At 62.6% G+C, this 229,875-nt stretch carries 199 protein-coding genes, 5 tRNA genes, 3 pseudogenes and 1 riboswitch (1 of these 208 only partly in view); of the genes and pseudogenes, 91 read left to right on the top strand and 116 right to left on the bottom strand.

Going from position 1 to position 229,875, the window contains the following annotated elements; all coding sequences use genetic code 11:
• The 4 genes from V6L75_RS01035 to V6L75_RS01020 all read left to right on the top strand — a co-directional run.
• Positions 1–531, top strand: the end of a protein-coding gene (locus V6L75_RS01035; RefSeq protein WP_334249681.1) for an extracellular solute-binding protein. It extends 1,197 nt beyond the left edge of the window; 531 of the gene's 1,728 nt are visible here — the last part of the coding sequence; its start codon lies beyond the left edge, outside the window; it ends in the stop codon at positions 529–531.
• A gap of 22 nt (positions 532–553) precedes the next feature.
• On the top strand, positions 554–2,185 hold the full coding sequence (locus V6L75_RS01030; RefSeq protein WP_334249680.1) for a class I adenylate-forming enzyme family protein: 1,632 nt from the start codon (positions 554–556) through the stop codon (positions 2,183–2,185).
• A 3-nt stretch (positions 2,186–2,188) separates the two neighbouring features.
• Complete coding sequence (locus V6L75_RS01025; RefSeq protein ID WP_334249679.1) at positions 2,189–3,361, top strand: PleD family two-component system response regulator; 1,173 nt, start codon at positions 2,189–2,191, stop codon at positions 3,359–3,361.
• Between the two features lie 92 nt (positions 3,362–3,453).
• On the top strand, positions 3,454–4,128 hold the full coding sequence (locus tag V6L75_RS01020; RefSeq protein ID WP_334249678.1) for a DsbA family oxidoreductase: 675 nt from the start codon (positions 3,454–3,456) through the stop codon (positions 4,126–4,128).
• Between the two features lie 32 nt (positions 4,129–4,160).
• On the opposite strand, the gene V6L75_RS01015 is transcribed toward V6L75_RS01020, so the two are convergent.
• The 4 genes from V6L75_RS01015 to V6L75_RS01000 all read right to left on the bottom strand — a co-directional run bounded on the left by V6L75_RS01015 (position 4,161) and on the right by V6L75_RS01000 (position 9,742).
• On the bottom strand, positions 4,161–5,690 hold the full coding sequence (locus tag V6L75_RS01015) for a Ppx/GppA phosphatase family protein (protein WP_334249677.1): 1,530 nt from the start codon (positions 5,688–5,690) through the stop codon (positions 4,161–4,163).
• Complete coding sequence (locus V6L75_RS01010; protein WP_334250000.1) at positions 5,683–7,815, bottom strand: RNA degradosome polyphosphate kinase; 2,133 nt, start codon at positions 7,813–7,815, stop codon at positions 5,683–5,685. The genes V6L75_RS01015 and V6L75_RS01010 overlap by 8 nt, the downstream gene beginning before the upstream one ends.
• 134 nt (positions 7,816–7,949) lie before the next feature.
• Positions 7,950–8,630 (bottom strand): P-loop NTPase family protein, encoded by a 681-nt coding sequence (locus V6L75_RS01005; RefSeq protein ID WP_334249676.1) that lies wholly within the window; start codon positions 8,628–8,630, stop codon positions 7,950–7,952.
• 20 nt (positions 8,631–8,650) lie between these two features.
• Positions 8,651–9,742 carry an AI-2E family transporter gene (locus tag V6L75_RS01000; protein ID WP_334249675.1) on the bottom strand — a complete coding sequence of 364 codons (1,092 nt, stop codon included), beginning with the start codon at positions 9,740–9,742 and terminating at the stop codon, positions 8,651–8,653.
• Positions 9,743–9,973: 231 nt separating this feature from the next.
• On the opposite strand from V6L75_RS01000, the gene purM reads away from it, so the two are divergent.
• Both purM and purN read left to right on the top strand, forming a co-directional pair.
• Positions 9,974–11,062 carry a phosphoribosylformylglycinamidine cyclo-ligase gene (gene purM / locus V6L75_RS00995; protein ID WP_334249674.1) on the top strand — a complete coding sequence of 363 codons (1,089 nt, stop codon included), beginning with the start codon at positions 9,974–9,976 and terminating at the stop codon, positions 11,060–11,062.
• Complete coding sequence (gene purN, locus V6L75_RS00990; RefSeq protein ID WP_334249673.1) at positions 11,059–11,721, top strand: phosphoribosylglycinamide formyltransferase; 663 nt, start codon at positions 11,059–11,061, stop codon at positions 11,719–11,721. The genes purM and purN overlap by 4 nt, the downstream gene beginning before the upstream one ends.
• A gap of 3 nt (positions 11,722–11,724) precedes the next feature.
• Here purN and V6L75_RS00985 read toward each other — a convergent pair whose 3' ends face one another.
• Positions 11,725–13,149 (bottom strand): amidase, encoded by a 1,425-nt coding sequence (locus V6L75_RS00985; protein ID WP_334249672.1) that lies wholly within the window; start codon positions 13,147–13,149, stop codon positions 11,725–11,727.
• Positions 13,150–13,516: 367 nt separating this feature from the next.
• Between V6L75_RS00985 and V6L75_RS00980 the strand changes: the two genes are divergently transcribed.
• Genes V6L75_RS00980 through V6L75_RS00965 form a run of 4 tightly spaced genes read left to right on the top strand, consistent with a single transcriptional unit; the run spans position 13,517 to position 14,959 of the window.
• Positions 13,517–13,861, top strand: a complete 345-nt coding sequence (locus V6L75_RS00980) for an NHLP leader peptide family RiPP precursor (RefSeq protein WP_334249671.1) — start codon at positions 13,517–13,519, stop codon at positions 13,859–13,861.
• A gap of 24 nt (positions 13,862–13,885) precedes the next feature.
• Positions 13,886–14,236: an NHLP leader peptide family natural product precursor gene (locus tag V6L75_RS00975; protein ID WP_334249670.1), complete on the top strand. Its 351-nt coding sequence runs from the start codon at positions 13,886–13,888 to the stop codon at positions 14,234–14,236.
• A 34-nt stretch (positions 14,237–14,270) separates the two neighbouring features.
• A complete protein-coding gene (locus V6L75_RS00970; protein WP_334249669.1) occupies positions 14,271–14,606 on the top strand; it encodes an NHLP leader peptide family natural product precursor in 336 nt (111 codons plus the stop codon).
• Between the two features lie 11 nt (positions 14,607–14,617).
• Positions 14,618–14,959 (top strand): NHLP leader peptide family RiPP precursor, encoded by a 342-nt coding sequence (locus V6L75_RS00965; RefSeq protein WP_334249668.1) that lies wholly within the window; start codon positions 14,618–14,620, stop codon positions 14,957–14,959.
• A 55-nt stretch (positions 14,960–15,014) separates the two neighbouring features.
• On the opposite strand, the gene V6L75_RS00960 is transcribed toward V6L75_RS00965, so the two are convergent.
• Positions 15,015–15,695 carry an energy-coupling factor ABC transporter permease gene (locus V6L75_RS00960; RefSeq protein WP_334249667.1) on the bottom strand — a complete coding sequence of 227 codons (681 nt, stop codon included), beginning with the start codon at positions 15,693–15,695 and terminating at the stop codon, positions 15,015–15,017.
• 48 nt (positions 15,696–15,743) lie between these two features.
• A riboswitch (cobalamin riboswitch) is annotated at positions 15,744–15,963 on the bottom strand.
• A 272-nt stretch (positions 15,964–16,235) separates the two neighbouring features.
• Here V6L75_RS00960 and V6L75_RS00955 point away from each other — a divergent pair.
• Both V6L75_RS00955 and V6L75_RS00950 read left to right on the top strand, forming a co-directional pair.
• Entirely contained in the window at positions 16,236–17,396 is a 1,161-nt protein-coding gene (locus V6L75_RS00955) for a hypothetical protein (RefSeq protein ID WP_334249666.1), read from the top strand.
• 155 nt (positions 17,397–17,551) lie between these two features.
• Positions 17,552–19,720, top strand: coding sequence for a hypothetical protein (locus V6L75_RS00950; RefSeq protein WP_334249665.1), 2,169 nt, complete (start codon positions 17,552–17,554; stop codon positions 19,718–19,720).
• 147 nt (positions 19,721–19,867) lie between these two features.
• On the opposite strand, the gene V6L75_RS00945 is transcribed toward V6L75_RS00950, so the two are convergent.
• Both V6L75_RS00945 and aspS read right to left on the bottom strand, forming a co-directional pair.
• Positions 19,868–21,640, bottom strand: coding sequence for an ABC transporter ATP-binding protein (locus tag V6L75_RS00945; RefSeq protein ID WP_334249664.1), 1,773 nt, complete (start codon positions 21,638–21,640; stop codon positions 19,868–19,870).
• Between the two features lie 99 nt (positions 21,641–21,739).
• Positions 21,740–23,521, bottom strand: a complete 1,782-nt coding sequence (gene aspS, locus V6L75_RS00940; RefSeq protein ID WP_334249999.1) for an aspartate--tRNA ligase — start codon at positions 23,519–23,521, stop codon at positions 21,740–21,742.
• 360 nt (positions 23,522–23,881) lie between these two features.
• Here aspS and V6L75_RS00935 point away from each other — a divergent pair, with 360 nt between their 5' ends.
• Positions 23,882–25,120: an MFS transporter gene (locus V6L75_RS00935; protein ID WP_334249663.1), complete on the top strand. Its 1,239-nt coding sequence runs from the start codon at positions 23,882–23,884 to the stop codon at positions 25,118–25,120.
• Positions 25,121–25,304: 184 nt separating this feature from the next.
• Here V6L75_RS00935 and hflX read toward each other — a convergent pair whose 3' ends face one another.
• The 6 genes from hflX to V6L75_RS00905 form a co-directional block, all read right to left on the bottom strand.
• On the bottom strand, positions 25,305–26,627 hold the full coding sequence (hflX, locus tag V6L75_RS00930) for a GTPase HflX (RefSeq protein WP_425498654.1): 1,323 nt from the start codon (positions 26,625–26,627) through the stop codon (positions 25,305–25,307).
• Positions 26,628–26,762: 135 nt separating this feature from the next.
• On the bottom strand, positions 26,763–27,020 hold the full coding sequence (gene hfq / locus V6L75_RS00925; protein ID WP_019966324.1) for an RNA chaperone Hfq: 258 nt from the start codon (positions 27,018–27,020) through the stop codon (positions 26,763–26,765).
• A 175-nt stretch (positions 27,021–27,195) separates the two neighbouring features.
• A complete protein-coding gene (locus tag V6L75_RS00920) occupies positions 27,196–28,062 on the bottom strand; it encodes a D-amino-acid transaminase (protein ID WP_334249662.1) in 867 nt (288 codons plus the stop codon).
• 92 nt (positions 28,063–28,154) lie between these two features.
• Positions 28,155–29,531, bottom strand: a complete 1,377-nt coding sequence (trkA, locus tag V6L75_RS00915) for a Trk system potassium transporter TrkA (protein WP_334249661.1) — start codon at positions 29,529–29,531, stop codon at positions 28,155–28,157.
• A gap of 42 nt (positions 29,532–29,573) precedes the next feature.
• Entirely contained in the window at positions 29,574–30,941 is a 1,368-nt protein-coding gene (gene ntrX, locus V6L75_RS00910; protein WP_334249660.1) for a nitrogen assimilation response regulator NtrX, read from the bottom strand.
• Positions 30,931–33,213, bottom strand: a complete 2,283-nt coding sequence (locus V6L75_RS00905; protein ID WP_334249659.1) for a sensor histidine kinase NtrY-like — start codon at positions 33,211–33,213, stop codon at positions 30,931–30,933. Before V6L75_RS00905 ends, ntrX begins: the two co-directional genes overlap by 11 nt.
• Before the next feature lie 249 nt (positions 33,214–33,462).
• Here V6L75_RS00905 and V6L75_RS00900 point away from each other — a divergent pair, with 249 nt between their 5' ends.
• From V6L75_RS00900 to V6L75_RS00890, 3 genes are read left to right on the top strand one after another with little or no spacing between them, the layout of a single operon-like run.
• A complete protein-coding gene (locus tag V6L75_RS00900) occupies positions 33,463–34,446 on the top strand; it encodes an HlyD family secretion protein (protein WP_334249658.1) in 984 nt (327 codons plus the stop codon).
• Between the two features lie 7 nt (positions 34,447–34,453).
• Entirely contained in the window at positions 34,454–37,219 is a 2,766-nt protein-coding gene (rbbA, locus tag V6L75_RS00895; RefSeq protein WP_334249657.1) for a ribosome-associated ATPase/putative transporter RbbA, read from the top strand.
• Position 37,220: 1 nt separating this feature from the next.
• A complete protein-coding gene (locus V6L75_RS00890; RefSeq protein WP_334249656.1) occupies positions 37,221–38,348 on the top strand; it encodes an ABC transporter permease in 1,128 nt (375 codons plus the stop codon).
• Between the two features lie 108 nt (positions 38,349–38,456).
• Here the strand turns inward: V6L75_RS00890 and ntrC are convergent, their stop codons facing one another.
• The 3 genes from ntrC to dusB are packed head-to-tail and all read right to left on the bottom strand — an operon-like array spanning position 38,457 to position 42,057.
• Positions 38,457–39,896 carry a nitrogen regulation protein NR(I) gene (gene ntrC, locus V6L75_RS00885; protein WP_019966316.1) on the bottom strand — a complete coding sequence of 480 codons (1,440 nt, stop codon included), beginning with the start codon at positions 39,894–39,896 and terminating at the stop codon, positions 38,457–38,459.
• Positions 39,897–39,898: 2 nt separating this feature from the next.
• Entirely contained in the window at positions 39,899–41,044 is a 1,146-nt protein-coding gene (locus V6L75_RS00880) for a two-component system sensor histidine kinase NtrB (RefSeq protein ID WP_334249655.1), read from the bottom strand.
• Positions 41,041–42,057: a tRNA dihydrouridine synthase DusB gene (gene dusB, locus V6L75_RS00875; protein WP_334249654.1), complete on the bottom strand. Its 1,017-nt coding sequence runs from the start codon at positions 42,055–42,057 to the stop codon at positions 41,041–41,043. Before dusB ends, V6L75_RS00880 begins: the two co-directional genes overlap by 4 nt.
• Before the next feature lie 217 nt (positions 42,058–42,274).
• Between dusB and V6L75_RS21070 the strand changes: the two are divergent.
• From V6L75_RS21070 to V6L75_RS00850, 4 genes and pseudogenes are all read left to right on the top strand, one after another.
• Positions 42,275–43,543 (top strand): annotated as a pseudogene (locus V6L75_RS21070) (bifunctional 2-C-methyl-D-erythritol 4-phosphate cytidylyltransferase/2-C-methyl-D-erythritol 2,4-cyclodiphosphate synthase).
• A 24-nt stretch (positions 43,544–43,567) separates the two neighbouring features.
• Positions 43,568–44,062, top strand: coding sequence for a CinA family protein (locus V6L75_RS00860; protein ID WP_334249651.1), 495 nt, complete (start codon positions 43,568–43,570; stop codon positions 44,060–44,062).
• Between the two features lie 103 nt (positions 44,063–44,165).
• On the top strand, positions 44,166–44,624 hold the full coding sequence (locus V6L75_RS00855; RefSeq protein WP_334249650.1) for a hypothetical protein: 459 nt from the start codon (positions 44,166–44,168) through the stop codon (positions 44,622–44,624).
• A gap of 172 nt (positions 44,625–44,796) precedes the next feature.
• Positions 44,797–45,252 (top strand): hypothetical protein, encoded by a 456-nt coding sequence (locus tag V6L75_RS00850; RefSeq protein ID WP_334249649.1) that lies wholly within the window; start codon positions 44,797–44,799, stop codon positions 45,250–45,252.
• Here V6L75_RS00850 and V6L75_RS00845 read toward each other — a convergent pair.
• The 12 genes from V6L75_RS00845 to V6L75_RS00790 all read right to left on the bottom strand — a co-directional run bounded on the left by V6L75_RS00845 (position 45,239) and on the right by V6L75_RS00790 (position 57,935).
• The gene (locus tag V6L75_RS00845; RefSeq protein ID WP_334249648.1) at positions 45,239–45,718 is read right to left on the bottom strand and encodes a type II toxin-antitoxin system RatA family toxin; all 480 of its coding nucleotides are present in this window, start codon (positions 45,716–45,718) and stop codon (positions 45,239–45,241) included. The two genes, V6L75_RS00850 and V6L75_RS00845, sit on opposite strands and share 14 nt — an antisense overlap.
• A 57-nt stretch (positions 45,719–45,775) precedes the next feature.
• Positions 45,776–46,759, bottom strand: a complete 984-nt coding sequence (gene lipA, locus V6L75_RS00840) for a lipoyl synthase (protein WP_334249647.1) — start codon at positions 46,757–46,759, stop codon at positions 45,776–45,778.
• Positions 46,760–46,813: 54 nt separating this feature from the next.
• Positions 46,814–47,260 carry an acyl-CoA thioesterase gene (locus tag V6L75_RS00835; RefSeq protein WP_334249646.1) on the bottom strand — a complete coding sequence of 149 codons (447 nt, stop codon included), beginning with the start codon at positions 47,258–47,260 and terminating at the stop codon, positions 46,814–46,816.
• A 53-nt stretch (positions 47,261–47,313) separates the two neighbouring features.
• Positions 47,314–47,550, bottom strand: a complete 237-nt coding sequence (locus V6L75_RS00830) for a GlsB/YeaQ/YmgE family stress response membrane protein (protein WP_019966307.1) — start codon at positions 47,548–47,550, stop codon at positions 47,314–47,316.
• Between the two features lie 81 nt (positions 47,551–47,631).
• On the bottom strand, positions 47,632–47,880 hold the full coding sequence (locus V6L75_RS00825) for a GlsB/YeaQ/YmgE family stress response membrane protein (RefSeq protein ID WP_019966306.1): 249 nt from the start codon (positions 47,878–47,880) through the stop codon (positions 47,632–47,634).
• A 131-nt stretch (positions 47,881–48,011) separates the two neighbouring features.
• Positions 48,012–49,457: a dihydrolipoyl dehydrogenase gene (lpdA, locus tag V6L75_RS00820; RefSeq protein WP_334249645.1), complete on the bottom strand. Its 1,446-nt coding sequence runs from the start codon at positions 49,455–49,457 to the stop codon at positions 48,012–48,014.
• Positions 49,458–49,549: 92 nt separating this feature from the next.
• On the bottom strand, positions 49,550–50,887 hold the full coding sequence (locus V6L75_RS00815; protein ID WP_334249644.1) for a pyruvate dehydrogenase complex dihydrolipoamide acetyltransferase: 1,338 nt from the start codon (positions 50,885–50,887) through the stop codon (positions 49,550–49,552).
• Positions 50,888–50,903: 16 nt separating this feature from the next.
• On the bottom strand, positions 50,904–52,295 hold the full coding sequence (locus V6L75_RS00810) for a pyruvate dehydrogenase complex E1 component subunit beta (protein ID WP_334249643.1): 1,392 nt from the start codon (positions 52,293–52,295) through the stop codon (positions 50,904–50,906).
• Positions 52,296–52,310: 15 nt separating this feature from the next.
• Positions 52,311–53,360: a pyruvate dehydrogenase (acetyl-transferring) E1 component subunit alpha gene (gene pdhA / locus V6L75_RS00805; protein ID WP_162544581.1), complete on the bottom strand. Its 1,050-nt coding sequence runs from the start codon at positions 53,358–53,360 to the stop codon at positions 52,311–52,313.
• A 175-nt stretch (positions 53,361–53,535) separates the two neighbouring features.
• The gene (locus V6L75_RS00800; RefSeq protein ID WP_334249642.1) at positions 53,536–53,871 is read right to left on the bottom strand and encodes an FtsB family cell division protein; all 336 of its coding nucleotides are present in this window, start codon (positions 53,869–53,871) and stop codon (positions 53,536–53,538) included.
• Between the two features lie 185 nt (positions 53,872–54,056).
• The gene (mfd, locus tag V6L75_RS00795) at positions 54,057–57,557 is read right to left on the bottom strand and encodes a transcription-repair coupling factor (RefSeq protein WP_334249641.1); all 3,501 of its coding nucleotides are present in this window, start codon (positions 57,555–57,557) and stop codon (positions 54,057–54,059) included.
• Positions 57,558–57,623: 66 nt separating this feature from the next.
• Positions 57,624–57,935, bottom strand: a complete 312-nt coding sequence (locus tag V6L75_RS00790; RefSeq protein WP_334249640.1) for an FAD assembly factor SdhE — start codon at positions 57,933–57,935, stop codon at positions 57,624–57,626.
• 231 nt (positions 57,936–58,166) lie between these two features.
• Between V6L75_RS00790 and recG the strand changes: the two genes are divergently transcribed.
• The gene (gene recG / locus V6L75_RS00785; protein ID WP_334249639.1) at positions 58,167–60,269 is read left to right on the top strand and encodes an ATP-dependent DNA helicase RecG; all 2,103 of its coding nucleotides are present in this window, start codon (positions 58,167–58,169) and stop codon (positions 60,267–60,269) included.
• Between the two features lie 43 nt (positions 60,270–60,312).
• Here the strand turns inward: recG and V6L75_RS00780 are convergent, their stop codons facing one another.
• Entirely contained in the window at positions 60,313–61,041 is a 729-nt protein-coding gene (locus V6L75_RS00780) for a DUF502 domain-containing protein (protein ID WP_425498636.1), read from the bottom strand.
• A 152-nt stretch (positions 61,042–61,193) separates the two neighbouring features.
• Here V6L75_RS00780 and V6L75_RS00775 point away from each other — a divergent pair, with 152 nt between their 5' ends.
• Positions 61,194–61,562: a YbaN family protein gene (locus V6L75_RS00775; protein WP_334249638.1), complete on the top strand. Its 369-nt coding sequence runs from the start codon at positions 61,194–61,196 to the stop codon at positions 61,560–61,562.
• Between the two features lie 50 nt (positions 61,563–61,612).
• Here the strand turns inward: V6L75_RS00775 and V6L75_RS00770 are convergent, their stop codons facing one another.
• The 3 genes from V6L75_RS00770 to glmU all read right to left on the bottom strand — a co-directional run bounded on the left by V6L75_RS00770 (position 61,613) and on the right by glmU (position 65,332).
• The gene (locus tag V6L75_RS00770; protein WP_334249637.1) at positions 61,613–62,050 is read right to left on the bottom strand and encodes a GNAT family acetyltransferase; all 438 of its coding nucleotides are present in this window, start codon (positions 62,048–62,050) and stop codon (positions 61,613–61,615) included.
• Positions 62,047–63,873, bottom strand: coding sequence for a glutamine--fructose-6-phosphate transaminase (isomerizing) (gene glmS, locus V6L75_RS00765; RefSeq protein ID WP_334249635.1), 1,827 nt, complete (start codon positions 63,871–63,873; stop codon positions 62,047–62,049). Before glmS ends, V6L75_RS00770 begins: the two co-directional genes overlap by 4 nt.
• Positions 63,874–63,976: 103 nt before the next feature.
• On the bottom strand, positions 63,977–65,332 hold the full coding sequence (glmU, locus tag V6L75_RS00760; protein WP_334249634.1) for a bifunctional UDP-N-acetylglucosamine diphosphorylase/glucosamine-1-phosphate N-acetyltransferase GlmU: 1,356 nt from the start codon (positions 65,330–65,332) through the stop codon (positions 63,977–63,979).
• Between the two features lie 296 nt (positions 65,333–65,628).
• On the opposite strand from glmU, the gene V6L75_RS00755 reads away from it, so the two are divergent.
• A complete protein-coding gene (locus V6L75_RS00755) occupies positions 65,629–66,858 on the top strand; it encodes a hypothetical protein (protein ID WP_334249633.1) in 1,230 nt (409 codons plus the stop codon).
• A gap of 32 nt (positions 66,859–66,890) precedes the next feature.
• Here V6L75_RS00755 and V6L75_RS00750 read toward each other — a convergent pair whose 3' ends face one another.
• From V6L75_RS00750 to tpiA, 7 genes are all read right to left on the bottom strand, one after another.
• Entirely contained in the window at positions 66,891–67,628 is a 738-nt protein-coding gene (locus V6L75_RS00750; protein ID WP_334249632.1) for a cytochrome c biogenesis CcdA family protein, read from the bottom strand.
• A 307-nt stretch (positions 67,629–67,935) separates the two neighbouring features.
• Positions 67,936–68,232, bottom strand: coding sequence for a hypothetical protein (locus tag V6L75_RS00745; protein WP_334249631.1), 297 nt, complete (start codon positions 68,230–68,232; stop codon positions 67,936–67,938).
• Positions 68,233–68,619: 387 nt separating this feature from the next.
• Positions 68,620–68,695: transfer RNA gene (locus V6L75_RS00740), tRNA-Lys, on the bottom strand.
• 149 nt (positions 68,696–68,844) lie between these two features.
• Positions 68,845–69,681: a VOC family protein gene (locus V6L75_RS00735; RefSeq protein ID WP_334249630.1), complete on the bottom strand. Its 837-nt coding sequence runs from the start codon at positions 69,679–69,681 to the stop codon at positions 68,845–68,847.
• A gap of 46 nt (positions 69,682–69,727) precedes the next feature.
• Entirely contained in the window at positions 69,728–71,356 is a 1,629-nt protein-coding gene (gene pyrG, locus V6L75_RS00730) for a CTP synthase (RefSeq protein WP_334249629.1), read from the bottom strand.
• Between the two features lie 185 nt (positions 71,357–71,541).
• Entirely contained in the window at positions 71,542–71,946 is a 405-nt protein-coding gene (gene secG / locus V6L75_RS00725) for a preprotein translocase subunit SecG (RefSeq protein WP_334249628.1), read from the bottom strand.
• 225 nt (positions 71,947–72,171) lie between these two features.
• Positions 72,172–72,936 (bottom strand): triose-phosphate isomerase, encoded by a 765-nt coding sequence (tpiA, locus tag V6L75_RS00720; protein ID WP_334249627.1) that lies wholly within the window; start codon positions 72,934–72,936, stop codon positions 72,172–72,174.
• 257 nt (positions 72,937–73,193) lie between these two features.
• On the opposite strand from tpiA, the gene V6L75_RS00715 reads away from it, so the two are divergent.
• The 5 genes from V6L75_RS00715 (at position 73,194) to V6L75_RS00695 (ending at position 78,757) form a co-directional block, all read left to right on the top strand.
• Complete coding sequence (locus V6L75_RS00715; RefSeq protein WP_334249626.1) at positions 73,194–75,089, top strand: peptidylprolyl isomerase; 1,896 nt, start codon at positions 73,194–73,196, stop codon at positions 75,087–75,089.
• Between the two features lie 103 nt (positions 75,090–75,192).
• On the top strand, positions 75,193–76,206 hold the full coding sequence (gene trpD / locus V6L75_RS00710) for an anthranilate phosphoribosyltransferase (RefSeq protein WP_334249625.1): 1,014 nt from the start codon (positions 75,193–75,195) through the stop codon (positions 76,204–76,206).
• Positions 76,207–76,209: 3 nt separating this feature from the next.
• Positions 76,210–77,010, top strand: coding sequence for an indole-3-glycerol phosphate synthase TrpC (trpC, locus tag V6L75_RS00705; protein ID WP_334249624.1), 801 nt, complete (start codon positions 76,210–76,212; stop codon positions 77,008–77,010).
• 3 nt (positions 77,011–77,013) lie between these two features.
• Positions 77,014–77,541, top strand: a complete 528-nt coding sequence (gene moaC, locus V6L75_RS00700) for a cyclic pyranopterin monophosphate synthase MoaC (protein ID WP_058899737.1) — start codon at positions 77,014–77,016, stop codon at positions 77,539–77,541.
• A gap of 1 nt (position 77,542) precedes the next feature.
• Positions 77,543–78,757 (top strand): molybdopterin molybdotransferase MoeA, encoded by a 1,215-nt coding sequence (locus tag V6L75_RS00695; protein WP_334249623.1) that lies wholly within the window; start codon positions 77,543–77,545, stop codon positions 78,755–78,757.
• 466 nt (positions 78,758–79,223) lie between these two features.
• On the opposite strand, the gene adh is transcribed toward V6L75_RS00695, so the two are convergent.
• The 3 genes from adh to V6L75_RS00680 form a co-directional block, all read right to left on the bottom strand.
• Positions 79,224–80,738: an aldehyde dehydrogenase gene (gene adh, locus V6L75_RS00690; RefSeq protein WP_425498653.1), complete on the bottom strand. Its 1,515-nt coding sequence runs from the start codon at positions 80,736–80,738 to the stop codon at positions 79,224–79,226.
• A 333-nt stretch (positions 80,739–81,071) separates the two neighbouring features.
• Positions 81,072–82,016: a helix-turn-helix domain-containing protein gene (locus tag V6L75_RS00685; RefSeq protein WP_334249621.1), complete on the bottom strand. Its 945-nt coding sequence runs from the start codon at positions 82,014–82,016 to the stop codon at positions 81,072–81,074.
• A gap of 210 nt (positions 82,017–82,226) precedes the next feature.
• A complete protein-coding gene (locus tag V6L75_RS00680) occupies positions 82,227–84,332 on the bottom strand; it encodes a molybdopterin oxidoreductase family protein (RefSeq protein WP_334249620.1) in 2,106 nt (701 codons plus the stop codon).
• Positions 84,333–84,820: 488 nt separating this feature from the next.
• Here V6L75_RS00680 and lexA point away from each other — a divergent pair, with 488 nt between their 5' ends.
• Positions 84,821–85,543 carry a transcriptional repressor LexA gene (gene lexA, locus V6L75_RS00675; protein WP_334249619.1) on the top strand — a complete coding sequence of 241 codons (723 nt, stop codon included), beginning with the start codon at positions 84,821–84,823 and terminating at the stop codon, positions 85,541–85,543.
• A 445-nt stretch (positions 85,544–85,988) separates the two neighbouring features.
• Complete coding sequence (locus V6L75_RS00670; protein ID WP_334249618.1) at positions 85,989–86,426, top strand: DUF983 domain-containing protein; 438 nt, start codon at positions 85,989–85,991, stop codon at positions 86,424–86,426.
• A 98-nt stretch (positions 86,427–86,524) separates the two neighbouring features.
• On the opposite strand, the gene V6L75_RS00665 is transcribed toward V6L75_RS00670, so the two are convergent.
• Positions 86,525–87,814, bottom strand: a complete 1,290-nt coding sequence (locus tag V6L75_RS00665; RefSeq protein ID WP_334249617.1) for an O-antigen ligase family protein — start codon at positions 87,812–87,814, stop codon at positions 86,525–86,527.
• Positions 87,815–87,898: 84 nt separating this feature from the next.
• Entirely contained in the window at positions 87,899–89,797 is a 1,899-nt protein-coding gene (locus V6L75_RS00660; protein ID WP_334249616.1) for a polysaccharide biosynthesis protein, read from the bottom strand.
• A gap of 467 nt (positions 89,798–90,264) precedes the next feature.
• Between V6L75_RS00660 and V6L75_RS00655 the strand changes: the two genes are divergently transcribed.
• Positions 90,265–93,198 (top strand): adenosylcobalamin-dependent ribonucleoside-diphosphate reductase, encoded by a 2,934-nt coding sequence (locus tag V6L75_RS00655; protein ID WP_334249615.1) that lies wholly within the window; start codon positions 90,265–90,267, stop codon positions 93,196–93,198.
• Here V6L75_RS00655 and V6L75_RS00650 read toward each other — a convergent pair.
• Entirely contained in the window at positions 93,144–94,736 is a 1,593-nt protein-coding gene (locus V6L75_RS00650) for an EAL domain-containing protein (RefSeq protein ID WP_334249614.1), read from the bottom strand. The two genes, V6L75_RS00655 and V6L75_RS00650, sit on opposite strands and share 55 nt — an antisense overlap.
• A gap of 124 nt (positions 94,737–94,860) precedes the next feature.
• Between V6L75_RS00650 and V6L75_RS00645 the strand changes: the two genes are divergently transcribed.
• The 3 genes from V6L75_RS00645 (at position 94,861) to V6L75_RS00635 (ending at position 97,036) form a co-directional block, all read left to right on the top strand.
• On the top strand, positions 94,861–95,757 hold the full coding sequence (locus V6L75_RS00645; protein ID WP_334249613.1) for a sugar kinase: 897 nt from the start codon (positions 94,861–94,863) through the stop codon (positions 95,755–95,757).
• Positions 95,758–96,591: 834 nt separating this feature from the next.
• Positions 96,592–96,897 (top strand): hypothetical protein, encoded by a 306-nt coding sequence (locus V6L75_RS00640; protein ID WP_334249612.1) that lies wholly within the window; start codon positions 96,592–96,594, stop codon positions 96,895–96,897.
• Positions 96,890–97,036, top strand: a complete 147-nt coding sequence (locus V6L75_RS00635) for a hypothetical protein (RefSeq protein ID WP_334249611.1) — start codon at positions 96,890–96,892, stop codon at positions 97,034–97,036. The genes V6L75_RS00640 and V6L75_RS00635 overlap by 8 nt, the downstream gene beginning before the upstream one ends.
• Before the next feature lie 276 nt (positions 97,037–97,312).
• Here V6L75_RS00635 and V6L75_RS21045 read toward each other — a convergent pair.
• Positions 97,313–97,501 (bottom strand): annotated as a pseudogene (locus tag V6L75_RS21045) (VOC family protein); the annotation flags it as partial.
• Positions 97,502–97,597: 96 nt separating this feature from the next.
• Between V6L75_RS21045 and V6L75_RS00630 the strand changes: the two are divergent.
• Positions 97,598–97,796 (top strand): annotated as a pseudogene (locus V6L75_RS00630) (transposase); the annotation flags it as partial.
• A gap of 51 nt (positions 97,797–97,847) precedes the next feature.
• Entirely contained in the window at positions 97,848–98,135 is a 288-nt protein-coding gene (locus tag V6L75_RS00625; RefSeq protein WP_334250018.1) for a hypothetical protein, read from the top strand.
• 239 nt (positions 98,136–98,374) lie between these two features.
• Here the strand turns inward: V6L75_RS00625 and V6L75_RS00620 are convergent, their stop codons facing one another.
• On the bottom strand, positions 98,375–99,274 hold the full coding sequence (locus tag V6L75_RS00620) for an SDR family oxidoreductase (protein WP_334249610.1): 900 nt from the start codon (positions 99,272–99,274) through the stop codon (positions 98,375–98,377).
• Between the two features lie 97 nt (positions 99,275–99,371).
• Here V6L75_RS00620 and V6L75_RS00615 point away from each other — a divergent pair, with 97 nt between their 5' ends.
• A complete protein-coding gene (locus tag V6L75_RS00615; protein ID WP_334249609.1) occupies positions 99,372–100,208 on the top strand; it encodes a helix-turn-helix transcriptional regulator in 837 nt (278 codons plus the stop codon).
• A gap of 865 nt (positions 100,209–101,073) precedes the next feature.
• On the opposite strand, the gene gloA is transcribed toward V6L75_RS00615, so the two are convergent.
• Both gloA and V6L75_RS00605 read right to left on the bottom strand, forming a co-directional pair.
• Positions 101,074–101,490 (bottom strand): lactoylglutathione lyase, encoded by a 417-nt coding sequence (gene gloA / locus V6L75_RS00610; protein WP_334249608.1) that lies wholly within the window; start codon positions 101,488–101,490, stop codon positions 101,074–101,076.
• 137 nt (positions 101,491–101,627) lie between these two features.
• Positions 101,628–102,044 (bottom strand): 4-oxalocrotonate tautomerase, encoded by a 417-nt coding sequence (locus tag V6L75_RS00605; RefSeq protein WP_334249607.1) that lies wholly within the window; start codon positions 102,042–102,044, stop codon positions 101,628–101,630.
• A gap of 137 nt (positions 102,045–102,181) precedes the next feature.
• Between V6L75_RS00605 and V6L75_RS00600 the strand changes: the two genes are divergently transcribed.
• Positions 102,182–102,754, top strand: a complete 573-nt coding sequence (locus V6L75_RS00600; protein ID WP_334249606.1) for a TetR/AcrR family transcriptional regulator — start codon at positions 102,182–102,184, stop codon at positions 102,752–102,754.
• Positions 102,755–103,049: 295 nt separating this feature from the next.
• Here the strand turns inward: V6L75_RS00600 and guaA are convergent, their stop codons facing one another.
• Positions 103,050–104,621 carry a glutamine-hydrolyzing GMP synthase gene (guaA, locus tag V6L75_RS00595; protein ID WP_334249605.1) on the bottom strand — a complete coding sequence of 524 codons (1,572 nt, stop codon included), beginning with the start codon at positions 104,619–104,621 and terminating at the stop codon, positions 103,050–103,052.
• A 124-nt stretch (positions 104,622–104,745) separates the two neighbouring features.
• Positions 104,746–105,273, bottom strand: a complete 528-nt coding sequence (locus V6L75_RS00590; RefSeq protein ID WP_334249604.1) for a MarR family winged helix-turn-helix transcriptional regulator — start codon at positions 105,271–105,273, stop codon at positions 104,746–104,748.
• Positions 105,274–105,712: 439 nt separating this feature from the next.
• Between V6L75_RS00590 and V6L75_RS00585 the strand changes: the two genes are divergently transcribed.
• A complete protein-coding gene (locus V6L75_RS00585; protein ID WP_334249603.1) occupies positions 105,713–107,518 on the top strand; it encodes a tetratricopeptide repeat protein in 1,806 nt (601 codons plus the stop codon).
• Between the two features lie 85 nt (positions 107,519–107,603).
• Here V6L75_RS00585 and V6L75_RS00580 read toward each other — a convergent pair whose 3' ends face one another.
• The 5 genes from V6L75_RS00580 to V6L75_RS00560 form a co-directional block, all read right to left on the bottom strand.
• The gene (locus V6L75_RS00580) at positions 107,604–108,875 is read right to left on the bottom strand and encodes a TRAP transporter large permease (protein WP_334249602.1); all 1,272 of its coding nucleotides are present in this window, start codon (positions 108,873–108,875) and stop codon (positions 107,604–107,606) included.
• Positions 108,876–108,934: 59 nt separating this feature from the next.
• Complete coding sequence (locus V6L75_RS00575) at positions 108,935–109,417, bottom strand: TRAP transporter small permease (protein ID WP_334249601.1); 483 nt, start codon at positions 109,415–109,417, stop codon at positions 108,935–108,937.
• Between the two features lie 57 nt (positions 109,418–109,474).
• Positions 109,475–110,449, bottom strand: coding sequence for a C4-dicarboxylate TRAP transporter substrate-binding protein (locus V6L75_RS00570; protein WP_334249600.1), 975 nt, complete (start codon positions 110,447–110,449; stop codon positions 109,475–109,477).
• A 25-nt stretch (positions 110,450–110,474) separates the two neighbouring features.
• Positions 110,475–111,164, bottom strand: a complete 690-nt coding sequence (locus V6L75_RS00565) for a FadR/GntR family transcriptional regulator (RefSeq protein WP_334249599.1) — start codon at positions 111,162–111,164, stop codon at positions 110,475–110,477.
• 122 nt (positions 111,165–111,286) lie between these two features.
• Positions 111,287–112,201: a GntR family transcriptional regulator gene (locus tag V6L75_RS00560; RefSeq protein ID WP_334249598.1), complete on the bottom strand. Its 915-nt coding sequence runs from the start codon at positions 112,199–112,201 to the stop codon at positions 111,287–111,289.
• A gap of 129 nt (positions 112,202–112,330) precedes the next feature.
• Between V6L75_RS00560 and V6L75_RS00555 the strand changes: the two genes are divergently transcribed.
• A complete protein-coding gene (locus V6L75_RS00555; protein ID WP_334249996.1) occupies positions 112,331–113,314 on the top strand; it encodes a zinc-binding alcohol dehydrogenase family protein in 984 nt (327 codons plus the stop codon).
• A 1-nt stretch (position 113,315) separates the two neighbouring features.
• On the opposite strand, the gene V6L75_RS00550 is transcribed toward V6L75_RS00555, so the two are convergent.
• Genes V6L75_RS00550 through V6L75_RS00540 form a run of 3 tightly spaced genes read right to left on the bottom strand, consistent with a single transcriptional unit; the run spans position 113,316 to position 115,906 of the window.
• Entirely contained in the window at positions 113,316–113,975 is a 660-nt protein-coding gene (locus V6L75_RS00550; RefSeq protein ID WP_334249597.1) for an aspartate/glutamate racemase family protein, read from the bottom strand.
• Between the two features lie 10 nt (positions 113,976–113,985).
• Complete coding sequence (locus V6L75_RS00545) at positions 113,986–115,158, bottom strand: amidase (protein ID WP_334249596.1); 1,173 nt, start codon at positions 115,156–115,158, stop codon at positions 113,986–113,988.
• A 13-nt stretch (positions 115,159–115,171) separates the two neighbouring features.
• Positions 115,172–115,906: a FadR/GntR family transcriptional regulator gene (locus V6L75_RS00540; protein WP_334249595.1), complete on the bottom strand. Its 735-nt coding sequence runs from the start codon at positions 115,904–115,906 to the stop codon at positions 115,172–115,174.
• A 200-nt stretch (positions 115,907–116,106) separates the two neighbouring features.
• Here V6L75_RS00540 and V6L75_RS00535 point away from each other — a divergent pair, with 200 nt between their 5' ends.
• From V6L75_RS00535 to V6L75_RS00515, 5 genes are all read left to right on the top strand, one after another.
• Positions 116,107–117,717, top strand: a complete 1,611-nt coding sequence (locus V6L75_RS00535; protein WP_425498632.1) for an ABC transporter substrate-binding protein — start codon at positions 116,107–116,109, stop codon at positions 117,715–117,717.
• Positions 117,718–117,827: 110 nt separating this feature from the next.
• Positions 117,828–118,781, top strand: coding sequence for an ABC transporter permease (locus V6L75_RS00530; protein WP_334249594.1), 954 nt, complete (start codon positions 117,828–117,830; stop codon positions 118,779–118,781).
• 3 nt (positions 118,782–118,784) lie between these two features.
• On the top strand, positions 118,785–119,684 hold the full coding sequence (locus V6L75_RS00525; protein ID WP_334249593.1) for an ABC transporter permease: 900 nt from the start codon (positions 118,785–118,787) through the stop codon (positions 119,682–119,684).
• Between the two features lie 12 nt (positions 119,685–119,696).
• A complete protein-coding gene (locus tag V6L75_RS00520) occupies positions 119,697–120,761 on the top strand; it encodes an ABC transporter ATP-binding protein (RefSeq protein ID WP_334249592.1) in 1,065 nt (354 codons plus the stop codon).
• Positions 120,762–120,853: 92 nt separating this feature from the next.
• Positions 120,854–121,846, top strand: a complete 993-nt coding sequence (locus V6L75_RS00515; protein ID WP_334249994.1) for an ABC transporter ATP-binding protein — start codon at positions 120,854–120,856, stop codon at positions 121,844–121,846.
• Positions 121,847–121,912: 66 nt separating this feature from the next.
• On the opposite strand, the gene V6L75_RS00510 is transcribed toward V6L75_RS00515, so the two are convergent.
• Positions 121,913–123,718, bottom strand: coding sequence for an adenine deaminase (locus V6L75_RS00510; RefSeq protein ID WP_334249591.1), 1,806 nt, complete (start codon positions 123,716–123,718; stop codon positions 121,913–121,915).
• Between the two features lie 214 nt (positions 123,719–123,932).
• Between V6L75_RS00510 and V6L75_RS00505 the strand changes: the two genes are divergently transcribed.
• From V6L75_RS00505 to V6L75_RS00490, 4 genes are all read left to right on the top strand, one after another.
• A complete protein-coding gene (locus V6L75_RS00505; protein ID WP_334249590.1) occupies positions 123,933–124,955 on the top strand; it encodes a zinc-dependent alcohol dehydrogenase in 1,023 nt (340 codons plus the stop codon).
• A gap of 180 nt (positions 124,956–125,135) precedes the next feature.
• The gene (locus V6L75_RS00500) at positions 125,136–126,263 is read left to right on the top strand and encodes an AbrB family transcriptional regulator (RefSeq protein ID WP_334249589.1); all 1,128 of its coding nucleotides are present in this window, start codon (positions 125,136–125,138) and stop codon (positions 126,261–126,263) included.
• A 95-nt stretch (positions 126,264–126,358) separates the two neighbouring features.
• Entirely contained in the window at positions 126,359–127,288 is a 930-nt protein-coding gene (locus V6L75_RS00495; protein WP_334249588.1) for a carbohydrate kinase family protein, read from the top strand.
• Between the two features lie 268 nt (positions 127,289–127,556).
• On the top strand, positions 127,557–129,239 hold the full coding sequence (locus V6L75_RS00490) for a methyl-accepting chemotaxis protein (protein ID WP_334249587.1): 1,683 nt from the start codon (positions 127,557–127,559) through the stop codon (positions 129,237–129,239).
• A gap of 81 nt (positions 129,240–129,320) precedes the next feature.
• Here V6L75_RS00490 and V6L75_RS00485 read toward each other — a convergent pair whose 3' ends face one another.
• The 4 genes from V6L75_RS00485 to V6L75_RS00470 are packed head-to-tail and all read right to left on the bottom strand — an operon-like array spanning position 129,321 to position 133,103.
• Positions 129,321–129,635, bottom strand: a complete 315-nt coding sequence (locus V6L75_RS00485) for a lipid-A-disaccharide synthase N-terminal domain-containing protein (protein ID WP_334249586.1) — start codon at positions 129,633–129,635, stop codon at positions 129,321–129,323.
• 36 nt (positions 129,636–129,671) lie between these two features.
• Entirely contained in the window at positions 129,672–130,442 is a 771-nt protein-coding gene (locus tag V6L75_RS00480) for a glycosyltransferase family 2 protein (RefSeq protein WP_334249585.1), read from the bottom strand.
• A 7-nt stretch (positions 130,443–130,449) separates the two neighbouring features.
• On the bottom strand, positions 130,450–131,337 hold the full coding sequence (locus V6L75_RS00475; RefSeq protein ID WP_334249584.1) for a phosphatase PAP2 family protein: 888 nt from the start codon (positions 131,335–131,337) through the stop codon (positions 130,450–130,452).
• Positions 131,338–131,360: 23 nt separating this feature from the next.
• Complete coding sequence (locus tag V6L75_RS00470) at positions 131,361–133,103, bottom strand: glycosyltransferase family 39 protein (RefSeq protein ID WP_334249583.1); 1,743 nt, start codon at positions 133,101–133,103, stop codon at positions 131,361–131,363.
• A 148-nt stretch (positions 133,104–133,251) separates the two neighbouring features.
• Here V6L75_RS00470 and V6L75_RS00465 point away from each other — a divergent pair, with 148 nt between their 5' ends.
• Both V6L75_RS00465 and V6L75_RS00460 read left to right on the top strand, forming a co-directional pair.
• Positions 133,252–134,088, top strand: a complete 837-nt coding sequence (locus tag V6L75_RS00465; protein WP_334249582.1) for a phosphodiesterase — start codon at positions 133,252–133,254, stop codon at positions 134,086–134,088.
• Between the two features lie 24 nt (positions 134,089–134,112).
• On the top strand, positions 134,113–134,655 hold the full coding sequence (locus V6L75_RS00460; protein ID WP_334249581.1) for a CAP domain-containing protein: 543 nt from the start codon (positions 134,113–134,115) through the stop codon (positions 134,653–134,655).
• A gap of 259 nt (positions 134,656–134,914) precedes the next feature.
• Here the strand turns inward: V6L75_RS00460 and V6L75_RS00455 are convergent, their stop codons facing one another.
• Positions 134,915–136,027, bottom strand: a complete 1,113-nt coding sequence (locus V6L75_RS00455; protein WP_334249580.1) for a YcaO-like family protein — start codon at positions 136,025–136,027, stop codon at positions 134,915–134,917.
• A gap of 579 nt (positions 136,028–136,606) precedes the next feature.
• On the opposite strand from V6L75_RS00455, the gene V6L75_RS00450 reads away from it, so the two are divergent.
• Together V6L75_RS00450 and V6L75_RS00445 are read left to right on the top strand one after the other, a co-directional pair.
• A complete protein-coding gene (locus tag V6L75_RS00450; RefSeq protein WP_334249579.1) occupies positions 136,607–136,879 on the top strand; it encodes a hypothetical protein in 273 nt (90 codons plus the stop codon).
• 81 nt (positions 136,880–136,960) lie between these two features.
• The gene (locus tag V6L75_RS00445; protein ID WP_334249578.1) at positions 136,961–137,269 is read left to right on the top strand and encodes a hypothetical protein; all 309 of its coding nucleotides are present in this window, start codon (positions 136,961–136,963) and stop codon (positions 137,267–137,269) included.
• 37 nt (positions 137,270–137,306) lie between these two features.
• On the opposite strand, the gene V6L75_RS00440 is transcribed toward V6L75_RS00445, so the two are convergent.
• Positions 137,307–139,439, bottom strand: a complete 2,133-nt coding sequence (locus V6L75_RS00440; protein ID WP_334249577.1) for an AfsR/SARP family transcriptional regulator — start codon at positions 139,437–139,439, stop codon at positions 137,307–137,309.
• 331 nt (positions 139,440–139,770) lie between these two features.
• On the opposite strand from V6L75_RS00440, the gene V6L75_RS00435 reads away from it, so the two are divergent.
• Positions 139,771–140,037, top strand: a complete 267-nt coding sequence (locus V6L75_RS00435) for a hypothetical protein (protein ID WP_208977403.1) — start codon at positions 139,771–139,773, stop codon at positions 140,035–140,037.
• Positions 140,038–140,379: 342 nt separating this feature from the next.
• Here the strand turns inward: V6L75_RS00435 and V6L75_RS00430 are convergent.
• A tRNA-Arg gene (locus V6L75_RS00430) sits at positions 140,380–140,456 on the bottom strand.
• A gap of 130 nt (positions 140,457–140,586) precedes the next feature.
• Positions 140,587–140,892 (bottom strand): ETC complex I subunit, encoded by a 306-nt coding sequence (locus V6L75_RS00425; RefSeq protein WP_019966239.1) that lies wholly within the window; start codon positions 140,890–140,892, stop codon positions 140,587–140,589.
• Positions 140,893–141,277: 385 nt separating this feature from the next.
• Here V6L75_RS00425 and V6L75_RS00420 point away from each other — a divergent pair, with 385 nt between their 5' ends.
• Positions 141,278–141,505 carry a hypothetical protein gene (locus V6L75_RS00420; RefSeq protein WP_334249576.1) on the top strand — a complete coding sequence of 76 codons (228 nt, stop codon included), beginning with the start codon at positions 141,278–141,280 and terminating at the stop codon, positions 141,503–141,505.
• Between the two features lie 148 nt (positions 141,506–141,653).
• Positions 141,654–142,163 (top strand): hypothetical protein, encoded by a 510-nt coding sequence (locus V6L75_RS00415; RefSeq protein WP_334249575.1) that lies wholly within the window; start codon positions 141,654–141,656, stop codon positions 142,161–142,163.
• Here V6L75_RS00415 and V6L75_RS00410 read toward each other — a convergent pair.
• The 5 genes from V6L75_RS00410 to V6L75_RS00390 all read right to left on the bottom strand — a co-directional run bounded on the left by V6L75_RS00410 (position 142,123) and on the right by V6L75_RS00390 (position 145,513).
• Positions 142,123–142,824, bottom strand: coding sequence for a hypothetical protein (locus V6L75_RS00410; RefSeq protein WP_334249574.1), 702 nt, complete (start codon positions 142,822–142,824; stop codon positions 142,123–142,125). The genes V6L75_RS00415 and V6L75_RS00410 overlap by 41 nt on opposite strands.
• Positions 142,825–142,992: 168 nt before the next feature.
• A tRNA-Pro gene (locus V6L75_RS00405) sits at positions 142,993–143,069 on the bottom strand.
• A gap of 123 nt (positions 143,070–143,192) precedes the next feature.
• Positions 143,193–143,660, bottom strand: a complete 468-nt coding sequence (locus V6L75_RS00400) for a DUF192 domain-containing protein (RefSeq protein WP_425498631.1) — start codon at positions 143,658–143,660, stop codon at positions 143,193–143,195.
• Between the two features lie 327 nt (positions 143,661–143,987).
• Positions 143,988–144,572: a cold-shock protein gene (locus tag V6L75_RS00395; protein WP_334249992.1), complete on the bottom strand. Its 585-nt coding sequence runs from the start codon at positions 144,570–144,572 to the stop codon at positions 143,988–143,990.
• A gap of 176 nt (positions 144,573–144,748) precedes the next feature.
• Positions 144,749–145,513: an SIR2 family NAD-dependent protein deacylase gene (locus V6L75_RS00390; RefSeq protein WP_334249573.1), complete on the bottom strand. Its 765-nt coding sequence runs from the start codon at positions 145,511–145,513 to the stop codon at positions 144,749–144,751.
• Positions 145,514–145,665: 152 nt separating this feature from the next.
• Between V6L75_RS00390 and V6L75_RS00385 the strand changes: the two genes are divergently transcribed.
• The 3 genes from V6L75_RS00385 to V6L75_RS00375 all read left to right on the top strand — a co-directional run bounded on the left by V6L75_RS00385 (position 145,666) and on the right by V6L75_RS00375 (position 148,219).
• On the top strand, positions 145,666–146,106 hold the full coding sequence (locus V6L75_RS00385) for a VOC family protein (RefSeq protein WP_334249572.1): 441 nt from the start codon (positions 145,666–145,668) through the stop codon (positions 146,104–146,106).
• A gap of 240 nt (positions 146,107–146,346) precedes the next feature.
• Positions 146,347–146,421, top strand: a tRNA-Glu gene (locus tag V6L75_RS00380).
• Positions 146,422–146,659: 238 nt separating this feature from the next.
• Positions 146,660–148,219, top strand: coding sequence for a caspase family protein (locus V6L75_RS00375; RefSeq protein WP_334249571.1), 1,560 nt, complete (start codon positions 146,660–146,662; stop codon positions 148,217–148,219).
• Positions 148,220–148,237: 18 nt separating this feature from the next.
• On the opposite strand, the gene V6L75_RS00370 is transcribed toward V6L75_RS00375, so the two are convergent.
• The 4 genes from V6L75_RS00370 to V6L75_RS00355 all read right to left on the bottom strand — a co-directional run bounded on the left by V6L75_RS00370 (position 148,238) and on the right by V6L75_RS00355 (position 152,439).
• Complete coding sequence (locus V6L75_RS00370; protein ID WP_334249570.1) at positions 148,238–149,029, bottom strand: PPC domain-containing DNA-binding protein; 792 nt, start codon at positions 149,027–149,029, stop codon at positions 148,238–148,240.
• Positions 149,030–149,127: 98 nt separating this feature from the next.
• On the bottom strand, positions 149,128–149,886 hold the full coding sequence (locus V6L75_RS00365) for an SDR family NAD(P)-dependent oxidoreductase (RefSeq protein ID WP_334249569.1): 759 nt from the start codon (positions 149,884–149,886) through the stop codon (positions 149,128–149,130).
• A 43-nt stretch (positions 149,887–149,929) separates the two neighbouring features.
• Positions 149,930–151,573, bottom strand: coding sequence for an acyl-CoA synthetase (locus tag V6L75_RS00360; RefSeq protein ID WP_334249568.1), 1,644 nt, complete (start codon positions 151,571–151,573; stop codon positions 149,930–149,932).
• A 56-nt stretch (positions 151,574–151,629) separates the two neighbouring features.
• On the bottom strand, positions 151,630–152,439 hold the full coding sequence (locus V6L75_RS00355; RefSeq protein ID WP_334249567.1) for an IclR family transcriptional regulator: 810 nt from the start codon (positions 152,437–152,439) through the stop codon (positions 151,630–151,632).
• Positions 152,440–152,706: 267 nt separating this feature from the next.
• On the opposite strand from V6L75_RS00355, the gene V6L75_RS00350 reads away from it, so the two are divergent.
• The 5 genes from V6L75_RS00350 (at position 152,707) to V6L75_RS00330 (ending at position 157,246) form a co-directional block, all read left to right on the top strand.
• Positions 152,707–153,711, top strand: a complete 1,005-nt coding sequence (locus V6L75_RS00350) for a DctP family TRAP transporter solute-binding subunit (RefSeq protein WP_334249566.1) — start codon at positions 152,707–152,709, stop codon at positions 153,709–153,711.
• 120 nt (positions 153,712–153,831) lie between these two features.
• Positions 153,832–154,317, top strand: a complete 486-nt coding sequence (locus V6L75_RS00345) for a TRAP transporter small permease (protein WP_334249565.1) — start codon at positions 153,832–153,834, stop codon at positions 154,315–154,317.
• Positions 154,310–155,650 (top strand): TRAP transporter large permease, encoded by a 1,341-nt coding sequence (locus tag V6L75_RS00340; RefSeq protein ID WP_334249564.1) that lies wholly within the window; start codon positions 154,310–154,312, stop codon positions 155,648–155,650. The genes V6L75_RS00345 and V6L75_RS00340 overlap by 8 nt, the downstream gene beginning before the upstream one ends.
• 75 nt (positions 155,651–155,725) lie before the next feature.
• The gene (locus V6L75_RS00335) at positions 155,726–156,595 is read left to right on the top strand and encodes a polyphosphate kinase 2 family protein (RefSeq protein WP_334249563.1); all 870 of its coding nucleotides are present in this window, start codon (positions 155,726–155,728) and stop codon (positions 156,593–156,595) included.
• A gap of 186 nt (positions 156,596–156,781) precedes the next feature.
• Positions 156,782–157,246 (top strand): DUF2147 domain-containing protein, encoded by a 465-nt coding sequence (locus tag V6L75_RS00330; protein WP_334249562.1) that lies wholly within the window; start codon positions 156,782–156,784, stop codon positions 157,244–157,246.
• A gap of 73 nt (positions 157,247–157,319) precedes the next feature.
• Here V6L75_RS00330 and V6L75_RS00325 read toward each other — a convergent pair whose 3' ends face one another.
• The 5 genes from V6L75_RS00325 to fliK form a co-directional block, all read right to left on the bottom strand.
• Positions 157,320–158,036, bottom strand: a complete 717-nt coding sequence (locus V6L75_RS00325; RefSeq protein ID WP_334249561.1) for a glutathione S-transferase N-terminal domain-containing protein — start codon at positions 158,034–158,036, stop codon at positions 157,320–157,322.
• 121 nt (positions 158,037–158,157) lie between these two features.
• Positions 158,158–158,622, bottom strand: a complete 465-nt coding sequence (locus tag V6L75_RS00320) for a GNAT family N-acetyltransferase (protein WP_334249560.1) — start codon at positions 158,620–158,622, stop codon at positions 158,158–158,160.
• Positions 158,623–158,705: 83 nt separating this feature from the next.
• Complete coding sequence (gatB, locus tag V6L75_RS00315; protein ID WP_058899953.1) at positions 158,706–160,187, bottom strand: Asp-tRNA(Asn)/Glu-tRNA(Gln) amidotransferase subunit GatB; 1,482 nt, start codon at positions 160,185–160,187, stop codon at positions 158,706–158,708.
• 182 nt (positions 160,188–160,369) lie between these two features.
• A complete protein-coding gene (locus tag V6L75_RS00310; RefSeq protein ID WP_334249559.1) occupies positions 160,370–160,672 on the bottom strand; it encodes an EscU/YscU/HrcU family type III secretion system export apparatus switch protein in 303 nt (100 codons plus the stop codon).
• Positions 160,669–163,224, bottom strand: coding sequence for a flagellar hook-length control protein FliK (gene fliK / locus V6L75_RS00305; RefSeq protein ID WP_334249558.1), 2,556 nt, complete (start codon positions 163,222–163,224; stop codon positions 160,669–160,671). The genes V6L75_RS00310 and fliK overlap by 4 nt, the downstream gene beginning before the upstream one ends.
• A 134-nt stretch (positions 163,225–163,358) precedes the next feature.
• On the opposite strand from fliK, the gene V6L75_RS00300 reads away from it, so the two are divergent.
• Positions 163,359–163,613: a DUF6455 family protein gene (locus tag V6L75_RS00300; protein ID WP_203235249.1), complete on the top strand. Its 255-nt coding sequence runs from the start codon at positions 163,359–163,361 to the stop codon at positions 163,611–163,613.
• Positions 163,614–163,640: 27 nt separating this feature from the next.
• Here the strand turns inward: V6L75_RS00300 and V6L75_RS00295 are convergent, their stop codons facing one another.
• The 8 genes from V6L75_RS00295 to gatC all read right to left on the bottom strand — a co-directional run bounded on the left by V6L75_RS00295 (position 163,641) and on the right by gatC (position 172,514).
• Positions 163,641–163,943, bottom strand: coding sequence for a phosphatidylglycerophosphatase (locus V6L75_RS00295; protein ID WP_334249557.1), 303 nt, complete (start codon positions 163,941–163,943; stop codon positions 163,641–163,643).
• A gap of 167 nt (positions 163,944–164,110) precedes the next feature.
• Positions 164,111–165,904 (bottom strand): glucans biosynthesis glucosyltransferase MdoH, encoded by a 1,794-nt coding sequence (mdoH, locus tag V6L75_RS00290; RefSeq protein WP_334249556.1) that lies wholly within the window; start codon positions 165,902–165,904, stop codon positions 164,111–164,113.
• Positions 165,905–165,909: 5 nt separating this feature from the next.
• Entirely contained in the window at positions 165,910–166,269 is a 360-nt protein-coding gene (locus V6L75_RS00285; protein ID WP_334249555.1) for a hypothetical protein, read from the bottom strand.
• Positions 166,270–166,301: 32 nt separating this feature from the next.
• Positions 166,302–167,900 (bottom strand): OpgD/OpgG family glucan biosynthesis protein, encoded by a 1,599-nt coding sequence (locus V6L75_RS00280; protein ID WP_334249554.1) that lies wholly within the window; start codon positions 167,898–167,900, stop codon positions 166,302–166,304.
• Positions 167,901–168,152: 252 nt separating this feature from the next.
• The gene (locus tag V6L75_RS00275; RefSeq protein WP_425498629.1) at positions 168,153–169,289 is read right to left on the bottom strand and encodes an NAD(P)/FAD-dependent oxidoreductase; all 1,137 of its coding nucleotides are present in this window, start codon (positions 169,287–169,289) and stop codon (positions 168,153–168,155) included.
• 35 nt (positions 169,290–169,324) lie between these two features.
• A complete protein-coding gene (locus V6L75_RS00270; RefSeq protein ID WP_334249552.1) occupies positions 169,325–170,278 on the bottom strand; it encodes a hypothetical protein in 954 nt (317 codons plus the stop codon).
• Between the two features lie 454 nt (positions 170,279–170,732).
• Complete coding sequence (gene gatA / locus V6L75_RS00265; protein ID WP_334249551.1) at positions 170,733–172,205, bottom strand: Asp-tRNA(Asn)/Glu-tRNA(Gln) amidotransferase subunit GatA; 1,473 nt, start codon at positions 172,203–172,205, stop codon at positions 170,733–170,735.
• A gap of 21 nt (positions 172,206–172,226) precedes the next feature.
• The gene (gene gatC / locus V6L75_RS00260; protein WP_019966277.1) at positions 172,227–172,514 is read right to left on the bottom strand and encodes an Asp-tRNA(Asn)/Glu-tRNA(Gln) amidotransferase subunit GatC; all 288 of its coding nucleotides are present in this window, start codon (positions 172,512–172,514) and stop codon (positions 172,227–172,229) included.
• A 225-nt stretch (positions 172,515–172,739) separates the two neighbouring features.
• Between gatC and V6L75_RS00255 the strand changes: the two genes are divergently transcribed.
• Positions 172,740–173,318, top strand: a complete 579-nt coding sequence (locus tag V6L75_RS00255) for a TetR/AcrR family transcriptional regulator (protein WP_334249550.1) — start codon at positions 172,740–172,742, stop codon at positions 173,316–173,318.
• A gap of 3 nt (positions 173,319–173,321) precedes the next feature.
• Here the strand turns inward: V6L75_RS00255 and V6L75_RS00250 are convergent, their stop codons facing one another.
• Genes V6L75_RS00250 through V6L75_RS00240 form a run of 3 tightly spaced genes read right to left on the bottom strand, consistent with a single transcriptional unit; the run spans position 173,322 to position 178,042 of the window.
• Positions 173,322–174,476, bottom strand: coding sequence for an osmoprotectant NAGGN system M42 family peptidase (locus V6L75_RS00250; protein ID WP_425498652.1), 1,155 nt, complete (start codon positions 174,474–174,476; stop codon positions 173,322–173,324).
• Positions 174,477–174,478: 2 nt separating this feature from the next.
• On the bottom strand, positions 174,479–176,263 hold the full coding sequence (gene ngg / locus V6L75_RS00245) for an N-acetylglutaminylglutamine synthetase (RefSeq protein WP_334249548.1): 1,785 nt from the start codon (positions 176,261–176,263) through the stop codon (positions 174,479–174,481).
• Between the two features lie 3 nt (positions 176,264–176,266).
• Entirely contained in the window at positions 176,267–178,042 is a 1,776-nt protein-coding gene (locus tag V6L75_RS00240; RefSeq protein WP_334249547.1) for an N-acetylglutaminylglutamine amidotransferase, read from the bottom strand.
• 84 nt (positions 178,043–178,126) lie between these two features.
• Between V6L75_RS00240 and V6L75_RS00235 the strand changes: the two genes are divergently transcribed.
• The gene (locus V6L75_RS00235; protein WP_019966371.1) at positions 178,127–178,618 is read left to right on the top strand and encodes a MarR family winged helix-turn-helix transcriptional regulator; all 492 of its coding nucleotides are present in this window, start codon (positions 178,127–178,129) and stop codon (positions 178,616–178,618) included.
• A 94-nt stretch (positions 178,619–178,712) separates the two neighbouring features.
• On the opposite strand, the gene V6L75_RS00230 is transcribed toward V6L75_RS00235, so the two are convergent.
• The 5 genes from V6L75_RS00230 to V6L75_RS00210 all read right to left on the bottom strand — a co-directional run bounded on the left by V6L75_RS00230 (position 178,713) and on the right by V6L75_RS00210 (position 184,939).
• On the bottom strand, positions 178,713–179,939 hold the full coding sequence (locus V6L75_RS00230) for a M24 family metallopeptidase (protein ID WP_334249546.1): 1,227 nt from the start codon (positions 179,937–179,939) through the stop codon (positions 178,713–178,715).
• A gap of 333 nt (positions 179,940–180,272) precedes the next feature.
• Entirely contained in the window at positions 180,273–181,127 is an 855-nt protein-coding gene (locus V6L75_RS00225) for an ABC transporter permease (protein WP_334249545.1), read from the bottom strand.
• A gap of 11 nt (positions 181,128–181,138) precedes the next feature.
• Complete coding sequence (locus V6L75_RS00220) at positions 181,139–182,464, bottom strand: ABC transporter permease (RefSeq protein WP_334249544.1); 1,326 nt, start codon at positions 182,462–182,464, stop codon at positions 181,139–181,141.
• A 206-nt stretch (positions 182,465–182,670) separates the two neighbouring features.
• Entirely contained in the window at positions 182,671–183,768 is a 1,098-nt protein-coding gene (locus V6L75_RS00215; RefSeq protein ID WP_334249543.1) for an extracellular solute-binding protein, read from the bottom strand.
• 76 nt (positions 183,769–183,844) lie between these two features.
• Complete coding sequence (locus V6L75_RS00210; RefSeq protein ID WP_334249542.1) at positions 183,845–184,939, bottom strand: ABC transporter ATP-binding protein; 1,095 nt, start codon at positions 184,937–184,939, stop codon at positions 183,845–183,847.
• 552 nt (positions 184,940–185,491) lie between these two features.
• On the opposite strand from V6L75_RS00210, the gene V6L75_RS00205 reads away from it, so the two are divergent.
• A complete protein-coding gene (locus V6L75_RS00205) occupies positions 185,492–186,196 on the top strand; it encodes a class II aldolase/adducin family protein (RefSeq protein WP_334249541.1) in 705 nt (234 codons plus the stop codon).
• A 41-nt stretch (positions 186,197–186,237) separates the two neighbouring features.
• Positions 186,238–187,134 carry an ROK family protein gene (locus tag V6L75_RS00200; RefSeq protein WP_334249540.1) on the top strand — a complete coding sequence of 299 codons (897 nt, stop codon included), beginning with the start codon at positions 186,238–186,240 and terminating at the stop codon, positions 187,132–187,134.
• 106 nt (positions 187,135–187,240) lie between these two features.
• Here the strand turns inward: V6L75_RS00200 and V6L75_RS00195 are convergent, their stop codons facing one another.
• The 8 genes from V6L75_RS00195 to hutI form a co-directional block, all read right to left on the bottom strand.
• Positions 187,241–187,840, bottom strand: coding sequence for a HutD/Ves family protein (locus V6L75_RS00195; RefSeq protein ID WP_334249539.1), 600 nt, complete (start codon positions 187,838–187,840; stop codon positions 187,241–187,243).
• Entirely contained in the window at positions 187,840–189,387 is a 1,548-nt protein-coding gene (locus tag V6L75_RS00190) for a TRAP transporter large permease (RefSeq protein ID WP_334249538.1), read from the bottom strand. Before V6L75_RS00190 ends, V6L75_RS00195 begins: the two co-directional genes overlap by 1 nt.
• The gene (locus V6L75_RS00185; protein WP_334249537.1) at positions 189,384–189,884 is read right to left on the bottom strand and encodes a TRAP transporter small permease subunit; all 501 of its coding nucleotides are present in this window, start codon (positions 189,882–189,884) and stop codon (positions 189,384–189,386) included. Before V6L75_RS00185 ends, V6L75_RS00190 begins: the two co-directional genes overlap by 4 nt.
• A 484-nt stretch (positions 189,885–190,368) precedes the next feature.
• The gene (locus V6L75_RS00180; RefSeq protein ID WP_334249536.1) at positions 190,369–191,469 is read right to left on the bottom strand and encodes a TRAP transporter substrate-binding protein; all 1,101 of its coding nucleotides are present in this window, start codon (positions 191,467–191,469) and stop codon (positions 190,369–190,371) included.
• Positions 191,470–191,523: 54 nt separating this feature from the next.
• On the bottom strand, positions 191,524–193,209 hold the full coding sequence (gene hutU, locus V6L75_RS00175) for a urocanate hydratase (protein WP_334249535.1): 1,686 nt from the start codon (positions 193,207–193,209) through the stop codon (positions 191,524–191,526).
• A gap of 60 nt (positions 193,210–193,269) precedes the next feature.
• Complete coding sequence (gene hutG / locus V6L75_RS00170; protein ID WP_334249534.1) at positions 193,270–194,085, bottom strand: N-formylglutamate deformylase; 816 nt, start codon at positions 194,083–194,085, stop codon at positions 193,270–193,272.
• 298 nt (positions 194,086–194,383) lie between these two features.
• Positions 194,384–195,910, bottom strand: a complete 1,527-nt coding sequence (gene hutH / locus V6L75_RS00165) for a histidine ammonia-lyase (RefSeq protein WP_334249533.1) — start codon at positions 195,908–195,910, stop codon at positions 194,384–194,386.
• A complete protein-coding gene (gene hutI, locus V6L75_RS00160; protein ID WP_334249532.1) occupies positions 195,907–197,118 on the bottom strand; it encodes an imidazolonepropionase in 1,212 nt (403 codons plus the stop codon). Before hutI ends, hutH begins: the two co-directional genes overlap by 4 nt.
• A 75-nt stretch (positions 197,119–197,193) precedes the next feature.
• Between hutI and V6L75_RS00155 the strand changes: the two genes are divergently transcribed.
• Together V6L75_RS00155 and hutC are read left to right on the top strand one after the other, a co-directional pair.
• On the top strand, positions 197,194–198,618 hold the full coding sequence (locus V6L75_RS00155; RefSeq protein ID WP_334249531.1) for a formimidoylglutamate deiminase: 1,425 nt from the start codon (positions 197,194–197,196) through the stop codon (positions 198,616–198,618).
• 37 nt (positions 198,619–198,655) lie between these two features.
• Positions 198,656–199,381: a histidine utilization transcriptional repressor HutC gene (gene hutC / locus V6L75_RS00150; protein ID WP_334249530.1), complete on the top strand. Its 726-nt coding sequence runs from the start codon at positions 198,656–198,658 to the stop codon at positions 199,379–199,381.
• Positions 199,382–199,396: 15 nt separating this feature from the next.
• On the opposite strand, the gene V6L75_RS00145 is transcribed toward hutC, so the two are convergent.
• Positions 199,397–200,104 carry a metal-dependent hydrolase gene (locus V6L75_RS00145; protein ID WP_334249529.1) on the bottom strand — a complete coding sequence of 236 codons (708 nt, stop codon included), beginning with the start codon at positions 200,102–200,104 and terminating at the stop codon, positions 199,397–199,399.
• A gap of 265 nt (positions 200,105–200,369) precedes the next feature.
• Between V6L75_RS00145 and V6L75_RS00140 the strand changes: the two genes are divergently transcribed.
• The 16 genes from V6L75_RS00140 to V6L75_RS00065 all read left to right on the top strand — a co-directional run bounded on the left by V6L75_RS00140 (position 200,370) and on the right by V6L75_RS00065 (position 215,982).
• A complete protein-coding gene (locus tag V6L75_RS00140; protein WP_334249528.1) occupies positions 200,370–201,065 on the top strand; it encodes a GntR family transcriptional regulator in 696 nt (231 codons plus the stop codon).
• A 192-nt stretch (positions 201,066–201,257) separates the two neighbouring features.
• Positions 201,258–201,785 (top strand): Holliday junction resolvase RuvX, encoded by a 528-nt coding sequence (ruvX, locus tag V6L75_RS00135; protein ID WP_334249527.1) that lies wholly within the window; start codon positions 201,258–201,260, stop codon positions 201,783–201,785.
• A 12-nt stretch (positions 201,786–201,797) separates the two neighbouring features.
• Positions 201,798–202,724, top strand: coding sequence for an AEC family transporter (locus tag V6L75_RS00130; RefSeq protein ID WP_334249526.1), 927 nt, complete (start codon positions 201,798–201,800; stop codon positions 202,722–202,724).
• A 160-nt stretch (positions 202,725–202,884) separates the two neighbouring features.
• Positions 202,885–203,784 carry an aspartate carbamoyltransferase catalytic subunit gene (locus tag V6L75_RS00125; RefSeq protein WP_197717608.1) on the top strand — a complete coding sequence of 300 codons (900 nt, stop codon included), beginning with the start codon at positions 202,885–202,887 and terminating at the stop codon, positions 203,782–203,784.
• Positions 203,785–203,795: 11 nt separating this feature from the next.
• The gene (locus V6L75_RS00120; protein WP_162544471.1) at positions 203,796–205,097 is read left to right on the top strand and encodes a dihydroorotase; all 1,302 of its coding nucleotides are present in this window, start codon (positions 203,796–203,798) and stop codon (positions 205,095–205,097) included.
• Between the two features lie 24 nt (positions 205,098–205,121).
• On the top strand, positions 205,122–205,775 hold the full coding sequence (gene plsY / locus V6L75_RS00115) for a glycerol-3-phosphate 1-O-acyltransferase PlsY (RefSeq protein WP_334249525.1): 654 nt from the start codon (positions 205,122–205,124) through the stop codon (positions 205,773–205,775).
• Positions 205,772–206,911, top strand: a complete 1,140-nt coding sequence (dprA, locus tag V6L75_RS00110) for a DNA-processing protein DprA (RefSeq protein ID WP_334249524.1) — start codon at positions 205,772–205,774, stop codon at positions 206,909–206,911. The genes plsY and dprA overlap by 4 nt, the downstream gene beginning before the upstream one ends.
• A gap of 213 nt (positions 206,912–207,124) precedes the next feature.
• A complete protein-coding gene (topA, locus tag V6L75_RS00105) occupies positions 207,125–209,878 on the top strand; it encodes a type I DNA topoisomerase (protein WP_334249523.1) in 2,754 nt (917 codons plus the stop codon).
• The gene (rnr, locus tag V6L75_RS00100) at positions 209,875–212,247 is read left to right on the top strand and encodes a ribonuclease R (RefSeq protein ID WP_334249522.1); all 2,373 of its coding nucleotides are present in this window, start codon (positions 209,875–209,877) and stop codon (positions 212,245–212,247) included. Before topA ends, rnr begins: the two co-directional genes overlap by 4 nt.
• Before the next feature lie 2 nt (positions 212,248–212,249).
• Entirely contained in the window at positions 212,250–212,717 is a 468-nt protein-coding gene (locus V6L75_RS00095; protein ID WP_334249521.1) for a DUF983 domain-containing protein, read from the top strand.
• Positions 212,718–212,732: 15 nt separating this feature from the next.
• The gene (locus V6L75_RS00090; RefSeq protein ID WP_334249520.1) at positions 212,733–213,479 is read left to right on the top strand and encodes an NUDIX hydrolase; all 747 of its coding nucleotides are present in this window, start codon (positions 212,733–212,735) and stop codon (positions 213,477–213,479) included.
• Between the two features lie 164 nt (positions 213,480–213,643).
• Positions 213,644–213,811 carry a 50S ribosomal protein L33 gene (gene rpmG, locus V6L75_RS00085; RefSeq protein WP_019966402.1) on the top strand — a complete coding sequence of 56 codons (168 nt, stop codon included), beginning with the start codon at positions 213,644–213,646 and terminating at the stop codon, positions 213,809–213,811.
• Positions 213,812–214,042: 231 nt separating this feature from the next.
• Positions 214,043–214,429: an NHLP leader peptide family RiPP precursor gene (locus V6L75_RS00080; protein WP_334249519.1), complete on the top strand. Its 387-nt coding sequence runs from the start codon at positions 214,043–214,045 to the stop codon at positions 214,427–214,429.
• A 38-nt stretch (positions 214,430–214,467) separates the two neighbouring features.
• The gene (locus tag V6L75_RS00075) at positions 214,468–214,851 is read left to right on the top strand and encodes an NHLP leader peptide family RiPP precursor (RefSeq protein WP_334249518.1); all 384 of its coding nucleotides are present in this window, start codon (positions 214,468–214,470) and stop codon (positions 214,849–214,851) included.
• Positions 214,852–215,021: 170 nt separating this feature from the next.
• Positions 215,022–215,462: a hypothetical protein gene (locus V6L75_RS00070; protein ID WP_334249517.1), complete on the top strand. Its 441-nt coding sequence runs from the start codon at positions 215,022–215,024 to the stop codon at positions 215,460–215,462.
• Between the two features lie 97 nt (positions 215,463–215,559).
• A complete protein-coding gene (locus V6L75_RS00065) occupies positions 215,560–215,982 on the top strand; it encodes a hypothetical protein (protein ID WP_334249516.1) in 423 nt (140 codons plus the stop codon).
• Between the two features lie 51 nt (positions 215,983–216,033).
• Here the strand turns inward: V6L75_RS00065 and V6L75_RS00060 are convergent, their stop codons facing one another.
• The 5 genes from V6L75_RS00060 to V6L75_RS00040 all read right to left on the bottom strand — a co-directional run bounded on the left by V6L75_RS00060 (position 216,034) and on the right by V6L75_RS00040 (position 222,340).
• Positions 216,034–216,534: a DUF4405 domain-containing protein gene (locus tag V6L75_RS00060; RefSeq protein ID WP_334249515.1), complete on the bottom strand. Its 501-nt coding sequence runs from the start codon at positions 216,532–216,534 to the stop codon at positions 216,034–216,036.
• A 163-nt stretch (positions 216,535–216,697) separates the two neighbouring features.
• Complete coding sequence (locus V6L75_RS00055) at positions 216,698–217,990, bottom strand: RsmB/NOP family class I SAM-dependent RNA methyltransferase (RefSeq protein ID WP_334249991.1); 1,293 nt, start codon at positions 217,988–217,990, stop codon at positions 216,698–216,700.
• A gap of 71 nt (positions 217,991–218,061) precedes the next feature.
• Positions 218,062–219,564: an IMP dehydrogenase gene (gene guaB / locus V6L75_RS00050; protein ID WP_334249514.1), complete on the bottom strand. Its 1,503-nt coding sequence runs from the start codon at positions 219,562–219,564 to the stop codon at positions 218,062–218,064.
• Between the two features lie 206 nt (positions 219,565–219,770).
• On the bottom strand, positions 219,771–220,517 hold the full coding sequence (locus V6L75_RS00045; RefSeq protein ID WP_334249513.1) for an RlmE family RNA methyltransferase: 747 nt from the start codon (positions 220,515–220,517) through the stop codon (positions 219,771–219,773).
• On the bottom strand, positions 220,514–222,340 hold the full coding sequence (locus V6L75_RS00040) for a Ppx/GppA phosphatase family protein (RefSeq protein WP_334249512.1): 1,827 nt from the start codon (positions 222,338–222,340) through the stop codon (positions 220,514–220,516). Before V6L75_RS00040 ends, V6L75_RS00045 begins: the two co-directional genes overlap by 4 nt.
• Positions 222,341–222,783: 443 nt before the next feature.
• Here V6L75_RS00040 and V6L75_RS00035 point away from each other — a divergent pair.
• Positions 222,784–222,857 (top strand) — tRNA-Gln (locus V6L75_RS00035).
• Positions 222,858–223,021: 164 nt separating this feature from the next.
• Here the strand turns inward: V6L75_RS00035 and V6L75_RS00030 are convergent.
• Positions 223,022–223,720, bottom strand: a complete 699-nt coding sequence (locus V6L75_RS00030) for a class I SAM-dependent methyltransferase (RefSeq protein ID WP_334249511.1) — start codon at positions 223,718–223,720, stop codon at positions 223,022–223,024.
• A gap of 109 nt (positions 223,721–223,829) precedes the next feature.
• Between V6L75_RS00030 and V6L75_RS00025 the strand changes: the two genes are divergently transcribed.
• The 3 genes from V6L75_RS00025 (at position 223,830) to V6L75_RS00015 (ending at position 226,465) form a co-directional block, all read left to right on the top strand.
• Complete coding sequence (locus V6L75_RS00025; RefSeq protein ID WP_334249510.1) at positions 223,830–224,315, top strand: Rrf2 family transcriptional regulator; 486 nt, start codon at positions 223,830–223,832, stop codon at positions 224,313–224,315.
• Between the two features lie 49 nt (positions 224,316–224,364).
• A complete protein-coding gene (locus tag V6L75_RS00020) occupies positions 224,365–225,279 on the top strand; it encodes a LysR family transcriptional regulator (RefSeq protein WP_334249509.1) in 915 nt (304 codons plus the stop codon).
• A gap of 193 nt (positions 225,280–225,472) precedes the next feature.
• Positions 225,473–226,465 carry an MBL fold metallo-hydrolase gene (locus tag V6L75_RS00015; protein WP_334249508.1) on the top strand — a complete coding sequence of 331 codons (993 nt, stop codon included), beginning with the start codon at positions 225,473–225,475 and terminating at the stop codon, positions 226,463–226,465.
• Positions 226,466–226,532: 67 nt separating this feature from the next.
• Here the strand turns inward: V6L75_RS00015 and V6L75_RS00010 are convergent, their stop codons facing one another.
• Positions 226,533–228,335, bottom strand: a complete 1,803-nt coding sequence (locus tag V6L75_RS00010; RefSeq protein ID WP_334249507.1) for an NAD(P)/FAD-dependent oxidoreductase — start codon at positions 228,333–228,335, stop codon at positions 226,533–226,535.
• 124 nt (positions 228,336–228,459) lie between these two features.
• Complete coding sequence (locus V6L75_RS00005) at positions 228,460–229,533, bottom strand: 2,3-butanediol dehydrogenase (RefSeq protein ID WP_334249506.1); 1,074 nt, start codon at positions 229,531–229,533, stop codon at positions 228,460–228,462.
• Positions 229,534–229,875: the final 342 nt, after the last annotated feature.

Genomic DNA, 229,875 nt, shown 5'->3' with positions numbered 1-229,875 from the left:
GACGGCCGTGTGCTGAAGAGCCCCGATGGCCAGCCGGTCAGTTTCGAGATCATGACCAAGAACGAGGACGAGGAAAAGATTGCCCTCGCCTATGCACGCAATCTGGATGTGATCGGCATCAAGGCAAACGTGCGTACCGTAGACCCTTCCCAGTTCGAGGACCGCCGCATCAAGTTCGACTTCGACATGGTGTTCCACATGTGGAGCTCGTCACTGTCGCCGGGAGGCGAGCAAATGGGGCGCTGGTCCATGGCCGCAGCCGATACACCGGGCTCGTTCAACATCACCGGCGCAAAGGAGCCGGCGATTGACGCTATGATTGCCGCAATGGTGGCATCCCACAGCAAGGAAGACTTCATATCGGCCGTCCGTGCGCTCGACCGTGTTCTGATTTCGGGACATTACGCCGTGCCCTTGTTCCATCCGCCTGCGGAATGGCTTGGACATTGGACCAGAATCACGTCACCTCAGGTAGACCCGATTTACGGTTTCGAAACCACGACGTGGTGGAAAACCGAAGGCGCCAACTGAGACCCGGCAAGGGACCAGGATCATGATTACCACGCCTGCAGACTCCATCGAACGCAACCGTCTCAGCGCTTTCTGGGGCCGCGTGACGCTCGACGAGATCTTCCGCAAGACGGCCGCTGCCAATCCGGACCGGCTCGCCCTTGTGGACGCGCCCGACCGCTCCTCATGGACCGGCGGCGAAGCCCGCAAGCTGACCTATGCCGAAGCTGAGCGCGAGATCCAGAAGCTTGCCGCCTTTTATGCAGCCGTTGGCCTTTCCACCGACCATGTGATCGGCATTCAGGCGCCGAATACAGTGGATACGGTGATCGCCTTCCTGGCCGCGCTCAGGGCCGGGCTGATCGTCTCGCCCCTGCCCCTGCACTGGCGGCAGAAGGACGTGCTGGAGGCGCTCAACAGCCTGGGAGCCAAGGGCCTTGTGGCTGCGGACAGGCTTGAGACCCGGCAGGTGGGCCATGCCGCCCGCGATGTGGCGGCAGAGCTGTTCAGCCTGCGTTTCGTCTTTGGTCTCGGCAAGGACATTCCCGACGGGTTGATCGAGCTGGGCCCGGTGCTTGCCGAGATGGGCGACGACATGCCCGCCCCGCAGCTGTCACGGCCCAATTCGGCGGAACATACGGCAACCGTCACCTGGTCGCGCAATGGCGCCGAGCCGGTGCCCGTGACCCGCAGCCACAATCAGTGGATTGCCGCCGGCTTCATGCCTTATCTCGAAACGCGCCTCCCGGACGGGGCAAGCATCGTGGTGCCCTATGCTTTCAGCGGCATGACCGGTGTCGGCGCCGGGATGGTGCCATGGCTCTTGTCCGGCGGCACCATGCACCTGCATCATCCCACCTCGCTGCAGCGCCTCGCGGCCCATGCCGAAGCGGTGGAAGCTGACTATGTGCTGACGCCGGGCCCTCTGGCCGAAGCGCTTGACGTCCGGCTCGGGCGCAAGTCCACCAGCATTGTGGCTTGCTGGAGCGTTTCCTCGCCGCAGGCCACCACTTTCGTGCCGCGCCACCAGCTGGTGGATCTGCATGTGGCAGACGAGTTCGCGCTGGTCGCAAGGCTGCGCGGCAAGTCAGCCCGTATCCACCCCATTCCGCTTGGCAGCTTCGGCGCCCCGGCCGGAACCGATATTTCTGCCGGCGTCCTGGAGATCAAGACGGAAGGCGGCGAGAACGGCAGCCCGCACAAGCTGCTGGCCCGTGGTCCCATGGTTGCCGATGCAGGCTGGAAAACAGGCAGGAAGGCCGGGCCGGGTCCACTGACTGACGCCGCCGGTTTTCTCCGGACAGGCGTATCCGTGATCCCCGTTGAAGGCGGGCTTGCCGGTTTCGGCATACCGGGAGAACTTGCCCCGGGGGCAGGTGCGCTGGAAGGGATCGATCAGATCTACGCCACCTATGACGAGGTGACGGAGGCTGCCGCTTTTTTGGTGGATGATCCGATCCTGGGCGCCAAGCTCCATGCGGCCCTTGTCATGCGGCCCGGTTGCGCGCCGGATGCCCGGGCTTTCTTTGCCTGGCTTGATACCGAACGGGTTGACCTCGCCAAAGTGCCTACACGTGTCCTGATGCTGCAGGCACTCCCGAGGCTGGAGGATGGCACCGTTGACAGGCACCGGCTGGCGGCACGGCTCCAGCGTCAGGACCGGCAGGTGGCATGATCAATGGCGGCCTTTGACGGAGATGGCGACAGTGCCCTCGTCTGGCAGGGGCCCGTCTGGCGCATTGGCCCGGAGCCGGTGTTTGGAGAAGGCGCTCCCGGCTGGCCGCGCGAGCTGGACCTTCTGACAGCCGCAGATGACGATCTGGCTGAGCTTCCGGCCGCTGTTGTGGTGCGGCTTGACCAGACGCTTGCACCGCTCGCGCGCCTCGCCAGAGCCGAAAGCAAGCTGCCGGTGGAGGTTCCCGCCCTGCTTCTGTGCGGCACAGGAAGTGCCGTCGGCCTGCCTCTGCGCCGCTCGCACGGCCTCGTTGATGCGGATATTCCCGAAGCAAGCCTTTTCCGGATGATCTGTTCGCGCCAGCGCGCCATTCTGCGCAGCGATGAGGCCCGCATCCGCCGCACTGTCTTTGGCCGCGTGCCCAGCTACGGTTCCGCTCCGCATCAGCAGGGCGGCTCCAGTCTTCTGGTTGCGGGTCTTGGCCGCCGCTTCATCGAACTTTTCGATGCCCGCGCAAGGAATGTGGATCTGATCGGCGCATTGTCTGCCGACATGGCAGAAGACTACCTGTCACAGCGGGCGTTCGACGCAGTGATCATCGAGGCCGGGATAGAAGACAGCCTCGATCTGGTTGAGCGCATCCGCCGCGATGCACGTTTCTCCCAGATCCCTGTGCTGGCTTTTGCCGAAGACCGGGCGGAAGTCGCTGCCTTGTTCGAGATGGGAGCAAATGACGTTCTGCATGGTGACCTGACGCGGGCGATGCTGTCGGCAAGACTTGCCAGTGCCATCCGCATGGGAAAGAGGCGCCGCCTGGCTGACCGCCTGCTGGCGGAAAGCCGGGTCTGGCTGCTGCGGCAGGCGGGAGAGGACGGATTGCCTCTCCCCCTCTATCAGACATACCTTCGCCGCAGTGCCGATCAGGCAGCCTTGCGCGGTCTGTTCATCGACGAAGTCCGCCTTTACCCCGGAGAAGATGCGGCCGGTATTCCGGTCACCCAGCTCGCGGGCGACCTTTCCAGCACGATCCTCTCCATCGCCGACGCCACGAGCCGGGAAGAAGATCTGATCTGTTATGTGACCGGCCGGGGACCTGTCGCGGTGCTGAAGCACGATCAGGCCGGACCCAGCTTGAAACGGCGCATCAACGCCATTCTGGGGTCAACCCTTTTGTAAGCGTGCCGCAGATATCCGCCCTGGTTGCCCTTGCGTGGCTCAACAAGTCTGTCTAGCCTGAGATTATTCTAGCCCGCAGCCAGGAGGCAGCCATGGCGGATCAGCCGCCCCTTACCGTCGATGTCATCTCGGATGTCATGTGCCCCTGGTGCTACATTGGCAAGCGCAGGCTTGAAAAGGCCATCCGGCAGGTGCCGGAGCTAAGCATCGAGGTGCGCTGGCATCCTTTCCAGCTCGACCCGGCCCTTCCGCATCAGGGCAAGGACCGCGAAGCCTATCTGAATGAGAAGTTCGGTGGGCCTGCCAAGGCGGCTGCCATCTACGACCGTGTGAGCGCTGCAGGTGCTGAAGAAGGAATATCTTTTGCCTTCAACAAGATCCGAGTGTCTCCGAACACGCTGGACAGCCACCGCCTGATCCTCTGGTCCCGGGCGGACGGATTGCAGGACGACGTGGTGGAGCGGCTGTTCCGGGCTTATTTCGTCGAGGGGCGGGATCTGTCCAAGGCGTCGACACTGGTCGATATTTCGGCTGAAGCGGGGATGGAATCGGATCTCGTTGCTCAGCTTCTGGAAACGGACAGCGACCTTGCCAAGCTGCGGAGCCAGATCGAACAGGCTGGCGGCATGGGCGTCACCGGCGTGCCGTTCTTTATCATCGACGGCCGCTTTGCGATTGCCGGAGCCGAATCACCGGAAACCATCGCCGCAGCATTGTTGCACGCTGATGCAACGCGCACAGCCGATGAAACGATGACGGTCAACTGACCGCGGCGGGCAGCCGCAGTCAGTTTCATCATTCAAGGAAGAGGCAGGACCTCGCCTTTGGCGCCGACAAGCTTGGCGAATTGCACCATACGCTTGCGCAGCCGCTCGCCATCCAGCATCGCCAGTTCACCGGGCAAGGTTATGGTCAGGCTGTCATCATCCCGCTGCATCGACGTCTTGAGCAGTGTGCCGGGCATGGAGGCCGACACGAGCGAGGCAACCCGCAGTGCCGCCCCCAGAATCCGGGCACGCTCCTTCAGCCGTGTGGGCGCCAGTTCGCGCAGGCGCGGTGACAGGGCATCGTCGATCAGGCCCTGATGGCGGAAGAAGACGGTCATCGCCAGATAAGCCCGGCCTGCATGGTCGATGCCGGCAAAAGCAGCGTTGGAAATGATGTTGAGGCTCTGCTCGCCGCGATAATCGGGGTGCGCGCGCCAGCCGATATCGGACAGCAGGCAGGCGGCATGGCGCAGGCGCAGCTCTTCCTCGGTTTCATCGACCCCGATCACCGGCATGAGCTGATCGGTCCATGTGATCAGTTCCTCTGCATATTGCGGCGAGCGCGCGCGCAGATGAGCCAGCTCACGGGCGGATTCCAGCAGCGGATCCTGACGGCGGATGGCTGGTGGCAGGTGCTCATAAAGCAGGCCTTCACGTACACCGGTGGCAGACATGATCACCCGGTCTGCCTTCATGGCCCGAAGCACCCGCTCCATCACGATGGCGCCAAAGGGCAGCAGAGCCCGGCGCTGGCGGGAGATGACGTCGATGAAGTCCAGCGTGTTCACGTCACGTGTTGAGACCACACGGCAGAACTCGATCGCCTCCTCTGCGGGAATGGCATAATTGTGCATCACATGCAGTGGATAGCCCGCCTGGAAGAGATGCAGCCGGGCCAGCGAGCGCCAGGTTCCGCCGACCGCATAGAATGTGTGGCGTGCAGCGCGGGCTGGCCAGCTGGCTTTCGCCAGCGCATCATCAACGATCTTCTGCGCGCGGGCGATGCGCCCGCCAGAGGCCTCCTGCAGACGCAACCCGCCCAGCGGGAAGGTTTCCCCCTCACCAGGCCCACGTGCGCCGATGCTGACCAGCTCCAGGCTGCCGCCCCCCAGGTCGCCGACGACACCATGCGGTTTCCAGAAGCCGGCCATGATCCCCAGAGCCGAGTAATAGGCCTCTTCCGCACCGTTGAGGATGCGCACTGGAACGCCCGTAACCCGCTCAACCTCAGCGACGAAGGCCGCGCCGTTGCTTGCATCACGAGCTGCAGCGGTTGCCAGAACATAAACCGCCTTTACCCCTAGATGCCCGCACAGGAACTTGAACCGGCTTAGAGCCGCCAGTGCAGAAGCGGTCGATTCTTCTGCGAGTTCTCCGGTTGTGGCAATGCCGCGCCCCAGTCCAGCAAGCACCTTTTCGTTGAACAGGATCGTCGGGGAGCGTGCTTCCCGTTCATAGACGACAAGGCGGACCGAATTCGATCCGATGTCGATCACCGCGATTGGCCCGCTGCCGTTGAAGCGGCCGCGGGCGGGAGGATGCTTTTCGCTTGAATCAGCCACGCTTTGGCCGCTCCATGAAGGGTTTAGGTCTGTCAGCATTGAGCGATTTGCCACGGCCGGAGAGTGAAGGGTTTGTCATGAAATACCGGTGGGCGTTGAAAGGTTCCTCACCCGGTCCCGGAATGATGCGCTCGTGAGTGCCATCGGCCAGAATGCGCCAGCTCTGCTGATTGTCGCGCAGATTGGCAACCATGATCTGGTCCAGCACCTGTTCATGCACGGTCGGTGTCAGCATCGGCGCAAGGATTTCGACACGCCGGTCGATGTTGCGCGGCATCATGTCGGCCGAACCGATGTACACATGCGCCTGCGGCGATGGCAGGCCATGGCCATTGCCGAAGCAGAAGATGCGGCTGTGCTCGAGGAACCGGCCGATAATGGACTTGGCGCGGATGTTCTCGGATAGGCCCGGAATGCCGGGCCTGAGGCAGCAGATGCCGCGCACCACCAGATCGATCTGCACACCTGCCTGGCTTGCCCGGTAGAGCGCATCGATGATGCCGGCATCCACCAGCGAATTCATCTTCATCCAGATGTGCGCCGGGCGCCCTGCCCTTGCATGCTCGATCTCGGCTTCCGTCAGTTCCATGATGCGCTTGCGCATGGTCACGGGCGAGACGGCCAGCCGCTTCAGTTCGGCAGGTTCGGCATAGCCGGTTATATAGTTGAAGACGCGCGCCGCATCCTGACCGATTTCCGGATCATCGGTGAAATAGGACAGATCCGTGTAGATGCGCGCCGTGATCGGGTGATAGTTGCCCGTGCCGATGTGGACATAGGTCTTCAGCTCGCCATTCTCGCGGCGCACCACCATCGACAGCTTGGCGTGGGTCTTCAGCTCGATGAAGCCGAATACCACCTGCACGCCCGCCCGCTCCAGATCGCGGGCCCAGCGGATGTTGGCTTCCTCGTCGAACCGCGCCTTCAGCTCCACCAGCGCGGTGACCGACTTGCCGGCTTCTGCAGCTTCCGCCAGCGCCTTGACGATGGGCGAGTCCTTCGAGGTGCGGTAGAGCGTCTGCTTGATGGCCACCACATCCGGGTCCTGCGCCGCCTGACGCAAGTATTGCACCACCACATCGAAGGATTCGTATGGGTGGTGGACGATGATGTCCTTCTGCACGATGGAGGCGAGGCAATCGCCACCATGTTCGCGGATGCGCTCGGGGAAGCGCGGCGTGTAGGGCGTGAACTTCAGGTCGTCCCGGTCCATGGCGACCAGCTGGGACAGGTTGTCCAGCGCCAGCAGGCCGTCCACCAGGAAAATCTCGTTATCCGTCACGCCAAGGGCGCTGGCGACGAAGGCCCTGAGCGATGCCGGAGCATTGGCATCGATTTCCAGCCGGATCACCGAGCCGCGGCGGCGGCGCTTGAGGGCGGATTCGAACAGGCGGACCAGATCCTCCGCCTCTTCCTCGATTTCAAGATCGCTGTCACGGATGACACGGAAGGTGCCCTTGCCGCGAATCTCGTAGCCGGGGAACAGGCGGCCGATGAAGAGCCCGATCACCTTCTCGATGGTGATGTAACGGACCTCGCCCTCGCCCTGCCCCAGATCCGGCAGGCGGACGAAGCGGTCGATATGGGCCGGCAGACGGATCAGCGCCGTCATGCCGCGCCCGCCCTTCACCGGCACCAGCTCGAAGACCAGCGAGAATCCGAGATTGGGAATGAAGGGGAACGGGTGCGCTGGATCGATGGCCAGTGGCGTCAGCACCGGGAAGATGTGGGCGAGAAAATGGCCTTCCAGCCAGTCGCGTTCTGCTTCGGTGAGATCTGTCGCCAGCAGGATGCGGATGCCGGTGCCAACCAGCTCCGAGCGGATCTGCCGCCACAGGCGCTGCTGCTCGCTCTGCAGGCGCTGGCAGGCCGCGCCGATCTTTTCCAGCTGCTCGGCCGGCGTCAAGCCGTCATCGGAACGCTGGCTCACATCGGCGCGCAGCTGCCCCCTGAGGCCGGCGACGCGCACCATGAAAAATTCATCGAGGTTGTTTGCGGAGATCGACAGAAAGCGCAGGCGCTCCAGCAGCGGGTGATCCTTGTTGATGGATTCCTCAAGGACGCGGTGATTGAATTGCAGCCAGGAGAGTTCCCGGTTCATGAACCGGGCCGGTGACTGCATCATCTGCTCCACCGCCGCCGGGTCAACGCCATTCTGCGCTGACCGTTCCTGCTGCACGGGCTGGGCAGCGCTTGCTTGCGGTGCTACCGGTGTCTCTTCCCTGTCAACCAAAGTGCTGCTCCCGTTTCAAATGACTTTCAGGCCCTGCCGGACTGGCGCTCCAGCACCTTGCCTGCGAGGCTGCGGGTGATGCGGCTGCCTGCAGCAAGCGCCTCTGCGTCGAGTGCTGCGACCAGACGGCCTGCGACACCCAGCGAACGTTCCATGCGCACGACAAGATAGTCCACCACCCCTTGGTCAATGGCAACCTGCCGGTCGGCAAAGAGCTTCACAAGGACACAGCGCAAAAGCCCGTCATCCGGCTCCAGAATTTCCACAGGTGTCGCTGCCCGGAGCCGCGAAACCAGATCCGGCAGCGTCAGAGGCCAGCTCGATGGCCATGTGCGGCTGGTGATGAGCAGGCTTGCCCCCGCCTGCCGCGCCGCGTTGATGAGGTGGAACAGCGCGGTCTCGTCGAAGCCCCGGTGAGCGTCCTCCACGGCGACGGCTCCTGCCGCAACCAGATCCGCCACCTTTTCAGAGGTGAGATCACGCGCCTGGATCACCACCGCGCCCGACAGAGCCCGCCAGATTTCCACCAGATGCGTCTTGCCGCTGCCGACAGGTCCCGCCAGAACGGTGACAGGTGCAGGCCAGTCAGGCCAGGACTCGATCATCTCCAGCGCGGCATGATTGGCCTCGCCTTCCAGGAAGTCATCCCGGCTTAAGGCCTGCTCATGCGGCAGGATCAGGGGCAGCTGGCGCGGTGTGTCAGCCATGGTCTCTTGGACTTTGAACTCTACTCGTCAGATGCACCGGTCTGCTCCGGAGCGCCTGTGCCCTTGTACAGGGCACTGGCTAGGTACTGCCTCAGCGCGAAACGTGCAAGCACACCCACCATCGCCGCTGCCGGAACGGCCACAAGCATACCAACAAATCCAAAGAGATATCCAAAGGCAAAGAGAGCAAACATGAGCCAGACGGGATGAAGGCCGACACTCTCGCCCACAAGCTTGGGCTGAAGGATGTTGCCTTCGAGAAACTGCCCCACGGCAAACACGGCCGCAACCGCTGCAATCCAGTGCCAGTCTGGCCAGAACTGCACCAGCGCGACTGACATGGACGCTATGAAGCCAAGGGCCGCCCCGACGAACGGAATAAAGCTGACAAGCCCTGCACCAATGCCGATCAGAAGGCCGAAATTGAGCCCCAGGGTGACCAGCGACACTGCGTAAAAAAGTCCCAGCAGCAGGCAGACCGATACTTGCCCGCGCACAAATCCTGCGACAGCGTTGTCCATCTCCCGGGCTAGTTCGCGGATCGTCTCGACATGATGGCGCGGCAGCCAGCTGTCTATCCGCTCCACCATGTGGTCCCAGTCAAGCAGCATGTAAAAGGCAACCACCGGCGTCACGACAAAGAGCGACAGGATCGACATAAGCGCCTGTCCGCCACTCCAGACGGATTTGAGCACGCCGCCGATCCATGTTGCTGCCTTGCCCATGATGTCGCCAAGGGAGGACTGCAGGTCCTCAACCTTGAGGCCGCTGAGCTTGGTGATCCGGTCGCCAAGATGCTGGGTGAGAAGATCCTGAAGCGAGCGCACGAGGCCTGGCAGCTTGTCCACGAACCCGATCAGCTGATTGCCCAGGACAGGCACGAGCAGCACCAGAACGATCACCAGCACAATGACAAACAGCAGGAGAATCATCAACGTGGCCGCCAGCCGGCTGAAGCCGTGACGCTCAAACCAGTCGGCCACCGGATCCAGCAGATAGGCCAGAGCCATGCCGGCCACAAAGGGCAGCAGCACCGCGCTGAACAGCATCATGAACAGGATAAAGGCCGCAAGAGACAAAAGCCAGAACTGGACTTGCCGGCGTAAGGTCATGAAGCAACTCCGTTCCGCACCGCAACAATAAGCATATGCGCGCGATAGGGGCAGTTTCAAGCCGTAAGGTCAAGCCGGAGGCTCATCAGCCGCCCATTCAGCCACTGCCGTCCACGGCTCATGCAGGCGCAATTGGCGGTTTTTCATGATGTGTCCCCTCTCAGCCGTTGCAAGGCGGCCGAAAATCGGGCATTGCGCTGGCAAACCGCAACCGGCACGGAGACTTGACCCATGAGCGCGCAGGACAGCCAGGGGAAGAACGGCCTCACCTATTCCCAGTCAGGCGTTGATATTGACGCAGGTAACGCTCTGGTCAAGCGCATCGCGCCGCTGGTCAAGGCCACCGCCCGCTCCGGCGCGGACAGCGCCATCGGCGGCTTCGGCGGTATCTTTGATCTGAAGGCCGCAGGCTTCTCCGACCCGCTGCTGGTCGCCGCCAATGACGGCGTCGGCACCAAGCTGAAGGTCGCCATCGACACCGGCTGCCATGACACCGTTGGCATCGACCTTGTCGCCATGTGCGTCAACGATCTTGTCGTTCAGGGTGCCGAGCCGCTGTTCTTCCTCGACTATTACGCAACCGGCGCGCTGGATGTGGACACGGCAACCGCCGTCGTCGGCGGCATTGCCGAGGGCTGCAAGATTTCCGGCTGCGCGCTGATCGGCGGTGAAACGGCGGAAATGCCGGGCATGTATGGCAAGGGCGACTACGATCTTGCCGGCTTCGCGGTCGGAGCCGTCGAGCGTGATGGCCTGCTGCCGCGCACGGATGTGCAGGAAGGCGACGTGCTGCTCGCCCTCGCCTCCTCCGGCGTCCATTCCAATGGCTATTCGCTGGTGCGCAAGATCGTCGAGGTTTCGGGCCTCACCTATGAGGATGCCGCTCCGTTTGCCGAAGGCCGCAAGCTGGGCGAAGCCCTGATGACGCCGACGCGCATCTATGTGAAGCCGCTGCTGGCCGCCCTCAAGGCCACCTCCGGAATCAAGGCGCTGGCGCATATCACCGGCGGCGGCCTTCCGGAGAATCTGCCGCGTGTGCTGCCGAAGGGCACCAATGCGCGCATAGATCTGTCCGCCGTGTCCGTTCCCCCGGTCTTCGGCTGGCTCGCTGCCACCGGCAACGTCGCTGAAAAAGAAATGCTGCGCACCTTCAACTGCGGCGCGGGTATGGTCGTGGTCGTTTCCGCTGACAGCGTGGAGGCAGTGAAGACCGCCCTTGAAGCCGAAGGCGAAACCGTTGCTATCATCGGCCGTATGGAAACAGGCACGCCGGGCGAAAGCGAAGTCATCTTCGACAATCACCTCAGCATTTTCGCATGACCGTGAGCCGCAAGCGCACCGCCGTTCTGATTTCGGGCCGGGGCAGCAACATGCTGTCGCTGATTGAGGCTGCGAAGGCCCCCGCCTACCCGGCCGAGATCGTCCTCGTTGTCTCGAACCGCCCGGATGCAGGCGGCATTGCACGGGCGCAGAGCTTCGGCATTCCCGCGAAGGTCCTCGACCACAAGACCTATGGCCGTGACCGGGAAGCCTTCGAGCGCGAGCTGGACGCCATGCTGGTGGCGGAGGGCATCGAACTGGTGGTGCTTGCGGGCTTCATGCGGCTGATGACGCCCTGGTTCGTGGAACGCTGGAACGGGCGGATGATTAACATCCACCCTGCCCTGCTGCCCTCCTTCAAGGGCCTGCACACTCATGAGCGCGCTCTGGAAGCGGGCGTGCGGCTGCATGGTGCCACGGTGCATTTCGTCTCGCCCGGCATGGACGAAGGCGCCATCATCGCACAAGGCGCCGTGCCTGTGCTGTCCGGCGACACGCCAGAGGCGCTGGGAGCAAGAGTGCTGACCGTCGAGCACAAGATCTATCCGCAGGCGCTGGCGCTCGTTGCCTCCGGTCAGGTGCGGCTGGAAGACGGCAGGGCCGTCTGCCGCGCTGCGGCTGAGGATGCCGGAGGCAGCCTCACCGCGCCGCGCTGGTAGTTCTCACAACTCCAGCCCGCCCGTCCCGATGCCTGCCGCTTCCTCATAGGCCAGTGCAAATTCCAGCGTCTGCCGGTCCGCCCTCGGCGGGCCGATGAGCTGCACGCCGGCCGGCAATCCGCCCGCCCCAAAACCGGCGGGAACTGCAGCCACGGGCAGGCCTGCCAGTGTTGGGCCGATGACCACTTCCATCCAGCGGTGATAGGTGTCCATCGTCCGCCCGCCGATCTCACCGGGCCAGGGCAGATTGACATCGAAGGGAAACACCTGCGCTGACGGCAGGATCAGGAAGTCGTAGGTCTCGAACATGCGCCGCATCACCGCGTGCCAGCTGGTGCGCACCACGGAAGCGGTGTGAATGTCCTCAGCGCTCTTGCTCAGGGCCAGCTCGAACTCGTAAAGCAACTGGGCATTCAGTTTTGCCCGAGCCTCCGGCTTGTCATAGAACCCGCGCAGGCCATGAGCGACGGAGAAGCTGCGCAAGGTGAGCCAGCACTCCCACAGCTTTGCAAAGTCGAACGGCGGCGTCACCTCCACCACCTCGCAGCCCATCGCAGACAGCACATCCAGCGCCTTGCGGCAGACCTCAAGCACGCCCGGCTCAAACGGCAGATAGCCGCCCAGATCGCCCAGCCAGGCCACCTTTCTGCCCGCGAGATTGGCAGCTCCGCGAAGGCTCAGGTCTTCATCGGCGAGCGACAGCGGGTCAACCGGATCATATCCGGCCTGTGTCTCCAGAAGACGCGCCATGTCAGCTACCGTGCGACCCATGGGGCCGTTGATTCCAAGCTGGCTGAAGAACAGATCCGGGCTCTTGCCGTTCGGCACCCGGCCGAAGCTCGGGCGGAAGCCATAGACATTGTTGAACCCGGCCGGATTGCGCAGTGAGCCCATCATGTCCGAGCCATCGGCCACTGGCAGCAGCCTTGCCGCCAATGCCGCAGCTGCGCCGCCGCTGGAGCCCCCGGCACTGCGCGCCGGATCATGTGGATTGCGGGTTGCCCCGTGCACCGGGTTGCGTGTGTGGGAGCCAAGCCCGAACTCCGGCGTGTTCGTCTTGCCGATGAATATGGCCCCTGCCGCCCTCACCCGCGCGACGTGAATGGAATCAGCAGGTGAGACGTAGCCGGGGAACAGGGGCGAGCCCCATGAGCACGGCAGGCCTTTCACCTCCGCCAGATCCTTCACGGCCTGCGGCATGCCATGCATCCAGCCGCGCGAATGCCCGTCCGCCAGCTCCCGGTCGCACATGTGCGCCTCTTCCAGCAGCTCCTTTGCAGGGCGCAGATAAATGAGCGCGTTGATCAGCGGATTGATCCGCCCGATCCGCTCCAGATAAGCCTCCATCACGGAGACACAGGAGATCTGCCGCTGATGGATGGCAGCGGACAGCTGGACGGCGGAAAGCGTTGTAATGCCGGTCTGCATAATGGTTCGGCGGCTCCTGATCCTATGCGCTCCTGCGCGGCGCGGACAATCGTCCACCATTCCGGCGGCATTTGTCGAGGTCATGATTGCGGCAAACCCGCCTCGATACCGGCTACGAAAGAATTTGGAATTTTTCAGGTCCAATCACCAGCGGCCGTCTGCCCTGCCATAGAAAAGAAACATCAGGAAACGGGTCCCCGGAAGGTAATGCGTGGCCCGAATTTCCGGAGATGCTTTTAGGATCTGCCGTTTTTGTAAAAAACCGCAGTACGGCGGAAACTCAATTCTGATTTTCAATCAAGATGCTTGAGCTTTGCAACGGCGTTGGCCGCTACCAGCTGAAAGCGGAAAGATAAAGGCCATTCACATGACCAGTTCAACAGACCCGATGGTTCGCGTCCGCCAGCATGTTGAGGAAGCGCTGCTGGCGAAGGCTGGCGAAGATGCCGCCTTCCGCACTCTGCTGCTAAGCGATCCGCGCGCTGCCCTGAAGCAGCTGCTTGGCGTGGACCCGATTCCCTCGCTCAAGATCCGCGTCATCGAGGAACAGGCCGGCGAGGTCACCCTCGTCCTGCCCCGGGCGATGTCACAGAACGATCTGCCGGAGGAATTGCCGGATGAGCTGCTCGATTTTGCCTCTGGCGGCAATGCCAAGGAGTGCTGGTGGAAGTTCAACCAGTGGGCCTACAAGCAGGACTGGCTGCCCAAATAACGCAATCCGTCATGGAGAAACGCCATGCCGCATATGACAGATACCATGGCAGCCGCCCGCGCCCACATTGAGGCTGCGCTGATCGAAAAGGCCACGTATGACGCGGCCTTCTGCAAGCTGCTGAAGAGCAATCCGCATGCCGCGCTCCGTGAGCTGCTGGGCAATGATCCGATCCCGTCGCTGAAGATCACTGTGGTGGAAGAACAGGCCGGCGAAGTCACGCTCGTTCTGCCCCGTAAGATCGCTCAGGACGAGCTGCCGGACGAGCTGCTTGATTATGCCTCTGGTGGAGGGTTCATGAGCCCCTTTTCGCCTCCGGATGCCGATTACATAGTCAAGGGAGATCCTATTTTCGCTGCGCTTTGCAAGAAATGAACAGAACGCCAATTTAACAACAGAGGCCAAATTTATGACGTCCATGACAGATGCCGTTGCCGGCGCCCGCGCCCACATCGAGGCTGCGCTCGTTGCCAGGGCAACTTCCGACACAGCCTTCCGCGAGCTGCTGAAGAGCAATCCGCATGCCGCCATCCGCGACATGTTCGGCAATGACCCGATCCCATCGATGAAGATCAGCGTCGTCGAGGAACAGGCCGGCGAAGTGCTTCTCGTACTGCCGCGCTCCATCGCCGAAGACGAGCTGCCGGATGAGCTTCTGGACTATGCGTCCGGCGGAAATCTGCACAAGTGCTTGAGCGATATAGGTTTCTTTACCCCAATCGAAGGCCGTGGCATCAGGTTCTAAGGGAGACGATCATGAGCGAAATCACAGCCTATCCGTTCGAGAAGGCTCGCGCCGTTCTTGAGGCCGAGCTTCGCAAGAAGGCAGAAACTGACACTGCCTTCCGCAGCGCCCTTCTGAACGATCCGCATGCAGTACTTGTGGAATTGCTTGGCACGGATCCGGTCCCGAGCCTTGCGATCCGGGTCCTGGAAGAAGCTCCCGGAGAGATCGTGCTGGTGCTTCCGCGCCGCATCGAGGCAGATGAACTGCCGGACGAATTGCTCGATTATGCAGCCGGCGGCGCCTACAAGGGCTGCAAGGGCGATGGCTGGACGCAGGACAAGCTGCGCCGCATTGGCTACGACCCATTCTGATCCACGCCTTTGCATGGAGGCCGGGAGTTCCCCGGCCTCTTTTCATGCCAAAGGCTCAGCCCGCCACATGAAGCCTTGCGTTGAACAGCGGGCTGCCGCTGAGCTGCTTCAGAGCCTTTGCGCCCGCCAGCACGCCGAGGTCCACCAGCGGCTCCAGAATGATCACGGTCATGTAAGCCGCACCGAAGCTGGCCACATCAGCGAGGTTCTCAGTGGAGAAACCGTGGCCATAGACGGCCCAGAAGGCCACCCAGGCAACAATGCCGCCCTGATAGGCGGTGGAAAGCGCCAGCGCCTGCGAATATTTCAGGTCCACATACGGTGTCGACGGCGCAATGATTCGCTTTGCCAGCAGGCTGATGCCAAAGAGAGGCACCAGCAGCGTGGTGACATTCATGCCGTATTGCGGCAGGTCGAAGGGTGCAAAGAACAGGCCCTGCATCAGCAGACCGGCGGCTAGCCCGATGGCAGCAGCCCCTGCCCCGAACAGCAGCAGCAGTGTAGAGCCGAGAATCAGATGCACCTCGGACACGCCCACGGGGTGATGCGGCAGCACCTCGAAGAAGCAAAACACGAGCGCAGTGGTCATGATGCTGCGCAGGAGAAGCGGAATGGCACCGCCATTGGTCCGCAGGTCGTCAACGGCGAGTTTTGCTGCAAGCCCGAAAGCCGTTGCCGCTGTGCCATAACTCAGGATGATTTTCGCGCCTTCAACGACGCCTTCTTCGATATGCATGCTCGTTCCTTTCTGCGCCCGCCGCGCATTGGACTGGATTGGGCTTTGCGCCCGGTCATGTGATGGACAGGTATCCTGGCTTACGGTTCACCGCTTCGCCTGCCTTCCCAGCCCTTGCGGGGCCAGTGGCATAGAGGCATCGCTCGCCGTTTACAGTTGCGGGGGCAGCCGGGGAATCAGGCCTTGCACGATGTGCGGGCCCTCACCCCGTTCCCTGTTTTTTGCCGTAGCAGCATCTGTCTGCGCGGCCCATCAGCTTCACTCTAGCCCAGATAGAAACAATGCCATAGCATTTGTGCGTTCATGCATGTCTTTCCACATACCGGCAAAAAGTATGAGCCAGGCGCATCAAAGCGCCGTGAAATCGCCCGCTTTGACAGATCATTTCACAAAGCCGTTATGCTGGAGTAGTTTACCATGCATCATCGATAGCCGCGTTCCAGCCAAAGACCTGTGTGTGACGCAGGTCACGGACCTTTATGGCAAGGTTGGGACATGGTTCCGGCGGTTTAGATTTCAGTTCTCAATCTGGAGCTTCAAATGCGATCCTTTCTGATGCGTGGTGTCAGTGTCTCCGTCATGGCCTTGGCGCTGACCCACGGTGCGCTGGCTTTCGAGGCGACCGGCAACGATGTTGCCGATGCCTTCCTGTCACGGGTAGAGGCCGGCAATGTAAAGGTCGTGTCGGTCGGCAGCGTTTCCGAAGATGGCGATCAGGTAACCCTTGAGGATGTCGCCCTTGAAGGCAAGACACCGGAAGATGGTTCCGGCACCATCGGCATCATCACCCTGACCAACGGTGAAGAAAAGTCAGATGGGACGATGAGCCTTGATGGCGTCGCCATCGAGGAAGCCGTGCTTGAAGACAAGGACGGCGCATCTGTGTCGATGGCATCGCTGACCCTGACAGGTGTGGTTCTTCCGCCTGCTGACGGGTCCAAATCCTTCGAGGAAACTGCAGATTACAACACCATCGAGGCTGAAGGTATCGAGATCGCCGAAGGTGACGTTACCAAGGCCTCGCTGGACACCGTCTATGCTGCGATCAACAGCCGCGAAGGCAATCTGCCAACCTCGGGCGAACTGAACATGACGGGTATCGCCATTGCGGTTTCAGAGCTTGACGCAGGCACTGCCAAGCAGCTCACCGATCTTGGCTATGAGACCGTGAATGCCGAAGTGGCGGCAGAGTTCAAGTGGGATCCGGTCACCGGTGTGCTTGACCTGCCGAGGCTCGACATGACCGCAGCTGAAATGGGCGGCGTCGCCCTGGCTGTGCAGATCGGCGGCCTGACCAAGGAAGTGGCCGAGAAGCTGGAAGCAGCCAAGGACAACAGCGACGAAGCCATGGCTATCCTGCAGGGCCTGACGCTGAACTCCATGCGCCTGCGCTTCGACAACGGCTCGATCGTCGACCGCCTCCTCGACCAGCAGGCCAAGACTGCAGGATCGGACCGAGCCGCAGTCGTTAGCCAGCTCAAGACCGGCCTGCCGATGATGCTCGCCCTGCTTCAGAACCCGGAGTTCCAGGCCAAGGTGGCAGCTGCTGCCGGCGAATTCCTGGACAACCCCGTGTCACTGCAGGCTGACGCCAAGCCGGCAGCTCCTGTTTCCGTCGCGCAGATCTTCGGAACGGCAGTCATGGCACCGCAGGGCCTGCCGCAGATCCTTGGGATCGACGTCACGGCCAACAAGAAATAAGCGCCGTTTGACGGTCCCGCGCCGGCCGATGGGTTCCCGCGATGGCAGCCCATCAATGGCACCATAGACCGGACGCATGAATTCGGAACCAGCCAGCGCGGCGGTTTGACTGAACTGCCGCGCTTTGCATTTTTACAATAGGAGGCCAAGCCTTGTTGCCGAACCCGATCTTCACCCGCTTCAGCGCCCGTACCGCCACGGTGGTACTGGTCATGTCGCTTCCCTCCCACGCTTTCGCCAACCAGGCCAGTGTTCTGGTGGACCGCTGGATGGCGGACTTCACCAGCATGGGGGCTTCGGTTGCCAGCTACGAACGCGCCGAAGATGGTGCAAACGAAAATGATGTGACCATCCACGGGGTCAAGATCGAATTCGCCATTCCTCTGCCCGGCGGCGAAGACAAGGTGGATGTGAAACTCGGTGTTGATGCTGTCACCTTCGAGGGCCTGACCGAGACGGAGAAGGGCTACGAAGCCGCAAAGATCTCCGTGCCGGGTACCGCCCGTGCAGACGTCGAGATTCCCGGCAAGTATTTTGACACGGCCAGTGCCGGCCAGACGCAGCTTGAGATCCCCAGTCCGGAAGATGAGGCAGCGGAGGCTCCAGCTGAGGGCGAAGCTGGCGAAACGCAGGAAAGCGCTGAAGCTCCCGAAGCTGCAGCACCGGATGCGGCACCTGCCGAACCGGTGAGGATCATCCTCAGCCAGACCGGCTACGTGGCAGAAGGCATGGCCTGGAGCCGGCTCCCCGAAGTGGCGGAAGATCCGCAGCGCCCGGTGACGCGTTACCTCGACATCGCCCGTACGCTGCTGGACGGCAAGGGTGACCGCTATCACGTCGGCACGATGACACTGGAAATGACCGGCCCGGACGGCATGAACCAGAAAACCGTCTATGAAGACTACGCGATGACCGGGTACAAGGACTTCCGGATTGATGAATATTCAGTCGGCAAGACAGTCCAGACCCAGGACTTCATGCCGCTTGAGCCTGGCGGCAAGATGGCACAGATGACCATGACCGTCGGCAAGCAGGTTGTGAAGGATATCGACTTCATGCCGCTGCTGACCCTGATCGGACAGGGCTCTGACCCGAGCCGCATGACCATCATGGGCAGCCAGACCGTTGAAGACATGACGGTCAATGTCGCAAGCGTTGACGTCAAGATTGGCAGCATCACATCCGACCCCATGAGCATCACCAGGGCCGAAGCACTGCCCATATTGCCCTATCTTGACCAGCTGGCGCTTGATGAATCTGCTGTAGACACCGATGCGGCCGGAGAGGCAGCGGTTGACTCTCTGCGGTTCTTCAAGGCCGATGGCATGGCAGTGAATGGAGTGAGCTTCACCGCTCCGGACCTGACCGGCTCTCTCGACAAGTTCGAGATGAAGGACATCAGCAGCGAAGGCCTCGGCCTCTTTGCCTTTGATGGCTTCAAACTGGACTCCGATCAGGGCGCGCAGTCTGTCTCTGTCAATCTGGGGCGTATTGCTGTCGGCGACATCGACTTTCCCCTGATGGACGCGCTGATCCGCACCACACAGCTCGAAACGCACGGGATGGATCCTTCCGTCCAGGATATCCTTGACGCCCGTCCGATCATCGGTCTGGCAGAAGTGCTGGACGTGTCCGTCAAAGCGGCTGCGCTGGGTGACAGCCCTATCGAGCTTGAAGCCTACCGTCAGACCGAGAAGGGACACATCAACCGCATCCCGACCGAGGCCGGCCTCGTCATCAAGGGGCTTCGCTTCCCGGCAGCAATGGTTCCGGATCCGCAGTTCCAGGATCTTGCAAAACGCCTCAACATCTCCGAGGTGGTCATCGACCAGAACTTCGAGATGAACTGGGATGAGAGCACGGGCGATCTGACCCTCAAGGATCTGAGCCTTGAGATGAAGGACGGTGGCAAGATCCACATGACCTTCACTATCGGCGGGATCCCGAAGGATATCTTCGAAAACCCGGAACTGGCGCAGATGGCCCTGGCAACCGCCAGCATCAAGTCTGGCCGGATCGAAGCTGAGAACCTTGCCGTATTGTCTGCATTCATTGGCGCGCAGGCTGATCAGTCCGGCCTGACTCAGGAAGAGCTCGCTGCCGGCCTTGTCGACACGATGGCCCAGGACATGGGTCCGCTCACCGGCACCCGCTTCGGCGAGGAACTTCTGGAAGCTGCCCGCACCTTCGCCGCCGACCCGAAGAACATCGTGATCGAGATGGCTCCGAAGGCACCGGTTCCGGTCACCCAGATACTGGGTGCTGGCGCCACCGCTCCGCAGACCATTCCGGATCTGCTCGGAGCAAGCGCCACGGCAGAGTAATACCTCTTCCCGGTGAGCCTACTTACCGGGAACAGCCCACCTGATACAGGAAACGAAAACGCCGGGCAGAGGGATCTGCCCGGCGTTCTTATTTTTGCAGTCAGTCTTTTCAGTCCCGGATGAACAGCGTCTGGAGAAAAACGCAGCTTACCCCTTCGCCGTGCCCCTGAACTGCAGATCATAGAGCCTGCGATAAACACCGTCATGGGCCAGAAGCGTTTCATGCGTGCCGGTCTCTACCACCCGGCCCCGGTCGAACACGGCGATACAATCGGCATCACGGACAGTGGAAAGACGGTGGGCAATGACAAGCGTCGTCCGTCCCTGCATCAGCCGCTTCAGTGCCCCCTGCACCTTTGCTTCAGATTCAGCGTCAAGTGCCGATGTGGCCTCGTCCAGCAGCAGGATCGGTGCATCGCGCAGCATGGCGCGGGCAATGGCGATGCGCTGGCGCTGGCCGCCGGAAAGCCGTCCTCCGCCTTCACCGACGAAAGTGTCATAGCCCTGTTCCATCGCCTCGATGAACTCATGCGCATTGGCATCCACCGCTGCACGTATGATGTCCGCATCCCCCGCACCGGGGCGGCCAAGGGCGATGTTGTCGCGGATGGACAGATCGAAGAGGAACGTATCCTGCGTGACAAGTGCGATCTGGTCGCGCAGCGAGGCCAATGTCACCTCCCGGATGTCCTGCCCGTCGATGAGAATGCGCCCCGTCTGGACGTCGTAGAACCGCTCGAGCAGCGAGAAGGTGGTGGACTTGCCCGCGCCAGAAGAGCCGACCAGCGCCGTCACCTTGCCCGCTTCCGCGACAAGATCGAGACCGGTCAGAACGGGCTTGTCGCCATAGGTGAAATGAACGCCCTCGAACCGGACCTCGCCCCTGCCGGTCTTCAGCTCGACTGCATCCGGCGTATCCTCGAAGGCGGGCGGGCGGTCCAGCATCTCGAACATGAGACGCACGCCGACCAGATTGGAGCTGAGGTTCACATGCAGGCGGGCAAGACGCTTCACTGGTTCATAGGCCAGCAATAGCGCGGTGATGAAGGAGAAGAAACCGCCGGGGTCCTTGCCCTGTTCGATGACGCTGAAGCCGCCATAGAGAATGACCAGCGCAATCGCAAAGCCGCCGAGTGTTTCCATCAGCGGCGAGGTGCGGGCCGTCAGCGCAGCAATGCGGTTGGCGCGGCGCTCCACATCGGTGATCGCCTTGTCCATCTCGGCGCGCATCCGGTCTTCGACCCGGAAGGCCTTGACCACACGCACGCCGATCGCGGTCTCCTGGACGGCTGAGACGATCTTGGTGGTGGAGACGAACTGGGACTTGGCGTGCTTGCGCACCCGGCGCACCAGCAGCGACACGCCGAAGACGGCCGGTGGCATGATCAGCAGCGCGATGGCGCTGAGGCCGGGATCCTGAATGACCATAACGGCCACAAGTCCCACGACGCTCAGGAGATCACGGCCAAGCGACAGAACCACCATGTCGAGCACGCTGCGGGCGGCCTGTGCATTGTGCGAAAGCCGTGTCGCCAGATCACCGAGCGGCGTGCGGTCAAAGAAAGCCATGTCCTGACGGGTGATGGTGCGGAACAGGCGGCGCTGGCAATCGGCGACAATGGCATTGCCGATACGGCTCATTGTTACCTGCTGGCCATAGGTCGAGATGCCCTTCACGGCGAAGATGGCCATCACCGTAAAGGCAATCAGCCGCACCATTCCCTGGTCACGGTTGACGAAGACCTCATTGATCACGTCACGCATGATCCAGGCGCTGGCGGCAGTCGAACCAGCCACGAGACCCATGAACAGGAATGAAAGAAGATAACCCGGAACATGGGCACGGGCATTTTCGGAGACGAGACGCCGGATCACCTCATAGGTGCCATCCGGGTCCTGAAACCAGGTCTTGACGCTCACGTTTCACGCCTCTGGTCTGCGGCGGCCCGCGCCCTTGGCGCGAAGAGTTCCGCCGGATAATACGGCTGCGCCCGCTTTTTGGGCGGGCGCAGCATCAGATCACTTGGCCGGAAGGTTAAGCCGCAGATGCAGCTCCCGCAGCTGTTCGTTGCTGGGCGGCGTCGGCGCGCCCATCAACAGGTCCTGCGCCTGCTGGTTCATCGGGAACAGTGAAACTTCGCGCAGGTTCTTTGCCCCCACCAGCAGCATGATGATGCGGTCCACGCCAGCGGCCATGCCGCCATGCGGCGGTGCGCCATACTGGAAGGCGCGGTAGAGGCCGCCGAAGCGCTCTTCCACGTCGGACGCGCTCAGGCCAACCTTCTCGAAGGCCTTGACCATCAGCTCCGGCGACTGGTTACGGATCGAGCCGGACGCGATCTCGAAGCCATTGCAGACCATGTCATACTGATAGGCCTTGATGGTCAGCGGGTCCTGGTTCTCCAGCGCCTCCATGCCGCCCTGCGGCATCGAGAAGGGGTTGTGGGCGAAATCGAGCTTCTTCTCATCCTCGTTCCACTCATAGAACGGGAAGTCGACAATCCAGCACAGCTCGAACCGGTCGCGGTCGACGAGGTTCAGATCCTCGCCTGCGCGGGTACGTGCTTCGCCGGCGAACTTGTAGAACTTCGCCGGATCACCGGCGACGAAGAAGGCGGCATCACCGTCCTCAAGGCCAAGCTGCTGGCGGATCGCTTCTGTGCGCTCCTCGCCGATGTTCTTGGCAATGGGGCCTGCGCCTTCCAGCACATCGCCTTCCTTGCGCCAGAAGATATAGCCGAGGCCCGGCTGGCCCTGTCCCTGCGCCCAGGAGTTCATCCGGTCACAGAAAGCACGGCTGCCGCCGGTCTTGGCCGGAATGGCCCAGACCTGGTTGCGCTCGTCTTCCAGCATGCGGGCGAAGATCTTGAAGCCCGAACCGCGGAAGTGTTCGGAGACCTCCTGCATCACGATCGGGTTGCGCAGATCCGGCTTGTCGGAGCCGTACATGCGGATCGAATCGTCATAGGCGATGCGGCGGAAGGTCTGCGTCACCGGCTTGCCTTCGGCAAACTCCTCGAAGATGCCGCGGATCACCGGTTCCATGGTGGTCCACACGTCTTCCTGCGTGACGAAGCTCATCTCGAGGTCGAGCTGGTAGAACTCGCCCGGCAGACGGTCAGCGCGCGGGTCCTCGTCGCGGAAGCAGGGGGCGATCTGGAAATAGCGGTCGAAGCCCGCCATCATCAGAAGCTGCTTGTACTGCTGCGGCGCCTGAGGCAGCGCATAGAAGGTGCCCGGATGGATGCGGCTCGGCACCAGGAAGTCACGTGCGCCTTCCGGCGAGGAGGCGGTGAGGATCGGCGTCGAATATTCGGTAAAGCCGCCCTTTGTCATCTCGCGGCGCATGGCGGCGATGATCTGGGTGCGCTTGACGATGTTCTTGTGCAGCGTCTCACGGCGCAGATCAAGGAAGCGGTAGGTCAGGCGGACGTCTTCGGGATACTCCTGCTCGCCGAACACCGGCAGCGGCAGTTCCTTGGCAGCGCCCAGCACTTCCATGTCGCGGATGAACAGCTCGATCTCGCCGGTCGGAAGGCCTGCATTCACCGTCTCTGCCGTGCGCGCCTTCACTTCGCCGTCGATGCGGATGCACCATTCGGAACGGACGGTTTCGGCCAGCTTGAAGGCGGCGCTGTCCGGGTCAACCACGCACTGGGTGATGCCATAATGGTCACGCAGGTCGATGAAAAGAAGCCCGCCATGATCGCGCACGCGGTGGACCCAGCCCGACAGGCGAACGGTTTCCCCAACGTGGCTCGCGCGCAATTGGCCGCAAGTGTGGCTCCGGTAGCGGTGCATGCAGTCCTCGACAATCTCGGCAATGAACAGGTGGCGCGCCCCGCAAAAGGGCACGCAATCGTTCGTGCGACAAACTACTTTGTGCCGCCAAAGTCAAGACGCAGGCGGGTTTCCTCCCCCACGCCACGCCTTTGCCTGCCTGACACTCCGCCGAAGAGCGGACGGACCAATCACTTTCCGTGAAGTTGCCATTCAAGGCTTGAACTGTTTTCGCCGGCAGGCGCGAGGTAAAACAGGATACAAGAGACCTTCAGGCAGCATAGGGCCTTGAGTCGGTGCAACCGGACACCGCGACGGGCCAGCGGACCAAGAGCGCATGCATGCGCCCCCGCCCAGTCAACGCCCCTTCCAGAGAACCCTATGTCAACGATCCGCCCGCTCATCCCCCTTCTCGCCACGGCCGGTATTCTTATCGGCGGCAACGGCCTGCAAGGAACCTTCATTTCACTGCGTGCGCTGGAGGAAGGTTTTTCACCGCAAACCATTGGCGTCATCGGCACAGGCTACAACATCGGCTTTGCGGTCGGGTGCATCTACATCACGCGGATCATCCGGGCCATCGGACATATCCGTGCCTTTTGCGCGCTGGCAGCGATAGCGGCGGCCGCTTCCATGCTGATGCTGCTCTACATCGCGCCCCTGCCCTGGTTCCTGATGCGCCTCGTGCAAGGCTTGTGCATTGCCGGGCTCTTTGCCGTCGTGGAGAGCTGGCTCAATGCGCGCGTCACCAATGCCAACCGCGCCCGCACGCTTTCCATCTACCGCTTTGTCGATCTGGGTGCCGTCACGCTGGGACAGTACATCATTCCGGCGGTCGGGGTCAGCGGTTTCGAACTGTTCGTCATCATCGCCATGACGCTGACGCTGTCGCTGGTGCCGATTTCGCTCACCGACCGCACGAGCCCTGCGGCCCCCGAACATGTGCGCTTCGACGTGCGGGTGCTGTGGCGCGTGTCGCCGCTGGCGACCATCGGCTGCATCGTTGTCGGCTTCACCAACGCCAGCTTCCGCTCGCTCGGCCCCGTCTACGCGGACGGGATCGGCATGACGGTCACTTCCATCGCCACCTTCATGAGCGCGGGCATCTTCGCCGGCGTGGTGCTGCAATATCCGCTGGGGCACTATTCGGACAAGCTGGACCGGCGGCTGATCATTCTCATCGCCACTTTCGGTTCCTTCGTCTCCGGCATTTTCCTGGCGCAGGTGGCAGGCGAAAGTATCTGGCTCAACTATCTGGGTATCTTTGCCTTCGGCGCCTTCGCAATGCCGCTCTATTCCCTGTGCTCGGCCCATGCGAATGACCACGCAGCCCCCGGCCAGCACGCGCTTGTCTCGGCTGGAACCCTGTTCTTCTGGTCGGTCGGGGCCATTGCCGGACCGCTCTTTGCTTCGATGCTGATGGGCCGTTACGGGCCGCATTCGCTCTTCTGGTACACAGCGGCGGTGCAGGGCCTCTTCATGGTCTACACGGTGATGCGGATGATGCAGCGCGAAGGCGTCCCCGCCGAAGGCCGCCGCAGCCGCTTCCGCTCCCTCCTGCGCACCTCTGCCTTCTTTGCGAAACTGGCGGGGCCGGGCAACGCAAAGGACAAGCCGTAAGCCAGCCAGCGTCGCCCCGGCACCCAAATCCCCGGAATGGGCCTGCCCACTCGCTTGCAGAAAGGTGCCATTGTCCGGGGCCGTCAGGCAGGAAGACGCGCATTCACAAGCCTCTACTCTGCGTGGCCTGTCTCTTCGCCCGGCAAATGCGTCAGCATTTCAGAAGCTTGGTGAGCCCTGCGTCTCAGTCCGCCCCGGAAATATAGGCGCCGTAGCGGCTGCGGAAAGGACCCTTCTGCTTGTCGGAGATACGGACCGTCAGCTCGATGAGCTCTTCGCCATCCACCCGCTCCAGAACCTCGCCCATCTGGTAGAGGCCCGCCAGCAACTCGCCTTCCGTCACCGGGAGCGCAAGCTCGAAGCGGTCATCACCCACGGCCATGAAGGCTTCGATGCGTGACAGCAGCGCCGGGATCCCGTCACCGGTCAGGGCCGAGAGCGCAATGGCGCCGTCCGGACCGTTGGCCTCCAGCAGCTTGGCGCGGCGCTCGGGATCGAGGTTGTCGATCTTGTTCCACACTTCCACCACCGGCGCGCCGGTCTGCGGGTTGACGCCTAGGTCGGCCAGCGTGCGGCCCACGTCCACCGACTGGGCGTCACTGTCCTCATGCGAGATGTCACGCACATGCAGGATGAGGTCGGCCTCCAGCACCTCTTCCAGCGTGGCGCGGAAGGCGGCGACCAGATGGGTCGGGAGTTCGGAAATGAAGCCCACCGTGTCGGACAGGATCACCTCGCGGCCATGCGGCAGGCGGATGCGGCGCAGCGTCGGGTCGAGTGTTGCAAACAGAAGGTCCTTGGCAAAGACATCCGATTGCGTCAGCCGGTTGAACAGCGTCGACTTTCCGGCGTTGGTATAGCCGACCAGCGCGATGACGGGCTGCGGGATCTTCTTGCGCTTCTTGCGGTGCAGGTCACGGGTGCGGCGCACCTGTTCCAGCTCCCGCTCCAGCCGCATGATCTTGTCCTGGATCTGGCGCCTGTCCGCCTCGATCTGGGTTTCACCGGGGCCGCCCATGAAGCCGACACCGCCGCGCTGGCGCTCAAGGTGGGTCCAGGAGCGGACAAGGCGGCTCTTCTGCCAGGTCAGATGAGCAAGGTCCACCTGCAGGCGGCCTTCCTTGGTGCGGGCGCGGGCGCCGAAGATCTCCAGGATCAGACCGGTCCGGTCGATCACCTTGGTCTTCATCGCCTTTTCGAGATTGCGCTGCTGGATCGGCGTCAGCGCATGGTCGATCACGACCACGTCCACGTCGCCCTCTTCCGCCGCACGCGCGATTTCTTCCACCTTGCCAGGCCCCAGGAGCGTCGCCGGACGCGGGGTGTGGATGCGCGCGATGGAGGCGGAAACGATCTCAAGCTCAATAGCGGCGCAGAGGCCAACAGCCTCTTCCAGCCGCGCCTCAGGCGTGCGTGTGGGCGGCGGCGTGCCTTCAAAGCCTTTGGGAAGCCGTTCCGGCAGAACCGGCTCGATCACCAGTGCCCGGGACGAGGGTCCCTTGAACACAAGCTCACCGCCGTGGGAAACGGGCTCATTGCGGCCATCACCACGGCTCCGGCTGTCTTCCCCGTCCAGCCAGTCCTGATCTTCAAAGTCGTTACCGGAGCTGCCCTCTCCGGCTTGTCTATTCTTGCGAGCCAATCAGGCGCCTGCTTTTTCGGCGCCTTCTTCACCGCCTTCGAACAGCTGCACGGGACCATTCGGCATGATGGTCGAAATTGCATGCTTGTAGACAAGCTGGGAATGACCATCCCGGCGCAGAAGAACGCAGAAATTATCAAACCACGTTACCACACCCTGCAGCTTCACGCCGTTGATGAGGAAGATCGTCAGCGGAACTTTCTGCTTGCGAAGGTAATTGAGGAAGGTGTCCTGCAGATTCTGTGCACGCTCAGCCATGAGTCTTCTTATCCTGTTTCTGTCGTCCGCGGCCGGGGCATCTGACATGTTCTTGTTATGCGACCGGCAAACGAGGCAAAAAACACAAACGTAAGCGCCTCTCCCGGATGAACCGGGCGCCGGTGGCAAAGTTTACAACAAGTTCCGCCCGTTACCCCAGCACTATTTCATATCATCAATATATTTCATCAAGATGGGTCGCCGTGTGGAACTGCTTGCGCAGCTCTACCGCGACAGATCCCGGATGGCCATTGCCGATGGAAACGCCGTCGAGACTGACCACCGGCATGCAGATGGTGGAAGCGGCCGTGACGAAGGCCTCACGCGCATTCTTTGCTTCCTCCAGAGTGAAAGCACGCTCTTCAAAGCGCAGGCCTTCGCGCTCAACCAGATCCAGAACCACGCTGCGGGTAATACCGCGCAGAATGCCGCTTTCCGCCGGGCGCGTCACCAGAACGCCGTCCTTCGTCACAATCCAGGCATTGGTCGAACCACCCTCGGTGACAAAGCCGTCCTGATCCACATACCAGACTTCCTTGGCGCCCTGCTCGCGGGCATATTGCTTGGCCAGCACGTTCGGCAGCAGGCCAACGGTCTTGATGTCCACACGCGGCCAGCGGTTCTCCGGGTGGCTGACAACGGCAATGCCGGTTTCGGCCTGCTTGTCGGAGGCTGCCGGGTTCGTCGGCTTGGCCGTGATCACCAGCGTCGGCGCAATGGGCGTCAGCGGGAAGAAGTGATCGCGCCGCGCAACACCGCGCGTCACCTGCATGTAGACGATGCCGTTGCGCACCTTGTTGCGGCGGATGACTTCCTTCAGAACCAGCGTCAGCGGCTTGTGTTCCATCGGCATGGGGATGCGGAGCTCGCTGCAGGACCGCTCAAGACGCGCCAGGTGGCGCGGACCGTCCACCAGATTACCCTGCCAGACCTCGCAGACCTCATAGACACCATCGGCAAACTGATAGCCACGGTCTTCCACATGCACGGCGGCCGAAGAGTGCGGGAGGTACTGTCCATTCACATAGGCAATGCGGCTCATGAGAACTCCTTGCGGCGCAAGCCGGAGGGTTATGCAGGCAGGATTGAAGGCGGTACGGGAGGGTACCCTGTCCTTACATCCTGACCGTCTGATCAGAAGAATTCAAGGCTCACGCGGAACATCTGCTCCACCTGGCGCACCCGGTTGGCCATGGCAAAGATGACGATCCGGTCGCGCGCCTGGATCTGCACGTCGCCGTTGGGGGTCAGCACCTTGCCATTGCGGAACACCGCGCCAATGCGGATGCCGTCCTGAAGGTCGACTTCGCGCAAAGGACGGCCCACCAGTGGCGAGGTTTCCAGCGCCTCGGCCTCGATGATCTCGGCTGCGCCATTGTGCAGCGACTGGACGCCGCGGATGCGGCCCCGGCGCACGTGCTGCAGAATGCGGGAAATGGTCACGGCACGCGGATTGATGAAGGCATCGATCCCCAATGCATTGGCAAAGGCCGGATAGCTCGGATTGTTGAGCAGCGACAGGTTGCGCTTGCAGCCGAGCTTCTTGGCCATGACGCAGGACAGGATATTCACTTCGTCATCATTGGTCAGCGTGATCATGGTGTCGGCGGTTTCCACATCCGCTTCTTCCAGGATCCCCTGATCCAGCGCGCTGCCATGAAGGATAACGGTGCGCTTCAGCTCATTGGCAATGCCGACAGCCCGCTCGCGGGACGATTCGATGATCTTCACCCGGGTCGATGTCTGGCGCTGTTCAAGGGCGCGGGCGACATAAAGACCGATGTTGCCACCCCCGGCGATGACGACACGGGTTGCCTCGGGCTCCTCGTGACCGAAAATGCCAAGGGTGCGGCGCACCTGGTCCCGGCGGGCCACCACATAGGCAAGGTCACCCACAAGCATGCTGTCCGAGCTTTTGGGGGCAAACAGCTTGCCGCCCCGGTTGATGCCGACGACAACGGAGCCAAGATCAGGGAAGAGATCTGTCAGCTGACGCAACGGCGTGTCGACGACCGGGCAGTCCTCCTCGCAATTGACGCCGATAACCACGACCTGATCATCCGCAAAACGCATGGTCTCCACCGCACCGGGCAGCGACAGGCGGCGCAGCACCATGTCGCCCACCTCGATCTCGGGCGAGATGATTACGTCGATGGGCAGGTTCTCACGGGCAAAGAGATTGCGCCAGCGGCCCTGCAGATAGCTCTGGGCGCGCACACGGGCCACCTTCGTCGGAACGTTGAAGAGGGAATGGGCCACCTGGCAGGCAACCATGTTCACCTCGTCGTAGAGCGTGACGGCAATGATCATGTCTGCTTCATCGGCACCGGCCTGTGCGAGCACATCCGGATGGGCGCCGTTGCCGACGAAACCGCGCACATCGAGCTGATCACCGATGGCGGCAATCAGCTTTGACGACGAATCGATCACCGAAACATCGTTCTGTTCCGCAGCCAGACGTTCGGCGATGCCGTAACCGACCTGCCCTGCTCCGCAAATGACGACCTTCATCGGTCATATGTCCCCGTTTGAAGCGCCTTCACGGCGCTGGTCTCACGATAGACCTAACGACTTCAGCTTGCGATGCAAGGCCGAACGTTCCATGCCCACGAATTCTGCGGTGCGCGAGATGTTGCCACCGAAGCGCTTGATCTGCGCCTGAAGATATTCGCGCTCGAAGACTTCGCGGGCATCGCGCAGCGGCATGGACATCAGATGCTCGCCACCGCCATTGGCCGGAAGACTTGGGACCATCGACCCCACTTCGTTAGGCAGGAGATCCGCCGTGATCACCGCTTCCGGGTCGGCGCGGGTGAGAATCATCAGCCGCTCCACGTTGTTGCGCAGCTGGCGGATGTTGCCCGGCCAGTCGTGGGTCTGCAGCACGGCCATGGCATCATCGCCGATGCGGCGCATCGGCAGGCCTGCGGACGCGGAAATCTGCTCCATGAAGTGACGGACCAGGATCGGCACATCCTCGCGCCGCTCGGCCAGTCCCGGCACACGCAGCGGCACGACGCCAAGGCGGTGGTAGAGGTCCTCGCGGAAGGTGCCATTGGCAATCTCTTCCTCAAGATTGCGGGCCGTGGATGACAGGATACGAACATCGACCTGCACCCGTGTCGAACCTCCAAGGCGGGTGAAGGTCTGGTCCACCAGCACCCGAAGGATCTTGCCCTGCGTCTCGCGCGGCATGTCGGCCACTTCATCGAGATAGAGCGTGCCGCCATGCGCCTCTTCCAGCGCGCCAACCTTGCGCAGATTGCCGCTCTCATCCTCGATGCCGAAGAGTTCCTCTTCCATGCGGTCGGGGGTGATAGTGGCAGCGTTGATGGCGACGAACGGCCCCTTCGCACGAGGCGACAGCTCATGCACCTGCCGCGCCGCCAGTTCCTTGCCCGCACCCGAAGGTCCGGAAATCAGAATACGGCTGTTGGTGCCCGCGATCCGCTCGATGGTCTGGCGCAGCTGGTTGATCGCCGACGATTCGCCAATGAAGCGGGACGCATCGCCGCTGCGCTGTTTCAGGTCACGGATTTCGCGCTTCAGCATTGAGGCTTCCAGCGCACGCTCGGTGATCAGCAGCAGCCGGTCGGCCTTGAACGGCTTCTCGATATAGTCATAGGCGCCGCGCTTGATGGCAGAGACGGCGGTTTCCACATTGCCGTGGCCGGAAATGATGACGACCGGCAGATCCTTGTCCTGCGCCTTGATCTCGTCGAGCAGCGCCAGCCCGTCAAGCCGGCTGCCCTGAAGCCAGATGTCCAGCACAACGAGTGAAGGCCGCCGCTCCTTGATGGCCGCAAGCGCCGTATCACTGTCGCTGGCGGTGCGTGTGCCGTAACCCTCGTCATCAAGGATGCCGGCGATCATCTCACGGATATCGGTCTCGTCATCGACGATCAGGATGTCATAGGCCATGGCTCGTCACTTGTTCTCTGGTCTCTGATTGGGGGCCGGACTGCTCTCTTGCGGTCTGTACCGTGGCATCTTCTGCCGCGGGCGGGCCAATGATGAGGCGCACCATGGCGCCGGTCTCGTCCGGGCCAAGCTCCGGCGCGTCCAGCAGCTCGATGCTGCCATTGTGGTCTTCCATGATCTTGCGCACGATGGCGAGGCCAAGGCCCGTGCCCTTCTCGCGCGTCGTCATGTAAGGCTCCAGCAGCTTCTGCCGCTCCTGCCTGGGCAAGCCGACGCCGTTATCGATCACATCGATCAGCGCTCTGCCATCTTCATGGGTCAGCCGGATGCGGATGCGCCCCTTGGGCAGGTCCTCTCCGGTGCGTCCTGAAATCGCCTCGGCAGCGTTCTTGATCACATTGGTGAGCGCCTGACCGATCAGGCGGCTGTCGAAGCACGCCTCGATGCTCTCTTCCGGCAATTCGGTCTTCACCTCGATGTCCGGATTGCCGACGCTTTGCATGAAGGCCGCTTCGCGCACCGTATTGCGCAGATCCGCCATCGACTTGGCGGGCTTGCGCATGCGGGCAAAGGACGAAAATTCGTCCACCATCTGGCCGATATCGCCGACCTGACGGATGATTGTGTCGATGCACTGGTCGAAGACCGAGCGGTCATCTTCGACTTTCTTGCCATAGCGGCGGCGGATGCGCTCGGCAGACAGCTGGATCGGGGTCAGCGGATTCTTGATTTCATGGGCGATGCGCCGTGCCACATCCGCCCAGGCCGAATTGCGCTGCGCGGACACAAGGTCGGTGATGTCGTCCAGCGTCACCACATAGCCATGCTCGCGCCGGGTGGAAAGTTCCGTGGTGATGCGCGCATTCACAGTGCGTTCACGACCGCCGGTCCGAAGGGAAATCTGCGTTTCCTTGATGCGGTCGCTTTCCTTGGCCAGAGCCTCCCGGACAAAGGCTTCCAGCTCCGGAATGACATCAGCCAGCGGGCGGTCAAGGATTTCACTCTCCTCAACTCTCAGCAAGTCACGCGCAGACCGGTTGACGAGCGTGATGGCCCCGTCATCATCGATACCGATCACACCTGTAGTCACGCCAGACAGCACGGCTTCGGTGAAGCGGCGGCGGCGGTCAATCTGCTCATTGGCTGCCAGCAATGCATCGCGCTGGCCGCGCAGCTGGCCGGTCATGTTGTTGAAGGTCGTGCCGAGGTTGGCAAGATCACCTTCCGACTTCTCGGTCATCACCTCAACATAGAGATTGCCTTTGGAGACCTGATCTGCGGCTGAAATCAGCCGCCGGATGGGCGACACAAGCCGGTTGGCGAAGCCGAAACCGATCCAGATGGCCGAAAGCAGCAACACAAGCGCTACACCCAGATAGACGAGCGCAAACGCAATCTGCACGCCAAAACGGCTGCGCTCCAGCTGGCTGTATTCACTTGCCCCTTCTTCGGCGAGGCGCTGGTAATCCAGCACGCGCTGATCCACAGTCCGGGCGACATAAAGATACATGCCGTCATAGGCATCCAGCTTGACGATGCCGCCCACCAGGTTGGACCTGCCTGGCGCGATCAGCACCGCCTCGCCCTGATCTGCCTTGGCATAGACGTCGTTCGGCGGCAGCAGGATGCTGACATCAGGCACCAGGATGACGCGAGTGACGACTGTACCATCCGCCTTCAGCAGGAACGCTGCCACGATGCCGCGCAGCTGTGCCTGACCGGCAAAGAAGGCATCAAAGCGCGTTGGCTCGAATTCATAGATGGCCTTGGCCTGATCCACGTCCTGCGACATGGCAATCAGATCACCGCGCAACACACGCGCATGTTCCTGGAGATAGGCCTGCGCCACAGTCAAGGCATTGTCGATGATCTGGCGGGTGCGCTGCTCGAACCAGCGGTCAAGGCCTTGATCGAGCGTAATGGCCGCGACGATCGCCATCAGGATGGCGGGGACAGCGGCAATGAGGCTGAACATGGCGACAATGCGCACATGCAGCCGAGCGGCCGCCCTGCCCCTTCGCCGGGCCTGCACCAGTTTGAAGATTTCCCGGCCGATGATACCAACGAGAGCGGCACCAAGCCCGCCATTGACCATCATCGCGGCCCAGACGACTTCCGGCGTCGGCGCAATCGGGGTGAGACCGGTCAGAACGGCAAAGGTGATCGATATCGCCAGGAGGGCCGCCAGCATGACGGCCAGACCGGCTCTGCGGCCAGCACGGCCGCGCGCCCCCTGGTCCAAATCCGCGGGCGGGTCACGTTCCAGTATCATCAGTCCTCAAGGCAAGGCGTAGGGAAGAATCAGAAGCGCAACGCAAACACATATATGCGCGGCATTGTTACCACACACTGTTGCCTAAATGCGACAAGATTACGGCTGAACCTGCAACAGGTCCGCGTCACTACGGACCTCTTCGCCGTTGCATATGCACAGAGGCCGTGTCCATAAATCAGGAGGACGGATGTGAACCTCAAATAATATGCTGAACAGTGATCTGCTTTCATAGGGGCTGAAGCAAAGATGACGAAGAAAGTCCTTTTGACCATTGCAACGGTTGTTGCCGTCATTGCAGGGGCAATCTTTGCCTGGTTTGCATCTCGCCCCACACTTCCGCCTGAAATCGTTACGGCGAATGGCCGCATTGAAGCCGAAACCGTTCAGATCGCTGCGAAGACCGGGGGCCGGGTGCTGGAAGTGATGGTGCAGGAAGGCGATCTGGTGCAGGCTGGCACCGTTCTCGCCCGCATTGACACGGACGAACTGGATGCCCGTAAGGCTGGTGCGGTGGCGCAAGTCAGCGCCGCGGAAGATGCAGCCCATACGGCTGAAGCGCTGATCGCTCAGCGTGAGAGCGAACTGAAGCTGGCGGATCAATCCCTTCAGCGCGCGAAGACCCTGCGGGAAAACGGTCATGTCTCGCAGCAGGAGCTGGATCAGCGCCAGACCGCCCGCGAAACCGCCGAGGCTGCGCTCAGAGCGGCCCGGGCACAGCTGGCCAACACGCGCAACACCGTGACGGCGGCTCAGGCCGAAGTAGCCCGGATCGAGACACTTATCCGCGACAGCGTCCTGACCGCGCCGATTACCGGCCGCGTGCAGTACCGGCTGGCCGAGCCCGGTGAAGTGGTGGCGGCAGGCGGCCGTGTGCTGACGCTGCTCAATCTCACCGATGCCTACATGACCGTCTATCTGCCGACCGCCAGCGTAGGCCGCGTGTTCATCAATGCCGAGGCGCGGATCGTGCTGGATGCCGCGCCCGGTCTTGTGATCCCGGCCAGCGTTTCCTTCGTCGCCGCCGATGCACAGTTCACCCCGCGCGAGGTGGAGACCCGTTCCGAGCGCGACAAGCTTATGTTCCGCGTCAAGCTGCGCATCGATCCGGCTCTGCTGACCGAGTATCTGGAAATGGTCCGCACCGGATTGCCCGGCGAGGCCTATGTGATGATGGCGCCGCCCGTGGCATGGCCAGAGTCTCTGGCGGTGCGCCTGCCAGCCCCACGGTGAGGCGGTCATGACACAGCCCTCCTTGCAGACCTCGCCCGCTTCCGCCGTGGCGCGTCTGACCGGCGTGTCGCATCTCTACGGCAAGACACGGGCACTCGACGGGGTGACGCTCGCCCTGCCCGCTGGCGGCATGATCGGGCTCATCGGGCCAGATGGCGTTGGCAAGTCCACGCTGCTGGCCCTGCTCTCCGGCGCGCGCAAGATCCAGACCGGCACCGTGGAGGCACTAGGTGGCGACATGGCCAATGCCCGCCACCGCCGGGCCGTGCTTCCGCGCATCGCTTACATGCCGCAGGGGCTTGGCAAGAACCTCTACATGGACCTCACGGTCGCGGAGAACCTTGAATTCTTCGGCAGGCTCTTCGGCCAGGATGGGCGGGAACGCCAGCGCCGCATTGTGGAGCTGACCCGCGCGACCGGCCTTGATCCCTTCCTTGACCGCCCGGCGGGAAAACTCTCCGGCGGCATGAAACAGAAACTCGGGCTGTGCTGCTCGCTCATTCATGATCCGGACCTGCTCATTCTGGACGAGCCGACCACGGGCGTTGACCCCCTGTCGCGCCGCCAGTTCTGGACGCTGATCGACACCATCCGCACATCGCGCCCCGGCATGACCGTGGTGGTCGCCACCGCCTACATGGATGAAGCGGAGCGTTTCGGACATCTGGTGGCCATGCATGGCGGGAAAATCCTGGCGGAAGGCAGTGCAGCGGATCTGAAACAAAAAGGACAGGCCGCAACGCTGGAGGCCGCGTTCGTCAACCTGCTGCCGGAATACCGGAACCAGCCGCACCAGAGCCTGACCGTGCCGCCTTATGAAGGCAACGGCGAGGGCCCGGCCATCGTTGCGCAAGATCTGGTGCAGCGCTTCGGCAGCTTCACCGCCGTTGATCATGTCAGCTTCGAGATCCGGCGCGGCGAAATCTTCGGCTTTCTCGGCTCCAACGGCTGCGGCAAATCCACCACCATGAAAATGCTGACCGGCCTGCTGCCGCCCAGCGAAGGCAAGGCCTGGCTCTTCGGCGAAGAGATCGACGCATGCAATCTCGCCGCCCGCAAGCGGGTTGGCTACATGTCGCAGGCCTTTTCGCTTTATGGCGAGCTGACAGTGCGCCAGAATCTTACGCTGCATGCCCAGCTCTTCCATATGCCCACAGCGGAGATCCCCGCCCGCGTCGATGAACTGCTGCAGACGTTCCGCCTGACAGATGATGCCGATGCACTGCCCGGCGCCCTGCCCCTTGGTGTGCGGCAGCGCCTGTCTCTGGCCGTTGCCATCGTCCACCGGCCCGATGTGCTCATTCTCGATGAACCGACATCGGGGGTTGATCCGGTCGCCCGTGACGAGTTCTGGAGCCTGTTGATCGGTCTGGCCCGCAAGGACCGGGTGACGATCTTCCTCAGCACCCATTTCATGAATGAAGGCGAGCGCTGCGACCGCATTTCCCTCATGCATGCGGGCAAGGTGCTGGCCTGCGGCGCGCCGGACGAACTGGTGCGCAGCTACGGCGCTGCCACTCTGGAAGAGGCCTTCATCAGCGCGCTTGAAGGCGCATCCGCTCCCGCGCGGCCTGCGACAGAGGCGCAGGCCGCCCTGGCTGCTGCAGCCGAGCCGCCTGCCAAGCCACAGAAACGGCGGCAGGGCTTCCTGTCGAAGCGCCGCCTCATGGCCTATTCCCTGCGCGAAGCCAAGGAGTTGCGGCGCGATCCGGTACGCCTTGCCGTGGCTCTGGCGGGCACCATGCTGCTGATGCTGGTTTTCGGCTACGGCATCACCACGGACGTAAATGACCTCACCTATGCGGTGCTGGACCATGACCGGACCCTAGAAAGCCGGCAATATGCGGAAAGCATGTCGGGCTCGCGCTATTTCAAGGAACAGGCGCCGCTTACCAGCGAGGCGGAAATCCTCTCCAGAATGCGTGCCGGCAACATTTCGCTCGCCGTCGAAATCCCGCCTGGCTTTGGCAAGGCGCTGCTGCGCGGCGAGACGCCTGAGATCGCGGCCACCATCGATGGCTCCATGCCGTTCCGCGCCAACACGATTGCAGGCTATGTCACTGGGCTGCATCAGTCCTATATCGCCGAGCAATACCGCCAGCGCTTTGGCGAGACACCGGTCTTTGCCGCTGCCAGCGTCGAGCCGCGTTTCCGCTACAATCAGGACTTCAAGAGCATCAACGCCATTGCCCCTTCCGTCATGGCGCTGCTGCTCGTGTTCATTCCCGCGATCCTGACCGCCGTCTCTGTCGTGCGGGAAAAGGAGCTGGGCTCGATCACCAACCTCTATGTGACGCCAGTGACGCGGCTTGAATTCCTGATGGGCAAGCAGCTTCCCTATGTGGCCATCGCCATGGTCAATTTCGCACTGATGATGCTGATGGCGACGGTTGTCTTTGGCGTTCCGGTGAAAGGCAGCCTGGCGGCGCTGACGGCGGGCGCACTGCTCTATGTCTGTGCCACCACTGCTATCGGGCTGCTGTTTTCCACTTTCACCTCCACGCAGGTGGCTGCCATCTTTGGCACGGCCATCGGCACGGTTCTGCCGGCTGTGCAGTTCTCCGGCATGCTGCAGCCGGTCTCCTCGCTGACAGGCGCCGGTGCCGTGATCGGGTCGCTCTATCCGACCACCCATTTCATGACCATCAGTGTCGGCACCTTCACCAAGGGGCTGGGCTTTGCGGAACTTTCGGTAAATTTTTGGGGTTTGGCTCCGGTCGCGCCGCTGGTGCTTGCCGCCTGCGCCCTGCTTTTGCCACGGCAGGAGCGCTGAGATGGACAGGCTGATCAGTATCTTCCGGCTGGGATTGAAGGAACTGCAGAGCCTGCGGCGTGATCCGGTGCTGCTGATCCTCATTCTCTGGGCCTTCAGCGCCGGGGTCTACATGGCGGCCGGTGGCATGCGCTCGGACCTCAACAACGTGGCTGTCGCCGTGGTTGATGAGGACCGCTCGCCCTTGTCGCGCCAACTCGTCGACACGCTGCGGCCACCCGAATTCCGCAAGCCCGAGATGATCAGCTTCGCGGAGATCGACCGTGGCCTCGACACGCAGGCCTACTCTTTCGTGCTGGTCATTCCAGAGCGGTTCGAGGCGGATGTGGTGCGCGGCAACGCTCCGAAGATCCTGCTCAACATCGATGCCACAGCCATGATGCAGGCTGGAACGGGCGCCAATCACATCGCCCAGGCCTATGCCCAGGAAATCGCCCGCTATCAGCACGGCAGGGGCATTGCGGCAACGGAAATGCCGGTCAATCTCATCATCCGTTATGCCTTCAACCCGAATCTCACCAGTTCCTGGTTCTCTGCGATCATGGAGATCATCAACAACATCACCATGCTGACCGTGGTTCTGACCGGGGCTGCGGTGATGCGCGAGCGCGAGCATGGCACGCTGGAGCATCTGCTCTCCATGCCGCTGACGCCCTTCGAGATCATGATGGCCAAGGTCTGGGCCAATGGCTTGGTCATTCTCGTGGTGGCCGGGCTGTCGCTGAAGATCGTCATCGAGCAGCTTTTGGATGTGCCGGTCGCCGGATCGGTGGCGCTGTTCTTAAGCGGCACCGCCCTCTATCTCTTCTTTGCCTCGGCTTTGGGGATCCTGCTGGGCACAATCGCCCGCTCGATGCCGCAATTCGGGCTGCTGTTCATCCTCACCATCTTGCCGATGAACCTGCTCTCGGGCGGCGAAACCCCGATCGAGAGCCAGCCGCTGATGCTGCGCACGCTCATGAGCGCAGTGCCCTCCACCCAGTTCGTCAGCATGGCGCAGGCGGTGCTCTACAGAGGGGCCGATTTCTGGATCGTCTGGCCGAAATTCGTGGCCATGACGCTCGTCGGCCTCCTCCTCTTCACCCTCGCCGCCGTCCGCTTCCGCAAATCGATCGCGGCTGCGCATTAACAACAAGGGTGGCCGCCCCGGCGCGCGTTACGCTTGCCCGGGGCGGCAGATGAACCTGACCCGGACGCATACCGCATCCGGGCCTTTTCATATCCCTTGCCCAGCCCCTCAGCGGCTGGAACGCATGACCTGCACGTCAAGATCGCGGATCTTCTTGCGCAGGGTGTTGCGGTTCACGCCGAGAAGCTCTGCTGCCTTGATCTGGTTGCCCCGCGTGGCGGCAAGGGCAGCACTGATCAGCGGATATTCCACTTCCCGCAGGATTCGGTGATAGAGGCCCGGAGGCGGCAGGGCATCGCCAAAATTGGCGAAATAGGTGTTGAGATAGCGCTCAACCGCCTGACCAAGATTGATCTCGCCCGTGGGCTCCTCGATGGCACTGGTGACAGCGGGCGTGCTCAGCTCCTGCTCGATGAGCCCCTCACCTATTACGTCCTGCGGATAGAGCGCGGCCAGACGCCGGACGAGGTTTTCCAGCTCGCGCACGTTGCCCGGCCAGCGGTAGCGGCGCAGCAGGTTCATGGCGGCCTGGTCGATCTGCTTGGCCGGCAGGCCTTCCTTCTCGGCCAGCGCAAAGAAGTGGCGCACCAGATCCGGAATATCCTCCACGCGCTCGCGCAGCGGCGGGAGGCGGATGGGCACCACGTTGAGGCGGAAGAACAGGTCCTCGCGGAACAGGCCCTGATTGATCAGCTGGCGCAGATCCTTGTTGGTGGCTGCGACGATGCGCACATCCGTCTTGATGGGCGTGCGCCCGCCGACGGTGGTGTATTCGCCCTGCTGCAGCACGCGCAAGAGCCGGGTCTGGGCTTCCATCGGCATGTCGCCGATTTCGTCAAGGAACAGCGTGCCGCCATCGGCCTGTTCGAACCGGCCAGAGGAACGGGCCTGCGCGCCCGTGAAGGCGCCCTTTTCGTGGCCGAAAAGCTCCGCCTCGATCAGATCACGCGGGATGGCGGCCATGTTGATGGCGACGAATGGCCCGTTACGGCGCTTGCCGTAATCATGCAGCGCGCGGGCCACCAGTTCCTTACCGGTGCCGCTCTCGCCGTTGATCATGACCGTCAGGTCAGTCTGCATCAGGCGGGCGAGCACCCGGTAGATTTCCTGCATGGCGGGCGAGCGGCCCACCAGCGGGATGGCCTCACCCATGTCGTCCATTTCCGCCGGTCGGCGGGATTTGGGCTCCTCAAGGGCGCGCGCGATGATGCCGGTCAGTTCCTTGAGGTCGAAGGGCTTGGGCAGATACTCGTAGGCGCCCTTTTCCGAGGCGCGGATCGCCGTCATGAAGGTGTTCTGCGCACTCATGACGATGACCGGCAGGTCCGGCCGAAGCTTCTTGATGCGCGGCAGAACGTCGAAGATGTTCTCGTCCGGCATCACCACATCGGTGACCACCAGATCTCCGTCGCCGGAACTGACCCAGCGCCACAGGGTAGCGGCGTTGGACGTCAGGCGGACGGTGTAGCCGGCCCGGGACAGGGCCTGATTGAGCACGGTGCGGATGGCGGCATCGTCGTCTGCAACAAGAATGGTGCCGGTCGGCATGGTCAGGCGGTCCTGTCGCTGGAGGTGGTTTCAGGTTCGGTAAAGGCTGGCATCAGGATGCGGAAGACGGTGCGCCGGGGGGCGCTGTCGCATTCGATGAAGCCACCGTGATCGCTGATCATCTTGGCCACAAGCGCAAGGCCCAGGCCCGAGCCGTTGGTCTTGGTGGTGATGAAGGGCTCGAAGATATGTGGCATCAGGTCTTCCGGCACGCCAGGGCCGTTGTCCTTGACGCAGAACTCCAGCGGCAGGCTGACCTTTTCCGATGTGCCGGGCACCGACAGGCGCACGCCCGGGCGGAAAGCCGTGGTGATGCGAATCTCGCCATCGGGATCATCGCCGATGGCTTCGCAGGCATTCTTCACCAGATTGAGGAACACCTGGATCAACTGGTCCCGGTTGGCATAGACCGGCGGCAGCGAGGGATCATATTCCTCGATGATGCGCTTGCCGCGCCCGAAACCGGTATCCGCAAGCCGCTTCACATGGTCCAGCACCACGTGGATGTTGACTGGCTCGCGTTCGATCGGGCGCTCGTCGGAGAAGACTTCCATCCGGTCCACGAGTTTCACGATCCGGTCTGTCTCGTCCATGATGAGGCGCGTCAGCGCACGGTCATCCTCGCTGGCGGACTGTTCCAGCAGCTGCGCCGCGCCACGGATGCCGGACAGCGGGTTCTTGATCTCATGCGCCAGCATAGCGGCGAGGCCAGTGACGGTGCGGGCGGCTCCACGGGAGGTGAGCTGGCGGTCGATCTTCTCCGCCATGCCCCGTTCCTGGAACATGAGCACAACTGCGCCCGGACGCTCCACCACGGGCGCGGCGTGAATGTCCACCACCCGTTCGGCGCCGATGCGCGGCGAGCCGATGTCCACCTTGTATTCATTGACCGGCGCACCGCGCTCGCGCACCTGCTCGATCAGGGTCAGAAGCGGGCTGCCGAAGGGCACAAAATAATCAATCGTGTGACGCCGCAGAAAAGATACGGACGAGCGCAGGAAGATTTCGGCGGCCATGTTGGCGGCCTCGATCACTCCATCAGGAGCGACCAGAAGTACGGGGTGTGGCAAGGAGTCCAGAATGGTCGGGCCATCGGTGGCGAGGGCCTCGGTGCGTCCTTCCACGGATTTCGCAGACGGTCCTGTCATGCGGCGCTCCGTTGGGGTTGATCAGAAAACCAGCTGCGGACGAGCCGCGTGACTGTGGCGGGGCTGTCGCTGGTCAGGATTTCCTGACGCAGGGCGGCGGGCACATCGGCGGTCTGGTCCAGATACCAGCCCAGATGCTTGCGTGCGATACGCCGGCCCAGCTTCAGCCCGTAAAGGGCAATGAGCGCGTCGTAATGTTCCAGCGCCAGGTCGCCGAGCGCATTTCCCTCGGGCGCAGGCTCCGGCTCTGTGCCATTGAGATGAGCGCCGATCTGCCCCGGCAGCCAGGGCCGCCCGTAGGCGCCACGGCCAACCATCACCCCATCGGCGCCAGACTGTTCCAGCATCGTCTCCGCCGCCTCGATGGACACACAGTCACCATTGGCAATGACGGGAATGCTGACGGCCTCAGATACGGCACGGATTGCCTGCCAGTCGGCCTCGCCCTTGTAGAACTGGTTGCGGGTGCGGCCATGAACGGTGACAAGCTGCACGCCCGCATCCTGTGCCCGGCGCGCCAGCTCCGGTGCATTCATGCAGTCCCGGTCCCAGCCAAGACGCATTTTCAGCGTCACGGGCACGGACACGGCCCCCACAGTTGCCTCGACCAGCGTCAGCGCATGGTCAAGATCACGCATCAGGGCCGAACCGGAATAGCCGGTGGTCACACGCTTGGCCGGGCAGCCCATATTGATGTCAATGATTGCAGCGCCTGCGGCTTCAGCAATACGGGCCGCTTCCGCCATCCAGTGCGGCTCACGGCCAGCCAGCTGCACCACATGCAAATCCAGCCCCTCGCCTTCCGCACGTGTACGGGTTTCGGCATCGCCCTCCACCAGCTGCTCGCAGGCCACCATTTCCGATACAACAAGCCCGGCACCGAAACGCGCCGCCAGCTTGCGGAAAGGCAGGTCCGACACGCCGGACATGGGGGCAAGAAAGGCCCGGTTCGCCAGAACATGAGGGCCGATCTTCAGGGAACTCTCAAAACGTGCAGCTACAGGTGTGCTCATATCGTGTGCATATCTCGATTTGCCTACACATTAGACATTTTTTGCGTTGCGGCAAGGGACAAGTTGTACGAGCCTCGGAAAATGAGTTGAGAACACCCCCGGAAAACCCTTAAGAGACAGGCACGAAACGCGGCCTGCCTCAAAACTGTCCATATGCGGCGGATGGCAGTCCTGATTGCCCCGGCGCATGAGGCAGCGCCACCAGCGGAAACCCTCGATGACGCGCAAGACATCTGCCCTGATCGTCGCTGCCGGACGCGGAACGCGTCTCGCCGATCCACAGGACAGGTGCCCCAAGCAGTATCTTGCCCTCGATGGAAGGCCTATGCTGGCCTGGACTCTGGAGGCCATTCTGCAAAGCCCGCATGTGGCCGATGCGCTTGTCGTGATCCATGCCGATGATGGCGGCCTCTATGAAGCATCGCTGGCGGCAGTGCAACCGGCCATGCGCGAAAGAATTCTGCCGCCCGCCATCGGCGGCGCCACCCGTCAGGCGTCCGTGCATGCCGGGCTGGAGTCGCTTGCCTCCCGGCCGGAAGAGCAGCTTCCCGCACATGTTCTGGTGCATGACGCCGCCCGCCCGTTCCTGATGGCCGTCACACTCGAACGAATGACGGATGCCCTTCAGGCCGGAGGACAGGCCGTGCTGGCCGCCCTGCCCGTGCATGACACGCTCAAGCGCGCCGGGCCGGATGGCTATGCCACCGGAACCGTGGACCGCAGCGGCCTATGGGCGGCGCAAACGCCGCAGGGCTTTGCCTTCGAGCCGCTGCTGGGCGCACACCGCCGGGCTGCTGCACAGGGCCAGAACCATTTCACCGATGACACATCCCTGGCCGAATGGGCCGGCATGCGTGTGCAGCTGGTGGAAGGTGCAGCCGAGACCTTCAAGGTAACCACCCGCGCTGACCTCGAGCGGGCGCGCGCCATGGCGGCGCTGATGCGCCGGCCTGTCAGCGAATAAGGAGCCAGCATGAAGCCCTGGTCTGAACTGCCGGATATCCGCACCGGCAACGGATATGACGTTCACGCTTTTGAAGATGGCGAAGCCGTCATTCTTGGCGGCATTGCCATTCCCTTTCACAAGCGCCTCAAGGGCCACTCGGATGCGGATGTCGCCCTGCATGCCCTGACGGATGCCATCCTCGGCGCCATTGCGGACAAGGATATCGGCGGCCATTTCCCTCCCTCCGACCCGCAATGGAAGGGGGCGTCCTCAGACCGGTTCTTGCAGCATGCGCTGTCACTGGTGGCGGCCCGCGGCGGGCGGGTGGCCCATCTGGATGTGACCATCGTCTGCGAAGCACCGAAGATTGGCCCGGTGCGAGAGGACATGCGCCGCAGCATCGCCGCCATCTGCTCCCTGCCGGTCGAGCGCGTTTCGGTGAAGGCCACAACCTCGGAAGAACTGGGCTTCACCGGGCGGCGCGAGGGCATCGCGGCTCTTGCCACCGCGACTGTCCGTCTGCCAGATTTGGGTGACTGAGGACCGGCAAAGAAGAGGCCCGTCATGACTGATCTCACGCAGTTGCGCCCCCGTGCCGAAGCGCTAGTCCTGAAATTGAAGAGTAAGGGCCTGATGATGACGGCCGCCGAATCCTGTACCGGCGGCCTTGTCTGCGCACTGGTGACGGAGATCCCCGGTTCTTCGGCCGTGCTGGACCGTGGGTTCGTCACCTATTCCAATGAAGCAAAGATGGACATGCTGGCTGTACCGGCGGACGTGCTTGCCCGCGCCGGTGCCGTCAGCGAAGAAACGGCCAGGGCCATGGCGGAAGGAGCGCTCGCCCATTCGCGGGCGGATGTCGCGGTCTCCATCACCGGGATTGCGGGCCCTGGCGGGGGCTCAACGGAAAAGCCGGTCGGTCTTGTCCATTTTGCTGCCGCTGGAAAAGACAGGCAGACACGGCATCTGGCCTGCCGGTTCGGCGATCAGGGGCGAGACGCCATCCGGGCGCTGTCGGCCGCCACAGCCTTGGAAATTCTGTCAAATTTGATCGACTGACAGAAGGGAATATCAAGACGGCTACACTATAGCATGACACTTGTGCTGAGCCCGCGCACCTGCTGGCCCGGCGCTGACAACGGGGCAGGTTGTTATGCGCGTCTTGATTATCCTGGCGGGAGCTCTTGCATCCCTTCTTCCGGCACGAGCCGAAGAAGCCGTAAAGGCGGGAGATTTCTATCTCATCTCACGGCAGGTCGATGGCACCTTTTACGGCAGCCATCAGGTTCTCGAAGAAGAGGCAGCCGGCTATGTCGCCGTCGCATACTGCGGCCGCAAGGTCTGGGTCCGGCCCAAGTCGGTAGCCTGGAGTCTGATGGAAGTTGAAAACAAGCGCCTTGTCAGACTGGAATACAGCAATGGACGTGGCTGGGTTGAGGTCTGCGCCAAAGCAGAGACGCATGTCTCCATGGCAGACATTGGCAGTGACGAGGACCCGCTGATCATCAGCAACGACGATTCTGCCAATCCCCTCCCCCCTGGCAGCAAATTGTCCCGGATCAGTGAAGCCTTCGCCAACAAGTCCGGCGGCAAGGTCAAAGGCACCTACCATCAGCAGTGACCGCACGCCTGCGGCAAAATTCCATGCTCCTGCACAACGACCGCAAGGCTGACGCAGGATTGACTTGATATTGCCTCCTTTGCAGGCAAAACTTCTAGTCGCAAAATGTGACAGGCAGGTCGGCGCAACCTGCAAGCGACCATAAGCCTGGCTCAAATCAGGGAATTGTGCCGTGGCGAGCCTTGCTGGTGTTCTTCTGGCCGTTTTTATTGCCGTCAGCGTCTTGCCCGCGGTGGGCCTGGCCCAGACGGCCGTACAATCGGCGGGTCAGCCACAATCAGGCGAGTTTCACATTATTTCCAGAGAAAATGGCCGGTTCCGCGGCAGCCATGTTGTGCTCCGCCGGGAACAGCAGGGTTTCGTTGCCGTGGAATATTGCGGGTCAACCTTCTGGGTTCGCCCCACCACCGTCGCCTGGACACAGAAAGAGGCAGAAGACGGTTACGAACTCAATCTGGAGAGCAGCGCCAATGGCCGGTGGCAAGCGGTCTGCCGCGACCCGCACACGCAGGTGAAGGTTCAGGACCTCAACCTGCCGGCCAATGTGGAGCGGGGCCTTACAGGCGATGCCCGTCCTCCACGGGAGTTCAGATTTCAGGAAATACGCCGGGCCTTTACCGGACGCTGACCGGCTGCCCGCTCTTGCGGCCGTAGACCTCATCTGCCCGCGCCTCAAAGGCTGAGGCAAACTTGCGGAAAGCCATGTCGAACATGGCGCCCATCAGGGCCGCAAAAGTCCGGCTTTTGAAATCATAAGAGATGAAGAAACCCACCCTGCAGCCGCCTTCCTCGCGCGGCTTAAAGGTCCAGCGGTTCTCCAGATGCTGGAACGGGCCATCCAGATACTCAACGAGAATCTGGTTCTGCGGCCTGTCCAGCACCACGCGGCTGGTGAAGGTCTCCTTGAACAGCTTGTAGGCGACCGTCATGTCGGCCACCAGCACCTCGCGCGTTTCGTCCAGCGGCTTGCGCCCGCGGATGACGAGGCTCTGGCAGAGCGGCACAAACTGAGGGTACTTCTCCACATCGGCGACGAGGTCGAACATGTCGCTGGCGCTGTGGGCCACGTCCCGGCTCGATTCAAATGACGGCATGTAAGTCTCTTCAGGCGCCCGGCAGTCCGGTTTCAACCGCCGGCGCTGTTTCTTGTGTCAGTGGCCCAGCTTCGCAGCGCGAGCGGCCCTCAGATCGGCAAAATCCTCGCCCGCATGGTGGGAGGAGCGGGTCAAGGGGCTGGCAGAAACTTTCAGGAAGCCCTTGGCATAGGCGATCTTTTCATAGGCCTTGAACTCTTCCGGCGTGACGAAGGAGAGCACCGGATGATGCTTCTTCGAGGGCTGGAGATACTGGCCGATGGTGAGGAAGTCCACGTCCGCCGTCCGCAGGTCATCCATCAGCTGGAGCACTTCGTTGCGCTCCTCGCCGAGGCCAACCATGATGCCGGACTTGGTGAACATGGTGGGATCCAGTTCCTTCACCCGCTGCAGCAGGCGGATGGAGTGGAAATAGCGCGCGCCGGGGCGGACCTTCAGGTATTTCGACGGCACCGTTTCCAGATTGTGGTTGAACACATCCGGCTTGGCCTTCACGACGATCTCCAGCGCACCTTCCTTGCGCAGGAAGTCGGGCGTCAGCACCTCGATGGTGGTCTTCGGCGCCTTGGCGCGGATCGCCGCAATCACATCGGCAAAATGGTTCGCGCCGCCGTCATCCAGATCATCCCGGTCCACGGAAGTGATGACCACATGCTCAAGACCCATGGTGGCAACCGCCGTGGCGATGCCTTCCGGCTCGTTCTTGTCCACGGCACCCGGCATGCCCGTCCGCACGTTGCAGAAGGCGCAGGCGCGGGTGCAGGTGTCGCCGAGGATCATGAAGCTGGCGTGCTTCTTCGACCAGCATTCACCGATGTTCGGGCAGCCCGCTTCCTCGCACACGGTGACAAGCTTGTTCTCGCGCACCACCTGATGGGTTTCGCGATAGACAGGCGACGTCGGCGCCTTGACGCGAATCCACGCAGGTTTCCGGGCGACCGGATTGTCAGGCCTGTGGGCCTTTTCCGGATGCCGGGGCTTCGCGTCGTCTGCGCTCAGTGCAGGAGCCGGACGGTTCAGGGTGTCGAGGATCGTTACCATGGCATCCAAATGTCGTGAGCAGCGCAGAAGGTCAAGTGCCTCATTGCCGCGGTGTCATGCGTTTTCGGAAGATCCGCTCAGCGCAGCGAAGCGGCCGGCGGTTTCGGGCGACAGGGGACGGGATTTACGGGTGGCTTCATCCATCTGCACCACCACGGACACGGCCCGCGCGACACAAGCGCCATTCTGGAAGACAGCTTGCTCCAGCGTGATGGAACTGCGGCCAACCGCCTTGACCCGCGTGCCGGTCACAACAGTGCCCGGCCATGTCACTTCGGCCAGAAAATCCAGCTCCAGCCGGGCAATGACGAAGGCTGCGCCATCGTCCGCAAGGCTTTGCTGCAATTTGCCCGCACCATATAGCACCTCGACTCGTCCGGTCTCCAGAAAGGTGGCGAAGACAGCATTGTTGACATGGCCCTGACGGTCCGTGTCGCGATAGCGCAGCTTGTCCTCGCTGTGCAGCGGATAGTCACTCAGACTTGGCAAATCACCCGGCATGATGCCCCCTACCCTTCACCTTTATCCTGCGGCGCCCTTCTCCTGTGCGCCTGTCAGCGGCCTCTGATCTTGCGCCAGACGAACAGGAACAGAATGGCCCCGACTGTCGCCACAACCAGCTGGTCGATGAAGCCGCCGGTCAGATTGAGCCGCAGCATTTCGGCGAGCTTGCCGCCAACAAGCGCACCGATCAGCCCGACGACGAGGGAGCCGAAAAAGCCGCCCCGGCTGTCAAGCACCCGGTGGGCGATGGCGCCAGCCAGCAGCCCGATGATAATCCAGAAAATCATGCGCTGTGCCTCCCCTGCTTCCGGCACTGCCGCCGGAAGCGCTCAGTTGCTCCGGAAGACCCTCCGCTCAGGCCGGTAGGATCAGGCCAATATGCGGGCGACGAAGACCACAACGACGGCGCCGATGGCCGCCACGGCAATCTCGTTGGCAATGGCATTGCCCAGGTTCAGAGAAAACCCGAAGTAATGCATCAGAAAGCCGCCAACGACGGCACCGGCAAGACCGGTCAGGATGTAGCGGATCAACCCGCCGCCGCCAGTGATGAAGCTGGCGATCCACCCGGCAACAAGGCCAATCAGCGCCCAGATGATCACGGTCTGAAGTGTCATGATGCAGTCTCCCTATTGACGTGCTGCCTTATCAACACTGAAGACACCATCGAGGTTCCGCAAGAGCTACGGCCTAGTAATAATGCCAAGAGGGCCGCCTCTCATGCGAGGGCGGCCCTGCAGGGTTTCCGTCAGGCGTTCAGCGCCCGCCCATAGGCGTCCAGAACGCTTTCCTTCATCATTTCCGACAGGGTCGGATGCGGGAAGATCGTGTGCATCAGATCTTCCTCGGTCGTCTCGAGGTTCATCGCCACAACGAAGCCCTGGATCAGCTCGGTCACTTCCGTGCCGACCATGTGGGCACCCAGCAGTTCGCCGGTCTTCTTGTCGAAGATGGTCTTGATGAGGCCATTGTCCTCACCCAGCGCAATGGCCTTGCCGTTGGCTGCAAAGGAGAAGCGGCCGACGCGGATGTCGCGGCCCTGCTCCTTGGCCTTGGCTTCGGTCAGACCAACAGAAGCGACCTGCGGGTTGCAGTAGGTGCAGCCCGGAATCTTGCCCTTGTCCATGGCGTGAACGCCCGGCAGGCCTGCGATCTTCTCGATGCAGATGACGCCTTCGTGCTCGGCCTTGTGGGCGAGCATCGGGGGGCCAGCCACGTCACCGATGGCATAGAGCCCCGGAACGTTGGTCTTGCCGTAGCCGTCGATGACCACGCAGCCGCGGTCGGTCTTCACGCCAAGCGCCTCGAGGCCGAGGTTCTCGATGTTGCCCTGGACGCCGACAGCGGAAATCAGGCGGTCAGCGGTGATCTGGGTCACCTTGCCGTCTTTGGTCTCCACATGGGCGGTAATGGAATTGGCGCCCTTCTCGACCTTGGCAACCTTCGCCTCAGTCATGATCTTCATGCCGCGCTTTTCCAGTGCCTTGCGGGCGATGGCGGAGATTTCGGCATCTTCCACCGGCATGATCTGGGACATGACTTCGACGACAGTCACGTCAACGCCCATGGAGCGGTAGAAGGACGCGAACTCGATGCCGATGGCGCCCGAGCCCATCACGACCAGCGACTTCGGCATGAAGTCCGGCTTCATCGCCTCGAAATAGGTCCAGATCAGCTTGCCATCCGGCTCGATGCCGGGCAGCGCACGCGGACGGGCACCGGTGGCGATGATGATGTGCTTGGCCGTGTAGGTGCCTTCGCCCTTCACGCCCTTGGGCGCGGGGTGCTGCGGCTCGACGGCGGGCTTGGAAGACTTGCCGACGACGATCTCACCCGGCTTGGTGAGCTTGGCTTCCCCCCAGATGACGTCGATCTTGTTCTTCTTCATCAGGAATCCGACGCCGCCATTGAGGCGGGCCGAAACGCCGCGCGAACGGGTAACCACGTCCTTGATGTCAGCGGTCATCTTGCCTTCCAGCTTCAGCCCGTAGGACTTGGCATGGTTGGCGTGATCGAGAATTTCAGCGGAGCGCAGCAGCGCCTTGGTCGGAATGCAGCCCCAGTTGAGGCAGATGCCGCCCAGATGCTCGCGCTCGACAATGGCAGTCTTGAAGCCGAGCTGGGCCGCACGGATCGCGGTCACATAACCGCCGGGGCCCGACCCGATGATGAGGACGTCATAGCTATCGGCCATGGAAGTTCCCTCGCCTTTGTTTCGCAAGAATGTCGCGTTCTGTTTTCAAGACAGAAAGGCCCCGGACCTGCCGGGGCCTCGCTGAGGGTCACTCAGACCAGCATGCTCATCGGGTTCTCGATGTAGCCCTTGAAGGCGCCGAGAAGTTCCGCGCCCAGAGCGCCGTCCACGCAGCGGTGGTCGGTCGAGAGCGTCACCGTCATGACAGTGGCCACGGACAGTGTGCCATTCTTGACGACAGGACGCTGCTCGCCCGCGCCGACCGCCAGAATGGTGGCATGCGGCGGATTGACCACGGCCGAGAAGCTCTTCACGCCCATCATGCCCATGTTGGACACGGCGGTGGTGCCGCCCTGGTACTCTTCCGGCTTCAGCTTGCGGTCCTTGGCGCGCTGACCCAGGTCCTTCATCTCGTTGGAGATGGTGGACAGGGCCTTCTGCTCGGCGCTGCGGATGATCGGGGTGATCAGGCCGCCCGGGATCGACACGGCAACGCCGACATCGGCGTGCTTGTGCTTGACCATGGCATCGTCCGTCCAGGAGACGTTCGCATCCGGCACATCGCGCAGGGCCAGAGCCATGGCCTTGATGACCATGTCATTGACCGAGAGCTTGTAGGCCGGCTTGCCGTCCTTGGACTTCGGCGCAGCGTCGTTGAGCTGGGTGCGCAGGGCCAGAAGCGCGTCGAGTTCGCAGTCAACCGACACGTAGAAGTGCGGGATCGTCTGCTTGGACTCGGTGAGGCGCTTGGCAATGGTCTTGCGCATGCCATCGTGCGGCACCAGCTCGTAAGAGCCTTCGGCGAAGAGCTTGAGCACCTGCTCCTTGGAAGGACCAGCGGGCGCTGCAGCGGCAGCCGCCTTCGGAGCCTCGGCAGGAGCTGCGGCGGCAGCAGCCGGAGCAGCCTTGCCGGTGCCGGACTTCAGAGCGGCTTCGATATCGCGCTGGACGATGCGGCCATGCGGGCCAGAGCCTGCGATTGCCTTGAGGTCCAGACCGTTCTGCGACGCCAGACGGCGGGCAAGCGGCGAGGCAAAGATGCGCTCGCCCGATGCGCTGACCGGAGCCGGGCCGGCATATGCCGGTGCAGCAGCGGCCGGAGCCGGAGCCGCTTCAGCCTTGGCCGGAGCAGCTTCCGCCTTGGCAGGCGCAGCAGCAGGCGCTGCCGAGACAGCCGAAGCATCCTCGTCTTCACCGGCGAGCACGGCGATCAGGCTGTTGACCTTTACGCCCTGCGTTCCGGCGGCGACGACGATCTTGGCGACCGTGCCTTCGTCCACGGCTTCCACTTCCATGGTCGCCTTGTCGGTTTCGATCTCGGCGATCACGTCGCCGGGAGAAACCTTGTCACCTTCCTTCACCAGCCACTTGGCCAGGTTGCCCTCTTCCATGGTGGGAGAGAGGGCCGGCATTGTGATGTTGATCGGCATTGCGGCCTCCCTCGCCTCAGTCCCTGTAGGTGACAGCCTTCACGGCGTCGATGACTTCCTTGACAGACGGCAGAGCCAGCTTTTCAAGGTTTGCGGCATAGGGCATCGGAACGTCCTTGCCGGTCACGCGCAGGATCGGGGCGTCGAGGAAGTCGAAGGCCTTTTCCTGAACCTGATAGCCGATTTCCGAGGAAACCGAGCAGACCGGGAAGGCTTCTTCCACCGTGACGCAGCGGCCCGTCTTGCGGACGGACGCAAGCACCGTGTCGATGTCGAGCGGACGGATGGTGCGCAGGTTCACGACTTCCGCCGAGATGCCCATGGCTGCCAGTTCGTCCACGGCCTTCATGACATAGGTCATGCCGATGCCCCAGGAGACGATGGTCACGTCCGTACCGGCACGCTCGATCTTTGCCTTGCCGATCGGCAGGACGAAATCATCGACTTTCGGAACCTCGAAGGACTGGCCGTAGAGGATCTCGTTTTCGAGGAAGATGACCGGGTTCGGGTCGCGGATGGCCGCCTTCAGCAGGCCCTTGGCATCGGCAGCAGACCAGGGCTGGATGACCTTGAGGCCCGGAATGTGGGCATACCAGGAGGCATAGTCCTGGCTGTGCTGTGCACCCACGCGGGCCGCAGCGCCGTTCGGGCCGCGGAACACAATCGGAGCGCCAAGCTGGCCGCCGGACATGTAGAGCGTCTTGGCAGCGGAGTTGATGATGTGGTCAATCGCCTGCATGGCGAAGTTGAACGTCATGAACTCGACGATGGGCTTCAGGCCCGTCATGGCAGCGCCCGTGGCAAGACCGGCAAAGCCGTGCTCGGTGATCGGCGTGTCGATGACGCGCTTGGCACCGAACTCGTCCAGAAGACCCTGCGTGATCTTGTAGGCGCCCTGGTACTCGGCAACTTCCTCACCCATGATGAAGATGTCGCCGTCGCGGCGCATTTCTTCAGCCATGGCATCACGCAGTGCTTCGCGCACGGTCATGGACACCATTTCGGTGCCGGCCGGTGCGTCACTGTCGGCAGTGCCGGACGTGACGGCCTGCGCAGGAACCGGAGCAGCGGCAGCCGGAGCGGCAGCAACAGGCGCAGCAGCAGCGGCCGGAGCCGGTGCAGCCGCCGGAGCCTGAGCGCTGGCATCAATCGCAGAGGCGTCTTCGCCTTCGGTGAGGAGCACGGCGATCTTCGTGTTGACCTTGACGTTCTCGGTACCCTCGGCCACCAGGATCTTGCCCATGGTGCCTTCGTCCACGGCTTCCACTTCCATGGTCGCCTTGTCGGTCTCGATTTCGGCGATCACATCGCCAGACTTCACGCTGTCACCCTCGGCCTTGAGCCACTTGGACAGCTTGCCCTCTTCCATGGTCGGCGAGAGAGCCGGCATCAGAATATCGATCGGCATGTATTCCCCCCGGCCTTAAAGCAGAATGTCTGTATAGAGCTCGGACACATCCGGCTCCGGATCGTTCTGCGCAAACTCTGCCGCTTCGGCAACAATGGCGCGCACGTCCTTGTCGAGGCCCTTGAGATCGTCCTCGGTGGCCCAGCCGTTCTCGAGCAGACGCGAACGGACCTGCTCGATCGGGTCGTGTTCGCCGCGCATGCGGTCGACTTCTTCCTTGGAGCGGTACTTCGCCGGGTCGGACATGGAGTGGCCGCGGTAGCGGTAGGTCACCATCTCCAGAATGAAAGGGCCGTTGCCTTCACGGCACCAGGCCAGCGCACGGTCGGAAGCTGCCTTTACGGCGCGCACATCCATGCCGTCCACCTGCTCGCCCGGGATGCCGAAGGAGGCGCCGCGCTGGGACAGGTCGGTGTTGGCCGAAGCGCGGTTGACGCTCGTGCCCATGCCGTACTTGTTGTTCTCGATCACGTACACGACCGGCAGCTTCCACAGCTGGGCCATGTTGAAGCTCTCGTAGACCTGACCCTGGTTGGATGCACCGTCACCGAAGAAGGCCATGGCGACATTGCCGTTGCCACGGTACTTGTTGGCAAAGCCAAGGCCGGTGCCGAGCGCAACCTGCGCGCCGACGATGCCGTGACCGCCGTAGAAATGCTTCTCCTTGGAGAACATGTGCATCGAGCCGCCCTTGCCCTTCGACAGGCCGCCACGGCGGCCGGTCAGCTCGGCCATGACGCCCTTGGGATCAAGGTCCATGGCCAGCATGTGGCCGTGGTCGCGGTAACCGGTGATCATCTGGTCACCATCCACCTTGGCCATCTGCATGCCGACAACGACAGCTTCCTGACCGATATAGAGGTGACAGAACCCGCCGATGAGGCCCATGCCATAAAGCTGGCCTGCCTTTTCTTCGAAACGGCGGATCAGGAGCATTTCACGGTAGGCGTGAAGCTCTTCGTCCTTCGTGAATTTTGCGATGGCGGCAGCAGCGTTGCCCGCACCACCCTGACCGGACGCGCCCTTCGCGCGTGCACCGGCGGAAGATTGTTTTGTAGCGGCCATGTCCCTCGTCTCTGCGTGGCGTTTCCCCTAGACAGCAAGCGGAAGGTAACCGCTTGCCGTTGTCAATCCAAGAGGTTGAGTGCAGCGCGGCAACGCTGAGCAACCGATTGAAATGAATTGCTTTTTATAACTTAACTGATTTTCGGTTATTTTGACGATATAAACCGTTTTTCAGTTATCTAGCTGCAACTGACCGGCCGCGCATGATGATCAGCTCATCCGCCTGCACCACGTTTAGGATAACGCGGGCGCGCTCATCGACCATATCCGGATCAAGGCTTTCCGGACGCAGAAGCGCCACACGCGTTGCCAGATGCTCGCGCGCGGACGTGATGTCTGCCAGCTCGGCCTCAAGCTGGGCCACCTGCCTGTCCAGACGCTCGCGCCCGGCCATGCCGAACTCGCCATTCACCGCGTGAAAGGCGAAATAGCCCAGCACAGCAGCGGAGGCGACCGGAATGACGAGACTGCCGAGGAAGGACTTCTTGCGCTGACGGGTGGTGGCGGACACTTATCGACCTACTGAACACGTGGGGTCTGAAACTGATCGCAGTGTGCCGGGACTCGCTTAACAGAGTCTTGCGCAATTGTGGCGGCAGCCGGGAAATCTGTTGCCATGGCAGGGTTTGCACAGAGGCCTCGAATGGGCGGAGCCGAAGGATCATGGGCGGGAGTTTCTGCCCGCCCTGCCGCCGCTCAGGCTGCGGCCTTGCCGCCTCCGGCCAGCTTTGCCAGCTTGGACATGATGACGGCAGTTCCCTTCAGCCGGTCTTCCGCCCTCTCCCAATCGCGCGACAGAACCACCTTCTGGTCCGGGCGGATCTTGGCCAGAACGCCCTGCTCGGCAATGTAGCCGACGAGCCCAGCCGGATTGGAGAACTCGCTGTTGCGGAAGGAAATAACGATCCCCTTCGGCCCCGAATCCACCTTCTCCACATTGGCCTTGCGGCAAAGCCCCTTGATGAAGACAATCTTCAGCAGGTGCTGCACTTCCTCCGGCAGCGGTCCAAAGCGGTCGATCATCTCCGCGCCAAAGGCGTCGATTTCCTGCGCTTCCGTCAGATCAGCCAGACGCCGGTAAAGCGACAGGCGCAGATTGAGATCAGGCACATAGTTTTCCGGAATGAGAACCGGCGTACCCACGTTGATCTGCGGTGACCACTGGTCTTCACCAAGCTCGTCCCCGCCATCCTTCAGCTGCGCGACCGCCTCTTCCAGCATCTGCTGATAGAGCTCGTAGCCAACTTCCTTGATGTGGCCGGACTGTTCTTCACCCAGCAGATTGCCCGCGCCGCGAATATCGAGGTCATGGCTCGCCAGCTGGAAACCGGCGCCGAGACTTTCGAGCGATTGCAGCACCTTGAGGCGGCGCTCCGCCGTTGCCGTCAGCTTGCCGGCCGCAGGCACGGTGAAGAGTGCATAAGCGCGGGTCTTTGAGCGGCCCACACGGCCACGGATCTGGTAAAGCTGGGCAAGACCGAACATGTCGGCCCGGTGCACGATCAGCGTGTTGGCTGTCGGGATATCGAGGCCCGATTCCACGATGGTGGTGGACAGGAGCACGTCGTATTTGCCCTCGTAGAAGGCATTCATCACGTCTTCCAGCTGCCCCGGCGCCATCTGGCCATGGGCGATGGCAACCTTCACCTCCGGCACGCTTTCGGCGAGGAACTCCGCCCGCTCGCCGAGGTCGGACACACGCGGGCAGACATAGAAGCTCTGGCCGCCACGGTAATGCTCGCGCAGCAGCGCCTCGCGCACCACCAGCGGATCAAGCGGTGAAATGAAGGTGCGCACAGCAAGACGGTCCACTGGCGGTGTCGCAATCAGTGACAATTCGCGCAGGCCCGTCAGTGCCTGCTGCAGGGTGCGCGGAATGGGCGTGGCCGACAGCGTCAGCACATGCACGTCCGACTTCAGCTCCTTCAGCCGCTCCTTGTGCTTCACACCGAAATGCTGCTCTTCGTCGATGATCAGCAGGCCGAGATCGCGGAATTTGACGCCCGTGCCGAGCAGCGCATGGGTGCCGACAACTATATCGACAGAGCCATCCTCCAGCCCCTTCTTCGTGGCCGAAAGCTCCTTCGGGCTGACGAGGCGCGAGGCATGGGCAACGTTGACGGGCAGCCCATGAAAACGCGTCGAGAAGGTGCGGAAATGCTGACGGGCAAGGAGTGTCGTCGGCACCACAACCGCCACCTGACGGCCGGACATGGCCGCAACAAAGGCCGCACGCAGGGCCACTTCCGTCTTGCCAAAACCCACGTCGCCGCAGACCAGCCGGTCCATCGGGCGGCCCGAGGACAAATCCTCGAACACCGCATCAATCGCGGTCAGCTGATCTTCCGTTTCGTCATAGGGGAAGCGGGTGGCGAACTCGTCATAGACGCCTTCCGGCGTCTCGATCACGGGTGCGGTCTTGAGCGCGCGGGCAGCGGCGGTCTTGATCAGGCCATCGGCAATCTCAAGAATGCGCTTCTTCATGCGCGCCTTGCGCGCCTGCCAGGCCCCGCCGCCCAGCTTGTCGAGCTGCACATCGGTTTCTTCCGAGCCGTAGCGCGTCAGAAGCTCGATGTTCTCGACCGGCAGATACAGCTTGTCGCCGCCGTGATACTGCAGTTCCAGACAGTCATGCGGCGCGCCAAGCGCCTCGATGGTCTTCAGGCCAATGAAGCGGCCGATACCGTGGTCCACGTGGACGACGAGATCGCCTTCCGACAGGCTTGTGGCTTCGGTGAGGACATTGGCCCCTTTGGCCTTGCGCCGCCCCTTGCGCACCAGCCGGTCACCGAGAATGTCCTGCTCGGAGATGAAGACGAGCCGGTCCACCTCGAAGCCGGTTTCAAGGCCGAGAAGGCTGAGTGCCACCGTGCGCGGCGGCAGCGCCTGCATGTTGGCGAAGGTATCGGCGGGCGCGGCCAGCTCCAGCCCGTGGTCGAACAGGATCTGCCCAAGCCGGTCGCGCGAGCCCTCGCTCCAGCAGGACAGAATGACCTTGCGCTCTTCGGCCACCAGCGCCCGCACATGGCGCACCAGCGCATCGAAGATGTTGACGTCGCCAGCGGCACGCTCGGCGGCAAAGTTACGGCCCTGCCGGCCGGCGAAATCCACAACCTGCCGTCCCGAGCCAGGCGGCGGGGTGAACACATCCATCTGGCAGCTGGCGGCATCGGCGAGGCGCGACGTCCATTCTTCCGGCGCCAGATAGAGCCCGCCGGTTTCCACAGGCATGTAGGGCACGGACCCGGCCAGATGGCCATTGTCGAGTGCATCCTTGCGAGCCGTGTAATGCTCGGCCACCTGCTCCAGCCGCTCGCGCAGGGCGTCGGGGGCGCGGGAATCGAGGACGAGCGGCACACCCTCCACGTAGTCGAACAGGGTCTCCAGCGTTTCGTGGAACAGCGGCAGCCAGTGTTCCATGCCGGCATAGCGGCGGCCCTCGCTGACCGACTGGTAGAGAATATCCTCACGCCGCGCTGCGCCGAAGCGGCCGATATAGTTGCGGCGGAAGCGGGAGATCGCCTCTTCCGTCAGCACCACCTCGCTCATCGGCACCAGATCCAGCCGCTTCACCGGCGCCGTGGTGCGCTGGCTTTCCGGATCGAAAGCGCGCACGGTCTCCAGCGTATCACCAAAGAAGTCGAGGCGGACGGGAGCCTCCGCGCCCGGCGCGAAGAGATCGAGAATGCCGCCGCGCACCGCATATTCGCCGGTCTCACGCACGGTCGGCGTGCGGGAAAAGCCGTTCAGCTCCAGCCAGGCAGCAATGGAGGTGAGATCCGCCCTCGTGCCTGCGCTCAAGGAGAAGGTCTGGCCCGCCACCCAGCTGCGCTCCGGCAGCCGCTGCACGGCAGCGTTGACGGTGGTGACCAGCACCTTGCGTCCCGCACCTTCCAAGCCCCTCGCCAGCTCACCCAGCACCAGCAAGCGGCGGGCGCTGATGGCAGGGTTCGGCGACACACGGTCATAGGGCAGACAGTCCCAGGCGGGCAGCGACAGGGCTTCCACATCGGGCGCAAAGAAGCTCAGGGCCTCGATCAGCCCCTGTGCCCGCGTGGCATCGCGGGCAACGAAGACAGCGCAAAGCCCCTGCTTCGGCCCTTCGTCCAGAATGCGTGCAAGCGCCAGCGGCTCAGCCCCATCCGGCACGCTGGCCAGCGTGATGTTGCCCTTGTCGCGGAGAAGGCTCTCGAACACGGTTCTTATCCCTGAAATTCTGCGCCGCGCGCGAAGGCGCGTTTGCGGACTGACGATCCGGCCGGATCAGGCAGTGCGGCTGGACGTGATGTTGTGGAAGGCAAGAATGCGCCGGTAGAGCGGGCGGTCCCACTCCGCCGGAACCGGCTTGCGGCCTGTGATCCAGGCAAAGAGATCCTGATCATTGACGTTGATCAGCTCCTCCAGCTCGTCCAGTTCAGCTGCCGTCAGCGTGTCGAGCTCCGATTGGGCAAAGCCGCCGAACAGAAGGTCCATTTCCTTCATGCCCCGGTGCCAGGTGCGGAACAGGATGCGCTTCTTGCGGTGGGTCAGGGCATCATCCTGTGCTGCTGCCGTCTCTGCGCTTGTGCCGCTCATCATGTCTCTCCGCATCGCTGGGCTTGCGCCATCCTGACGCCTGCAGCCGGAGCGCGGGGTTTCCGCGTCCGGCGCAAACGGGACAGCATTTCGTCCGTGCTATATAGCGCCGCAAACCGGCTCTGTCAGGTCAAGGTTTTGGGGTGCATGTCCTGAAGGTTCAAGAGGCTTCATTGCCCTTGCCGCCAGACCGTGCCAAAACGCGGCATCGGTCTTGCGGATTCCTGTGCCATGCGCCCTTCTCTTCTCGATCCCCTGTTTGCTCCGGTTTCGGTGCTGCCCGGCATCGGCCCGAAGATCGCCAAGCTGCTGGACGGGCTGACCGGCAGCACGCCGGGGCGTGAGGCCAGCGTTCTCGATCTGCTGTTCCATCTGCCGCACGGGGTGATCGACCGCCGCCGCCGGCCGGGAATCGCACATTCGGAAAATGGCGAGATCGCAACGCTGGACGTAGTGGTGGAGCGGCATCTGCCTTCGCCGCGCCAGGGCAAGGCGCCATATCGCATCATCGCCAGGGACCCGACCGGCGAAATCGCTCTTGTCTTTTTCCATGCCCACCGCGACTGGCTGGAAAAGACCCTGCCCGTGGGCGGACGGCGGATCATTTCCGGCAAGGTCGAATGGTTCAACGAGCGCCCGCAGATGGTGCATCCGGATTATGTGCTGACGCCCGAAGAGGCTGAAACCATGCCGGATGTGGAACCGGTCTATCCAATGACCGCCGGGCTTGCCTCGCGCACCCTGCTGAAGGCCATTGCCGCCGGGCTTGGCCGCCTGCCGGTGATGCCGGACTGGCTCGACCCGGAATTTGCGGCACGCAAGGGCTGGCCGGATTTCGACGAGGCGCTGGCCCGGATGCACCGGCCGGAAAAGGCGGGCGATCTTGGCCCCGAATCCCCGTTCCGCGCCCGCCTGGCCTATGACGAATATCTCGCCAACCAGCTGGCATTGGCTCTGGTGCGCGCCACCATGCGCAAGCTGGATGGCGCGCCGCGTATCGCAAATGGCGCACTGAAGGCGAAGATCCTCGCCGCCCTGCCCTTTACCCTCACCGAAGGCCAGACGCAGGCGGTTGCCGAAATCGAGGCGGATCTTGCGAGCCCCCACCGCATGCTGCGGCTGGTGCAGGGTGACGTGGGCGCGGGCAAGACTATCGTTGCCCTGCTCGCCATGGCCGCCGTCATCGAATCAGGCGCACAGGCAGCAATGATGGCGCCAACCGAAATCCTCGCCCGCCAGCATTTCGCCTCCATGGCACCGCTCTGCGAAGCCGCTGGCATCCGCATATCCCTGCTGACCGGCCGTGACAGCGCCAAAACCCGGCGCGAGACGCAGGCCGGATTGCTGGACGGCAGCATCGATCTGGTCGTCGGCACTCACGCGCTGTTCCAGGGTTCGGTCGAGTTTCAGAACCTCGGCATCGCCGTGGTGGACGAGCAGCACCGCTTTGGCGTGCATCAGCGCCTTGCGCTTTCCTCAAAGGGCAAGGGTGTCGATGTGCTGGTGATGACGGCAACGCCGATCCCGCGCACACTGGTGCTGACCTATTTCGGTGACATGGACGTCTCCCGCCTCATTGGCAAGCCAGCAGGGCGCAAGCCCATCACCACAGTCTCCGTATCGCTGGAGCGCATGGGCGAGATGGTGGCGCGCATCAAGGCGGCGGTGGCCGAGGGCCAAAAGGTCTATTGGGTCTGCCCGCTGGTGGAGGAATCTGAAAAGATTGACCTTGCCGCCGTCGAGGACAGGCACCGGCATCTGTCGCAGGAACTGAAACTTCCCGTCGCCCTCGTCCATGGCCGCATGAGCGCCGAGGAAAAGGATGTGGCCATGACCGCCTTCAAGGAAGGCCATGCCCGCGTTCTTGTCGCCACCACCGTGATCGAAGTGGGCGTCGACGTGCCTGACGCGACCATCATGGTGATCGAACATGCCGAACGCTTCGGCCTTGCCCAGTTACACCAGTTACGTGGGCGTGTCGGGCGTGGTGACAGGCCATCTTCCTGCGTGTTGTTGTACAAGGGGCCGCTGGGCGAAACCTCCGCCGCACGCCTCGCCGTGATGCGCGAGACCAATGACGGCTTCCTCATCGCCGAGGAAGACCTGCGCCTGCGCGGTGAAGGCGAAATTCTTGGCACACGCCAGTCCGGCACCCCAGGCTTCCGGCTTGCGGGCGAAGAGGCGCGGCCCGATCTCATGGAAACCGCCCGCGACGATGCCCGTCTGATCCTTGAAACCGATCCGGAGCTGAAAGGTCCGCGCGGCCAAGCCCTGCGCACGCTGCTCTACCTCTTTTCCCGTGATGAAGCGATCCGTCTGCTGCGGGCGGGCTGAGTTTCTCCCCTCAGTAAACGGCCGCCCAATGGGAGCCAGGCTCTCATTCCTTTGGCTTTGTGGTATCCGCCGGTAATGCTGCAACGATCTGCGGATGCTCCGGCGTGATAAGACCGGCGGAAATGATCAGTTTGGCTGCATCTTCCACGGTCATGGAGAGCTCGATCACATCCTTGCGCGGCAGATACAGCAGGAACCCCGATGTTGGGTTCGGCGTGGTCGGCAGGAACACGGCAATGTACTCCTCTTCGCCGCCACCCGGGAGTTTCTGCGCCACCTCTCCTTTTGCAGATGTAGCCACAAACACGATCGCAAAGAGCCCCTTACGCGGATACTCGATCAGCGCAGCCTTCTTGAAACTGGCCCCCTTTTCATCAAGTACAGTCTCAAAAATCTGCTTCAAACCATTATAAAGATTACGAACAAGCGGCATGCGCGCCACTGCACGCTCGCCGTAGCCAATGAGTGTCCGGCCCAGAAAGTTCGCTGCCACAAAACCGGTCAAAGACAATGCCGTAAAGGCGACGATGAGGCCAACGCCCGGCACCGGGAATGGCAGATAGGTGTCGGGATTATAGGCGGGCGGCAACGCGGGTTTCACGAGCCCGTCCACCCACTGGATGAAGGACCATGTGAGCCAGAGCGTGATCCCCACAGGGCCGGCGATCACGAGACCGGCAAGAAACGAGTTCCTCAGCCTTGCACCAAAGCTCTTGTGAGCCCGTGCAGGTGTATCCTGATGCTGGTCCGGCATTGAGGCGGGATCATCCATGAGCACATACTCCTTAACTTGCCGGGGATTCGGTCTTCCCTATTTGTCCCTGGGGGCGTAAACCGGATTGTAGTGTTCCGGATTTGGGCTTTTCAAAGTCCATGCGATGATGCGGTGCATCATAGGCCAAAAACGGACACCGGAGAGATGAATTGCGGCGCTTGGCCTACCGGTTTGCAGGAATAGTATGCGTCATCCTCGGGGTGATCGGTGCCATTCTGCCGGTCATGCCGGGCACTATCTTCTTTATCCTGGCTGCTGCCATGTTCGCCAAATCCTCGCCGGAACTGGAGGCGCGCATCCTGGCACACCCCTCCATCGGCCCCCAGGTCATCGCATGGCGCGAACATGGCGTCATTCCGCCGCGTGCCAAACTCTATGCCACAGGCGGCATGGCATTCGGTTATGGCATGTTCTGGCTCGGCGCCCATCCTGGCTGGCCACTGGCCCTGGGCGTCCTGGCATTCATGGCAGCCTGCGCTGCCTATGTGCTGTCACGGCCGTCCTATCCGCGCAGCTGACAAGGCTCATATACTGATTTATATTTCTCCGTTATCCTATTGATTTATAATCAATCATCCTTGATCAGCCGCTTGCCCAGCTCCACCACCTCGTCGGGGACATAACCAAGCTGCCCGTAAAGGCCAATCACCTGCTCATTGCCGGTCCGCACCAGAAGATTGATCTTCGGGCAGCCGCGCGCCAGCAGGAGCGCTTCGCCATGCTCCATCAGCAACCGGGCATAGCCCTTGCCGCGATGGGCCGGATGGACACTGAGATAGTTCACCGAGCCCCTGTGCCCGTCATATCCGAACATGGCGCTGCCGATGATGGCATTGCCCAGACGCAGCACGAGGAAGCCCCAGGGGCTGTCTGCGACCTTGCGGTCGATATCCTTGTCCGGATCGTTCCAGGCCCTCGTCAGGCCGCACTCTCCCCAAAGGGTGACCACGCGATGGCGGTCACCCTCGGTGAAGGTATCGATGACAGGCTTGGGGCTCGTGATCATTCCACCGTGACCGACTTGGCAAGGTTGCGCGGCTGATCCACATCCGTACCCATGAACACAGCCACGTGATAGGCAATCATCTGCGTCGGAATGGCGTAGATGATCGGCGCAACGATGCCGGACAGCTCGGGCATCACCACCTGCTCATTGGCCGCCAGGCCGGACGCAGCAGCACCCTTTTCATCGGTGATGAGCAGGATCTTGCCGCCGCGTGCCGCCACTTCCTGCATATTGGAAACGGTCTTCTCATAGATGGCATCATGCGGGGCAATGACGATCACCGGCATGTTTTCGTCAATGAGCGCGATCGGGCCATGCTTCAGTTCGCCGGCGGCATAGCCTTCAGCGTGGATGTAGGACAGCTCCTTGAGCTTCAGCGCCCCTTCCAGTGCCAGCGGGAAGCTGGTGCTGCGGCCGAGATAGAGCACGTCCGAAGCCCGGGAAAGGCTCGGAGCCAGCTTTTCGATGCGCGGCTCGATGCCAAGTGCCTGTACGGCCAGACCGGGCGCTTCGGCAAGCGCGCCGACCAGTTCGGCCTCTTCCGCTTCGCTGATGAATCCGCGTTGACGGCCTGCGGCGATCGCAAGCGAAGCCAGAACCGCCAGCTGGCAGGTGAAGGCCTTGGTGGACGCCACGCCGATTTCCGGGCCTGCGACGGTCGGGAACACCACATCGGCCTCACGGGCGATGGTGGATTCCGGCACGTTGACGATGGCGCCGATGGTCAGGCCTTCCTGCTTGCAATAGCGCAGCGAGGCGAGCGTATCCGCCGTTTCGCCGGACTGGGAGATGAACAGCGCCATTTCGCCCTTCGACACCGGCAGCTCGCGGTAGCGGAACTCGGACGCAACGTCGATTTCCACCGGCAGGCGGGCATATTTCTCGAACCAGTACTTGCCGACGAGACCGGCATAATAAGCCGTGCCACAGGCGGACATGACCAGCCGGGTCAGATTGCTGAAGTCCACATTCATACCATCCGGCAGACGCACCTTGCGGGCGCTCAGGTCCAGATAGCGCGAAAGGGTGTGGCCGATGACTTCCGGCTGCTCGTGAATTTCCTTGGCCATGAAGTGGCGGTAGTTGCCCTTGTCGATCATGGCAGCGCCAACGGAAGACTTGCTTTCCGGGCGTGTGACGGGGGTGTTCTGCCGGTCGAAAATGGCGAGGCTGTCACGGGTGAGAACGGCCCAGTCGCCTTCTTCCAGATAGGTGATCCGGTCGGTGAAAGGTGCCAGCGCGATGGCATCCGATCCAAAGAACATTTCGCCCTCACCGTGGCCAATGGCCAGCGGCGACCCGCGTCTTGCGCCGATCAGAAGGTTCTCCTCGCCCTCGAACAGGAAGGCGAGCGCAAAGGCGCCGCGCAGACGCGGCAGAACCGAGGCCACCGCCTCCTTTGGCCCGAGCCCTTCATCCATGGCTGCATTGACCAGAAGCGCGACCACTTCGGTGTCCGTCTCGGTGACCGGGTGATAGTCCTTGGCGACCGCCTCGGCCCGCAGATCCTGATAGTTCTCGATAATGCCGTTGTGCACCACGGCAACGCCACCGCTTTGATGCGGGTGCGCGTTGGAAACGGTCGGTGCGCCATGGGTAGCCCAGCGGGTGTGGCCGATGCCGACAACGCCTGGCAGCGGTGCCTTTTCCAGTACGGCTTCCAGATTGCGCAGCTTGCCCTCCGCGCGGCGGCGGGTGACGATGCCGTTTTCGAGCGTAGCAATGCCGGCGGAGTCATAGCCCCGGTACTCAAGGCGCTTCAGCGCATCCACGAGGCGCGGCGCTACGCCGCTCTGGCTGACGATACCGATGATGCCGCACATGAAAATGAATCCCTTTGAAACGATCTGACCCGCCTCCCTTAGACGAGACGGGTCAGTTTGTTGAAATCAAACCCTGTTTCAGACGATGACAGGTTGCGTTGCGTCAGCTCTTCTTTGCAGCCTTCGCGGCAGCAAAGCGGGCGCGAAGCTCTTTGGCCCTGCCATCCTTCACGCTCTGGCGGGCCCGGCCAATGACGAGAGCGTCATCCGGCACCTCCTCCGTCACTGTGCTGCCAGCCGCCACATAAGCGCCCGACCCGATGGTCACCGGCGCGACGAGCGTCGAATTGGAGCCGATGAAGCTGCCTGCCCCGATCTGTGTCAGATGCTTGCCGAAGCCGTCATAGTTGCAGGTGATCGTGCCTGCTCCGATGTTGGTCTTAGCCCCCACCACGGCATCACCGATGTAGCTGAGGTGATTGACCTTGGCGCCTTCGCCGATCTTGCCGTTCTTCACCTCGACGAAGTTGCCGATGTGTGTCTCGCGGGCCAGTTCCGCACCGGGGCGCAAACGGGCATAGGGACCAACTGTGGCGTCCGCCCCAACCGTAGCCCCCTCCAGATGACTGAAGGCGCGGATGCGGGCACCGGAGGCAACACGCACGCCGGGGCCGAACACAACATTGGGTTCCACCAGAACGTCCGGCTCAAGCACCGTGTCATGGGAGAAGAACACGGTGGAAGGCGCCTGCAGAGTGACGCCGCGCTCCAGCGCGGCACGGCGCATTCTGTTCTGGAAAATCTCTTCACATTCAGCAAGTTGAACGCGGTTGTTAATCCCGCGTGCATCATCTTCGCCGGTGGTGGCCGCAACCACTTTCAGCCCGCGCGCATTGGCAATCTCCACGGCGTCGGTCAGATAATACTCGCCCTTGGCATTGTCGTTGCCGATCGCAGACAGCAGCTCCGCGGCAATTGCGCCCTGAAAGCCCATGATGCCCGAATTACAGAAAGTTACCTTTCGTTCTTCGTCACTTGCGTCTTTTTCCTCACGTATCGCAAGAAGCTGATTGCCCTGCATCAAGAGGCGGCCATAGCCAAAGGGATTGGCGGCCTCGAAGCCCAGAACAGCCACATCGGCCCCTGCCGCCAGCCCCGCCCGCACGCGGGCAATCGCATCCGCCGTTACCAGAGGCGTATCACCAAACAGAACCAGCACGTCGTCGGCAGCGGGTGTCAGGGCACTGCGGGCGGCAAGCGCTGCATGGGCAGTGCCGAGCCGTTCGGTCTGCTCGTGGCAGCTCGCGCCGGGCGACAGTTTTGCAACGAGCGCTTCCAGCGCCGGCATTCCGGGCCCAACGACAACGGCAACGCGATTGCCGTCACTGCTTACGGCCTTCAGCACATGGCCGATAAGCGGAAGACTGCCGATCTCGTGCATCACCTTCGGCAAGCTTGACTGCATGCGTGTTCCGAGGCCTGCGGCCAGGATGATGGAAAGGAGGCTGCGGTTGGACATGGGATCTTTCTGCCGGTCTTGCTGATGGGCACAGGTGGCCTGCGCACCTTGCTCCGCGCTTCGGCGGGCCCCCTGAACCCTTGCCAGCCTTTTCCCGCCCTTTTGCAAAAGATGCAAGCCGCCGATCCACAGTTCCCTGCAGAACAGCCTCGCAGGCCGCAGTAATTCCCTGTTCGTTAACCATGTTTAGGGACAAGATATCACATGGATAGCAACAGATTCGCCGTAACGGGTGCAGGATAGCCACCGTGGAGAGCCGCAAGAAGGATGCCGGTGTCAGGGGGTCCGGGTCAGATATGGCCCGGGCACGCCTCGACATTGCCGCATGGGCTCTGTTCGCGCTTCTGTTCGGCACTGTCGGCTTTTCGGCCTACTGGTTTGCTCCGGCCCGTCCGGCCAACGGGCAGAATTACGCAGGCGTCATGCTGCCGCCTGCTGGCGAGGTTTCCGGGCCGACCGGAAGTATCGGCCGGACGGAAGCTGTGGTGAAGGATGGCGAAACCGTATCCATTGGCCTTCTCCCCTCTCCGCTTGGAACAGGCGGTGCAGAATCCATACGGCTGCTCGAGTCACGGCTGGAAACGCTGCAAAGAGAGGTGGTCTCCCTGCGGCGGCGTGTTCTTCAGATGACGGAGCTGAACGACGGCTATTCGAACAGACTTGCATCGCTCGAGACCGGGACCAGCGGCGGTCTCATAACTGGATCGATAGAGAACAATGTCCCCGCACCTGCCCAGCCAAGGCTTGCGGACATCGCTGCAGGCACATCGGAGCGGAGCGGAACGCTCCACGATGCAGGAGATCTGCCGAAGCTGGATCCCGAAGAGGCCAAAAGCCCGAAGACCGCGGTAAGCCTGCCCAAGCCCGATCCGCGCAAGACACGGCAGGCCGCCGTAGAGACATTACCAGCTCCTGAAACCCTGGCGGACCCTGGCTCTGCCGCGGCAAAGCCTCTTGCCGCCTCAGACATCAGCGCAATCATGTCACCGGCGGGCGCCGTAGCTGAGTCTCCGGGCAGCTCCTACGAGGGGCGAACTGCGGCGTTGTCGTCACCGGCGGAACCAGTGCGGCCGGTCCGGATTGTCAGCCTCCCCGCATCAAGCACGCCGCCGCCTGCAACGACCGCGGCCATTCCGCCGGAACCTGCGCCAGAAGATGCTCAGACCCCGCCGGAGGATGACGGGAGTGCCCTGATGATCCGCCCCGTCGACCCGGCCGGACGCACCATTGGCAGTGCGGACCGTATCGGCCGCAGCGATTTTGCCATTGAGATCGGCCGCTATGCCTCACGCTCCGCGGCCAGTGACAGCTGGGAGACCTTTGCTTCGGCCCATACGGACAAGATGAGCGGCTTGCGCGCCTTGACCCAGCCGGCCGGAGACGATCCTGAATCCGTGCGGCTTCTGGCCGGACCTTTCGCAAATGCTGCTGCGGCCTCCGTTGCCTGCCTGCGTCTTGAACTGGAACAGAAGGCCTGCGCGCCGACACTCTTTTCTGGCGAACCCCTTCCGGAAAGTTTCAGGTAAGCAGAAGCTGGTTTCCGGTTGTCACCAACGGATCAGCCGATCACCTGAAACTGCGGGAATGTCTCGAGCAGCCAATAGGAAAAGACAGCCATCTGGCCGGTCAGGAACATGACCCCGGTGAGCACCAGAACGACGCCCATCCCCTTCTCCACCTTGCCCATGTGGCGGCGGGCCTTCTGCATGAAGCGCAGGAATGGCCCTGCAAAGAGCGCCGCGATCAGAAACGGAATGCCAAGGCCCATGGCATAGGCGCTGAGCAGAATGGCACCACGCGCCACTGTTTCCTCGGAGCCGGCTACGAACAGAATGGCCGCCAGAACAGGCCCCACGCAAGGTGTCCAGCCAAAGCCAAAAGCCAGGCCGATCACATAGGCTCCGGCAAGGCCCGCCGGTTTGCGGTCCAGATGCACCCGCGCTTCCCGGTAGAGCAGCGGAATCCGGAAGAGCCCGAGGAAGTGCAGCCCCATGACGATGGTGAGCACACCGGCGACATAGCCGAGGATCTGAATATGCTGCGTCACCATCTGCCCGAGGAAGGAGGCACTGGCGCCAAGCAGCACGAAGACGGTCGAAAACCCCGCCACGAAGGCAAGCGCAGCAAAGAACACGCGCCGCACGGCCTCCTCGGTCCGGTCGCCGGCAGAGAGCTCTTCAAGGCTGGTCCCGGCGATAAAGCCCAGATAAGGCGGCACCAGCGGCAGCACGCATGGAGAAACGAAGGACAGAACTCCGGCGAAAACAGCACCTGCCAGTGTCACTTCCTGAATCATTCCCGCCACCTTTGTCAGAGATTCTGCCGCAAACCATACCGGGCAACGCCGGATCCATGTGCGTTCAAGGCACGATGCGCCAGCATCGCAAGACTTGGTATTTGGTCTTACCGCATTGCAGGGGATGAAATGAAGATGGCAGAAGCGCGCATCCCGCGAGGAATCGACATAGTTCGATCACCTTGCCGCGAGGTGCCCTCCCTCGAACGAACCATCAGGCTTGCGGATTGCAGCAAGACAGTTCGTATCCTTGAACAGCACGGCTTTGCTCAGCAAGCCTAGCTTGATCGGAAAGAAGCAAGGCAGCTCAGCTGTCCTGAAGCCCGCCGTCAACGACCTCAAAGCTCGGACGTATCACAACGCCGACGTCGCGGCCGTCGCGCAGTCCCTGCCGCCACTGATCCAGGACCAGCCGCAATGCAAGGGTCTGCCGGTTGTGCGGCAGCTGGGAGACCACACCCGCCAGGAACTCGTCGAGCAGGTCGCGATTCACAGCTCCTTGATGAATCAGTGCATTCACAAGGGTCAGCGTGGCGGCGATGTTGGCCTTTACGAAGTCGAACTCCGGCGAGGTCATTGATTGCGAAGCAGGGTTTTCCAGCATCGAGCGAGCCAATCTGCCAGATATCGATCTGGCGCTAGGGACAAACGTAACGTGAGGCTATCGGCAACCTGAAAAAGATTGCACGGCCCCCGCGACCCACCGCACCTACTGTGATTGTATTTTATGAGTAACCCAGTACACAATCCAGTCAATTTTTAACCGAATGGCTGTTTGGAAGGGCTCTCACTCGATTTTATCCGTAGATCTGCACAACTAACGATGTGTAATTTGTCAGAGGTCAGATCTTGCGCCGCTACATGTCAGAAAAAAGTGGCTCTTGCAGCTGAAACGAACTTGCACTCTCAAATCAATCCGGCGCGCGCGCGAAAAGCAGTGCACGCCTTGTGTCCGGCACACAGCATCAAACGACCCGGTTATTAAGGAGAGTGGTGAGCGAGCAGGGACTCGAACCCTGGACCAACTGATTAAAAGTCAGTTGCTCTACCAACTGAGCTACTCGCTCCCGCTAGGGAAACAGATGCGCCGCTGCGCCCGTCTGCTGGCGGTGTGTTTATGCCGGAAGGCGGCTGGGCGCAACCCGGAAAAAACACTTTCTGAGACTATCCACGAAGCTGTCAACATCCGGTGAAGACAGTCCGCCAAACGGCTGCGTCAGCCAGGCTCCACGACCAGCGTCACGCCGCAAAGGCTGCCAGCAGGAATGACGGACCGGGCAGCAACGTTCTTACCCGTCAACCGAAGGGCGGCAATGCAGGGCAACGCTCCCGGCAGCGCATCGGCTGCCGCATCACCGAGAAGGTGGCGGTAGGCAACGGGCGACAGGATCGAGATCTTGCCACGGGCTGTCTGGCATTCAATGCCAAGACTGGTGGCCCTGAGTTCCCGCACGCCGGTGAAGCCTTCAAGGAAAATGTGATGGTCAGCCGGATCCCGCGCTACCAGAATCACTTCGGCCAGCGCAGCCGCACCATTGGCATGGCGCTGGAACTCCGGCCTCCAGAAATTTTCCGGATAGAGATTGTGGCAGGTGAAGAAGCCAATCTCCGGCGCATCCGCGTCCCGGGTAAAGGTCAGGTCAAACCCGACCTTGCGCACGGTGCCATCAGGCGCAGCAGCTTCCCGGCCAAAGGAGAAGGGATCGAACACCGGCAACCCTGCGGCCGCAAAGGCTGCACGGTCTTCTGCCGCGCTGGTGCTGTCCAGCACCAGCATGGATGCACCTTCCCGTGTCTCCAGAAAATCCTGATTGAACCGGCCGAAGGAAAAGGCGGTTCCTGTGGCCGGCACGATGGCGGCACCGGACGGGACTGTCAGCAGTTCAAGGAAAGCACCGTCCAGCTGGACCAGACGGTTCTCTGTTCCCCAGGGGTGGCGGGCGCGGGGCGTCAGCGTGAAGCCGAGCGCCTCGAAGGCCTCTGCCGCCTGGTCAAGATCCCGGACCGCAATCACCACATGATCCAGTCCGCGTGCCTTTGCCGCCGCTGCCATGCCACTCACTCCCTGCCCTGCTCCGGCCTGAATGACCGCTCTGCCCTCAGACGAGACGGCTGCGCTTGATGGCCGCTTCGATGAAGGAAGCGAACAGCGGATGCGGCTCGAACGGACGGGACTTGAGTTCCGGGTGGTACTGCACGCCGATGAACCACGGATGACCGCTGATTTCCACCGTCTCTGGCAGAACCCCGTCCGGAGAGGTGCCGGCAAAGACCAGGCCGCAGCTTTCCAGCTGCTCACGGTAGCCAATGTTCACCTCATAGCGGTGGCGGTGGCGCTCCGAGATCAGCGTGCTGCCATAGACTTCGGCAATGCGCGAGCCCGGCTTCAGCGCCGCCTGATAGGCGCCAAGGCGCATGGTGCCGCCGAGATCATCGCCCGCCTGGCGCTGCTCTTTCTCGTTTCCGCGCGTCCACTCGGTCATCAGGCCGACAACCGGCTCTTCGGCGGGGCCGAATTCGGTAGAGCTGGCCTTCGTGATGCCTGCAAGATTACGTGCCGCTTCCAGCACCGCCATCTGCATGCCGAAGCAGATACCGAAATAGGGCACGTTACGGGTACGCGCGAACTGGGCAGCGGCAATCTTGCCTTCCGCGCCACGCTCGCCAAAGCCACCGGGGACCAGAATGCCGGCAACGCCTTCAAGATACGGCGCCGGATCTTCCTTTTCGAAGGTCTCGGACTCGATCCACTGCAGCTTCACCTTGACGTTGTTGGCGATGCCGCCATGGACAAGCGCCTCGATCAGCGACTTGTAGGCGTCCTTCAGCACGGTGTACTTGCCGACGATGGCGATGGTCACTTCGCCTTCCGGATTGGCGATACGGCGGGAGATCTCTTCCCAGCGGTCGAGCTTGGGTGCCGGTGCGCCAGTGATGCCGAAAGCCTTGAGGACTTCCTCGTCGAGGCCTTCCTTGTGATAGGCGATCGGCACATCGTAGATCGAGGCCACATCATAGGCCGGAATGACGGCGCTTTCCCGCACATTACAAAACTGCGACAGCTTGCGCCGCTCGTTTTCCGGAATGTGGCGGTCGCAGCGGATCATCAGGATGTCCGGCTGGATACCGATGGAGCGCAGCTCCTTGACCGAATGCTGGGTCGGCTTGGTCTTCATCTCGCCGGCGCTGGCGATATAGGGCATCAGCGTCAGGTGAATGTAGATCGCCTGACCGCGCGGCAGATCATTGCCGAGCTGGCGAATCGCCTCGAAGAACGGCAGGCCTTCGATGTCACCCACCGTGCCGCCGATCTCGACCAGCACGAAATCGACATCGTCGTTGCCGTCCAGCACGAAGGCCTTGATGGCATCGGTGACGTGCGGAATCACCTGCACCGTACCGCCCAGATAATCGCCGCGGCGTTCCTTGGCGATGATGTCCTGATAGATGCGGCCGGTGGTGATGTTGTCCTGCTTGGTCGCTGGGCGCCCGGTGAAGCGCTCATAGTGACCAAGATCAAGATCGGCCTCGGCGCCGTCGTCGGTGACGAAGACTTCGCCGTGCTGATACGGGCTCATGGTGCCCGGATCGACGTTGAGATAGGGGTCGAGCTTGCGAAGCCGGACCTTGTAACCGCGGGACTGAAGCAGGGCGCCAAGCGCAGCCGATGCCAGACCCTTCCCGAGCGAGGAAACCACGCCGCCAGTGATGAAAACGTATCGCGCCATGGAGCAACACCATACTGTGGTCCCTGCCGGATCGGCCAGCGGGGTCCAGTGGTTAAACACAACAAAAATGCCCTGCAGCAGATGTGCGCAGGGCACTTGAGAGATTTTTTCCGGCCATTCCGCCGGATACGGACCAGCTGCAGCGCCTGATCGCGCCGTCAGCATTCTCGAGCTCGCGGCAGCGCTTACTGCGCCGCCGGAACCTGCGGGCCGGAAGGCTGAGCCGGAGCCGTTGCGGGCGCCTGGGGCTGGGACTGCTGCTTCAGCACATCCAGAACGCCATTGCCTGCCGGGGGCACGGAACCATCGGCCGGCTGAGCGGCTCCCGGAACAACCGCGCTTCCGTCCAGAATGGAGCCAGGACCATCATCCATGCGGGCGATGAGGCTAAGGCCAAGCGACGTCGCAAAGAACAGGGCTGCAAGAATCGCTGTGGCGCGGGTCAGTACATTGGCCGTACCGCGGCTCGACATGAAGCCGCCACCGCCGCCGCCCATACCAAGAGCGCCACCTTCGGAGCGCTGCAGAAGGACGACAAGCACCAGGGCCAGCACGACCATCAGGTGAATGACGATAACTACCGTTTCCATTTTGGACCGATCATTCGTTTCAGTTTTGCGGCCTTCTACACCAGCCTTGCGGGAGTTTCCACCCTTGAAGGCCGGGAGATTGGCATCCCTTGTGACAAAAGACGCCTCGTGCACCGCAATCTGCCGGAACCTGAGCCATGAAGGCGTTCCTCTGCAGTTCGCGGCACCCTTTAGCCTATATATAAGCGTCAAGGGCCGGACAAACAGGCTCCGGCCCGCCCGGCATCAGGCATAGGCTGAAATGATGCCGAGGAAATCGGATGCCTTGAGGCTCGCACCGCCCACGAGGGCACCGTTGACATGCGGCACGGCCATCAGCTCTGCCGCGTTGGAGGGCTTCACCGAACCACCATAGAGCAGGCGCATGGCTGCCCCTTCCGCGCCGAAGCGGGCCTCCAGCGCGCTGCGGATGGCGGCATGCACCTCCGCCACGTCGGCCGCAGTGGGCGTCAGGCCGGTGCCAATCGCCCAGACGGGCTCATAGGCGATCACCGTATTGGCTGCCGTTGCACCCTCGGGAATCGAACCGGCAAGCTGCGTTCCGACCACATCCAGCGTCTTGCCGCCCTTGCGCTCGGCTTCGGTTTCACCAACGCAGATGATTGCGGTGAGGCCGGCGCGCCAGGCAGCTTCCGCCTTTGCCCGCACCATGGCATCGCTTTCGCCATGGTCGGTGCGCCGCTCGGAATGGCCTACGAGAACGGCGCTGGCGCCGGCATCTTTCAGCATTTCAGCGGAAATGTCGCCTGTATGGGCACCCGAAGCCTTGGCATGGCAGTCCTGACCGCCGAGCGCGACCTTCGAAGCAACGGAGGACTTCGCAAGACCTGCGATCAGTGTTGCGGGCGGGCAGATCATCACGTCCACCTTGCCCGCGACAGCAGCATCAAGCCCCTGCCCCAGCGCCTGGAATTCGGCGGAAGCTGCGGCAAGGCCGTTCATCTTCCAGTTTCCGGCGACAAGCGGACGGATTGCGGCGGCATGGCTCATGGCGGTCTCCTCAAGATCTGTCCGGCGCACAGGCTGGCGGGACAGCAGCATGGTTCCTGGTGGCCACTTCGCTACCCAGCAGAGGTTCAAAGTGCAAGTCTCATCGCATCTTTCCCGCACTTCCTGCGCATTTCTGCGTGTGCGCGCGCATCTGTCAGTTCCCGGCTATTGTCCGCCGCCCCTTGAGCCGCTATTCAGAACCACCGCTCCGGGACCTTTTGCTCCGGACATGAGCCTATGGAATTACGGGAGACATCATGCTCGACGCGCTGCGCAAGGGCGCCGGCACCTGGGTTGCCAAGATCTTCATCGCCCTGCTCATCCTGAGCTTTGCCGTCTGGGGTATCGCCGACATTTTCCGCAACTTCGGCAACAATGTCGTGGCCAAGGTGGGTGATACGGAAATTTCCGTGGCTGACTTTGATCTCGCCTACCGGCGCGAACTGAATGCCGTGAGCCGCCAGATTGGCCGGCCGCTGTCCACCACGGAAGGCGCGCAGTTCGGCGTACCGCAGCAGGTGCTTGCCCGGATGATTGCAGAAGCTGCCATGAATGACATGGCCGCAGACATGAAACTGGGCATCTCCGACGATGAACTGCGCCGGATGATCCAGGAAAACCCGGCTTTCCAGCGTCCGGGCGGCGGCTATGACCGCAACAGCCTGGTGCAGCTGCTGCGCGCCAACGGCATCTCCGAAGATGACTTCGTGCGTGAGCAGCGCCTCTTGTCCGGCCGCCAGCAGATCGCAGGCGCCCTGACGGACAATATCAAGACGCCGGAGGCGATGCTGAGCGCCTTCAACATCTTCGAGAACGAAACCCGTACCGTGCGTTACATCGCCGTACCGCCATCGGCCGCAGGCGAGATTCCTGCGCCCACCGATGAGGCACTGCAAAGTTTCTATGAAACGCGCAAAGAAGACTTCCGCGCGCCCGAATACCGCAGCCTCTCCATCCTTCAGCTTCTGCCGCAGTCTCTGGCAAAGCCCGATGAGGTGACGGACGAGGAAGCCAGAAAGGCCTACGACCGCGCCGGCAACCGTTTCCGCACGGTTGAGCAGCGCCGCGTGCTGCAGATGCCCTTCCCCGATTCGGCTGCAGCTGAAGCCGCAGCCGCCGAACTTGCAGCAGGGACAAAGACCTTTGCCCAGCTGATGGAAGAACGTGGTCTGAAGGACAGCGACGTGAACCTTGGCCTGATGGCGAAGGACAAGTTCCTCGATCCGGCCATTGCGGAAGCCGCCTTCTCGCTGCCCGAGCGCGGCGTAAGCGGTGCCGTGCAGGGCCGTTTCACCACCGTTATTCTGGAAGTGGCCGGGATCCAGCCGGAAGCCGTGCGTCCGTTCGACGAGGTGAAGGCCGAGCTGAAGCAGGAGATCGCTCTGGAAAAGGCCGAGCAGGACGTTCAGGACCTGCATGACGAAATCGAAGATGCCCGCGCAGGCGGAGCAACTCTCGCCGAAGTCGCTGGCCGCTTCTCGCTGACCACATCCGAAATCCCGGCCGTGGACAGCAATGGCCGCGACGACGCCGGTCAGCCGGTGACCCTGCCTGATGCTGACGGCCTGCTGGGAGATGCCTTCGAAAGCGACGTTGGTATCGAAAACAACCCTCTGCCGCTGGGCCAGCGCGGCTTTGTCTGGTTCGACGTGACCAAGGTGACCCCGGCCCGCGACCGCGAACTTTCCGAAGTCCGCGATGCCGTTGTTCAGGCCTGGACTGAGAAGGAACGTGACCAGAAGCTGCTGAACCTTTCGGCAGACATGGCCACCCGGGTTCGCGGCGGTGAAACGCTCGACGCCGTAGCCGCTGCCGCTGGCCTTGAAGTCAAGACCTCCGACAGCTTCAAGCGTAACGGCCAGCCAGCCGGCCTGCCGCAGGAAGCCGTCGAGGAAGCCTTCAGCGGTCCTTCCGGCACCGTTCTGGACACCATGGGCGCCGATGGCGGCCGTCTGGTGATGGTGGTCGACAGTGTGTCTGCTCCTGCCTTCTTCCGCGAAGAAGAAAGCATCAAGCAGATCGACACGCAGATCAGCGAGCAGCTCTCCGCCTCTCTCCTCAATCTTGTGATCAACAAGGTCGAGGCTGACAAGGGCGTCGAAATCAACCAGCAGGCTCTGCAGCTGGTGATTGGCGGCCCGTCACAGAACTGACCGCGGAACGGACAATAGCCCCGGCGCAGGTCGCCGGGGCGGCCATAACAGGAAAGCCGCCGGCCTCAGAAAAGGCCGGATGAAAACCGGAAGAGGGACAGGCATGAGCGGGCTCAAACCCTTTATCGCCAAAGTAGCTGAAGGTGCGTCTCTGGATTTCGAGGATGCGCGCGCGGCCTTTGACGTGATCCTGTCCGGCGCGGCAACGCCTTCCCAGCTCGGCGGCTTTCTGATGGCCCTGCGCATGCGCGGCGAAAGCATTGATGAAGTCACCGGCGCCGTCGCCTCCATGCGCGCCCGCATGCTGCCGGTCGACGTGACCGCTGATGCCATCGATATCGTCGGCACGGGCGGAGATGCCACCGGCTCCTACAACATTTCCACCTGCGCTGCGCTGGTCGTGGCAGGCTGCGGCGTGCCCGTTGCCAAACACGGCAACCGCTCGCTGTCCTCGAAATCCGGTTCCTCCGAGGCTCTGGCGCAGCTCGGCGTCAACATCGACATCGGCCCGGACAAGATCGCGGCCTGCGTCGATGAGGCCGGTATCGGCTTCATGTTTGCTCCGCTCCATCATGCCGCGATGAAGCATGTCGGCCCGACCCGCATGGAACTTGGCACCCGCACCATCTTCAACCTGCTTGGGCCCCTGTCGAGCCCGGCTGGCGTCAAGCGCCAGATGACCGGTGTGTTCGATGGCCGCTGGGTGGAGCCAATTGCACAGGTGCTGAAGAACCTTGGCTCGGAATCTGTCTGGATCGTCCATGGCAGCGACGGCATGGACGAGATCACCACCACCGGCCCGACGAAGGTGGCCGAACTGAAGAACGGCACCATCCGCACATTCGAGATCACGCCGGAAGACGCAGGCCTGTCCCGCGCCCGTTTTGAGGATCTCAAGGGCGGCACGCCGGAAGAGAACGCTGCCGCCCTGCGCGCCGTGCTCTCCGGCGCGAAGAACGCCTACCGGGACGTAGTGCTGTTCAACGCCGCTGCCTCGCTGATCGTTGCGGGCAAGGCGGCAGACCTCAAGGAAGGCGTGGCGCAGGCAGCCCGCTCCATCGACACGGGCGATGCCCTCGACCGGCTGGAACGGCTGGTGGCAGTTTCGAACGGATAAGCCATGGCAGACATTCTCACCCGCATCGAAGCCTACAAGCGCGAGGAAATCGCCGCTGCCAAGGCTGAACGCACGCTTTCCAGTCTGCTGGAGGCGGCCAAGTCCGTCGAGGCACCGCGCGGTTTCGAGCGGGCCATCCGCGCCAAGCACGCCGCCGGGGACTATGCCCTCATTGCCGAGATCAAGAAGGCAAGCCCGTCCAAGGGGCTGATCCGCGCCGACTTCGATCCACCCGCCCTGGCACGTGCCTATGAGGCAGGTGGTGCGGCCTGCCTGTCCGTGCTGACTGATACACCCTCGTTTCAGGGCAAGCCGGAGTTTCTGACTGCTGCGCGTGATGCCGTTAGCCTGCCTGCCTTGCGCAAGGATTTCCTCTACGACACCTATCAGGTGGCCGAGGCCCGCGCCTGGGGGGCGGATTGCATCCTGATCATCCTCGCCGCCGTTGATGATGCACTGGCGAAGGATCTGGAGGACGCCGCCTTCGGCCTTGGCATGGATGTGCTGCTGGAAGTGCATGACGAGGTGGAGCTGGAGCGGGCGCTGAAACTCACCTCGCCGCTGCTCGGCATCAACAACCGCAATCTCAAGACCTTTGACGTGTCCCTGACGACGAGCGAGCGGCTGGCGCCGATGATCCCGGCTGAGCGCATCATCGTCGGAGAATCGGGCCTCTTCACTCCGGCGGATCTCGCCCGCATGGAAGCCTGCAACATCTCCACCTTCCTCATCGGCGAAAGCCTAATGCGGCAGGCCGATGTGGAAAGCGCCACCCGCACCCTGCTCTCCCGCAGCGGAGCCTGAGCCATGGCTGGCGGCGGCCCCGAACGGGATCAGGACCATCTGACGCATCTTGATGCCTCCGGCAGCGCCTCGATGGTGGATGTGGGGGACAAGGCCGTCACCCGCCGCAGCGCCACCGTCACCGGCGAAGTGAAGATGCATGCGGACACGCTGGCGCTGATCCTTTCGGGCAATGCGAAGAAGGGCGATGTCATCGCCACCGCCCGCATTGCCGGCATCATGGCCGCCAAGCGCACCCATGAGCTGATCCCGCTCTGCCATCCGCTGCTTCTGTCGAAGATCAGCGTCGATATAGAGCCCGATCACGCCCTGCCAGGCCTGAAAGTCAGCGCCACCGCCACCGTCACCGGCCAGACCGGGGTGGAAATGGAAGCGATGACCGCCTGTTCCGTCGCCTGCCTCACCATTTATGACATGGCCAAGGCCGTGGACCGGGGCATGGAGATTGGCCGCATCCACCTTGCCGAAAAGCTCGGCGGACGCTCCGGCCATTATGTTGCCGGACCGGAAAACGCACCAAAGGAGCCCTGACATGGCCTTGATGCCGGTTGACGATGCGCTGCGGCAGCTTCTCACCGGCGTTGCGCCGCTGGGCCTTGAGAACGTCCCGCTGGCGCGGGCCAATGGCCGCATTCTGGCAGCGGACCTTGCCGCCACCCGCACCCAGCCGCCCTTCCCCGCCTCCTCCATGGATGGCTATGCCCTGCGCGCCACCGATTGCGCCGCAGCGGGTGCCGTGCTCACCGTCATCGGCGAGGCTCCTGCGGGCCATGCCTTTTCCGGCAAGGTCGGTGCGGGCGAGGCCGTGCGCATCTTCACGGGCGCACCGGTGCCCGATGGCGCGGATGCCATCCTCATTCAGGAAAACGCCACCCGCGAGGGAGACCGCCTCACCGCGCTGGAGCCGGTTCGTCCCGGCCAGTTCGTCCGGCCCGCCGGGCTCGACTTTGCGCAAGGCGATGTGCTGCTGAAGGCAGGGCTGAAGCTCGACTACCGCAGCCTTGCGCTGGCTGCAGCCATGAACCACGCCGCCCTGCCCGTCTGGCGCCAGCCGAAGGTTGCCATCATCGCCACGGGCGATGAACTGGTCCTGCCGGGCGGCACGCCGGGGCCGGACCAGATCATCGCGTCCAACCACTGCGGCATTGCGGCCCTCGTCGAAGATTGCGGCGGCATTCCGCTGGATCTCGGCCTTGCCAGTGATGACCCTGCCGATATCGCCGCCCGCGTGCGTGAGGGGCTGGCGGCAGAGGCCGATATTCTCGTCACGCTTGGCGGGGCGTCGGTCGGCGATCATGACCTTGTGCAAGCGGTGCTGGGCGGGGAAGGCATGAAGCTGGATTTCTGGCGCATCGCCATGCGCCCCGGCAAGCCGCTGATGGCGGGCAACCTTGGCCGCACCAAGGTTCTGGGCCTGCCCGGCAACCCGGTCTCCAGCCTCGTCTGCGCCCTCCTGTTCCTGCGCCCGCTGATGGCCGTGATGACAGGCACGAGCCTCGAGGCCGCCATGACGGGCAAGCGCACCACCGCCACCCTCACCGGCCCGGTTCCGGCCAATGACCAGCGCCAGGACTACCTGCGCGCCAGCCTCACCACCCACCCGGACGGCACCCGCAGCGTCACCCCCTTCACCCGGCAGGACAGCTCCATGCTCTCGCTGCTGGCCGCCTCCGGCGCCCTCATCCTCCGCCCCCCGCATGCCCCGGCGCTGGATGCCGGAGCAGAGGTGGATGTGCTGGTGGTGTGAGGGGCACAAGGAGCGTCAAGGCGGTGGGCAGACGGAACCATTGCGTATCAACATACACGGCGTCGCCCCGGCCTTCGAGCCGGGGCCTACTAGCTTGTAGAGAGCTGCTATAGTCCGCCGCAGCGAAGCATGGATGGCCTCATGCGCCCGCCGCTGCTTCCATAATCCCTATCGCGTCTCTGCAAGCGAGTAGGCCCCGGGTCTGCGCTTCACTCCGCCCGGGGCGACGCCCGCAGTGATGGGCAAGGCAGTGCGTCCCTGCCGTCAATCGTTCTGCCGCCTTTCCGCCGTCATCCCCGCGCAGGCGGGGATCCAGTAGCCCCGGTGTCAGCCATCTCCTGCTCCGGTCGCACTGGATCCCGGTCTTGCCGCTGCGCGTCAAGCCGGGATGACATGGAGAGCGCGTCCCATACAAAAAAGCGGCACGGTTGCCCGTGCCGCAGTTGGATGTGTCCCGGGAGGGAGATCAGAAGAAGCCGAGCTTGTTGGGGTTGTAGCTGACGAGGATGTTCTTCGTCTGCTGGTAGTGATCGAGCATCATCTTGTGGGTCTCGCGGCCAATGCCGGACTGCTTGTAGCCGCCGAAGGCCGCGTGGGCGGGATAGGCGTGGTAGTTGTTGACCCAGACGCGGCCTGCCTCGATGGCCCGGCCGAAGCGGTAGGCGCGGGTGCCGTCGCGGGTCCACACACCGGCGCCAAGGCCGTACATGGTGTCATTGGCGATATGCAGCGCCTCTTCTTCCGTCTTGAAGGTGGTGACGGAGACGACGGGGCCGAAGATTTCCTCCTGGAACACGCGCATCTTGTTGTGGCCCTTGAGGATGGTCGGCTGGATGTAGAAGCCGTTGGCCAGATCCCCGCCGAGACGGGCGGCATCGCCGCCGGTCAGCACTTCCGCGCCTTCCTCGACGCCGATCTGCAGATAGGACATGATCTTGTCATGCTGCTGCTGGCTGGCCTGTGCGCCCACCATGGTGGACGGGTCACGCGGGTCGCCCTGCTTGATGGCCTTCACGCGGGCGATGCAGCGGGCGATGAATTCCTCGTAGATGTCTTCCTGGATCAGCGCGCGCGACGGGCAGGTGCAAACTTCGCCCTGGTTGAAGGCAAAGAGCACGAAGCCTTCGACCGCCTTGTCGAGATAGGCGTCATCCTGCGCCATCACGTCGGAGAAGAAGATGTTGGGGCTCTTGCCGCCCAGTTCCAGTGTCACCGGAATGAGGTTGACCGTCGCCGCTTCCATGATCTTGCGGCCTGTGGCGGTGGAGCCGGTGAAGGCGATCTTGGCGATGCGGCCGGACGAGGCCAGTGCGTGGCCAGCTTCAGCGCCGGTGCCGTTGACGATGTTGAGCACGCCTGCCGGCAGAAGATCGCCGATGAGTTCGGCCAGAACCAGAATGGCCGCCGGGGTCTGTTCGGCCGGCTTCATGACGATGCAGTTGCCCGCCGCCAGCGCAGGCGCCAGTTTCCACGCAGCCATCAGGATGGAGAAGTTCCACGGAATGATCTGGCCGACGACACCCAGCGGCTCATGGAAGTGATAGGCGACCGTGTCATGGTCGATCTCGCTCATGGTGCCTTCCTGCCCGCGCAGCACACCGGCGAAATAGCGGAAGTGATCGACGGAGAGCGGAATGTCGGCAGCGGTCGTCTCGCGGATCGGCTTGCCGTTGTCCCAGGTTTCGGCGGCAGCCAGAACGTCGAGATTGGCCTCCATCACATCGGCGATCTTCAGAAGGATGTTGGCGCGGTGGGCGGCAGAGGTCTTGCCCCAGGCCTCACGTGCCGCATGGGCGGCATCCAGCGCGGCGTTGATGTCGGCGGCATCGGAACGGGCCACCTCACAGATCTTGGCGCCGGTGATCGGGGTGATGTTGTCCATGTAGCGGCCGCTGACCGGCGGCACGAACTTGCCACCAATGAAATTGTCATAGCGTTCGCGGAACGGTGAAACGGTGCGGAAATCCGGGTGGCTCTGCATGTTCATGGCTGTCTCCTCCAACGGGCCGCCTCCTCGCGGCCATGGGAAGAGCTTGACGCACTGCGGACGGCCTGTGGAGCCATGGCCGGGAACGCCTGCCCGTGCCCTGTCGCAGTTCTGCGACAGATGGAGCCGGGTTTGTGTGGGTTGGGTATCCGAGCTGCGCTGCGATGATTGATGGAAAGCCGTTCCACCGCAGCTACTCACCTTGTCATCCCCGCGCAGGCGGGGATCCAGTAACCCCGGTATCTGCCATCATGTCCGCCGGGGTTACTTGATCCCGGTCTTGCCGCTGCGCGGCAAACCGGGATGACATGGCCAGAGGTTTCCCCCTCATTCCTTCGCCAGCTTCCGGTGCAGCGTCGCACGGGAGAGGCCGAGGGCGCGGGAGGCGGCGGAGACGTTGCCCGAGGCCCTGGCGAGCGCCCGGTGCAAAACCGCGCGTTCCGCATCTTCCAGCCGCTCGTGCACCGGCAGCCCGAGAAGATCGGCAAGCGGGCGCGGGTTTACGGCAGGATCGGCGGCAAGGCCAAGCAGCGCCCGCGCCCCGCGCGTTGCGCCGATGACGAGATCATCCTCATTCACCGCCACAAGCGCAGCAAGGCTGTGACTGCCGCCGCCCGGCACCAGCACCACACGGGCTTTCGGGAAGGCGGCGTGGAAAAGATCAGCCTCCACCTTCTGAGCCGTGTTCTGCACCGTCTGGCTGATGAGGCTGAGCACGGCGGAAGGTACATCCTGCTCAGCCGTGGAAACGTCGATTACCGCCGCCAGCTGCCCTGTTGCGTCATGCACGGGGGCGGAGGTGCAGGTGAGGCCGATGTTGCGGGCAAGGAAATGCTGGTCGCGGTGGATTGTCACCGCCCTGCCCTCGGCAAGGCAGGTGCCGATACCGTTGGTGCCAGCCTCCGCCTCGGACCAGACGGCGCCGGTCCACAGGCCAGAATCGGCAAAGTCGCGGTCTTCGGACGGATTGCCGCGCCGCTCCACCGCGATGCCTTCCGCATCGGCCAGCACAACACAGGCGCCAAGGCCGCCGATGGTCTGGAACAGCCAGTCGAGATGGGGGGCTGCGGTTGCCACCAGCCCGCCCATGCGCTCGCGCACGAGGGCAAGCTCCTGCGCCGTCAGGCGCGGCTCCACCCGGCGCTTCACCGGATCAAGGCCATGAAGATGGGCCGAACGGGCCCAGGATGCGGCAATGGGCGAGCGCGCCGCCTGCCCGCTGGCAAGCGCCGCCTCGATGCGGCTCTGATGCTGAGACGTCACCGTCGACATGTCTGGTTCCTCCCGCAAGACTCAGGCCGTAGGCCTCCCGCCCGAAGGAGCAGAAGGCAGGCAGAAGCCCCTGAGGCGGCAGGCACCACTCCCGGCGGGCCTTTGCTGCAAGGACGCGGATCTCTCCCTTCCGCGAACCTCAAGGCCCCCAATGCGCTCCATGCCGCAAGGAAAGACTAGCAGCTTGCACGCCCGCACGCCAACAGCTGATTATGACGCTGCTGGGCGCACCCACACCGCGCAATCGTGGAAGGCCGCGCCGCCGTAGGGCGCGATGGGTTCGGCGCCGATCAGCGTGTTGATGCCATTGCCGTCTTCAAAGGCCGTGTTGGGCCAGATGCCTTCCGACACCACTGTTCCGGGCGCAATCCCTTCCACAAGGCGCAGATGCAGACGCACCTCGCCGCGCCGGTTGCCCAGAATGACGCGCGCGCCATCCTCCAGTCCCGCTGCGGCGGCTTCTTCTGGACGCATCCAGACTTCCGGCCGCCCGCCTTCCTTCTTTGTAGAGCCCGGCGTTTCGGTGAAGCTGGAGTTTAGGAACGATCGGGCCGGCGCCGTCACCAGCCGGAACGGATGCTCCGCATCGGCATTTTCAACCGCGTTCCAGTAGTCCGGCAGCCGCGGCATGGCTGCATGAGCGCCAAAGGGCTTTCCGTCTTCCGGCCGGTTGGGCGCGGCGGTGAAACCCCAGTCCACCTTGAAGTGATACTTGCCATCCGCATGGCCGAAGCCATCAAGATAATGGGCGGTGCGGAAGTCCGGCTGCAGATCCTTCCAGCGCCCGGCTTCCAGCTCCGCAAGCGTGCCATAGCCGGAATTGACAAGCATCCAGTCCACATGCTCGCGGGCGCTCATGTGGAAACCGGGATGATACTTTGCTCCAAGACGCTTCGCCAGTTCATTGATAACGAATATGTTTTCCCGCGCCTCGCCCGGCGATTCCGTGAGCTTCGGGCCAAACAGCATGTACTGATGGCCGCCGCCCCGGTAGATGTCGTCATGCTCCAGAAACTGGGTCGCGGGCAGCACAATGTCGGCATAACGGGCGGTGTCCGTCATGAACTGCTCATGCACCACGGTGAAGAGATCCTCGCGGGCAAAACCCTGCTTCACCAGCGTCTGCTCGGGTGCGACCGAAACCGGATTGGTGTTCTGGATCAGCAGCGCCGTCACCGGCGGGCCGCCAGCCAGCGCCTCCGTGTCACCGGTCAGCACTCGGCCGATGAGGCTCTGGTCGAGGAACCTGGTGCCTGTGCGCAGGGAACTGCCCTCGACCATCGACTTGTCGAGCTTGTAGATCGCCCCGTTGTTGTGAAAGGCCCCGCCTCCCTCATACTGCCAGGAGCCGGCAACGGCAGCGATGCTGGCCGCCGCATGCATGGAGACAGCGCCGTTGCGGCTGCGGGTAAAGCCATAGCCAAGACGGATGAAGGTACGCTTCACCTCGCCGATCATCCGGGCGAGCTGCGTGATCTCTGCAGCCGGAACGCCGGTGATCGCCTCGGCCCATTCCGGCGTGCGGGTGGCAAGATGCGCCTCCAGCTCATCCGGGCAGTCGGTGTAACGGGCAAGATACTCCCGGTCGGCCAGACCGTCACGGAACAGCACATGCATGATGGCACAGGCCAGCGCCGCGTCGCTGCCAGGCTTGAGCACGATGCCTATATCGGCCTGCTTCATCGTTTCCGTGCGGTAGACGTCGATCACGATGATCTTCGCGCCGCGCGTCTTGCGGGCGGTGATGGCGTGGGTCATCACATTCACTTGTGTGGCCACCGCATTGGTGCCCCAGATGATGATCTGGTCCGCCTTCGTCATCTCGCGCGGATCGGGCCCGGCCAGAAGCCCGGTTCCGGCCACATAGCCGGTCCAGGCCGGATTGGTGCAGATCGAGGAAAACTGCTGCGAATAGCCCTTGGCATGGCGCAGGCGATGAATGCTGTCGCGCTGCACCAGCCCCATGGTGCCGGCGTAGTAATAGGGCCAGACCGTCTCCGGCCCGTGCTTGGCCTCCGCCTCCAGAAAACGCGCAGCAATAAGGTCCAGTGCCTCGTCCCAGGTGATGGGCTCGAACCGCCCTTCCCCCTTCGCCCCAACGCGGGCCATTGGCGTCAGCAGCCGGTCCGGATGATAGAGCCGCTCGGCATAGCGGGCGACCTTGGCGCAGATGACACCGGCCGTGTAGGCATTGTCCGCCGCCCCGCGCAGGCGGCCAATACGGCCCTCTGCCGTCACCTCCACATCCAGCGCGCAGGTGGAAGGGCAGTCATGCGGACAGGCGGAATGGGCGGTGATGGTGACAGGCTTGTTCATCTTCGGTCTTTTCGGGGTTCCCGTGGCGCCGCCCCAAAGCGGGATTCCACTTAAGGCAGAGTGAGGCCGCCTGCGGGTCGCAGGCCAGCCGGGAGCAGTGTCGTCTTCGTTTGGCAGCTTTCGGGACACCAGCGCATGAAGTCAAGCCGGGGCATCAGGCAATCGCAAGCCTGGGCCCCTTCCGCCGGAAAAAGGCGAAGCGATGACTGCCCAAGCCCATGCGCCCATTGGCACAAATCAACCCGTCTGATCTCATTGCACAGACCACGAAGCCTGTCCTGTCCAACGCACCGGAGAGGCGGTGGAATTGCATTGACGAGAGCGCAGTTCTGCATGAAAACCGCCAGCCGGCCCCGCAGGACGATGTTTTGTCTTCGAAGCACGTGACAGGAACATCCCGCTAACTCCACCTTAAGACTTGTGGAACACAGTGAGAACAGGTAAGGTACGTTCATGATTTGTACCAGACCCTCCAACGGGGACCTCACATGCTGACGCGCAAGCAACACGAACTGCTGATGTTCATTCATGAGCGCCTGAAGGAATCCGGGGTTCCACCGTCCTTTGACGAAATGAAGGACGCGCTGGACCTGCGGTCCAAGTCCGGCATTCACCGTCTGATCACGGCACTGGAGGAGCGCGGCTTCATCCGCCGCCTGCCCAACAGGGCGCGTGCCATGGAAGTGGTCCGCCTGCCGGATTCGGTCACGCCGGGCCTGTCTTCCCCGCGCGGCAAGGGCTTTGCGCCGTCGGTTATCGAGGGATCGCTCGGCAAGGCACAAGCTCCGGTATCTGCTCCAGCTGTACCGCAGGCCGAAACCGCCCCTCACTTCACCTCCATCCCGGTCATGGGCCGCATCGCTGCCGGTGTTCCGATAGAGGCGATCCAGACCCACAGCCATTCCATCTCCGTTCCGCCGGAATTGATCAGCCGTGGGGAACACTATGCGCTGGAGGTACGCGGCGATTCGATGATCGAAGCCGGTATTCTGGATGGCGACACGGTGCTGATCCGCAAGACCGACACGGCCGAAAGCGGCGACATCATCGTGGCGCTGGTGGACGATGAGGAAGCAACGCTCAAGCGGTTGCGCAAGAAAGGCGCCTCCGTGGCGCTGGAAGCTGCCAACCCGGCCTATGAAACCCGTATCTTCGGCCCCGGCCGCGTGCGCATCCAGGGCAAGCTCGTTGCCCTCTTCCGGCAGTATTGAGCCGCTGGCTCCCGTTCAACAGGCTTGAAGAATGCCGGAGACATTGTCTCCGGCATTTCAGTTTCTGGCAGCATGCGGCCAGCAAACCTGCTTCATAGGCACCAGGCAAGAGCTGCAAAGTGCTTCAGCACATGCGAGCGCAATTCCAGCAAAGACGGGCGGGAGCTGGTTTGGCTTCCGGAATCGCGTGAAAGCAATCAGACTGGGCGCTTGATGCCGTTCTGTTTTCATCGAACGTGCACCACCCGCGATGCGCCAGCCGCGCTAAGCCGTGATTCGAGCAGCTCAGAAGCGTTCGGAGCACATTCCCCTCCAGCAAAAGAAACGCTGGCCTGCCCCCCCCCCTGCGTCAAAACGCATCTTGCCCCAGACGCACCAACGCCGCAGTTAGCGGATAAGAAATTATCCTGATATGCCGCAAGCCGGCAAACACAAGGAGGCCCTCATGCCCATCGAGACATCCGGCCAGTGGCCAGCCCAGTCCCCTGCCCATGTCGGGGTGCGTGGACGTTGCCCGCGTTGCGGTCAGGGGCATCTGTTCAAGGGCTTCCTTACACTCGCCCCGTCCTGTGAAGTCTGTGGCCTTGACTACAGCTTCGCCGATCCGGCGGATGGGCCTGCCTTTTTCGTCATCTGCTTTGCCTGCGTTCCGAGCGTTGCCTTCGCCATGTGGCTCGAAATTGCCTATACGGCGCCCTACTGGGTCCACCTCTTCACAACGCTGCCGCTGCTGCTGCTCACCTGCATTCCGCCCCTCCGCCCTCTCAAGGGCTGGCTGGTGGCAAGCCAGTATATCTACAAGGCTGAGGAAGGCAGGCTGGTGACGGATTCTCCGACGGAAGACATAACGGCAGGACGAGCAAAGCCCGGGCCTGAAATCTGAACAAGACCGCTTCGTGCCAAGTCTGTTGTTTCTAGCAAACCATGCGTTGAAAAGACCAATGCGACGCGTGGGCTTGTCCAACTAACAATAGGTCGAGCTCATCGAGAACCGGCCTTAACCTCCGGAACGGGCCGTGAGGTTTCACCATGCCCTTTCAGCATGAAAGGGATAGCAGCAAGGATCATCAGGCTGAACCACCAGCCCTGCCATGCTCCATGGCTCACAACCGCGACACTATAGGCGACGGCCAGCGTCAATGTGCCAGCAGAAAGCTCGCGCCCCTCCAAGCTTCCTATCGTCCGCAAAAGCATAGCAAGCGCAACGGCGGCAAGCGCAGCGCCTGCTATTCCAAGTTCAAACCAGAGCTGTAACGGAGCGTTATGACTGTGCCCAAAAGCGAGAAGTTTTTTTCTCTCAGGAGTATACGTTGCAGCTTCGGGTAGTTTGTTGGCAGCCTTCGAAGCCTCCACGCCATACCCCAGCCAGACATGCTCAGGCAGCAAATTTGCATACTCTGCCCAGATGAGCCCACGTATGGTCAGCGACCCATACCCGACCTTGTCGTGCACGGCCTGAGGGATCATGCCATTCACATGGCCGACAATGAGTGGCATCAGAACAAAGGTGAGCAACACGCCACAGACTACAATTCTATAGATACCGCGCGGCCAGACAAAAGCAGGAATGATCAAAAGCAGGATCACGAGCACGCCAAGCTGTGCCGACGAGCTTTCGGATTGAAAGCATGACACAGCTGCGAACACCAGCAACACGGCATAGAGCAAGCGGTGGCGCTGCTTCAAGGCAACTAGTATGGCGAACGGCAAGAACATGGAAATGGCGACGGCAGCGCGATTCAAAACGTAGTTCTCAGGATCGGCGCGAAGTTCAGCATTCAGCATGCCACCGGTCAGGAAATGAACGAAAATCAAAACAGCCGTCAGCGGCAGAGAGACTGTAAGCGCGGATCCTATCCGCTTTGCAATACGGTCACGAACCGGAACCGGCAAGGCACAGACACATAGCCACAAAAAACCCGAAGCGACAATCGAGAGGAGAACACCCAGCGCAGAATTCGCCCCTCTTTTCTGTACTTCTACAGGCGCCCAGGCAAGGGAAAGCAGCATGAATGCAGGAAAGGCTAGACCCGTAAGAAGCAAAAAGGACCTAGCCTTCGTACCAATGCCCTCAAACATTGCCCGACCCCGGTAGCACCAAGCAAGCCCGGCGAGAATTACGGTGGCAAGCCCCAGAAACAGCGGCGGAGAAACCCGGGCGACGGTAAGAACAGGCGGAAGTGCTGCAAATACCGATATTAGGAGGAACTCAAGCACCTGTGCAATCTTACCACTCTCCGGTCTAGTGATTTTCGCGGTAGAATTATTCAAAGCGTCAATCCCTTTTTGGAAAGTCTCGTAAGATTACGTCAAAAGAAAAGAAACGGCATCGCCAGTAGTTTTTGGTTCAAGGATTTAGAGAACGGCAGTCAGGAGAGGGCTCCCTGCTTCAACTTCACCAAGCGCTGCAATCAGCATGGCTTTGCACTGATCTTCCCCGCCTGCAGCCGCACTATTGCCAAGGCGCTCCAGATGCCATGTCAAACGCTCGAGCGGAATGATGCCGGCAGAGGCGACAAAGAAGCCGTCGGCATCGTGAGGTGTGGTCATCTCGTTGGCGTCAAACAACTCTTCATAGAGCTTCTCACCTGGACGCAGGCCGGTGAACTGGATGGCTATGTCCTCATCCGGCCGAAGTCCCGCCAAGGAAATCATCGTTCTTGCCAGTGTCAGGATTTTCACGGGCTCCCCCATGTCGAGGACAAAGATCCGCCCGCGTGTTTCTTCCCGCCCGATTTCAGCTGAAGCGGCCTGCAACACCAACTCGGTTGCTTCCCGGATTGTCATGAAATAACGCGTCATTTCCGGGTGTGTTACCGTGATTGGCCCCCCGGAAGCAATCTGCCGCTTGAAAAGCGGTACAACTGAGCCGTTGGATCCAAGCACATTACCGAACCGCACAGTAATAAACCGGGTGTCTACGCCACTTATATCCAGCGCCTGGCAGTAGGCTTCCGCAATCCGCTTGGTCCTACCCATCATGCTGGTCGGCCGGACCGCCTTGTCGGTCGAAATCTGCACCATCGCACGGGCACCACAGGAAATGGCAGCATCGGCCACATTGCGCGTCCCCAAGATGTTGGTCAGCACACCTTCACAAATATTGCTCTCCACCAGAGGCACATGCTTGAGGGCGGCTGCGTGGAAGACTACTGCAGGCCTGCAGGCCTGCATCACCTCATGCACACGCCGCCTGTCGCGGACATTGCCTATCACAGCCTGACGGGCTAGATCCGGCCTCAGACGGGACACTTCAAGATCGATTTCATAAAGAGCATATTCGCTTGAATCGAACAGAATGATAGAGGCTGGGTTGCAGGCTATTACCTGCCGCACAATTTCGGATCCGATGCTGCCACCGGCTCCTGTGACAAGTACCGTCTGACCGGCGATCAGAGCGCGAATGGCTTCCAACTGCAGTTGGACCGGGGGCCTTCCGAGAAGGTCCTCAAGCGTAATGTTTGCTAGATCCGGCTCAGTACCCGTGAGCGGCCTGTTCACAACGCGGCGCAGGGGCAGCTTGAGCCGCGCGGCACTGGCGGCAAGAGACTGCATCCCCGCCTCACCGGCACGGGGCGTTGCAAGAAGCAGCGCCGAAACCGGGACACCGCCCATTGCAAGACGGCCAACGATCCGCTCCAGTTCATCAGCTGAACCGATAACCGGAACCCCCCGTACGGCTCTACCGCTGCGCTTGCCGGCGCCAAGCTCCACAATGCCTTCCACTTTATAGAGACGGGACGACTCGAGCTTGTAATTGCGAATGACGTTGTCAGCATCCCCGACGTGTCCCACAATAAGCACGTGTTCCCGGTTCTGCATGTCCCGCTTCCGGAACCCGACCCCACCGAGGTGCCCATCTTTGTATGCACGGTACATGATGCGGGGGGCACCGAGAAGGACGATGACGACAAACCAAAGGATGAGCGGCGTCGCGCGCGGAAAGCCAGCCAGCCTGTCGACGAGAAAATGAAGAATGAGAAACGCAAAGATCGCGGCCGTGCTGCTCAACACGATGCTCCGCAGATCACTCAGCGAGGCAAAACGCCAGATTCCCCTTCCCAGACCGAAAAGAGCAAACATCACTCCGGCGATGGCCGCAAAGGAAACAACCCACCAGGCCAAGCGGCTCATGGGCGGCAGAATTTGCAGATCATAACGCGCCAGCAGCGCAATCGTCATGGCAAGGGCGGCCATGATCACGTCATGCAGGCGCGCGAGCAGTTGCTTGGTAGATGCCCGCGTCAACACCACGCCCGGCCACTCCTGACACTTGAAGCCATATGGCTCTCTCCTAACCAGGCTTCATTAAACTGCTTCGCTTTTGCCCTGACCGGTATTGCGGCGTCAAGGCCAAGACCGATGGAGGAGCATAGCACGTCCTACAGAAAATCTGGAAATGTGCAATTTATAGGTGCGCAACCTCCTGGCCGCTCAGGCGCGTCAGATCCCGAACCGTATCTTGGCAGATATCCCTGCGCATATTCAGAACATGATTAATTCGCGGCAGATCACGGATAATCAATATCTTGCAAGGACAGATGTCACTCACAGATAAAAACTTCAACTTCCATTCTTCTCAGGATTGAATCGAAAGATGTATTACCCACTTTCGAACGATTAATATTTTGTTAAAATTCAGATCACAACAGCGCTCGTTCGGCAACTGAACCAGCCGCTTACAGATCAGCACCTCATTCAAATGCGTTTGCGAGGGCCAAATGCGTATCAACCGACTTTTCACCAAAGCCGGAACGCCGGCATATTGGGGCATTCGTTTCCGTTCGCACCAGAGCGAAGTCCGCACACAGGGAGGCAAGGTTCTGTCGCGGCAGCCGGTATCTGAAGTGCCGGAGCGCTTTTCACAGGTGGCTGCGGATGTGCTGTGCCAGAAATATTTCCGCAAGACAGGTGTTGCTGCCCGTCTGAAAAAAGTACCCGAGGACGGTGTGCCGGTCTGGCTGCAGCGTTCTGTCCCCGACGAAGCCGCGCTCCAGGCTCTCCCGGAAGATGCGCGATACGGGCCGGAGACCTCGGCACGGCAGGTCTTTGACAGGCTCGCTGGAGCCTGGACCTATTGGGGCTGGAAGACCGGTACCTTTGACAGCGAAGATGACGCCGGCGCTTTTTTCGATGAGATGCGCGCCATGATGGCGCTTCAGGCTGCCGCTCCGAACTCGCCGCAATGGTTCAATACAGGTCTTTTCTGGGCCTATGGCATCGAAGGAGCCGCGCAGGGCCACTGGTACGGCGACCACGTTTCCGGCAAAATCATACCCTCCCGCAATGCCTATGAGCACCCTCAGGCCCATGCCAGCGTCATCCTCTCGGTGGAAGATGATCTGGTCAATGAGAACGGCATCATGGACCTTTGGGTCCGGGAGGCACGGCTGTTCAAATATGGCTCTGGAACCGGTTCCAACTTTTCACGTCTGCGCAGCGCCGGAGAACCGCTGGACCATGGCGGCCGCTCGGCCGGGCTGCTGTCCTTTCTCAAGGTCGGAGACGTGGCTGCCGGATCACTGAGACTTGGCAGCACGACCCGCGCCGCAGCCAAGATGGTCGTTGTGGATGCAGACCATCCGGATATTGAAGCCTTCATAGACTGGAAAGTGGCCGAGGAAGAAAAGGTCGCTGCGCTCGTCTCCGGTTCCCAGCTGGCCAGGCAGTGCCTCAACCGGATCATTTCGCTGGTCAGAGCCATCAGCGGCCATCACACCACGGGCGAGCGGTTCAAGACAGAGCTCGACGCAGCCATTCAGGACGCGCGCGAAGCTCAGATTCCTGACAGTTTCATCGACCGTATTCTGCGCAGCGCCTCACAGGGCCACGAGCTTCCCGAGCTGAAAACCTACGACATCAACTGGGACTCGGAAGCCTACCGAACTGTCTCCGGACAGAATGCGAATAACTCTGTCCGGATCCCGGACAGTTTCCTGAAAGCCCTGGAGATCGGTGGCGAATGGCACCTGTCTCCGCGCCGGCCCCCGGCGGCACCCGCCGGAACGGGCCGCAGCATCAGGGCCGAAGCGCTCTGGCAGCGGATTGCCCGCGCGGCATGGACATCAGCAGATCCAGGACTGCAGTTCGATACCACCATCAACGGCTGGCACACATGCCCGGCTTCGGGCCGCATCAATGGCTCGAACTCCTGTTCCGAATTCATGTTTGTGGACGACACGGCCTGTGTGCTTGCCTCCCTCAACCTCCTCGCATTCATCAAGGAGAATGGTGAGCTCTGTCTTGAGCGGTTCCGCCATGCGGTGAGGCTCTGGACGGTCAGCCTCGATATCTCCACCACCATGGCGCAATATCCTTCCCGTGCGGTGGCGCATAACACACTGCAGCACCGGCCGCTGGGGCTCGGCTTTGCCAACCTGGGAGGGCTCATCATGTCGCTCGGCCTGCCCTATGACGGTTCCGCCGCGCGCAGCCTTGCGGCCGCGCTCACCGCCGTGCTGACCGGCACGGCCTATGAAACATCGGCGGAGCTTGCCAGAGATCTTGGGCCCTTCCCTGCCTTGGCCGAAAACCGCCAGTCCATGGAACGGGTGCTGCAAAACCATGCAGCCTGCGCCAGGGGCGAGAGCGATCCGGCACACTATGATGGATTGTGCCGGCCGCCCTACTCTGCCGGTTTTGACATGTGCCCGGATACGGACCTTGCCACAGCTGCGGCCAAGGCCTTCGACCGGGCGCTTGAGCTTGGCCGGCGCTTCGGCTGGCGCAATGCACAGGTCTCGCTGCTGGCCCCAACCGGAACAACCGGGCTGGTGATGGACTGCAGCACGACGGGCATCGAGCCGGACTTTGCTCTCGTCAAGTTCAAGACATTGGCGGGTGGCGGTTTCTTCAAGATCATCAACGCCATGGTGCCGAAGGCACTGCACAGCCTGGGATATGGCGAGAATGCCGTCACGCGTATCGTCCAGCACATCGTGGGGCACGGGTCGCTCAAGGACGCGCCGGGTGTCAATCTGGATAGCCTGCGCCAGCGGGGGCTGACCGGTGTCTGTCTTGCAAGAATTGAGGCTGCGGTGCAGGGAGCCAGCCACATCCGGGATGCCGTGAACCAGTGGACAACCGGCGAGGAGGAACTGACCGGCTGCCTCAGGATCACGGCAGCAGAAATGGAACAGCCGGGATTCGACCTGCTGAACTGGCTGGGATACCTGCCGGAAGAAATCGAAGCGGCCAATGCCCATGCCTGTGGCGCACTGACCATCGAGGGGGCTGCAGATCTGGACCCGCAGCATTTGCCGGTGTTTGACTGCGCGACGCCTTGCGGCCCCAGGGGCAAGCGCGCCCTCAGCCTGGAGGGGCACCTGATGATGATGGCCGCCGTGCAGCCCTTCCTCTCCGGCGCCATCTCCAAGACGGTCAATATGCCGCGCAACGCCTCTGTCGCCGATTGTGCCGCTGCGTTTCTCAAGGCGTGGGAATTGGGCCTCAAGGCCATTGCGATCTACCGGGATGGATCCAAGCTGTCGCAACCCCTGTCGGCGGGCAGCCTGGACCAGCTTCCGGCCGTGAGCACAGGCCACAGCAAGGCGGAACGGCAAATGATGCCCGAAGATCCCACAGGCCAGCCCTCAAGGGGTCAGGCCGCTTCTGCAGACTCCCCGGTCTCATCGCGCTCGCCCGTCAATGCCTGAGCGAGCTCGATATAGAGTTTGCCGGGCAGCGGCGGCGCGAAGAGATATCCTTGTGCCGCCGTCACGCCCAGCTCGCGCAGGCGCTCCACCTGCTCGACCTTCTCAACGCCTTCGGCGATGATGCCCATGCCCAGGTTGTCGGCGAGTTCCACCATGGAGTCCACAATCGTGGTGGAGCTGTCATCCGTGCCGATGGCATCGATGAACATCTTGTCGATCTTGATGATGTCGATGCCCAGTTTCTGCAGATAGGCCATGCCGCCATGGCCGGTGCCCACGTCATCCAGTGCCACACGCACGCCAAGGGCCTGGATCTCGGCGATCAGCTTGCGGGCCAGCTCCAGATCCTCAAGCGGCATGCGCTCGGTCACTTCCACCACAAGCTGCTGATAGGCGATGGCGGAATTGCCGTAGATTTCCTTGATATCGTCGATGATCCGCCGGTCATTGAAGTGCCCTGCGAACAGGTTGATCGAGAGCTTCAGATCCGGATGTTCCGAATAGAGCGGCCCAACCTCGCGGACAGTCTCCCGCATCATGATGCGGGTCATTTCAAAGATATGCCCGGTGCTCTCTGCGTAAGGCATGAACTGTGCCGGCGGAACCAGTGTGCCGTCGCGGTTACGCCAGCGCATCAGCACCTCGCAGCCGCGCAGGCTTCCGGTTTCGATATCCATGACCGGCTGGTAGTACGGAATGAACTCCTTGCGCCGGATGGCGGCAGCAAATTCGTCATCCGCATCCCGGTCAGGCCGCCAGGAGAACCAAACACCGATTGCAATGAAGATGATGGCCAGCCCAGCACAAACCACGGCCACTACCATCTTGAGCCCGGCAACCAGACTGATGGCGGCAGAGCGTGGCACCGCGATGATGGATTTCAGCGGATAGCGGTCCGAGCGCACCTCGACCGTCAGGATCTCGTCACTTTCCAGAAGCTCGGAGCTGAAGCCGCCGGTCGAGAACCAGGGCACATCGTTGCCGAGGCGCAATTCGGCACGCCGGAAGGCGCGCAGATATTCCGGCCCCGGATCAATCGCAATCGCTGCCGGTGATATCTCGGCAAACAGGCGGGTGGAGTTCATCAGGTCCCAACTGACAATGGCAACATGGGTGCCAAGAAACTGCACACCCATTACGCCGATGCCCACCAGCGGCGCATCCTGCTTGGCGGCCGGCAGGATCGCTTCTCCGTTGATCTGGCCATCAGGCACAACACACATGCGCACGCCATTGCGGTCGACAAGGCCGATGCGCTGCAGAAACCCAAGCTGCCCGACTGCGGCCAGAAGCATCTGCCGGTCTTCGCGTGAACAGCTTGTGGCCGAGCTGCGTTCAAGACGCTGCAGCGTGGTCACCGCATCATTGATTGCGAACTCGCCACGCATCACATAGCGCTTGGCCATCGCCTCCAGTTCGGTGCGCGCGTTCGTAATGGCGTAGTTGTCGAGGATGAAATTGGCTGCGACAAGCGGCGCCAGTGCCAGCATCAAGGCGACAAAGACAGCCCTGATAAAGATCATGTAGCGTCGTGTCATTGCGCGGCCTGATTCCCGAGGGGTTGCTGACCACAATGGTACAGGCCAGTAAAAAAGAACTGAACACTCCATATGCGGCCGTATGTGCCGGACGCAGCGGATTTACTGCCGGGAGGCGGACACTATGAAGGCACTTTTCATCGGGCAGGCCTATATCGACATCACCTTCCTGGCCGATCAGATCCCCACCGGCGATGAGAAAGCCATCGCGCAGGACTATGCAGTCAGCTTCGGCGGCAATGCGGTCACGGCCGCCTTCTGCTGCGCCAAGCTGGGACTGGCACCCGATCTTCTGTGTTCGCTTGCCGATGACTGGCTCGCCCGCATGTTCCTCGACATGGCCGCGCGCTACGGCATTTCGGTACATGGGCGCAAGGTGCGTGAATCCTCCCTCTCCTTCATCATGCCGCATGATGGCAAGCGCGCCATCGTGCGCTGCCGCGACAATGACTTCCTGCATCCCTTCCCGCCGCTGAACCTCAATGGCTGCAAGGCGCTGCATCTGGACGGGCACATGCCAGATGCAGCGCTTCATTATGCAAGGACCTGCCGGGAAGCAGGCATCCTCACCTCGCTCGATGGCGGTGCTGTGCGGCAGAACACCGATGAGCTTTTGCGGTTCATCGACGTGCCCATCGTTTCGGAGCGGTTCTGCGAACAGCTGAATCTCGATATTCCCGGCACGCTCGCCTATCTGCGCGCCCATGGCTGCCCCGTGGGCGGTGTCACTGCCGGGCACCGCGGGCTCTACTGGTACGAGGGCGATGGCCCGGTGCAGCACATGCCGTCCCTCGCCGTGCCGAAGGAAAAGGTCGTCGACACCAACGGGGCCGGTGACACATTCCACGGCGCCTATGTGGCGGCCTATCTGCAGAACCCGGAAGGCAGCTGGGAAGACCACTTCCGCTTCGCCCGCGCCGCCTCGGCCCACGCCATCCAGCACCTTGGCAACGAAGCCAGCATGCCGACCCGCGAAGAAGTCCTCGCCGCCATGGCTACATGGCCGGAGCGGGTAGCTTAAAAAGAACGCTGCAACCTCTCCGGAGCACCTCGCCTTGTGCTTCGGAGGGCTGTATAGCGCGTTCGGTAGTGAAGATTTTCAGATCCGAAAGACGCAGACTTCTGTTGTTTTTTCAGACAGGATTTTCCGTTTTTTCTTTTGCCATTCAAATAAAAACGGCAAGGTCCTTGCTATTCAGGCGATATCAGCGCATATTGTTTTTGCTGATTTGATGGATATGGCTTTGCGATGCAAATGCCTTGCTATGTTTTCTCAAATTCCGGTGACTGGACGCGCCTTGTGGCGCATTCGGGGAACCGGCTTCAGGACCGGAAAATTTTTCTGCGCTGACCACGGATGTACTGGCAGACAGACAGCGTTCCGGCCTGGAATGGCACTCGCCAATCCGGCATCCGGGCCGTCCGGAAGCCTCGCCTTCAGATAGACACTCTGCTCTGTGACCTGCGCCGCTGCCGGACTGCGTTTGACGATGTGCGCATATGCCTGCGCTTTTGCCTTGCCTGGCGGGAGACCGGACTGACGCCCGTGACCGGGGAACGGCGCAGCTGAAAGCTTCTTCGGTTGCAGCGCCGCGCGGCAAACATGCCGTCAAGGCTCAATGCCTCGGCGCTTGATCCAGCCTCCGGCCAGAATCCGGCAAGCTGCCGGGCAGATGCTGGAAAGCCTGGCTGACCGGCGCTTGTTCAGGCCCGTGAAGGACCCAAGCCCGCCAATGCTCTGCGGCGCAGAGACGGGCTCTCAAGGCGCGCAGGCGCTGACCTGAAGATAAGCCGGACTTTTTTGGAACAGTCCCTCCTGCCGTTCCGGATCACCTGACAAAGGACCCAACGAGCCATGACCACCACTGCCCGTCCCCGCCGCCCTGCGCCCCGCCCCGTCAGCCATGACGCGCCGGCTTATCTCTTCAAGGTCGGGCAGGATGTCCGGCTGAACGGCGGATCCATGGAGCGGCTGCATGCTGCCGGCATCTACCGCATCACCGGCCGTCTGCCGATCGAGGGCGACACGCCGAAATACCGCATCCGCAGCGAGGACGAACGTCACGAGCGGGTCGCATCACAGGATACGCTCGTTCCGGCAGGCCCGGCCTCCGGCAGCGCAGACAGCTCTCTTCTTGAAAGGACATTCCGTCATGGCTAAGGGTCAGAAGCGCAGCACGCGCGAAATCAGAAAGCCGAAGCAGGACAAGACCGCCGCAAAAGCAGCCCCCGTCCCCTTCGCCAACAGCAACAAACCCGGCGCCAGCCCCTTCCCGAAACTGGGCGCCAGCAAGAGCTGATAACACCGCTCAATGAGCTTGGGTTCATTGAGTGGTGGTCAAGCCCGTGCGGCGTATGAGCAATTTCATAGCGCCATGCGCCGGCATCGGCAGGCTTGGTATAAGATTGATTGGGCGGGGCTGGATCAGCTGCCGCCCGCTCCTCCGGCTTTTGGCTTTTCTGCACCAGGTTCAGGCAGATCAAGCGCCGGCGTCCGCCCCCCCTGCCGCCTAGCCTGAGGCTGCCTCTTCAACACACTGATGCGAAACAGCGGTCATCGGCAGCTACCCCCATCTTTACCGCCGTCTTTTCTCACCGCTCTGAACTAGCTCGATGCGGTAGCCATCAGGATCTTCAACGAACGCGATGATTTCTGGTTCTTCCCGATCGGGTGAGGCGTGAGCCATGGGGCCGGCCGGGCGCACAACTTTGACGCCGGCCGCCGCCAAGCGGCTACACTGATCAAATACGTCGTCCACCTCGAAGGCTAAGTGGCAATCCCCCCTGCGATGGTAATCCGCCTGCGATTAACGGGCTTCAAAATTAGATTTTTCCCGGGCTTTATGATCGAGGAGATTTTGATGAAGTCGAGCAAATTTAACGAACCGCAGATAATGGCCATCCTGCGTCCGGCAGAAGGTGGCGTTCCAGTTCCCGAGCTATGCCGGGAGCACGGGATGAGCACGGCCTCATTTTACAAATAGCGGGCCAAGTATGGGGGCATGGACGCCTCGATGATCAGCCAGATGAAGGCTCTGGAAGACGAGAACCGCCGGCAGTTTGATCCTGCCTCAAAGTTGAGACGGGCCGCTGCCGTATGCCGCCTTTCCAATGGCCCGGAGCTTGCGCGGCCACGATCCCGAGATCACCGCCATTCCCTTGTTCCTCGAACGGCTCGAATTCACCGGCGCCCTCGTCACCATCGACGCAATCGGCTTTCAGCGCTCCATCGCTAAGGCCAACCGCTCCAAGGGCGCCGCCTGCCTCTCCACAATCCGCCACACCGCCCTCAACTTCATCCGCAGCATCCCAGACAGGGCCAGCATTAAGGTCCGGCGAAAAGCCGCCGGATGGGACGGCAGCGACCTCATCAGCACCATCATTCAGCCCTGGCGATAATCTTCAAGCGATTTTCGCCAGGACCGGAGGCGCGTGCCTTGCGGCGTAGGCGGGGCAGCCGGCCACCGCGGTTCGGCCGGGCACAGTTTGCGGCAGGAAGGCCATATCCTGCGCCAGCCGCCCGCTGATCCTGATCTCCTCGCCGAATCCTTCAACCGGCCGTTCTTTCATTCCGGCCAATGGCAATGAAAGATAAACGACACAGGTGGGAGCGGCAGCGCGGCGGCGTGGCCCAGCACTCATCCCTTGGCGACCGAGTAGTCCATCCGAGAGAGGTTTTCGAGCAGGGTTGGACCTGCGGGCACCCAACCTAGCCGCTCACGCGTAACCGCGCTGGAGCCCGGCATGTCGAAGCTTGCGAAGGGCGCCATCCACCCGAAGTGCTTTCCGGCCTCGCTCTCCGCTATCGCGTGGACCGGAACGCCCAACCCGCGTCCGATCGCCTCAGCGATCGCGCGCATCGGTATAGCCTCCTCCGCGACCGCGTGCCAGCACGTGCCTGGCTCGTGCTGTTCCAGCGCAAGGACGTACAATCGGGCGGCATCCTCGACCGAGGCGGCGGACCAGCGATTGCCGCCCTCTCCAACATAGGCCGACGCCCCCTTCGTACGGGCGAGATCGATCAACGGAGAGACCAGGCCCTGCTTCACAGGATCGTGGATCTGCGACAATCGCACCACGCCGACGGAGACACCGCGCTCCCTCACGGCCAAACCGGCCAGCTCACTGGCGATGCGAGGCATGGGATGGTCCCGGTCGAGAACATCCTCCCGAGCGAACTGTCCTGGTCCGGTGCTGCCCACGCCAATGGCGGAGGTGATGAGGAGCGGCCGATCCGACCCGGCGAGCACATCCCCGATCGCTTCGATGACGCGACGGTCCTTCTCGCAATTTTCCGCATAGCACGCGAAGTCGTGGTCGAATGCGGTGTGGATCACGGCATCAGCGCTCTCCGCGCCTTTGGCGAGCTCTGCCGGATCGCTGAGGTCACCGCGGTGAACTGCGGCCCCGGCTCTCTCCAGGTGGAGAGCACCGGCGCCGGATCGGCTGTTGCCGATCACCTGGTGTCCGGCGGCCAGCAGTTCAGTCAGAATGTGGGAACCGACGAAGCCGGTCGCACCAGTCAGGAATACACGCATGAGAGGCTCCTTTTGTTCGAGGAGCGGGATATCGCAAGATCCCTGAGCCTGTTAAAGTAGTGACCTTATCATGGTATAATTACAAACAGGACCGCTCGTGGCTGACGAAAAGGCAAACCAGCTCGGTACCTATCTACGCGACCGGCGCACCCGGCTCGACCCGGCGTCGTTTGGCTTGGGGGGCGGCCGGCGCCGCACACCCGGGCTGCGCCGTGAGGAGGTCGCCATCCGCGCGAATATCAGCCCCACCTGGTACACCTGGCTCGAGCAGGGCCGCGGCGGCGCGCCCTCGGCCGACGTGCTCGACAGGATCGCCAAGGGGCTGATGCTGACGGAGCCCGAGCGCGAGCACCTGTACATGCTGGGCCTCGGCCGACCGCCGGAAGTGCGTTACCAGCCGGTCGAGGGTGTCACCCCACGGCTGCAGCGCGTACTCGACGCGATGCCGTTCAGTCCGGCCATCATCAAGAACGCCATGTGGGACGTGCTCGGCTGGAACGCTGCGGCTGCGGCTCTGCTGACCGACTATTCCAAGCTGCCGCGGGAGGGACGTAACATCCTACGCCTCATGTTCGGCAATTCCCGCGTCCAAGCTAGGCAGGCAAACTGGGAGAGCGTTGCCCGCTTCGTCGTCGGTGCGTTTCGGGCGGACGTGACGCGAGTTGGGGCGAGCGGCAGCGCGGAGGTGACGGCGCTCATCGCCGAACTCTGCCGGGCAAGCCCGGAGTTCGAAGCGCTGTGGCGGGACAACGACGTAGTCGCGCACGGCGAAGGTGTGAAGTGCATCCAGCACCCGGAAGCAGGCTTGCTCGAGCTGGAGTTCTCTTCCTTTGCAGTCGAGGGACGACCGGAACTCGGCTTGATCGTGTACAATCCCGCCTCACCTGCCGATGCCGAGCGCTTGAAGAGGCTCATCGAGGTCAAGGCGGTCTGATCGGATCAAAGCGCATGCGGGCCCAGCCCGGCGACATCGCTGCAGAAGACGTGTGCCACGTTCAGCTCTTGCGTCTGGATGCTGATGAAACCGGGACCGGCCACAAGCGTCATGGCTTGCTTTCCTTTTCTGCTCAAAGCAGGGTCCAGTGGGCTGATATCTCTATAAGCGTATTGATATGCCAAGCGAGGATATAGGTACGGTGACTACCGCAGGGCCAAACGCGCTCGGCCCCTATCTCCTGACCCAGGCACTGCTTCCAGGACCGGCAGATATGCCGAAGCCCGGAAAGAGAAGGACGGGGGAACGAGGCACCAGCCCGATTTCGACGATCTGGACCGGCTGTTGCGGGGCATGCGTTCCTGAGTGCCGGGCGAGACTTGGGGGAGCCGCCGATGCCGAATACCCGGCAGGTTGCTGTCGCCGGGAGCAGCACTATCGCCATAGCCGCGCATGTCGAGCGCCATCCTCGAAACCGGCACCGGCGGCTGCCTTCCGCCCCCCGGCGCCAGCACCCCTATAGCGCCGGAAAGCCCCTGCAGAAAACGCCGGCCAGACCGCTCCCCAGCCCAACAAGATGGAGGGGGATGCCGCGGGCATCGGAGAGATGGCCGCTGGGCTCGTTCACGAATAAAATGACATGGCCACTCTGCTGCGTCGAAGCGCTCGCGCGACTTCGCCGATGCAGGAGCGTGGCGGAAGTACCAAGGGCTGTCCGCGTTTGCGGGCACAGTTCGGGTGCCGTCGGAACACCAGAGCCGACGGCACTGCGGCACCGTATCCGGCGGTATAGCGTGGCCTAGCCTGATGCTGCCTCTTCAACACACTGATGCGAAACAGCGGTCATCGGCAGCCACACCCATCTTTACCGCCGCCTCTCCTCACAGCTCTGAACTAGCTCGATGCGGTAGCCATCAGGATCTTCGACGAACGCGATGATTTCTGGTTCTTCCCGATCAGGTGAGGCGTGAGCCATGGGGCCGGCCGGGCGCACAACTTTGACGCCGGCCGCCGCCAAGCGGCTACACTGATCAAATACGTCGTCCACCTCGAAGGCTAAGTGACCGAAGGAATCTCCGTGGCTATACAATGAGGTGTCCCAATTGTAAGTCAGCTCGATCACACAACTACGATCGATGTCATCGTAGCCGACAAAGGCCAATGTAAATCTACCACCGGGATATTCCTCTCGGCGCAGCAGTTTCATTCCCAGAATATTGACATAGAAATCTAGCGATCTGTCCAGATCTCCGACTCGAATCATACAATGTGCAATCCGCATGATTGCTGCGTTCCTTTTCCGCAGATGGACAATACTGGCTCTTCCCTTCGGCTTTGCCGTAAGTCCCTCACCAATTTGAATTCTGATCAACCCGGCCGCCGAAGCGGATGCTCTGGCGGCCAGGTTGTCTCAGTTCGTCAGCCGGCGGCCACGGCCTGCCCAAGCTCGGCGTTGGTCATGGCCTTCCCACCGAGATTCCACGTGCCGTCGACGGCGTGGACGCCGTTCGACCAGATGCGGTCCTTGGCGAGAGACCCGCCAGACAGATCGTGGAGAATCTGTGTGGCCTCACCGAAGAAGGCTGCCTGAATGTCATGGTCAGCCAACGCGAATGAAGGCGTCTTCGTTTCGATCCATGCGCCTTCTACCGGCAGGCCAGCCGCAAAGGTGTGCCCCTTCGGCAGGATATTGAGATGCGCCGTCACATTCGGAGTCATCACCTTGTTCCCTCCCAGGCCGTGATGCCTGAGAAACGATTCCGTGATTTTCGAGACTGCCAGCGCGGTCTTGTCGGCCGGAATGACGCCGTCGGTGAGGGTAAGGCTGATAGGCATGATTGCTCCTTGCGTGCAGGTCGGCTGAGGCGTTGCCTCTAGCTGCGGCTCGTTATATAACGACCGTGATCCATAGTTAGAATAACGTTCGTTATGACGTCAAGCCTAAAATCACGATCGTTATGAAGGGAGTCGATATGCGTTATCAGGCCGACCATCGCGAAGAAGCGAGGGCAAGACTATTAGACGCCGCCGGGCGCGGATTCCGCCGGCAAGGCTATGGGGGGATCGGTGTCGACGGGCTGGCAAAGGAAGCGGGCGTCACTTCCGGAGCGTTCTACGGTCACTTCAAATCCAAGGACGCAGCCTTCGAAGCCGCTGCACTCGAAGGATTGAACGACCTTCGCGAGGCGATTGCCCAATTGCAGTCCGAACAGGGGGGTCTCTGGGCCGAGGCATTCATCGATTTCTACCTCAGTGACCGTCTCCATTGCCTGCTCGACAAGAGTTGCGGCTTACAAAGCCTGACGCCCGACGTGATGCGCTCCAGCGATGGCACCAAAGCTGCGTATGGCGCGGCGCTGGAAAGGGTCGCCCAGCAATTGGCTGACAAGCTGGAGGGAGACACTGAAGACGCGCGAAGACAAAAGGCTTGGTCACTGATGGCGCTCCTTTCCGGAGGCGTGACAATCGCACGCAGCATCGGATCTGCAGAGGCCAAAGAAGCCGTGGCGTCTCAACTCAAAAAAGCGGCCCGGGCATTGCTGTAGACCGGCCTCTTGATTTCCGTGGCCTTCGTTTTTGGGAAATCGCGGACAAGGGGCGTGTCTTTCTGGAAATATATATATTTTTCAGACGCTTATATAAAGACACCGTCAAAGGCCCTCGGCCTTGACGGTGTTCCGGATCATTGAGGTGATCAATATGGCGTGGCCTGCCACACGGGCCGTCAATGCCGACCTCTCCCGCCGATAGGTATCGATAGATATCTAGGAACTTCTTCTTTTGCTTAGCGAGTTATAGCATGGCCGGGCGTACTTCCGGATACGCCCGGCCATACGAAAATCACTCCCACTCGATCGTGCCCGGAGGCTTGGAGGTGATGTCGTAGGTGACGCGGTTGATGCCTTCGACCTCGTTGATGATACGGGTCGCGGTTTCGCCGAGGAATTCGTGGGTGAAGGGGTAGTAATCCGCCGTCATCCCGTCCACGGAGGTGACCGCGCGCAGGGCGCAGGCGTAGTCGTAGGTGCGGCCATCGCCCATGACGCCGACGGTGCGCACCGGCAGGATAGCCACGAAGGCCTGCCAGATCTCGTCATAAAGGCCGTGCTTGCGGATCTGGTCGATATAGACCGCATCCGCCTTGCGCAGGATCTCCAGCTTGGCGCGGGTGATCTCGCCGGGGCAACGGATGGCAAGGCCGGGACCGGGGAACGGATGACGCCCGATGAATTTCGCCGGCAGGCCAAGCTCACGGCCAAGGGCGCGCACTTCGTCCTTGAACAGTTCGCGCAGCGGCTCGACCAGCTTGAGGCCCATCTTTTCCGGCAGGCCGCCCACATTGTGGTGGCTCTTGATCGTCACAGACGGGCCACCGGAGAAGCTGACGCTTTCGATCACGTCCGGATAGAGCGTGCCCTGCGCCAGGAACTCGGCGCCATCGATGCTGTTGGCGTGTTTCTGGAACACGTCGATGAACAGCTTGCCGATGGTCTTGCGCTTCACCTCCGGATCGGTCACGCCTTCCAGCGCGCCCAGGAACAGCTCCTGCTCATCTGCATGGATCAGCGGGATGTTGTAATTGTCGCGGAACATGGTGACGACTTCTTCGGCCTCACCCTGCCGCAACAGGCCGTGGTCAACGAAGACGCAGGTGAGCTGGTCACCAATCGCTTCGTGGATCAGCACAGCTGCCACGGAACTGTCGACACCGCCGGACAGGCCGCAGATGACCTTCTTGTCACCCACCTGCGCACGGATCTTGGCAATGGCTTCCGCACGGTAGGCGCCCATGGTCCAGTCGCCCTTGAATCCGGCAAGGCGCACGAAATTCTCATAGAGCGTCCGGCCGTTCGGCGTGTGGTGCACTTCCGGATGGAACTGCACCGCATAGAAATGCCGCTCCGGATCGGCGGTGATCGCAAAGGGCGCATTCGGCGAGGTGCCGTAGACCTTGAAGCCCGGCGCGATGCGGCTGACATGGTCGCCGTGGCTCATCCACACCTGCTCGCGCCCACCGGCAAACCAGCCGGCGATGAAGGCATCGCTCTGATCGGACGGGGTCACATAGGCGCGGCCGAATTCTGCCGTGCCGCCACCACCGGAAATCTTGCCACCATCGACCTGACCGCCCAGATCCTGCATCATCACCTGCTGGCCGTAGCAGATGCCAAGGATGGGTACACCGAGGGTGTAGACCGATTTCGGCGGCCGGGGCGAGCCTTCGCGGGTGACCGAATCCGGTCCACCGGAGAAGATCACCGCCTTCGGCTTGAAGGCCGCCAGAAAGTCATCCGTGACGTTCTGATAGGGGTGGATTTCGCAATAGACATTCAGCTCGCGCAGACGCCGGGCGATGAGCTGCGTCACCTGGGAGCCGAAGTCGATGATGAGAAGACGGTCGTGCTGGGTCATGAGCAGCTTCTAGCGGGTCAGAGGGTGGATTTGAACCGGAATCTTGCGCCTTGCAAAGCTTTTGTGAAGGGCAGCACCCTGCCCTGTCCCGGCCCTTGAAACGGCCGCCGCAAGCGGCGGCGCGTCAGGCGTTTTCCTTGGTCTGCAGAGAGCCCAGAAGGCTGGCGAGGCGAATGCGGTCCGGCGTGCCCAGACCCTTCATGATCTCGGCTTCCAGCGGCACAAGCCGCGCATTGATTTCATCGGCAAGGTCGCGGCCGGCCTTGGTGGGTTTCAGTACCACAAGGCGGCGGTCCTGCCGGTTTTCGGTCTTCTTCAGGAACTTGCGGTCGGTGAGACGCATGGCCGCACGGCTGATGGCCACGGCATCAAGCCCGGTCTTCGCCCCAAGATCACGCACCGAGCCTTCGCCCGCCTCGATCAGCGCAGCCAGAACGAGCCATTCGGCCAGGGCCAGCGCATGCTGGGTCTGCAGGGCCTTGACGAGACGGCGCTCCACCAGCCTTGCGGCCGAAATGATCTTCAGCGGCAGAAAATTGTCGAGCCCGGTTTCGGGCACCGTATCAAACAGACTGACCTGACCGCCCGCCTGCTGAGCCGCCGGCTTGGCTGCGGGTTTGGCTCTAGGCTCCTTGCCGCCTGACTGTTTCATGTTCCGTGCCTTTCTGGCGGCCGATAGTGCATCGAAGACGCTACACGAATGTAGCTCTACAGCTTTCAGGCCGCCCGCTTAAAACAATTTCAGTTCATCTGAAAAGGCTTCGCCACCTGACGCGCTCCGCTCCTCCACAGAATTCACGCCGGCGGCATTTCACGCGTACCACAGCGGTCTTTTGCAGGGCGAACAGGGAAAAGCCACGCCATGACGCACAACAGAGCCGGCAGATGGCCGAAAATGCGGGTGGACAGGCCTGCCTGGACCCCCTTCCGCCTTTTGACCGCCTCAGAGTGAGTGCTTAGACTGCAGGCAGCTCATGCCTTTTGATTCGATGCGGAACGCATGGGGGTCAGGGGGCAGAAACAGGAATGGCAAGCAAACAGGGGCCGGACGGTGGCAGCACAAGTCCCGGCCCCGGAAATGGTCGTCTGACATGACGGATGCGGAGGACACCCGGCTGAAGGAAGCAACAGCCACCGGCGGCGGAACCGGCGGGCGGGAACCTGTGTCTGGACACACTTCATCCTCAGGCTCGCAAGGCGACGCGGCAGGCCTTGGCCCGATCAGCGCCAGCAGCATCGAGAGCGCCCACCGGCTGGCCCGGCGGCTGCTGCGCGAGGGCCAGTTTGAGGAGGCGGCAACACATTTGCGCAAGATCGTCTTTGCAGAGCCTGCCAACACGCGGGCGCGGGCGAGCCTTGGCAATTGCCAGCTGATGACCGGCGATCTCGTCAACGCAGAGGCCTCGTTCCGCGCCGTTCTGGAACTCGATGCAAAGGACCAGAATGCGCTTTATGGCCTCGCCACGCTGCTGCTGCGCCGGGACGCCTATGACGAAGCGGCCATTCATGCGGCAAAGCTGGTCGAGGTGCTGCCGGACAGCGCTGCTGCGCTGTCATTGCTGGCCGAAACCGGCTCGCAGGATGCACGCCCAGGCGCTGCCATCGCCAACTACCGCCATGCCCTGCGGTTCGACCCGGATTATCAGCCGGCTCTCCTGGGCCTTGCCAATCTTCTTTTGAAGCGCCACCGCTTCGATGAAGCGCGTGAGCTGGCCGAGCGTGCCGCTCAGGGCGGTGCCGGGCCGGTGGAAGCGCTCGTCGTGCTGGGGGACGTGATGGCAGCCCAGGGTGAGCTGGTCGGCGCCCGCCGCGCCTTTGAAGCCGCTCTCGGACGCGATGCACAGCATCATGCCGCACGCGTCAAGCTCAGTTCTCTTGCCCGGCGCGCAGGTGACATCAAGATGGCCCTGCGGCAGGCAGACGACGCATGGACCGAAGCACCGGACTTCCGCGAGGCGGGCAATGCGGTGGGCGCCGCCCTTGCCGCCCTTGGCGAGCGGCAGGCGGCCCGTGAAGTGCTGACCAGCGTCGCCAACGGGCGGCAGGCGCCCGACTGGGTGCGCCATGTCATCGAAACCCACCGGAAGGTGGACATGCCTTCCGTTGACTGGGTGGCAAGTGAGGAAGCCCTTCACGCAGCCAAAGCCAGCAAGACGGCAGCCATGGCCGCATTGACCGCCGCCGCAGAGGCTGACAAGGCCGCCGCCATGGCCCGTGCCGCAGCCACAAAGGCGCTGGCGAAAGGGGTTGTCATGGCCGCAAGTGCAGAGCCGGATGACAATGCTTTGCCGCCTCATGAAGATGATAAGCCGGCAAATGAACGGGCGGCAGAAACTGTACTTGCCGGTGAAGCCGCTGGCGGATCTGACATTGAGCGCAGCACAGACGAAGCGGCGGAAGCTCCAGCAGAATCCCCGGCCACCAGTGATGGTGCGGCCGTGGCGGGCAAAGCCGCAGAGAAGACCGGCAGCGACGGCACGGACAGTGCCGGTGTTGACCCGGCAGCGGAAGTTGAAGCAGAGGCTGAACTGCCCTTCCCTGCCCCGAATGCCGGGCTTGCAGCTGAGTCCGAACCTGAGCTTGAGCGCATGCCTGCATTACCGGCAGAGGAAGGGACGGAGGCCAAGGCTGACGGCGAAAACCATCTGGAGGCCGGTGCGGGCCTTTCAGGCAGCAAGTCACACTCGTCTTCAGAAAGTGATGGGCAACCGGCTGACGTTGCAGGGGGAGGGGCCGCTGGCAGCAGCGCGGACACATCCGATGCGAATGAGCCGCCTGCTCCCTCCGTTCCAGTCTCCGAAAGTGAGCTGATCTACGAGCCGGAACCGGATGACAGCTGGACCAGCGAGGAGGATCTGAACGATCTCAACCGTCTCGACGGCAGCAGCAAGAGCTGAGGCCTGAACCATTGCCTGCCCGAAACAGAAAGGGCCACCTGCGAAGATTCTCCGCAGGTGGCCCTTTTCAGTTCGCTTAGCCCCGTCAGATCAGTGCCAGCGAGAAAGCCGGCACGAAGGTGACAAGCAGCAGCGCCACCAGAAGCGTAGCCAGGAAAATCCAGCCGTCGCGCATGAACTCGACCAGTTTGGTGCCTGTCAGGTTGCAGACCATCAGCAGCACTGTTCCGACCGGTGGGGTCAGCGTGCCGATGGAGAGGTTGAGGATCATGACGATGCCGAAATGCACCGGATCAATGCCGAGCTGCATGACCACGGGCTTGAGCAGTGGCACCAGGATGATCATCAGTGCCGTGCCCTCGATGAACATGCCCAGCACAAGCAGCAGCACATTGATGGCGATGAGGAAGACCCACGGGTCGGTCGTCAGGCTGGTGATGATCTCCGCCATGGCAACACCGGCACGCTCCACCGAAAAGATCCAGGCAAGGGCCGACGAGGTCATGATGACCAGGAGGATCGAGGCCGTCTGGCGGCCGGTTTCGGCAAAGGCGCGCCCCACATCCGAAAGCTTCATTTCCCGGTAGATCAGGAAGCCGATGGCCAGGGTGAAAACGGTCGCAACGGCACCGGCTTCCGTCGGCGTGAAGATCGACAGGCGGATGCCGCCGACGATGACCAGCACGAGGAAGATGGCAGGCCAGGCACCGATGAGCGTTGTCTTCGTCTCGGCCGCTGTCGGCCAGCTTTCGCGTGAGGGCTTCAGACCCTTGCGGCGGGCGTTGATCCAGACGGCCATGATCAGCAGCGCCGCACAGAGGAGGCCCGGAATAATGCCAGCGGTGAACATGGATCCGATGGAGACGTCAGCCACCAGCGCATAGATGATCAGTGCGATGCCGGGCGGGATGATCGGGGTGATCAGCGAGCCGCAGGCGGTGATGGCGGCAGCTGCACCGGCGCTGTAACCCTGGCGGCGCATTTCCGGCACCAGTATGCGGCACATCATGGCCGCGTCAGCAAGGTTCGAGGCCGAGATGCCGCCCATCAGCGTGGAGAGCATGACGTTGGTGTGGCCAAGGCCGCCGGTCAGCCGCCCGACCATCAGATCCGCCAGCTTCATCAGCCGTCCGGCGATACCGGTGGTGCCCAGAAGCGTGCCGAGCAGCACGAAGAAAGGGATGGCCAGCAGCGAGGGGTTCTGCGTCGGCGCAATGATCCGCTGGACGGAGATCTGCAGGGGCACCGAGGAGAAGAACACGAAATAGGCGACCACAGCCGCGAACATGGCGAGATAGATGCGCATGTTCAGGGCAAAGAGCGCGAACATGAGAGCAATGATGATGAACCAGGTCATGGACGTCTTTCTGAACGCGAATGCGTGGCCGTCAGGAAAGGATGCGAAGGCAGTATGGATCAGGCCTTGTGCTCAGGATCCGCAGGAGGGGTTGCGGCTGCATCCGGCCGGTAAAGGCGCCAGGCCGTGACGAGCGCCGTGCCGCCAGCACCGATGACAATGGCCAGATCCAGCCAGAACCACGAAATGCCGAGCATCTGCGTCTTCTTGAAAGCGGTCGCCTTGGCCAATGCCCAGCCCTGCCAGGACATGAAGGCCAGAAGACCGAAGGAGGCCAGATTGACGGCAAACATCAACACGCGGCGCGGCAGGCCCTTCAGTGCATTCTCAAGAAGATCGATGGTGAGGTGCTGCCGGTTTGCCTCGCAGGCGATGGCGCCGATCATCACGATCCAGATCATCAGCATGCCCGAGACTTCTTCCGTCCAGGCAAAAGGCGTTCCCAGAAGATAACGTGCGATGACGGCTGCAACGGTCATCAGCACGAGAAGGGCCACACAGACGGCCCCGAAGGCCGAGGCGGCACGGAAAATGAGGGACATGGCAGTCTCCGCTTCAGGGAGGACCGGCCGCTTCCGGGAAGCGGCCGGCCGGGAGGATCACTTGGCGAGTTCTGCCTGGATCAGGTCGTAGAGACCCGGGGTCCATTCCGGGAACTGGGTGTAGAAGGGCTTGGTCTTTTCGCGGAAGGCGGCCACATCCGGCTCGGTGACAGTGACGCCTGCCGCCTTCATCTCGTTCAGGATGCGCTCTTCTTCCTGCGCTGCAATCTCCTGGCTGTAGAGGCCGGCCTCGTAGCCGGTCTTGTGCAGCATTTCGAGGACCTGCGGATCAAGGGTGGAGAAGAAGGCTTCGCCGCCCAGGAACAGCGACGTGTTGGTCAGATAGCCGATCATCGACAGTTCCTTGGCCGGCTCGTGGAGCTTCTGGCCGTAGAGGACCGGCAGCGGGTTTTCCACGCCGTCGATCACGCCCTGCGTCAGGGCCGGATAGACTTCGCCGAGCGGCATCGGCGTCGGGGTGGCGCCCATCAGCTCGATGGCCTTGATCTGCATCGGGTTGTTCGGAACGCGGATCTTCAGGCCCTTCAGGTCTTCCGGCTTTTCAACCTTCCTGGTCGCCAGCAGCTGGCGCGTGCCATAGAGGTAGTTCGGGATGACGATGTGAATGCCCTTGGCACGCAGCTCCTGATCCTTCTGCTTGAACCAGTCGCTCTCGTAGATCTTCAGCAGCTGCTGCGGATTGTCAGCCAGATACGGCCCGAACAGGATACCCAGATCCGGATCGAAGTCAGTGAGGAAGCCGGCATCGGCAATGGTCACGACGTTCACGCCCAGCATGGCCTGCTCGATCACGTCCTTCTTCGCGCCCAGCTGCGAGGACGGGAACAGCTCCAGCGCCACCTTGCCGCCGGAAGCTTCCTTCACGAGGTCAGCCCAACGGTGCATCACCTTGTCGACAGGCTCGCCCGGATTGTTCTCATAGGCCACCTTGACGACCACTTCCTGCGCCGCCACAGGCAGAATGGCCGCGACGCCCATGAGCGCGGCAAGCGCAAGCGATTTCAGTTTCATTGCAGATCCTCCACTTGGGACAATGTCAGACGGGATCGCCCGCCTGTTTTGCGAGGGCCGCGAAGACGGCGCCCGAATAGTCGAAATGGGTGTTGAGACTGGCCGTGAGCCCGGCGGCGTCCCGCTCGCGCAGCTTGCCGATGATGGCCTGATGCTGGGCATGGGACTCGACCGTCTGCGCCGAGCGGGACTTGCCCACCTCCATGTAGAAGCGCAGCGGCACCGACAGCACCCGGTACATGCGGATCAGCACCGTGTTGCCCGTCGCCTCCACCATGGCCATGTGAAAGTCGTAGTCGTGCCCAGCGGCTTCCGAAACAGTCATGGCCCGGCGCATGCGCTCGTTCGCCTCGGCCATCTGTTCGAGATGGCTGTCCGTCACGCCAATCGCGGCCAGAGGCGCTGCGCCGGTTTCCAAGATGCGGCGGAAATTGAGCACGTCTTCCAGCGTCTTGGCGGAATTGTCGAAATGCTGGGCAAAGACGGAAAAGATCGGATCGAAATCCGGCTTGCGCACCTTTGCGCCGCGCCGCGTCTTCTCGATAAGGCCGAAGGCTTCCAGATGGATCATGGTCTCGCGCACCGTGTTGCGCGCGACGCCAAAACGTTCGGCCAGATCCCGCTCGTTTGGCAGCAGATCGCCGACCTGCATGCGCTCCACGATCTCCCGGCGCAAAACCTCGCGAATGTCCTCGACTGCTGAAAGTCCTGCCATGGCCTCCCCTCCACTGGCTTTTGGTCCTATGGTTGGACCAAACTCGGTGCTATGGATTCACCGGAGCGATCCGCTTGTCAAGCCTTGTCAGACAAGCAGGTTGCCAATTCTCGGTGAGGCCGTCACGTTGCGCCGCTGTCTTCCGGCCAGATGACCGACGCCATCAGCGTTCGCCGGGCGGTGGCCAGATGGGCATCCAGCGCAGCCTGTGCACGCACTCCATCACCTGCCTGAACGGCCTCGATAATGGCCATGTGCTCAGAAATTGCAGCCCGGTTGCGATGCTGTTCGTCACGCTTGTTCCAGCGGTAATGGAAGTGCACGATGATGGAGATGGTGCGGCTGAAGTCGATGATGAAGCGGTTGCCAGAGCAAGCGCAAAGCAGTTGATGGAACTGCGCATCAAGCTGTGGAAAGGCATCCAGCCCCTCATCCGGCCCGGCAGCCAGAGACTGATGGGCCAGCAAAAGTTCCTGCAACTCACCAGCCCTTTCACCTTCAGGCCCGCAGACGCGCATCATGCCGGACAGCGCCTTGCGCTCGAACATCTCGCGTACGGTGAACATTTCTTCGGCAAAGCCACGGGTGAAGCCCTTCAGCACCCAGTGCCGGTTCGGCTGCTTCTCGATCAGGCCAAATGGCTCGAAGCGGATCAGGAATTCGCGGACGGAGGCCACATTGACCCCGAACCGGCGGGCAAGCCCTGCCTCGCTCAGCACCGTGTTGGGGCGCGGATCGCCTCTGAGCACCCAATCCAGAAACTGGCTCTCCACAAGAGCCTGATGGGACAGCGTCTCCGATTCCTCGAACCAGTCAGCCGCCTCCGGCAGGCGGCACAGGACCTTTTCGCGCCCGTCCCAGTCGAGAATCCCGGCTTCAGCCAGATGCGCCAGCACAGCGCGAACGGTGGTCCGGCTCACGGAAAGAGCCTCCGCCAGCTCGGCTTCCGAGCCCAGGCTTTCACCGGGCTCCATCAGCTGCAACCGGTCCAGCATGAGATTCACGTGCAGTTTGAAGAGGTTGCGGTTACGCGCCACGAACAGGCCTCTGGTTTTCAACCGGGATCAACCGGATTCAGTTTGACGGAAACGGATCTTTTTCAATAAAAAACCGTAAGCGATACAAACGCGCATTTCAAGAAACCCGGAAACTGTCCCATGTCCCTGATGAAGACCCTTGTGTGTGCCGAGCCTGGCAAGTTCGAACAAGCCCAGCGTCCGCGCCCCGAGTCCAAGCCCGGCCATGTGCGGGTGAAGATCGGTCATATCGGCATCTGCGGCACGGATTACCACATCTACGGCGGTCATCAGCCTTTCCTCGCCTATCCGCGCGTCATGGGCCACGAACTTTCGGGCACGGCAGAGGAAGCCTCTTCCGATGGACGGATTGCCAAGGGCGATCTCGTCGTGGTGAATCCCTACATCACCTGCGGCAAGTGCCACGCCTGCACCATCGGCAAGCCCAACTGCTGCGAGGCCATAGCCGTGCTTGGCGTCCACACGGATGGCGGCATGTGCGAGGAAATCGTGGTGCCGGAGGGCAATCTCTATCCGGCCGAAGGGCTGTCGCCCAAGGCTGCGGCTATGGTCGAGTTTCTGGCTATCGGTGCCCATGGCGTGCGCCGGGGCGGTGTGAGGCGCGGCATGAGCGCGCTGATCGTTGGCGCAGGCCCCATCGGTCTTGGCGCTGCGATCTTTGCAGCCATTGAAGGCGCAGACGTGACCCTGCGCGACACCTCACAGTCGCGGCTGGATCTTGCCCGCAAGGCCCTGCCCTCTGCCCGCTACGAACTGGTGGGACAGGAAACGCCGGGTGCCTATGACGTGGTGTTCGATGCCACCGGCAACATCAAGGCGATGAATGCAGGGCTTGCTCATGTCGCCCATGGCGGCGCCTATGTGCTGCTGTCCGTGGTCAAGGGTGATCTGGTCTTTGCCGATCCTGAGTTCCACAAGCGCGAGACGACACTCTTCGCCAGCCGCAATGCGCTGAAGGAAGACTTCGAGCACGTCATTGCCAAGATCCGCAGCGGCGAGGTTCCGGTAGATGCGCTGGCAACCCACGAGACCAGCTTCGAGGACGCCGTAACCAGCCTGCCGCTCTGGGCAGAAGACCGTGGCACGCTGATCAAGGCCATCATCACGGTCTGATTCAAAAACTTGCGCGCCGGATCAGCCTTGCGATCCGGCGCGCCGCTTCAGGCACCGGCTCGATGATGGGAACGGGAAACTGCCCCGCCAGAGCACGCGCCGCAACGGCCAGCGGCCCGCCGCCAATGACAATCGCCTCGGCCTCATCTTCCGAAATGGCCAGATGAATGGCCTCTGCCAGAGCCGCTTCCAGCCGTTCCGGGTTTGCCATCACCTGATGCACATCGCCCGCCGTCAACCGCACGGAAACGAGACTGTCACCAAGACCATAGGCCACTGCCCGTGCCTTGATCGGGACGGCCAGATCCGGCGTCGTGGTCACCACGCAAAACCGCCGGCCGCCCTCAGCCGCTGCCTGCATGCCCGCTTCGGCAATGCCGGTGACGGGCACCTGTAGAACGGCGCGCAGCTCCTCCAGCCCCGGATCGCCGAAGGCAGCCGTGATGACGCCGGAAATCCCCTCCGGCAGATGATCCGCCAGCGCCGCCACATGCCCTGCCGCTTCCGCCAGAGCCTTTGGCTCCGTGATCACCGGCGGCCCTTTGGCAACGGTCACGGGCAGAAATTCGATCTCCGGCACCGCCTCCGCCGCAAGCCGTACCATGGCAAGCGTCGTCGCCACAGTGGTATTCGGGTTGATCAGCGCCACACGCGGCTTCATTTCTGCCTCCTCACGCGGCAGCGATGCGGCGGGCGAAATCCAGGATCATCTCCTCCCCGCCCCTTGCCGCCACCAGCGACAGGCCAACCGGCGCGCCGTCCACGCTGGCACCGGGAACCGTCAGCTCCGGCAGGCCGCTGAGACCGGCAATGCAGGTGATGGGCATGGTGGCCCGGCGGTAAAGCTCTAGATCCGCCTGGCTGGCATCGCGCAGGGGCGCCGGGCCGGGAGCAGTCGGAAGAAGCAGGATCACACCGCCGGAAAGCGCTTCATCCATGGCAGCGCGGATGACAGACCGGTCTTGTGCAACCTTGGCAAACGTTTCTTCCGGAACGGCTTTGGCCGCGGCAAGCCGCTCACCGACACCGGGGCCAAAGTCCGGCTGCTCAGCCTCGATCCAGTCCCCCAGCGCGCGCCAAGCCTCATAAGCCTGATGCAGCCGGAATGTCTCGAACCAGTCGATCCCGCCGTAAAGCGGGATGGCATGGGTGAGCGCAGGCCCCAGCAGGCTTTCAGCACGGGCGACACCTGGCGCAAGAGCGCTCCGCATTGCAGGGTCCAGCGTGGCCCATATGGTTTCCGGCATCCACAGCCGCGCGGGGGCCGGTGCATTGTCTGCCTTGATGCCAAAGACGGCGCTGATCCGCAGCATCAGATCGAGCTCCCGGGCAAACCAGCCCGGCACATCGAAGCTGGGGGCAAGCGGCTTCAACCCCGTGCCATCAACGCGGCCATGGCCCGGGCGCAAGCCGTAGAGCCCGCAGAAGGACGCAGGAATGCGCACCGAGCCGCCCGTATCGCTGCCAAGGGCAAAATCCACCAGACCTGCCGCCACCGCAGAGGCAGAGCCGGACGACGATCCGCCCGGCACCCGCAGCGGCGCAGCGCTGTTCAGCGGCGTGCCCGTGTGAGCATTGCTGCCGATCATGCTGTAGGCAAGCTCATCCATCTTCGTGAAGCCTGCCAGTACTCCCCCCGCATCCAGCACCGCTTGCAGTGACGGCGCCGTCATCGTGTCCGGCGCGTGGCTGGCCTTCCAGGCCGGACTGCCATTACCTGCCACACGGCCCGCAAAGGCGTAATTGTCCTTGGCGGCAAAGGTCAGCCCGCTGAGCGCGCCTGCGCCCGCCACCAGCGGCGTCTCCAGAACCTCGACGAAAGCTTCGGCTGTATCATTGATCATGAAATTATCTTCCTCACGAGGTCAGTTCGATGCCAGCGCGCCGGGCGGCGCCCTGAATGTGGGCAGCCATGGCGCGGCAGGCGGCATCCCGGTCCAGCCGGTCCACTGCCTCCATGATGGCAAGATGCTCGGCTGCAGTCTCAACCATGCTCTCCATCCGCACCATCGGCACCCATTGGCTGCTTTGGAACTCCCGCGCCATCTGCCGGTGCATGGACTGAAAGATGCGGTTGCCGCAAGCCTCGACGATGAGATCGTGGAACAGGGTGTCCTGCTCTGCCGCCTCGACACTGCGGCCCGTGCGGGCGGCCGCCATCAGCGCTTCGACAGAGCGCCACAGCCGCCATTTCACATCTCCGGTGATGGCAGGCATGGCAAGACGCAGCACCTGCGGCTCCATCGCCATGCGGAATTGATAGGTTTCCTCAAGCGAGTAGCCCGTGCCGTGCGACCACAGATCCGCCGGCTGAAGGCCGGAGGCGGCAGCGACAAACAGCCCGCGCCGCTGCTCCACCCGCACCAGCCCCAGTGCCTCCAGCATGGAAATCGCCTCGCGCACAGAAGGCCGGGACGCACCCAGAATGCCGGCCAAATCGCGCTGGGATGGCAGGGCATCGCCCTCTTCCAGCCCTTCATCGGCAATCATCGCCTGTATCGCCCGGGCCACGCGCGCCGGGACGGAGGCGGACGCGTCATCCTCCGGCAGCGCCAGTGTGCCGTGCACGTCATGTGGTGAAAGACTGGTCATATCTGCCTAAATCTTCGCCTTGCATCAAAAATGCGCTGTTCATACGCTTATCTGGTCAGACCAGAAGGATTTGGTAGCCCACGAAAACCTGACCTTCAAGTCAAAAATTTAAAATGACTTCCACACCTTGCGAAACCCGCAAGTTCTGAAAAGTCATTCAATAAGAAATAGATCGCACCTCTCAGAGAAGGAAGACATTGATGGCGTTGAAGACGTTCCGAAGCGCAGCACTTGCCGCTTTTTCGCTTGCCGCCCTTGCCGGCACATCAATGCATGCCCTGGCAGCAGGCACGCTGCGCATCGGCATGACGGCATCGGATATTCCTCTCACCACCGGTCAGGTTGATCAGGGCGGCGAAGGCATGCGCTTCATCGGCTACACGGTCTATGACTCGCTGGTCGAGTGGGACCTGTCGAGCGCGGACAAGCCGTCTGTCCTGACGCCGGGCCTTGCCACCGAGTGGAGCGTTGATCCGGCCGATACCACCAAGTGGACCTTCAAGATCCGTCAGGGCGTCAAGTTCCACGATGGCTCGGATTTCACCGCCCATGATGTGGTGTGGAACCTCGACAAACTGCTGAAGACCGATGCCGAACAGTATGACCCGCGCCAGGCCGCGCAGGGCAAGTCGCGCATTCCCGCTGTCGCCACCTACCGGGCCATCGATGATTTCACGCTGGAAGTCGTGACCAAGGCTCCGGATGCGACGCTGCCCTACCAGCTCGCCTGGATCTTCATGAGCTCCAAGGCCAACTGGGAAGCCAAGGGCAAGAACTGGGAAGAAGTCGCCAAGGCCCCGTCTGGCACCGGCCCGTGGAAGCTCGCCAGCTTTGTCCCGCGTGAGCGTGCAGAACTCGTTCCCAACACCGGCTACTGGGATGAAGCGCGCATCCCGAAACTCGACAAGATGGTTCTGCTGCCCCTGCCCGAGCCGAACGCCCGCACGGCAGCCCTGCTCTCCGGTCAGGTGGACTGGATCGAAGCACCTGCCCCGGACACGCTCCCGGCTATCAAGGCGCAGGGCATGACGATCACCTCCAATGCGTATCCGCACAACTGGACCTGGCACCTGTCGCGCGCCGAAGGTTCGCCCTGGAACGACATCAACGTGCGCAAGGCTGCAAACCTCGCCATCGACCGCGACGGCCTGTCCGAACTTCTGGGCGGTCTGATGATCCCGGCCAAGGGCTTCGTGCCGCCGTCCAACCAGTGGTTCGGCAAGCCCACCTTTGACGTGAAGTATGACCCGGAAGAGGCCAAGCGCCTTCTGGCGGAATCCGGCTACGGCCCGGACAAGCCGCTGAAGGTGAAGGCGCTGATCTCGCCATCCGGCTCCGGCCAGATGCTGCCGCTGCCCATGAACGAATACATCCAGCAGAGCCTTGCGGAAGTGGGCATCGAGGTGGAGTTCATGGTGGTGGAATGGAACCAGATGATCAACCTGTGGCGCGCCGGCGCAAAGGACCCGAGCGTCGAGGGCTCCCAGTCGATCAACTTCACCTATTTCATCCAGGACCCGTTCACCGGCTTCCTGCGCCACCTGAGCTGCGACCTCGTGGCGCCGAACGGCACCAACTGGGGCCACTACTGCGATCCGGAGATGGAAGACCTGTTCAAGCAGATCAAGACCACCTTCGATCCCGAAAAGCAGGATGAGGTGATCCGCAAGACCCACGAGAAGTTCGTCAATGACGCGCTGTTCCTGATGGTCACCCATGACGTTGCGCCCCGCGCCATGACCGGCAAGGTGAAGGGCTTCGTCCAGCCGCAGAACTGGTACCTGAACTTCTCCTCCATCACGATGGAATGAGGCCTTCTGCCCGGCGGAGGTCTTCTCCGCCGGGCTTTTTCCCAGTGAGACCGGCCGCAAGAGCCGGGACGCAAAAGACACCGGTTTCCAGCGAAGAGCGGCCCCCGCCCATGTTCATCTATCTTCTGCGCCGTTTGATCTATGTGCTGCCGGTTGCCATCGGCGTCAGCCTGATCTGCTTCCTGCTTGTGCATATCGCCCCCGGCGATCCATTGACGGCGATCATGCCTGTTGACGCGACACAGGAAGAACAGACAGCCATGCGCTCGGCCTACGGGCTCGACAAGCCCTTACCCGTTCAATACGCCATCTGGGTCGGCAAGGTCGTGACCGGCGACCTCGGCAAGTCCATCGCGACGGGCCGTCCGGTGGCTGAGGAAGTATTCGGCGCAGTCCAGAACTCCCTGCTGCTGGCAATGATGGCAAGCCTCATCGCCTTTCCTGCCGGCCTGACGCTCGGATTTCTCGCTGGATACTGGCGCGGCACCGCCTTTGACCGGCTGGTGACGGGCGCTGCCATCACCGGCGTCTCCGTGCCCAACTACTGGCTCGGCATCGTGCTGGTGATCATTTTCTCCGTTCAGCTTGGCTGGCTTCCGGCCATGGGCGCAGGGCCCGGCGGCTCGGGCGAATGGATCTGGGACTTCGAGCATTTCAAGTATCTGATCCTGCCATCCGTCACCCTGTCTGTTGTGCCCATCGGGCTGGTCGCCCGCACGGTGCGGGCGCTGGTGGGCGATATTCTCACGATGGACTTCGTGCAGGCGCTCTATGCCAAGGGCATGCGCCACCGCGAGGTGCTGCGCCACGTGCTGTGGAATGCCGCACCCACGGCCCTGTCTGTCATGGGCCTGCAGCTCGGCTATCTGCTGGGCGGCTCGATCCTGATCGAGACCGTGTTCAACTGGCCCGGTTCCGGATTCCTCCTGTCCAACGCAATCTTCCAGCGCGATCTTCCGCTGCTGCAGGGCACGATCCTGGTGCTCGCCATGTTCTTCGTCACCATGAACCTCCTCGTCGATGTGGCACAGGCCGCCATCGACCCGCGCATCAAGAGGGCCTGAGCCATGAGCGTTACAAGCCCCGCAGCAAGCCCGGCCACGATCGCCGCTCCCGTGGTTCAGTCAGCCCGCGGCTACTGGTCCGGCGTCGCCCGCCGTTTCACCCGCGACCGGCTGGCCGTGATCTGCCTCGTCATTCTGGCGGCGCTCGTTCTGGCCGCGATCTTTGCCCCGTATCTCGGCCTGGCCGACCCATACAAGGCCAGCATGATCCGCCGCCTGAAACCCATCGGCTTCGACGGCCATCCGCTTGGCACCGACGAGCAGGGCCGCGACATGCTGGCCCGGCTGATTTACGGCGGCCGCCTGACCCTGTTTGTGGGACTGATGCCGGTCGTCTTCGCCTTCTTCATCGGCTCGGCACTGGGCATCATTGCCGGTTATGCGGGCGGCTGGCTCAACACGGTGATCATGCGCACCGTGGACATCTTCTTCGCCTTTCCGTCCGTGCTGCTCGCTATCGCCATTTCCAGCGCGCTGGGCGCCGGCATCGTCAACAGCCTGGTTTCGCTCACCATCGTCTTCATCCCGCCCATTGCCCGCGTCGCCGAAAGCGCCACCGCAAGCGTCCGCTCGCTCGACTATATCGACGCAGCGCGGGCAAGCGGCGGCGGCGCGCTCACCATCATCCGCGCCCATGTGATCAGCAACGTTCTGGGGCCGGTCTTCGTCTATGCCACCAGCCTCACCAGTGTGTGCATGATCCTCGCCGCCGGCCTCTCCTTCCTCGGCATCGGCGTACGTCCGCCTGAGCCGGAATGGGGCCTGATGCTCAACACTCTGCGTACGGCGATCTACGTGAACCCCTATGTCGCCGCCCTGCCCGGCCTGATGATTTTTGCCACCTCCCTCTGCCTCAATCTGCTCAGCGACGGCCTGCGCAGCGCGATGAACGTCAAGGACTGAGGAGCACGCACAATGACAGCCACAAGAGCCTTGAACGCAGACACTGTTGCACAAACCGAAGACAGGGGCGGCCCGGCCCAGCCCCTGCTGATGGCCCAGAACCTGACCAAGCACTTCCCTATCCGCTCCGGCCTTCTCAACCGGCGCACCGGCACCGTGCATGCGGTGGATGACGTTTCATTCCATGTGAAAAAAGGTGAGACGCTCGGTATCGTCGGTGAGTCCGGCTGCGGTAAGTCCACCACCGCACGCCTGCTGATCGGCCTCATCCCGCATGATGCCGGGCAGATCATCTTCGACGGCGAAGCGCTGGGCGCGGAACTGGCGCTGAAGGATCTGCGGCGCGGCGTGCAGATGGTGTTTCAGGACAGCTACGCCTCGCTCAATCCGCGCCTCACCATCCTCGACTCCATCGCCTTCGGCCCGAAGCTGCATGGCATGGACGATCCGGAAGGGCGCGCCCGCCGGCTGATGGAAAAGGTGGGGCTGGACCCAGCCCGCTTTGCCCACCGCTACCCGCACGAACTCTCCGGCGGCCAGCGCCAGCGCATCAACATCGCCCGCGCACTTGCCATGGCTCCGCGCCTCGTCATCCTCGACGAAGCCGTCTCCGCCCTCGACAAGTCTGTGGAAGCGCAGGTGCTGAACCTGCTCAACGACCTCAAGGCAGAACTGGGCCTGACTTACGTTTTCATTTCTCATGATCTGAATGTGGTGCGCTACATCTCCGACCGGGTGATGGTGATGTATCTGGGCGAAGTGGTGGAAATCGGCCCAGCGGAGAGCATCTACGAGCGGCAGGCGCACCCCTACACCGCCTCGCTCTTTGCTGCGATGCCCTCCATGGACCCGGACAACCGCACCATGGAACCACCGCTTGCAGGCGATCCGCCCAACCCGATCAACCCGCCCACCGGCTGCCGCTTCCACACCCGCTGCCGCTTTGCCGAAGGCGTCTGCGCGGCGGCCAAGCCTGCCCTTGCCGCCCTTCCCGGCACGGATGAGCACATGGCGGCCTGCCACATGCTGGAGCCCGCCTCCGGCCACAGCCTTGCCCTGAAGGAGGCCGCGGAATGACGAGCACAGCAACTGGCACAGCAACTGGCACAGCGACTGGCACAGCGACTGGCACAGCGACTGGCACAGCGACTGGCACAGCGACTGGCACAATGACCACCGCTGCCCCTTTGATGGAGTTCGACAACCTCACCGTCCGCTTCAAGGGCGAGCGCACGGTCCATGCCATCAACGGCGTCAGCCTGACCATGCAGCAGGGTGAAACGCTAGGGCTGCTGGGTGAGTCCGGCTCCGGCAAGAGCGTGACACTGAAGACGCTGCTGCGCCTTCTGCCGCCGCGCCGGACGGAAATCGAAGGCAGTGTGAGGGTGAACGGCACCGACGTGATGAAGCTGCAGGGCGCCGCCCTCTCCGCCTTCCGGGGCCGCGAGGTGTCCATGGTGTTCCAGGAACCGGCGCTGGCGCTCGATCCGGTCTTCACCATCGGCGACCAGATCGCAGAAACCGTCATGCGACACAAGGGCGTGAGCAAACTGGCCGCCATGGATGTGGCGCTGGACATGCTCACCCGCGTTCGCATCCCCTCGCCCGAGCGTCGGCTGAAGAACTATCCGCATGAAATGTCCGGCGGCATGCGCCAGCGCGCCATGATCGCCCTCGCCCTCGCCTGCCGCCCCAAGCTGCTGCTGGCCGATGAGCCGACCACCGCCCTTGATGCCACCGTGCAGATCCAGATCCTGCTGCTGCTGCGCGAATTGCAGAAGGAATTCGGCATGGGCGTGATCTTTGTCACCCATGACATTGGCGTTGCCATCGAAGTATCGGACCGGATCGCGGTCATGTATGCGGGCAATATCGTGGAGATGGGCCCGGCCCGCGAGATCATTCGCAACCCGCAGCATCCCTACACGCGCGGCCTTCTGGCGGCGAACCTGCATGATGTGGTCAAGGGCCAGCGGCTCGACGCCATCCCCGGCTCACCGCCCGCGCTGGAGACGAAGCCCGTTTCCTGTTCCTTTGCCCCGCGCTGCGCCTTTGCAACCGATCTCTGCCGCAATCAGAAACCGGAGCTAGTTCCGGCCAGCGGCCAGCCCACCCACGTCTCCGCCTGCTTCCACCCCCAGGCGGCAAACGTGGCAGCTTGAGCCCATCCCCGGCTACGTCCCCACCTTGTGCGGGAACGTAGCCGGGGAGGAAGTCCTTGCAACCTGCTACTGCGCATTCTCCATGATCAGATCCGTCATTTCAAAACGGATGACATCAACAAGCCCGAGATCGGAAATGCGCAGCTCGGGGATCACGACAAGCGCCAGCAGCGAGTGCTGCATGTAGGCATTGTTGAGAGTGCAGCCGCAGGCCGCCATGGCCTCCACCATCGCTGCCGCCTTCGCGGCGACATCCACGGCGGGGCTGTCGGACATGAGACCGGCGATGGGCAGTTCCACCAGCGCCAGTTCCTTGCCGTCCTTCCAGACGGTGACACCGCCGCCCACCTCGCCCAGACGGTTTGCAGCCTTGGCCATCATCTCGCGGCTGGTGCCGACGACGATCATGTGATGGCTGTCATGGGCAACGGTGGAGGCAATCGCCATATCTCCCGTGTAGCCGAAGCCGGAGACAAAGCCGTTGACCACCTTACCCGTGGCGCGATGACGCTCCACCAGCGCAATCTGGCAGACCTCTCCTTCCGCCTCCACCAGCCCGCCAGAGACGGGAAGCTCCGCCGTCAGCGCCTTGGTAGGAGCCTGATTTTCAACGACACCGATAACGCGGGCCTTCACCGCATTGGCACCGGCAGGCGCGGGAATGGCGAAATCAGCCGCCTCCAGCACCTTGCCGAGCCGCACAGTCTCGCGCGCGCTCTGCGGCCAGTCATAATGCGGGCACTCCGCAAGCAGCTTGCCCCCCTGGGCGACCAGAACGCCACGGGCATAAACATCCTCGATAGGCAGGTCGGTCAGACTGGAGGTAAGGATCACATCCGCCCGCCGCCCCGGCGCGATGGAGCCAAGCTCCCGCTCCAGGCCGAAGTGGGAGGCTGTATTGATCGTTGCCATCTGCAGCGCGATCACCGGATCGCAGCCGCAGGCGATCGCATGGCGCACCACACGGTTCATGTGGCCATCGTTCACCAGCGTGCCGGAGTGGCAGTCATCGGTGCAAAGGATGAAGTTGCGCGGATCGAGCCCCTTCTGCGTCACCGCGGTGATCTGGCTTTCCACGTCATACCAGGCAGAGCCCAGCCTCATCATGGAGCGCATGCCCTGCCGCACGCGGGCGATGGCATCGGATTCCGCCGTGCCCTCGTGGTCATCCGCCGCACCGCCCGCCACATAGGCATGGAAGGGAATGCCCCTGTCGGGGCTGGCATAATGGCCGCCAACCGTCTTTCCTGCGGCCATGGTCGCGGCCATTTCGGCCAGCATCTGCGGGTCGCCGTTGATGACGCCTGGATAGTTCATCATTTCGCCCAGACCGATGATGCCCGGCCAGCTCATGGCTTCAGTCACATCCTCGGCGGAGATTTCGAAGCCCGTCGTTTCCAGCCCCGGCGCGGACGGCGCGCAGGAGGGCATCTGCGTGAACATGTTGATGGGCTGCAGCAGCGATTCGTCATGCATCATCTTCACGCCCGCCAGACCCAAAACGTTGGCGATCTCATGCGGATCGTGGAAGATCGTGGTGGTGCCGTGGGGAATGACGGCAGCGGCAAATTCCGCCGGTGTCAGCATGCCGCTTTCCACATGCATGTGACCATCGAGCAGCCCCGGAATGAGGAAGCGCCCATCCGCCTCCACCACCTTCGTGCCTTCACCAATGCAGTGCGAGGCATCGGGGCCCACATAGGCAAAGCGGCCTTCACTGACCGCCACCTGCCAGCCATCGAGGATTTCCCGGCTCTGCACGTTAACGAGCCGCCCGCCCCGGATGACGAGATCCGCAGGCGCCCGCCCGGCCGCCACCGCCACGAGCTTCGGGGCAGTTTCAGCCCAGGATTTGAAGGTGGACTGGCTCATGGCGGAAAACTCCTGATGGATCTGACTGTTGCGCCATGGTTCGGTGCGGCGCCCCGGCTGTCAAGCCACAGACTGCCCCAAGAAACAACCGGCAATTGATCTGGCGCAAGGATGATACCGTCTCTTCGCTGGCACCTTCATGGCGAGCCGCTACCCGGAAATGTCAGTTTCCGCGCGGCCCAGCGATTTCCTGCTGGACGGAAGGAGACAGCACATGTCTGCGAAGATGAAAGCAGCCGTCGTCAGGGCTTTCGGAGCCCCGCTCGACATCAGCGAGGTTCAGAAGCCGGAAGCAACGGCGGGCAAGATCGTCGTCAAGATGATGGCGAGCGGCGTCTGCCACACCGATCTTCATGCCGCCGAAGGCGACTGGCCCGTGAAGCCCAATCCCCCGTTCATTCCCGGCCATGAAGGCGTCGGCTATGTCTGCGAAGTCGGCTCCGGCGTCAAGGGCGTCAAGGAAGGCGACCGGGTGGGCGTTCCCTGGCTGCACTCAGCCTGCGGCCATTGCAAGCATTGCATGGGCGGCTGGGAAACCCTGTGCCACGACCAGCACAACACTGGCTACAGCGTCAACGGCGGCTTTGCCGAATACGTGCTGGCCGATCCGGACTATGTGGGCCACCTGCCCGACGGCCTCGACTTCGCCCCGGCAGCGCCCGTGCTCTGCGCCGGCGTCACGGTCTACAAAGGCCTCAAGGAAACCGAAACGAAACCCGGCGAAACCGTAGTCATCGTCGGGGTTGGCGGTCTCGGCCACATGGCCGTGCAATATGCCCGCGCCATGGGCATGAAGGTGGTCGCCGTCGATATCAGCGACGACAAACTGAAGCTCGCCAGCAGTCTCGGCGCCGATCTGACGATCAATGCACTGACCACCGATCCTGTGGCCGAGGTGCAGAAGCTGGGCGGAGCAGAAGGCGTGCTCGTCACGGCCGTCTCCACCAAGTCCTTTGCACAGGGCTTCGGCATGCTGGCCCGGCGCGGCACCATGGCCCTGTGCGGCCTGCCCCCCGGGGACTTCCCGCTGCCGATCTTCGACACGGTGCTCAACCGCAAGACCATCCGCGGCTCCATCGTTGGCACGCGCAATGACCTGGCCGAATCCCTCGCCTTTGCCGCAGATGGCAAGGTGAAGGCGCATTACGCGATGGACAAGCTCGACAATATCAACGCGATCTTTGCCAAGATGCGCGCCGGTCAGATCGACGGCCGCATTGTCATGGACATTTCCTGAAGACCCCAACCTTCAGGAGATCCCTCCGGCCGCGGGGCCGGTGCATGAAGGACAGGCTGCGGTTGTCTCATGGCAACAAGCTGCCTATAGTTCGATGTGCACCGGGGCCGGAGGGTTTCTTTTTTGAAGCGAGGCTGTGGTGCGCTTTCACCGTGACGCTCCCCGACCCGCAGTTCCCCCGTGTCCCGACAAGATCCCGCCTCCGAACAGCCTGGCCCTGAAGCCTCAGGCACAGAAAAAGCCCGTGCCCTGACGCCCGAACTTATGCGCCGCATTGCCTTTGGCGCGCTCCTCGGAGGTGCAGGCGGTCTCCTGTTCTGGCTGGCTCATATGCCGCTGCCGTGGATGCTGGGCTCCATGCTCTTTACCATGGTGGCCTCCATCTTCGGTGCCCCGATCCTGCCGCCGAACCGCATCCGCCCTGCCCTTGTGGCAGTCATCGGCGTGCTGCTCGGCTCCGGATTTTCGCCAGCACTCATGGGACAGCTCGGCGACTGGGTCATCTCGCTCGGCCTGCTGGCGCTCTATCTCATCGTTTCCGGTGTTCTCGCGGTTCCCTTCTACATGAAGGTGGGCGGTTTTGACCGTATCACCGCCTTCTGTTCCGGCATGCCGGGCGGGCTGATGGAAATGGTCAGCCTTGGAAAGGATCTGGGCGGCGACGAGCGCAAGATCATTCTGGCGCATGCCGCCCGCATCGTCGTCACCATCAGCCTGATTTCCTTCTGGTTCCGCATCATCGAGGGCCAGAGCGTAGGCACCACCATCACCAAGGGCGGCAGCCCGTCCTGGCAGGATCTTGTCATCCTTGCGGCCTGTGGCGTCATCGGCGCTTTCGTGGCGCTGAAACTGCGCCTGCCTGCTGCAACCCTCGTCGGCCCCATGCTGCTGAGCGCCGCCGTCCATGTCACCGGCATCACCACAAGCGCCCCGCCGCAGGGGCTGGTGATCGCCTGTCAGGTGCTGATGGGCACCATCATGGGCTGCCGGTTTCTAGGAGCCGGACGGCGCGAGGTGATCCATGCCGTCTCCCTCAGCTTCGGCGCCACCTTGATGACCCTGCTGGTGACCTTGCTGTTTGCGCTCGTCTTCGGCGCTTTCATCGGGCAGACCACCTCGCAGATCGTGCTGGCTTATGCACCCGGCGGCCTCACCGAAATGAGCCTCATTGCCCTCGCCATGAAAGCAGAAGTCGCCTACGTGGCCAGCCACCACATCGCCCGTATCGTGCTGCTGATTTCCTTTGCGCCGCTGGTTCTCTCCCTCATCGACCGCCGCCCGCCCGGACGCATCAAGCCGCGAGACTGATCCCTTCCGGAGATGCCTCAGCCCTTGCAAGCGCCAGAAAGCCGGGGCACAAGCAGTGCGGAGCTGATTTGGTCCGTAAACTGGGAGGAACGCGGATGATCTTGTGTTGCGGCGAAGCGCTGATGGACATGCTGCCCAGAACGGTGGGCACGGAAGGCACAGCCTTTCTGCCGGTCCCGGGCGGCGCCATCTTCAACACGGCCCTTGCGCTTGGCCGCCTCGGCAACAAAGCGGGGTTTCTGTGCGGCGTATCAACGGATCTCTTCGGCGAGCAGCTTCTGGCCCATCTTGCGGCCTCTGGCGTCACATTAGACTTGTGCATCCGCTCTGCCCGCCCCACGACGCTTGCCTTCGTGCGGCTGGTGAACGGCGATGCCACCTACACTTTCTATGACGAAAATTCGGCCGGACGCCTGATCACACCGGAAGATCTGCCAGTGTTGCCGGACGGAACAAGCGCCCTGCATTTCGGCGCCATCAGCCTGATCGGCGAGCCTTGCGGCACCGCCTATGAAGCCCTGCTGACGCGTGAAGCCCCCGCCCGTGTGATCTCGCTCGATCCCAACATCCGCCCCGGTTTCATCACCGATGAAGCTGCTTACCGCGCCCGACTCGCCCGCATCATTCCGCAGGCAGACATCATCAAGGTCTCGCATGAGGACCTGGACTGGCTGGCCCCCGGTGAACCGTTCGAAGCCCTTGCAAAGGGCTGGATTGCCAGCGGCGTGAAGATTGTCATCCTCACCCTTGGCAAGGATGGCGCAAGGGCTATGACCCGCACGCTCGACGTGACCGTTCCGGCCCGCAAGGTCGAGGTGGTGGACACAGTCGGTGCCGGCGACACGTTCAACGCAGGTTTCCTTTCGGCGCTTGACGATGCCGGGCTCCTGACCAAGGAGGCAATTGCAGGCATTGCGGAGCAGAGCCTTGCAGCCGCTCTGGCCCGTGCCGTGGCGGTCGCGGCCATTACGGTTTCACGCGCCGGTGCCAATCCGCCTTTCCGCAGTGAGATTTCCGGCAGCTGAGACCGCTGATTACAGCCAGCAGTAGGAGTCAGCTGCCCGCAGGGCGGCTGATTTTTTGTGCACCGCAAAAATAAAACCGGAAGACCTGCCGCCTTGCATTTTACAACCCAAGATTTTGACAGAAGACTACGCACAATATGAAACTACAAAAGGGCCGGACCACACGTCCTCAACGTCACCCATCTGTCATCTTCATTTAAAGCTTCAGTAATCACCACATCCTATCGTTACGGCCAGATTCTTCCGCTCCGGCAGAAAGGCCCTACCGATGGCACTCAAGCATATTCCCATCGTCCAGAAGATTTTGGCGGTCCTTATTCTCATGGGACTTTGCGCAACCGGGATCGCAGCCGTCGCCTGGACGCAGATTAACGCTCTCAGCCATTCCTTCACGGAAGTCGGAGCTTCCGAAGAGGCAGCCCGCGAAGCAATGGACCTGCGGATCGATATCATTGCCATCAGCCGCATGACCTATCAGCTGGCACTCGCCCCCGAAAAAGCCTCCGACTTCCGCGCAGAGACAGACCGCCGCTCCAAGGAAATGCTCGCCCGCCTGCCGGTTCTCGAAGCTGTGGCCGACACCGCGCAGAAGCAGCAGCTGGCGGATGTGCGCAAGGCAATGGATGCCTATTTCAAGACCATCATTGCCATGGTGGACGTAGCCGCCAAGGATCCGGCAAATGGGGAAGCCATAAACGGTGCCCTTGCAACCGCTCTTTCTGGCCAGAAAACCGTGACGGACGCGGTCAAGGTCTACAGCACCTACTCCGGCGACATGATGAAGACCCAGCGCGAGACGGCGTCCAGTTCTGCCATCTCTGCCGCAACCACCATGGTGGTCACCGCCGTCATCGCCATTATCGCCGGCATTGGCGTCGGGCTTTATGTCAGCCAGTATGGCATCGCCAAGCCGATTTCCGCGATGGTCGAAACGCTGACCCGGCTTGCTGATGGCGACAACACTGTCGCTGTCGAAGGCACTGACCGCCGTGACGAAATCGGTGCAGTTGCCAAGGCCACACTGATCTTCAAGGAAAACAGCATCGAGAAGGAACGCCTGCAGCAGGAAGCAGATGCGGAGAAGGCAAGCGCCGAAACCCGCCAGAAGGAAATGATGGCGCGCATTGCCAAGGAATTTGAAAATGCCGTCGGCGGCATCGTGAGCAATGTGACTGTCGCTGCAAACCGGCTCGAAAAGGCAGCGCAGGCCATGTCTTCCAACGCGGAACACACGTCCCAGCAGTCCATCACCGTGGCAGCTGCTGCCGAGCAGGCCTCGGCAAACGTTCAGACCGTGGCGGCTGCGACGGAGGAACTGACAGCCTCCGTACGCGAGATCGCTGGTCAGGTCGACCAGTCCAACCGCATGTCGAATGCCGCGGTGACAGATGCCGATACGGCAGCCCGCAAGGTTCACAGCCTGTCGGATGCGGCTCAGAAGATCGGCGACATCGTCGAGCTGATCAATGGTATCGCCAGCCAGACCAATCTGCTCGCACTCAATGCCACCATCGAGGCGGCCCGTGCGGGTGAAGCCGGCAAGGGCTTTGCGGTGGTTGCCGCCGAAGTGAAGCAGCTTGCCGACCAGACCGCCAAGGCCACCACGGAAATTGCCTCGCAGGTGGCCTCCATCCAGCTCTCAACAACGGACTCGGCCGCTGCCATCACGGACATCGCCGAATCCATCCGCAAGATGAGCCAGATCAGCGGCGCAGTTGCTGCCTCGGTGGAAGAACAGTCTTCCGCCACGCAGGAAATTGCCCGCAACGTGCAGCAGGCCTCCAGCGGCACGGCGGAAGTGTCGGGTGCCATCACCACAGTGACCCGCGCGGCGCAGGAATCGAGCTCCGCCTCCACGGACGTGCTGCATTTCTCGGCCGATCTCGCCAAGCAGGCCGATCAGCTCAACCGCGAGCTTTCCCGCTTCCTTGGCACCATCCGCGCTGCCTGAGAAAGGCTTTGTGCCGAAAGAGCAACGGGCGGGATGCTGACCATCCCGCCCGTTGTTTGTTAGCAGACCAAAAAGCTGCGTTCAGATCGTGGGATCCCGGCGCTTCTCCTTGAAGATCAGCCACAGGTTCCGGATATAGATGATCAGGCCAAGGGCCTGTCCCGCGATGAATACCGGGTCCTGACGCTGGATCGAATAAATCAGCAGCAGGGTGCCGCCGCCGATCGAGAAAAACCAGAAGGCCACCGGCACGATGGACCGCCCTACCCGCTCCGATGCAATCCACTGCACCACAAAGCGCATCGAGAACATGAACTGGGCGACGAAGCCAAGGATAACCCAAACATCCAGCTGCTCCACGAAAACCGTATGCAGCCAGTCAAGCAAAGCGTTCATCTGAATTGCGGCTCCTGTGTCCGCTCCGGCGTGGTCTCAACGGGGTCCGGCGGCCGGTTCGATGGCCGAAACCTCGGGGATGGATTTGCGGCGGCGGCGCAGCCACCACACACCGAGCAGATCGAGTGCACCAATCAGAGCCCGGTCGAAAATGCCATACTTGGACGTGCCGTGGCGGCGGTGCCGGTCCAGCACATCCACATGCACCACGCCATAGCCTTCGCGGATCACCAGCGCAGGCAGGAAGCGGTGCCAGCTGTCGAAATAGGGCAGCTGAAGGAAGACCTCACGGCGCAGCGCCTTGAGGCCGCAACCGCTGTCGCGGGTGTTGTCCTTCAGCAGCGCGCCGCGCAGGCGGTTGGCAAGCCGCGAGGCGATGCGCTTGGCGCGGCTCGCCTTGCGCCCAACCCGCTGCCCGGCAGCAAGGGCCACGGATGGACCGCCAGCTTCCAGCGCAGCCATCAGCTCAGGAATATAGGCCGGGTTATTCTCCCCATCGCCATCGATCGTGGCAACAATCGATCCACGGGCATGGCGCAGTCCCGTGCGCACCGCGCAGGACTGGCCTCCGGAACGGGCATGGCGCAGGGGGCGCAGCCAGGGGTGGGATGCGGCATAGCTGGCCAGAACCTGATCGGTGCCATCGGTCGAGCCATCGTCGATCACCAGTACCTCGAAGGTCCGGCCCTGCAGCGCATCGGCAATTTCGTCCAGCAGGATAGGCAGGTTATCGCGCTCGTCCTTGGCAGGCACGATAACACTCACTTCAGGTCCGGCAGCTGCCATGCCCAGCTCTGTACCGTTCATCGGCATCTCACTTTTCATCCTGTACAGCGGCTGAATGCACGGTCGCAGACCGGCGCCCGAGCGCTGCATTCCAAAGCGCCCGGAAGGCTGCCCTCGCCGAGAAGGCGTTGGCAATGGGCCTGATCCGGCCGCCGGGCTGCAGAACAAATCCGATGCGGCGCTTGGCCATCCAGCGGGCGCAGTAAAGCGTGGTCGCAGCCCCCAGCACAAGACCGGCGGCAACGTCCGAAGGGTAATGGGCACCAACCATCACGCGGCTGAAGGCTGCCCAAAAGGCAACAGCGGCAATCAGCCAGCGCCAGGCAGGAAAAATCAGCGCCAATGCCAGCGCAAAAGACGCAATCGTGGTTGAGTGGCCCGAAGGAAAGCTGGTGTAGGTGCTGTTGAAGGCGAATAGGCTGAACTCGACCGGACCGGCCACTTCATAGAGCTTTGGACGGGCGCGGCCGATGCTCCACTTCAGGATCACCACCAGAATGCCGCTGAGCGCGACGGCGTAGAAGACAAAGGCCGCATAGGTCCAGATCATGGCTCCGGCCATGCGCACCCGCACGGCGAGAACCTTCGCATTCACGAGAGCCAGACAGGCAAGGCAGAATAGCCCGGTAGACCAAAGGATCCAGTTGGATTTGCCCAGATCCGTGACCCAGGAAAACACCACGCCATATTCCGGCGGCAATGCCCGCACCCACGGGATCGCAGGGATATCGAGCATCACCACGCCAAAGCCGGCTGTAAACAGCAGGATGGCCAGAAAGTCCTGCGGACGCTGACCGGCAGGCAGTGGTTCATGCTGGCCCTGCGCCCGGGCGCGCCGGTTGGCAATAATGGCGCGGATGCTGGCGACATTTGCCGCAAAACGCTGCCGCATCTTGGAAAAACGACCGGATGCCATCAGGGGCCTTACCTCTTGCACTCTTATCTTGCGGCAGGTCCGGGCACATAAAGCCCCAGATCAAGCTGCCGCCCCCCGTTGATATTCAGGCCCTGTACCCTGCCTGCCAGCACGGGCACAAGTCCATCGTTGCTGGCGGCCGCCAGAAATGCCTGTTCCTGACGGCTTTCCACGACGGCAACGCGGCAGGAACCAGGCTCCTGCGCCAAGAAGGCTGCCGCTTCCTCCGCCGGACCAAGAACGGTATCCGTGCCCTGCAGGAAGACGAAACTCGGCTCGCTGAATCCGGCTGAGGCAACCTTAACAGGCGTGCAGTCTGCGGCTTCGGAAATCGCTGCCACGAGACGCGGACTGACCCAGATCGCCGACAGTCCAGGCCCCACAAAGCCCCAGAAGCCGGTGGTCATGGCAACCGCAGCCGCGCAGGAGCGCCAGAGGGCACCCGTCATGTCACCACGCAACAAGCGCATTGAAGCCCAGACGCTGATCACAGCAGCAATCGCGCAGAAAACCACGCCCGGAGGAGACGGCCAGTCGCCAAGGAACAGCGGCCCGGCCACCGAGGCTGCCGCAATTGCCACCGGAAGCAGCGCCATCAGCACAGCCGCAATCCAGCGCAGCACACGGCCGGACGCGGGCCGCCCGTCCACGACAACCAGGGCGGCGGGCAGCGCAAGGGCGGGAAGCAGCGGCATGGTATAATGCGGCAGTTTGGTCGCCACCAGTTCAAACACCACCCAGGCCGGAACGAACCAGGCAGCACAGAACTGCACGAGCGGAAGGGAGCGCAGCGCCCAGATGCGCGGGGCCGCCAGAACCAGAAAGGCCGGCAGCGGCCAGAACACCACAAGCATTGCCGCCAGATGGGTCAGCGGCGGTGCGCCGTGGCTTTCCTGACCTTCCGCAACCTTGCCCATCAGATCACGGCCGATGGCCTCTTCAAAGAACGTGCCCTTGGACGCAATCCAGATCGCCACAAACCACGGCAGCACCAGCAGGAGCGTCAAAACGGCACCCGGCAGCGGTGCGGCGGCGCGGAACCAGCCAATCCGGCGGCGCATCAGGGCGAGAGCGGCCACCGTCAGGCCCACGATCATTGGCGCCACGGGCCCCTTGACCAGAATGCCGAGCGCCAGCGCTATCCAGAAGACCAGCGCCAGCCCCCAATGGCGCCGTGTGGCATCATCTGCCAGATAGATCCGCGCCAGTGCTCCTTGCGCCAGAACGATGGAAGCAAAGAGCGTGGCATCCGTCTTGCCGAGGCGGCTTTCCACACCAAGGATCAGCGCCAGAGCCACCAGCATGCCGGCCACGAGGGCGGCGGGCGGCCCGGTGAAGGCGCGTGCCGTCCAATAGACCGCCAGCACCACCGTCAGTGCCGCCAGCAGCGATGGCAGCCGGTAGACCCACAATGGCGCTGATGCGTCATGCCCGGTGATCTTCACGGCCGCTGCCTGCAGCCAGTAGATGCCGATCGGCTTCTTGTAGCGCGGCTCCTCCTGCAGGCGGATGTCCATATAGTCGCCGGTTTCAAGCATCTGCTTGGTGGCCTGCGTGAACCGCGGCTCGTCCCGGTCAAGCGGTGGAACGGCCGACTGGCCCGGCACAAACATGAACAGCGCCAGAAGAAGAAGCAATGCGGGGGCAAACAGGTCATGCCCAAGCAGCTTCAGCCAGGCCGTATGCGGCCGTGGATCGCGCGCCTGTGCCATGCCGGCTGCGCCGCCTTCGATGCTCTCGCCTGTCTGCTGCTCGGTCTCATGCATATGACTGTTCCGGAACCGTTTGCACCTGCCATGTGATGCTGCACCGCTTCCTACAGGAGAGCAATCCAAAGGGGAACCTGAGACTTGCGCGAAACGCGGTTTCCACTATCGTCCTCCTGCCCTTTCCATGGAGCGGAACCCAAGGCTGATGACCCTGATTGTCCAGATAACCGACCTGCACCTGCGCCCGCGCGGTCTTGCCTGCTACAGGGTGAGCGACACAAACATGCTGGCGGCCCGGGCCTTTCGTGCGATTGCCGCCCTGCCGCAGAAACCCGATGCCGTTGTCATTACCGGCGATCTGACAGACGGCGCCGATGAGCGGGAATATGCCCTGCTGCGCCAGCTTTGCCAGCAGCTCTCCTGCCCGGTCTATGTGATGCCAGGCAATCATGACCTGACGGCCGCCATACGCAGCGAGCTGGCGGGTTTTCCGGGCGTGGGGGATGCCCCCGCCGGGGACAAGCTGCATTATGCCGTTACCATCGGCGGCCTGCGCCTTGTGGTGCTGGACAGCAGCGTTGCGGGCAAGCCTTATGGCCGGCTGGGCGGGGAACAGATCGCCTGGCTTGACCAGACCCTTGGTGCTGATCACACACCCACCCTCGTTGCCCTTCATCACCCGCCCAAGGTGACCGGCATCGCTCATATGGACGTGATCGGCCTTGCGGACACCGAGGCGCTTGCGGCGATCCTTTCGGGCCATCATCACGTGGAGCGGCTGATCTGCGGCCATGTACACCGGACAATCATCGCCCGTTTTGCCGGTACGGTCATGACCCTGTGCCCCAGCACAGCCCATGCCTGCGTTCTGGACTTCTCGCCAGAAGCCCCTGCCGAATTCGTGATGGAACCTCCTGCATTTTTTGTGCACCGGCTCGACCCGGAGGCTGGTTTGTCCAGCCATCTTCACTATGTAGAGGCATATCCGGGTCCATATCCCTTCTTTGCTGACAAGGGCGTTAGCTGGCCTGGCGAAAAATGATTTTTTTCAACACCCTGAGGGATGATGCTGAGACATAACCTTACCCGGCGCGACGCCCTGCGCCTGACCTTGCTTGGCGCTGCCGTTCTTCCCCTTGCGGCCTGCGGCGGCGGATCGGGCAGCCAGTTCGACCGCAATGTGCCCATAGAACCGGTTTCCGTTGACCGGGATGAGATGCTGCAGAGGTTGAATGGTTTCCGCGCAGAAAACGGCTTGCCACCGTTGCGCGCCGATGGGCGTCTGAACGAAATCTCGGCATGGATGGCCAATCACATTGCCCGTTGGGACAGCATGAATACGCGCGAGCACAGAGCCATCGCCCTTGCCCGCCGCCTGGATGGGCATGGCTACGAACATTATGCCGCGGCGGAAAACCTCGGTGCCGGTTATGACAGTCTCGATGCTGCCATGGCCGGGTGGAAGGGCTCTGCCGGGCACCGCCGCAACCTTCTCAACCCCTACGTGACACGGGTTGGCATTTCGCGAGTGCGCCGGCCAACCGGCAAGTGGCGTCATTTCTGGGTGATGACGCTCGCCCGGCCGAAAGAAGATGGCCGCCCAGGTTGACGGCCTTCACAATCCGGACAAAAAAGAGGCGGGCAAAAGCCCGCCTTTAAAGTCTGGTTTCCAGAGACCCCAAGAGGGGAACCGGCACGAAGCCGGTGAGAGCGCCGCTCCAAAAGTGGAGTATCAGTCTCAGGTTTTTTCTAAGCCGTCAGACCGGACCTGTCAAGCGCTCTGCCATCCGGAATTTCACGCATCTGACAGCAGCAAACATCTGCCCCTGCAAACCGGCAGGAGCTTGAATGTGACAGCACCCGGCAGATCAGAACGGATAGAGCCTCCCGGAAAACTCCCCCTCGTCTGCAGGAAATGGCCTCAACCCCCACCGGACAGGAGACGTGAAGAGCCGCGAATTACCGAAGCGGGGGAGCCAGGAGCACAGATCGGGACTGATCGCCTTCATGCACATAAGCCCGGTCTCGGGCCTAGAGCAATCTGCCAGCCAGACCCGGATATTCTGCGCTATGAGTGAGGCTTCAAACTCATGCCAGGAAAACTCCCGTTCCAGTTCCCGCACGACAGAGGCTGCAGACACCTCCAGCCGCAGATCCTGCCGAACGTCCCTTGCCGCGTAAGACAACAAAGCAGAGCCCGGACTGCCACTTTTGCCCGGCGCAGATGCCCGGCCGGCAAGATCCAGCGCCAATTCACCTTGCACGAGTTCCCCGATTGCAGACTGAAGCACCGCACCTGGTTCCAGCCCGCCAGCGGCACCGATAACACCGGATTTTCCGTCTTCGCCGTAGGAAACGGCGGCGACCACGTGGAGGGAAAAGTCAACTGGCAAGTAAAGAAATTGGGTGACGCGCTCTCGTCCGGAGAGCCAGTCTGCACATACTTTAGGCAGATACGCCCTCACCTGGGCCCAGGACACAGGGGTTATCCCCAGCCGGTTGTGCCACCAGATCCCGGCAGCATCCCGTTCGGCAAGTTCCAGCACCGCGCGCCGGGCTGCCGTTTCCCGATCCGTCCAGACCGCTGCCCCCAAGGTTGACCCTAGCGGAACCTGGGGTATCCCTGCGTTCTGCCCTTCGCCAAGCAGAACGGCAAAGGCGGGAATCAGCGCCGTCCCGCCTGAGAAGGCAGAGCTAACACGCATCCGGCGCCGGGACAGCCGGTTCCAGCCTATGCTTTGGCCCTCCCAAACCGCCGCAAGCGCGGGAACGCGGGCGGCCAGTCCCTTCTCCTGAGCAGCACTGAACTGCAGGAAGTCACCGGCTGGCAGTTCCTCCCCGTCTTCTGCCTGCCGCTCCAGCACCAGCGGATCCTCATGCCCCTGCGAGATCAGACTGAGCCTTTCCGCCAGTTCGCCAAGGCAGCCCAGCACCGCCCGGTGCCGCTCGAGCCCCTGCCCGCCGCAAGCCAGCTGCGCCATGAGCGGCTGCAGAGCCTCTTGCCCCCAACTCCGAGGCAAGAGGCCTGGCATTGCCGTACAAACATGGACCGGACAGTCCGCCAGCGGCGCAAAGGCGATCCGGGGGGCAAAACGGTCCAGAAACCCTGCAAACAGGCGCAGGGTCTGCACCGGAATACCCTCAGCGGCCTGCAACCTGCCGCCGCACTGCCGCAGAAGGCCGCAGGACATCAGGAAGGACAGAGCCTGGGCCGTCGCGTCCGTTCCGCTTCCTCCTTGCGCCACAGCTGTGAACGCCCCTTCAGGGTCCGCTACAGCCTTTTCGGCAGCCCGCAGAAATGCCCCATTTTGTGCCACTGCCTTTTCCACAAGCCTTCACCGTTCAAAGGTTGCAATGCTGGCGAGGTCCAGCGTGCCTCTTGCCGAACGGCCGAACCCGTCGCAGCCTGAATGTGGAACGGACGCCCCGGTCAGTCTGCTGACGGGAGCACGTGACACCAGCATCAGGCAAGACCCTTTCATCGTGAAACGCATGCGTTTCCCGAAACGGAGGCCGTTACCCTGCTGCCAGGCAACAACACCAGAATGAAGAGGTTCGTCATGAAGCAGGAAGCCATTCTCGACAGTAAGCTCTCCCTTGGCGCGCTCATCGGCAAGACCGTGAACGACGCGGCGACTGCCGGCGAAGCTGCAACCGCTGCTGCCAAGCACCTTTCCGGCGTCACCATCCATGCGGACAGTGCCGACACCGTGCATCTGGTCATTCCTTCGGTCATCGACACCGCCCGCCTTGCGGCCGCTGACGAAACCTATTTCGAAGAGCTTGGCCGCAAGGCTCTGGGTGCGTGCTTCTACGACATCCTGCCGGAATAAGACCGGGATACAGGTCAGTCCTCACATTGGCGGGCTGACCTGTCCATGCCGCATTCAGCAGCCCATGCAAGGACAGGTGCCATGGCGCGTTTTCCCCTGCCCGCCTCCAAAATCCCCGTGCTTGGCCGCATTCTGGCTGAAGCAGCAGCAGATCCTGACAAGCGTGATGCACTCTGCCGCAATCCGGCTGCTGTCCTTGCCGCTGCCGGTTTGCCTGCAAACCTAACGGCGCTGTTTGACTTCAAGATTGTCGTGGAGACGGCTGAGGCCCGGCATGTGGTGCTTCCGTTCCGCTACAATGCCGACAAGCTTGCCCGCGGCGATGCCGCCTATCTGCAGGAGATCGAAAGCGGCCTTGGCCAGAGCGCAGTGGCGGGCCCGCTGCATTGATGCCGCTTGCAGCAGCACGCTCATGCCCCCTCGCTCCTCAGGCGTGCCGCGCCAGCCCGACAGTTTCACGCAGGCTGTTCATGGCCAGATCAAACGAGGCCCGCGCCTCCGGATCCTGAAACAGATTCACGCTGTCCAGCCATTGCCGCAGCTGCCGTGAAGTCTGCCAGCGGCTGCTGGTTCCGAGCTGACGCTCCATACACTGCAGCAGGAGGGCGCGCGCAGCTTCCGCATCCTGCATATGTCCGGCACGGTACAGCGCGGCAAAACGGGTGGCCAGACCGTGAAGATTGTCGAAGGGGCCGCGTCTTGCATAGTCAGCCGACCGTTCGTAGTCGCCAAGCGCAAAGAACACATTCGCCAGATATCCATAGACGATGCGCGGCGTAACGATCAGCCCGTCAAACCCCTTCTCGGCCGTCTTCAATGCCTGTTCCCTCTCGCCGATATAGGCCAAGGCCTCGGCTGCGGAAATTGTGTTCATCGGATCGAGCGGGTTGAGCTTCAATGCCTGAACAAAGGAACGGCGGGCATCATCCGCACGGCGGGAATGGATCAAGGCCCAGCCGTTCACCCGGTGGTTCACCACCTGCCAGGGATCCAGAGCCACGGCCTTTTCTGTCAGCGACAGCACATGTTCGGCATCAGCCAGCGGCGTTTCGGCCGTCGGATAGAACAGGGCCTGCTTCAGCAGGATGGAAGCCTGCCCGGCATAGGTGAGACTGAAAGACGGATCACTCGTCTGCAGATCCTGCATGATGGCCAGAGCCTTGCGGTCGGCAGAGGCATTGAATTCCCAGATGAGCGACTCAACCTGGCACCAGCGGCCAAAGGGGCTGCGGCCTGGCCGCTGGCGCAGGCGCCCGATAATATGACTGTGGATGCGGCTGACCGTCCGGTAGACGGCTTCGTGAAGCTCGTGACTGGACTTTACCAGATCGAGGTCAATCAGCTCGTGAAAGGCGATCTGCCCGCTGGTCCTGTTCTCCAGCTGGATGCCAAGCCGGTTGAGCGTCCGGTCCCGGTGAAAGCGCAGCAGGAAGCTGCCCAGATCTCCGCCATCCACGCGCACCGGCGCAATGCTGCCGTCACCCGCCCAATAGGCAGCCTCATAGAGCTCAAACGACCGGTAAGCCGAAAGCCCCGTCACCACCTCTTCGCGAACGGCAAATGCCGTCTCATCTCCGGCTGTCTCGTCCCAGGCCATGCTGGAGATCGAAATGACCGGCAGACGCATCTCACCGGGGACGGACGTCTCCATGCTGCCAGCGGGAGAGAACCGGCCAGCTTCGCTGTCAGCGGCCGGCGCCATGGCGGGGGGCGGCGCAGACACGGCCCTCCTGCTCACGGGAAAGGCTACGACGCTTTGCTGCCCAGCCTCCGTACGGGCGCCAGAGGTTTGTGCAGGCGCAGCCAGATGCCCTTCAGAGCCGCCAGCATCCGGCACGTCCTCAAGCAAACGGCGCGTTTCTGCCGAGGGTTCGATATCGAGGAGATTGCGCAGCTCCCGGGCACAGTCTCTGAACTGCTGCTGCGCTTTCTCCTTCTGGCCCTGACGCAGAAAATGCCGGATCAGTTCCTGGTGCCCATATTCATTGGCTGGATCAAGCAGAAGAAGAAACCGCGCCAGCCGCTCGCGCTTGACACAAGCGGCTTGGCCAATCCCTGCCCGGCTTTCTTCCAGCACCTCCGTGATCTTCTTGCTCAGGACCGACCGCACGCGCGCCTGCTCGACGGCAAGCCACTCGCCAAATGCCGGATCAAGCACGTCAAAGCCATGCAGGAAATCACCGGCCCAGAGCGAGCTTATACGGTCCAGTTCACCAGGATCGGCCCCGCCTACGCCCCGTGTCAGCACATCAATGTCTGTCTGAATGTTTTCACGCAAGAGCGACAGGGTGGAGGGTGTTGCCACCACCAGCCGCATTCCAGCCTCTTTCTCGACCTGACGGATGTGGCTGAGGGCCTGGCGCAGAGACATGGCGGAACGGGAGCGGTCACCGTCGCTCCACAGCAGGGCGGATAGCTCACCGCGCGTTTCGGTCCCTCCGGGACAGCGCACCAGATAGCCAAGAATGGCCAAGGCCTTTCGCGTCTTCAGACTCAACGCCCTGCCGCCGCTGTCTTCAAGCTGCGGCACCCCGAGCGTCCTGAAAAACAACCTCGTCATGCTGATCGTCCCACAATCATTCCGGACCAGAAGCAATCAATTCCGCTGCAGACACTCCGGCCCTCAACCATGCCCTTGCTATTTCTGCTCATGTACTAGGATAGATTTCTCAAGGCACAGGCACAACTTGCAACTCAAGAGTGCCGATTCTTCATCTTTACCGCAATCATAGTCAACCTATCACGTTCATTTCACGCTACAACCCGATGATCAACGTACCGGTGTCGTGGCAGGCTGGTTTTCAGTGAGCCGGGAAACCAGCAGCCGCCCAAGGACTGGGTATTTCACGCAAGGCCGGAGAACCGGTCAATATCAGAACGGTAGGTTGCACATGTCGAAAGCTGCAGGACTGACAAAGGCTGAAGCAGCCGCGGAAACAGTGCATGGCCATGACGCCATGCAGGATATGTCTGCGGAGTCCCTCAAGCGCATGATCTATTTCACCCGCCGCGAAGCTGAAAAGGATGGCCGCACTTTCTGCGCCTATCTGCTGACCATGGCAGCCAACGCGCTGGATGATGATGCCGCCGATGTGAATGAGGCCTTGCGGGCGAAGCTGTCGCCGGGCGATCTGCTGCGGAGCACAAAAGCGGGCTGAGCAAGGCCCGCTGGCGCCCCCTGCCCGTGGATTGTCCGGGCAGGGTCTCGCAGGCGTCCTTCACACCTCGGCCATTCTTCCCGGGGCAGGCCAGCGGCTGTTGGCCTGCCCCGTTCGTTTTGCAACGATGGCCCGCCTGATTACGCCTCCTGGCCAACATGCCACCAACAGAACAAAACCGCAGGCTAGCAGGACCTGAAGTTTGCCAGCCGAGACATGAAGGCACCCGCGCTGGGAGCGCTCTGGCCCAAAGCGGCAGCGAACGGCCGCGGACCAAACTATCGCCTACAGCCGCCGGCACCTTGCGGCGCCAGCAATAATGTCAATATTTCCGATGGTTGTTGGCGACCCCTGCAGGATTCGAACCTGCGACCATTCGCTTAGAAGGCGAGTGCTCTATCCAGCTGAGCTAAGGGGCCGTTTGCGCGGATCAAGCCGCACGGGGCACGCCGCAGGGACGGCTTTGCCCGGTGTCCAATTCAAAGACCGCCACGAAAGCGGTACGGGCGGCGTACGGAGCCTGGGAGGCTTCACCCGGTCAGATACGCCTCAATGGGTCCAGGGCGCATGCCGGTCAAAGCGGAAATTGTCCGAATAACTTGCACCGCGAATGGTCCGGTCCTTCGGCTTTTCAACCCGGTAGGCGATACCCTTGCGCTGCGCATAGGCTTCGGCTTCTTCACAGGTTTCAAAGAAGAGGCGCACCTGCTGCTTCATGTCCGAGGACGATGTGTAGCCCATCAGCGGGTCAATGCTGCGCGCAACTTCGGGCTCATAATCAAGCACCCAACGCTGCGTCTTGGCCTTGCCCGACTGCATGGCCGTCTTCGCCGGCCGGTAGATTCGCGCCACCATTGTGTCTGTCCCGTCTCGCTTACGTGCTGCAAGCCGCTGGTTTGCCGGAGTTTTCCCGGCTGCAGCACTCCCGCGCTGCTGCGCCAGCCATTCATGGCTGTTTTCTGCGGGAACGGCGCGAATGTCAACATCACTTGCGCATTGTGCAGGCTGCACAACGGGTTTTGACACAAGGAGCGGACGGCAAAACGGCGCCGGAAGTCAAGAACTGACGGGACTTGCTACAAATTGCAACCGCAGAGCTCACTTTCGATTGCTATGACAAGTGACTGCCTGGAACTATTCTAACAAGGCACCCAAGGATTGCACACGGGCCGTGTACAAGCCGGATCGTGCCGCCGCAGGACGGGATCTGCCCCACTCGCGTGTTTCAGGAAAGTCCGTAATGCCTCTTTTTGACGTAGCCAGATTGCAGCACGAGCATATTGCTCCGGCGCGGAACCGGGCCAGCCGCTTGCGCACTGAAGCGGAACGGCAGGAGCTCGGCCTGATCTGGGACATGATTCTGGCAGTCGACTACCAAGCTGTGAGTGCTGAGGAGCTTTCTCCTGAAGCGCGGGAGGACTTCTACGATGTGATCGAGGTCCTGCTCCGCACATTGGCGCGCGATTGATCTGCTGGCCGTCACCGGTGCGGCAGCTCATGCCCCTCACTTCACGCTTCCGTTTGAAAGACGACTAAGGCATCTTACGCTGCAGACAGGCTCAATGACAGGCGCCCCGGGCCAGGAGGCGCATGCTTCAGGAAAGTTGACCAGCCCGATGCTCGCCCGCCCCCGACAACTCTTTGCCGACCTTGGCAGCAGTGCGATAGAGCGCGGGCTTGCGGATCCCAGACTGTCTCAATTCTACGAAGACATGCGCAGGGCAGGCTCTGTCACAGGGCCGGAGCTGCAGAAACATCTCCCCTACCTCAGCCTTTGCGCCTTGCCGGATGATACCGGAACGGCGCCGCCGATCGTCTATGCGGGGCGGCTGTCCTCGCAGGTCCAGCTTTTTGGCTGTGTATGGAGCGAGCAGTCCGGCGAAGCGATGGTGACCCCGGATCCCGAACTGGAGCGGGCCGCTGCAGGCGGCTACCTGAGTGCTCTGGAATCCGGCACCTACTATGGCTATGGCCGCACCGGTATCCGGCTGGGCGGACGTATGCATGACGTCGCGTATGAAAGGCTGATCATGCCTCTGCGCCCAAGACCTGATTCTCCGGTGCGGATGCTGGCCTATTTCGGCGTCATTCAGGCTCTGGAGCCGCAAGGCCCCGCGCCAGGGTGACGAGATCGGCCCGCGTTGCCCAGACGAGCCAATCGTCGGGCCGGATATGGGCAGGAGGCGAAATCCAATGCGTTCCGGATGGTGCGAAGTGCCTGTACCCGACACGCAGCCCAAAGCCCTTCATGGCATTGGCCTCCGCCATCAGGCCATAAAGATAGTCAGGTGACCATTTGAGCAGAGCCAGCAAAAAGCCGGTCTGCGTCAGCAACTCTGCAAGCCCCCTGCCCCGGATGTCCTTTCTCAGCCAGAGATTGCCGTGATAGACGATCCGGCCTCTCATCCGGAAGGCTTCCGCGGCATGGGCAGTGCCAAGTCTTGCCCCAGCATGCGGATCTTCAAACAAGCGCCGCTGCTGCTGCTGCCAGAAGGCGGCAAGGCTCCTGTCTTTCAGCTCGTCAATCTTGGCAGCTTGAACGGACACAAGCTCGCCCTGCCCGTTATAGGCCCCAACCCAAAAGGCAAGGCTGGCGTGCAGATCAACGAAGCGGATGGAGAAATCCTCCATCAGATAGCGCTCTTCGGTCCGGGACACCGCCTCTTCAAAGGCCTGAAAGTCCGTGCTTTCCTGCAAGGACAACCCTTGCTCCCGGATGCGCCCCGTGAGGGCGGCGAGAGCATCAGCGACGACAAGCGTCGGATCTTCCTGAAATATCAAGGTCATGCGTTTCCCCATCATGCAGATGCCGCGAAACCGCAGCACAACCATGAAGCGATGAAGGACGCAAAAAAGCGAGCTTTGCCTTGCGGACACTTACGTCCGGCGCAAAACGCGGCTGCTCCAGCAGGAACATCCGAGACCTTCGGAAATTTGCAGATTGGAGAAAGATAGTGGTCGGGGCAGCAAGATTCGAACTTGCGACCCTCTGCTCCCAAAGCAGATGCGCTACCAGGCTGCGCTATACCCCGACGTCTGGTACGTGTGCGGTGTACCGCCTTCCCCCGCACAGCGTCAAGCCCGAAGGCCGGGACAATGAGCCCCCCGGCGCAGTTGCGCACCGCCCTTTGCAGGCACGATGCCCGCAGCAACGCTCAGGGCTTGATGCTCGGTGCCGTGACTTTCTGACCCGGTGCAAACTGCAGGCGTGCGGAAGTCCCTGCGATCACTTCCAGAACGTAACGGGCGCTGCCCCCAGAGGAGACGATCTTCTCCGACAGTGGTTCCGTGTTCCTGGCAATGGAAACGATACGGCCCGCCTCATTGATGAAGATCATGTCGAGGGAAATATAAGTGTTCTTCATCCAGAAGAACTTCTCGCCACTATCTGGAAAGACAAACAGCATGCCCGCATCGGCCGCCATCTCCTTGCGGTTCATAAGCCCTGTGGCACGGTCTGACTCAGTGCCGGCAATTTCCACCGTGAAGGTCTGCGGGCCTCCGGCGGTTTCCACGGTCAATTGCTCGGTGGGCAGGCCGGAGGCCTTGGCAAAGGCAGCGGCCCCCAAAACCAGCATGCCGACCAGCACGGCCCGCAAGGCAATTCCAAATGCACCACGCAAACAAGGCGCCGGAGCACCTGTGTTCCGGACGCTCAAGGCACGCAATGGTGCCGTGAAGTGGGTGATACGCATTACTTCCCCCTTCGAGTCTCATACGCAAACTCAGTCAAGTTCCAGTCCAGGCAGAGCTGATACAAGGCTCCGTCAGGATGGCAGTGTCATAAAAAGTGCCGCTTCTTCTGGCGGCATCTTTCAGCCGGACGTCTCTCATCTGAGCCGCCCGGCCTCTTCATCTGGCTCCGCACCCTAGGTGCAAGGTGTTCCCGCGGGATTAACGGGCGGAAATTTCCCTTGCGGCGCAACATTCCGGCGCGCCGCCGCCAATCCTCAATGAGAGGACGGGATGTGGGCGCCGCCGCCGAGCGGGCGGATTTCGGCAGCCATGCGGCCCTTCGGGCCCTGGCCGAACCGGACCTGCACTTCCTGGCCCGGGCGCAGTTCCGTGATCCCAAAGCGGCGCAGGGTCTCCATGTGGATGAAGATGTCTTCGGAGGCCTCGCCCTGTGTGAGGAAACCGAAACCCTTGACGCGGTTGAACCATTTGACGGTCGCCCGCTCGAAGCCGCTCTCCGGCACCACCTGCACATGGGTACGCGAGGGGGGCAGTTGGGAGGGATGCACAGCGGTGGACTCGTCCATGGACAGGACGCGCAGAGCCTGGAGGCCTCGCGGCTTGTCAAGAACCTCACAGACGACGCGGGCGCCCTCATATGCGGTCTGGAACCCGTCCCGGCGCAGGCATGTCACATGCAGCAGGATGTCCGGCAGGCCATCGTTATCCGGAACGATAAAGCCATATCCCTTGGCGATATCGAACCACTTGATCGTCCCGGCCAGCTCGATCACGTCGACTCCGGCGTCTTCCGCCATCGTCTCAATCAGCCGGGGATCCTGAGCCGTCTTAGCCCCCATGTGTCCAAGCCCCATCTCTGTGCCGCTCACGTCAGCTTCGGGTGAACCATCCGACTCACCACTTACTGATTCCTAAGAAAAGGATAACACTCACAGGGGACTCGGCCAGTGCCTTTTGTTAACAAAACACAACCTCTCAGTCTTTGCCCACTGCAATTGCGGCATACCTGTCAATTTTAACCGGCTAGCAGTGCCTCAAAAGTTGCCGCGGCCGGCGTGCGGATGAGGAGAGAGGCAAGATCATCCAGAGGCCCAGGCTGCTGATTAACGATCATCATTTCTGCCCCGGCCTCAACGGCCATTTCCGGCAGGCGCGCTGCGGGATAGACCTGCAGCGATGAGCCGGCCACAACAAAGACATCGGCCTTGCGCGATGCAGCCGCCGCCCGCTGCCAGGGCTCTTCCGGCATGGATTGGCCGAAACTGATCACGGCCGCCTTAAGCAGGCCGCCGCAGGCCGCACAGCGCGGGCTGCGGCCGGCATCGGCCGCCGGCTTTTGCGCCATGAGCCCGGCACGGGCACCACAGGACAAGCATGATGCATAGGTGCCATTGCCATGCAGTTCCACCAGCCTGCCCTCCGGCAGCCCTGCCCGCTGATGCAGTCCGTCGATATTCTGCGTGATCACCAGCAGCACCCGTCCGGCCTCTGCCTCCTGCGCCAGGGCAAGATGGGCAGCGTTCGGGTGCGCGCGGCTGAAATCGCCGTAAAAGATGAAGCGCCGGCGCCAGTCCTCCAGCCGCTGGGCCTTGTCTTCAACGAAATCAGCATATTGAACAGGCGCCATCCTGGACCATATGCCTCCCGGAGACCGGTAGTCGGGAATGCCTGACTCGGTTGAAATGCCGGCGCCGGTCAGGACAACAATCCGCCCGCCGCCGGAAAACACCTCCGTGAGCGCGGCCTGCGCAGCGGTCAGGTCATCAATCTGTCTTGGCATTGCGGTGTCTTGTCATTTTGCAATCTGGCCGTCACGCTGGTTCCGTTCAAGAAACAGAACCCGAGAGTGGCGCAAGGCTGCAGCCCATGGCAAGCCCCGGCCGCAAGGCGGCACATCCAGTGCCCTCCGGGAAATCAGATAAGGGAATCAAGATGCGCTACCTGCACACCATGGTCCGCGTGACCGATGTCGAAGCCTCTCTCGACTTCTATTGCAACAAGATGGGCATGACTGAGGTCCGCCGCATTGAGAACGAGGGCGGGCGCTTCACACTGATCTTCCTTGCCGCGGGCAAGGATGTCGAAAGCGGCAAGGCTCACGCGGCCCCGTTGCTGGAGCTGACCTATAACTGGGATCCGGAAACCTACACGGGCGGACGCAACTTCGGCCACCTCGCCTATGAAGTGGACGACATCTATGCCTTCTGCGCCAGCCTGATGGACAAGGGCGTCACCATCAACCGCCCGCCGCGCGACGGCCGCATGGCATTTGTCCGTTCGCCGGATGGCATTTCCATCGAACTTCTGCAGAAAGGCGAGGCCAAGGCACCGGCGGAACCTTGGTCTTCCATGCCGAACACCGGCACCTGGTAAGGCTTTTCTGCGCCTCTTCGTGAGGGTCCATGGCGCCGCCGGGCAGGAAATCATGGCCTGAAATCAAGGCTGTGGATATTTTGCCCGGCAAAAAGGCGCGGATTTCCGCGCCTGGCGCCCGCTCCCAGCAGCGTGCAGTCCGGACCTGTGGAAAAACATGCAAATACCCTCTTGCAGCCTCAGAACAATCTGCCTATAAGCCTCCTCACACGACGCGGCCCACACGGGCCAGACAGTCAAGCGCCCATCGTCTAGCGGTCAGGACGTCGCCCTTTCACGGCGAAAACAGGGGTTCGATTCCCCTTGGGCGTACCACTCTCTTCCTGTGAGAGTGACGATATAAAAGACGCTTCGGCGTCTTTTTTCGTTTTTGCCTCAACCAATTCATTCACTGCCGCTTTGCGGATCACGCACCTGATCTTCCCTTTCTGCTGCGTGAAAAAGCTCTGGCTGAGCGCGTCAAGCTTGCAGGCATACCGCTGGCCATGGCAAAACTTTGTCAGAGAAAACCTGACGAATTGCCGGTTTCGCTTCCTCGCGAAAGGTCCTGAAGATGCTTGCGCGCGCGCTTACCTGTCTTCTCCTGCTTCTTGCCGGCATCAGCCCGGCTCTGGCCAAGCGCGTTGCGCTGGTGATGGGCAACGGAGCCTATGTCCACACCGTCGCACTGCCGAATCCGGCCAATGATGCGCGCGCCATGTCGGCCAAGCTGAAGGGCCTCGGCTTCGAGGTGGTGGCGGGCTATGACCTCGACTATCACGCCATGCGCCGCACCGTTGCGGAGTTTGCGAAGGAGGCACGCGGCGCCGATGTGGCTCTGCTGTTCTATGCCGGGCACGGCATGCAGGTGGGCGGCACCAACTATCTCGTGCCCGTGGATGCGAAGTTCGACGACGAGACTGCGCTCGATTTCGAAACCATCTCCGCCGACTTCGTGCTGCGGCAGATGTCCAATGACGTAAAGGTGCGGATGGTGTTTCTCGATGCATGCCGCGACAACCCGCTGGCGCGCACGCTGGCCCGGTCCATGGGGCCGTCCCGTTCGGCCGGTGTTGGCGCGGGTCTGGCAGAGTTAAAGCTGCAGGATCAGGGCGGCGAAGGCTCCGTCATTGCCTTTGCCACCAGCCCCGGCGACGTGGCCCTGGATGGAGAGGGCAGCAACTCGCCCTTCACCAGCGCTCTGCTGCGCCACATCGATGCGCCCGATACGCCGATCCAGACCGTCATGACCCGTGTGACGGGAGATGTTTTCAAGGAAACCGGTCAGAAGCAGCGCCCCTGGGTCAATGCCTCGCTGATTGGCGAAGTCTATCTCAACCGTTCCGCAGCGCCTGCCAATGCCAATACGGAAACGACCGTTTCGCAGGACGCGGCAGCTGTGGCCTCCGGCACGGTTCCCGTCAGTGCGGCACTTGCCTGGGAGCGGGAAAAGGCGCTTTGGGACGCGGCAGCGGCAGGCGGCACGGTGGAGGACTACAACGTTTATCTGGTCGCCTATCCAACCGGCAGCTTTGCCGACTTTGCCCGCAATCAGATCAAGCGCATTGAAGCAGCCAGCGCCCCGGCCTCGGATGAGGTTGCAGCAGAAGACGGCGCTGCCGGCACGGCCGGGCAGGAGGAAACGGCCGAAGGCACCAGAACACAGAAAGCCGGTACGGCCAACGTCTCCTCCACAGCATCAGTAACGGCAGACGAAACGGCGTGGTCCCGGTTCAAACGCCGGGAAATCCAGTTCCGCCTGAACCTTGCCGGATATGATTCAGGCACACCTGATGGCGTCTTCGGCGCCCGCTCACGTGCAGCGATCAGCGCGTGGCAGGGCGACAATAGCTATGATCAGACCGGCAGCATGTCGGAGGCAGAATACAATCTGCTGAAGGAACAGACGCAGGCCGACTTCCTGGCTGCGGCACAGCAGCGCCCGCAGCGGCAGTTCTCGCGGCCTCAGCAGGTGCAGCGCGGCACTACGGCGGATGGTTCTCCCATCTACGCGGCAGAGCCTGAGCACCTGCCGCCGGACGCAGCACCCGAGCGGGATCCGATGATGGATGCGGCGGGCGCGGCGCTTCTGGGTGGGGCCATTGGCGGCATTCTCAACGGCATCCGCCGCTGATCCTGTCCAGAGCGGCACTCACGCGACTTCGATCAGCAGCAATTCAAAGGTCACGCAGACCGGATTGCAGCCCTGCCGCAGGATGCCGGTGCTGATGGCGCCATCAAGACCAACGAGGGCAATGTCGAGGCATGTGCCCTGCCCGCGCCGCCAGGAGCCGGAGCGCACCAGCACTTCCGTTGCATAGGACGGGATGGAGGTTCCGTCCTCATAATCCGCGCCGACCAGAGATCCGATGCCATGCACCGAAGCTGCCTCAAAACCGGCAACCTGGCAGGCCTCTGAGATCATGACGCAGACATCCACATTGGGCCGGATGGTCAGCAGCAGACCGCGGGCACTGCCCGCCCTCTCGCGTTCCGCTTCGCCGGGTGCGGGCGGCACAGACTCTGGTGCGAACAACGGAAAGTTGGTTTCGGCATCAGAGCGCGTCACCAGTTGCGCGCCGGAGATGGCCAGAACATCCACCTCCGCCGGTCCGGCCAGTTCCGCTTCGAAGGGCAGGAGATGCCCCATGGCTTCCGGCGCCCCTGCCGGTGTCCAGATGCCGTGGCAGTGCAGGAAAGGCGCACCATCTCTCTGCCCAAGATGCAGTCCGGCCCGGGCGATCCGGCTGCCGGGCCCGCCCTCATGCGTGGCACTGTACCAGGCGGCGTGGCTGTCATCCGGGCTCTCTGCAGGAATCACATAGTTCATGCGCGCCATGGCAACGTCCTCAAGGCTGACGTAGCCTGCCGAATAGCCCGTCTCCGCAAAGGTGCGTGACAGGGTAGCCAGAACCGTTTCACCCGGCAGAGGATCAAGTGTCATGCGCAGCGGCCGCACCCGGCAGGGCACCGCAGACAGACGTACAGACGCAACCGTGCCGGGATGGTGAATCCTGCGCAGGCCGCCGCCAGCCTCTCCCCTCATACTGCGAGCCCCGCGGTCACGAATCCGCCGTCAACGGCCAGAACCTGACCGTTCACATAAGATGCTTCCTCCGACAGCAGAAAGGCAACCGCACTGGCAATTTCCTCCGGCTGACCGTAGCGGTGCAGCGGCACGCGCTTATGCCACTGCTCGCGCACGTCCGGCGTATGCACGGCTCGGGCCAGCGGCGTGTCCACGGGCCCGGGAGCCACAGCGTTGACCCGGATGCCGGAGCCTCCAAGCTCGTTGGCCATGACCAGCGTCATGAGGTTCAATCCGCCCTTCGATGATCCGTAGGCCGAGCGGCCCTTGTTGCCGCACAGGCCCGAAATGGAGGTGATGTTGACGATGGCGCCCGGCTGGCGCTTCTCCAGCCACAGACGCGCCGCTGACCGGCAGACAATGAAGCTGCCCGTGAGGTTCACATCGATCACCTTCCGGAAATCCTCGACGCTTGTTTCGACCGCCGGCCGGTCAAATCCGATGCCTGCGGAGTTTACAACGCCCGCCAGACGGGACACGGCAGAAACTGTGTTCATGGCCGCCTCGACAGACATTTCATCCGCAACGTTACAGACGATCCCGCGTGCTTCCGGAATTCCCAGCTCCTTGCAGGCTGTGGAAAGCGCCTCAGCCTTCAGATCCAGCAGCCAGGGCTCGTAACCCAGGCTCTGCAGCTTGTGCGCCGTCGCCAGACCGATACCGGACGCTCCTCCCGTGATTGCCACAGCCTTCGCCTCGTCCAGACCGTTCATTGCCGCTCCTCCCTGTCCCTTTTGCCTCCAGGCCTTGCTGCCTTCAGGCTCTGTCATCCGGCACCGGGATTTCACCCCGGCGCAGAAGTTCCTCCCGGATCATCTTCTTGGTGATCTTGCCGTAGGCCGACTTGGGCATCGCCTCCCAGAACACAGTGATCTTCGGCAGCTTGTAACGGGCGACCTTGCCGTCCAGCCAGCCGCGCAGATCAATGGCAGATGTGTCAGCGCCGGGCCGCGCCACACAGACCGCAACGCCCGCCTCGCCCCAGACCGGATCAGGAATGCCCAGCACGGCCGTCTCGGTGATGTCCGGATGCAGGAGGATCTTCTCCTCGATCTCGCGCGGATAGATGTTGGAGCCGCCGGAGATATACATGTCCGAGGAGCGGCCGGTGATGTAGACGAAGCCATGCTCATCCATGTGGCCAAGGTCTCCGGTGCGGAACCAGCCATTGCGGAAGGCCTTGGCATTGGCGTCCGGATTGTTGAAATAGCCCGCGAAAACAGCAGGCCCGATGACGCAGATCTCCCCCGTCGCGCCCGGCGCCACCGGTTCGCCGTTCTCATCCTGGATTTCCACCTGCATGCCGGTGCGCTCGAAACCGCAGGTGCCGATGCGCGCGTCAGCTCCATCTTCCAGCGTGTGCAAGGCGGGCGGCAGGACGGTGATGTTGCCGGTCACCTCGCCAAGGCCAAAATATTGCACGATCACCTTGCCCAGCTTTTCCAGCGCCCGTTTCTGGTCCGCCCGGTACATGGGGGCGCCGGCGTAGATGACATACCGGAGGCTCGAATGGTCGTACTGATCCGCCGAAGGGTCTTCCACCAGCATTTTCAGGATGGTCGGCACGGTGAAGGCATTGGTCACCTTCCAGCGTTCCACCAGCGCCCAGATGCCCGGCACATCGAGCTTTTCGGAAGCCGGCAGAATCGTCTTGGCACCATGAGCCACCTGCGTCAGCTGATGCACGCCTGCCCCATGCGACAGCGGCGCCACAACGATGGAGGCATCCTCCGGCCCCGTCCCCGGCATCAGGTCGCACAGGTGATTGGTGATGACGAAAGCCATCTGGCCGTGTGTCAGGATAGCCGCCTTGGGCCGCCCGGTGGTGCCGGAGGTGAAGAAGAACCAGCATGGATCATCGCGGAACACAGGCACCGGCGCCTGCTTGCGGCCCATGTTGCGGGCTGTGATGGCGTCGTAGTCCTCGGCGAACGCCGATGCGCCGATGGAGATGACAAAGCTGAGTGATGCCGCTTCCGCCCGGCAGGCAGCCGCATGGCCGGGAAACTGTGCGCCGCAGATCATGCCCTTCGCGCCGCTGGCTTCCGCCAGATAGGCCACCTCCTCCGGCGACTGGCGGAAATTGGCAGGAACCCACACGGCACCGGCCCGGAAGCAGGCGAACATGGATTCGAACATCTGGTTGCAGTTGGCCGACTGAATCAGCACCCGGTCGCCCTTGCGGACGCCGAATTCATGCACAAGTGCATGGGACATGGCCTCTGCCCGGGCCTCCATCTGCGCCCACGTCCAGTGCCGCTCGCCCCAGACAAAGCCGATGGCATCGGGATGGCGGCGGGCCGCCTGGGTGAGGAACTGGCTGAGGTTCATCACCCGCGTGGTGGCCGGAGCCACCCCGCCCGAAAGATCCTGCGTCTGGCTTGCCTCTGTCACTTGCATTCGTCCTCCCAAACAACGAATTCCGTGCCCAGCTCTCCTCAAGACGGGCGAAAAGATCAGGCGCTGATGGCCCGCGCTTCGTTTTTCTGCTCGCGGCTGGCGAACATGGCAGCAAGCTTTTCCTCCACCCGCTGCACTTCGTCATGCAGATATCCGGCCAGTTCCTGCTGGCGCGGCTCCTGCAGGCGGCTGTCGATGGCCGCAATGCTCAGCGCGCCGATCACCCGCCCGTCCGGATGGCGCAAGGCAGCGCCGATGCCCCAGGAATTGGCAAAGATCAGTCCCGGATTGAGCGAAAAGCCGCGCCTGCGCGTCTCCTCCACACGCTCAAGAATCCGCTCCGGCGGCAGGGCCGGATAGCGCTCGGCAAGGATCTGGGCATTCTCGGCCAGCACCTGCGCCACCTCCTCATCCGGCAGTCCGGCCAGCATCGCAAGCGACCCGGCCCCCACGCCAAGGGGATGCTCCTGCCCCGCCAGCAGCGCATGGGTGCGCACCGGATAGCCCCCCTCCTCCCGGTGCAGACACACCGAAAAAAGCCCGCGCCGCAGCGACACAAAACTCGTGTCCTCCGAGCGGCGGGACAGGCGCCGCAGGCTCTCCAGGCAGATCTCCACAAGACTGAACCGGCGCGCCGCCATGATGCCCAGCACATAGGCCTCTGCGCCAGGATAATAGCGGCGCGTCACAAGGTCCTGCTCGACAAGACCGGCACGGATCAACGCCAGCAGCAAACGGCGCACCGTCGGCTTGTTGAGGCCACTCTCGTCAACAAGCACCGACAGCGGCGCACCAGCCGCTGCATGCCGTCCCACCCTCGACAGAAGCGACAGGGCCCGGTCCACGCTCTGTGAGCCATTCAGCATCTGCAAGTTGCCTGTGCAAGGTTCATATTATGGACCTTAAAACCACGCCCGTTCGATCATCTCAAAAGCAAGCTTATTTCTTCTTGCCCAGACGCTGCAAGAGGCTATTGTCATAGGACTGATTGGATCTAAACTTGTTCCATATTATGGACCTCGAGATAGCGCGGGAGGAAACAGCGTTATCACGCGGGCCGGAATAAAGCTGCAGGTAGCATGACGGCACACATGGGGCAGCGTCCCTGTGTGACAAAAAGTGGAGGAGACACAATGAAGTTCGAGAAGCTGAACCGGCTCGCGCTGACGGCCACCGTTGCCCTTGCAGCCCTCATGGGCACGGCATCGGCAGAAACCCTGCGCCTTTCGCACAACACCGGCGATTCCACGTCATGGCACAAGGGCGCGGAGAAGTTCAACGAGTTGCTCAGCGCTGCGACCGATGGCGCCTATGACGTCAAGGTCTTCCCGAATGCATCCCTCTCCGGCGGCGACCAGATGAAGCAGGCGGAGATGGTGAGCCGCGGCTTCCTAGACTTCGTCGTCACCTCGGCGATCAACGTCACGCCGCTTGTGCCGGAAATGGCAGTCTTCTCGCTGCCCTATCTCTATTCGGACTATGAGGCCGTCGATGCGACCACGGACGGCGCACCTGGGGACAAGATGAAGGAGATCATGGCGGGCCATGACATCATCGTTCTGGCCTGGGGTGAAAACGGCTTCCGCGAAGTCACCAACAATGTGCGCCCCATCAAGACGCCAGAGGACATGAAGGGCCTCAAGATGCGCGTTGCGGGCCCGATGTACATCGACGTGATGAACGCGCTGGGCGCCAATCCGCAGCAGATGCAGTGGACCGAGACCTTCACCGCCCTGCAACAGGGTGTGGTGGACGGACAGGAAAACCCCATCGGCGCGGTGATCATTCCCCAGCGCGTCTATGAAGTGCAGAAATACCTGTCCACCTGGCACTATTCCTATGACCCGGTCTTCCTCGGCATCAGCCGCAAGCGCTGGGAAAGCTTCGATGATGCCACCAAGGCCAAGGTCCAGCAGGCTGCCAGCGAAGCCATGGCCTACCAGAAGGACATCACCCGTCAGGCGACCGCCAGCGGCATCGAGCTGCTGAAGGAAAAGGGCATGGAGATCTACGAACCCACGGCGAAAGAACTCCAGGCCTTCCGTGATGCCACGAAGCCGGCCTTCGACAAGTGGTCGGAAAAAGTCGGCCCCGAGCTGGTGAAGACCTTTACGGACACCATCGCCGCCAAGCAGTAGGCGAGCCGTGCGGCGCGTCAGCCACGGGGCAGACGCGCCGTTCCCCTTGCCATTGTGTCTGCCCCCTGATCCGCCGGATCTCCCTGCAGATCCGGTCCGCATGCCGTGGAGCCTGTCCGCATGTCCTTCCTGCTGCGAGAGGCAGAAAAACTCATCTGCGCCTTCATCTTTGCCGGCATGACAGTGCTTGGCTTCGTCAATGTGGTGGTACGCTACGCCACCAGCTATTCCCTCGCCTCGACGGAAGAGATCCTGACGAATGGCTTCCTGCTGCTGACGGTGTTCGGCGCAGCTGTTGCGGCCCGCAAGGGCGACCATCTGGCCGTCACCCTGATCTACGAGATGGTGCCGCAGCCGCTGCACAAAGCCATTTTGATCTTCGCCACGCTCATGTCCGCCGTTCTGCTGGCGCTCTCTGCCAAATACACATTCGATCTCGTCCAGAGCCAGATGAAGAGCGGTGTGCGGTCCTACGCGCTGCAGATCCCGGCCTGGTATTACAGCTTCGCCCTGCCCATAGGCTTTGCCTTCATCCTGCTGCGCCACCTCCAGTACAGTCTGGACTGCTGGCGCACGCTCTGTGCAGAAGGAAAAGCCCATGCTTGAACTCTGGTCCAATATGGGTGCGGGCACACAGATGATCGTGCTGTTCTTCCTGCTGCTGGCACTCCGGTTGCCCGTCGCCTTCGCGCTGGGGCTCTCCGCTTTCTATGCCATGTGGTCCATCGGCTTCGGGCTGGAAATGGCGGGCGATCTCATCGCCACCGGCATAGCCAAATATTCGCTGCTGGCGATCCCCTTCTTCATTCTGGCAGGCACCCTGATGGGCAGCCTTGGCATTGCGGAGCGGATGATCCGTTTCTTCCGCGTGCTCATCGGCGGCCTCCCCGGAGGCATGGGTATTGTCGGCACCACTGTCTGCCTGTTCTGGGGCGCGGTCAGCGGCTCGGGTCCTGCCTCTGTTGCCGCCATCGGCCCGCTGATCATCAAGGGCATGGAGGAGGACGGCTATCCGAAGCCCTTCGCCGCCGGGCTGGTCTGCACGGGAGCTGCGCTGTCCATCGTCATTCCGCCCTCCATCGGCCTTGTCATCTATGGCGTCATTGCCGAAGCGTCGATTTCGAGCCTGTTTATCGCCGCCATCATCCCCGGCCTGTTTCTTGGATTCCTGATGCTCGCCGCCCTGCCCTTCGCGCGCAGCGGCGATGCTGCCAAGGGCGCCGAAACGCTGAAGCGCCTGCTTCCGGCCGATCCTGATGCAGGCCTGCCCTATGGCCAGCGCCTGCGCCGCTCCTTCGTCTCCAGTTTCTGGGGCCTGCTGACGCCGGTGGTTATTCTCGGCGGCATCTATTCCGGTGCTTTCACGCCAACGGAAGCAGCCCTCGTGGCCACCGTCTACGCCCTGCTCGTGGGGGGGCTCATCTACCGGACTCTCACCTTGCGCGGGCTCTATCAGGCTTTGGTGGAGGCAGCAGCTTCCTCTGCTGTGGTGATGCTTGTCGTCGCCTATGCCAGCCTTTTCGGCTGGGTGGTCACGGTCGACGATCTGATCGGCCAATACTCCACGGCCCTGCTGGGGATTTCCGACAATCAGTGGGTGATCCTGCTGGTCATCATGCTCATCCTGCTGATTGCGGGCATGTTCATGGATGCGGTGACCATCATGTTCATCTGCCTGCCGATCTTCCTGCCGGTGGCTCAGCATCTGGGCTGGGACCCGGTTTGGTTCGGCGTCGTGGTGATGATCAACCTTGCCATCGGCCTCTTCACGCCGCCTGTCGGCATCAACCTCTATGTGGCGGCAAACATCACGAAACTGCCGCTGGAGCGGGTGGCGCAGGGCGTGCTGCCCTTCCTCATCACCAGCCTTCTCGGCCTTGCCGTGGTCTGCGCCATTCCCAGCATGTCGCTCGTGCTGGTGGAATGGCTGAAACCCTGAGGCAGCTGCTGCCTTGTTGCCTTTGCCGGCTGTGGACGTCATTGTCAGCCGGCAGAGCAGCCAAGGGAGACCAGAATGGCCGGCAGTCAGGAAGAACGTGATTGGCTTGAAACCCTCCGGGTGAAGCCGGGCCAGAAGGTCGATCTGTCAGCTTGGCCCACCGCAGACAAGCCCAACGGGCACGACAAGGATGCGGCAGAGGCGCGCACGGCAGAAGTCACCCAGTCGCTCGCACAGCTGCAGTTCCTGCTCTATGCAGACGCCCGCTCCTCCCTGCTTGTCGTGCTGCAGGGGCTGGATGCTGCCGGAAAGGATGGGACCATCCGCAAGGTCATGTCCGGCCTCAACCCGCAAGGGGTAAAGGTGACCTCCTTCAAGCAGCCGACGGCGCAGGACCTCGCGCATGATTTCCTCTGGCGCGTGCACAAGGCGGTGCCGGGCAAGGGCGAAGTCGGCATCTTCAACCGCTCTCACTATGAAGACGTGCTGGTGGTGCGGGTGCATGAATTGGTGGAGGAAAAGGTCTGGCGTGCCCGCTATGACCACATCAATGCCTTCGAGCAGCTTCTGACGGCCAGTGGCACGCGCATTCTCAAGTTCTTCCTGCACATCAGCCCGGAAGAACAGCTGGAACGCTTCGCCGTGCGCCTCAACGACCCCACCCGGCAGTGGAAGATCAGCGAGGCAGACTATACCGAACGCAAGCACTGGGACGCCTACACCAAAGCCTATGAGGACGCGCTGGAGCGCACCTCCACCAAGGATGCGCCCTGGTATGTGATCCCGGCTGACCGCAAGTGGGTGCGTAACTTCGCCATCGCGCGGATCATCGAGGAAACACTTCTGTCGATGGACCTGAAAACTCCGAAGGTGAGCGTCGATCTGGAAGACATCCGCCGCCACTATCATGCAGCCGTTGCGGCCGCGGGTGCGGACGCCCGATGATCCTCTGCCATCGCAGGAAGCTTGTGCCCTCACGGGCACGAGTTTTTTCCAAGCGTGAAATTTAGCTACCCACTTCCGTTACGGCACGGCTTTTCAGCCGCTTTGAAACATCATAGCCTTCCGTTTGCGTAAACGGCACCTTGTCTGTTTGAGGAGGCAGGCAGGTGCTCTGGGAGGAGACACGCAATGATGCTTTCACTTGTCCGCAACACCTCAGCCCGCAGGCTGTCCGCAAGGCTCGGCGGCGGTCTTCTGCTAGCTGCTTCCCTGATACTGATGCTTCCGGCCGCTTCCGCGCAGGCCGCAGATGCTTCAGGCGAATGGACGCGCCCCAGCGGGTCATCGCGCATCAAGATTGCCCCCTGCGGCGGCAACCTCTGCGGCACCATCATCTGGCTGAAAGAGCCGCGCAACGACATCAAGAACCCGGACCCGGCAAAGCAGAGCAAGCCCCTGCTCGGCACACAGATCGTTCTCGGCATGAAGCCGACCGGCAAGGACGGGCAATGGAAGGGCCAAGTCTACAATGCCGAGGACGGCAAGACCTACACCGGTTTCATTCAAATGGACGGCGCCGACAAGATGACGCTGGAAGGCTGTGTCATGGGCGGCCTCATCTGCAAGGGCGAGACCTGGTCACGGGTGAAATGACGCATTGATCTGCCAGGTTTTGCGGGCCGGTCTATCCAATGGGAGACCGGCCCGCTGTATCGGAAGTGTACAATCAGCGGGCGCGCTGACCGAACAGAACCTTCTGCGCGTCCTTGTCCTCTGCCAGCGAGGCCTGCCGCTCACGTTCCTCACGGCCAACGGCAAGGCCGCGCTGCACGGCGGGACGCTCCTCCAGGCGCGCCTTCCAGGCCTTCACATGGGGGAACTCTTCAAGGTCCATGCCCTGGTTCTTCCAGCCCTGCGCCCAGCCGATGATGGCCATGTCCGCGATGGTGTATTCACTAGCTGCGACGTATTCACGCCCTTCCAGCCGCTTGTTGAGAACCCCGTAGAGCCGGTGCGTCTCGTTAAGGTAGCGGTCCATGGCGTAGGGGATTTTTTCAGGCGCATAGATGCGGAAATGATGGTTCTGGCCCAGCATCGGGCCAAAACCGCCCATCTGCCACATCAGCCACTCATCCACCTCGACCCGCTTGCGCTCGTCTGCCGGATAGAACACGCCGAACTTGCGCCCGAGATATTGCAGGATGGCGCCGGATTCAAAGACGGAAATGGGTGCGCCGCCCGGCCCTTCCGGATCAACAATCGCCGGCATGCGGTTGTTGGGCGCAATGGCCAGAAACTCGGGGCGGAACTGCTCACCCTTTCCGATATTGACGTATTTCACCTCATAGGGGACGCCAAGTTCCTCCAGAAGGATCGAGATTTTCCAGCCGTTCGGCGTTGGCCAATAATGCAGTTCGATGGGTGCTGTCTGGGTCACGGGCATCTTGGGCTCCAGTTCGCGGGATCAGGGCGGGCAAGTGCCCCCTCTCACCTCACAAGCTAGGCCAGCGGCCTGCGCGCCGCAAGTCACGTGCGCGGGATGCCGCCAGCCGCTGCTCTGAGCCTCAAAGCATCTTCTTGAAACCGAGATGGCTCTGGTCATAGCCTTCGCGCAAATAGAAGCGGTGGGCGTCGAGACGGATACGGTTTGAGGTGAGCTGGATCAGCGCGACACCTTTCGCCCGCGCCAGAGCCTCGGCATGTTCAACCATCGCCTTGCCGATGCCTTGCCCTCGCATATCCGCCCGCGTATGGACGCTTTCAAGGCTCGCCCGTCCGCGGCCACGAAAGGCAAGGCCCTTCTCGAAGGTCAGCTGATAGGTTGCCAGAACCTCTTCGCCGTCTGTCCCGCCGAGCACCACATAGATGTCCGTCTCGGGTGCAGTCAGGATCGCATCGAAGGCAGCGCGGTAATCTTCCGGATCATCGCTCTCATAGGTCTCCCTCGCGCCGACCGCACCGGCATTGATGATGGCGAGAATATCCGCCAGATGTTCAGAGCGCGCCTTTTCAATCCGGAACCCGTCCATAAACTCCACTCCACATGCAAACGCCCCGAACCACTGTCCGGGGCGCAATACTGATAAACAGGCGTCATCACATGGCGCGCGGTTTACTCGATGCCAATCTTGGCCTTGAGCAGATCGTTCACCGCCTGCGGATTGGCCTTGCCCTTGGATTCCTTCATCACCTGGCCGACGAACCAGCCGAGCAGCGTCGGCTTTTCCTTGGCCTGGGCCACCTTGTCCGGGTTGGCGGCAATGATCTGATCGACAACGGCCTCGATGGCGCCAAGGTCGGTCACCTGCTTCATGCCGCGCGCTTCCACAACAGCCGCCGGCTCGCCGCCCTCGGTCCAGATGATCTCGAACAGATCCTTGGCGATCTTGCCCGAGATCGTGCCTTCCTTGATCAGGTCGATGATGCCGCCGAGCTGGCCTGCATTCACCGGGCTGGTCTCGATGGTGAGGCCTTCCTTGTTGAGGCGGCCAAACAGCTCGTTGATCACCCAGTTCGCCGCCATCTTGGCATCGCGGCCCTTGGCAACGGATTCGAAGAAGTCTGCCGACACCTTCTCGGCCACAAGCACATCCGCGTCATAGGGCGTCAGGCCATAATCCGCGACAAAACGGGCCTTCTTATCGTCCGGCAGTTCCGGCAGGTGCTGCGCCAGCTCATCGACATAGGCCTGTGTGAACTCCAGAGGCAGCAAGTCAGGGTCCGGGAAATAGCGGTAGTCATGCGCCTCTTCCTTGGAGCGCATGGAGCGGGTCTCGCCCTTCACCGCATCATAAAGACGGGTTTCCTGATCGATGGAGCCGCCGTCCTCCAGAATGGCGATCTGGCGGCGGGCTTCATACTCGATGGCCTGACCGACAAAGCGGATGGAGTTGACGTTCTTGATCTCGCAGCGCGTGCCGAAGCCTTCGCCCGGACGGCGCACGGAGACGTTCACGTCGGCGCGCATGGAGCCCTGATCCATGTTGCCGTCGCAGGTGCCCAGATAGCGCAGGATGATGCGCAGCTTGGTGAGATAGGCCTTGGCCTCGTCCGCCGAGCGCAGGTCCGGCTTGGAAACGATTTCCATCAGCGCCACGCCGGAGCGGTTCAGGTCCACGAAGGACATGGTCGGATGCTGGTCATGCAGCGACTTGCCCGCATCCTGCTCCAGATGCAGACGCTCAACGCCCACTTCCACACGCTCGTCCGGCATGTCGAGGATGATGACGCCCTCACCGACGATCGGCTGCTTGAACTGGGAAATCTGATAGCCCTGCGGCAGATCCGGATAGAAGTAGTTCTTGCGGTCGAACACGGACTTCAGGTTGATCTGCGCCTTCAGGCCGAGGCCCGTGCGGATCGCCTGCGCCACGCATTCCTCGTTGATCACAGGCAGCATGCCGGGCATGGCCGCGTCAACGAGGCTGACGTTCGCATTGGGATCATTGCCGAATTCCGTCGAGGCGCCCGAGAAGAGCTTGGCCTGAGAGGTCACTTGCGCATGGACTTCCATGCCGATCACGACTTCCCAGTCACCGGTGGCTCCCTTGATGAATTTTTTCGGATCGGGCTTGCGTGCCTCGACAATCGTCATCTGATCTCTAATCCTGTTCAAATTCCGGCCGGTTATGCACCCGCCGCGCCTGCTGTTGCGGCCCACACGGGACCGCTTCAGTGCGCAGCCATGCGCCTTTGTTGCCTAGACGGGATTTGCCCTGCCTGCAAGAGGGACTGCCCGCCCGCCCGCTGGAAATTGCAGATGAAATCCGCCCGCGCTCATTCCGGCGGATTGGGTGCCTTGCCCTTGCGCAGGATGAAACTGATCAGCACGGCCACCGCCTGATAAAGCGCTTCGGGGATCTCCTCATCCAGTTCAAGGTGCGAAAGAGCCTCGGCGAGCGGCGAATTGGCCTCGACAGGCACCCCCGCTTCCCGGGCGATCTCGACAATCCTCTCGGCCACCGGCCCCATGCCCTTGGCCGAAACGCGCGGGGCGCTGCGGTTGTCATACTGCAGGGCGATGGCGAGCTTGCGGGGAGCCGCCGCAGGAGCCGTATCCGGCGTTTCCGGCTTCTTCATGAACTGCGGTCCAGCGGCGCTTGCGGCACCGCCACAGCGGCTTCAGGCTTTGCCTTGAGGATTCGCAGATCCTCCAGCTCCAGCCCCTCATCGGCAAAGAGCGCCGCCAGCGTGTCCCGGCGGCTGAGGAAACCGGCAAGTGTCTCCTCCTCGACAGCGCGCAGCGTGACATAGCTGCTGATGCCACGCAGCCCCGCCGCAGCCTCCACCGGCCCGCCTTCGGGCAAATCGAGGCTGAAACGCACACGCCATTCCGGCCCCTTGGGATCTGGCTGCGTGTCCGGCTTTTGCGGATCGCGAGAGATCCTGAGGCTGAGAACCCGCGACTGGCCGTCGATCAACACGGGCAGATCCAGAGATACATCCACGGGCCGCGACGCCGCCGGGGTTCCGGACGGCGTGCCAGATGCTGCGGTTCCAGCTGAGGCACTGGCAGCAGAACGGCCATGCCCTGCCTGTGCTTCCTGCCCTGCCCCGTTACCGGCGTTCTGTGCCATATCCCGGATCAGATATTCCGCGGCCATACGAGAGACAGATTGAAGCCGCACGCGCTCGCCAACTTCGGCCCCGGTCTTTTGCGCCAGCGTGGTGGCCGTTTCCGGGTCAAGATGGGAGGGCATAGCCCCGCTGCGGGCCTGTGCGCCCGCCTTGCGGCCGGAGGGCGGCAACGGCTGGGCGGCCAGAACATCATCGGCAAGACCCGCAAGGCGCACGAGAAGCTGCGTCAGCCCGTCAGTCTTTTGCACCCCTCCGGTCTTGCGGGAAAGGCTGGACGCCATTGGCCCGCCTGCCGAGGCCGCGAGCCCGAGAACCGCCTCGACCGCTGCTTTCAACCTTGCCGGATCGGACAGGCTGTCCGCATCCGCCTGCAGCCCCTTCAAAGCCTCGACGAGCCTCTGTCCGGCAGGCGGCAGCGCAGCCGTGTCCAGTTTACCGGCGCTGGCCATAAGCGCAGAAAGGACGCTGCGCGCCTGAGCCGGTTCGGCAAGCGCCGCCTTCAGCGCCTGCGGGTCCAGCGCCCGTGCCGCTTCACCTGCAGCCGTCAAAGGCCCGGCCCCGCGCGCCAGCGCCTGAAACTCCGCCTCGGTCTGCGCTCCGGACAGGGAAGGCCGTGAGCCTGTGCCAGCTGAACTGGCTGCAGAAGGCATGGGGACGGATATCGGTGTGTTGGAGCCGGCAGAGAAAGAGGTTGCGCCTGAACCTTGCCCCGGCAGGGCGTTGGGGACTGCATTCGACGCCAAGATACCGGCATTTGCCGGAGCGGACTGGCCAAGACCCGGGGCCAACTGAGGTGCCGCTGCAAGGACAGATGCCGGAGCCGTTGCTGCCTGAGCGGAGGTTCCCGCCGTTGCAGACACGGCAGCACCTGCGGCAGGCTGCCCGGCGGCGGTTTGGATTGCGGGTTTTGCCGAAGCCTCTGCCTCCGCGCCCGCACCAGTGCTTGCGCTCCCACCAGCAGCAGATGCGGGCGTGACTGGCAAGGACGGAGCTTGCGGCTGGCCGGAGAGCTGTGAGCCAGAGAGCTGGGGGCTAGAGAGCTGCTGGCCGGACTGCGGCTGTCCGAGCGATTGAGCTTCGGCCTGACTTGCCCCTTGACTGGCACCCTGCCCGGCCAGCTGGCCCACATTCTGGGTCTGTCCGGCAGAACCAGAGAGAACGGGATCTGTTGCTGCTGCCGGAACCTGTGCGGGGGGAACCATTGCCGCAGGAGCGGCAACTCCTCCTGCGGCGATCTGGCCCGGGACGGGACCGCCCGGTGCGGGCCCCAACGGTGGCGCAGTGCCGGAAGGCGCCGGAGCTGGCGGCGGAATGCGCCCTGCTGCGTCCGGAACAGCAGCTGTGCCAGGCTGCCCGGCCGTTTGCGGAGCGGCTTGAACAGCACCCTGTGCTCCTGCCGGCACAGCAGCGGTAGCCTGCCCTCCCACAGGCGCTCCTGAAGCTGCTGCAATGCCGGACGCCGCAACGCCGGAGACCTGAGAACCAGAGGCTTGAGAACCGGAGCCAGGGGAGCCGGAGGGAGAGCCATTAGAACGTTGCGCCGCAGCAGCCGCCGCGGCGTTCGTATCTGCCTTCAGCAGGACAAAGGTGGAGAGATCGACATTCGCCAGCACCGGCCGGGCCTGAGCTCCTCCGGCCTGCGGACCAGTTTGCGCGGGTTTGGCGGCGCCCGCAGCCTGCGCCAGCGCTGCAGCAGATTTGAACTGCTGGGCCTGAAGGATTGCCTCTGACGTTGCCTGACCTGTTACCTGCCCTGCCGCCTGACCGGCGCTTGCCTGTGCAGGCCCGCGGCCCTGAAGCGCGGCTTCATCGGCGCTCACCTTCAGCTGCATAGCGGGCGCAGGCTGTTCTACCTCAATGAGCACGGGCGTTCCGGCGGGCAGCGGCAGATCCGCCTTCACGTCGAGCCGGGCAGAGCCCACCGCGAGCCGCATCATGCCCTCAGGCGCACCGCTCACCACCTGTCCGCGCAACTGTGCACCGGCGGGGAGCGTTTCGAGCGCTGGAGCCGCTGTCTGAGGAGCCGTCACCTGGCCGCTAGAAACCTGCGTCACTGCTTGCGCCCTTCCCAAACTCGCGCTCACTGACACTCATATTGTTCGGCCTGGCTTGATCGGGGTCAAGGCGCAAAGGTGTTTGCCGGAGAAATATAAGCCAAATCCGGGGCTGCCCGGCAGGAGGAAGTTTCATGAGCTGGATGGACAGACTGAACGAACGCGCCGAACTGATGGGCCGCATGATGAGCGCCATCGGTGCCGTCAACAAGCCAAACACGGGCTTCAGCGGCGCAAATGATCTGCGCGTTGCAGCTACCCGCTGCCTCAGCTGCGGCCACACCAAGGAATGCCGCGAGTGGCTGGATGCGCATCCGGAAGGTGCCGCCCATGCTCCGGCAATCTGCCCAAATGCCAATCTGTTCAAGGAATGGACCCGCTACGGCTGATCCGCGCCACAGGACAGAGTGCTGACCTCAGGCTTTCTGTGCCTTGCGCCGGACGATCAGGTGCACCACCAGAGCCAGAATACCGCCGCCAGCGAACCGGAAGGGGAAGGCGGCGAGCGGACCTGCCTGCGCAGCAAACTGCGGCAGGCCGATTGAACGCAGCAGAGCGTCAGCCATCAGCGAAAAGGCAGCAGCCGCAAAGGCCGCAATGATGATCTGCCGGCGATGGGTCGCGAAATACCCCATGACGGCCCCGATCGCGAGCGCGATCGGGTTGAGAAGACCGGCGAATTCGAAAAGATCCGCCCACATGGCTGAAACGTCAATCATGCGCGCACTCTAGCCCGCGATCGGTCCTCTGGCGAGCCTTTGCTGGGCCGCCGCGGCGTTTTCGCACAGGCGGGGCAATCTCCCGTATCCTGGAAAGCAAGAAGCACGGGAGTTGCCCCCCGCGCCTCGAATATCAAATGCTTGCTGCCTGGTTCAGACTGCCTGACTCAGACCGCCTGCGCCGCCTTGGCCGCAAGCGGCGTTGCGGGCGCATTGGCGCCAGCTTCCAGCGTGTGTTCCAGATCGGCGATGACTGGCTCCGGACTCATTTCAAAGGGCGTGACGAACAGGCGGAGCCGGCGGAAGGCCTGGCCAATCAGCACAGATGACGTGAGGAAGACCAGAAGCGGTGCCAGCACCAGCGGCAGGGCAATCGGCATCAGCCAGAGTTGCAGGTCCGGTGTGTAGTTATAGGCAAAGACCATGGCTGCGCCGCCGCCGATGCTCATCCACCAGGTGGCCTTGACGCTATCCCAGAAGGACATGGAGCCATCGGCACGATCGGCTGCGGGCCAGCCGGAGTCAGCCCCCAGCAGGATCTGCAGCACCGACCGGCTCTGGAACATCATGTGAACCGGAGCCAGCATCGAGGTGAACACAAGTTCCAGAAACGCCGTCAGCGCCACGCAGAAGGCACCGCCGAAATTCCGGGAGTCACGGCGCACCAGCGCCCGGACCAGCAAGATGGCCTTGGGCAGGATCAAGAGCGCGACCACACCGAACAGCAGGGCCAGTGCCGTCGTCGTCTCCGGATGCGGGAACACCGGGAACGGTGAGGACGCATCGAAATAGACCGGCGGCGGCGCAAACAGCGGCGCGGCAAGGCTGGCGATGATGAACAGCAGCCAGATCGGCGAGGACAGATAGGCGAAGATGCCCTGCAGGATCGAGATCCGGCTCCACAGGCGGAATCGCGGCGCAATCAGCAGCCGTGCATGCTGCAGGTTGCCCTGGCACCAGCGCCTGTCGCGTTTCGCATAGGCAACGATATTGGCGGGCGCTTCTTCATAGGACCCCTCCAGATCCGGATCGACACGCACGGTCCAGCCGTCACGGGCCAGCATGGCCGCTTCCACCGTGTCATGGCTGAGAATGTGCCCGCCGAACGGCGGCTTTCCGGTGAGCGCTCCCATGCCGCAGCTTTCGGCAAAGGCACGCACCCGGATCAGCGCATTGTGCCCCCAGAACGGCCCTTCAGTCCCTTGCAGAGCCGCAACACCCCGGGTGAAGACCGGCGAATAGAAGGCGGCGGAGAACTGCAGCATGCGGCCAAACAGGGTGCTGAGGCCGATCACCTGCGGCAGGGCCTGCAGAAGGCCCAGTTTCGGTTCGGCCTCCATCCGGCGGACCATCTCGATGATGGTTTCCCCGCGCATCAGGCTGTCGGCATCCAGCACAAGCATGTAGGAATAGGCGCCGCCCGACGTGCGGATGAAATCGGCAATGTTGCCGGCCTTGCGCCCCACATTCGGACTGCGGTTGCGGTAATAGAGATGACCACCCGCCTTGAGACTTATGAGAGCGGAACGGTAGGCCTCGTTTTCAGCAGCGACACTCGGCGCCTTGGTGGAATCCGAGAGCACATGCACATCGAAGAGGTCGATGTAGCCGGCTGCCTCGATGGACCGGTACATGGCTGCAATGCGGGCAAAGACCGGGCCTGTGTCTTCGTTGTAGACCGGCACCAGAATAGCCGTTCGGCCAACGGGCCTGCCCTGCACCACAGGCACCTGCGGCGGGGTGAAAAGCACCCCCAGCAGCGCAGTACAGGCGCCCCATGCAAGCCAGAATGCGGTGATGACGATCAGCGTGATACGCAGAACATCAACCCAGTCAAATCCGTCCGACTGAACCACCGTGCCAAACATGGAAGCGGCGGCGACCGTCAGGGTCGCCGCCAGCACGAAAGCTCCAACACGCCGGATTGCCACCGCCAGGCGGCTTTCCCCCGACCCGATCATGGATGTCAGCCCTCACCCACCGGCGGCTGAGCACCGAAACGGCCGCGGAAACCGGCTGCCGAACGCAGGCGGGCCGGAAAGAAAGATCCCTGCAGGTTGTGCTCGGGCATGGCCAGAGCGACCTGCGGCTGCGGCAGAGCCATGCAGGACGCCACCAGACGCAGCGTGGCTGCATCCCGGTCTGCCTGCGCAAGCAGATCTTCCGCCGTCCTGTCCAGCCCAAGCAGCGCAAGCGTCTCGGTCACTGCCTGCACAAGCAAGGCATCCTCAACGTCCGCCCGGCCAGTATGGGTGCGGACAAACTCCAAACCAGCTGCAACCGCTGACACTTCCGCATCCGCGGTAAAGTCCGTTTCAATCGACATAGAAGCCTCCTGGTCTCCCATGACAACCCCATTCAAACCGTTTTGTTCCATTGGTACATCCAGGTCTCTGTCACTGCCTTGCCATTCAAGAACAGGGACAAGCTCATTTCGGACGGCTGGTTCGCATCTTCCCGGTAAAGGTCAAAGATGAAACGCCAGTGTCCAGGTTGCAGTTGCTGAAGCAGCGGATTGCGTACCTCTGCATTCTGCGCCCAAAGTTTGGGTTCAAGGGCCGCGTCGCCGCCGATAGACAGCAGCGGACCATCCTTGAACTCGACCACGAACTTGCGCAGCGCGTTGTCGTAGTCAGAAGCCGCGCTGCCGCCGTGGCCGGTGCGGGTATCCGTAATCTGCGCGAGGTCTGTGCCCGGCTCCGGTTCGCGGCCCCAATACATGCGGTAGCGGAACCGCAGTTCGGCGCCGGCCTTCGCAGGCTCCGCCGGGACCCAGAATGCGGCGATGTTGTCGTGAATTTCCTTCTGGGAAGGAATTTCAGCCAGCATCACGTGCCCATTGCCCCAATCATCCAGCGGTTCGATCCACAAGGACGGACGGCGCTCATACTTGGCTTCCGTGTCCTGATAATTTTCGAAATTACGGTCCCGCTGGATCAGCCCAAATCCCTGAAGCTTCTCGGCAGAGAAGAACGACAGTGCCAGATTGCGCGGATTGACCAGCGGGCGCCACTGGCGCTCACCGGACGCATGCAGGATGAGCAACCCGTCGCTGTCATGAACCTCAGGGCGGAAATCATCGAACCCCGTCCGGTCATTCTCGCCAAAGAGATACATGGACGTCAGCGGCGCAATGCCCAGACGGTCCACGTCACCGCGCAGGAAAATACGCGCATCTACCTCGACTTCGGTGTTGATGCCCGGCGTTACCACGAAGGCATAGGCACCGGTCACCCGCTCACTCTCCAGCTCGGCCCAGATCTTGAGGCTGTTTTGCCCAGGCTGCGGCCGCTCGATGAAGAAACGCGTGAAGCTCGGAAACTCCTCCGGCCGGCCGGCTGCCGTATCAATGGCCAGCCCGCGTGCGGACAGGCCGTAGATGGAGCCTTTGCCAAGCGCCCGGAAATAGCTCGAGCCAAGGAAGGCGATCAGCTCGTCCTTGTACTCCGGCCGGTTCAAAGGATAATGCAGCCGGAAACCAGCCACACCCGGCAGATCCTGCCCCTCGAAGTCAGCTGCATTGAGCGGCTCGCGGTATTCGAAATCCGCGCCTGTGAAATGCAACTCACGCAGGTTCGGCCCATCAACCTCATAGATCTGAACGGGCTTGCTGTAGAGGCCACCCGGGGGGAAGGCCTGCATTTCATAGTTCACACCAGCATCACGCCAGACAGCCTTGTCCGGACGGAAACGGATCGCGCGGTACTGGTCGTAATCGAGGGTGGCAAAGCGCTCAGGCAGCTCTGCGGCACTTTCCTGATAGGCCTCACGCGCCTTCTGGCGCATTTGCTCGACGAGCCCGTCGAAGGAAAATGCCGGCGCGGGAGCCGCCACAGGAGCGGCCGGAGCAGCAGTGCCCTCCTGAGCCAGAGCAGCACGCGTCAGCAGCCCCAGGCCGCCAGAAAGGGAGCCGAGACACAGCGAACTGGTCACGAGAAACTTGCGTCGATCGATCACGTCAATTGCCCGAGGAAAGTGGGTCACCAGCGATGCAGGAAGGCCTTGGAGGTCGCACATGACACAAAGCGTTGCAACAATAATATGAGATACTTAGGGCTCTCGTCCATTAAAATGCTGCAATGCGGCACCTTTTACCTCACGTTTTCTGAACAGCGGCCAAAACAGGAATACCAAACCCTTAATCCGGTCTTCCAAGACCCCTTTCTAGAAACGAAATGCGGCAGTAATTCGCAGAACGCAAAATGCTCTTCATTCACCATTAACAATCAAGGCAACGCGGGCGCCAATCGCCATTGAGGCGGTCAGTCCGGGCGATTCGATTCCAAGCAAATTCACAAGGCCGGCGATTTTGTGACTGGCTTGCGTTTCGATAAGGAAATCTGCCGCAGGCTCCCCTTCACCTGTCAGCTTGGGGCGAATACCTGCATAGTCAGGCAGCAGAGCTTCACCGGGCAAATCCGGCCAATAGCGCCGGATCGCGGCATAGAACCCATCCGCCCGGGCAGGATCGACCGTGTACTCCTCCCCTGTGACCCATTCCACATCCGGTCCGAAGCGCCCCTGCCCTGCCAGATCGAGCGTCAGGTGCACGCCAAGGCCGCCCGGCTCCGGCACCGGATAGATCAGACGCGAGAATGGCGGACGGGCAGACAAGCGGAAATAGTTGCCCTTGGCCATGTAGAAAGGCCGCTGCGGATAGCCTTCCAGCGTTGACAGCAGCCGCAAGGAGGAGAGCCCCGCACTGACCACAAGATGGCGGCAGGAGAACCGGTAACCGTCCGCCCCCTCCATCAGCAGCTCGAAGCCGCCACCGCTGCGATGATGGATTGCGGCAACACAACTGTGCAGCACCACCTGCCCGCCCTGAGAGGTGATATCCCCTTCAAGCGCCTGCATGTAGCCGTGGCTGTCGAGGATGCCGGTCGAAGGCGACAGCAGCGCAGCCTCACAGGCAAGCGCGGGCTCCAGCGCCTGCGCCTCAGCCTGCGTCAGAAGGACAAGGCCGTGAACACCATTGGCGGCCGCACGTGCGGCAATCGCCTCCAGTTCGCACACCTGTTCAGGAGACGTTGCCACGATCAGCTTGCCGCAGCGCCTGTGGCCAATGCCGCGTGCGGCACAGTAGGCATAGAGCCGCTCCTTGCCTTCCACGCAAAGCTCAGCCTTCAGGCTGCCTTTCGGATAGTAGATCCCGGCATGGATGACTTCGGAATTGCGGGAACTCGTCTCCGAACCAATCAGGCCATGGCGCTCCAGCACCATGACCTCGCGCCCGCTTTCCGCCAGCGCGCGCGCCACAGCCAACCCTACGGCCCCTGCACCGATGACCACGGTATCAACGTCAAACACGGCCTTCTCCAGCAACGGCAGGAACAACTCCGGCATAAAGGATGACAGAAGACCGTGCTCGACTCAAAGCGTCAAGCCGAAAGGACATCCAGATTGCCACCGAAGGCGGCATCAATCTGCGGCCATGGGGAGAAGATGCCATAGGTCCCGCTGCCGATGGCCGGCGTGCTCGCCGTCACATCGCTGTCCGAGCAAGCACCCACATTGATTCCGCAGAAAGTGACATCGGTGTTCGTGCCCACCTGAACATACACCGGTCCGCCGCTGTCACCTTCCTCGGATAAATACGACGCCAGAACCTGATTGGTCAGGGTCTGCGGCTCATCCAAGTCGCCCACCGCGAAGGTGACACTGACACCGGTAGCAACCACCCGCCCCTCCTGCGGCGCCTCGTTGTTCATGCCCAGCATCTTCACATCGAGGCCGGGCACGATCAGATGACCGTCAGCAGCCGCAGTCACGCGCAAATAGGGCCCGGCAGCCGTCCAGATCTCCCCCTTGGTGACGGCGGCGGCTGCAGTCTTGGCAACGAAGGCGGCATCGCAGCTGCCGTTCTTCCAGTTGGTAATCACCTGAACCTTGCCGATGTTGTCCTGCGATACCTTGCTGTTCTGATAGACGGTCGTGTTCGTCTTGCTGACCACATGCCCGGAGACGAGGACCCCGTGCTTGGGCGTGATGGAGCCATCATCATAACTGCAGCCGATGCAGATGGTGCCTGTGAGCTCCTGATAGCTGCGGTTCACCACCATCTGGATTCCGCCCACGACCGGGCGGATGCGGTTCTGATTGGACATGTGCCGCCTTGCCGTGAAAGGCTGAAGCCGCAGCGGCAGACCGCAGGTGAGATAGCGCAGATGCGCGAAGGTTTCCTCGGACGGGCCATCCCTGAAATCGAGCCCGGCCGTGAGGACGCCGGTTTCCCAGTCCACATAGGCCAGCGTCAGCGGCAGGTGGCCCCGGCCGCGTGTCTGCATGGCCGCCGTTACGGCGCCATGCGCCTGCATCAGATAATCTTCCATCATCGCCGTCTTTCTCACGATGCTCCCTGTCCCTGAGGAGGAGACGCATCCATGGGGGCTGGCGTGAAAGATGGACGGCAATACAGCCGGGACTCACCGCAGGGCTTTCGCGCAGGCCTCTACGGCTTAGACGAGCCGGACCTTGTCCGAGGCTTGCAGGAGGACGACCTTTGAGGAGCAACCAACAGTCTTCGTCGTGCCACGGCTTGATCGCGGCATGCATGCCGCTCGATATAGGCAAATAGTGAAGTCCATTTCGGGAAAAAAATAGAGAAATTTATCCTGGAAAACGGAGCCGGATGAGCATCGGAAGGGATGCCATGATCAAGTCATGGCATGACGGAATCTATTGTTTCTGCTGATAACAACAATATAAACAGTCATTCATCCGCAAAAACAGACCCGCCGGGTTGGCCCGGCGGGTCTGTTATCTCTGCAATACAGGCCTGGGCCTATCTTACCACCAGCGGGCCGGGGTGAAGCGGCCAGCGGCCTTTTCGATCACGGCACCGGCCTGGAACAGGGTTTCCTCGCCGAAGGGGCGGCCGATCAGCTGCAGTCCGAGCGGCAGGCCGGTGGAGGACAGGCCCGCAGGCACGGAGAGGCCCGGCAGGCCAGCCATGTTCACCGTCACCGTGAAGATGTCGTTGAGATACATGGCGACCGGATCAGAGAACTCACCCGGCGCAAAGGCTGCATCCGGGGTTGCCGGGGTCAGGATGGCATCAACGCCTGCTTCAAAGGCCAGATCGAAGTCGCGCTTGATCAGCGTGCGCACCTTCTGGGCCTTGAGGTAATAGGCGTCGTAATAGCCGGCCGACAGCACATAGGTGCCGATGAGAATGCGGCGCTGCACTTCCTTGCCGAAGCCTGCGGCACGGGTGTTCTCGTACATCTCGACGATGTCCTTGCCCGGCACGCGCAGGCCGTAGCGCACGCCGTCATAACGGGCAAGGTTCGAGGAAGCCTCTGCCGGAGCAACGATGTAATAGGCCGGAAGGGCATATTTCGTGTGCGGCAGCGAGATGTCGACGATCTCTGCCCCGGCTTCCTTCAGCCAGGCGATGCCCTGCTGCCAGAGAGCTTCCACTTCCGCCGGCATGCCTTCGACGCGGTATTCACGCGGAATGCCGATGCGCAAACCCTTCACGGACTTGCCCACGGAGGCCTCATAGTCCGGCACCGGCAGATCGACGGAGGTTGTGTCCTTCGGATCGACAGAAGCCATGGACTTCAGCAGGATGGCGCAGTCTTCCACCGTCTTGGCGATGGGGCCTGCCTGATCGAGCGACGAAGCATAGGCGATGATGCCCCAGCGCGAGCAGCGGCCATAGGTCGGCTTGATTCCGACGGTGCCGGTGAGCGCGGCGGGCTGGCGGATGGAGCCGCCCGTGTCGGTCGCCGTCGCACCAAGGCACAGGCTGGCCGCAACAGCTGCCGCCGAACCACCGGACGAGCCGCCCGGCACCAGCGCCTGGGTGGAGCCGGTCTTGCGCCAGGGGTTGACCACGTTGCCGTAGTAGGAGGACTCGTTGGACGAACCCATGGCGAATTCGTCCATGTTCAGCTTGCCCAGCATCACCGCGCCATCAGCCCACAGGTTGGACGTAACGGTGGATTCGTAAGTCGGCTTGAAGCCGTCCAGAACATGCGAGCAGGCCTGGGTATGCTCACCCTTGGTGGCGAACAGGTCCTTGATGCCCAGCGGCAGGCCTTCCAGCGCGCCGCCCTCACCCTTTGCCAGCTTCTCGTCGGATGCCTTGGCCATGGCGCGGGCCTTGTCCGCCGTCACGGCGACATAGGCGTTAATGGCACCGTTCGAGCCCTCGATGGCGGAAAGGAAGGCATCCGTCAGCTCGGCGGAGGTGAAGTCCTTGTTGCGCAGGCCGCGGCGGGCTTCGGCAAGGGTCTGATTGGTCAGATCGGTCATGATGTGATGTCCTTGCCCGGCTTATTCGACGACTTTGGGAACCATGAAGAAGTTGTCTTCGGTGGCCGGTGCGTTGGCCACCACGTCAGCGGCATAGCCGCCATCGGTGACGCCATCGGCGCGCTTCTTCATCGTCTGCGCCACCACGGAGGTCAGCGGCTCAACGCCCTCGATGTTCACTTCATCCAGCTGCTCGACGAACTGGAGAATGGAATTCAGCTCGCCGGTCATGCGTTCGGCATCCGCATCGCTCACCTTCAGGCGGGCAAGACGCGCAACGCGCTTCACCGTATTGATATCAACAGACATGGCGCTTCCTCGTGCCGGATGGTCTCATGAAACAGATGCCCCCTTATTCCGCTGCGCTTGTCCAAAGGCAAGGGCGGCTGGGGCTTGAGGATGGAGGCGGGTTGAATTACGGTATGGAAAGATACCGTAATTCTAACATCACGGCGGCAGCCCGAATTGATGCGCGACGTTTCAAGGAAAGCCTATCCGCTTCCCTCCCCCCGTGGACGCCATCAGGATGAGGCGTTGACGAGCCGCATTCTTGAGGCCGCGCTGGAAGCCATTGCTGACCATGGGCCGGAAGGTGCACGGCTGGCGGAGATTGCACGGGCGGCGGGAACAAGCCAGCAGGCGCTGCACCGGCGCTGGCCGGACAAGGCCGGGCTAATGCTGGCGGCGCTGGAACATGGGCTTGCGGGGCTATCGGACCTGCGCACCGGGCGGGCCGGGTTTCAGCGTACCACGGCTGGGGAATTGGCGGCGTTCCTGAGCGAAGCCTGCCAGCGGCTGTGCGGAACGGTTCTGGGACGGGCACTGGCCCGCCTGCCCCGCACAGATGATGGCGGCCCGATGGCTGCGCTTGTGGCCGGGCTGGAGGATGAGTGGCGGCTTGCCCTGCGGCAGATGCTGATCGCCACCCCCTTTGAGGCCGCACTGCCCGCCCGCATCGAGCTGGTTACCGGCTTCCTGCGTCTGCAGACGGGAGCGCCACAGCCGCCCCCGCAGCGCCTGATCGAGGACACGGCGGCGCTGGTGCTCGGTCTCATTGCGCCTGCACAGCCGCTCGGTCCCGGCAGCACGGGCTCAGCACTGCCGGGACTGTGAGGATCATCCTTGCGGATGCGGCACGAGATCGGGCCGCAGCACTTGCGGGGCCTCCTCGACTGGCTGACGGGTGAAGCCCTTCACACTCGAGAACGCTTCCGCATCGCGCTGGATTTCAACCGGGCTCAGCACATAGGCTGCCGCCAGTTCCGCCAGCGAGCGCAGCGCATGCATGTGGATGCGCTCATAGCCATGGCTGGCGTCGACGCCGAAGGTGGCGAGCGCCGTGCGCACATCCGCACCCGCCTCCACGGCGGACGCTGCGTCGGAACGGTAGTAACGGAACACATCCTTCTGGTAGCGGATGTCATGCTGACGGCAGAGTTCCACCAGTTTGCGGGTCAAATGATAGTCGAACGGCCCGGTCTGGTCCGCCATGGCGATGGTCACGCCGAACTCGTCCGAGTTCTGGCCCGGAGCGGTGGTGCCGTTGTCGATGGCGACCAGCGAGGCAATATCCGGCGTGAGTACTGCCCCTGCCCCGTGGCCGGTTTCCTCTGCGATGGTGAAGAGGAAATAGGTGTCCACCGTCGGAACCGAGCCCTCCTTCACCAGCGCCTTCAGCGCCGCCAGCATGACGGCGACACCCGCCTTGTCATCCAGATGGCGCGAAACGATGAAGCCGTTGGGCAGGAACTCCGGCTGCGGGTCCACCGCCACCATGTCCCCGATTTCGATGCCGAGGCGCTGGAGGTCCGAAGCCGAGCGCGACAGCGCATCAACGCGGGCTTCCACGTGGGTCCAGCCGGTGGGCTGGGTATCCACCTCGGCATTGAACGTATGGCCGGAAGCCTTCAGCGGCAGGATGGAAGCCCGGTAGGCACCTGCGCTGGAGAAGATGGTGACCCGCGCACCTTCGGCAAAGCGGGCAGACCAGTGGCCAACCGGCACAAGCTCCAGCCGCCCGTTGGGCTTGAGCGCCTTCACCTGCGCCCCCAGCGTATCGAGATGGGAAACGATGGCCCGCGCCGGGCGCGGCGCCTCGCCCGGAAGCAGGGCCCGGATTGCGCCCCGCCGGGTCATTTCATAGGAAATGCCAAGTTCTTCCAGATAGGCACAGAGCCAGCGCGCCACCTCATCGGTGAAGCCGGTGGGGCTCGGCACATTCAGCAGCGCCATCAGCACCCGCTCCAGCTCCTCCACGTCAATGGACGGCAAGCTCAAAGGTCACCTCCCCCGCGCCAGGCGGCACGGACAGGCTGGGGCATGGACAGCGGAAACAGGAAATCGACAAAGCGCTCCGCCGTCGGCTGCGGCTCGTGATTGGCGAGGCCGGGGCGCTCGTTCGCTTCGATGAAGTGATACTCCGGCTCGCGCGGGCTCTTCACCATAAGGTCAATGCCCGTCACCGGGATCTCGATGGCCTTCGCCGCCCGCACCGCCGCGTCGATCAGCGCGCCATGGGTCTCGCCCGTCACGTCATGAATGGTGCCGCCGGTGTGCAGGTTCGCCGTGCGCCGCACGCGAACGGTCACGCCCGCCGCCGGAACATCATCGAGAGCGTAGCCTTCCAGCGCCAGGCAGCGTTCGGTCTCTGCATCCATCGGGATGCGGGACTCGCCCCCCGTTGCCGCCGCCCGGCGGCGGGACTGGGCGGCAATCAGGTCGCGGATCGGCGTTGCGCCATCACCGGTCACTTCCGCAGGCTTGCGGATAGCGGCTGCAACAACCTTGTAGTCGATCACCACAAGCCGCAGATCCATGCCCTCAACGCAAGCCTCAAGCAGCACATCGGCGCAAGTGTTACGGGCAACGGCAATGGCGGCCATGGTTTCCTCAAGGCCGGTGAGGCCGATGGCGATGCCCTTGCCCTGTTCGCCGCGTGCCGGTTTCACCACCACCTTGCCATGGGCTGCGAGGAAAGCCTTGACGGTTTCCTCATCCGTGGCCAGTGCCTGCGCCGGAACGCTGATGCCAGCCTGTTCCACCACCCGGCGGGTGGCGGCCTTGTCATCGCAGATCGACATGGCAACGGCGCTGGTGAATTCGGACAGCGACTCCCGGCACTTCACCTGCCGGCCGCCATAGGACAGGCGGAAGAAGCCGCCTTCCGCATCGAGAATATCGGCATGAATGCCCCGCCTCCGGGCCTCGTTGACGATGATCGCCGCATAAGGGTTCAGCGCCGTATCGACCGCAGGCCCGGCATAGAGCGCCTCATTGATGGTGTTCTTCTTCTTCACCGTAAAATAGGGCACGCGGGAAAAGCCCAGCTTCTCGTAGAGCTTTATGGCCTGCTCATTATCATGCAGCACGGAGAGATCCATGAAGGGCCGCCCGCGCCCCTTGAAATGCTCAGCCAGACGGCGCACCAGCGCCTCGCCAACGCCGGGAAACTTGGCCTTGGGTGATACGGCAAGGCACCAGAGCGAAGCGCCACTGGCCGCGCCATCGGTGGCCCGTTCATGGTCCACACCCATGGCGGTTCCGGCAATCTCACCGGTCTCCTCTTCCTCCGCCACCAGCACGGTGACAGTGCGCGCGTCCATCTGCGACCAGAAGAAGTCGAGCGGCACGGGCACCATGCCGCGCTCAGCATAAAGCCGGTTCACGGCCTCTGCATCGGCGCGCGAAGAGGCTCGGCGGATGGTGAAGCCGGGCCGGCGGTTACGGGCCGTGCGGTAGGTGGCCAGATCCAGACGGAACATGTGCGAGGGATCGAGAAAGAGATCCTGCGGGGCGGCCGCCAGCAGCACATGCGGATCGCGCACATAGATGGCGATATCGCGGCGTCCCGGCACTTCGGCGAGCAGCGCCTCCACCAGCGGCTTCGGTTCGGCGAAGGTATCGCCGAAAATCAGCCGCCCCCAGCCGCAGTCAACGCTCGCATCCGGGTCGCCGCCAGCCTCGTCCAAGCGTATGCCCGGCTTCAGCCCATGCTCGCGCAGCCGCAGCAGCCGGTGGTCATAGGCCCGGCGCGGACGGTTCAGCTCAAGTTCGCTCATGGATCAGATTCCCTGTTCCTGCAGCCACATTTCCAGAAGGCCCACCTGCCACAGGGCAGAACCCCTGAGCTTCGTCAGGTGTTCCCTCGGCTCAGCCAGAAGCATGTCCGCATAGCGGGTGTTGAACAGGCCGCGCTGGCGCGCCGCCGGACTGTGCAGGGCTTCGCGCACCATCTCCAGCGTTTCGCCTTCAAGGTATTTCAGCGCAGGAACCGGGAAGTAGCCCTTGGGCCGGTCGATCACATCCGCCGGGATCACCTTGCGCGCCGCGTCCTTCAAGACACCCTTGCCGCCCTGCGCCAGCTTGTGGCGGGCCGGGATGCGGGCGGAAAGTTCCACCAGCTCATGATCGAGGAACGGTACACGTGCCTCCAGCCCGAAGGCCATGGTGTGGTTGTCCACGCGCTTCACCGGGTCATCCACCAGCATGATGTTGGTGTCGAGCCTCAGCGCCTTGTCCACCGGATCGGCGGCACCGGACATGGCGAAATGCTGCTCGACGAAGGCAAGGCTCTCGTCGCGCTCCGGCAGATATTCCGGGTTCACCTGCTGGCGCAGCTCGGCATCCGTACGGTCGAAAAAGGCAGCCGCATAGTCAGCCACCGGCTGGTTGGAGCCGGCCAGCGGCGGATACCAGTGATAGCCGCCGAAGACCTCATCGGCCCCCTGCCCCGACTGCACCACGGTGATGTGCTTCGACACCTCCCGCGACAGCAGGTAGAAGCCGATATTGTCATAGGAAACCATCGGCTCGGACATGGCCTTCACGGCGGCGGGCAACTCGGCGCGCATATCAGCGGAAGGCACGAAGATCTTGTGGTGATCGGTAGCGTAGTGCCGGGCGATCAGGTCCGAATAATGGAACTCGTCGCCCTTCTCACCATTGGCCTCTTCAAAGCCGATGGAGAAGGTGGCAAGATCCTTTTGCCCCTCTTCGGCCAGAAGCCCGGTGATCAGGCTGGAATCCACGCCGCCTGACAAGAGGACGCCCACCGGCACATCTGCCACCATGCGGCGGCGCACGGCGGTGCGCAGGCCGTCCAGTACCATGTCGCGCCACTCACCGGGGGACCGGGTCTCGTCCGCATTGCTGCGTTCGAACTCCGGCTTCCAGTAAAGATGATCGGAATAGCTGCCGTTCACATCATAGGTGCGGATGGTGGCCGCGGGCAGCTTGCGCACGCCCTTCAGCACCGTACGCGGCGCAGGCACCACCGCGTGCCATGTCATGTAGTGATGGATGGCAACCGGATCGAGCGTCTTGTCAATCCCGCCACCAGCCAGCAGGGCCGGAAGGGTCGAGGCAAAGGCCAGACGGCCGCCGCTCTCGGCCATATAGAGCGGCTTGATGCCGAAACGGTCACGCACGAGATGCACCCGGCCCGTGTCGCGCTCATGCACCGCGATGGCAAACATGCCGTGGAAACGCTCAACACAGTCGCGGCCCCACTGGGCCCAGGCCTTCAGGATCACTTCCGTATCGCTGGTGGAGGCAAAGCGCTGGCCGAGCTTGCTCAGTTCTGCCCGCAGCTCCGCATGATTGTAGATGCAGCCGTTGAAGACCAGCGACAGACCGGCGTCCCGGTCCTGCATCGGCTGGGCGCCGCGCTCGCTGAGGTCGATGATCTTCAGCCGCCGGTGGCCGAGCGCGACACGCCCCTGCTGGGTCACGCCCATGCCATCGGGCCCGCGGGCTGCCATCGCGCGCGCCATCGCGTCCACGCGCCGCACATTCGCGTCGCCATCGCCAAAGACCACTTCTCCACACAAGCCGCACATATCCGGGCCAAGCCTCCATTTGCTATTATTGGTGCATGATATATAGGGCTCTAATCATTAGAGTTCAAACCATTAGGGCAAATCATGCCGCAGAACGCCGAAGCCACCCGTATTTTCAAGGCCTTGCGCCGCATCGTCCGCGCCATCGACCTGCGCTCGCGCGAGGTGGCACGCACGGCGGGTCTGACCATTCCGCAGATTGTGGTGCTGCAGGCGATCCGGGATCTGGGGGACGTGACGACGAAGGCGCTGTCTGTTCAGGCAGACCTGAGCGCGGCGACGGTGGTGACCATTCTGGACCGGCTGGAGGAGCGCGGGCTTGTGGCGCGGGAGCGATCAGCCACGGACCGGCGTATTGTCCATGCCCGGCTGACAGAGGAAGGACGCACGGTTCTGGAGCGCGCGCCCGCGTTGCTGGACGAAGAATTCGAAGCCCGCTTCGCCCGCAAGGACAGTGCAGCCCAGCAATCGCTTGCCAGCGCCATCGAGGAAATCGCCGCCCTCATGGACGCCCACCGTCTGGACGCTGCCGCTATCCTGACGATGGGCGAGATGACGGCAAAAACGCCGGAGTGAAATGTAACCCCGGCAGTTCAAAGAGAGAAGAAACCGGTGCCTGACGGCCTTTGCAGTCTCGCTCTCCCTAAACCAAGCCATTGGATGCAGGCTCTCACGCCCGGATGATGTTGTGCTCCGGGCCGAAGGGGAAGCCGGTGATGTTTTCGGCGCCGGTTTCGTTGACGATCAGGATGTCGTGCTCGCGGTAGCCACCGGCGCCGGGCATGCCTTCGGGGATCATGATCATCGGTTCCATGGAGACGACCATGCCCGGCTCCAGCACCGTATCCACATCCTCGCGCAGCTCCACCGCCGCCTCACGGCCATAATAATGCGACAGCACGCCGAAGGAATGGCCGTAGCCGAAGCTGCGGTACTGCAGGAGATCATGCTGGCGGTAGATGTCATTCAGTTCGGTGGCAATATCGCAGCAGCGGGCACCGGGGCGGATCAGCTTCAGCCCGGCGCGGTGGACATCGCAGTTCACTTCCCACAGCCGCAGATGCTCATCTGAGGCATGCTCGCAGAAGAGCGTGCGCTCCAGCGCGGTGTAATAGCCAAAGATCATCGGGAAGCAGTTGAGGCTGAGAATGTCGCCTGCCTCGATCTTGCGGTTGGTGACCGGATTATGCGCCCCGTCGGTGTTGATGCCGGACTGGAACCAGACCCAGGTGTCCATCAGTTCCACGAAGGGGAACGAGGCGGCGATTTCCCGCACCATGGCCTGCGTGCCCGCCAAAGCCACCTCATGCTCGCCAACGCCAGCCGCAACCGCTTCAGCGATGGCTGCACCGCCGATATCGCAGATGCGTGTGCCATGGCGGATCAGCAGGTGCTCCTCGGCACTCTTGATGGTGCGCATGCGCATCACCGCATCGCTGACGTCGACGAGTTCGATGCCGGGAAGCGCAGCTTCCAGCAGAGCCTTCAGGTCGAGCGACACGTGATCAAATTCGATACCGAGCCGCTTCGGCTTGCGCCCGCCCCGGAAGAGGATCTCCGACACCGCATGGAAATAGTTGTCCTTGCGCCAGTCGGTATAGGTCAGCGCCGTGCCATGCACGCGCCGCCAGGGCTGACCACCATCAATGCCTGGCACCACCGCCGTTGCCGCCTCATCATCAACGATGAAACCGAAGCGCCGACCGAAAGCGCAATAGAGGAAGCCGGAGAAATAGCAGATGTTGTGGTAGCTGGTGAAGAGACAGGCATCGACGCCAAGCGCCTCCATGCGGGCGCGCAGCCGGTCCTGCCGTCCCTGCATTTCCGCCGGAGAGAACGGTGACCAGCTCTTCTCTCCGTTCTCGATCACCTGCAGCCGCGTCATGTCTTGCGCCATATCCATGCTCCATCTTGACGAACCGGCAAGAGCCGGACCTTGAAAATCAGCTTCTGAAACCAGAACGGGCCGGCGTCCCAAATGGGAAGCCGGCCCGCCAGGCCTGAACTCGGTGCTGGAAGAATGCCCGGAACTGGCGTACCGCCCCGGGTCTCCAAAGAGCCTCAAGAGGCCTTGGGAGGAACCATCATTCCAGCGATGTAGTGCCGCTCCGCCGTGCGGAACAGGCGTTTGCATTCACTTCAGTCTGCGCGACAGGAACTCATCTGATCAAGCGGAGCAACACGCCAAACACTTGTCAAAATGCGCCAACCCTGCGGCCTGCCTGCTGCATCACGCCGGTGTCACGCCGCGCAACCGTTCCGACCGGCGGCGCAGAAGTTCCAGCACACTGAGGAGAAGGATCGACAGCAGCACCATAATCGAGGCGACCGCCAGAATGGTGGGCGAAATCTGCTCGCGCAGGCCGGTAAACATCTGCCAGGGCAGTGTCTTCTGAGCGGCAGAGCCAAGGAACAGCACCACCACCACTTCGTCAAAGGACGTGATGAAGGCAAAGAGCGCACCCGACACCACGCCCGGCAGGATCAGCGGCATCTGCACCTTGAAGAAGGTACGGATCGGCCCTGCCCCCATGCTGGCGGAGGCACGCACCAGGCTCTGGTCAAAGCCGACCAGCGTCGCCGTCACCGTGATGATGACGAAGGGTGTTCCGAGCGCCGCATGGGCCAGAACCACGCCCCAGTAGGTGCCCTGAAGGCCGATGCGGGAGTAGAAGAAATACATGCCTGCCGCCGATATGATCAGCGGCACGATCATCGGCGAAATCAGGATCGCCATGATGGTGGAGCGGAAGGGCACATGGTTCTGCGACAGGCCGATGGCTGCCAGCGTTCCGAGCACGGTTGCGATCAGCGTTGCGGCCGGTGCGATGATGAAGGAGTTCCTCAGCGCCTGCTGCCAGTCCGGATTGGTGAAGAAATCCATGTAATGCTTGGTGGAATAGCCTTCCGGATCCAGCGCCAGCATGGCCGGCGTGAAGGTGAAGAAGTTCTCCGCGTTGAAGGACAGCGGAATGATGGTGATGATCGGGAAGATCAGGAAGAAAAAGATCAGCGCGCAGATCGTGCGGAACGCGTAGTGCCACGCGATCTGGGCGGCCGATGCATAAGGAGGAAGGGATGACATGGTTTCTCTCCTTACCCGAGCTTCACATTGTCGATGCCGACGATCTTGTCATAGACATAGAACAGCACCATCACGGCCAGCAGCAGCAGGGCGCCGAGAGCAGCAGCCAGGCCCCAGTTGAGTGACGTGGAGATGTGATAGGCGATGCGGTTGGAAATGAAGATGCCCGAGGTGCCGCCCACCAGCTCCGGCGTGATGTAGTAGCCAATCGCAAGGATGAACACGAGCACGGCCCCGGCCCCGATGCCCGGCACGGACTGCGGGAAATACACGCGCCAGAAAGCCGTCCAGTCATTGGCCCCGAGCGAGCGGGCCGCCCGGACGTAAGACGGGGAGATGGTCTTCATCACCGAATAGAGCGGCAGGATCATGAAGGGCAGCAGGATATGCGTCATGGCGATAACGGTGCCGGTGGCATTGTTCATCATCACCAGGCGCCCGTCATTGCCGATGAGACCAACCCAGACCAGCAGGTCGTTGATCACCCCCTGCTGCTGCAGCAGAACCTTCCAGGCGGAGGTACGCACCAGAAGGCTGGTCCAGAAGGGCAGCAGCACAAGGATCATCAGGAGGTTGGACGTGCGCAGCGGCAGCTGTGCCAGCAGGAAGGCAACAGGGTACCCCAGAAGGACGCACATGAGGGTGATGGCAATGCTCATCAACAGCGTGCGGCCGAAGAGCATGATGTAGATGCGCTCGTTCTCCGGCAGGCGTTCAAAGCCCTCAGCCCCCTTCTTGGCGTCAACCGCAGCCAGGAAATAGCCGGGCGTGTAAGCTCCCGAATACCGCTTCAGCGTGGTCCAGATATCGAGCCGGCCCCAGTCCTTTTCGGCAGCAATCATCTGGCCCTTGATGTCAGCTCCCTCCAGCCGCTCCACGAGACGGCCCGACTTGCGCATCAGGCTCGACATGCCGGAGGTTTCATAATTGAGCCTGGTTCCCAGCCGTGTATGGGTCTTGGCGGCCACGGCTTCCTTCAGGTCTTGCACAAGCGCAGCAAAGGCCGGTTCGCCGGGCAATTCGCCAGAGGCAGGATCCCAGTCTTCCAGCGCCACGACAGTACGCGGCAGCGTTTCGGGTACGATGCTGTTGTCGACCGAGCGCAGCAGCATGTCGAAGATCGGCGCTGCAAATGTGAGGAGGATGAAGAAGAGCAGCGGAGCGATCAGGATGAAAGCACGCAACTTCTCGCGGCGCAGAGCCCTGGCAAGGCTTGCTTTCAGCGGGCGGCCATCCTGAGTCAGCACGGGTCCCGACGGAGAGACTTCGTCCGTCCGGGACTTGCTTGGTCCCGCTCCGCCTGTGGCGGCTGCGGCTGGCGCATCGGCAATGGTCATGGGTTCCGGAAATCCAGCTTGAGTATTTTTCTTGGCGATCCATCCAAGGCAGAAGCACGCCCTGCCCCGCTTCCCGCGCCGGCATCAGGCCTCAGGGACTGCCGCACGGCGGCCTCAACCGCACGGCAGACCAAGGGCATGAAAGGTGCCGGACAACCACGCCTGGCGCGGCAATCCGGCAGATCACCGGCAAATTCGAGCCGGGCTTACTTTGTCAGCCAGACCTGGAATGCGGCTTCCACCTCATCCTGGTTGTCGGCCCACCACTCAATGTTGTTGACCAGATAGTTTTTCTGGTTTTCCGGGTTGGTCGGCATGTGCGGCGCCATCTCGATGCCCAGTTCTGCGTGCTTGCCGACGAGCGGCTGCGAGGAAGCACGGGCCGGGCCGTAGGAGATGTACTTCGCCTGGTCCGCCAGACGCTGGGTGTCGGTGGCGAACTTGATGTATTCCTTGATGAGCGGCAGCTTGTCTTCCGGCACATCAGCGGGAATGATCCAGCCGTCGAAGTCAAAGACCTGCCAGTCCCACAGCATGGCAACGGGCTGCTTCTGCTCCTCGATCACCGAGAACAGGCGGCCGTTGTAGGTGGAGCCAAATACGGCCTCTCCATCAGCCAGGCGCTGCGGCGTTTCGGCACCAGCAGACCACCAGATCACGTCCTTCTTGATGGTGTCGAGCTTGGCGAGGGCCTTCTGCAGGCCTTCCGGGGTGGACAGGACCGTGTAGAGGTCTTCCTTGGCCACGCCATCACACAGCAGCGCCCACTCGAGGTTCTTCTTCGGGCGCTTCTCCAAGCTGCGCTTGCCCGGGAAGTTTTCCGTGTCGAAGATATCGCACAGGCTCGTGGGGACCTTGCCGTTCCAGGCAGCCACATCCGTGCGGTAGCCGAAGGTGGTGGAGAACACGATCTGCGGAATGAAGCACTTGTTGATCAGCGAGGGACCGAAGTCCTTCGTTGCAGGCGTGCCATCGGGCGCTGCGGCCAGCCATTCGTCAAAGTCGATCTCCATGGCCAGGCCCTCGTCGCACAGGCGCTGGCTGTCCGGGCCCTCCACGTCGACCACGTCCCAGGTCACGTTGCCTGCCTCACTCATGGCGCGCAGTTTGGCGACAGCCTCGTTGGACGATTCATCATTGATGATGTTCACGTCCTTGCGCAGTTCCATGAAGGGCTTGTGGTATGCGTTGTTCTGCGACGCCGAATAAGCGCCACCCCAGGACACAATGGTCAGATCCGCGGCGCTTGCGGCGCCCGCCGACAGAACAATGGCCGAGGCCATAAGTGTGCTTGCCAGTCTCATTTTTGCTGCTCCCCTTTTTTGAGCATTGGGCCGGTTGCCGGCCAATCAGGTACAGGCTGTTCAGCCTGCCCGTATATTACGCAACGGCATCCAGTGCCTTGCAATCCTTCTTCGCCCAGCCGATCGGCACGGTGCTGCCGGTCTCAAGCTGGCGCCGGTCGGCGCGGTTGCGAACCTTGACGATAAACTCGCTGTTGCCGCAGACCGTCATGCGCACGCGGATATGGTCGCCGAGGTAGATCAGTTCCTCGATCCGGCCCTGCAACATGTTGTCCATCGGCTTCTCAGGCGCGAGCTCGACGCGCTCCGGCCGCAGCGACACGGTTGTGAAATCGCCGGTGCCGCCCACGTTCACCTTGTCCGCCACAAGCCGGGTGCCGTCGGGGAGCATCACTTCGCAAGAGCCATTGTCCACCGAAGCCACGGTGCCATTGAGCTTGTTGTTTTCGCCGATGAACTGTGCCACGAAGGAATTCTGCGGCTCCTCGTAAAGCATGTCCGGCGTCGACAGCTGCTGGATGATCCCGTCATTGAACACGGCCACCCGGTCGGACATGGTCAGCGCTTCGGTCTGATCGTGGGTCACATAGACCACGGTGACGCCGAGATTTTCGTGGATGTGCTTGATTTCATACTGCATCTGCTCGCGCAGCTGCTTGTCGAGCGCGCCCAGAGGCTCATCCATGAGCACCAGCTCCGGATCAAAGACCAGCGCACGGGCCACGGCCACACGCTGCTGCTGGCCGCCGGACAGCTGGGCCGGGCGGCGGGAGCCGAGCTTGCCCAGCTCCACCATCTCCAGCGCCCGCTTGACCTTGACTTCCTGCTCCGCCTTGGCCATGCCGCGCACCTGCAGCGGAAAGGCAAGGTTCTCGGCCACGGTCATATGCGGAAAAAGGGCATAGTTCTGAAACACCATACCGATGCCACGCTTGTGGGGCGGCACCTTGTTGATCGGCTTGTTGTTCAGAAATATTTCACCGTGGGTTGCCGGCTCGAACCCGGCCAGCATCATGAGGCATGTTGTCTTCCCGGACCCGGAAGGCCCCAGCATCGTGAGAAATTCCCCCGGAGGAATGTCCAGATTTAGATTTTTGACGACGAGACTTTCACCGTCATAGCTTTTCTGAACATTCTCGTAACGGACTGACGCCCCTCGATTTTTCGCCATCTGTTCCCCAATTGCGATGCGGGCAGCTTTTTATTTTATGCCGCTCACGCATTTGTTGCCGGAAACATGTCCCGGCGGTCCCCGTCGTGATGACCTCTTGAACCGTCATCCCGACCGCTAGGAAAGCAAAAAAAAGACAACAACAAAAGGGGGCAATTGGAATTTTTTGAACGTTTTTTATTCAGGTCCGGCGTCAATATTTGCGCACACCCAAAAAACAGGAAAATTTTTCCCAAAAGAAAGCCCTCGCAGCCCGGAATGTTCCGGCGCCGCTGAACTTCTGGAGAATTTCCGCCAGAGAGACAGCTGCCTGAGGAAAAGGCAAACGCAGTCCCCCTCGTAACCTGCACATGAAATCATCAGGCACGGACAAACCGCTGCAAGTCTCAAAGCGCCACCCACCGGCCTGAATACGACACCCCGCCGGAGCATCACCTGGGTTTGCCCATAACGGCCAGCCAGTGTCAGTGCATTGCGCAGCTTGCCCGGCCTGCGCAACGCGGCTTAAATGCAGCCTGTGGGTGAACGCTCTGAAGGATACGAGTCCCGGTCATGCAGCATGAACATGGCACTTCCGCGCTCCGGCAAGCAGTCATCGGCACTGCCCGGACGCTGGTCACGCGTTGCCTGACGCGCGGCACCTCAGGAAATGTAAGTGCCCGCTGCGAAGGCGGCTTTCTCATCACGCCTTCCGGACGGCCTTATGAAAGCCTAACTCTTGAGGACATCGTCTTCATGGACATGGATGGCGGCTATCATGGCAGCGTCCTGCCCTCTTCCGAATGGCGGATGCATCTCGACATCTACGCCACTTATCCGGATGCCGGTGCCGTGGTGCATTGCCATTCCCCGAGGGCGACAGCGCTTGCGTGCCTGCGGCGCCCTATTCCGCCGTTTCACTACATGATTGCAATTGCGGGCGGTGATTATATTGCCTGCTCGGCCTATGCCACTTTCGGCACCCGCGCCCTCTCGGACGCGATGCTTCACGCGCTGGGTCCCCGCCGGGCCTGTCTCCTCGCCAACCACGGCCAGATCGCCTACGACCGGGACCTGCCAAAGGCACTGGCCCTGGCAGAAGGCGTGGAGGAACTGGCAGACCAGTATCTCTCGGCCCTCTCCGGCGGCGAGCCTGTGCTGCTGTCTGCCGAGGAGATCGACCTGAACATCCGGAAGTTCAAAAACTATGGCAAGCAGCCGGGCGAACTCGACCCGGACGCTGGCGATGCCTTTGAAATGCCGCAGCAACGCGCCTGAAGCGTTCTGGCAATACAGAAACTTGAGGGACGGGAGCGCTCATGCGGCTTGGAATTGACTGGGGCGGCACCAAGATGGAAATCATCGCGCTGGATGACAGCGGGATGGAGCTTTACCGCGAGCGGATGCCGACACCGCGCGGCGACTATACCGCCTGCATCGAGGCGGCGGCCCTGCTGGTAGCCAACGCAGAAAAGGCAACCGGGTCGACCGGCACGCTGGGGCTCGGCATTCCCGGCTCCATCTCGCCGGGCACCGGCCTCGTCAAGAACGCAAATTCCACCTGGATGAACGGCATGCCGCTCGACAAGGATCTGGAGGCCCGTCTTGGCCGTCCGGTCCGCATCCAGAATGATGCGAACTGCCTCGCCGTCTCCGAGGCGACGGATGGCGCGGGCGCAGGTGCCCATTTCGTTCACGCCATCATCATCGGCACCGGCTGCGGTTCAGGGATCGCCATTGATGGCAAGGCACATCGCGGGGCAAATGGCATCGGCGGCGAATGGGGCGCCATCCCCGTGCCGTGGATGAAGGAAGACGAATATCCCGGCCCCGAATGCTGGACTGGCCACCGCGGCACAATCGACCGCTGGTGCTCGGGCACGGGCCTCTCCCTCGACTACCGCATGGCAACGGGCCGGGACCTGAAAGGCCACGAAATCATCGCCGCAAAGCGAGCTGGTGAGGCCGAGGCCATCGCATCCTACGAGCGTTATGTAAGCCGCCTCGCCCGCGCCATGGCCATGTCCGCCAATCTCATAGACCCGGATGTCTTCGTGCTCGGCGGCGGCATGTCCAACGTGGACGAACTTTACACCGACCTGCCGCCCGCCATGGCACCCTATATCTTCTCCGACACTTACGGCGTGCCGGTCCGCAAGGCCGTCCACGGCGACAGCTCCGGCGTGCGCGGCGCGGCCTGGCTGTGGAGCGATTGAAGGCTGAAAACGTCCCCTGGCCGCTGTCCCCGCTGATGCAAGGCTGAAGTCCAGGACAGCGGCGCCGTCCGGCAGATGAATGGATAGATTGCAGGGGCGTGGGCCGTTACGCGTCTGGCCCAAGCCGTGCCATGCAAATAGTCCCGTGACCACCGAAGATCAGCGGCGCCTCCGATTCATCCGTGACAAGAAGACAATCGCGCGGCTGAAGCGTCTCTCTGCCGCTCTTGGCCAAGGTAACGGTGACACGGCCCGATACGCAGACCAGCGCGATGGTTTCCCCTGCGCCGGGACCTGAGCATTCGAGACCGTTGCCCTCCTCCAGCGTGAGCTGCTCCATGGAGTGACGAAACGCTCCGCGCCGGGTCATGACGTTGAAATCCAGCACCGGGCCATCGATGAGCCGGCCTGTGACGGGAACGCCGCCATCGAAGCTGGTGAAGGTGCCGGGCGTGCTGAGGACGGTTTCTCCCTCAGCGCCGAAATCGAGGCCGATGCCTGCCCCGTCCACCAGTGCCAGCGTCCGGTGGATGCCGGTGAAGGCGGAGAATGGGCCGTCGCTGGCAACCTCTGCCATGGAGAGCCGCCAGCCGAAGTCTTCAAGCCCGGCCGTTTCCGGGAAGACGGCGAGCTCATGCGTGATGCCGCCGCCGTTCTTCCAGGGCATGGCCCGCGCCATGCCCCAGCGGATGAGCTGCACCGGCATCAGAACATCACCTTGGGCAGGAAGGTGCCGATCTGCGGCACAAACCAGATGAGCGCCATGGCGAGGATCTGCAGCAGGATGAAAGGCACGACGCCCTGATAGATCATGCCTGTGGTGACTTCCTTGGGGGCTGCCCCGCGCAGATAGAACAGGGAGAAGCCGAAGGGCGGTGTCAGGAACGAGCTTTGCAGGTTGATGGCGATCAGCACCGCCAGCCACACCGGATCATGGCCCATGAGGATCAGCGGCGGGATCAGCAGCGGCAGCAGGATGACGGCGATTTCCACGAAGTCGAGGAAGAAGCCGAGCACGAAGATGAAGGCCATGGCAAAGATCAGCGCGCCCGTGGGTCCGCCCGGCATCGCCGCCAGAATATCGGCCACCCGGTGCTCGCCGCCAAGGCCAACGAAGACCAGCGAGAAGAAGGAGGCCATCAGGATGGTGGCGAAGATCATCGAGGTGACCACCATGGTCTGCGTCAGCGCCGGGATCAGCGTCCGGGCGGCAAAGGACTGGCGCAGGGACATGGCAACGGCGGCAAGGCCGGTCAAGGCAAGGATCGAATAGATACCCGCCACGGCATATTCCAGCAATCCGGCGTCCGAGCGCTGCAGCCGCACCGGATAATATCCGGCTGCCAGCACCAGCACAAAGAGCGCGATGGCACCGCCCAGGATCAGCCGCTTCGGGCCGCCCTGCTTGTAACCGGCCAGCAGAATGGCGCCGACTGCCCCCACCGACGCAGCCTCGTTGGGCGAGGCAACGCCGAAGAGCACGGCACCGAGCACCGCGACGATGAGGAGGACGGCGGGCAGGATCGCGCCCATCACCTCGCCGCGCGTGGCCTTGCGGTCCAGATCCTTCATGGCCGGCGCATCTGCAGGCACCAGCCAGGCGCGCAGCAGCACATAGCCCACATAAAGCGCCACAAGCAGCAGCCCCGGCACAAGGGCAGCGGCAAAGGTCTGGCCGACGGAAATGGTCTCGATGGAGAATTTGCCCTGCTTGTACTGTGCCTGCTGGAAGGCGGAAGACATGACATCGGCGAGAATGATCAGCAGCGTCGAGGGCGGAATGATCTGGCCGAGCGTGCCGGAGGCGCAGATGAGACCGGCAGAAAGGCGCGGATTATAGCCATTGCGCAGCATCGCCGGCAGGGCGATCATGCCCATGGCAACCACCGTTGCCCCGACAATGCCGGTGGAGGCGGCCAGCAGCGCGCCAACCAGAACCACGGACACGCCAAGCCCGCCGCGCATGGTGCCGAACAGGCGGCCCATGGTTTCCAGCAGGTCTTCGGCGATGCGGCTTTTTTCGAGGATCACGCCCATCAGCACGAAGAGCGGAATGGCCGTCAGCACCGGATTGGTGAGCACCGCAAAGAACCGCTGGCCGAGCGCCCCCATCAGCGACAGGTTGAAATCACCCAGCGCAAAGCCGAGCAGTGCAAAGCCCGTGGCCACCCCGGCAATGGTGAAGGCAACCGGATAGCCGAGCAGAATGAAGCCGATCAGTGCGGCGAACATCAGAATATCAAGCGGGATCATGCGGCGCTCCGCAGCTTGAGGCAGTCACGCAGGAAGGCGGCACAGCCCTGCAGGAGAAGGAGAACACAGAACACCGGAATGAGGCTCTTCAACAGGAAGGAGGCGGGAATGCCGCCAACGGAAATCGGCCCTTCGAGAATGGCCCAGGAACGCTGCACGCTGGGCCAGGAGTAGACGAGCAGCATCACCAGCGAGGCGCCCAGCAGCGCCACATGGCCGAACAGGTCGATCACCGCCTGCCCGCGTGCCGTCATGCGGGCGTAGTAGATGTCCACACGCACATGGCCGTTGACCATCAGCGTGTAGCCCGCCCCCAGCATGAAGACGCTGGCATGCAGATAAAGCACGCCTTCGTTCAGGAAGATCGAGCTGTAGCCGAACACATAGCGCAGCAGCACGATGACAAACTGCAGCAGCACCATCGCCAGCGCAAACCAGATCGTCACCGCCCCCACTGCCCTGCTGACCCCATCCAGCAACCTGGCAAGCCGTTCCATTCCCTCATGTCCCCTGCTGCTGCGGGCGTTTGCCGCGCTGATCATATTTGCTTTCGTTTCATCTTTGGCGTCATCCCCGCGCCGTCGGGGATCCAGCGCCCCCGGTGTTTGGGCAATGTCTGCACCGGACGCAAGAAGAGAGGAAGGACTATCGCTTCACCGCGGCACCCCTCTCCCCCTAGAGGGGATGTCTGCGCAGCAGACAAAGGGGTGTAGCAGCGCTCCGGCAGTGCACCATCTCTCTCACAAGCGGACAGTCCGTTACCCCCCTCTGCCCCCTGCCGGGGGCATCTCCCCCTAAAGTGGGAGAAGAACGGGAGCCTGACTGATTGTCCGGCATAAACATCGTCCGGAGCCTGCGGTACACTCCCCGGCACCGCGAGCACCCCGGATACTGGATCCTGGTCTTGCCGCAATGCGGCAAACCGGGATGACATCAAAGGCAAACCCGGCGCGGCTTTTACACCGCACCGGGGCATTAGGCTCAGCCGTAGTTGTAATCGAGGCCGCGGGCGTTCATCTGGCCAGCGTCCGCATAGGGCATGTATTCGACCATCAGCTTGCGGTACTCGAGGAAGCTTTCGGTGATCTTGCGCACCAGCTCGTCATCGCTGTCGCGCAGCTCCTTGACCACCTCGCCCATGGCATTGCCCATGGCGATGACGATCTCGTCCGGCAGCTTGCGCACGGTGACGCCATGGTTGGCTGTCAGCTCGCGCAGTGCCATGGCGTGCTTGGTGTTGTATTCGGTCAGCACCGGATTGTAGAGGCTTTCCGCCGCATAGGCGACCGCCTGCTTCAGGTCATCCGGCAGGGCTTCCCAGGCCTTGAGGTTGACTGCGCACTCTTCGGCCGAACCCGGCTCTCCAACACCTGGCGCATAGTAGTTCTTGGCTACCTGCTGCAGGCCGAGGGCGCTGTCGGACCACGGGCCGATGAACTCGCCCGCATCCAGCGCGCCGGATTGCAGCGCCTGGAACATGGCCGGTCCCGACATGGCCTCCACCGCCATGCCCAGCTTGGCGCAGACTTCCGAGTTGAGGCCGGTGGTGCGGTACTTCAGGCCCTTGAGGTCATCCACCGTCTTGATCTCGTTGCGGAACCAGCCGAACCACTGCGGGCCGGAGTTGCCGCACAGGAACGGCTTCAGGCCGAAGCGGCCATACATCTCGTCATAGAGTGCCTGACCGCCGCCCTGCATCAGCCAGCCGGTCTGCTCGATGGCAGTGAGGCCGAGCGGCTGAGAGCCAAACAGCAGAATGCCCTTGGACTTGGAGCCCCAGTAGGCCGGAACGGCGTGGTAGATCTCCGCCGTGCCTTCGGCCACGGCATCAAACACGCCGGGACCGGGGACGACTTCACCGGCGGCGAAAAGCTCCACTTCCAGACGGCCACCCGACAGGGCGGTGATGCGGTCTGCCAGCATCTGGGCGGCAACGCCCGGCCCCGGCAGGTTCTTCGGCCACGCGGTGACCATGCGCCACTTGGTAATGCCCTGGGCAATAGCCGGGGTGGCGAGGGCTGCGCCCGTTGCCGTTGCCGCCGCACCAATGCCCGCTGCCTTGAGGAAGTCGCGTCTTTGCATGTCAGTTCTCCATCCTGCTGGTTCCACTCGTGAATCGCCTGCTTCTGATTTTTCTCAATCTTTCAGAATAGCAGGCAGGTTAAGTCCGTTCTCGCGGGCGCAATCAAGTGCGATTTCGTAGCCTGCATCCGCGTGGCGCATAACGCCGGTGGCCGGATCGTTCCAAAGCACATTGGCAATGCGCCGGTCTGCCGCTTCCGTGCCATCGCAGCAGATCACCATGCCGGAATGCTGCGAGAAGCCCATGCCAACGCCGCCGCCGTGGTGCAGCGACACCCAGGTGGCACCCGATGCGGTGTTGAGCAGCGCGTTCAGCAGCGGCCAGTCGGAGACGGCATCCGAGCCGTCCTTCATCGCTTCCGTCTCGCGGTTGGGCGAGGCAACGGAGCCTGAATCGAGGTGATCACGCCCGATCACGATGGGTGCCTTCAGTTCACCGTTGCGCACCATCTCATTGAAGGCAAGTCCGAGCTTGTGGCGCAGGCCAAGCCCCACCCAGCAGATGCGGGCGGGCAGGCCCTGGAAGGCGATGCGCTCGCGCGCCATGTCCAGCCAGTTGTGCAGGTGAGCATCATCCGGGATCAGCTCCTTCACCTTCTGGTCGGTTTTGTAGATGTCCTCCGGGTCGCCCGACAGCGCGCACCAGCGGAACGGCCCGATGCCGCGGCAGAACAGCGGGCGGATATAGGCGGGCACGAAACCGGGGAAGGCAAAGGCATTTTCCAGCCCTTCGTCCTTGGCCACTTGGCGGATGTTGTTGCCATAGTCGAGGGTCGGCACACCTGCGTTCCAGAAGTCCACCATCGCCTCCACATGCACCCGCATCGAGGCACGGGCCGCCTTCTCGACGGCCTTGGGATCGCTCTCCTGCTTCGCCCGCCATTCGGCAACGCTCCAGCCGGAAGGCAGATAGCCATGCACCGGGTCATGCGCCGAAGTCTGGTCGGTGACGATATCCGGGCGCGGGCCGCCTGCCTTCATGCGCTTGACCAGTTCCGGGAACACGTCGGCCGCGTTGCCGATAAGCGCCACGGACTTGGCCTCGCCCGCCTTCGTCCAGCGGTCAATCATCGCCAGCGCCTCATCCAGAGAATGGGTCTTTTCGTCCACATAACGGGTACGGATGCGGAAGTCGGCGCGGGTCTCGTCGCATTCCACAGCAAGGCAGCAGGCGCCAGCCATGACAGCGGCCAGCGGCTGCGCGCCGCCCATGCCGCCGAGGCCGCCGGTCAGGATCCACTTGCCCTTGAGATTGCCGCCATAGTGCTGGCGCCCGGCCTCCACGAAGGTTTCATAGGTGCCCTGCACGATGCCCTGCGTGCCGATGTAGATCCACGACCCGGCGGTCATCTGGCCGTACATGGCCAGGCCCTTCTTGTCCAACTCGTTGAAATGGTCCCAGGTGGCCCAGTGCGGCACAAGATTGGAATTGGCAATCAACACACGCGGCGCATCCGCATGGGTCCGGAACACGCCCACCGGCTTGCCGGACTGCACCAGCAGCGTCTCGTTGTCTTCCAGCGCCTTCAGCGCCGCGACGATGCGGTCAAAATCATCCCAGGTGCGCGCCGCCCGGCCGATGCCGCCATAGACCACCAGCGCATGCGGGTTTTCGGCAACATCCGGATGGAGGTTGTTCATCAGCATGCGCAACGGGGCTTCCGTCAGCCAGCTCTTGGCATTGAGCGTGGTGCCGGTGGGCGGGAAAATATCACGCTGGTTATGGCGGGGATTGGTCATGTTTCCTCTCCGGATCATGCTATTTCATTGGATTTGCAACAAACAGGAAGGGCGGCGGCCTCAGCCGCGCCAGCTGCCTGATGCGATGGTTTCGAGAATGGTCTTCAGGATGTGCCGCAGCCGCCCTGCCCGCGCCTCGTCATAGGCGTAAGGCGGCAGTTCAGTGGCCAGATGCGTTGACTGCGCCAGTTCCATCTGGATGGCGTGGAAGCCTTCCTCCGGCCGGCCATAGTGGCGCGTGGTCCAGCCGCCCTTGAAGCGGCCATTGACCACGGTGCAGTAGCCCTCCGCCTCCCGGCAGATATTAGCGACAGCCTCTGCCATCGCAGGCGCGCAGGATGAGCCTTCCACCGTGCCGATGTTGAAGTCCGGCAACGTGCCTTCAAACAGGAACGGAATATTGGAGCGGATCGAGTGGCAGTCATAGAGCACGGCAAAGCCATGAATGGCGTGAACGCGGCGCAACTCTGCCTCCAGCGCTGCATGATAGGGTGCATGGAAGGCTAGCCGCCGGCGCTCGATCTCTGCCGCATCGGGCGCTTCAAGCCAGATGTTATCGCCATCAAAGTCCGTCAGCGGCACAAGACCGGTGGTGTTCTGCCCCGGATAGAGGCTTGCGCCATCCGGCGGGCGGTTTGCGTCGATGACATAACGGTGGAAGGTGGCGGCAACGGTGGTCGAACCGGGCAGAAGTCCGGCATAGAGCGTATCCACATGCCAGTCCGTATCACTCAGCACCAGCCCGCGCGCATTCAGCTTTGCCCGGATGTCTGCCGGAACAAAAGTGCCCGAATGCGGCAGCCCCAGAACCACCGGGCTGTCTCCGCGCTCCACCGTCACGGGCGATGCCGGAACGGCCTGACTATCCTGCGTCATCTCAATTCGATCCTTCCCTGTGACCGTTTCGTTCCGCTCATCTGTCTTTCGGTTTGGCGGCGGCTGCACACCGCCGCAGCGCCCTCTCCCCCCTTGAGGGGGAGATGTCTGCGTCAGCAGACAGAGGGGGGTAGCAGCGCTTCAACACAGCACCACCTCTCGTATGAGCGGACAGTCCGTTACCCCCCTCTGCCCCCTGCCAGGGGCATCTCCCCCTCAAGGGGGGAGAGGATCTGGTGCCTGACTGGCAGCCCGAAATGCACACCGTCTCCGCGGAAATGATGCGGAGATGTCCCACCTACGGCCGGAAATCCCCGATCTCCGCCGCCGCAACGAATGCCCCTTCCCGCACCAGAGCAGCAGCCGCTTCGATATCCGGGGCGAGGTAGCGGTCTTCCTTCAGCGCAGGCGCATGGCCGCGCAGCATGGAGATGACGGCCTGAAGCCGTGCCGAGGTCTTCAGCGGGGCGCGGAACTCGATGCCCTGTGCTGCACACAACGCCTCGACGCCGAGAATGACTGACAGATTTTCGTTCATCCGCAGCAGCCGTCTTGCGCCATGGGCTGCCATGGACACATGGTCTTCCTGATTGGCAGAGGTCGGCGTTGAATCCGTCGAACACGGGGTCGCCAGATGCTTGTTCTCGCTCATCAGTGCCGCTGTCGTCACTTCGGCGATCATGTAGCCGGAATTAAGCCCCGGCTCCGGCGTCAGGAACGGCGGCAGGTCGTGGCTGAGCGTCGGGTCCACCATCAACGCCACGCGCCGCTGGGCAATCGCACCAATCTCGGCGACGGCCAGCGCGATCTGGTCCGCCGCAAAGGCAACTGGCTCGGCATGGAAGTTGCCGCCCGAAACAATGCGGCCCTCCCCAAGCACCAGCGGATTGTCGGTCACTGCGTTGGCTTCGGTTTCCAGCGTTCCGGCAGCAAAGCGCAGGAGGTCAACGGAGGCGCCCAGCACCTGCGGCTGGCAGCGGATGCAGTACGGGTCCTGCACGCGCGTGTCGCCTTCCCGGTGGCTTTCGCGGATGGCAGAGCCTTCCATCAGCGCCCGCATGCGCTCGGCCACCTCGATCTGGCCGCGATGGCCGCGCAAGGTATGGATTTCCGGCTGCAGCGGCGCGGTGGAGCCCATGATGGCGTCGGTGGACAGCGCCGAGATGACCATCGAGGAGGCCGCATTGGCCCATGCGCCGAACAGGCCGATCAGCGCCAGCGCGGTGGAAAACTGTGTGCCGTTGATGAGCGCCAGCCCCTCCTTCGGCCCAAGAACCACGGGCGTCAGCCCTGCCCGCTTCAGCGCCTCGCCGCCCGGCAGGCGTTCGCCCTCGTAAATGGCCTCGCCGGCACCGATCATTGCCGCCGTCATATGGGCAAGCGGAGCCAGGTCACCGGAGGCGCCGACCGAGCCCTGCGACGGCACGACAGGCGTCACGCCCTTGTCGAGCATGTCCTCGATGAGGGCAATCACCTCCCAGCGCACGCCCGAAGCGCCACGCCCGAGGCTGAGCAGCTTCAGCGCCATCATCAGCCGTGTGGCAGCCCGGTCCAGCGGCTCTCCCACACCGCAGCAATGGGAGAGGATGAGATTGCGCTGCAGCGTTGCCGTATCCTTGGCCGCGATCTTCACCGAGGCGAGCTTGCCGAAACCGGTGTTGACGCCGTAGACGCCTGCATCCCCGGCAGCAGCGGCTGCAATGAAGGCACTGGCCGCTTCCACGGCGGGACGGGCCGATGGGGCGAGACGGGCGGGCAACTCCTCCCGCCAGAGCTGTTCCAGCTGCTCCAGCGTGGTCTTGCCGGGCGTGAGCACGAGGGTCATTCCGAACCTCCGAAAATACGGGCATGAAGGGGATTGAAGCCAAAGCGGTAGGCGAGCTCCGCCGGGTTATCGGCATTCCAGATGGCAAGATCGGCGCGAAGACCGGGTGCAATGCGCCCGCAGTCCGAAAGCCCCAGCGCCCGCGCCGCGTTGACCGTGACACCGCGCAGCGCTTCTTCCACGGTAAGGCGGAAGAAGGTGCAGCCCATGTTCATGGTCAGCAGCAGGGAGGTCAGCGGGGACGTGCCGGGGTTGCAATCCGTCGCCAGCGCCATCGGCACGCCGCGGGCGCGGAAGGCGGCGACCGGCGGCACCTGCGTCTCGCGGATGGCATAGAAGGCACCGGGCAGCAGCACCGCAACCGTGCCGGCGCGGGCAAGCGCCGCCGCGTCCTCATCGGTCGCATATTCCACGTGATCGGCAGAGAGCGCGCCATAGTCCGCTGCCAGCTTCGTGCCGCCCAGATGCGACAGCTGCTCCGCATGCAGTTTTACCGGCAGGCCGAGGCGGCGGGCCTCATCAAAGACCTTGCGCATGGAGGCGACGGAAAAGGCGATACCCTCGCAGAAACCATCGACCGCATCCACCAGCCCCTCCGCCGCTGCCCGGCGCAGACCCGGAAGGCAAACCTCATCGAGATAGGCATCCTCGCGCCCCTTGTACTCGGGCGGCAAAGCGTGAGCGCCGAGATGGGTGGTGCGTACCCGCACCTTGCGTTCACTCGCAAGGCGCCGTGCAGCGCGCAGCATCTTCAGCTCGGTCTCGATGTCGAGGCCATAGCCGGACTTGATCTCCACCACGGCCACGCCTTCGGCCAGCAGTGCATCAAGGCGCGGCAGCGCAGAGGCCACAAGCTCCGCCTCGCTGGCGGCGCGGGTGGCCGACACGGACGAGACGATACCGCCACCGGCGCGGGCGATTTCTTCATAACTCGCCCCCTCCAGCCGCATCTCGAACTCCCGCGCCCGGTGGCCGCCGTGGATGAGATGGGTGTGGCAGTCGATGAAGGCCGGGGTCACCAGACGCCCCTCAAGGTCATGGCGCGAATACCCGGTGAAAGCTGCCGGCAGATCCGCTTCCGCCCCCGCCCATTCGATACGGCCATCGCGGATCGCAACAGCGCCGCGCTCGACAAGGCCATAGCCGCCGGTCTCCGGCAGGGTGACAAGCCTTGCGTTGGAAAGAAGGGCCGGACCGTGAAGTTCCATCTTGGTTTCCCCTGAAGTTCGGTTTATTTATGTATGTACATAATAGCCCTGTCAATCAGCAAAGGCGGCGAAAGAATGAGCAGCGCAAGAAACGGAGAAACTCCGGCAAGTGGCGGAAACCCGTCTTTCGCGGCGCAGGTTCTGTGGGCGGAGCAGGCGCTTTTGCCCAATGGCTGGGCAAGCGGCGTCACTGTGCATATTGGCGCTGATGGCACCGTAGGCCATGTGGCCGCCGGAACGCAGCCCGAGCAGAATGCCATGCGTTTGGGGCTGCTTCTGCCCGCCCCGGCCAACCTGCATTCCCACGCCTTCCAGCGTGCCATGGCCGGGCTGACCGAGCGGCGGGGGCCAGATCCGCGGGACAGTTTCTGGACCTGGCGCCAGCTGATGTACCGCTTTCTCGACCAGCTGACGCCGGAGGATGTGGAAGCGATCGCCGCCTTCGTGCAGATGGAGATGCTGGAGGCAGGTTACGCCACCAATGTGGAATTCCACTATCTCCACCACCAGCCAGGTGGTGAGCCCTATGCTGACCTTGCCGAAATGTCCGCCCGCATCGCAGCGGCTGCAGCCACCTCCGGTATCGGCCTGACGCTGCTACCGGTTTTCTACCAGTATGGCGGCTGCGACAAGCGGGCACTGGGGCCAGGGCAGATCCGTTTCGGCAATGACATGGACCGCTTCGCCAGGCTGGTGGACTGCGCCGAGGCCGCCTTGCGCGCCCTGCCCGCCGATGCCCGCGTTGGCGTAGCCCCGCACAGCCTGCGCGCCGTCTCCGCCGAAGACCTTTCCCGCGCAGCCGCCTTGCGCCCGCATGCGCCGCTGCACATGCATCTGGCCGAACAGGTGGCCGAGGTGGAAGAAGTGAAGGCCCATCGCGGCGCAAGGCCAGTGGAATGGCTTCTGGCCAACCAGCCCGTCGATGGCCGCTGGTGCCTGATCCACTGCACTCAGATGGAGGAGGCCGAAACGCTGGGCCTTGCCGCAACGGGCGCGGTGGCAGGCCTTTGCCCGATCACGGAATCGAGCCTTGGCGACGGCATCTTTGACGGCGTGCACTTTGCCGCAGCTGGCGGGCGCTTCGGCATTGGATCGGACAGCAACATCCGCATTTCCCTCACAGAAGAGCTGCGCACCCTCGACTATTCCCAGCGCCTGCGCGACCGCTCGCGTGCAGCGCTCGCCACGGCGGAGCGCTCCACAGGCCGCGTACTGATCGAGGAGACGATCCGGGGCGGCGCTCAGGCCGCTGGACGCAAGACAGGTGAAATTTCCCAAGGCTTTCTTGCGGACCTGCTTGCGCTGGACACGGAAGATGCCAACATGCTGGGCCGCAGCGGCGACACCGCCCTCGACAGCTGGATCTTTGCCGGAGACGACCGGATCGTCAGCGACGTCTGGGCTGCAGGCCGGCATATGGTCAAGGGCGGACGTCACGTGGCGCGGGATAGTATCAAGAAGTCTTACATGCGGACCATCCGCAAGCTGAAAGACGCCTGACCGGGGAAACCGGACGCGCGAAAACCGGACACGGGGAATGACAAAGGCAGACGCAAACAGGCCGGGCGCAGGAACTGGACAGATCACCTGGCAGTCCATTCAGGCAGAAGCGCTGCGGCGCATTCATGACCGGGAATGGGCGCCAGGCAGTCTGATCCCGCATGAGGAGGAGCTTGCGGCTGAGTTTGGCTGCGCGCGGGCCACCGTCAACAGGGCCCTGCGGGAACTGGCCATCCTCGGCATGCTGGAGCGGCGCCGCAAGGCCGGAACGCGTGTGCCGCTCAATCCGGTGCGCCGCGCAACGTTCCAGATCCCGGTCATCCGGCAGGATGTGGAGGCCAAGGGCATGGATTATGCCTATCAGCGGCTGACACTCGGCACAAAGCCCCTGCCCTCTGCCATTGCGCAAGCCCTGTCACTGGAGCCTGGCACACCCTGCCTGCACGTTACTTCCCTGCATTTGGCGGATGGCAAGCCCTATTGCCAGGAAGACCGCTGGATCAATCTGGCAGTCGAAGGCGCCGAAGCGCAGGATTTCGTGACCATCAGCCCCAATGAATGGCTGGTGCACAACATTCCCTTCTCGCGTGGCGGCATCGATTTTTCCGCCACCAGCGCCAGTGCGATCCTCGCCGACATGCTCCACTGCAAGCCGGGCGAGGCCCTGTTCGTCATGGAGCGCACCACCTTCTCGGGCGACATGCCCGTCACCGCCGTACGGCTGACCTATGCGCCGGGGCACAAGGTCAGCACGGCGATCTGACGGGCGGCGCCAAGATCAGAGCGTCAGCGCTTCGCCCGCCTTCGGCGCCTTCACCGTGGCTGCCTTGGAGCCCATCGCGGCGATAAAACCCTCTGCCGACTGGTCGACCATCGGGAACGAGGCGTAGTGACACGGAATGATGGTCTCAAAGTCAAAGAAGCGGCTGCAAGCCAGCGCGGCGGCCTTTGCGCCCATGGTAAAGCGGTCACCAATCGGCACGAGGCCGATTTTCGGCTGATGCAGCTCGCGGATCAGCGCCATGTCGCCGAAAATATCCGTGTCGCCCATGTGATAGAGCACACTCTCGCCGGGCGCTGCCAGGATGATGCCATGCGGGTTGCCCATGTATTTGAGCCCGTCTCCATCCTGGCTGGTGGCAGAGGAATGGATTGCCTGCGTCAGCCCCACCTTGAACGGCCCCAAATCCACCATGCCGCCGGAGTTCATCGGGTTGATGTTCGAAATGCCCTTGCCCGACAGCCACATGCAGATCTCGAAATTGGCCATGACCTGTGCCCCGCTCGCCTTGGCAATCGCGACCGTGTCACCGATGTGATCATCATGACCATGGGTCAGCAGGATGTGGGTCACGCCGGCGCTGGCTTCTTCCACCGTCAGACCGGCGGGAAACCCGGGATTGCCGGTGAAGAACGGGTCGATCAGGACCACTGCATCCTTCACCTCGATGCGGAAGGCGGAATGTCCAAGCCAGGTCAGTTTCATTGCAATGCTCCAGACTGAAGGCGGCCCCGGACAGGGCCCCAGGATCGGCAGGGGCGCAAGGCAAGCTCTCGCAAGTTAAAGCCAAGCTGCTGCGCGCAATCAGCCCGGAATATAAGCCGCCCCGCCCGGACAGCAACCTCTGAGGCAGGCCGCAAGCTTCCTGCTTGCCGAAACACCTGCGCTGTGCGAGCACTTGCCCGTATGGCGGCAGGTATGGCCTGACTGTCTTACCGGCATTTATCCTTGATGATGCAGCAAGGGCCCCATGACGCAGAACTCCTCGCAGGACACTTCAAAGGACAATGGCATCACCGCCCCGGGAGCGCAGAAGCAGTTGCACAGCGCCGTCATTGCCCGTCAGCTGGAGAACGAGATCATTGCCGGTGAACTGAAGGCAGGCAGCAGGCTGGACGAAATCGCCCTGGCCGAACGCTTCGGCGTGTCCCGCACGCCGGTGCGCGAAGCACTGCATATCCTTGCCTCCCGCCATCTGGCCGAGCGCGTGCCCTATCGCGGCGTGATCGTTGCCAGCATCACCCGCGAGCGCATTGACCAGCTGTTCGAGGCCATGGGCGAGATCGAGGCGACCTGCGGGCGCTTTGCCGCCGAGCGCATGACCATGAGCGAGCGCGCAGCGCTGGAAACCCTGCATCTCGATATGGTGGAGATGGCGGAAACCTGCCTCCACGAGGCCTATGAGGACGGCAACACCCGTTTCCACACGCTCATTTTCGAAGGCACCCACAACGATGAGCTGATCCAGATCGCGCATGGCTTGCGGCTGAAGCTTGCGCCCTTCCGCCGCTCGCAGCTGCGGGCGGCCGAGCGGATGAAGAAATCCAACGAGGAACATGCACTCATCGTCAATGCCATCATCGAGCGGAATGCAAAGGAAGCCGAGCGCGCCCTGCGCCGCCATCTTGTCAGCGCGGCAAGGGCTGTTCTGGAGCACATGACCTAGCGATTTCAGATAATTCGGATGAATATCTCATTGTTTGAGTCAAGCGGACCGGCTCCCTAATTCCATACAAATACAAATATTTACAGCTGTTTATACCTGATATCTAAGCTCTGGTCTCAGGTGGGAAGCCGGAAAGGCGTACCAGCCCTCTTCCTCTGGCTTTGGGCCACGGCACCTGATACACGCCAGTTCATGGCAAACGACCCCGCTCTTCCGCTTGAAGACTTCATCGCCACTGTGGCTCCCGGCAGCCGGCTGATCGGTCTTGACCTTGGCACCAAGACCATTGGTCTGGCGCTGTCCGACATTGGCCGGGGCATTGCCACGCCGCTGGAGACGATCCGGCGCGAGAAATTCACGCTGGATGCGCAGAAGCTGCTGGCGATCTGTGAAAAGCAGGGCGTGGGCGGGCTGGTCATGGGCCTGCCGCTGAACATGGATGGCAGCGAGGGGCCACGTGTGCAGGCAACCCGCGCTTTCGTGCGCAATCTGGCGGAAAAGACGGCCCTTCCCATAGCCTATTGGGACGAGCGCCTGTCCACCGCTGCCGTCACGCGCACGCTGATCGAAGCAGACCGCAGCCGGGCCCGGCGGGCAGAACTCGTCGACAAGATGGCCGCCGCCTACATCCTGCAAGGCTTCCTCGACCGGCTGGGACACCTTCAGATGGCGCAGGAAAAACCCCGGCGCACCTTCACCATTATCGATGACGAAGACTGACGGCTTCCCGCCATGATGATGACTTTGAGTGCTCTCCTGCCTGTGATTCTGGTCATCGCCTGCGGCTACGGCGTGGCGCGGGCGGGCCTCATCACCGGCGACCAGTGGCGCGGCATCGAGCGGCTGGCTTATTATGTCCTGTTCCCTGCCGTGCTGTTCCGCACCATTGAAACGGTCGATTTCTCGAAGCTGCCAACCTTTGGCATGGGCTTTTCGCTGGTCGGAGCCATTCTGACCCTGGCCGCACTGCTGCTGGTAATCCGTCTGCCTCTGGAGCGGATATTGGGCATTACCGGCCCGCGCTTCACCTCGATCTTTCAGGGTACCTTGCGGTGGAACGCCATGATCGCGCTGGCCATTGCCGGAAACGTCGTGGGAGAAGACGGTCTGGCCATGCTGGCCATTGCCATGGTCTTCATGATCCCGCTGCTGAATGTGCTCAGCATTCTTGTGCTGTCGCATTATGCCAACGGCAATCCGCCAAGTGCAGCCAAGATCGGCAAGGATCTGGCACTCAATCCCTTCATCGTTTCCATTGCGGCTGGCATCCTAGTGAACCTTGCAGGCCTGCCCCTGCCGGATGCGGTGGGCTCCACCCTTGCCATTCTCGGCAGCGCCTCCTTGCCCATCGGTATCATCTGCGTGGGGGCAAGCCTTGACCTTTCCTCCCTGCGCCGCCCCGGCCCTGCCCTTGCGCTCGGCACTTTCCTGCGCCCCCTGCTGATGCCGCTGGCCGCCTATGGCTTTACGCTGCTTCTTGACGTCACGGGCACGCCTCAGCTGGTGGTGATCATTGCCAGCGCGGTACCGACCGCCAGCAACGCCTACATCCTCGCGCGGCAGATGGGCGGCGACGCCAAACTGATGGCAGAGATCATTACGCTGCAGACATTGGCCGCCGCCGTCACCATTCCGGCAGCCCTGCTGATTTTGGGTTGAAGGCCCGCGAACCGGCCGCGCATGTGGACAGGCGGCCCGGGAGCGCCTGCAAAACCATTCCGCGCTTGTAGACTCGCCGCACAAGGCCTATCCAGTTCACTCGATGAGCGCACAAGAAAACCATCGAGCAGGCCTTTTCCCCCATCGTCATTTGCTGGGCATGGAAGGCCTTCAACCCCAGGACATCCTCGGCCTTCTGGACCGGGCGGATCAGGCTGTCGAAGTCTCCCGCCAGGTTGAAAAGATCCGGCCGGTGCTTCGTGGACGCACCCAGATCAACCTGTTCTTCGAGGCCTCGACGCGGACGCAATCGTCCTTCGAGATCGCGGGCAAGCGCCTTGGCGCGGATGTGATGAACATGCAGGTCTCCGCGTCTTCGGTGAAGAAGGGCGAGACGCTGATCGACACAGCTGCGACGCTGAACGCCATGCACCCGGATATCCTCGTCGTGCGCCACCATGCGGCAGGCGCGGTGCATCTGCTGGCACGCAAGGTGGGCTGTTCGGTGATCAACGCCGGTGACGGCCAGCACGAGCACCCGACACAGGCGCTGCTGGATGCCCTGACCATCCGCCGCCACAAGGGCAAGATCGCCCGGCTGACGGTCGCCATATGCGGTGACATCCTGCATTCGCGCGTGGCCCGCTCCAACATCATCCTGCTGAATGCGCTCGGTGCAAGGGTGCGCGTCGTTGCCCCCTCCACCCTGCTGCCCAGCGGCATTGACCGGATGGGCGTGGAGGTGTTCCGCGACATGAAGGAAGGCCTTAAGGGCGCCGACATCGTCATGATGCTGCGCCTGCAGCGCGAGCGCATGAATGGCGCCTTCATTCCGTCCGTGCGCGAGTATTACCGCTATTACGGGCTTGATGCGGAAAAACTGGCCTATGCCAAGGAAGATGCGCTCGTCATGCATCCCGGCCCGATGAACCGGGGCGTCGAAATCGACCCGGCAGTGGCCGACGGGCCGCAGAGCCTCATCCGCGAACAGGTGGAAATGGGCGTGGCCGTGCGCATGGCCGTGCTGGAAGCCCTCGCCGCCCATCTGCCGAACCAGTAGGAGCCTGATCCGTGGCCCAAGACACTCCCAAGCCCCTGGTTCTCAAGAATGCCCGGGTGATCGATCCGGCACGCGGCCTTGATGCGGATGGCAGCGTGATCATCGCCGATGGCACCATTCTGGCGGCCGGCCCCGAAGCCCAGAACCAGGGCGCGCCCTATGGCGCCGAGATCATCGACTGCGAAGGCGCCATCGTCGCGCCCGGCCTCATCGACATGTGCGTGTCGGTGGGCGAGCCTGGCCACGAGCACCGCGAAACGCTGGCCAGCGCCAGCGAGGCAGCAGCCGCAGGTGGTGTCACCACCATCGTCACCATGCCCGAGACCGATCCGGTGATCGACGATCCGGCACTGGTGGATTTCATCCTGCGCCGCGCCCGCGACACGGCGGTGGTCAATGTCCGGCCCATGGCCGCCCTCACCAAGGGCCTTGCCGGGCAGGACATGACCGAAATCGGCCTGTTGCAGGAAGCCGGAGCCGTTGCCTTCACCAACGGCCACAAGTCCGTCCGCAATGCGCAGATCATGCGCCGGATCATGACCTATGCGCGGGACTTCGGCGCGCTGGTCGTGCATCACACGGAAGATCCGGATCTGGCGGGCGGCACCATGAATGCCGGTCTCAATGCCTCGTGGAAGGGGCTTTCCGGTGTGCCGCGCGAGGCCGAGATCATCATGATCGAGCGGGACCTCAGGCTCGTCGGCATGTCCCGCGGGCGCTATCACGCCAATCTCGTCTCCACCTCGGAGGGAGCCGCTGCCATTCAGACCGGCAAGGACCGGGGGCTGGACGTGACGGCGGGCGTGTCCATCAACCATCTGACGCAGAACGAGAACGACATCGGGCCCTACCGGACCTTCTTCAAGATGTCGCCGCCCCTGCGCGATGAGAATGACCGCATGGCCATGGTGCAGGCCGTGGCCGATGGCACCATCGACATCATCTGCTCCAACCATGACCCGCAAGACGTGGAAACCAAGCGCCACCCCTGGGCGGAAGCCGAGGACGGGGCCATCGGCCTTGAAACCCTGCTGGCCGCTGCTCTACGGCTTTATCATGCAGGCGACATCGGCCTTCTGCCGCTGCTGCGCGCCATGACGCTGAACCCGGCCAACCGGCTGGGCCTTGACGCCGGCCGCCTCACGGCAGGTGCTCCGGCCGACGTGATTGTCTTCGATCTGGACCGGCCCTGGGTGCTTGAAAAGAAGGCCATCCGCTCCCGCTCCAAGAACTCGCCGTTCGAAGATGCGCGTTTCTCGGGCCGGGTGCTCACAACCATTGTTGCAGGCCGCAAGGTCTACGATTACGCTTGACGTAACACCACCGGAGATAAACGCGTGGACACCGCGCTTTCATTTGATCTTGCCCCGCATCTGATTTTCGCCTCCCTCGCCCTCGGCTATCTGCTGGGCTCGATCCCCTTTGGTCTCGTCATCACCCGCATGGCGGGCCTTGGCGATATCCGCAAGATCGGCTCGGGCAACATCGGCACGACGAATGTGCTGCGCACGGGCCGCAAGTCGCTGGCGGCAGCAACGCTGCTGGGTGATGCGCTGAAGGGCACAGTCGCGGTGCTGATCGCTGGCTATTTCTTCGGCCCCTCCGCCGCGATGCTCGCCGGTCTTGCCGCCTTCCTCGGGCATATTTTCCCGGTCTGGCTCGGCTTCAAGGGCGGCAAGGGCGTGGCGACCTATCTGGGCATCCTGCTCGGCCTCAGCTGGCAGGCAGGCATCGTCTTTGCGCTCAGCTGGATCCTTGCCGCGTATCTCTTCCGCTTCTCCTCTCTGTCGGCCCTGATCGCCAGCCTCATCAGCCCTGTTGTGCTGGTGCTGCTGGGTCAGATGCAGCTTGCGCTCGTCTTCGCGCTGCTGACCGCCTTCCTGTGGGCCAAGCACCACGAGAATATCCGCCGGCTTCTGAGCGGCACGGAATCGAAGATCGGTTCCAAGGCCAAGACCGAAGCACCTGAAGGGTCAGACACGCCATCATGAAGACAGGCCCGCAGCCCGGCAGAACGATTGTCCTGAGCGACCGTCAACGTCTCGCCTGGCTGCGGCTGATCCGCTCGGAAAACGTTGGCCCGGCCACGTTCCGCGGCCTCGTCAACCATTGCGGCTCGGCGGAGGCGGCCATCGAGGCCCTGCCCGAACTGTCCCGCAAGGGCGGCAAGACTGCCATTCGCATCTGTTCACTGGCTGACGCGGAAGCCGAACTCGAAGCCCATGCCCGCGCCGGAGCACGGCTCGTGGCCATGGGTGAGGCAGATTATCCTCCGCACCTGCGCCATATCGACGGCCCGCCGCCACTCATCTCCGTGCGCGGAAACGGCAGCACCCTCGCCAATCCCAGAGCCCTTGCCATCGTCGGAGCGCGCAATGCCTCGCTGGCAGGCCGCAAGTTTGCGGCACAGCTCGCCGGAGAGCTTTCTCAGGCGGGTTTCACCATCGTCTCAGGCCTCGCCCGCGGCATTGATGCCGCCGCGCATGAAGCCTCCATGGGCTTTGGCACCGTCGCCGTCTTTGCAGGCGGGGTGAATGTGCTCTACCCGCCCGAGCACGCCAGCCTGCTGGAGCGGCTTCTGGCTGCAGGCGGCAATGCCATCAGCGAAATGCCTTTCGGCTGGAGCCCGCGCGGACGCGACTTTCCCCGCCGGAACCGCATCATTTCCGGCCTGTCGCTGGCGGTGATCGTGGTGGAAGCGGCCAAGGGGTCCGGCTCGCTGCATACTGCCCGCTTCGCGCTGGAACAGAACCGCGAAATCCTCGCCGTGCCCGGCTCGCCGCTCGATCCGCGCTGCGAGGGCTGCAATCACCTGATCCGGCAGGGCGCGCAGCTGATCACATCCACCGCCGACATTCTGGAAGCCATCGGCAACCGCGCCGCGCCCGATCTGCCGCCGGAACTGGACCTTGAAGAACCTTCCTGGGAGGGCCCGGACGGCAACCTGCCGGAAGACAGCGCCCGCGCCCGCCTCATCGAAGCCCTCGGCCCGACGCCGGTTGGCATCGACGAACTCATCCGCGACACCCGCCTCTCCGCCCGCGCCGTCCACGTGATGCTCCTGGAACTGGAACTCGCCGGCCGGCTGGAACGCCACTCCGGCCAGAGGGTCAGCCTGACCAGTTGATCTGCGCCGTTCAAAAGGCAAAAGCCCCCGTCAGCTCCCGGTGCTGCAGAGAGTTCAAACAGGCAGAATCACAAGCGTGGCTTGACCTTCTGTCCACAAACGGTCATTTGACAGGCGGCTTGCGATCCTTGATCGTTGCCGGGGGAACAAGAATTTGCAGCGGAAACGGCCGGACGATCTGGTCACGGCCCGCTCACCAGCTTCTGGATTGTGATGAACATCGTCATTGTGGAATCGCCGGCCAAGGCCAAGACGATCAACAAATACCTGGGATCGGACTATCACGTTCTGGCATCCTATGGTCACGTGCGCGACTTGCCGGCGAAGGATGGCTCCGTCCGTCCTGACGAGGACTTTGCCATGATCTGGGAGGTGGACAGCAAGTCCCAGAAGCGCCTCAACGAGATCGCCGCCGCAGTGAAGGGGGCCGACCGCCTGATCCTCGCAACTGACCCGGATCGCGAAGGAGAGGCTATTTCCTGGCACGTGCTGGATGTGCTGCAGAAGAAGAAGGTGCTCAAGGACATTCCGGTCGAGCGCGTCGTCTTCAACGCCATCACCAAGCAGTCGATCCTGGAAGCGATGAAGAATCCGCGCCCGATCGACACGCCGCTGGTGGATGCCTATCTCGCCCGCCGTGCGCTCGATTATCTCGTCGGCTTCACCCTCTCCCCCGTCCTGTGGCGCAAGCTGCCGGGTGCGCGCTCTGCCGGACGTGTGCAGTCCGTGGCGCTGCGCCTCATCTGCGACCGGGAAATGGAGATCGAAACCTTCGTCAAGGAAGAGTACTGGTCTATCCTCGCCAGCCTGAAGACGCCGAAGGGTGACGGCTTCACCGCCGCCGTGGTGGGCTTTGACGGCAAGAAGCTCGGCCGCCTCGACATCAAGACCGAAGAGCAGGCACAGACCATCAAGCGCATGCTGGAAGGCGCCAGCTACCGGGTGGAGAGCGTTGTCTCCAAGCCCGCAAAGCGCAATCCGCAGCCGCCCTTCACCACCTCGACGCTGCAGCAGGAAGCTTCCCGCAAGCTCGGCTTCTCCGCGTCCCGCACCATGCAGGTGGCGCAGAAGCTTTATGAGGGTATCACGCTCGGCGGCGAGACCACCGGTCTCATCACCTATATGCGTACCGACGGCGTGCAGATCGCCGGCGAAGCCATTGCTGCCGCCCGCCGCGTCATTGCCAGCGACTTTGGCGACAAATACGTTCCCGAAAAGCCGCGCTTCTATTCCTCCAAGGCCAAGAACGCCCAGGAAGCGCACGAAGCCGTGCGCCCGACTGACCTTGGCCGCCGCCCGCGCGATGTCGCCCGTTTCCTCGATCCCGATCAGGCCCGGCTTTACGAGCTGATCTGGAAGCGCACCATGGCCAGCCAGATGGAATCGGCCGTGCTGGAGCGCACCACCATCGACATTGACGCCAGCGGCTCCGGCAAGCACGCCGCCCTGCGCGCAACCGGCTCTGTTGTCCGCTTTGACGGCTTCCTCGCGCTTTATCAGGAAGGCCGGGATGACGACGAGGACGAGGATTCCCGCCGCCTGCCGGCCGTGGATGATGGCGCGCCGCTGAACCTTGCCGCTGTTGACGGCAAGCCGGGCATTGATGCCAGCCAGCATTTCACCACGCCGCCGCCGCGCTACACGGAAGCCAGCCTCGTCAAGAAGATGGAAGAGCTGGGCATCGGCCGGCCTTCCACCTATGCCTCGACGCTGCAGACCCTGCGCGACCGCGAATATGTGGATCTCGACAAGAAGCAGCTGGTGCCGCAGGACAAGGGCCGCATCGTCACGGCCTTCCTCGAGAGCTTCTTCTCCCGCTATGTGGAGTTCGACTTCACCGCGAGCCTTGAAGAGCAGCTGGACCGGATTTCTGCCGGTGAGCTGTCCTGGCGCGAAGTGCTGGCCGCCTTCTGGCGCGATTTCTCCGCCGCCGTGGCCGAAACGAAGGATCTGCGCGTTGCACAGGTGATCGACGCGCTGAACGAGCTGCTGGCCGCCCATATCTTCCCCGTGAAGGAAGAGGGCAAAGACCCGCGCGCATGCCCGTCCTGCGCCACCGGCCAGCTGTCGCTGAAGGTCAGCCGCTTCGGCGCCTTCATCGGCTGCAACAACTACCCCGAATGCAATTACACCCGCCAGCTGGCACGCGGTGCCGAGGGCGAGGACGGGGAAGCGGCTGCCGATGGCCCGAAGGTGCTGGGCACCGACCCGGAAACCGGGCTGGAGGTCTCCCTGCGCACGGGCCGTTTTGGCCCTTACGTGCAGCTGGGCGAGGAAGCCAAGCCCAAGCGCGCCTCCCTGCCCCGTGGCTGGTCTGCGGCGGATATCACGCTGGACAAGGCCTTGCAGCTGCTGTCCCTGCCCCGCGAAATCGGCCCGCATCCGGAAGATGGCAAGATGATCTCGGCCGGCATCGGGCGCTTCGGCCCCTTCGTGCTGCATGACGGTACCTATGCAAACCTCTCCTCCGCCGATGAGGTGTTCTCCGCCGGCATCAACCGCGCCGTCGATCTTCTGGCAGAAAAGCGTGCCAAGGGCCCCCGGGGCCGTACAGCGCCTGCTGCGCTGAAGGAGCTGGGCGAGCACCCCGATGGCGGCCCAATCACCGTGCGCGATGGCCGCTACGGGCCTTACGTCAACTGGGGCAAGGTCAACGCAACCTTGCCCAAGGGCACTGACCCGCAGGCCGTGACGGTGGAGCAGGCGCTGGAGCTGATTGCGGCCAAGGGCGGCGGCAAGAAGGCAGCGGCGAAAAAGCCGGCTGCCAAGAAGGCTGCGCCCACCAAGAAGGCTGCCCCGAAGAAAGCTGAAAAGGCTGAGGACGGCGAGGCTGCGCCGAAGAAGGCGGCAGCCAGGAAGACCACGGCAGCCAAGGCGAGAACCGCAACGGCGAAGACAACAGCCGCGAAAGCGCCTGCCAAAAGCAGATCCAAAGCCGGCAGCACTGCCGCAGACGAGGCCAATTGACCACGAAACGCACCCACGGCGGCGGCGGCGCATCCGATCAGCGCCCCGCCCGCACCCGCAAGAGCGCACCGAAATCCGGCGGCAGGGCCGCAAAACCGGCCAAGACGCCGGGCGCCTTTCCCTCGCGCGAGGACATCCTTGCCTTTGTCGCAGAAAACCCGGGCAAGGCAGGCAAGCGGGAAGTGGCGCGCCATTTCGGCATCGTCGGCGCTGCCCGCATCCAGCTGAAGCGCATCCTCAAGGATCTGGCCGAGGAAGGCGTCGTCGAAAAGCGTCAGAAGCGCCTGATCCGCCCCGGCGACCTGCCGCCCGTTTTCGTGGTCTATCTCAACGCCCGCGATGCCCATGGCGAATTGCTGGGCGAACCGGTGAACTGGGACGAAGAGGCAGGCGCACCGCCGAAAGTGCTGGTGCTGACGGGCCGCGATACGCCGCGCGGCGCAACGCCAGGCATCGGTGACCGGGCGCTGGTGCGCCTTGCCGACCTTGATCCCGGCCCGGAAGCCGCCCACGCTGCACGTGTGCTGAAGCTGTTGGAACGCCAGCAGGGCGCCATCCTTGGCATCCTGCGCGAACGCGCCGGGCACATGCCGCCCTATCTGGAGCCCATCGACCGCAAGCAGCGCGAACTCGACATCGACACCTCCGACCTGAAAGAGGCGGTGGATGGCGATCTTGTCAGCGTCGAGATCACCCGCATTGGCCGCTACGGCGCGCCGAAGGCCCGGATCGTGCGCCGCTTCGGCTCGCTGAAGTCGGAAATGGCCGTCTCCGAAATCGCGCTGCAGAGCCATGGCATCCCCCATGTCTTCCCTGCCGCCGTCGAACTGGAGGCCGAGCGCGCCCAGCCGGTGACGCTTGGCAAGCGCGAGGACTGGCGCAAGATTCCCTTCATCACCATCGATCCGGCAGACGCCAAGGACCACGACGACGCGGTCTATGCGGAAGCCGACGAGGACCCGGCAAACGAAGGCGGCCATGTGGTCTTTGTCGCCATTGCCGATGTCGCCCACTATGTCCGGCCCGGCACGGCGCTGGACCGGGAAGCGCATCTGCGCGGCAACTCGGTCTATTTCCCCGACCGGGTGATCCCGATGCTGCCGGAGCGCATCTCGAACGATCTGTGCTCGCTGAAGGAGGGCGTTGACCGCCCCTCCATGGCCGTGCGCATGGTCTTCGACAAGACCGGCCGCAAGATCGCGCACACGTTCCACCGGGTGCTGATCCGCTCTGCTGCCAAGCTCTCCTATCAACAGGCGCAGGCGGCCATCGACGGCCAGACGGATGACAAGACCGGCCCGCTGCTGGAGCCCATCCTCAAGCCCCTGTGGGCGGCCTATGAATGCCTGACCCGTGGCCGTGATGCCCGCGAGCCGCTGGATCTTGACCTGCCGGAGCGCAAGATCAAGCTGAAGGCGGATGGCACGGTCGATTACGTCTTCATCCCGGACCGCCTTGATGCGCACAAGCTGATCGAGGAGTGCATGATTCAGGCCAACGTTTCGGCTGCCGAGACGCTGGAAAAGCGGAAAGTGCCCCTGCTCTACCGTATCCATGATGCATCGAGCCCGGAGAAGCTGCAGTCGCTGAAGGACTTTCTGTCCACCCTCGGCATGAAGCTGCCGTCCGCCGGCGGCCTGCGTCCTGCCACCTTCAACGGCATTCTGGCCAAGGTGAAGGACACGCCGCAGGCCCATCTGGTCAACGAGGTGATCCTGCGCTCACAGGCTCAGGCCGAGTATGCGCCGGACAACATCGGCCATTTCGGCCTCAACCTGCGCCGCTATGCCCATTTCACCTCGCCCATCCGCCGCTATGCCGACCTTATCGTGCACCGCGGGCTGATCCGGGCGCTGGGATTCGGCTCCGATGGCCTGCCGGAGGAAATCGGCGGCAAGCTCGCGGCCATCGGCGCGGAAGTCTCCGCCGCCGAGCGCCGGGCCATGCTGACCGAGCGCGACACCATCGACCGGCTGATCGCCCTGTGGATGAGCGAGCGCGTCGGCGCCCGCTTCACGGGCCGCATTGCGGGCGTCGTCAAGTCGGGCATGTTCATCAAGCTGGATGACACGGGCGCGGATGGCTTCATCCCGGCCTCGACCATCGGCCACGACTACTACCGCTATGACGAAGCGTCGCATGCGCTGATCGGCGAGAGGACTGGCGAAACCCACCAGCTTGGTGACAAGGTAGAAGTCGAGCTGGTGGAAGCGGCCCCCTTTGCCGGAGCCTTGCGGTTTGCATTGCTGAGCGAGGGGCGCATCACCGCCAAGGGCGCACGCCGGAAGGGCGGCTCGTCAGGGCCGGGCGGGCGCAGTTCACCCGCCCGCAAAGGCGGCTTCACCCCGGGACGGAGGGGGAAAAGGTAGTCATGGGCTTGCAGTATCTGACGGGGGGAGGCCCTGAGGAACCTGTTCGTGAAAAGCCGAAGCGCAATGTGGGACAAGCAATCCTGCGCGGCTTTTCCTGCCGGTGCCCGGCATGCGGCGAGGGGAAGATCTTCACCGGCTATCTGACGGTGAACCCGGCCTGCAGTGTGTGCGGTGAGGAGCTGCATCACCAGCGCGCCGATGACGCCCCGCCCTATTTTACCATTACCATTGTTGGCCACATCATCGTGCCGGCCATGATGGCGGTGGAATTTGCCTGGCGTCCGGCTGTGTGGATCCATATGGCCCTGTGGCTGCCGCTGACCCTCATCCTTTCACTGGGCTTCCTGCGCCCGGTCAAAGGTGCTCTGATTGGCCTGCAATGGGCGCTCTACATGCATGGCTTCGACCCCGAAGCCATCGAGGACCTGCCCGAACCGGATCCTGCTGCAAGCCACCGCAGCCCCTGAGAAGCTGAGCCTGACATGAGCGACGAAGGCCTTGCCGCCCTCCACAAGGAAGCCCAGACGCACACGGGCCACGCCTATATCCGCCCCAAGGACGCCTCGACGCTGCTGATTCTGGACCGCAGCGGCAGCGCCTTGCGCGTGCTCATGGGCAAGCGCCATCAGCGCCACACCTTCATGCCGGGCAAGTTCGTCTTCCCCGGCGGGCGGGTGGACCCGGGCGATTCCCGTGTGGCTGTCTCTTCCAGCTATCATCCGGAAGTGGAGCGCAAGCTTGCCGTGCTGCCAAAGGGCGGCAAGCTGACGCCCTCGCGCCTCAAGGCGCTTGCGGTGGCCGCCGTGCGCGAAACCTACGAGGAGGCTGGCCTCTTCATCGGCCGCCGGACCGGGCGCCAGTGGCCAGCAAAAGGTGATTTTCAGGCCTTCTCGGAGCGGGGCATCGAGCTTGACCTTTCGCCCGTGCGCATGGTCGCCCGCGCCATCACGCCGCCGGGCCGCCCGCGCCGCTTCGACACGCGTTTTCTGGCCGTCTTTGCCGATGGAATCGCGGACCGGCTGCCGCAGGGCACCGGCCCTTCGGGGGAACTTGAGGACATCGCCTGGCTGACTCTGGCAGAAACGCGCGATGCGGACCTGCCCATCATCACCCAGAAGATTCTCTCCGATCTTGCCGAAAGGCTTGCTCATGACCCGGATCTGGCGCCGGAAACACCGGTTCCGCTCTATTATGCACGTGGAAACGGCTTCGCCCGGGAGCTGATCTGAGCCATTGCCGGGGAATTTTGCGGCGAGCCCGCGCCAGAGCTTGACTTTGGCTGGCTTATGAGTAGTTTGCGCCCTGATTTCGTGACACCGCAGCGAACTCAAAGGGCGCCAGAGACTGGCCGCATTGAGCGTTTGCCGGACTAACCAGAACAGGATCGAAGGCTATGGCCAAGGCGACCACCATCAAGATCAAGCTGCTTTCCACCGCTGACACCGGTTTCTTCTACGTGACCAAGAAGAACTCCCGCACCATGACTGAAAAGATGTCCATGCGGAAGTACGACCCGGTTGCCAAGAAGCACGTCGAGTTCAAGGAAACCAAGATCAAGTAATCCGCGCCGCTCCGTATTGGCGGAGCCCCTGCCCGCGCCATCCCGGTGGCCGCACTAGGCAGAGTGCAGGACATGATCTTCCTTTCAAGAAGCCCGCAAGGCGATGCCTTGCGGGCTTCTTGCTGTTTGTGCGCTCCACTCGCCTTGATGGAACTTTCAAGGTCTATCTCTCCAAACACTCTCTGCTGCCGGTAATGTGATGCCACATCAAACTGCACGGAGACGAGACCGATGGACATGATGCCGGATGCCCGCCAGACCCTGGAGACGGCCATTCGCAGGAGGGCCGGTGAGGACGCCGCCTTCCGCAATATGCTCCTGACGGACACGAAGGCGCTGCTTGAAGAGGTCTTCGGGGCGCAAGGTGCCCCCGGCCTCCAGATCAAAGTCATCGAAGAACAACCCGGCGAAGTGGTTCTGGTTTTGCCTGCTGTTCCGGCAGGTCACGATGAACTGTCCGCGCAGGATCTCGACAAGGTCTCCGGCGGCATGCCTTCGCAGGCAGAGATCATGGCGCTCATGAATTCTCCGGCACGTGCAGCTGCCTTTGAAGCATTGGTCAGCCATATCAACAACGCAGCCCGGGGCAAATGGACAGTTATTGGCAACATGCGCTGATCCCCACTTCCTGCAGAAAAGACAAAGGAAAGACAGACATGCCAAACCAACCCATCACCGGCCGCCTTGAACTTGAAGCTGCCATCCAGGAGAAGGCCGGGACGGACGCCGCCTTCCGGGCGGCGCTGCTGGCCAATCCGGCAGCTGCACTTGAGCAGGCTTTCGGTCTGGCCGTGGAGCCCGGCATAACCATTCGTGTCATTGAGGAAAAGCCGGGTGAAGTGGCACTGGTGCTGCCAGCGGGTGCCGGTGAGCTTTCCGGCAAGGATCTGGAGGCCGTGTCCGGCGGCTATGCAGTCAATGCGCAGGTGACCGATTCCGTCACCCAGACCAACGTCAAGCACCCCGGCGAAGGCAACAATACCATGCGCTGGCCCGTCAGTTCCCGCAAGCTCTTGGGGCTCATCGGCCGGTACGATTGACCTGACGGCAGGACATTGCCCGTGATGAAGCCCGGAATTCTTGAAAGACGGATCACCTGTGAAGCACTGCAGCACAACAGAGCCGCAAGCAACGTTGATTCCCAGGCAGACTCACGCAAGCCCTCCCCTATCACTTTGATTTCATGTCTGCCGATGACAGGAGACTGCATATGGCTGAGGAATTTCTGACTGTGCCAGTACGCCTTGCAGCTGAAGCCGTCTTGCGCGAGAAGGCAGCCGCGGACCCATCCTTCCGTGCGCTGCTAACTGCAAATCCGGCAGAGGCCATTTCCAGCACGTTCGGAGACGCACCGGATGCAGGAGTGAGTTTCCGCGTCATAGAGGAAGGCCCGGAAGAGATCGTCTTTGTTCTGCCCCCTCTGCCAGACGAACTGTCAGACAAGGAGCTGGCCACCGCGTCAGGCGGGCTCACGCTCAACCTTTCGATCGATCCAAACGACCTCGTCATAACCAAGCCAGGTGGCAGCTACAACATAACTCTGATCAAATCGAGCGCTGGGACAGGATCGCCTGTCTGGGCCGCTTTAGATCCCTTCAAGACAAGCCAGATCAACTGGCAGGAAGGCTACACAGTTTACGGAGCCAAGTAAGGGTATTCGCCTCTGGTTCCCGGTCTTGCAACCGTGTCAGACGCCGCCCTTCGGTCTCTCTTCATTTCACCGGTCAAACTCTCGCAAGGACCTCATCATGAGCGAAGAAAACATCCCCGCCCGCCTTGCCTGTGAGGCCTTCCTGCGTGAGAAGGCAGCAGGAGACGCGGAATTTCGTGCAAGGCTCGTCAGCAACCCGGCTGAAGCCGTCACCGAAATCTTCGGCCAGGCCCCCAAGGACGATCTCACCTTTCGCGTGATTGAAGAAGTGCCCGGAGAGGTGGTGCTTGTTCTGCCGCCGCTGCCCGGTGAATTGTCCGAGCAGGAACTGGCTTCAGCGTCTGGCGGCTACTCGGTCACCATCAACAACACGGGCGGTGGCAGTTCCAGCTTCTTCATCTTCCAGAAGGGTCCGCAGACCGGCGGCTCCGTGCCCATTGCATGGTCCACACTGCCGGGCGGTTCAGGCACGGGGGCAACCTTTACCTGGAACATCAATTACGGCGCATCCTGGTGGTGAACCAGCCGGTGCGCGGCTGCAGTGATGCGCCGCACACAAACCACATTCGCGTCAGGGAGCAGTGACAGCCTTCGCCATCATGGCCATGGGCGCCTCCCCACGGCTCGCCGCAAGGCCAGAGAGCGTGTCAGAACCGGCAGCTCCTTTGATGCCCGCTTGCTCAAGCCTTGCGATCAGCGCAGCCTCCTCAAGGCCCAGAACCGGCGCCACAACAGACAGGGGCGCATTCTGAACAGCGGCAACCATGGCCATGGCCGGATTGCCGCTGCGCCCCGGCCCGCTCAAGGCCTCTGCCGCAAAGAACCCGCCTGCGGCAAGACTGCCCGCCAGCGCCAGCGGCATGGCGGCACGGCGGAAATACCCAAGCATCGGCTTCCAGTTGCGCCACAGATGAACGGCCACAGGCGCCAGCAGCACCATGGACAGAACTTCATGCATTTCGTGGAACAGGCCGGATTGCCAGCCGAAGAAGAGAGCCACGCCTGAAATGGTGGAAACGAGGAACAGCCCGGCGGTCAGCGGGGTTGTCCATCGGAAAAGAAGATCGCGCATGACTGGAACCCTTTGGCTATAGGCACCGCCTGATCGCGGTTGCCCTTGGCTTCAAGGTCCATAGCACCGGCACCTGTGCGTGCGCGTATCCAATTGTAACGAAACGTAATCACAGGAATGCCGCCGCGAAGATCTCAACATCCGCGCGGCGGTCCTATCAGGCTCAAGCCGTACGGCGCACCACGGAGACGAAGAAGCCATCCGTCGCGGTCGAGGCCGGGGTGAGCACCAGATGCCCCTCAGCCGTGGCGTGGGCCGGCAGGGCCTTGCCCGGCAGCGCGGCCTCGAAGGAGGCCACGGCAGAGCCCCGCGTAAAACGGCTGTCACGCGCCAGGAAAGCCTCGATCTGGCCGCCATTTTCCTGCGGCAGCAGCGAACAGGTGGCATAGACCAGACGCCCGCCCGGTTTGACGAAACGCGCCGCCGTATCCAGCACCCGGGCCTGATCTTCCATGCGCTCGCCAAGGGCCTTCTCGGTCAGGCGCCACTTGGAATCAGGCCGCCGCCGCCACACGCCCGTGCCAGTGCAAGGCGCATCGACGAAGACCAGATCCATCAGCCCTTCCAGATCCTCAAGCGAGGACGACTTGGGATCACGCACTTGCACATTGCGCGCGCCCGCACGGGCAAGCCGCTCGTGAATAGGGGCAAGGCGCAGCCGGTCGGAATCGTAAGCATAGATCTGACCGCGGTTTTCCATGAGAGCCGCAAGCGCCAGGGTCTTGCCGCCGCCACCGGCGCAAAGATCCAGAACCTGTTCGCCGGGCTTCGGCGCTGCGATGAGAGCGGCGAGCTGGCTGGCCTCATCCTGCAGCTCGAACCAGCCCTTGCGGTAGCCCTCTTCCGCCTGCACATGCGGCATGCGGGCAGCGCCGGGACGCGGGGCAATGCGAATCCCCTGTGGCGACAGGCCGGTTTCCACCGCGCCTTCTTCGCCAAGGCGCTTGAGCACCTTTTCCCGAGTCGCCTTCAGCGTGTTGACGCGCAGATCGATCGGCGCACGGGCGGCCAGCGCCTGCCCCTCCGTAACGGCAGCCGCGCCAAAGGCATCGGTGAACATCGGCCACAGCCATTCAGGCACATCGGCTGCAACATGGTCCGGCGCGGGCTCGTCCCGGTCCGTGGACAGGAAGGCAATTTCCTCTTCGCTCAAGGCTTCGGGTGCATGGCGGTCATCGGCCAGCACCTCGGTAAGGCGCGGCACACCCTGCCCCCAGAGCCGGGCATAGGTTGCCAGCGCCAGCGCCCGCGGGCTGCCAGAGCGCATCTGCCAGCCGAGGCTGAGCTGATGGCGCAGGGCATCAAACACCAGATTGCCGATGATGGTGCGATCGCCCGACCCGGCAAACCGGTGGGCATTGCCCCAGTCCTTCAGGGCCTCCTGCACCGGGCGGCGGTGGCTCTCCACCTCACCCAGCACCTCGATCGCCGCTGCAAGGCGTCCGCCGTCCTTCATCATGCCACTCCGGTTTGGTTGTCCTGCGCGAGGTGTCTTGCATCCGCGCAGGACGCAGTCATTTCAAATGATCAGATATTCGTCGGGTAGTTCGGGCTTTCGCGCGTGATCGTCACATCATGGGCGTGGCTTTCACGCAGTCCGGCACCGGTGATGCGCACGAAGCGGGCCTTTTCCTGCAGCTCCGGGATCGTCTTGGCGCCGACATAGCCCATGGCAGCACGCAGGCCACCGGCAAGCTGATGCAGCACGCTGGAGAGCGGGCCCTTGTACGGCACCTGACCTTCGATGCCTTCCGGCACCAGCTTCAGCGTGTCGCGCACTTCCGCCTGGAAGTAGCGGTCAGCCGAGCCGCGCGCCATGGCACCAACCGAGCCCATGCCCCGGTAAGCCTTGTAGGAGCGGCCCTGATGCAGATAGACCTCACCGGGGCTTTCCTCGGTGCCCGCCAGCAGCGAGCCGATCATGGCCGCCGATGCGCCAGCCGCAAGTGCCTTGGCCAGATCGCCCGAATACTTGATGCCGCCGTCGGCGATGACCGGAACGCCCTGCTTGGTGGCTTCGTCGCAGGCTTCCAGAATGGCGGTCAGCTGCGGCATGCCGACACCTGCAACGATACGGGTGGTGCAGATGGAGCCCGGCCCGATGCCGACCTTCACGGCATCCGCACCGGCATCGATCAGCGCCTTTGTGCCGTCGCGGGTGGCAACGTTACCGGCCAGAACCTGAACGCCGTTGGACAGCGCCTTGACCTTGGTGACCATTTCCAGCACGCGGGCCGAATGGCCGTGGGCGGTGTCCACCACCACAAGGTCGACGCCCGCATCGATCAGGCGCTCTGCCCGCTGCATGCCTTCTTCGCCCACGCTGGTGGCGGCGGCAACGCGCAGGCGGCCCTGCTCGTCCTTGGTGGCATTGGGGTTGAGGTGGGCCTTCTCGATGTCCTTCACGGTGACGAGGCCGATGCAGTTATAGGCATCGTCCACCACCAGCAGCTTCTCGATGCGGTGCTGGTGCAGAAGGCGCTTGGCTTCTTCCTGGCTGACGGTATCGCGTACGGTGACGAGGTTTTCCCGCGTCATCAGCTCATAGACCTTCTGGCCCGGATTGGTGGCAAACCGCACATCGCGGTTGGTGAGCACGCCCACCAGACGGCCTGTGACCAGACCGCCGCTGCCGCCGTTTTCCACCACCGGAATGCCGGAAATGCCGTAGGCCTTCATCAGGTCCAGCGCATCCTTGAGGGTGGCGTCCGGGCCGATGACGACCGGGTTCACCACCATGCCGGACTCGAACTTCTTCACCTGGCGCACCTGCTCGGCCTGCTGGTCGAGGGTGAGGTTGCGGTGCACCACGCCGATGCCGCCGGCCTGGGCCATGGCGATGGCAAGCCGGGCTTCCGTCACCGTGTCCATGGCGGAGGACAGGATCGGCAGGTTCAGTTCGATCCCACGGGTGATGCGGGTGCGGACATCTGTCTGGCCCGGCATGACTTCCGAATGGCCCGGCATCAGCAGGACGTCATCAAAGGTCAGCGCATCAACGCCGGTGGTCGGAACGAAAAATGAAGCCATGGCCAATTCCCCTTGAGTTGAAATGCCGGAACCCGCCAGCCCTTGGGAAGGCGGCGGCGGCAGGATGCGCTTCGGCAATGCCGGAGAAGTTGGCGCGGGTGAATAACACGCAGGTGACAGGTTGGGAAGGGCAAACAAACAAGCTGTGGCAAATGGATGCTTGAAGCCGTCTTCCATTCGGCCACACCGCGGCCCTGCCCCGGAGCTCAGTCTTCCGCGTCTCCCCCGTCCTCAAACAGGCGCGGATCGCGGGAGGCGGCGCGATTGCCCCGGAAACCCTTGGCCACCACATAAAGCTCCGGGCTTTCCTTGCGGCTGGCCGGCGGCTTGATGTGGGCGACAGAATCAAAGGATTTCTTCAGGTCAGTCAGCAGCTGATTCTCCGTGCCGCCCCGGAACACCTTGGCAAGGAAGGCCCCGCCCGGTGCCAGATTCGTCAGCGCGAAATCAATCGCCACCTCGAACAGATGCGTGGTGCGCAGATGGTCGGTCTTGCGGTGGCCCGTGGTGGGCGCCGCCATGTCCGATAGCACCAGATCCGGCTTGTGCCCGCCAAGCGCTGCGATCAGCGCGTCCGGCGCGTCCTCATCAAGAAAATCCTTCTTGAGCAGCACGACGCCCGGCAGATGGTCCATGTCGAGATAATCGATGCCGACGACCAGCGGCTCTTCCGGCGTGGACTTGACCACATCGGCCAGCACCTGACACCAGCCGCCAGGTGCCGCGCCCAGGTCCACCACGCGCAGGCCCGGACGCAGCAGGTTCAGCTTCTCGTCGATTTCCAGCAGCTTGTAGGCCGCCCGTGACCGGTAGCCGTCGATCTTGGACCGGCGGACATAGGGGTCATTGAGGTGGCGCTCCAGCCAGCGCGTGGAAGATTCCTTGCGCTTGGCCGCCGTCTTCACCCGCACATGCAGGCCGCGATCACCCGCTCCGCGCTTGCCGCCTGTCATGATCTTCCTTTCTGGCCTTTGTGGCCGCGTCCGCCGCGGGACCATACGCCATCCGCAGCCATCAGTTCGGTCAGAATGCCCTCGCGCAGGCCCCGGTCGGCGACGCGCAGGCGCGCACAGGTCCAGCGGCGGCGGATGGCTTCCAGAATGGCGCAGCCCGCCAGCACCAGATCGGCCCTGTCCGCACCGATGCAGGGGTTTTCCACCCGCTCCCGGTAGGACATGTCGCGCAGCTTGGCAACCATGGCCGACACATCCTCATCCGCCAGCCAGGCTCCGTCCACACGGCGCCTGTCATAGCGGCGCAGGCCGAAATGCACCCCCGCCAGCGTCGTCACCGTACCGGAGGTGCCCAGCATGTGCATGTTGCTGGAGGCCATCGCCTCGCTGAGCCCGGCGCCAAGCGCCGAACCATCGAGGTGACTGCTGACGTCATCAATCATCGCCTCGAAGACTTCATGGCTCACGTCCATGCCGCCATGGCGCTCCGCCAGATTGACGACCCCCACCGGCAGGGACACCCAGGCGCGAATGAAGCGCGTCAGCGCATAGCCGCGCGCGCCGCCCCTGTTGCGCAGATCCAGCCAGACGATTTCCGACGAGCCGCCGCCAATATCAAACAGCAGCACACCATCCGCATCCCGGTCCACCAGCGAGGCACAGCCCGCCACCGCCAGCCGGGCTTCCGTTTCCCGGTTGACGATTTCCAGCGCCAGCCCCGTTTCCCGCTGCACGCGGGCGATGAACTCCTCGCCGTTTTCGGCCGCACGGCAGGCTTCGGTCGCAATCAGGCGCGAGCGGCGCACCCCGCGCTCGGCCAGCTTGCGGTGGCAGCTGTCAAGCGCCTCGATGGCGCGCTCCATGGCCGCCTCGCTGAGGCGGCGGCTGGCGCCCACCCCTTCGCCCAGGCGCACGATGCGCGAATAGGCATCAACGACGCGAAAGCCCCGTTCGTCCGGCTTGGCAATCAGCAGGCGGCAGTTGTTGGTGCCAAGGTCAAGCGCGGCATAAAGATCACCCTCGGCCTCACCCGCACGCCCGGCTTCAAAGCCGGACCTGCGCGGCTGCGGCAGATCATGTCGCGGCTGTGGACGCGGTGCCACGGCGTGCCGGGTGGCTTCCCGGGCAGCACGCTCCTCATGAGCCGCCTCTTTCTCAGAAGCACCGCGCGCCGCCGGCTGGGCGGATGGGGAGTGTGCCCCGCGTGCAGCGCCACGGCCGCGGCGCCGCCTGCGGCCGCGCCCCCCAGCCCCGTCCGTCTCAGCACCCGGATGCACTGTCTGCCCTGTTGCGAGATGGCCCGCCTCGTTTCTCGTACCGGGACCGGACGAGTGCGGGGTATTCTCAAGCTGATGGGAGAGCTGACCAGATGACGCCCCCGCAGCCGCCCCGGCGCTCCGCCCCTTGAACCCGGGACGCCCGCCACGGGCATGCTCCGGCCGGTTGCCAGAACCAGAGCCTGTTTGCCCGTTCCGCCCGCCAGCACCAGAAGCCGCCTGCCCGCCCTGCGGACGTGCGCACTGCTGCGTGTTGCCGGCAACAGCATCCTCGCCCTGCAGGCAGGCGCGCCGTTCGGCGCGGTTGGGCCGCTGATCGGCGCGCGGACGGCGCCTGTGCTTCTTCTTTGCCGGACGCGGCCCCGAAGACGTTTCCGCCTGCGGTCCGGGCGCAACTGGCCCGTTCTCGATTCGCTTCTGGGCGCCGCCCCTGCCCTTGGAACGGCGCTTCTTGCGCGGGCCCTTGCCGGGCCGCGCATCCTGAACCGAAGCCGCACCAGCCTGCCGCTCCCGTGCCGGGGCAGCCTCCTGACCGTGCTCTTCCACCTGAATGCCCTTCTGCGCCGGCGCCGGTCACCCAGGAGGAACCCCTCGAGAGGACAGCGCGCGCAACAAGATAATGTTGGGCAAAGTGTATCAGCTTGCCCGCCGCAGCGCAAAGGCGGCAAAGCGCAAGAGGCAGGAAAGACGCTACGACAGCTGAGCCCACCTTCAAAACTGGCTGGCAAAACCCGGACGAAGTATCCGCAGGGCGGGCAGCTACCGGCCGGTCACCGCGGCGGATATGGCACCGCAGAAACAGGACAGATTTTGAGAACCCGGTTTCCGGGGCCGAATTCCGCCAATTTTCCAAATGCTTGAGATCAGTCATCCACAGGCGCATAGCCGTTTCATTTTTTTGCCTCTCCCCAGTTGATCCCCCGCCCCCAAGCCGCTATAAGCCCCCTCATCGCAGCGCCACCAAGCGCCGCCCGCCAAAAGGCGTCTACTGGGGAATAGGTTAACGGTAGACCCACGGACTCTGACTCCGTTAGTCCTGGTTCGAATCCAGGTTCCCCAGCCATATCTTGCTAATTTAGATAACATAGTTCTCGTTTTCAGAGCCACGCGGCATCTTTTTCATCTTGGCATGAAATCAAAATTTCAATTTCCAGCCTAAGATTCGGTGCCAAGCACAATAAAAACGTGCCTCCCCTGCTGCTGTTGTAATTGCACTTGGCGCTCCCCTCACTTTCCAGCCTCCCCCCCGCCTGCGCTCATGACCCAGCCGCGGAAGGACAGGGCGGCGTAGAAGAGGGATGGCGTCTTGAAGCCGGCGTCCCGGAAACAGTCTTCTTCTTCAGCCGGAGAGAGCAGCGGCAGACGCTCCGCCATGGCTTTGGCCAATGCTGCGGCCTTGTGAGGATCCGCAGTTGCGCCTGCGGCAAAGGCTGCAGAGCGGGCCAGCCAGGTTTCGGCTTCGCCGCCGGGGCTGGAGTGGTGGGCGGCAACGAAGATGCCCCCCGGCTTGAGGCGGCTGTGAATCTCCCGCAAGGTCTGCAGCCGTTCGTCCCTGCTGAGGAAATGCAGCGTCAGAAGGCACACGGCCCCGTCAAAAGGGCCTTGGGGGGCGTCAACGGCGGTGCCCTGAATAAGATCTGCCCGCTCCGCACAGTCAAAGAGTGTCTGCCGGGCGATGTCCAGCATGGCGGGCGACGGATCGACACCCGTGAACAGCCAGTCCGGCTGCGCCTGCGCCAGGGCCCGGATTTCCAGCCCGCCGCCTGCCCCCACCACCAGAACATGTGCCGCGCGAGGCGCCTTCTCGGCAATGAGCAGCGCCGTCATCTTGTGAAGGTCCGCCAGCCCAGGCACTTTTCGAGGCGTATCGCGAAGGTAGGAGGCGACGGCGGCCGGGTCCATGAAGGGATCGGGCGTGCGGGTCATGGGGTATCCTTTCATGTAGCTTCAATTGATTCATAACATGGCATTTCCTCACGTATCAACAACTGATACATGTCATGCAGCCGCATGATGGCCGGTGCAGAGGCAGGTAATGAACAAGGACACGAGGCTTTCGGATGTTCTGCATGTGCTCCTGCACATGGGACAGGTCGATGAACCATTGACCTCCGGCGTTCTGGCCAGGAGCATGGGCACCAACCCGGCCGTCTTCCGCAGGACCATGGCCGGGTTGCGCAAAGCGGGCTACGTCACCTCCGGCAAAGGCCACGGCGGGGGCTGGCAGCTGGCAAGGCCGCTGGGCGAGATCACGCTGCTTGCCGTCTATGAGGCGCTCGGCTGCCCGGCGCTATTCGCCATCGGCTCCCGCAGCGCCCATCCCGGCTGCATGATCGAAAGAAACACCAATGCGGCACTGGCCGGCAGCCTGCAAAGTGCGCAGAGCCTGCTGCTGGCCCGGTTCGCTGAGGTGACACTGGATCAGCTCATGCCGCAGCCTGAGGAAACGTTCTCAGAGGCATGCGGCAACAGGGCCTATGCTGCCAGGGGCTCGGCTCTTCCTCCCCCAAAGAGGGCCTGATCTGGCCCCGCAGATGTGGCCGGTCCACGAGACATGAAGGAAGTATCAGATGCTGCGGGACATGAGCGATACACTGGCCTTCATTGAGGTTGCCGAGCGGGGAAGCTTTACGGCGGCGGCCGAAAGCCTGAGAACGTCCAAGGCACGGGTCAGCAAGAAGGTGCAGGATCTGGAGCAACGGCTGGGGGTCAAGCTTCTCCACCGCACCACCCGCAATATCCGGCTGACGGAGGCCGGGACGATCTATTTCGAGCGGTGCCGGGGCCTGGCCGGGCTGATTGCGGATGCCGAGAGCGCAGTTGAACAGGTCCATGGCACGCCGTCAGGCTGGCTCAGAGTGACTGCACCGAACTGGCTGGCCATCAAAACCCTCGCCCCGCTTCTCGCAGGGTTTCGCGAGACCTATCCTCTCGTCAAGCTGCAGTTGCTGCTCGACCACGGCGTCAGGAACATCGTGGACGAGAACATCGACGTGGCCTGCCGTCTCTGGAACGGCCAGATGCCGGACTCGAACCTCGCCGCCCGGCGTCTCGCCGATATCGGCACGGGCCTTTACGCCTCGCGCCACTATCTGGACCGGCGCGGCACGCCGGACCATCCTTCGCAATTGAAGGACCATGATTGCCTCGTGACGCAGCTGTTCTACGGCAGGCCCGAACATTCCTGGCCGCTGATGGCGCAGAACGATGTTGCCGAATATCCGATCAACCCGGCGGTCGTTGCCTCAGACCCGGAAGCCCTGCTGGAGTTTCTGGTCAGGGGGCAAGGCATTCAGCTGACAAATCCCTATCTCGTGCGCACCGCGGTGGAGACCGGCGACGTCGTCCGCATCCTTCCGGAATGGTCCGGACCTGACGCCACCTTGTATGCGGTCAGAGCAGGCGGCCGGGTTCAGCCTCTCAAGGTGAGGGCCTTCATCGACTATCTGACGGAGCACCTTGACGAAGTCCTCAAATTGCCCTGAACCACAGGAAGACACAGCCCAGGACCGCCGTCTGTCCCGGAACCATTGTAACCGGATTCTTGACAGTGAGATCCAGCATCACAGGCTAATCTCCTTCACTGCCAGACCCTAGCTTCGCCTCGCACATGCTGCTTGGCCCCTTTTCGAAATGAGAACGGCGGCCGGCGGCGTCATTTTCCGACGGAGCTTTTTCATGAACAGCATCACGAGACGGAGCGTCCTGAAGGGCGCTTCGGTCCTGGCCACTGCCGCAGCCCTGCCCACTCTCCCCTCCTCCGCCTTCGCGGCGGCTCCCAAGCAGCAGTTCCAGGCACCTGGCTTTTACCGGATGGCGCTTGGCGATCTGGAAGTGACGGCACTTCTGGACGGCACACTGCCGCTTCCACTGCCGCAGATGTACCGGGACGTTACGGCGCAGGACGCAGCCCTGTTGCTCCACAAGGCGTACCGGGACATTCCAACTGATACTTCCGTCAACGCGTTTCTGGTCAATGACGGCACGCGGCTCATCCTCATCGATGCGGGCACCGGACACTATCTGGGTGCAGAGGCGGGGCATCTGTTGTCCAATCTTGAAGCCTCCGGTTACACCGCTGCACAGGTCGATCATGTGATCCTGACCCATGTCCACACAGACCATACCGGCGGGCTCATCCGCGACGGCAAACCCCTGTTCGAGAATGCAACCCTTCATGTTCCAAAACGTGAGCTGGACTTCTGGCTGGAGACGCCCGCAGCTGCCCGGCCGGAGGACCTGAACCCGCAACTTTTCCAGGAAGCGGAGGAGTGCCTGCGGCCGTATATTCAGAAAGACAGAGCGGTGGCCTTTCAAGATGATGCGGAGGTCATTTCGGGCTTCCGCTCGATCCTGCGGCCCGGACACACGCCAGGCCACAGCTCCATCGTCGTGGAAAGTGGCGGGCGGAAGCTGGTGTTCTGGGGCGATATCACCCATGGCGATATCGTTCAGTTCAAGCAGCCGGAGGTGACCATCGAGTTTGATGTGGACGGGCCAGGTGCAGTCGCATCGCGCCGGCGGGCCTTCGCCGAAGCCGTCAGCGAAGGATACCTCGTGGCGGGCGCGCACATCGCATTTCCCGGCATCGGCAACGTTCTCCCAGATGGCCAGCACTACGGCTGGCTGCCGGTGAATTACTCCGATGGCGAGGGCGGGATCGTCAAATAGCTGTCTGCCATTCCAAGGCGCCCGAAAATCGGGCGCCTTGGGGTTTGTGGTTTGGGGGTGGGCCGGATCAGGACAGGTGATGCGGCTTGGTCATGCCGTAGACCGGGGTGTCGAGGCCGGCGTGGCGGGCTTTCAGCTGCAGCGAGAGATATTGCGAATAGTGGCGGGACTGGTGCAGGTTGCCGCCGTGGAACCACAGTGCCTCCTGCTGCACCGGCTTCCACATGTTGCGCTGCTCACCTTCCCAGGGTCCGGGGTCCTTGGTGGTGTTCGAGCCAAGGCCCCAGCACTTGCCGACCTTGTCGGCCACTTCGCGCGAGATGAGATCGGCCGCCCAGCCGTTCATCGAGCCGTAGCCGGTGGCATAGACCACCAGATCAGCAGGAAGCTCCGTGCCATCCTTCAGCACCACGGCGGTTTCGCTCAGATGCGACACGTCCACACCGGACTTCAGCTTGATCGAGCCGTCGATGACGAGATCGCAGGCACCCACGTCAATGTAATAGCCCGAGCCGCGGCGCAGATACTTCATGAAAAGACCGGAGCCATCATCTCCGAAATCGAGCATGAAGCCGGCCTTCTCAAGCGCCGCGTAGAAGTCTGCATCCTGCTCGCGGATCTTGTCATAGATCGGGATCTGGAACTCGTGCATGATCCGGTAAGGCAGCGAGGCGAAGATGAGATCGGCCTTGCGGGTCGTCATGCCACCCTGCACCGCACGCTCGGAGTAGAGGTCGCCGAGGCCGATGTCCATCAGCGAGTCCGACTTGACGATATGGGTGGAGGAGCGCTGCACCATGGTGACATCGGCGCCTGCTTCCCACAACGCGGCGCAGATGTCATGCGCCGAATTGTTGGAGCCGATGACCACCACCTTCTTGCCGGCATAGGCATCCGGACCCGGATGCTGCGAGGAATGCTGCTGCTCGCCCTTGAACACATCCTGTCCGGGGAATTTCGGCACATTGGGCTTGCCGGACATGCCGGTGGCCAGCACCAGCTGCTTTGGCCGCAGCACAACTTCCTCTCCGGCTCGGTCGACGATGACGGTCCACTCGCAGGTCTTTTCGTCATAGTGCGCGGACTTGGCCGTGGTGGAGCCCCAGTAATTCAGCTCCATCACCTTGGTGTACATCTCCAGCCAGTCGCCCACCTTGTCCTTGGGCGTGAAGACGGGCCAGTTCTCCGGGAACGGGATGTAGGGCAGATGGTCGTACCAGACCGGGTCATGCAGGCAGAGCGACTTGTAGCGCTTGCGCCAGCTGTCGCCGGGCCGCTCGTTCTTCTCGATGATGATGGCCGGCACCCCAAGCTGGCGCAGGCGTGCGCCAAGGGCGATGCCGCCCTGCCCTCCGCCGATGATCACCACATAGGGCTGCACCGAATAACCGAGTTCGGCCGTCTCCGCCTCGCGCTTTTCCTTCCAGGTCTTTCGGTTGCGGTCATGACCGTGCTCGGCGCCCATGGGGCGGCGGAAGCCCTTGGGCTCCTCATGGCCCTTCAGCTCACTCATGGTGGTCAGCAGGGTCCAGATCAGCCCGTCCTTAAGGCGGATATGGCCATAGCCGCGGGCCACAGCGGTTTCGAACTCGAACCAGCCCTCAGTGACGCCGCCCGCCTCGGACGCGGCCTCCTTGCTGTCCTGCACGAAATTCGAGGGTTTGATAGCCGCCAGCTGGCTGGTGAGCATGCTGCGGATCTCGTCATGGCCTTCCTGTGTCTTCAGGTTCCAGGTGAAGGTCACAAGGTCACGCCAGTAGCAATCGGTCTGAAACAGATTCACGGCGGCCTCTATGTTGCCGCTCTCCAGCGCCTTGCCGAGCTTGGCAAGGACGGTATCGATCTTCGTTGCGGGGCTGGTATCAAGCATGTCATCTCCTCCATGAGTGCTTGGGGTTTGCAAGGTGGCATGCCCCCGTTGCGGGGGCGTGCCGGGATCGAACCGGCCTGCGCCGCCCAGGCTCCTCTCCCGGGCAGGCGCAGGCCGGTGATCATTATTTCGACAGGTCGATCAGGATCTTCAGCTGGGTGCCTGCCGGATCGAGCAGCGCGTCAAAGCCTTCCGTCACCGCCGTATCGAGCGTGATGCGCTTGGTGACGATCTTCGTTGCCGGCAGCAGGCCGGAGGCGATCAGGCGGATGACGCGCGGCCAGTAGTGGGTCGGATAGGCCCAGGAACCCTTGATCTCCAGATCACGGAAGGTGACCTGGAACCAGTCGAGCGGGTTGTCATGCGGATGCAGGCCCGTCTGCACGACGACGCCCTGCTTGCGCACCGCATCGGCACAGGCCTTCAACGCGTGCTCGTTGCCGACGCATTCGATGGCAACATCGCAGCCCACCTGCCCCTCGGTCAGAGAGCGGACCACATCGCCCACCTTGTCACGCTTGGGGTTGATGGTGATGACGCCAGGCAGCACGCCCTTGGCCAGCTCCAGCCTTGCGTCGTTGAGATCGGAGACGAAGAGCTGCGTGGCACCGGCGGCGCGGGCGGCAAGCAGCGTCAGCATGCCGATGGGGCCAGCGCCGGTCACCAGCACGCTGTTGCCCGCCGTCACCCCGCCCCGGTCGCAGGCATAGACGGCAACCGCCGTGGGCTCGACAAGCGCGGCTTCCTCATCCGTCATTTCATCGGGGATTTTCTGGACGTTGTACTCGTTGACGAGAGCGGCCTCCGCCATGCCGCCGCCATCCCAGCTGAGGCCAACAAGGGCGAGCTGCGGGCTGAGGTGGAACAACCCGCGGTCGGCGAAATAATCGCCCGAACGCGGCATGAGGAGCGGCTGGATCGACACACGGTCACCGGGAGCAACCGAAGTGACTCCCTCCCCGACGGCTTCGACAACACCGCCGAATTCATGGCCGAGAACCTGCGGGCCATGGGCTCCAGTGAAGGGATGCGGCTCGGTGGGAATGAAGATCGGGCCGTAGCTGTATTCGTGCAGATCGGTGCCGCAGATGCCGGCGAACCGGTTGCGGACAAGCACCTGCCCCGGTCCGGGCTTCTTGGGCTCGGGAATGTCCTCAAGCCGCAAGTCCTTGGCTGCATGAAATCTGAGCGCGCGCATGTTTCCTCCATTGGCTGCTTCTTGATGCCAGGAGGAATTGCAACGGCCGTGCCAGCGCAGACGGCGGGAAGGTGGACTGAAAATACAGGATTTTCAGGGCTTGTGACGGCGGCGAGCGCCGCAGGTGTGGCGCAACAGGTGTGGCACACGCCACAGTGTGGCGGCTGATCGCAAGGCGCTGCGATGCAGACGGACCGGCACTCGTGATATCCGGAGCAAGCCTCCGCGCCGCACGTCAGCCTCACCGCTCTGCAAGCGAGTGGGTCCCTGTGTATCGAAAGTCTGTCATTGTGATTGCGGGACGGAGGCCGTTGGGCCCCTGATCTTGAAGACCGTGAGCCG

The organism is Pannonibacter anstelovis, from assembly GCF_036881715.1.
Taxonomy (GTDB): Bacteria; Pseudomonadota; Alphaproteobacteria; order Rhizobiales; family Stappiaceae; genus Pannonibacter; species Pannonibacter anstelovis.
Note: the sequence above shows the minus strand (reverse complement) of the source record. Positions and strands in the feature narration are given on the sequence as shown.

What these genes read in the sequence shown, in the direction of transcription:
- V6L75_RS01030 (WP_334249680.1), top strand. Translation starts at nt 554, where the DNA reads ATGATTACCACGCCTGCAGACTCCATCGAACGCAACCGTCTCAGCGCT.
- V6L75_RS01025 (WP_334249679.1), top strand. Translation starts at nt 2,189, where the DNA reads ATGGCGGCCTTTGACGGAGATGGCGACAGTGCCCTCGTCTGGCAGGGG.
- V6L75_RS01020 (WP_334249678.1), top strand. Translation starts at nt 3,454, where the DNA reads ATGGCGGATCAGCCGCCCCTTACCGTCGATGTCATCTCGGATGTCATG.
- V6L75_RS01010 (WP_334250000.1), bottom strand. Translation starts at nt 7,815, where the DNA reads ATGATGCAGTCACCGGCCCGGTTCATGAACCGGGAACTCTCCTGGCTG.
- V6L75_RS01005 (WP_334249676.1), bottom strand. Translation starts at nt 8,630, where the DNA reads ATGGCTGACACACCGCGCCAGCTGCCCCTGATCCTGCCGCATGAGCAG.
- V6L75_RS01000 (WP_334249675.1), bottom strand. Translation starts at nt 9,742, where the DNA reads ATGACCTTACGCCGGCAAGTCCAGTTCTGGCTTTTGTCTCTTGCGGCC.
- purM (WP_334249674.1), top strand. Translation starts at nt 9,974, where the DNA reads ATGAGCGCGCAGGACAGCCAGGGGAAGAACGGCCTCACCTATTCCCAG.
- purN (WP_334249673.1), top strand. Translation starts at nt 11,059, where the DNA reads ATGACCGTGAGCCGCAAGCGCACCGCCGTTCTGATTTCGGGCCGGGGC.
- V6L75_RS00985 (WP_334249672.1), bottom strand. Translation starts at nt 13,149, where the DNA reads ATGCAGACCGGCATTACAACGCTTTCCGCCGTCCAGCTGTCCGCTGCC.
- V6L75_RS00980 (WP_334249671.1), top strand. Translation starts at nt 13,517, where the DNA reads ATGACCAGTTCAACAGACCCGATGGTTCGCGTCCGCCAGCATGTTGAG.
- V6L75_RS00975 (WP_334249670.1), top strand. Translation starts at nt 13,886, where the DNA reads ATGCCGCATATGACAGATACCATGGCAGCCGCCCGCGCCCACATTGAG.
- V6L75_RS00970 (WP_334249669.1), top strand. Translation starts at nt 14,271, where the DNA reads ATGACGTCCATGACAGATGCCGTTGCCGGCGCCCGCGCCCACATCGAG.
- V6L75_RS00965 (WP_334249668.1), top strand. Translation starts at nt 14,618, where the DNA reads ATGAGCGAAATCACAGCCTATCCGTTCGAGAAGGCTCGCGCCGTTCTT.
- V6L75_RS00960 (WP_334249667.1), bottom strand. Translation starts at nt 15,695, where the DNA reads ATGCATATCGAAGAAGGCGTCGTTGAAGGCGCGAAAATCATCCTGAGT.
- V6L75_RS00955 (WP_334249666.1), top strand. Translation starts at nt 16,236, where the DNA reads ATGCGATCCTTTCTGATGCGTGGTGTCAGTGTCTCCGTCATGGCCTTG.
- aspS (WP_334249999.1), bottom strand. Translation starts at nt 23,521, where the DNA reads ATGCACCGCTACCGGAGCCACACTTGCGGCCAATTGCGCGCGAGCCAC.
- V6L75_RS00935 (WP_334249663.1), top strand. Translation starts at nt 23,882, where the DNA reads ATGTCAACGATCCGCCCGCTCATCCCCCTTCTCGCCACGGCCGGTATT.
- hfq (WP_019966324.1), bottom strand. Translation starts at nt 27,020, where the DNA reads ATGGCTGAGCGTGCACAGAATCTGCAGGACACCTTCCTCAATTACCTT.
- V6L75_RS00920 (WP_334249662.1), bottom strand. Translation starts at nt 28,062, where the DNA reads ATGAGCCGCATTGCCTATGTGAATGGACAGTACCTCCCGCACTCTTCG.
- trkA (WP_334249661.1), bottom strand. Translation starts at nt 29,531, where the DNA reads ATGAAGGTCGTCATTTGCGGAGCAGGGCAGGTCGGTTACGGCATCGCC.
- ntrX (WP_334249660.1), bottom strand. Translation starts at nt 30,941, where the DNA reads ATGGCCTATGACATCCTGATCGTCGATGACGAGACCGATATCCGTGAG.
- V6L75_RS00905 (WP_334249659.1), bottom strand. Translation starts at nt 33,213, where the DNA reads ATGATACTGGAACGTGACCCGCCCGCGGATTTGGACCAGGGGGCGCGC.
- V6L75_RS00900 (WP_334249658.1), top strand. Translation starts at nt 33,463, where the DNA reads ATGACGAAGAAAGTCCTTTTGACCATTGCAACGGTTGTTGCCGTCATT.
- rbbA (WP_334249657.1), top strand. Translation starts at nt 34,454, where the DNA reads ATGACACAGCCCTCCTTGCAGACCTCGCCCGCTTCCGCCGTGGCGCGT.
- V6L75_RS00890 (WP_334249656.1), top strand. Translation starts at nt 37,221, where the DNA reads ATGGACAGGCTGATCAGTATCTTCCGGCTGGGATTGAAGGAACTGCAG.
- ntrC (WP_019966316.1), bottom strand. Translation starts at nt 39,896, where the DNA reads ATGCCGACCGGCACCATTCTTGTTGCAGACGACGATGCCGCCATCCGC.
- V6L75_RS00880 (WP_334249655.1), bottom strand. Translation starts at nt 41,044, where the DNA reads ATGACAGGACCGTCTGCGAAATCCGTGGAAGGACGCACCGAGGCCCTC.
- dusB (WP_334249654.1), bottom strand. Translation starts at nt 42,057, where the DNA reads ATGAGCACACCTGTAGCTGCACGTTTTGAGAGTTCCCTGAAGATCGGC.
- V6L75_RS00860 (WP_334249651.1), top strand. Translation starts at nt 43,568, where the DNA reads ATGACTGATCTCACGCAGTTGCGCCCCCGTGCCGAAGCGCTAGTCCTG.
- V6L75_RS00845 (WP_334249648.1), bottom strand. Translation starts at nt 45,718, where the DNA reads ATGCCGTCATTTGAATCGAGCCGGGACGTGGCCCACAGCGCCAGCGAC.
- lipA (WP_334249647.1), bottom strand. Translation starts at nt 46,759, where the DNA reads ATGGTAACGATCCTCGACACCCTGAACCGTCCGGCTCCTGCACTGAGC.
- V6L75_RS00835 (WP_334249646.1), bottom strand. Translation starts at nt 47,260, where the DNA reads ATGCCGGGTGATTTGCCAAGTCTGAGTGACTATCCGCTGCACAGCGAG.
- V6L75_RS00830 (WP_019966307.1), bottom strand. Translation starts at nt 47,550, where the DNA reads ATGATTTTCTGGATTATCATCGGGCTGCTGGCTGGCGCCATCGCCCAC.
- V6L75_RS00825 (WP_019966306.1), bottom strand. Translation starts at nt 47,880, where the DNA reads ATGACACTTCAGACCGTGATCATCTGGGCGCTGATTGGCCTTGTTGCC.
- lpdA (WP_334249645.1), bottom strand. Translation starts at nt 49,457, where the DNA reads ATGGCCGATAGCTATGACGTCCTCATCATCGGGTCGGGCCCCGGCGGT.
- V6L75_RS00815 (WP_334249644.1), bottom strand. Translation starts at nt 50,887, where the DNA reads ATGCCGATCAACATCACAATGCCGGCCCTCTCTCCCACCATGGAAGAG.
- V6L75_RS00810 (WP_334249643.1), bottom strand. Translation starts at nt 52,295, where the DNA reads ATGCCGATCGATATTCTGATGCCGGCTCTCTCGCCGACCATGGAAGAG.
- pdhA (WP_162544581.1), bottom strand. Translation starts at nt 53,360, where the DNA reads ATGGCCGCTACAAAACAATCTTCCGCCGGTGCACGCGCGAAGGGCGCG.
- V6L75_RS00790 (WP_334249640.1), bottom strand. Translation starts at nt 57,935, where the DNA reads ATGAGCGGCACAAGCGCAGAGACGGCAGCAGCACAGGATGATGCCCTG.
- recG (WP_334249639.1), top strand. Translation starts at nt 58,167, where the DNA reads ATGCGCCCTTCTCTTCTCGATCCCCTGTTTGCTCCGGTTTCGGTGCTG.
- V6L75_RS00780 (WP_425498636.1), bottom strand. Translation starts at nt 61,041, where the DNA reads ATGGATGATCCCGCCTCAATGCCGGACCAGCATCAGGATACACCTGCA.
- V6L75_RS00770 (WP_334249637.1), bottom strand. Translation starts at nt 62,050, where the DNA reads ATGATCACGAGCCCCAAGCCTGTCATCGATACCTTCACCGAGGGTGAC.
- glmS (WP_334249635.1), bottom strand. Translation starts at nt 63,873, where the DNA reads ATGTGCGGCATCATCGGTATCGTCAGCCAGAGCGGCGTAGCGCCGCGC.
- glmU (WP_334249634.1), bottom strand. Translation starts at nt 65,332, where the DNA reads ATGTCCAACCGCAGCCTCCTTTCCATCATCCTGGCCGCAGGCCTCGGA.
- V6L75_RS00755 (WP_334249633.1), top strand. Translation starts at nt 65,629, where the DNA reads ATGGCCCGGGCACGCCTCGACATTGCCGCATGGGCTCTGTTCGCGCTT.
- V6L75_RS00750 (WP_334249632.1), bottom strand. Translation starts at nt 67,628, where the DNA reads ATGATTCAGGAAGTGACACTGGCAGGTGCTGTTTTCGCCGGAGTTCTG.
- V6L75_RS00745 (WP_334249631.1), bottom strand. Translation starts at nt 68,232, where the DNA reads ATGCTGGAAAACCCTGCTTCGCAATCAATGACCTCGCCGGAGTTCGAC.
- V6L75_RS00735 (WP_334249630.1), bottom strand. Translation starts at nt 69,681, where the DNA reads ATGGCAGCGGCGGCAAAGGCACGCGGACTGGATCATGTGGTGATTGCG.
- pyrG (WP_334249629.1), bottom strand. Translation starts at nt 71,356, where the DNA reads ATGGCGCGATACGTTTTCATCACTGGCGGCGTGGTTTCCTCGCTCGGG.
- secG (WP_334249628.1), bottom strand. Translation starts at nt 71,946, where the DNA reads ATGGAAACGGTAGTTATCGTCATTCACCTGATGGTCGTGCTGGCCCTG.
- tpiA (WP_334249627.1), bottom strand. Translation starts at nt 72,936, where the DNA reads ATGAGCCATGCCGCCGCAATCCGTCCGCTTGTCGCCGGAAACTGGAAG.
- V6L75_RS00715 (WP_334249626.1), top strand. Translation starts at nt 73,194, where the DNA reads ATGCTCGACGCGCTGCGCAAGGGCGCCGGCACCTGGGTTGCCAAGATC.
- trpD (WP_334249625.1), top strand. Translation starts at nt 75,193, where the DNA reads ATGAGCGGGCTCAAACCCTTTATCGCCAAAGTAGCTGAAGGTGCGTCT.
- trpC (WP_334249624.1), top strand. Translation starts at nt 76,210, where the DNA reads ATGGCAGACATTCTCACCCGCATCGAAGCCTACAAGCGCGAGGAAATC.
- moaC (WP_058899737.1), top strand. Translation starts at nt 77,014, where the DNA reads ATGGCTGGCGGCGGCCCCGAACGGGATCAGGACCATCTGACGCATCTT.
- V6L75_RS00695 (WP_334249623.1), top strand. Translation starts at nt 77,543, where the DNA reads ATGGCCTTGATGCCGGTTGACGATGCGCTGCGGCAGCTTCTCACCGGC.
- adh (WP_425498653.1), bottom strand. Translation starts at nt 80,738, where the DNA reads ATGCAGAGCCACCCGGATTTCCGCACCGTTTCACCGTTCCGCGAACGC.
- V6L75_RS00685 (WP_334249621.1), bottom strand. Translation starts at nt 82,016, where the DNA reads ATGTCGACGGTGACGTCTCAGCATCAGAGCCGCATCGAGGCGGCGCTT.
- V6L75_RS00680 (WP_334249620.1), bottom strand. Translation starts at nt 84,332, where the DNA reads ATGAACAAGCCTGTCACCATCACCGCCCATTCCGCCTGTCCGCATGAC.
- lexA (WP_334249619.1), top strand. Translation starts at nt 84,821, where the DNA reads ATGCTGACGCGCAAGCAACACGAACTGCTGATGTTCATTCATGAGCGC.
- V6L75_RS00670 (WP_334249618.1), top strand. Translation starts at nt 85,989, where the DNA reads ATGCCCATCGAGACATCCGGCCAGTGGCCAGCCCAGTCCCCTGCCCAT.
- V6L75_RS00655 (WP_334249615.1), top strand. Translation starts at nt 90,265, where the DNA reads ATGCGTATCAACCGACTTTTCACCAAAGCCGGAACGCCGGCATATTGG.
- V6L75_RS00650 (WP_334249614.1), bottom strand. Translation starts at nt 94,736, where the DNA reads ATGACACGACGCTACATGATCTTTATCAGGGCTGTCTTTGTCGCCTTG.
- V6L75_RS00645 (WP_334249613.1), top strand. Translation starts at nt 94,861, where the DNA reads ATGAAGGCACTTTTCATCGGGCAGGCCTATATCGACATCACCTTCCTG.
- V6L75_RS00640 (WP_334249612.1), top strand. Translation starts at nt 96,592, where the DNA reads ATGACCACCACTGCCCGTCCCCGCCGCCCTGCGCCCCGCCCCGTCAGC.
- V6L75_RS00635 (WP_334249611.1), top strand. Translation starts at nt 96,890, where the DNA reads ATGGCTAAGGGTCAGAAGCGCAGCACGCGCGAAATCAGAAAGCCGAAG.
- V6L75_RS00625 (WP_334250018.1), top strand. Translation starts at nt 97,848, where the DNA reads ATGGCCCGGAGCTTGCGCGGCCACGATCCCGAGATCACCGCCATTCCC.
- V6L75_RS00620 (WP_334249610.1), bottom strand. Translation starts at nt 99,274, where the DNA reads ATGCGTGTATTCCTGACTGGTGCGACCGGCTTCGTCGGTTCCCACATT.
- gloA (WP_334249608.1), bottom strand. Translation starts at nt 101,490, where the DNA reads ATGCGGATTGCACATTGTATGATTCGAGTCGGAGATCTGGACAGATCG.
- V6L75_RS00605 (WP_334249607.1), bottom strand. Translation starts at nt 102,044, where the DNA reads ATGCCTATCAGCCTTACCCTCACCGACGGCGTCATTCCGGCCGACAAG.
- V6L75_RS00600 (WP_334249606.1), top strand. Translation starts at nt 102,182, where the DNA reads ATGCGTTATCAGGCCGACCATCGCGAAGAAGCGAGGGCAAGACTATTA.
- guaA (WP_334249605.1), bottom strand. Translation starts at nt 104,621, where the DNA reads ATGACCCAGCACGACCGTCTTCTCATCATCGACTTCGGCTCCCAGGTG.
- V6L75_RS00590 (WP_334249604.1), bottom strand. Translation starts at nt 105,273, where the DNA reads ATGAAACAGTCAGGCGGCAAGGAGCCTAGAGCCAAACCCGCAGCCAAG.
- V6L75_RS00585 (WP_334249603.1), top strand. Translation starts at nt 105,713, where the DNA reads ATGACGGATGCGGAGGACACCCGGCTGAAGGAAGCAACAGCCACCGGC.
- V6L75_RS00580 (WP_334249602.1), bottom strand. Translation starts at nt 108,875, where the DNA reads ATGACCTGGTTCATCATCATTGCTCTCATGTTCGCGCTCTTTGCCCTG.
- V6L75_RS00575 (WP_334249601.1), bottom strand. Translation starts at nt 109,417, where the DNA reads ATGTCCCTCATTTTCCGTGCCGCCTCGGCCTTCGGGGCCGTCTGTGTG.
- V6L75_RS00570 (WP_334249600.1), bottom strand. Translation starts at nt 110,449, where the DNA reads ATGAAACTGAAATCGCTTGCGCTTGCCGCGCTCATGGGCGTCGCGGCC.
- V6L75_RS00565 (WP_334249599.1), bottom strand. Translation starts at nt 111,164, where the DNA reads ATGGCAGGACTTTCAGCAGTCGAGGACATTCGCGAGGTTTTGCGCCGG.
- V6L75_RS00555 (WP_334249996.1), top strand. Translation starts at nt 112,331, where the DNA reads ATGAAGACCCTTGTGTGTGCCGAGCCTGGCAAGTTCGAACAAGCCCAG.
- V6L75_RS00550 (WP_334249597.1), bottom strand. Translation starts at nt 113,975, where the DNA reads ATGAAGCCGCGTGTGGCGCTGATCAACCCGAATACCACTGTGGCGACG.
- V6L75_RS00545 (WP_334249596.1), bottom strand. Translation starts at nt 115,158, where the DNA reads ATGATCAATGATACAGCCGAAGCTTTCGTCGAGGTTCTGGAGACGCCG.
- V6L75_RS00540 (WP_334249595.1), bottom strand. Translation starts at nt 115,906, where the DNA reads ATGACCAGTCTTTCACCACATGACGTGCACGGCACACTGGCGCTGCCG.
- V6L75_RS00535 (WP_425498632.1), top strand. Translation starts at nt 116,107, where the DNA reads ATGGCGTTGAAGACGTTCCGAAGCGCAGCACTTGCCGCTTTTTCGCTT.
- V6L75_RS00530 (WP_334249594.1), top strand. Translation starts at nt 117,828, where the DNA reads ATGTTCATCTATCTTCTGCGCCGTTTGATCTATGTGCTGCCGGTTGCC.
- V6L75_RS00525 (WP_334249593.1), top strand. Translation starts at nt 118,785, where the DNA reads ATGAGCGTTACAAGCCCCGCAGCAAGCCCGGCCACGATCGCCGCTCCC.
- V6L75_RS00520 (WP_334249592.1), top strand. Translation starts at nt 119,697, where the DNA reads ATGACAGCCACAAGAGCCTTGAACGCAGACACTGTTGCACAAACCGAA.
- V6L75_RS00515 (WP_334249994.1), top strand. Translation starts at nt 120,854, where the DNA reads ATGACCACCGCTGCCCCTTTGATGGAGTTCGACAACCTCACCGTCCGC.
- V6L75_RS00510 (WP_334249591.1), bottom strand. Translation starts at nt 123,718, where the DNA reads ATGAGCCAGTCCACCTTCAAATCCTGGGCTGAAACTGCCCCGAAGCTC.
- V6L75_RS00505 (WP_334249590.1), top strand. Translation starts at nt 123,933, where the DNA reads ATGTCTGCGAAGATGAAAGCAGCCGTCGTCAGGGCTTTCGGAGCCCCG.
- V6L75_RS00495 (WP_334249588.1), top strand. Translation starts at nt 126,359, where the DNA reads ATGATCTTGTGTTGCGGCGAAGCGCTGATGGACATGCTGCCCAGAACG.
- V6L75_RS00490 (WP_334249587.1), top strand. Translation starts at nt 127,557, where the DNA reads ATGGCACTCAAGCATATTCCCATCGTCCAGAAGATTTTGGCGGTCCTT.
- V6L75_RS00485 (WP_334249586.1), bottom strand. Translation starts at nt 129,635, where the DNA reads ATGAACGCTTTGCTTGACTGGCTGCATACGGTTTTCGTGGAGCAGCTG.
- V6L75_RS00480 (WP_334249585.1), bottom strand. Translation starts at nt 130,442, where the DNA reads ATGAACGGTACAGAGCTGGGCATGGCAGCTGCCGGACCTGAAGTGAGT.
- V6L75_RS00475 (WP_334249584.1), bottom strand. Translation starts at nt 131,337, where the DNA reads ATGGCATCCGGTCGTTTTTCCAAGATGCGGCAGCGTTTTGCGGCAAAT.
- V6L75_RS00470 (WP_334249583.1), bottom strand. Translation starts at nt 133,103, where the DNA reads ATGCATGAGACCGAGCAGCAGACAGGCGAGAGCATCGAAGGCGGCGCA.
- V6L75_RS00465 (WP_334249582.1), top strand. Translation starts at nt 133,252, where the DNA reads ATGACCCTGATTGTCCAGATAACCGACCTGCACCTGCGCCCGCGCGGT.
- V6L75_RS00460 (WP_334249581.1), top strand. Translation starts at nt 134,113, where the DNA reads ATGCTGAGACATAACCTTACCCGGCGCGACGCCCTGCGCCTGACCTTG.
- V6L75_RS00455 (WP_334249580.1), bottom strand. Translation starts at nt 136,027, where the DNA reads ATGGCGCAGCTGGCTTGCGGCGGGCAGGGGCTCGAGCGGCACCGGGCG.
- V6L75_RS00450 (WP_334249579.1), top strand. Translation starts at nt 136,607, where the DNA reads ATGAAGCAGGAAGCCATTCTCGACAGTAAGCTCTCCCTTGGCGCGCTC.
- V6L75_RS00445 (WP_334249578.1), top strand. Translation starts at nt 136,961, where the DNA reads ATGGCGCGTTTTCCCCTGCCCGCCTCCAAAATCCCCGTGCTTGGCCGC.
- V6L75_RS00440 (WP_334249577.1), bottom strand. Translation starts at nt 139,439, where the DNA reads ATGACGAGGTTGTTTTTCAGGACGCTCGGGGTGCCGCAGCTTGAAGAC.
- V6L75_RS00435 (WP_208977403.1), top strand. Translation starts at nt 139,771, where the DNA reads ATGTCGAAAGCTGCAGGACTGACAAAGGCTGAAGCAGCCGCGGAAACA.
- V6L75_RS00425 (WP_019966239.1), bottom strand. Translation starts at nt 140,892, where the DNA reads ATGGTGGCGCGAATCTACCGGCCGGCGAAGACGGCCATGCAGTCGGGC.
- V6L75_RS00420 (WP_334249576.1), top strand. Translation starts at nt 141,278, where the DNA reads ATGCCTCTTTTTGACGTAGCCAGATTGCAGCACGAGCATATTGCTCCG.
- V6L75_RS00415 (WP_334249575.1), top strand. Translation starts at nt 141,654, where the DNA reads ATGCTCGCCCGCCCCCGACAACTCTTTGCCGACCTTGGCAGCAGTGCG.
- V6L75_RS00410 (WP_334249574.1), bottom strand. Translation starts at nt 142,824, where the DNA reads ATGACCTTGATATTTCAGGAAGATCCGACGCTTGTCGTCGCTGATGCT.
- V6L75_RS00395 (WP_334249992.1), bottom strand. Translation starts at nt 144,572, where the DNA reads ATGGGGGCTAAGACGGCTCAGGATCCCCGGCTGATTGAGACGATGGCG.
- V6L75_RS00390 (WP_334249573.1), bottom strand. Translation starts at nt 145,513, where the DNA reads ATGCCAAGACAGATTGATGACCTGACCGCTGCGCAGGCCGCGCTCACG.
- V6L75_RS00385 (WP_334249572.1), top strand. Translation starts at nt 145,666, where the DNA reads ATGCGCTACCTGCACACCATGGTCCGCGTGACCGATGTCGAAGCCTCT.
- V6L75_RS00375 (WP_334249571.1), top strand. Translation starts at nt 146,660, where the DNA reads ATGCTTGCGCGCGCGCTTACCTGTCTTCTCCTGCTTCTTGCCGGCATC.
- V6L75_RS00370 (WP_334249570.1), bottom strand. Translation starts at nt 149,029, where the DNA reads ATGACACTTGATCCTCTGCCGGGTGAAACGGTTCTGGCTACCCTGTCA.
- V6L75_RS00365 (WP_334249569.1), bottom strand. Translation starts at nt 149,886, where the DNA reads ATGAACGGTCTGGACGAGGCGAAGGCTGTGGCAATCACGGGAGGAGCG.
- V6L75_RS00360 (WP_334249568.1), bottom strand. Translation starts at nt 151,573, where the DNA reads ATGCAAGTGACAGAGGCAAGCCAGACGCAGGATCTTTCGGGCGGGGTG.
- V6L75_RS00355 (WP_334249567.1), bottom strand. Translation starts at nt 152,439, where the DNA reads ATGCTGAATGGCTCACAGAGCGTGGACCGGGCCCTGTCGCTTCTGTCG.
- V6L75_RS00350 (WP_334249566.1), top strand. Translation starts at nt 152,707, where the DNA reads ATGAAGTTCGAGAAGCTGAACCGGCTCGCGCTGACGGCCACCGTTGCC.
- V6L75_RS00345 (WP_334249565.1), top strand. Translation starts at nt 153,832, where the DNA reads ATGTCCTTCCTGCTGCGAGAGGCAGAAAAACTCATCTGCGCCTTCATC.
- V6L75_RS00340 (WP_334249564.1), top strand. Translation starts at nt 154,310, where the DNA reads ATGCTTGAACTCTGGTCCAATATGGGTGCGGGCACACAGATGATCGTG.
- V6L75_RS00335 (WP_334249563.1), top strand. Translation starts at nt 155,726, where the DNA reads ATGGCCGGCAGTCAGGAAGAACGTGATTGGCTTGAAACCCTCCGGGTG.
- V6L75_RS00330 (WP_334249562.1), top strand. Translation starts at nt 156,782, where the DNA reads ATGATGCTTTCACTTGTCCGCAACACCTCAGCCCGCAGGCTGTCCGCA.
- V6L75_RS00325 (WP_334249561.1), bottom strand. Translation starts at nt 158,036, where the DNA reads ATGCCCGTGACCCAGACAGCACCCATCGAACTGCATTATTGGCCAACG.
- V6L75_RS00320 (WP_334249560.1), bottom strand. Translation starts at nt 158,622, where the DNA reads ATGGACGGGTTCCGGATTGAAAAGGCGCGCTCTGAACATCTGGCGGAT.
- gatB (WP_058899953.1), bottom strand. Translation starts at nt 160,187, where the DNA reads ATGACGATTGTCGAGGCACGCAAGCCCGATCCGAAAAAATTCATCAAG.
- V6L75_RS00310 (WP_334249559.1), bottom strand. Translation starts at nt 160,672, where the DNA reads ATGAAGAAGCCGGAAACGCCGGATACGGCTCCTGCGGCGGCTCCCCGC.
- V6L75_RS00300 (WP_203235249.1), top strand. Translation starts at nt 163,359, where the DNA reads ATGAGCTGGATGGACAGACTGAACGAACGCGCCGAACTGATGGGCCGC.
- V6L75_RS00295 (WP_334249557.1), bottom strand. Translation starts at nt 163,943, where the DNA reads ATGATTGACGTTTCAGCCATGTGGGCGGATCTTTTCGAATTCGCCGGT.
- mdoH (WP_334249556.1), bottom strand. Translation starts at nt 165,904, where the DNA reads ATGATCGGGTCGGGGGAAAGCCGCCTGGCGGTGGCAATCCGGCGTGTT.
- V6L75_RS00285 (WP_334249555.1), bottom strand. Translation starts at nt 166,269, where the DNA reads ATGTCGATTGAAACGGACTTTACCGCGGATGCGGAAGTGTCAGCGGTT.
- V6L75_RS00275 (WP_425498629.1), bottom strand. Translation starts at nt 169,289, where the DNA reads ATGCCGGAGTTGTTCCTGCCGTTGCTGGAGAAGGCCGTGTTTGACGTT.
- V6L75_RS00270 (WP_334249552.1), bottom strand. Translation starts at nt 170,278, where the DNA reads ATGATGGAAGATTATCTGATGCAGGCGCATGGCGCCGTAACGGCGGCC.
- gatA (WP_334249551.1), bottom strand. Translation starts at nt 172,205, where the DNA reads ATGACCGATCTGACCAATCAGACCCTTGCCGAAGCCCGCCGCGGCCTG.
- gatC (WP_019966277.1), bottom strand. Translation starts at nt 172,514, where the DNA reads ATGTCTGTTGATATCAATACGGTGAAGCGCGTTGCGCGTCTTGCCCGC.
- ngg (WP_334249548.1), bottom strand. Translation starts at nt 176,263, where the DNA reads ATGAGCGAACTTGAGCTGAACCGTCCGCGCCGGGCCTATGACCACCGG.
- V6L75_RS00240 (WP_334249547.1), bottom strand. Translation starts at nt 178,042, where the DNA reads ATGTGCGGCTTGTGTGGAGAAGTGGTCTTTGGCGATGGCGACGCGAAT.
- V6L75_RS00235 (WP_019966371.1), top strand. Translation starts at nt 178,127, where the DNA reads ATGCCGCAGAACGCCGAAGCCACCCGTATTTTCAAGGCCTTGCGCCGC.
- V6L75_RS00230 (WP_334249546.1), bottom strand. Translation starts at nt 179,939, where the DNA reads ATGGCGCAAGACATGACGCGGCTGCAGGTGATCGAGAACGGAGAGAAG.
- V6L75_RS00225 (WP_334249545.1), bottom strand. Translation starts at nt 181,127, where the DNA reads ATGTCATCCCTTCCTCCTTATGCATCGGCCGCCCAGATCGCGTGGCAC.
- V6L75_RS00220 (WP_334249544.1), bottom strand. Translation starts at nt 182,464, where the DNA reads ATGACCATTGCCGATGCGCCAGCCGCAGCCGCCACAGGCGGAGCGGGA.
- V6L75_RS00215 (WP_334249543.1), bottom strand. Translation starts at nt 183,768, where the DNA reads ATGAGACTGGCAAGCACACTTATGGCCTCGGCCATTGTTCTGTCGGCG.
- V6L75_RS00210 (WP_334249542.1), bottom strand. Translation starts at nt 184,939, where the DNA reads ATGGCGAAAAATCGAGGGGCGTCAGTCCGTTACGAGAATGTTCAGAAA.
- V6L75_RS00205 (WP_334249541.1), top strand. Translation starts at nt 185,492, where the DNA reads ATGCAGCATGAACATGGCACTTCCGCGCTCCGGCAAGCAGTCATCGGC.
- V6L75_RS00200 (WP_334249540.1), top strand. Translation starts at nt 186,238, where the DNA reads ATGCGGCTTGGAATTGACTGGGGCGGCACCAAGATGGAAATCATCGCG.
- V6L75_RS00195 (WP_334249539.1), bottom strand. Translation starts at nt 187,840, where the DNA reads ATGCCGGTGCAGCTCATCCGCTGGGGCATGGCGCGGGCCATGCCCTGG.
- V6L75_RS00190 (WP_334249538.1), bottom strand. Translation starts at nt 189,387, where the DNA reads ATGATCCCGCTTGATATTCTGATGTTCGCCGCACTGATCGGCTTCATT.
- V6L75_RS00185 (WP_334249537.1), bottom strand. Translation starts at nt 189,884, where the DNA reads ATGGAACGGCTTGCCAGGTTGCTGGATGGGGTCAGCAGGGCAGTGGGG.
- V6L75_RS00180 (WP_334249536.1), bottom strand. Translation starts at nt 191,469, where the DNA reads ATGCAAAGACGCGACTTCCTCAAGGCAGCGGGCATTGGTGCGGCGGCA.
- hutU (WP_334249535.1), bottom strand. Translation starts at nt 193,209, where the DNA reads ATGACCAATCCCCGCCATAACCAGCGTGATATTTTCCCGCCCACCGGC.
- hutG (WP_334249534.1), bottom strand. Translation starts at nt 194,085, where the DNA reads ATGACGCAGGATAGTCAGGCCGTTCCGGCATCGCCCGTGACGGTGGAG.
- hutH (WP_334249533.1), bottom strand. Translation starts at nt 195,910, where the DNA reads ATGACCCTCGTGCTCACGCCCGGCAAGACCACGCTGGAGCAGCTGGAA.
- hutI (WP_334249532.1), bottom strand. Translation starts at nt 197,118, where the DNA reads ATGGAACTTCACGGTCCGGCCCTTCTTTCCAACGCAAGGCTTGTCACC.
- V6L75_RS00155 (WP_334249531.1), top strand. Translation starts at nt 197,194, where the DNA reads ATGAGCAGCGCAAGAAACGGAGAAACTCCGGCAAGTGGCGGAAACCCG.
- hutC (WP_334249530.1), top strand. Translation starts at nt 198,656, where the DNA reads ATGACAAAGGCAGACGCAAACAGGCCGGGCGCAGGAACTGGACAGATC.
- V6L75_RS00145 (WP_334249529.1), bottom strand. Translation starts at nt 200,104, where the DNA reads ATGAAACTGACCTGGCTTGGACATTCCGCCTTCCGCATCGAGGTGAAG.
- V6L75_RS00140 (WP_334249528.1), top strand. Translation starts at nt 200,370, where the DNA reads ATGACGCAGAACTCCTCGCAGGACACTTCAAAGGACAATGGCATCACC.
- ruvX (WP_334249527.1), top strand. Translation starts at nt 201,258, where the DNA reads ATGGCAAACGACCCCGCTCTTCCGCTTGAAGACTTCATCGCCACTGTG.
- V6L75_RS00130 (WP_334249526.1), top strand. Translation starts at nt 201,798, where the DNA reads ATGATGATGACTTTGAGTGCTCTCCTGCCTGTGATTCTGGTCATCGCC.
- V6L75_RS00125 (WP_197717608.1), top strand. Translation starts at nt 202,885, where the DNA reads ATGGAAGGCCTTCAACCCCAGGACATCCTCGGCCTTCTGGACCGGGCG.
- dprA (WP_334249524.1), top strand. Translation starts at nt 205,772, where the DNA reads ATGAAGACAGGCCCGCAGCCCGGCAGAACGATTGTCCTGAGCGACCGT.
- topA (WP_334249523.1), top strand. Translation starts at nt 207,125, where the DNA reads ATGAACATCGTCATTGTGGAATCGCCGGCCAAGGCCAAGACGATCAAC.
- V6L75_RS00095 (WP_334249521.1), top strand. Translation starts at nt 212,250, where the DNA reads ATGGGCTTGCAGTATCTGACGGGGGGAGGCCCTGAGGAACCTGTTCGT.
- V6L75_RS00090 (WP_334249520.1), top strand. Translation starts at nt 212,733, where the DNA reads ATGAGCGACGAAGGCCTTGCCGCCCTCCACAAGGAAGCCCAGACGCAC.
- rpmG (WP_019966402.1), top strand. Translation starts at nt 213,644, where the DNA reads ATGGCCAAGGCGACCACCATCAAGATCAAGCTGCTTTCCACCGCTGAC.
- V6L75_RS00080 (WP_334249519.1), top strand. Translation starts at nt 214,043, where the DNA reads ATGGACATGATGCCGGATGCCCGCCAGACCCTGGAGACGGCCATTCGC.
- V6L75_RS00075 (WP_334249518.1), top strand. Translation starts at nt 214,468, where the DNA reads ATGCCAAACCAACCCATCACCGGCCGCCTTGAACTTGAAGCTGCCATC.
- V6L75_RS00070 (WP_334249517.1), top strand. Translation starts at nt 215,022, where the DNA reads ATGGCTGAGGAATTTCTGACTGTGCCAGTACGCCTTGCAGCTGAAGCC.
- V6L75_RS00065 (WP_334249516.1), top strand. Translation starts at nt 215,560, where the DNA reads ATGAGCGAAGAAAACATCCCCGCCCGCCTTGCCTGTGAGGCCTTCCTG.
- V6L75_RS00060 (WP_334249515.1), bottom strand. Translation starts at nt 216,534, where the DNA reads ATGCGCGATCTTCTTTTCCGATGGACAACCCCGCTGACCGCCGGGCTG.
- V6L75_RS00055 (WP_334249991.1), bottom strand. Translation starts at nt 217,990, where the DNA reads ATGAAGGACGGCGGACGCCTTGCAGCGGCGATCGAGGTGCTGGGTGAG.
- guaB (WP_334249514.1), bottom strand. Translation starts at nt 219,564, where the DNA reads ATGGCTTCATTTTTCGTTCCGACCACCGGCGTTGATGCGCTGACCTTT.
- V6L75_RS00045 (WP_334249513.1), bottom strand. Translation starts at nt 220,517, where the DNA reads ATGACAGGCGGCAAGCGCGGAGCGGGTGATCGCGGCCTGCATGTGCGG.
- V6L75_RS00030 (WP_334249511.1), bottom strand. Translation starts at nt 223,720, where the DNA reads ATGACCCGCACGCCCGATCCCTTCATGGACCCGGCCGCCGTCGCCTCC.
- V6L75_RS00025 (WP_334249510.1), top strand. Translation starts at nt 223,830, where the DNA reads ATGAACAAGGACACGAGGCTTTCGGATGTTCTGCATGTGCTCCTGCAC.
- V6L75_RS00020 (WP_334249509.1), top strand. Translation starts at nt 224,365, where the DNA reads ATGCTGCGGGACATGAGCGATACACTGGCCTTCATTGAGGTTGCCGAG.
- V6L75_RS00015 (WP_334249508.1), top strand. Translation starts at nt 225,473, where the DNA reads ATGAACAGCATCACGAGACGGAGCGTCCTGAAGGGCGCTTCGGTCCTG.
- V6L75_RS00010 (WP_334249507.1), bottom strand. Translation starts at nt 228,335, where the DNA reads ATGCTTGATACCAGCCCCGCAACGAAGATCGATACCGTCCTTGCCAAG.
- V6L75_RS00005 (WP_334249506.1), bottom strand. Translation starts at nt 229,533, where the DNA reads ATGCGCGCGCTCAGATTTCATGCAGCCAAGGACTTGCGGCTTGAGGAC.